Annotated in this window: 154 protein-coding genes, 2 tRNA genes, 1 other RNA gene, 4 pseudogenes and 1 riboswitch (1 of these 162 running past the window's edge); of the genes and pseudogenes, 52 read left to right on the forward strand and 109 right to left on the reverse strand. The window is 71.0% G+C overall.

Translation table 11 applies throughout. From position 1 onward, the window contains the following. Positions 1-1,356, forward strand: the 3' portion of a protein-coding gene (locus tag IG02_RS0118190; protein ID WP_030748656.1) for a kelch motif-containing protein. Its footprint begins 597 nt before the window's first position; only the last 1,356 of its 1,953 coding nucleotides appear in the window; its start codon lies beyond the left edge, outside the window; it ends in the stop codon at positions 1,354-1,356. Between the two features lie 12 nt (positions 1,357-1,368). On the opposite strand, the gene IG02_RS0118195 is transcribed toward IG02_RS0118190, so the two are convergent. The 8 genes from IG02_RS0118195 to IG02_RS0118230 all read right to left on the reverse strand — a co-directional run bounded on the left by IG02_RS0118195 (position 1,369) and on the right by IG02_RS0118230 (position 10,091). Further along, on the reverse strand, positions 1,369-1,917 hold the full coding sequence (locus IG02_RS0118195; RefSeq protein ID WP_030748659.1) for a DUF4232 domain-containing protein: 549 nt from the start codon (positions 1,915-1,917) through the stop codon (positions 1,369-1,371). Positions 1,918-2,258: 341 nt separating this feature from the next. After that, the gene (locus IG02_RS0118200) at positions 2,259-3,185 is read right to left on the reverse strand and encodes an aminoglycoside phosphotransferase family protein (protein WP_030748661.1); all 927 of its coding nucleotides are present in this window, start codon (positions 3,183-3,185) and stop codon (positions 2,259-2,261) included. Between the two features lie 110 nt (positions 3,186-3,295). Further along, on the reverse strand, positions 3,296-4,339 hold the full coding sequence (locus IG02_RS0118205; RefSeq protein ID WP_030748663.1) for a glycoside hydrolase family 6 protein: 1,044 nt from the start codon (positions 4,337-4,339) through the stop codon (positions 3,296-3,298). Positions 4,340-4,514: 175 nt separating this feature from the next. Then, positions 4,515-5,213, reverse strand: a complete 699-nt coding sequence (locus tag IG02_RS0118210; protein WP_051765226.1) for a class F sortase — start codon at positions 5,211-5,213, stop codon at positions 4,515-4,517. Positions 5,214-5,523: 310 nt separating this feature from the next. Next, positions 5,524-6,297 (reverse strand): hypothetical protein, encoded by a 774-nt coding sequence (locus IG02_RS36580; RefSeq protein ID WP_234314798.1) that lies wholly within the window; start codon positions 6,295-6,297, stop codon positions 5,524-5,526. A 256-nt stretch (positions 6,298-6,553) separates the two neighbouring features. Further along, positions 6,554-7,333, reverse strand: a complete 780-nt coding sequence (locus IG02_RS0118220; protein ID WP_030748672.1) for an HAD-IIA family hydrolase — start codon at positions 7,331-7,333, stop codon at positions 6,554-6,556. 200 nt (positions 7,334-7,533) lie between these two features. Continuing rightward, positions 7,534-8,592, reverse strand: coding sequence for a hypothetical protein (locus IG02_RS37870; RefSeq protein ID WP_158712329.1), 1,059 nt, complete (start codon positions 8,590-8,592; stop codon positions 7,534-7,536). A 281-nt stretch (positions 8,593-8,873) separates the two neighbouring features. After that, the gene (locus IG02_RS0118230; protein WP_078854581.1) at positions 8,874-10,091 is read right to left on the reverse strand and encodes an ROK family transcriptional regulator; all 1,218 of its coding nucleotides are present in this window, start codon (positions 10,089-10,091) and stop codon (positions 8,874-8,876) included. Positions 10,092-10,139: 48 nt separating this feature from the next. Here IG02_RS0118230 and IG02_RS0118235 point away from each other — a divergent pair, with 48 nt between their 5' ends. After that, a complete protein-coding gene (locus tag IG02_RS0118235) occupies positions 10,140-11,255 on the forward strand; it encodes a Gfo/Idh/MocA family oxidoreductase (RefSeq protein WP_030748682.1) in 1,116 nt (371 codons plus the stop codon). 134 nt (positions 11,256-11,389) lie between these two features. On the opposite strand, the gene IG02_RS0118240 is transcribed toward IG02_RS0118235, so the two are convergent. Then, entirely contained in the window at positions 11,390-12,385 is a 996-nt protein-coding gene (locus IG02_RS0118240; RefSeq protein ID WP_234314799.1) for an MBL fold metallo-hydrolase, read from the reverse strand. 82 nt (positions 12,386-12,467) lie between these two features. Between IG02_RS0118240 and IG02_RS0118245 the strand changes: the two genes are divergently transcribed. Further along, positions 12,468-13,319 (forward strand): LysR family transcriptional regulator, encoded by an 852-nt coding sequence (locus IG02_RS0118245; RefSeq protein ID WP_030748688.1) that lies wholly within the window; start codon positions 12,468-12,470, stop codon positions 13,317-13,319. A gap of 84 nt (positions 13,320-13,403) precedes the next feature. Here IG02_RS0118245 and IG02_RS0118250 read toward each other — a convergent pair whose 3' ends face one another. The 4 genes from IG02_RS0118250 to IG02_RS0118265 all read right to left on the reverse strand — a co-directional run bounded on the left by IG02_RS0118250 (position 13,404) and on the right by IG02_RS0118265 (position 16,782). After that, positions 13,404-14,282 (reverse strand): fumarylacetoacetate hydrolase family protein, encoded by an 879-nt coding sequence (locus tag IG02_RS0118250; RefSeq protein WP_030748691.1) that lies wholly within the window; start codon positions 14,280-14,282, stop codon positions 13,404-13,406. Positions 14,283-14,563: 281 nt separating this feature from the next. Continuing rightward, entirely contained in the window at positions 14,564-15,370 is an 807-nt protein-coding gene (locus tag IG02_RS0118255; RefSeq protein ID WP_030748695.1) for a YidC/Oxa1 family membrane protein insertase, read from the reverse strand. Positions 15,371-15,710: 340 nt separating this feature from the next. Beyond that, on the reverse strand, positions 15,711-16,031 hold the full coding sequence (locus IG02_RS0118260; protein WP_030748698.1) for a DUF6412 domain-containing protein: 321 nt from the start codon (positions 16,029-16,031) through the stop codon (positions 15,711-15,713). Between the two features lie 415 nt (positions 16,032-16,446). Beyond that, on the reverse strand, positions 16,447-16,782 hold the full coding sequence (locus IG02_RS0118265) for an EthD domain-containing protein (protein ID WP_030748701.1): 336 nt from the start codon (positions 16,780-16,782) through the stop codon (positions 16,447-16,449). Positions 16,783-16,926: 144 nt separating this feature from the next. Between IG02_RS0118265 and IG02_RS0118270 the strand changes: the two genes are divergently transcribed. Further along, entirely contained in the window at positions 16,927-17,295 is a 369-nt protein-coding gene (locus tag IG02_RS0118270; RefSeq protein ID WP_030748703.1) for a MerR family transcriptional regulator, read from the forward strand. Positions 17,296-17,442: 147 nt separating this feature from the next. Here the strand turns inward: IG02_RS0118270 and IG02_RS0118275 are convergent. Together IG02_RS0118275 and IG02_RS41625 are read right to left on the reverse strand one after the other, a co-directional pair. Continuing rightward, positions 17,443-17,811 (reverse strand): annotated as a pseudogene (locus IG02_RS0118275) (IS5/IS1182 family transposase); the annotation flags it as partial. A gap of 198 nt (positions 17,812-18,009) precedes the next feature. Beyond that, positions 18,010-18,279 (reverse strand): hypothetical protein, encoded by a 270-nt coding sequence (locus IG02_RS41625; RefSeq protein WP_158712330.1) that lies wholly within the window; start codon positions 18,277-18,279, stop codon positions 18,010-18,012. A gap of 135 nt (positions 18,280-18,414) precedes the next feature. Here IG02_RS41625 and IG02_RS0118285 point away from each other — a divergent pair, with 135 nt between their 5' ends. Further along, entirely contained in the window at positions 18,415-20,865 is a 2,451-nt protein-coding gene (locus IG02_RS0118285; protein WP_158712331.1) for an NACHT domain-containing protein, read from the forward strand. Between the two features lie 139 nt (positions 20,866-21,004). Here the strand turns inward: IG02_RS0118285 and IG02_RS0118290 are convergent, their stop codons facing one another. Together IG02_RS0118290 and IG02_RS0118295 are read right to left on the reverse strand one after the other, a co-directional pair. Beyond that, complete coding sequence (locus tag IG02_RS0118290) at positions 21,005-22,573, reverse strand: sodium:solute symporter family protein (RefSeq protein WP_078854582.1); 1,569 nt, start codon at positions 22,571-22,573, stop codon at positions 21,005-21,007. Then, a complete protein-coding gene (locus IG02_RS0118295; protein WP_234314800.1) occupies positions 22,573-22,782 on the reverse strand; it encodes a DUF3311 domain-containing protein in 210 nt (69 codons plus the stop codon). Before IG02_RS0118295 ends, IG02_RS0118290 begins: the two co-directional genes overlap by 1 nt. Before the next feature lie 83 nt (positions 22,783-22,865). On the opposite strand from IG02_RS0118295, the gene IG02_RS0118300 reads away from it, so the two are divergent. The 4 genes from IG02_RS0118300 to IG02_RS0118315 all read left to right on the forward strand — a co-directional run bounded on the left by IG02_RS0118300 (position 22,866) and on the right by IG02_RS0118315 (position 26,728). Further along, the gene (locus IG02_RS0118300; protein ID WP_030748721.1) at positions 22,866-23,864 is read left to right on the forward strand and encodes an SEC-C domain-containing protein; all 999 of its coding nucleotides are present in this window, start codon (positions 22,866-22,868) and stop codon (positions 23,862-23,864) included. Positions 23,865-23,962: 98 nt separating this feature from the next. Continuing rightward, complete coding sequence (locus IG02_RS0118305) at positions 23,963-24,394, forward strand: very short patch repair endonuclease (RefSeq protein WP_030748724.1); 432 nt, start codon at positions 23,963-23,965, stop codon at positions 24,392-24,394. A 19-nt stretch (positions 24,395-24,413) separates the two neighbouring features. Next, positions 24,414-25,415 (forward strand): DNA cytosine methyltransferase, encoded by a 1,002-nt coding sequence (locus IG02_RS0118310; RefSeq protein WP_037803293.1) that lies wholly within the window; start codon positions 24,414-24,416, stop codon positions 25,413-25,415. After that, positions 25,412-26,728: a DNA cytosine methyltransferase gene (locus tag IG02_RS0118315; RefSeq protein ID WP_030748730.1), complete on the forward strand. Its 1,317-nt coding sequence runs from the start codon at positions 25,412-25,414 to the stop codon at positions 26,726-26,728. Before IG02_RS0118310 ends, IG02_RS0118315 begins: the two co-directional genes overlap by 4 nt. Here IG02_RS0118315 and IG02_RS0118320 read toward each other — a convergent pair. From IG02_RS0118320 to IG02_RS43915, 4 genes and pseudogenes are all read right to left on the reverse strand, one after another. After that, on the reverse strand, positions 26,697-27,584 hold the full coding sequence (locus IG02_RS0118320) for a DUF6339 family protein (RefSeq protein WP_030748733.1): 888 nt from the start codon (positions 27,582-27,584) through the stop codon (positions 26,697-26,699). The two genes, IG02_RS0118315 and IG02_RS0118320, sit on opposite strands and share 32 nt — an antisense overlap. Beyond that, positions 27,581-28,573: a hypothetical protein gene (locus IG02_RS0118325; protein ID WP_030748735.1), complete on the reverse strand. Its 993-nt coding sequence runs from the start codon at positions 28,571-28,573 to the stop codon at positions 27,581-27,583. The genes IG02_RS0118320 and IG02_RS0118325 overlap by 4 nt, the downstream gene beginning before the upstream one ends. Continuing rightward, on the reverse strand, positions 28,570-30,666 hold the full coding sequence (locus tag IG02_RS43910) for a hypothetical protein (RefSeq protein ID WP_051765300.1): 2,097 nt from the start codon (positions 30,664-30,666) through the stop codon (positions 28,570-28,572). Before IG02_RS43910 ends, IG02_RS0118325 begins: the two co-directional genes overlap by 4 nt. A gap of 207 nt (positions 30,667-30,873) precedes the next feature. Further along, positions 30,874-31,980, reverse strand: a pseudogene (locus IG02_RS43915) (sigma-70 family RNA polymerase sigma factor); the annotation flags it as partial. Between the two features lie 282 nt (positions 31,981-32,262). Between IG02_RS43915 and IG02_RS0118335 the strand changes: the two are divergent. Genes IG02_RS0118335 through IG02_RS0118350 form a run of 4 tightly spaced genes read left to right on the forward strand, consistent with a single transcriptional unit; the run spans position 32,263 to position 40,029 of the window. Beyond that, positions 32,263-33,879, forward strand: coding sequence for an NERD domain-containing protein (locus IG02_RS0118335; RefSeq protein ID WP_030748740.1), 1,617 nt, complete (start codon positions 32,263-32,265; stop codon positions 33,877-33,879). After that, positions 33,876-37,034: a helicase-related protein gene (locus IG02_RS0118340; RefSeq protein ID WP_030748743.1), complete on the forward strand. Its 3,159-nt coding sequence runs from the start codon at positions 33,876-33,878 to the stop codon at positions 37,032-37,034. Before IG02_RS0118335 ends, IG02_RS0118340 begins: the two co-directional genes overlap by 4 nt. Positions 37,035-37,039: 5 nt before the next feature. Further along, entirely contained in the window at positions 37,040-38,932 is a 1,893-nt protein-coding gene (gene drmB, locus IG02_RS0118345) for a DrmB family protein (RefSeq protein WP_234314813.1), read from the forward strand. Then, positions 38,929-40,029 carry an AAA family ATPase gene (locus IG02_RS0118350; RefSeq protein WP_030748749.1) on the forward strand — a complete coding sequence of 367 codons (1,101 nt, stop codon included), beginning with the start codon at positions 38,929-38,931 and terminating at the stop codon, positions 40,027-40,029. Before drmB ends, IG02_RS0118350 begins: the two co-directional genes overlap by 4 nt. An 85-nt stretch (positions 40,030-40,114) precedes the next feature. On the opposite strand, the gene IG02_RS0118355 is transcribed toward IG02_RS0118350, so the two are convergent. Further along, positions 40,115-40,564 carry a hypothetical protein gene (locus tag IG02_RS0118355; protein WP_158712332.1) on the reverse strand — a complete coding sequence of 150 codons (450 nt, stop codon included), beginning with the start codon at positions 40,562-40,564 and terminating at the stop codon, positions 40,115-40,117. A gap of 32 nt (positions 40,565-40,596) precedes the next feature. Between IG02_RS0118355 and IG02_RS0118360 the strand changes: the two genes are divergently transcribed. Continuing rightward, entirely contained in the window at positions 40,597-41,442 is an 846-nt protein-coding gene (locus tag IG02_RS0118360) for a helix-turn-helix domain-containing protein (RefSeq protein WP_030748756.1), read from the forward strand. Further along, the gene (locus IG02_RS39485; protein WP_078854584.1) at positions 41,442-41,651 is read left to right on the forward strand and encodes a DUF397 domain-containing protein; all 210 of its coding nucleotides are present in this window, start codon (positions 41,442-41,444) and stop codon (positions 41,649-41,651) included. The genes IG02_RS0118360 and IG02_RS39485 overlap by 1 nt, the downstream gene beginning before the upstream one ends. A 24-nt stretch (positions 41,652-41,675) precedes the next feature. Here the strand turns inward: IG02_RS39485 and IG02_RS36585 are convergent, their stop codons facing one another. Continuing rightward, entirely contained in the window at positions 41,676-42,650 is a 975-nt protein-coding gene (locus tag IG02_RS36585) for a hypothetical protein (RefSeq protein ID WP_037803295.1), read from the reverse strand. Between the two features lie 160 nt (positions 42,651-42,810). Here IG02_RS36585 and IG02_RS0118370 point away from each other — a divergent pair, with 160 nt between their 5' ends. Beyond that, positions 42,811-43,149, forward strand: a complete 339-nt coding sequence (locus IG02_RS0118370) for a hypothetical protein (protein ID WP_030748759.1) — start codon at positions 42,811-42,813, stop codon at positions 43,147-43,149. Between the two features lie 238 nt (positions 43,150-43,387). On the opposite strand, the gene IG02_RS0118375 is transcribed toward IG02_RS0118370, so the two are convergent. Then, complete coding sequence (locus IG02_RS0118375; protein WP_030748762.1) at positions 43,388-44,869, reverse strand: DUF445 domain-containing protein; 1,482 nt, start codon at positions 44,867-44,869, stop codon at positions 43,388-43,390. Positions 44,870-45,017: 148 nt separating this feature from the next. Between IG02_RS0118375 and IG02_RS0118380 the strand changes: the two genes are divergently transcribed. Both IG02_RS0118380 and IG02_RS36590 read left to right on the forward strand, forming a co-directional pair. Further along, positions 45,018-46,469 (forward strand): SGNH/GDSL hydrolase family protein, encoded by a 1,452-nt coding sequence (locus IG02_RS0118380; protein WP_234314801.1) that lies wholly within the window; start codon positions 45,018-45,020, stop codon positions 46,467-46,469. Then, on the forward strand, positions 46,466-47,260 hold the full coding sequence (locus tag IG02_RS36590; protein ID WP_063756808.1) for a type 1 glutamine amidotransferase: 795 nt from the start codon (positions 46,466-46,468) through the stop codon (positions 47,258-47,260). Before IG02_RS0118380 ends, IG02_RS36590 begins: the two co-directional genes overlap by 4 nt. 167 nt (positions 47,261-47,427) lie before the next feature. On the opposite strand, the gene IG02_RS0118390 is transcribed toward IG02_RS36590, so the two are convergent. The 4 genes from IG02_RS0118390 to IG02_RS0118405 form a co-directional block, all read right to left on the reverse strand. Further along, positions 47,428-48,186 (reverse strand): DUF1707 SHOCT-like domain-containing protein, encoded by a 759-nt coding sequence (locus IG02_RS0118390; protein WP_037803296.1) that lies wholly within the window; start codon positions 48,184-48,186, stop codon positions 47,428-47,430. A gap of 64 nt (positions 48,187-48,250) precedes the next feature. Beyond that, entirely contained in the window at positions 48,251-49,258 is a 1,008-nt protein-coding gene (locus IG02_RS0118395) for an ABC transporter ATP-binding protein (protein ID WP_234314802.1), read from the reverse strand. Positions 49,259-49,324: 66 nt separating this feature from the next. Beyond that, positions 49,325-50,284 carry an ABC transporter permease gene (locus IG02_RS0118400; RefSeq protein ID WP_078854609.1) on the reverse strand — a complete coding sequence of 320 codons (960 nt, stop codon included), beginning with the start codon at positions 50,282-50,284 and terminating at the stop codon, positions 49,325-49,327. Between the two features lie 58 nt (positions 50,285-50,342). After that, positions 50,343-51,143, reverse strand: coding sequence for an ABC transporter permease (locus IG02_RS0118405; RefSeq protein WP_030748780.1), 801 nt, complete (start codon positions 51,141-51,143; stop codon positions 50,343-50,345). 355 nt (positions 51,144-51,498) lie between these two features. Between IG02_RS0118405 and IG02_RS0118410 the strand changes: the two genes are divergently transcribed. Continuing rightward, positions 51,499-54,123, forward strand: a complete 2,625-nt coding sequence (locus IG02_RS0118410; protein WP_063756809.1) for a transglycosylase domain-containing protein — start codon at positions 51,499-51,501, stop codon at positions 54,121-54,123. 1 nt (position 54,124) lies between these two features. Here the strand turns inward: IG02_RS0118410 and IG02_RS0118415 are convergent, their stop codons facing one another. The 3 genes from IG02_RS0118415 to IG02_RS0118425 form a co-directional block, all read right to left on the reverse strand. Next, a complete protein-coding gene (locus tag IG02_RS0118415) occupies positions 54,125-54,445 on the reverse strand; it encodes a DMT family transporter (protein ID WP_030748786.1) in 321 nt (106 codons plus the stop codon). 32 nt (positions 54,446-54,477) lie between these two features. Further along, a riboswitch (guanidine-III (ykkC-III) riboswitch) is annotated at positions 54,478-54,547 on the reverse strand. Positions 54,548-54,652: 105 nt separating this feature from the next. Then, positions 54,653-54,955 (reverse strand): GroES family chaperonin, encoded by a 303-nt coding sequence (locus tag IG02_RS0118420; RefSeq protein WP_046506547.1) that lies wholly within the window; start codon positions 54,953-54,955, stop codon positions 54,653-54,655. Between the two features lie 185 nt (positions 54,956-55,140). After that, positions 55,141-55,461 carry a DUF3618 domain-containing protein gene (locus tag IG02_RS0118425; RefSeq protein WP_030748792.1) on the reverse strand — a complete coding sequence of 107 codons (321 nt, stop codon included), beginning with the start codon at positions 55,459-55,461 and terminating at the stop codon, positions 55,141-55,143. Between the two features lie 164 nt (positions 55,462-55,625). On the opposite strand from IG02_RS0118425, the gene bcp reads away from it, so the two are divergent. From bcp to IG02_RS0118445, 4 genes are all read left to right on the forward strand, one after another. Then, complete coding sequence (gene bcp / locus IG02_RS0118430; RefSeq protein WP_030748795.1) at positions 55,626-56,093, forward strand: thioredoxin-dependent thiol peroxidase; 468 nt, start codon at positions 55,626-55,628, stop codon at positions 56,091-56,093. Positions 56,094-56,245: 152 nt separating this feature from the next. After that, entirely contained in the window at positions 56,246-57,742 is a 1,497-nt protein-coding gene (gene proP, locus IG02_RS0118435; protein WP_030748798.1) for a glycine betaine/L-proline transporter ProP, read from the forward strand. A gap of 188 nt (positions 57,743-57,930) precedes the next feature. Beyond that, complete coding sequence (locus IG02_RS37875) at positions 57,931-59,022, forward strand: HNH endonuclease (RefSeq protein ID WP_234314804.1); 1,092 nt, start codon at positions 57,931-57,933, stop codon at positions 59,020-59,022. Between the two features lie 15 nt (positions 59,023-59,037). After that, positions 59,038-59,122 (forward strand) — tRNA-Leu (locus IG02_RS0118445). Between the two features lie 63 nt (positions 59,123-59,185). On the opposite strand, the gene rdgB is transcribed toward IG02_RS0118445, so the two are convergent. From rdgB to IG02_RS0118460, 3 genes are all read right to left on the reverse strand, one after another. After that, complete coding sequence (rdgB, locus tag IG02_RS0118450; protein WP_030748803.1) at positions 59,186-59,788, reverse strand: RdgB/HAM1 family non-canonical purine NTP pyrophosphatase; 603 nt, start codon at positions 59,786-59,788, stop codon at positions 59,186-59,188. A 132-nt stretch (positions 59,789-59,920) separates the two neighbouring features. Continuing rightward, entirely contained in the window at positions 59,921-60,655 is a 735-nt protein-coding gene (gene rph, locus IG02_RS0118455) for a ribonuclease PH (RefSeq protein WP_030748806.1), read from the reverse strand. A 122-nt stretch (positions 60,656-60,777) separates the two neighbouring features. Next, positions 60,778-61,023, reverse strand: a complete 246-nt coding sequence (locus IG02_RS0118460) for a glucose PTS transporter subunit EIIB (RefSeq protein WP_030748808.1) — start codon at positions 61,021-61,023, stop codon at positions 60,778-60,780. Between the two features lie 207 nt (positions 61,024-61,230). Between IG02_RS0118460 and IG02_RS0118465 the strand changes: the two genes are divergently transcribed. After that, a complete protein-coding gene (locus IG02_RS0118465; protein ID WP_051765257.1) occupies positions 61,231-62,535 on the forward strand; it encodes a PTS transporter subunit EIIC in 1,305 nt (434 codons plus the stop codon). 124 nt (positions 62,536-62,659) lie between these two features. On the opposite strand, the gene IG02_RS0118470 is transcribed toward IG02_RS0118465, so the two are convergent. From IG02_RS0118470 to clpS, 9 genes are all read right to left on the reverse strand, one after another. Beyond that, entirely contained in the window at positions 62,660-63,412 is a 753-nt protein-coding gene (locus IG02_RS0118470; RefSeq protein WP_030748815.1) for an MBL fold metallo-hydrolase, read from the reverse strand. A gap of 664 nt (positions 63,413-64,076) precedes the next feature. Next, positions 64,077-65,027: a PLP-dependent cysteine synthase family protein gene (locus tag IG02_RS0118475; protein WP_030748818.1), complete on the reverse strand. Its 951-nt coding sequence runs from the start codon at positions 65,025-65,027 to the stop codon at positions 64,077-64,079. Next, positions 65,027-65,329: a MoaD/ThiS family protein gene (locus tag IG02_RS0118480; protein WP_030748821.1), complete on the reverse strand. Its 303-nt coding sequence runs from the start codon at positions 65,327-65,329 to the stop codon at positions 65,027-65,029. Before IG02_RS0118480 ends, IG02_RS0118475 begins: the two co-directional genes overlap by 1 nt. 123 nt (positions 65,330-65,452) lie before the next feature. Continuing rightward, positions 65,453-65,578 (reverse strand): putative leader peptide, encoded by a 126-nt coding sequence (locus IG02_RS43485; protein ID WP_267958521.1) that lies wholly within the window; start codon positions 65,576-65,578, stop codon positions 65,453-65,455. A 127-nt stretch (positions 65,579-65,705) separates the two neighbouring features. After that, the gene (locus IG02_RS0118490) at positions 65,706-66,119 is read right to left on the reverse strand and encodes a Mov34/MPN/PAD-1 family protein (protein ID WP_030748824.1); all 414 of its coding nucleotides are present in this window, start codon (positions 66,117-66,119) and stop codon (positions 65,706-65,708) included. A 197-nt stretch (positions 66,120-66,316) separates the two neighbouring features. After that, entirely contained in the window at positions 66,317-67,846 is a 1,530-nt protein-coding gene (locus tag IG02_RS0118495) for an alanine/glycine:cation symporter family protein (protein ID WP_030748827.1), read from the reverse strand. A 526-nt stretch (positions 67,847-68,372) separates the two neighbouring features. Next, positions 68,373-69,851: an amino acid permease gene (locus IG02_RS0118500; protein ID WP_037803300.1), complete on the reverse strand. Its 1,479-nt coding sequence runs from the start codon at positions 69,849-69,851 to the stop codon at positions 68,373-68,375. A 730-nt stretch (positions 69,852-70,581) separates the two neighbouring features. Then, positions 70,582-71,178, reverse strand: a complete 597-nt coding sequence (locus tag IG02_RS0118505) for a DUF2017 domain-containing protein (RefSeq protein ID WP_030748831.1) — start codon at positions 71,176-71,178, stop codon at positions 70,582-70,584. Then, positions 71,178-71,483: an ATP-dependent Clp protease adapter ClpS gene (gene clpS / locus IG02_RS0118510; protein WP_030748833.1), complete on the reverse strand. Its 306-nt coding sequence runs from the start codon at positions 71,481-71,483 to the stop codon at positions 71,178-71,180. Before clpS ends, IG02_RS0118505 begins: the two co-directional genes overlap by 1 nt. A gap of 367 nt (positions 71,484-71,850) precedes the next feature. Between clpS and IG02_RS0118515 the strand changes: the two genes are divergently transcribed. Next, positions 71,851-73,176 (forward strand): nicotinate phosphoribosyltransferase, encoded by a 1,326-nt coding sequence (locus IG02_RS0118515; protein ID WP_030748835.1) that lies wholly within the window; start codon positions 71,851-71,853, stop codon positions 73,174-73,176. Positions 73,177-73,497: 321 nt separating this feature from the next. Next, on the forward strand, positions 73,498-74,091 hold the full coding sequence (locus IG02_RS0118520; protein WP_030748838.1) for a nicotinamidase: 594 nt from the start codon (positions 73,498-73,500) through the stop codon (positions 74,089-74,091). A 314-nt stretch (positions 74,092-74,405) separates the two neighbouring features. On the opposite strand, the gene IG02_RS0118525 is transcribed toward IG02_RS0118520, so the two are convergent. After that, on the reverse strand, positions 74,406-74,714 hold the full coding sequence (locus tag IG02_RS0118525; protein ID WP_030748840.1) for a hypothetical protein: 309 nt from the start codon (positions 74,712-74,714) through the stop codon (positions 74,406-74,408). Positions 74,715-74,839: 125 nt separating this feature from the next. After that, complete coding sequence (locus tag IG02_RS0118530) at positions 74,840-77,257, reverse strand: immune inhibitor A domain-containing protein (protein WP_030748844.1); 2,418 nt, start codon at positions 77,255-77,257, stop codon at positions 74,840-74,842. A gap of 488 nt (positions 77,258-77,745) precedes the next feature. On the opposite strand from IG02_RS0118530, the gene IG02_RS36600 reads away from it, so the two are divergent. Further along, entirely contained in the window at positions 77,746-78,057 is a 312-nt protein-coding gene (locus tag IG02_RS36600) for a hypothetical protein (RefSeq protein ID WP_037803303.1), read from the forward strand. A gap of 77 nt (positions 78,058-78,134) precedes the next feature. Here the strand turns inward: IG02_RS36600 and IG02_RS0118540 are convergent, their stop codons facing one another. Both IG02_RS0118540 and IG02_RS0118545 read right to left on the reverse strand, forming a co-directional pair. Further along, positions 78,135-79,064 (reverse strand): RDD family protein, encoded by a 930-nt coding sequence (locus tag IG02_RS0118540; RefSeq protein ID WP_051765261.1) that lies wholly within the window; start codon positions 79,062-79,064, stop codon positions 78,135-78,137. Between the two features lie 191 nt (positions 79,065-79,255). Then, positions 79,256-80,905, reverse strand: coding sequence for an RDD family protein (locus IG02_RS0118545; protein ID WP_030748853.1), 1,650 nt, complete (start codon positions 80,903-80,905; stop codon positions 79,256-79,258). A 628-nt stretch (positions 80,906-81,533) separates the two neighbouring features. On the opposite strand from IG02_RS0118545, the gene IG02_RS0118550 reads away from it, so the two are divergent. Next, positions 81,534-82,010 carry an SsgA family sporulation/cell division regulator gene (locus IG02_RS0118550; RefSeq protein WP_030748856.1) on the forward strand — a complete coding sequence of 159 codons (477 nt, stop codon included), beginning with the start codon at positions 81,534-81,536 and terminating at the stop codon, positions 82,008-82,010. Positions 82,011-82,179: 169 nt separating this feature from the next. Here the strand turns inward: IG02_RS0118550 and IG02_RS0118555 are convergent, their stop codons facing one another. Beyond that, a complete protein-coding gene (locus IG02_RS0118555; protein ID WP_030748859.1) occupies positions 82,180-83,547 on the reverse strand; it encodes an FAD-binding oxidoreductase in 1,368 nt (455 codons plus the stop codon). A gap of 97 nt (positions 83,548-83,644) precedes the next feature. Here IG02_RS0118555 and IG02_RS36605 point away from each other — a divergent pair, with 97 nt between their 5' ends. Then, positions 83,645-85,195 carry a tetratricopeptide repeat protein gene (locus IG02_RS36605; RefSeq protein WP_158712333.1) on the forward strand — a complete coding sequence of 517 codons (1,551 nt, stop codon included), beginning with the start codon at positions 83,645-83,647 and terminating at the stop codon, positions 85,193-85,195. Between the two features lie 550 nt (positions 85,196-85,745). Here the strand turns inward: IG02_RS36605 and hppD are convergent. Next, positions 85,746-86,876: pseudogene (gene hppD / locus IG02_RS0118565) on the reverse strand (4-hydroxyphenylpyruvate dioxygenase); the annotation flags it as partial. Between the two features lie 165 nt (positions 86,877-87,041). Between hppD and IG02_RS0118570 the strand changes: the two are divergent. Further along, positions 87,042-87,551: an Lrp/AsnC family transcriptional regulator gene (locus tag IG02_RS0118570; protein WP_030748868.1), complete on the forward strand. Its 510-nt coding sequence runs from the start codon at positions 87,042-87,044 to the stop codon at positions 87,549-87,551. A gap of 110 nt (positions 87,552-87,661) precedes the next feature. Here IG02_RS0118570 and IG02_RS0118575 read toward each other — a convergent pair whose 3' ends face one another. From IG02_RS0118575 to IG02_RS0118600, 6 genes are all read right to left on the reverse strand, one after another. Continuing rightward, entirely contained in the window at positions 87,662-88,450 is a 789-nt protein-coding gene (locus tag IG02_RS0118575; protein ID WP_030748871.1) for a S16 family serine protease, read from the reverse strand. 143 nt (positions 88,451-88,593) lie between these two features. Further along, complete coding sequence (locus tag IG02_RS0118580) at positions 88,594-89,235, reverse strand: helix-turn-helix domain-containing protein (RefSeq protein WP_030748874.1); 642 nt, start codon at positions 89,233-89,235, stop codon at positions 88,594-88,596. A gap of 537 nt (positions 89,236-89,772) precedes the next feature. Continuing rightward, positions 89,773-91,566: a DEAD/DEAH box helicase gene (locus tag IG02_RS0118585; protein WP_030748877.1), complete on the reverse strand. Its 1,794-nt coding sequence runs from the start codon at positions 91,564-91,566 to the stop codon at positions 89,773-89,775. A 203-nt stretch (positions 91,567-91,769) separates the two neighbouring features. After that, on the reverse strand, positions 91,770-92,138 hold the full coding sequence (locus tag IG02_RS0118590; protein WP_030748881.1) for a type II toxin-antitoxin system death-on-curing family toxin: 369 nt from the start codon (positions 92,136-92,138) through the stop codon (positions 91,770-91,772). Further along, the gene (locus tag IG02_RS0118595) at positions 92,138-92,335 is read right to left on the reverse strand and encodes an Arc family DNA-binding protein (RefSeq protein WP_030748885.1); all 198 of its coding nucleotides are present in this window, start codon (positions 92,333-92,335) and stop codon (positions 92,138-92,140) included. The genes IG02_RS0118590 and IG02_RS0118595 overlap by 1 nt, the downstream gene beginning before the upstream one ends. Before the next feature lie 32 nt (positions 92,336-92,367). Next, entirely contained in the window at positions 92,368-93,924 is a 1,557-nt protein-coding gene (locus tag IG02_RS0118600) for an MFS transporter (protein ID WP_030748889.1), read from the reverse strand. A gap of 213 nt (positions 93,925-94,137) precedes the next feature. Between IG02_RS0118600 and IG02_RS0118605 the strand changes: the two genes are divergently transcribed. Continuing rightward, a tRNA-Cys gene (locus IG02_RS0118605) sits at positions 94,138-94,212 on the forward strand. 186 nt (positions 94,213-94,398) lie between these two features. Here IG02_RS0118605 and IG02_RS0118610 read toward each other — a convergent pair. The 18 genes from IG02_RS0118610 to IG02_RS0118695 form a co-directional block, all read right to left on the reverse strand. Next, positions 94,399-94,944 carry a hypothetical protein gene (locus IG02_RS0118610; RefSeq protein WP_030748891.1) on the reverse strand — a complete coding sequence of 182 codons (546 nt, stop codon included), beginning with the start codon at positions 94,942-94,944 and terminating at the stop codon, positions 94,399-94,401. A 32-nt stretch (positions 94,945-94,976) separates the two neighbouring features. After that, a complete protein-coding gene (locus tag IG02_RS0118615) occupies positions 94,977-97,046 on the reverse strand; it encodes a hypothetical protein (protein ID WP_030748893.1) in 2,070 nt (689 codons plus the stop codon). Beyond that, positions 97,046-97,489: a hypothetical protein gene (locus tag IG02_RS0118620; RefSeq protein WP_030748895.1), complete on the reverse strand. Its 444-nt coding sequence runs from the start codon at positions 97,487-97,489 to the stop codon at positions 97,046-97,048. Before IG02_RS0118620 ends, IG02_RS0118615 begins: the two co-directional genes overlap by 1 nt. 684 nt (positions 97,490-98,173) lie before the next feature. Next, complete coding sequence (mycP, locus tag IG02_RS0118625; protein WP_051765264.1) at positions 98,174-99,397, reverse strand: type VII secretion-associated serine protease mycosin; 1,224 nt, start codon at positions 99,395-99,397, stop codon at positions 98,174-98,176. Positions 99,398-99,425: 28 nt separating this feature from the next. After that, positions 99,426-100,859 carry a hypothetical protein gene (locus IG02_RS41630; RefSeq protein ID WP_158712334.1) on the reverse strand — a complete coding sequence of 478 codons (1,434 nt, stop codon included), beginning with the start codon at positions 100,857-100,859 and terminating at the stop codon, positions 99,426-99,428. A 115-nt stretch (positions 100,860-100,974) separates the two neighbouring features. Beyond that, positions 100,975-101,556 (reverse strand): hypothetical protein, encoded by a 582-nt coding sequence (locus IG02_RS0118640; protein WP_158712335.1) that lies wholly within the window; start codon positions 101,554-101,556, stop codon positions 100,975-100,977. A gap of 256 nt (positions 101,557-101,812) precedes the next feature. Beyond that, a complete protein-coding gene (gene mycP / locus IG02_RS39490; protein ID WP_234314805.1) occupies positions 101,813-103,255 on the reverse strand; it encodes a type VII secretion-associated serine protease mycosin in 1,443 nt (480 codons plus the stop codon). Between the two features lie 6 nt (positions 103,256-103,261). Beyond that, complete coding sequence (locus tag IG02_RS0118645) at positions 103,262-104,743, reverse strand: hypothetical protein (protein ID WP_030748906.1); 1,482 nt, start codon at positions 104,741-104,743, stop codon at positions 103,262-103,264. A gap of 17 nt (positions 104,744-104,760) precedes the next feature. Continuing rightward, positions 104,761-105,285, reverse strand: coding sequence for a hypothetical protein (locus IG02_RS36610; protein WP_199814039.1), 525 nt, complete (start codon positions 105,283-105,285; stop codon positions 104,761-104,763). Between the two features lie 100 nt (positions 105,286-105,385). Beyond that, a complete protein-coding gene (locus IG02_RS0118655; protein ID WP_030748912.1) occupies positions 105,386-107,695 on the reverse strand; it encodes a xanthine dehydrogenase family protein molybdopterin-binding subunit in 2,310 nt (769 codons plus the stop codon). Next, on the reverse strand, positions 107,692-109,467 hold the full coding sequence (locus tag IG02_RS0118660) for a 2Fe-2S iron-sulfur cluster-binding protein (RefSeq protein ID WP_078854589.1): 1,776 nt from the start codon (positions 109,465-109,467) through the stop codon (positions 107,692-107,694). Before IG02_RS0118660 ends, IG02_RS0118655 begins: the two co-directional genes overlap by 4 nt. Continuing rightward, positions 109,464-110,360, reverse strand: a complete 897-nt coding sequence (locus IG02_RS0118665; protein WP_030748918.1) for an FAD binding domain-containing protein — start codon at positions 110,358-110,360, stop codon at positions 109,464-109,466. Before IG02_RS0118665 ends, IG02_RS0118660 begins: the two co-directional genes overlap by 4 nt. Before the next feature lie 485 nt (positions 110,361-110,845). After that, on the reverse strand, positions 110,846-112,537 hold the full coding sequence (locus IG02_RS0118670; protein WP_030748921.1) for a family 20 glycosylhydrolase: 1,692 nt from the start codon (positions 112,535-112,537) through the stop codon (positions 110,846-110,848). 194 nt (positions 112,538-112,731) lie between these two features. Further along, positions 112,732-113,577 (reverse strand): carbohydrate ABC transporter permease, encoded by an 846-nt coding sequence (locus IG02_RS0118675; RefSeq protein WP_030748924.1) that lies wholly within the window; start codon positions 113,575-113,577, stop codon positions 112,732-112,734. A gap of 2 nt (positions 113,578-113,579) precedes the next feature. Next, positions 113,580-114,491, reverse strand: a complete 912-nt coding sequence (locus IG02_RS0118680) for a carbohydrate ABC transporter permease (RefSeq protein WP_234314815.1) — start codon at positions 114,489-114,491, stop codon at positions 113,580-113,582. A gap of 140 nt (positions 114,492-114,631) precedes the next feature. Next, complete coding sequence (locus tag IG02_RS0118685; protein ID WP_030748930.1) at positions 114,632-115,951, reverse strand: extracellular solute-binding protein; 1,320 nt, start codon at positions 115,949-115,951, stop codon at positions 114,632-114,634. Positions 115,952-116,307: 356 nt separating this feature from the next. After that, the gene (locus tag IG02_RS0118690; RefSeq protein ID WP_030748932.1) at positions 116,308-116,595 is read right to left on the reverse strand and encodes a DUF3039 domain-containing protein; all 288 of its coding nucleotides are present in this window, start codon (positions 116,593-116,595) and stop codon (positions 116,308-116,310) included. A gap of 123 nt (positions 116,596-116,718) precedes the next feature. Then, entirely contained in the window at positions 116,719-117,279 is a 561-nt protein-coding gene (locus IG02_RS0118695) for a YqgE/AlgH family protein (RefSeq protein WP_030748935.1), read from the reverse strand. A 263-nt stretch (positions 117,280-117,542) separates the two neighbouring features. Between IG02_RS0118695 and murA the strand changes: the two genes are divergently transcribed. Next, on the forward strand, positions 117,543-118,883 hold the full coding sequence (gene murA / locus IG02_RS0118700) for a UDP-N-acetylglucosamine 1-carboxyvinyltransferase (RefSeq protein WP_030748937.1): 1,341 nt from the start codon (positions 117,543-117,545) through the stop codon (positions 118,881-118,883). Positions 118,884-119,093: 210 nt separating this feature from the next. On the opposite strand, the gene IG02_RS0118705 is transcribed toward murA, so the two are convergent. The 10 genes from IG02_RS0118705 to IG02_RS0118750 all read right to left on the reverse strand — a co-directional run bounded on the left by IG02_RS0118705 (position 119,094) and on the right by IG02_RS0118750 (position 131,680). Further along, positions 119,094-119,375, reverse strand: coding sequence for an HU family DNA-binding protein (locus IG02_RS0118705; protein WP_003954777.1), 282 nt, complete (start codon positions 119,373-119,375; stop codon positions 119,094-119,096). Between the two features lie 763 nt (positions 119,376-120,138). After that, complete coding sequence (locus IG02_RS0118710; protein WP_030748941.1) at positions 120,139-121,575, reverse strand: NAD-dependent malic enzyme; 1,437 nt, start codon at positions 121,573-121,575, stop codon at positions 120,139-120,141. A 429-nt stretch (positions 121,576-122,004) separates the two neighbouring features. Then, a complete protein-coding gene (locus tag IG02_RS0118715; RefSeq protein WP_063756815.1) occupies positions 122,005-124,671 on the reverse strand; it encodes a HelD family protein in 2,667 nt (888 codons plus the stop codon). Positions 124,672-125,025: 354 nt separating this feature from the next. After that, positions 125,026-125,886 (reverse strand): zf-HC2 domain-containing protein, encoded by an 861-nt coding sequence (locus IG02_RS0118720; protein ID WP_030748947.1) that lies wholly within the window; start codon positions 125,884-125,886, stop codon positions 125,026-125,028. After that, on the reverse strand, positions 125,883-126,470 hold the full coding sequence (locus IG02_RS0118725; protein ID WP_030748950.1) for a sigma-70 family RNA polymerase sigma factor: 588 nt from the start codon (positions 126,468-126,470) through the stop codon (positions 125,883-125,885). Before IG02_RS0118725 ends, IG02_RS0118720 begins: the two co-directional genes overlap by 4 nt. A 395-nt stretch (positions 126,471-126,865) precedes the next feature. Next, positions 126,866-127,480 carry a CGNR zinc finger domain-containing protein gene (locus tag IG02_RS0118730; protein ID WP_030748953.1) on the reverse strand — a complete coding sequence of 205 codons (615 nt, stop codon included), beginning with the start codon at positions 127,478-127,480 and terminating at the stop codon, positions 126,866-126,868. A 183-nt stretch (positions 127,481-127,663) separates the two neighbouring features. Further along, positions 127,664-128,878 (reverse strand): uroporphyrinogen-III synthase, encoded by a 1,215-nt coding sequence (locus IG02_RS0118735; RefSeq protein WP_078854591.1) that lies wholly within the window; start codon positions 128,876-128,878, stop codon positions 127,664-127,666. Between the two features lie 295 nt (positions 128,879-129,173). Beyond that, complete coding sequence (locus IG02_RS0118740) at positions 129,174-130,565, reverse strand: nitrate/nitrite transporter (protein WP_051765267.1); 1,392 nt, start codon at positions 130,563-130,565, stop codon at positions 129,174-129,176. Positions 130,566-130,797: 232 nt separating this feature from the next. Continuing rightward, positions 130,798-131,418, reverse strand: a complete 621-nt coding sequence (locus tag IG02_RS0118745) for a DUF6879 family protein (protein WP_030748963.1) — start codon at positions 131,416-131,418, stop codon at positions 130,798-130,800. After that, positions 131,411-131,680: a hypothetical protein gene (locus IG02_RS0118750; RefSeq protein WP_030748967.1), complete on the reverse strand. Its 270-nt coding sequence runs from the start codon at positions 131,678-131,680 to the stop codon at positions 131,411-131,413. Before IG02_RS0118750 ends, IG02_RS0118745 begins: the two co-directional genes overlap by 8 nt. Before the next feature lie 305 nt (positions 131,681-131,985). Between IG02_RS0118750 and IG02_RS0118755 the strand changes: the two genes are divergently transcribed. Both IG02_RS0118755 and IG02_RS0118760 read left to right on the forward strand, forming a co-directional pair. Beyond that, positions 131,986-132,399, forward strand: a complete 414-nt coding sequence (locus IG02_RS0118755; RefSeq protein ID WP_030748976.1) for a hypothetical protein — start codon at positions 131,986-131,988, stop codon at positions 132,397-132,399. Between the two features lie 83 nt (positions 132,400-132,482). Beyond that, positions 132,483-134,687 carry a tetratricopeptide repeat protein gene (locus tag IG02_RS0118760; RefSeq protein WP_030748978.1) on the forward strand — a complete coding sequence of 735 codons (2,205 nt, stop codon included), beginning with the start codon at positions 132,483-132,485 and terminating at the stop codon, positions 134,685-134,687. Positions 134,688-134,847: 160 nt separating this feature from the next. Here IG02_RS0118760 and IG02_RS0118765 read toward each other — a convergent pair whose 3' ends face one another. The 10 genes from IG02_RS0118765 to ftsE form a co-directional block, all read right to left on the reverse strand. Next, positions 134,848-135,123 carry a DUF2087 domain-containing protein gene (locus IG02_RS0118765; RefSeq protein ID WP_030748980.1) on the reverse strand — a complete coding sequence of 92 codons (276 nt, stop codon included), beginning with the start codon at positions 135,121-135,123 and terminating at the stop codon, positions 134,848-134,850. Positions 135,124-135,222: 99 nt separating this feature from the next. Further along, the gene (locus tag IG02_RS0118770; RefSeq protein WP_030748983.1) at positions 135,223-136,518 is read right to left on the reverse strand and encodes an acyltransferase family protein; all 1,296 of its coding nucleotides are present in this window, start codon (positions 136,516-136,518) and stop codon (positions 135,223-135,225) included. Beyond that, a complete protein-coding gene (locus tag IG02_RS0118775) occupies positions 136,515-138,644 on the reverse strand; it encodes a glycosyltransferase (protein ID WP_030748985.1) in 2,130 nt (709 codons plus the stop codon). The genes IG02_RS0118770 and IG02_RS0118775 overlap by 4 nt, the downstream gene beginning before the upstream one ends. A gap of 252 nt (positions 138,645-138,896) precedes the next feature. Continuing rightward, complete coding sequence (locus IG02_RS0118780) at positions 138,897-139,667, reverse strand: hypothetical protein (RefSeq protein WP_051765270.1); 771 nt, start codon at positions 139,665-139,667, stop codon at positions 138,897-138,899. Between the two features lie 218 nt (positions 139,668-139,885). Further along, entirely contained in the window at positions 139,886-140,092 is a 207-nt protein-coding gene (locus tag IG02_RS41635; RefSeq protein ID WP_158712336.1) for a hypothetical protein, read from the reverse strand. Between the two features lie 239 nt (positions 140,093-140,331). Beyond that, positions 140,332-140,718: a transfer-messenger RNA gene (ssrA, locus tag IG02_RS38345) on the reverse strand. Between the two features lie 168 nt (positions 140,719-140,886). Further along, on the reverse strand, positions 140,887-141,366 hold the full coding sequence (gene smpB, locus IG02_RS0118785) for an SsrA-binding protein SmpB (protein ID WP_030748991.1): 480 nt from the start codon (positions 141,364-141,366) through the stop codon (positions 140,887-140,889). Between the two features lie 69 nt (positions 141,367-141,435). After that, the gene (locus IG02_RS0118790) at positions 141,436-142,719 is read right to left on the reverse strand and encodes a S41 family peptidase (protein WP_078854592.1); all 1,284 of its coding nucleotides are present in this window, start codon (positions 142,717-142,719) and stop codon (positions 141,436-141,438) included. Between the two features lie 69 nt (positions 142,720-142,788). Beyond that, positions 142,789-143,709 (reverse strand): permease-like cell division protein FtsX, encoded by a 921-nt coding sequence (gene ftsX, locus IG02_RS0118795; protein ID WP_030748997.1) that lies wholly within the window; start codon positions 143,707-143,709, stop codon positions 142,789-142,791. 110 nt (positions 143,710-143,819) lie between these two features. After that, on the reverse strand, positions 143,820-144,509 hold the full coding sequence (ftsE, locus tag IG02_RS0118800) for a cell division ATP-binding protein FtsE (RefSeq protein WP_030749000.1): 690 nt from the start codon (positions 144,507-144,509) through the stop codon (positions 143,820-143,822). A gap of 322 nt (positions 144,510-144,831) precedes the next feature. Here ftsE and IG02_RS0118805 point away from each other — a divergent pair, with 322 nt between their 5' ends. Continuing rightward, the gene (locus tag IG02_RS0118805) at positions 144,832-145,026 is read left to right on the forward strand and encodes a hypothetical protein (RefSeq protein ID WP_030749003.1); all 195 of its coding nucleotides are present in this window, start codon (positions 144,832-144,834) and stop codon (positions 145,024-145,026) included. Between the two features lie 161 nt (positions 145,027-145,187). On the opposite strand, the gene IG02_RS0118810 is transcribed toward IG02_RS0118805, so the two are convergent. The 4 genes from IG02_RS0118810 to IG02_RS0118825 all read right to left on the reverse strand — a co-directional run bounded on the left by IG02_RS0118810 (position 145,188) and on the right by IG02_RS0118825 (position 150,751). Then, positions 145,188-145,895 carry a hypothetical protein gene (locus IG02_RS0118810; RefSeq protein WP_030749004.1) on the reverse strand — a complete coding sequence of 236 codons (708 nt, stop codon included), beginning with the start codon at positions 145,893-145,895 and terminating at the stop codon, positions 145,188-145,190. Positions 145,896-146,165: 270 nt separating this feature from the next. Next, on the reverse strand, positions 146,166-147,272 hold the full coding sequence (gene prfB / locus IG02_RS0118815) for a peptide chain release factor 2 (protein ID WP_030749006.1): 1,107 nt from the start codon (positions 147,270-147,272) through the stop codon (positions 146,166-146,168). Positions 147,273-147,460: 188 nt separating this feature from the next. Then, entirely contained in the window at positions 147,461-148,687 is a 1,227-nt protein-coding gene (locus IG02_RS0118820) for a serine/threonine-protein kinase (protein ID WP_030749008.1), read from the reverse strand. 390 nt (positions 148,688-149,077) lie between these two features. Further along, positions 149,078-150,751 carry a serine/threonine-protein kinase gene (locus tag IG02_RS0118825; RefSeq protein WP_030749011.1) on the reverse strand — a complete coding sequence of 558 codons (1,674 nt, stop codon included), beginning with the start codon at positions 150,749-150,751 and terminating at the stop codon, positions 149,078-149,080. A 710-nt stretch (positions 150,752-151,461) separates the two neighbouring features. On the opposite strand from IG02_RS0118825, the gene IG02_RS36615 reads away from it, so the two are divergent. The 4 genes from IG02_RS36615 (at position 151,462) to IG02_RS0118845 (ending at position 159,935) form a co-directional block, all read left to right on the forward strand. Then, a complete protein-coding gene (locus tag IG02_RS36615; protein WP_051765271.1) occupies positions 151,462-155,883 on the forward strand; it encodes an FtsK/SpoIIIE domain-containing protein in 4,422 nt (1,473 codons plus the stop codon). A 226-nt stretch (positions 155,884-156,109) separates the two neighbouring features. Further along, on the forward strand, positions 156,110-157,567 hold the full coding sequence (locus IG02_RS0118835; protein ID WP_078854593.1) for an ABC transporter substrate-binding protein: 1,458 nt from the start codon (positions 156,110-156,112) through the stop codon (positions 157,565-157,567). A gap of 5 nt (positions 157,568-157,572) precedes the next feature. Beyond that, positions 157,573-158,952, forward strand: coding sequence for a carbohydrate ABC transporter permease (locus IG02_RS0118840; RefSeq protein WP_030749019.1), 1,380 nt, complete (start codon positions 157,573-157,575; stop codon positions 158,950-158,952). Further along, positions 158,949-159,935 (forward strand): carbohydrate ABC transporter permease, encoded by a 987-nt coding sequence (locus tag IG02_RS0118845; protein ID WP_078854594.1) that lies wholly within the window; start codon positions 158,949-158,951, stop codon positions 159,933-159,935. The genes IG02_RS0118840 and IG02_RS0118845 overlap by 4 nt, the downstream gene beginning before the upstream one ends. Positions 159,936-160,007: 72 nt before the next feature. On the opposite strand, the gene IG02_RS0118850 is transcribed toward IG02_RS0118845, so the two are convergent. Continuing rightward, positions 160,008-160,781, reverse strand: coding sequence for a TetR/AcrR family transcriptional regulator (locus IG02_RS0118850; RefSeq protein WP_234314816.1), 774 nt, complete (start codon positions 160,779-160,781; stop codon positions 160,008-160,010). 172 nt (positions 160,782-160,953) lie between these two features. Here IG02_RS0118850 and IG02_RS0118855 point away from each other — a divergent pair, with 172 nt between their 5' ends. Together IG02_RS0118855 and IG02_RS0118860 are read left to right on the forward strand one after the other, a co-directional pair. Then, positions 160,954-161,910 (forward strand): ABC transporter permease, encoded by a 957-nt coding sequence (locus IG02_RS0118855; protein ID WP_030749026.1) that lies wholly within the window; start codon positions 160,954-160,956, stop codon positions 161,908-161,910. Between the two features lie 115 nt (positions 161,911-162,025). Further along, positions 162,026-162,760: an ABC transporter ATP-binding protein gene (locus IG02_RS0118860; protein ID WP_051765311.1), complete on the forward strand. Its 735-nt coding sequence runs from the start codon at positions 162,026-162,028 to the stop codon at positions 162,758-162,760. 96 nt (positions 162,761-162,856) lie between these two features. Here IG02_RS0118860 and IG02_RS0118865 read toward each other — a convergent pair whose 3' ends face one another. After that, positions 162,857-167,986: an NAD-glutamate dehydrogenase gene (locus tag IG02_RS0118865; protein WP_030749032.1), complete on the reverse strand. Its 5,130-nt coding sequence runs from the start codon at positions 167,984-167,986 to the stop codon at positions 162,857-162,859. 582 nt (positions 167,987-168,568) lie between these two features. Here IG02_RS0118865 and IG02_RS0118870 point away from each other — a divergent pair. Continuing rightward, on the forward strand, positions 168,569-169,141 hold the full coding sequence (locus IG02_RS0118870) for a DJ-1/PfpI family protein (RefSeq protein ID WP_030749034.1): 573 nt from the start codon (positions 168,569-168,571) through the stop codon (positions 169,139-169,141). 110 nt (positions 169,142-169,251) lie between these two features. On the opposite strand, the gene IG02_RS0118875 is transcribed toward IG02_RS0118870, so the two are convergent. Continuing rightward, positions 169,252-169,923, reverse strand: a complete 672-nt coding sequence (locus IG02_RS0118875; RefSeq protein WP_030749036.1) for an HAD family hydrolase — start codon at positions 169,921-169,923, stop codon at positions 169,252-169,254. A gap of 150 nt (positions 169,924-170,073) precedes the next feature. Next, on the reverse strand, positions 170,074-170,589 hold the full coding sequence (locus IG02_RS0118880; RefSeq protein ID WP_030749038.1) for a DUF6912 family protein: 516 nt from the start codon (positions 170,587-170,589) through the stop codon (positions 170,074-170,076). Positions 170,590-171,071: 482 nt separating this feature from the next. Between IG02_RS0118880 and IG02_RS36620 the strand changes: the two are divergent. Beyond that, positions 171,072-171,488, forward strand: a pseudogene (locus IG02_RS36620) (Rv3235 family protein); the annotation flags it as partial. 257 nt (positions 171,489-171,745) lie between these two features. On the opposite strand, the gene secA reads toward IG02_RS36620, so the two are convergent. Then, positions 171,746-174,574, reverse strand: a complete 2,829-nt coding sequence (secA, locus tag IG02_RS0118890) for a preprotein translocase subunit SecA (protein WP_030749044.1) — start codon at positions 174,572-174,574, stop codon at positions 171,746-171,748. 239 nt (positions 174,575-174,813) lie between these two features. Between secA and IG02_RS0118895 the strand changes: the two genes are divergently transcribed. Both IG02_RS0118895 and IG02_RS0118900 read left to right on the forward strand, forming a co-directional pair. Further along, the gene (locus tag IG02_RS0118895; protein WP_051765313.1) at positions 174,814-175,419 is read left to right on the forward strand and encodes a GNAT family N-acetyltransferase; all 606 of its coding nucleotides are present in this window, start codon (positions 174,814-174,816) and stop codon (positions 175,417-175,419) included. Positions 175,420-175,623: 204 nt separating this feature from the next. Beyond that, on the forward strand, positions 175,624-176,820 hold the full coding sequence (locus IG02_RS0118900) for a winged helix-turn-helix domain-containing protein (protein WP_030749050.1): 1,197 nt from the start codon (positions 175,624-175,626) through the stop codon (positions 176,818-176,820). 80 nt (positions 176,821-176,900) lie between these two features. On the opposite strand, the gene IG02_RS0118905 is transcribed toward IG02_RS0118900, so the two are convergent. From IG02_RS0118905 to mtnA, 7 genes are all read right to left on the reverse strand, one after another. Continuing rightward, entirely contained in the window at positions 176,901-177,668 is a 768-nt protein-coding gene (locus IG02_RS0118905; protein ID WP_030749053.1) for a response regulator, read from the reverse strand. A 184-nt stretch (positions 177,669-177,852) separates the two neighbouring features. Further along, the gene (hpf, locus tag IG02_RS0118910) at positions 177,853-178,545 is read right to left on the reverse strand and encodes a ribosome hibernation-promoting factor, HPF/YfiA family (protein WP_030749056.1); all 693 of its coding nucleotides are present in this window, start codon (positions 178,543-178,545) and stop codon (positions 177,853-177,855) included. 314 nt (positions 178,546-178,859) lie between these two features. Further along, positions 178,860-179,633, reverse strand: coding sequence for a ComF family protein (locus tag IG02_RS0118920; RefSeq protein ID WP_030749059.1), 774 nt, complete (start codon positions 179,631-179,633; stop codon positions 178,860-178,862). A gap of 234 nt (positions 179,634-179,867) precedes the next feature. Beyond that, entirely contained in the window at positions 179,868-181,730 is a 1,863-nt protein-coding gene (locus IG02_RS0118925) for an LpqB family beta-propeller domain-containing protein (RefSeq protein WP_078854597.1), read from the reverse strand. Continuing rightward, on the reverse strand, positions 181,720-183,843 hold the full coding sequence (gene mtrB, locus IG02_RS0118930) for an MtrAB system histidine kinase MtrB (protein ID WP_078854598.1): 2,124 nt from the start codon (positions 183,841-183,843) through the stop codon (positions 181,720-181,722). Before mtrB ends, IG02_RS0118925 begins: the two co-directional genes overlap by 11 nt. A 1-nt stretch (position 183,844) precedes the next feature. Further along, positions 183,845-184,522: a two-component system response regulator MtrA gene (mtrA, locus tag IG02_RS0118935; protein ID WP_030749068.1), complete on the reverse strand. Its 678-nt coding sequence runs from the start codon at positions 184,520-184,522 to the stop codon at positions 183,845-183,847. Between the two features lie 7 nt (positions 184,523-184,529). Next, on the reverse strand, positions 184,530-185,687 hold the full coding sequence (mtnA, locus tag IG02_RS0118940) for an S-methyl-5-thioribose-1-phosphate isomerase (RefSeq protein WP_030749071.1): 1,158 nt from the start codon (positions 185,685-185,687) through the stop codon (positions 184,530-184,532). 206 nt (positions 185,688-185,893) lie between these two features. On the opposite strand from mtnA, the gene IG02_RS0118945 reads away from it, so the two are divergent. The 7 genes from IG02_RS0118945 to IG02_RS42920 form a co-directional block, all read left to right on the forward strand. After that, entirely contained in the window at positions 185,894-187,147 is a 1,254-nt protein-coding gene (locus IG02_RS0118945; protein ID WP_030749074.1) for a DUF7544 domain-containing protein, read from the forward strand. 4 nt (positions 187,148-187,151) lie between these two features. Beyond that, a complete protein-coding gene (locus IG02_RS0118950; RefSeq protein ID WP_051765273.1) occupies positions 187,152-187,838 on the forward strand; it encodes a DUF4129 domain-containing protein in 687 nt (228 codons plus the stop codon). Further along, a complete protein-coding gene (locus tag IG02_RS0118955) occupies positions 187,835-189,067 on the forward strand; it encodes a DUF4350 domain-containing protein (protein WP_030749079.1) in 1,233 nt (410 codons plus the stop codon). The genes IG02_RS0118950 and IG02_RS0118955 overlap by 4 nt, the downstream gene beginning before the upstream one ends. After that, complete coding sequence (locus tag IG02_RS0118960; RefSeq protein WP_030749082.1) at positions 189,064-190,047, forward strand: AAA family ATPase; 984 nt, start codon at positions 189,064-189,066, stop codon at positions 190,045-190,047. The genes IG02_RS0118955 and IG02_RS0118960 overlap by 4 nt, the downstream gene beginning before the upstream one ends. A gap of 14 nt (positions 190,048-190,061) precedes the next feature. Beyond that, a complete protein-coding gene (locus IG02_RS0118965; protein ID WP_030749085.1) occupies positions 190,062-191,390 on the forward strand; it encodes a DUF58 domain-containing protein in 1,329 nt (442 codons plus the stop codon). Positions 191,391-191,651: 261 nt separating this feature from the next. After that, complete coding sequence (locus tag IG02_RS43920) at positions 191,652-191,849, forward strand: alcohol dehydrogenase catalytic domain-containing protein (protein ID WP_420707763.1); 198 nt, start codon at positions 191,652-191,654, stop codon at positions 191,847-191,849. 59 nt (positions 191,850-191,908) lie between these two features. Then, the coding region (locus IG02_RS42920) for a hypothetical protein (protein ID WP_234314807.1) at positions 191,909-192,092 on the forward strand (184 nt) is incomplete at its 3' end.

Raw genomic sequence — 192,092 nt, forward strand, 5'->3', positions numbered from 1 at the left:
AAGAAGATCTTCGACCCGGACACGGGCGCGTTCCTGCGTACGGAGCCGGGCCTCGGCCGGATCTACGTGGAGGCCCGCAAGTCGGGCGCGCGGTACGAGACCGGCACGGAGGACAACTACCGCGTGCACGGCATGAAGGGCTCCGACGCCCGCAACGTCTACGGCATCGCGCAGAAGCTGGCACTCGACAAGAAGGACTTCCAGGGCATCAGGGACGCCTTCGAGTTCGACCCGGTGGCGGAGAAGTACATCAAGGTCGACCCGATGAACGAGGCGCGCTGGTACCCGACGCTGACCACGCTCGAGGACGGCAAGGTGCTGGCGCTGTCCGGACTGGACGAGATCGGCCAGATCGTGCCCGGCAAGGACGAGATCTACGACCCGGAGACGAAGAAGTGGGAGTACACCGGGATCATCCGGAAGTTCCCCACGTATCCCGCGATCTTCCTGATGGACAACGGGAAGCTCTTCTACAGCGGGTCCAACGCGGGGTACGGTCCGGCCGACGTCGGCCGTGACCCGGGCGTCTGGGACCTGAAGACCAACAAGTTCGACAAGATCCCGGGCCTGAGCGACGCCGACCAGATGGAGACCTCGGCGACGGTGATGCTGCCGCCCGCGCAGGACCAGAAGTTCATGGTCATCGGCGGCGGCGGGGTCGGCGAGTCGAAGAAGTCCAGCGAGAAGTCCCGCCTGGTGGACCTCAAGGACGCCGATCCGCGCTTCAAGGACGGCCCGGCCCTCGACAAGGGCACCCGCTACCCGAGCGCGTCGCTGATGCCCGACGACAGCCTGCTCGTCACGGGCGGCTCCGAGGACTACCGGGGCCGCGGCGGCACGGACATCCTCCAGGCCCGGCTGTACGACCCGAAGTCCGACACCTACAAGCGCGTGGCCGACCCGGCGGTGGGCCGCAACTACCACTCGGGCTCGGTCCTGCTCCCGGACGGCCGCGTCATGATCTTCGGCTCCGACCCCCTGTTCTCGGACAAGGCCAACACCAAGCCGGGCACCTTCGAGCAGCGCATCGAGATCTACACCCCGCCCTACCTCTTCCGCGACGAGCGCCCGGAGCTGACGGACGGCCCGAAGGAGATCGAGCGGGGCGGCTCGGCGGTCTTCACGACGAAGGACGCGGCGTCCATCAAGACGGCCAAGCTGATGCGCCCGAGCGCGGTCACGCACGTCACGGACGTCGAACAGCGCTCCATCGCGCTCGACATGAAGAAGACGGCGGAGGGCATCGAGGTCACTGTCCCCGAGAACAGCGCGCTGGTGCCGTCGGGCTGGTACATGCTCTTCGTGACGGACGACAAGGGAACACCGTCGGAGGCGGTCTGGGTGGACGTGCCGTAACCACGTGCTCCCTCACCCCCGGGGCCCGACCGGGTTGAGGTAGGTGGCCGGGTGGGTGGCGGCGTCCTGCTTGAGGATCTGGCCGCCGAACGGCCACTTCAGGGTGAAGTGCTCCGTCTCGTTCGGCGGGGTGACCAGGAACGTCGCCGGAACGAACTTCTCCTTCTGCGGCGTGGACCTGGCCACCGGGAGCAGGGTGACGCTGAAGTCCACCGTGTCCCCCTGCTCCAGCGTGAACTTCACGGGCTTCTCGGAGGAACGCGCCAGGGACCAGGTGCCGTCGGTGTTCTGAGCGCCGACCATGTCGACACCGGCGAAGCCGGACAGGGTGCAGGTGCGCTTGCTCTTGTTGGTGAACCAGATGTACGCCTGGGTCTGGTTCTCGGTCTGCCCCATCTCCGGCGCCGCGTCCTCGCCCGTGGCGAAGCCGGCCTTCAGGTCGGCGGTGTGGCAGCGGGTCGGCTCGGCCTTGGCGGGGGCGGCCGAGGCCGGGATGGCGGTGGCGGCGGTGCCGGCGACGACGACGGCCGCAAGAACGACGGCGGTCAGCTTGCTCTTCATGAAGTTCCGGGTTCCCCTCGAATGCGAAGCGGCGCGCGAAGTCGGTGCGCGCCTACGCACGTGAAGATGCGTAATGCCCGGGGGAGGTTCGGTGTGCGGGAGGATCTTTTTCCGACCACGGCAGGTCCAACGGCACTAGGGAGAGCGCGCGTTGAGCGATGGGGGGGGAAGAGGCCACGTGACTACGACTGTGTTCCGTATCGGCGGGGAGCTGGAAGTACGACGGCTCGGGTTCGGGGCCATGCACTTGCCTACGGAGCCGGGACCCGGAACGCCTTCACCTGTCCCGGGCCCACTGCGAGCGCCTGAACGCTCTGGCCGGACCGGCACAGGGCCGCGCGTCAGCCCCGCGGCAGCGCGTCGGCCACGACGATCTGGGACGGGGCGATCCCGGCCCGCCCGTCCTCGATGTCCCACAGGGTGTTCTGCAGCAGCCGGGCGAGGGTCCAGCCGGTCGCACGTTCGCGGTCCAGTTCCAGCACCTCGGTCAGCAGGTCGAACCGGCGTCTGACCACCCGTGGGGTGTCCCCGGTCGCGCCGCTCTCCCCCCATCCGGTGTCCAGGGCGGGCCACAGGTCGAAACCCGGGTCGCCGGCCAGCGGTTCCGGATCGATGGCCAGCCAGGGCTCACGTTCGGCGGCCAGCACGTTCCCGTAGTGCAGGTCCCAGTGCAGCAACCGTTCCCCGGGGTCGCCGACCAGCTCGGCGACGGCCGACGCCCAGCCCCTCAGCCGCCGCCGGTCCTCCCCGTCGCGCAACGCGCCCAGAGCGTGCGGCACTTCCCTCAGCATGTCGCCGGCGACATCGCCGAGACCGCGCAGCCCCGGGGGCGCCGGAACGGAGTGCAGCCGCGCCAGCAGCCCGGCCAGGACGCTCATGGCCGTGTCATCGTCGTCGAGGGAGGCCAGGGTGCGCGCGCCGTCGAGGCGTTCCAGCAGCAGGGCGCCGCCCTCCGGGTCGTGGTCGAGCAGCCGGACCATGCCGTCGCCGTTCCAGGCGCGCAGTCCGAGCAGGGCGGCCGCGGTCTCCTCCCGGGGCATCTGGAACCTCAGCGCGGCCCGGGTGCCGTCCGCGCGGACCACCGGCACCACGAGGGATGCCTCACCGGAACCGACGCCGCCCTCTCTCCTGAGCTCCCATCGGTCGAGGAACTCCGCGACCAGCCCGGGCAGCGCGGCGACCCAGGCCCGCTCCCGCTCACCGCCGTTCACGGTGTACGACGCGGCCAAGCTGTCAGGAACGACGACGACTTCGCCGGACGCGCTCATGGACGGACTTTCCTCCAGAAAGTCGGTGGAGGTGCCCAACCGGGACCGGCCGCCGGGACCGTGAGGGCCAGGGCGACCGGCCCGCCGGGACCGCAGGGCTCCGGGCGGCCCTACTTCGCGTTGCGGGCCAGGTCCAGCGCGTAACTCTCGTACCACTCCCCCGCCTTGGGGCCGCCCTTGCAGGTGCCGTCCGACTCTCCGGGGCGTTTGATCCACAGGTACGCCTTGACCAGCGGGTCGCCGGTCTTCGTCGTCGGCCGTTCGCCCAGGGCGCGGCCCGGAGGGTTGCACCAGCGTTCGCTCGGATCGCCTTCGGTGGCCGGGCCGTTGCCGTTGCGGCTGGTGTCGATGACGAACGGCTTGCCGCCGACCTTCGCGGAGAGGCGCTTGCCGAAGTCCTTGCTCGCGTCGGTCGGGTAGAAGTTGGAGACGTTGACGGAGAAGCCGTCGGCGTCGGCGATGCCCGCCCACTGGAGCGGTTCGAAGAGCGCGTCGGGACTCTGCCAGCCCGCGTTGCCCGCGTCCAGGTAGACCGTGGTGGCCGGCTGCTGCTTGAGGCGCTTGATGGCGCCCTTGAGCAGGTCGTACCGCTCTTCGTGGTACTCGTCCGGCGTGCAGCCGTCCACCAGGTGCAGTACGGCGTCCGGCTCCAGGACCACCGTCGTAGGGCGGTCTCCGATGCCCTTGGCGACCTCGTCGATCCAGGCGCGGTACGCGTTGCCGTCGGCGGCACCGCCCTTGGAGAACTGGCCGCAGTCGCGGTGCGGGATGTTGTAGAGGACGAACAGCGCCTCCCGGTCGGCCTTCGCCGCCGCTTCCGTGAAGCCCTTGGCCTGCTCCTGGGCGTTCTCCGGGGTGATCCACTCGGCGACCGGCTGTTCGGCGATCTTCCTGATCAGCGCGGCGTTCTTGGCGTTCTCGCCACCGTCTCGGCCCTCGTACGCGGCGACCTGGCGGGCGGCGGTGCCGTCGGGGTTGACCCAGTACGGGTCCTCCGCCTTGGGCCGCTGGCCGAGCGACGGCGACTTCTTGCCCTTGTCGTCGTCCTCTCCGTCACCGCCCGAGGAACAGCCCGCCGCCAGCAGCACCGCGGCCGTCGCGGCAGCCGTCGCCACGAGCCGGACCCGACCGGTTCCGGAGTAACTGCCGTACATCCACTCCCCCTTGATGCGCCACACCCCCGGCGCCTCGCCTCGCCTCACCTTGATCCCCCTGGTCGGAGATCGAACCACCGACCGGATCAATCCTGGCACACCGTCTCCGGCCGTCAGGGCCATTCCGGTGGTGCGCGATCTCCGTATGCCCGCGCTCCGGGCCGCGTCGGCGTCATCAGCCGTCGCGTGGTGCGCGCACGCCCGTCAGGTACGCCGACACGACCACGTTCGCCGTGTACGCGTTCGCCTTCCGGTCGAACGTTCCGCCACAGGTGATCAGCCGCAGCTCGGCCCGGGACGCCACCCGGGGCCCGTACACCTCGTGCGCGTCGAAACGGTCGCGGGGAACGACCCGTACGTCCTCGATCGTGAACTCCGCGAGCGAACCGTCCGCCCGGGTCACCCGGATCCGCCCGCCCGGCCGCGCGCCGCTGAGACCGTAGAAGACGGCCGGTCCCGTGTCCGTGTCCACGTGGCCGACGAAGAGGGCGACGCCCTCGGCGCCGGGGGCGACGCCGTCTCCGTACCAGCCGACCGCGCCCGGCCGCGCGTACGGGGGCGGGTCGACCGCCCCGGCGCGGTCCAGCCCGCGCGCCTCGACCGGTGCCGCGACGCCCAGCGCCGGGACGGCCACCCGCAGCGGGCGCGCGGCGGGCAGCGGGGCGTGGGGCGGGGGCAGCGGCGGCGTGCCGGGCCGAGGACTTACGGCGGCGACGCCGCTGGCGGCAGGCGAGAAACCGCTCGTGACGGGCCAGGAACCGCTCGTGGCGGGCGAGGAACCGCTCGTGACGGGCGAGGCGACGACGGCCATCGGGCCCACGCCCGCGTCACGGCTCGCGAGGCCCAGTGCCAGAAGCAGGACGGCACCCGCCATTGCTATGGACGGCCGGCCGATGCCCGTTCCGGCCCAAGGTGGGCGCGACGGGCGTACGGCTTGGGCCGAGCGTATGGGTATGGCCGGGTCCGCCGACGCGCTGTCCGCCGACGGGCCCGCGGAGCCCGTCGGCGGTCCGGCGACGCGGCGCCGGGCAATGCCCCGGGAGAAGCCGCTCCGGGCGAGTCCTCGGGAGGCCGCTCGGGCGGCCTCCCAGGACGACCCGTACCCGGTGGGTCCCCGAGGAGTGCCGGAGGCCGCCGGGGCCCCGGCGAGCCCGTGCGCCCCGTAGGGCAGCCCGCCGGACATCTCAGTCCGTGTCCCGCGCGGCCGGTCCGGCCGCCCCGCGCTGCCGCCGTACGCTCCTGAACGCCACGGCGACCGCCGCCACCCCCGTCAGCACCAGGCCGATCACGGCGTGCCGCGTCCCCGGGCCACCCGTCGCGGCGCTCCCCTGCGCCTGGGCCGACGTGGTGGCGGAGGTGTCCGAGCCGGCGGAGGTGTTCGGGTTGGTGGAGTCGCTGGAGTCTCCGGAGTCGCTGGAGTCCGCGACGCCCGCCTCGTCGTCGTGGCGGTCCGCGGTGGACTTCGCCGTACCGCCGCCCCCGGCCCGTACCGGAGCCGTGGGACTCGCGTGGGCCTCGGGCCGGGCGGCGGCGCGGCGTACGACCTCGAACGTGCCGGAGCCCGAGCGGACCCGGCCGCCGCCGCAGCTGATGGCGATCTCGTGCTGCCCGGGAGTCACCGAGGACCTGAGCCTGGCGAGACCGGTCAGCGGGATCTTGTACTTCGGGTTCCTGGCCAGTTCCTCCTGGTCCCGGATCCAGTCCTCGCCGTAGGCACGGGGGGCGAGATCCACATCGGCCACGAAGGCGTCGGACCTGGCGACGGCCGAGGTGCCCGCGCAGCCCGATGCCCGGATCTCGATCCGCTGCCCCGGGGCGGCGCTGGACGGGATGACCATGACGGTGACCGGGTCGGCGGCCCGGGCGATGGCCTCGGCGGTGGCGGTTCCGAGGCCAGGCGTGCTCACCAGTACGGTGACGGCCGTCGCGGCACGCAGAGCGAGCAAGGATGGACGCATGGTGAACCTCCTTGTAGAAGAGACTCACCCACCCGGCGCATTTCCGCATCCGCAGCGGTCGGCGGCGCCTCGCGGCCGTACGCGCCGTACGCGCCGCGCCAAGGCGTCACCGCGTCGGAGCCGCCGTGCCCGGCCCCGCCGCGCCCCGGCTTCGGACCGGCCCCGCGACCGGGCCTGGATTGGCCCCGCGACCGGGCCTGGATTGCCCCCACGACCGGCCGCGGCCCGGGCGGCGGCCGTCCCGCCGCTGCCGCGCTCAGACGCGATCGACGAGATCCGCGATCGAATTGACGACCGTTGAGGGCCGGAAGGGGTACCTCTCGATGTCGGGCCGCGTCGTGACCCCCGTCAGCACGAGGAAGGTCTCCATCCCCGCCTCCAGTCCCGCCAGGACGTCCGTGTCCATCCGGTCACCGATCATCGCGCTGGTCTCGGAGTGCGCGCCGATCGCGTTCAGGCCCGTCCGCATCATGAGCGGGTTCGGCTTGCCCGCGAAGTAGGGCTCCTTGCCGGTGGCCTTCGTGATCAGCGCGGCGACGGCCCCGGTGGCGGGCAGCGGCCCCTCGGTGGACGGGCCGGTGGAGTCGGGGTTGGTGCAGATGAACCGCGCGCCCCCGTTGATCAGCCGGATCGCCCTGGTCAGCGCCTCGAAGCTATACGTACGAGTCTCTCCGAGCACCACGTAATCCGGCTCGTGGTCGGTCAGGACGTAACCGATGTCGTGCAGGGCGGTGGTCATCCCGGCCTCGCCGATGACGTACGCCGTGCCGCCGGGCCGCTGGTCGTCCAGGAACTTCGCGGTGGCCAGCGCCGATGTCCAGATGTTCTCCACCGGCACGTCGAGGCCCATCCGGGCGAGGCGGGCCTGGAGGTCGCGCGGGGTGTAGATGGAGTTGTTGGTGAGGACCAGGAAGGGCCGCCCCGACTCCCGCAGCCGTTTGATGAATTCGGCGGCGCCGGGGATCGGCACCCCTTCGTGGATGAGGACACCGTCCATGTCGGTGAGCCAGGATTCGATCGGCTTGCGCTCTGCCACTGGACTGTTCTCCGCTCTGCGGTGGCCAAAACTGGACGGTCCGACGCCGCCCAGCGTAACGAGGGCGGCGAGCGGGCGGGAGGGGCGGCCACCACGGCTCGGGCACGGCGGAGTGTGCCCGGGCGAACGCGTGACACCACAGGCCGCGGGAGGGGGATGTTGGGCTCGGGGCGTCGGGCCCGGGGCTCAGGCCCGGGGCATCAGGCCCGGCCGGTGCGCAGGCGCAGCATGCCCGCGGCCAGTACGGCCCCGGCCGTGACCAGCGCCAGCGCCGCGACGGCGCGGCCGAGGAGGTCACCGGAGACAGCGGATCCGGCGAGGACGAAGACGGCTGACGAGCCGCCACGGGGCCGGTGCCGCTCCGGCCGGACGGCCGGTACCGGGTCCAAGTAGTCGAGATCGACGGTGTCACCGGCGTCACCCGAGTGACCGGCATGGTCCTCCCGGCCGGCGTGACCCCCGCGACCGGGGTCACCGGCTCCGCCGCCGTACCGTTCGGGCCGGTCGTAGCCGTCGGCGTGCTCGGTGTCGTCGGCGTATCTGCCGCCCGGACCGCTCCTGCCGACGCCGAAGCGGTACGTGCCCGACTCCCCGACCCACTCTCCGTCGTCCCCGCGCCGCTGTACGGTCGCGGCGGTGGCCACGACCTCGTTCCGGGGAGTGCCCCGGGCGAAGGCCAGCCGTACGCGTACGGTCACGGTCCGGCCCGGTGGTACGGCGAACCCGGGGGAGCCGTCGTCCAGTACCCCGACGATCTCGTCGTGATCGGTCTTCTCCAGGGAGAGGGACCGCCATCCCTTGTCCTCACGGGCTTCCAGGGTGACCTGGGAGGTGGTCAGCGTCCGCTCGCGGTCGACCAGGACGACGACGGGATGGATGTCCTCACAGGCGTGCCGGGTGGTGTTGGTGAGGTCGAGGTACCAGATCCCCGGGGCGCCTCCGGGCGAGAAGGACGAAGGCCCGCCGTGGACATGGGCCGAGATCGGAAAGTCCTCGCCGGTGGACCGCGCCCCCTTGCCGCACACCTGCCGCCGCTCGGACGGGGAGCCGAGCGCGGACACCGGTACGGACACGGACACGGGCGCGAGTACGGGTGCGAGTACGGGTGCGGGCGCGTGTCGTGCGGTAGTCGCGGGGGCAGCGAGGGAGAAGGGGACCACGGCGACCGAGGCGACCGCGACGACGGCGGTGACGGCGCCACTGGCGGCGACCGCACGGGCGGGGCCTTGACGCGGTCGCGTGACTGGCACAAGGGGCATGTGAACGGCCTTCGTGGAGCTGGTGACGGACTGTCGCGTACGAAGCGGCCACCGGACCGTCGGCGTCCGGACGGCCGGCGTCGGGCCGACGCTGCCATGCCGGGCCCGGCCGTACCGGGCGGCAGGGCCCTGTGCCCCCGTAAGTCATACGAACAGCGTCGGTGCGCCCGCCTGTCCGGCGCACCGACGCGTACACCGCACCGCCTGACGCGACAAACCGCCCGACGCGACGCACCGCCGACCAGCCGCGTACGCCACGAGCAGCCCGACGCCGCGAGGCGTCAGCGCCGTCCCCGGCTGCCCTCGGCCCGTCCGAACACCGGCGCGAGGACGAGTTGCGCCGCACCCTCCGCGACCGGATGCGCGCCACCGCCGGCGGCGGCCGTCACCTGGACCGACGTGCACCGGGCGCGTTCGGCGACGACGGCGGCCACCCCCCGCACGAAACGCTCCTCGTGGGCGGTGACCGTACGGCCGCCGAGCAGGATCCGGTCGATGTCGAGCAGCCCGATGAGGTTCGCCGCCCCGGCCCCGAGCACCCGGGCCGCCCCGGCGAGATCGCCGCGCGCGACGGCGGCCAGGCAGATGGCCTCGATACAGCCGCGATTGCCGCAGTCGCAGGCGGGCCCGTCCAAGTGGATGACCTGGTGCCCGAACTCGCCCGCGCCGGTGCGCGCGCCCCGGTGCAGCTCGCCGTCTATGACGAGGCCCGCGCCCAGCCCCGTACCGAGGTGGAGGTACGCGAACGTGTCGGCGGGGCCGCGCAGGGCGAGGCCGAGCGCGGCGGCGTTGGTGTCCTTGTCGAGGACGACGGGGAATCCGAGGCGGGCGGCGAGGGTGTCGCGCAGCGGCACACCGTTCCACTGCGGGAAGCCGGTCACCCGCCGGGGTACGCCGGTGGTGTGGTCGAGCGGGCCGGGCATGGCGACCCCGACGCCGAGGAGCCCGTCCCCGCGTACCGCCCGCGCCTCGCCACGTACCGCCCGCGCAGCCCCTCGTACCGCCGCCACCTGCTCGACCACCGCCGCGATCACCCGGTCCGTCCCCGCGCCGAGGTCGAGCGGCACCGACCGTGCGGCGACCGGGGTGCCGGCCAGGTCCACCAGAACCACCGTCAGTTCGTCCCGGTCCAGGTGGACCCCCACGGCCTGCGCCGCGGACGGCACCAGCCGCAGGACGGTCCTGGGCTTTCCCCCGGTCGAGGCGCGGTGGCCGGCCTCCGCCACCAGGCCGTCCGCGCGCAGCCTGGCGGTGATCTTGCTGACGGCCTGGGGGGTGAGACCGGCGTGCTCGGCGAGTTCGAGGCGGCTTATGCCGGCTTCGCCCGCCGTACGGAGCAGGTCGAGGACGAGGGCCGCGTTGGGCCCGCGCGGTACGGCGGGGCGGGGCGCCACGACAGCCGGGTCACCCTCGCCCCTGCGACCGCCCCCGCCCCGGCTGCCGCTCTCGCCCCCGCTGTCGCCCACGCCGCTGCCGTCACCCTTGTTCACACCGGCCATTGTGCCTCGACCTTGCACTTTGGAAACGGCGTTGCTTAAGTGAACTCCATGACTGGCAATGACACGGGCAACGGCACTCCCTCACGCGTCGGACTGATCGGATACGGCCTCGCGGGTTCCGTATTCCACGCTCCACTGATCGCCGCCACCGCGGGACTCGCCCTCGACACCGTCGTCACCACCGCCCCCGAGCGCCGGGAGCAGGCGCGCGCCGAGTTCCCCGGCGTGCGGTTCGCCGCGTCCCCGGAGGAGTTGTGGGAGCGCGCCGGCGAGCTCGACCTGATCGTCGTCGCCTCCCCCAACAAGACCCACGTCCCGCTCGCGACCGCCGCCCTGGAAGCCGGTCTGCCGGTGGTCGTGGACAAGCCGGTCGCGGGCAGCGCGGCCGAGGCGCGGGCGCTGGCCGCGCTCGCCGACGAGCGGGGGCTCCTGCTCTCCGTCTTCCACAACCGGCGCTGGGACAACGACTTCCGTACCCTGGCCCGCCTCGTCAAGGGCGGCGAGCTGGGCGACGTACAGCGCTTCGAGTCCCGCTTCGAGCGGTGGCGGCCCCGGCTCAAGGGCGGCTGGCGCGAGTCGGGCGCGACGGAGGAGATCGGGGGACTCCTGTACGACCTGGGCAGTCATGTGGTCGACCAGGCGCTGGTGCTGTTCGGGCCGGCGGCGACGGTGTACGCGGAGATGGACGTACGCCGCCCCGGCGCCGAGGCCGACGACGACACCTTCATCGCGCTCACGCACACCAATGGTGTCCGCTCCCACCTCTACGTCAGCGCCACCACGGCGCAACTCGGCCCGCGTTTCCGGGTGCTGGGGTCGGAGGCGGGCTACGTGAAGTACGGCCTCGACCCGCAGGAGGCCGACCTGCGCGACGGCAAACGGCCGGGCGCGGGAGCGGGGGGCTGGGGAGTGGAGCCGGAGTCGCTGTGGGGGCGGTACGGCGCCGGCCAGTCGCCGCTGACCGGCGGCGGCCACCCGGTGGAGAGCGAGCCGGGCGACTACCCGGCGTACTACGCGGCCGTCGTCGCCGCGCTGCGCGAGGGCACGGCCCCGCCGGTGACGGCGTACGAGGCGGCGGCGACGCTGGACGTCCTGGAGGCGGCACGGCGGTCGGCCCGGGAGGGCGGGGCCATCAGCCTGGCGGCCGGCCCCGCCACCGGGTGAAACCGGGCCCACCACGGGGCGAGGCCGGCCCCCCTACCGGGTGAAACCGGCCCCGCTACCGGGCCCCGCCGGCGGGTGAGGCCGGGCCCGCCACGGAGCGACACGAGCCCCGCCACAGGGCGGAGGGCGCCCCGCTACCCGGTGAGGCCGGGGCCTGGGGCCGGACTCGCGTGCTCGGCGCACAGGCACCCGACGCCCGGCTCGATCCACTCCTGGCCGGCCCACTCGGGATGCCGTTCGATCAGCAACGCCCGGACCTCGGCGACGATCTCGTCCCGGCCCATCGCGGAGTCACGCCGCCGCCACGTCTCGTCGCGCAGCTCGCGCAGGTAGTCGCGGACGCCGACCAGCACCTCCGGACCGCCGAGGTCGCCGTGGCCGGGCACCACCACCCGGGGGCCGGCGGCGGCCAGCCGGTCCGTCACCGCGAGCCAGCGCACACCGGAGACGTCCGTGTCGTACGGCGGGAACCACGGGAAGATGGCGAACTGTCCGGTTTCGGCCAGGTCCCCGGTGAACAGCACGCCGGCGTCCGGCACTTCGACCACCTGGTCGCCCTTCGTGTGGCCCCGGCCGGTGGGCCGCAGCCGTACGGCCCGGCCGCCGAGGTCCAGATCGTACGCGTCGTCGTAGACCACGTCGGGGACCGGTATCCGGACGTCCTCGAGGCGGCGGGCGACCGGCCCGCCGAAGCCCCGGAACATCTCCAGGTAGCCCGGTCCCTTCGCCTTCAGGTCGTCCGCCTGGGCGCGGTTGACCAGGTACGTCGCCCGGTCGGCGAACACCCGTGCGCCGAACGCGTGCTCGGGGTGGAAGTGCGTCGTGGTCAGGTACAGCCGACGGCCCTTCGCCACCTCGGTCGCGAAGGCGAGGACCTGCTCTGCGTTGGCGTTGCCGATGCCCGTCTCGACGACCAGTACGGCCTCCGTACCGCCGATGACACCGATGTTGGGTACGAGACCGACCCGGTGGTTCGGGATCACCAGCAGGTCGGAGGCGATCTCCTCGGCGTCGGCGACCCGCACGGCGGGGTCGGCCATCGGCCCGTCGGCCACCGGTCCATTACCCACCGGCCCATTGCCCACCGGCCCGTCGTTCATCAGCTCGTCGCTCATCAGCTCGTCGTTCATGCTCCGATTCCACCGCCCGGTCGACGCGGCCGTCCAAGACCGATCGAGTGGGGCCGATACCGCACGGGTATCGTCCGCGTTCATGGAGCTACGCACGCTGCGTTATTTCGTGGCCGTCGCCGAGGAACTCCACTTCGGCCGGGCCGCCACCCGGCTGCACATGAGCCAGCCGCCGCTGAGCCGGGCGATCAAGCGACTGGAGACCGACGTCGGCGCCGCGCTGCTGCACCGCTCCGCCGCGGGCGTCACGCTCACCCCGGCCGGGGCGACGCTGCTGGAAGAGGCGCGCGGCCTGCTCGCCCGCGCCGACCGGGTGGGCGCGCGGGTGGCCGCCGCGGCCGGCGCCCCGGCCATCGCCGTCGGCATCCTGGGCGACGGCTCCGACCTGGGCGCGAGGCGGCTGGCCGCCGCGTACCGCCGGCACCATCCGGACGTCGAGGTCCACGTCCGCGAGACCGACCTGACCGATCCGACGTGCGGGCTGCGTGCCGGACGGGTCGATGTCGCCCTGACCCGAGGGCCGTTCGACGAGACCGGCCTGACGGTGCGCGAGCTGCGCGCCGACTCGGTGGGCGCGGTGCTGCGCGCCGACGATCCGCTGGCCGGCCGCGCCCACCTGGAGCCGGCCGACCTGGCCCACCGGCGCTGGTTCCGGTTCCCGGACGGCACCGACCCGGTCTGGCAGTCGTACTGGAACGGCGGCGAGCCCCGCGAGGGCCCGGTGGTACGCGCCGTCCAGGAGTGCCGGCAGGCCGTGCTCTGGAACGGCACGGTCGGCATGACCCCGCTCGGGCACGAACCACCCGAGGGGCTGACCGTGGTACCGGTCGTCGGCATGCCGCCGAGCCGGGTGGTCGTGGCGTGGAACAAGGGCGACGCGAACCCGCTGATCGGATCGTTCGTCCGGATCGCGAAGGCCGCCTACCGCGACTGAGCGTCAGCGCCCAGCCGCGCGCTCTCGGTCAGCGCCGGCACTTCCCTGGCGGAGCGACACCCGTCGACCGGCCGTCACCGCCCCCTACGCGTCCGCGAGGACCTGCCGCTGCCGGCCCAGTCCTCCGATCTCCAGCTCCACCACGTCTCCCGCCCGGAGGAACGGCTTCGGCTCCGGCTTGCCCAGGGCGACCCCGGCCGGTGTCCCCGTGTTGATGACGTCGCCCGGGTACAGCGTCATGAACTGGCTGACGTACCGCACCAGTTCCCCGACCCCGAAGATCTGCCGCGCGGTGGTCCCGTCCTGCTGGAGCTCGCCGTTGACCCACAGCCTGAGCGACAGCGCCTGCGGGTCGGGCACCTCGTCCGCCGTCACCAGCCACGGCCCCAACGGGTTGAACGTCTCGCAGTTCTTGCCCTTGTCCCATGTACCGCCGCGCTCGATCTGGAACTCGCGCTCGGAGACGTCGTGCGAGACGGCGTACCCGCCGACATGCGCCAGGCCCTCTTCGACGGAGTCGAGGTAGCGGGCGGTGCGCCCGATGACGACGGCGAGTTCGACCTCCCAGTCGGTCTTCACGCTGCCACGCGGTACGAGGACGGTGTCCTCGGGCCCGACCACCGTGTCCGGCGCCTTGAAGAAGATGATCGGCTCGGTGGGGATCTCCGCACCGGTCTCGGCCGCGTGGTCGTGGTAGTTCAGCCCGATGCACACGATCTTGCCGATCCGGCCGAGCGGCGGCCCGACGCGCGGCCCGCCGGTTCCGTCCGGACCGCCGGTGTCGAGCACGGGCAGTTCACCGGAGGCGGCGGCCGACGCGATCCGTTCGAGCGCGGACGGGTCGGCGAGCAGCGCCCCGTCGATGTCCTTGACCAGGCCCGACAGGTCCCGCAGGGTCGTACCGTCCGGGTCGAGGAGCGCCGGGCGTTCCGCACCCGCCGCACCGACACGCAGCAACTTCATGGTCCGTCTCCGTCCGGTCGGGCTGTCTTGAGCTGTCTCGGGCTGTCAGGGGAGGTACGGGGCGGGGCCACCGATCTCCGGGACCCGGCTGATCCTCCAAGACATCGGATCACTCCGCAAGACCCGGTTCACGTACTGGACCGAAGCGCGCGGCCGCCACCCCGTGCGCCCGCGGCTCCACACGCCGCCCCGCCGGCCCGGCACGCCCGCACCTGCGCACGCCGCGCCCCGGACCCCCGCGCCGCCCACCCTGCGCACCGCGCGCACCGCGCGCACCGCGCCTACGCGGCCTCGGCGCCTCCGGCGCTCCTCGCGGCCCCGGATGCCTTCGGCGCCGCCGCCTCGGCCCACATCTCCCGGTAGAGGAAGTACCGCTCGACGGCCGCCCAGGTCGTACTCGTCACCATGTACAGCCCGGCGGCCAGCGGCACCACGGCCACGGTGAGCAGCGTGCCGAACGACATCAGCGGCATCACCTTCGTCATCGCGCCCATGCCGGGCAGCGGCCGGCCGTCGGGCCCCTCCGGAGCCGCGGGCGTCGGCGCGGCGGCCATCTGCCGCTTCGTCATACGGAACGAGAAGGTGGCGACGGCGGCGACGATCGCGAAGAGGGCCACGTACACCAGCCCCGCGCCCGTGAACACCCCGTCCTGCGTGAGCGCGTCCGCCCAGCGGTGGCCGAGCGGCGCGGCGAAGAGGGAGTGGCCGAGCAGTTCGTTGGGTTCGCCGCCGATCTCGCGGCTGGAGAAGAGGTGGTACATGAGGAAGAACGCCGGAATCTGCGCCAGGCTGGGCAGGCAGCCCGCCAGGGGCGAGACGTTCTCCTTGGCGTGCAGTTCCATGAGCGCCTTCTGCATGCGCTCGGGGTCCTTGCCGTGCTTCTTGCGCAACTCGGCGATCTGCGGCGCGAGCTTCGTACGGGCCTTCTGGCCACGGGCCGCCGCCCGGGACAGCGGATGGACGGCGAGCCGTACACCGGCGGTGAAGAGGATGATCGCCGCGGCGGCCGAGCCGGCGTGGAAGAGCGGCTGGAGCAGGTCGGCCAGGCCCCCGACCAGGGTGGCGAAGGCGGACATCAGAACGGACATGGTGGCGGAGCCCTCCGTGGGGTCTCGTCGTGCCGGTGAGGGATACGGCGTATGACGACCCGCGAGGGGGCGGGCAGGGCTGCGACGTGTCGGGGGGTGTCGTCTCGCCTCGTACGAGGCTCGTACGAGGCCGGAGTACCGGACACCAGAGGGCGACCGGCTCCGGACCTCAGAACCGGACCCGGACCCCGAACGCGGACCCCGGGCTCAGGCCCAAGCCCAGGCCCAGACCATGAACCCCGGGCCCAGACTCCGAACCCGAACCCGAACCCCAACCCGAGCCTGGCCACGGCCCCCGGCCCCCGGGAACTCGCGGGGTCGAGCGCAGCGCCTGACCGGCCTACGCGGCCGTCGGCGACGGACGGCCCGGGGCTCGCGGCCGGGTACGACCCGCCGCGTCGGGATCCCGTTGCGGCAGGAAGGCGGTGCGTTGCTCGCGGTCGCGGATCGCCGTCCGTACCCGGTGCGGCGGGTGCGCGGGCACCGAGCGCGCGCTGATGACGGCGCAGACGGCGAGCGCGCTGCCCACGGCGGCGGTCGCGGCGAGCGCGACGGTGGCGGAGAGGAGGCCCGCGTCGACGAGCAGAACTTCGGTGAGGAGGAAGAGCAGGAGCCCGGCGGGGCGCAGCGGTCGCGACGAACGCAGTGCGTTGCGGACCATGCGTCTCCCCTTCCTGTGGCTCCCTCGGGCACTCATCGGCCCCACCCACCGGGCCCGGGCATCGGCACCGGGCCCACGGCCATCGTACGGCGTCGGGCGCCGACGGGCCCCGGGCAGGTGCCAAGGCCTCCCCGACCGGACGATCTGCTCGCACTCCTCCGGAGTGAGAACCGACGAGGCCAGTCCAACGTCGATCACATCTGCCTGGTCGTGGCCCCTCTCAACTGGCAGGAGGTCATCGATTCCGGAACGTTCGACGTCCTCGAGGGCGCCGTCCCCCGCTGGGGCGCCCGAGGCTTGGCACAGTCGGTCTACGTCAAGCCCCCCGCTGTAAGGCGGCGAGTTCGTCTTCGGCGACCCCACGACCTGGCGTTGATGCCTGCCACATCGCCCGCGGCACAAAGCACCCAAAGGGTTAGACCACAACCCTTTCTTCAGTGACCATTACTGACACCGAATTCATATCGATGAACTTACTCTCGTCCGGGTTCACCAACTCCTTGTAATTCTTGGACGCGAAGAAGGCGTCGTGATCCGCCCAGCTTTCAAACCAGATTTCAGTGAGGCCGTCGTAGGCGGGGCTCGGATACCCTTCGGCGGGTACCGGGTGGGAGACGGTGTACTTCTTCACGTACTGCCGCGCTTCTGGAATGGAGGTGAACAACGGGGCGTGGCGATTTCGGTGATGCTCGACGAATTCCTCGAAGGTCATTCCATCGATACGGTTGATCATGAAAGCGAACTTGATCACGGACTTCTCCTTTTCATGCTCGCGGACGCGAGAGTTCGGCAACCAGATGCCCCGGCGGCGGATCGCGAGCCATGGGGTTAACCTAAACGCTCACATCGACGTCAAGGGCAAGTCGCCGTGACCCAATGCACACGAGGGGTTGAGATGCGGATCGGTGAACTGTCCGCCCGGACAGGAGCAAGCCGTCGATCACTGCGCTACTACGAGCAGCAGGGCCTGCTGGTCAGCACAAGGTCCCCCAGCGGCCAGCGGTGCTACGACGATGATCACGTCCAGCGGGTGGCGCTGGTTCAGAGCTTCCTGGCCGCCGGAATGTCCAGCAGAACCATCGCTCAGATGGTCCCCTGCATGACGGAGCCCAACATGGACAGAGCCCGGGAAGCTTTGACCGCAATGAATCAGGAGCGAAATCGCCTTTCGTCCACAATAGACAGCCTGGCCGCCGCCAGAGCAGCACTTGATCACCTGATTGACGTAAATCGGAACTTTCTGGCGAACGCGGCGGACGACTAGGCGTCGGGCTGCCTGAATCAATATTCTGGTTTTCCTCCGGTGAAATATTCCGCGCCGTGCAGTGCGCGCCCAAATTGCTCCCTGTCTGACATCTTCCACGATCCGCCGGGTTGGAGTCTGTAAGAGGTCAAGTGGACAGGGGTGCGGTCATGGTCGGCGGTCAGGACGCTCGCCCCAACGGAGAGTCGTCCATGCCTGACGGATCAGGCTATGGATGGTGATGATCGTGCCGGCGAGGTCGAAGAAGGCGTCGATGACGGCGGCCCGGCGTTCGCAACAGCGGGCGAGGCGGTGGAAGGCGTTCTGCCAGGCGTGGGTGCGCTCGACGTGCCACCGCTGACTTGCCTGGATCGGCGTCTTCTGGCCTTTGTGTGCGATCCGGCCGTCCACCGGTGAGCGTCCGGCGGCCTCGCCGCCGCCGGGTGCCTTGGCGAGGGAGCCGTCGACGGCGATCTGATCGAGGACGAGGCCGACGATCCGGTCGTAAAAATCCAGCGCGATCTGTTGCCTCTGAGCCGAACCTCACTCAGCTGAAGGCCCGGGAAAAGCAGTTGGCGTATCCGCGGTGCACGACAGCGTGATCGAAGGTCTCGTCCGACATCTGCTCAAGTACGGCGGTATCCGTGCCCGCCCCTCTACCTCACCCGGCGAGACCTTCGATAACGAGATTCACGGTGTTGAACGCCGTTGCCTCAAAGATCGCCCGGACGAGTCCTAGTCGTTCTGCTCCGCGGTAATGTCGCCTTTCGCCTTGGCGGTGCGAAGGATCTGCACACCTTTCCCCTTCATCGTCACCCGCACGGAGCCGCCGCTCTTCACACCCCGGACTTCCTGGCGCCGGGGCGGCGAACCGGGCCCGGAGGGCGTTTCCTCCGACCGCGCATGCCATATGGCGAGGGCCGCCGAGATCATCAGGAGCACTGCCGCGCAAGCGCCCCACGCGACGGACCAGTTCTGCGTCAGCATGCCGGTGGCGACGTTCACCGCTCCCGCGAGAACGACCGACCCTCCAACCGCCCAAGCCCGCATCGTATTCATGGCCACAGCCTCCCCGTACGCTCCCTGTCGGGCCATCAATTCGTTACCATTGTCCATCAGTTGAGCTTTCGGGGGAACCGCATGCGGAGAATGCTCCAGCAGGTGAAGTGGAGCCTGGTCCGGGGGGACGTAAACCTCGCCATGGGCGGGTTCGACGACCCGGATGAGCAGAGAGTCCTGGACCGGGCGGTGGCCCAACTACGCAAGGACGTGCTGGCCAAGGTCCGGCTGACGGTGGCCCGGATGCGCCTGGAGCAGCCGGCCACCATCGAGGTGCCGTGGCGGGGCTGTGCACGGCCTCTGCAGCCGGCACGGCAGGTGCTGGGCGTCGATCCGCTGGAACTCGTGGGTACGGTCAGTGAGATCGCGAAGGCCTGCAGAGGTCTGCCCCGTCACCAGATGGTGGCTCTGGGCAACCCGGGCACGGGCAAAACCATCCTGGCTGTCCGGCTCGTGCACGACATGGCCGACCATCCGGAGCCCGGAGATCCGGTCCCGGTACTCATGTCCTTGTCGTCGTGGCGGCCGGCCGTCCCGATGCGCGAATGGATACTCCGGCAGATACGGCAGGCCAGTCCTCACCTCACGGACCAACAGAGATTCGGCACGGACGCGGCGGCGGACCTCTTCGACGCCTGCCGGGTGATGCCCGTGCTGGACGGCCTCGACGAGCTCCCCGACCAGCTGCGCTCCGACGCGGTCCGTGCCATCGACGCGGCCATTCACCGTGGCTGTTGGCTGCTGGTCACCTGTCGGGCCACCGAGTACGAGACCGCACACGAGACCGGGGCACACCTCACCCGTGCCGCGGTGGTGGAGCTCGACGAAGTGAAGGCCGAGTTGGCGATCGGCTACCTCGAGCAGGCAAAAGCGGCCGGTGACCGCCGTTGGACCCCTGTCTTCGAGGCGATGCGCCGCGACCCGGACTGCGCCCTGTCCCGCACACTGACGTCACCCCTGATGCTGCACCTCGCGCAGACCGCGTACGACGCGAAATCCACGGATCCCGGTGAACTGCTGTCCCAAGAGGCGTATCCCTCCCGGGAAGCCATCGAGGACGAGCTGCTGAAGCGCTACCTGCCCGCCGTCTACACCAAGGACCCACCCAGCCGCTATCCGGCGGAACCGGCGATGCGTTACCTGCGACTCATAGCACGCCAGATGCGCCGGGACCGCACGGTCGACTTCGCCTGGTGGCAGATCAACGCCCGGATCACCGGTCCCCTCGTGGGCCTGATGTACGGGGCGGTGTGGGGCGCTCTTCTGTATGCCCTGTTCGGTCCGGCCATCGGAGTCGCCGCCGGGCTCCTCACGGCAGCCACGAGCTTCGCCGCTCACCAGTTCGTCAGAGCCGACCTTAAGCAGGTGTTCGTACCCAAGGAAGGGGTGCACGGGCCGGGGCGTCTGGCACGCCATTACGCGCGTGTGGGCGCCGCCTCGGCTCTGCTGGCGGGCGCTGTCACGGGGGTCGGCGTCGGGCTGTGGATGTCGGACGCGCTGGGAGCGGACCTGCCGTTGTCGGCGTTCTACGGGGCAGTCGTCGGGGTGCTGTCGGGTTGTGCCGTCATGCTCGGTTCGGCATCGGGATCGTACGCGATCAGCCGGTGCTGGTTCTGGCTGACCGGCAGACTCCCCCGAAAGCCCTTGTCGTTCCTCGACGACGCCCGCGAACTCGGCGTGCTGCGGCAGACCGGCGCGGTGCACCAGTTCCGCCACGAACGCCTTCTCAGCCAACTGGGCGGCGCCACGGCTCAGGACCCGGGCCGTTCGGTGCACGGCAAGTGGGCCGCCAAGTGGCTCCGCTGGAGACCGGTGCTGCCCACCTTCGCCAGTCTGGCCCAAGTCGGAGCTTCGCTGGCCGCGCTGCTGTTCATCGCAGCGGTACTCGCCGACAGCACGCGGCTGGAGTTGACCTACCGCTCCGGGGACAGACCGGCCCCTGTCCTGGCCTCGACCGGCTGCGCGGCCGGCACTCCGTGCAGACCGCCGACCATCTGGATGTGGAAGGTGCCCCTTGGGTCGACCCGACACACGGACTGGATGCCGACGCTGTCGCGTCAATCCTCCTTCACCGGTTGGGGAGGTTTCTTCAATGCCTCCGGCTGTGAGGGGGGCCGGGTACAGGTGACTTTGACGCTGTCCGGCGAGCCGCCGGCCCGGTTCACCCTCGGCAACGACAGGGGGGTCGGCCCCGGCATCGACCTCGACCGGCCCGCCTCGCCCGGAAGCCGGCCGTCCTCGCTCACCTTGCGCAGGCTGGACGACCGCCCGTGCTCCCTCCGCGTCGAGTGGCAGAGCCCGAGCCTCGTGGTGGACGGCCTTCAGATCGCCCGGGATCGCCTCGGCATCGCGCTCTCGCCGACCGGCGAAGAGGGCTCGCCGGCGCCAGGCGCGGCGGGCGCGACGGCCACCGCCGGCTCCGACAGCACCCCTGTTCGTGCCGTTCTCCCCACCGCGGGCAGTGAGGGACCTCCGAGCTGCCCAGAAGGCCGTTTCCCTCCTCCTTGTCGGCCCGGGCCGGCAGCGCGATGAACACGCGCTCCCGGGTGTCGTCGGCCGCCCGCGTCCGCAGCCGGTTGCGGACGCCGCGCCAGTTGCCTCACGTCCGAGGGGCGCCCGGCTCAAGTTCGAGGGCCGTTCGACGCCGGGACGACAAACGACAGGCTTACCGTCACCGGGCGGTGTCGTCGCCCTCCAGCGCGGTGCGAGTACGGCGCTGGGCCGGTACGCGCCGCCACGCACGCCGCGCGCGCGTCCCGTACACCCCGCACGTCCCGTACATCACCACCAGCGCGACCCCGAGGTTGGCCCCGAGCGCGACGATCCCGGCGTTCACTCCCCAGACCGGGTCCCGTCCCGTGAAGACCAGCGCGCACACCACCGCCACCCCCACCACGAGCCCGCTCAGCCCGGCCGCCAGGGTGAAGCGCTTCCACACCAGCCCGAGCAGCACCAGGGGAAGCAGCTGCGCCATCCCCTCGTACGAGATGAGGGACAGCCGTACGAGCGTGGTGGGCGCCGCGTACGTCAGGATCAGCGCGACCGCGCCCGCGACCACGACGACCACCTGTGCCGCGCCCTTCTGCCGGACCTCCCGGGCCGGCCGCGCCTCCCCGGCCCGCCGACGCGACAGCAACGGGAACACGCTGCGCCCCCACATCGTGCCGATGACCAGCATGAAGACGGCCATCGGCACGATCGACGAGAGCGCCGCCGCCACGCCCACGACCCCGACGGCCCAGGCGGGCAGCGAGTCGACGACGAGCTCGAAGAGCGCGAGGTTCGAGCCGACCCCGGTCAGACCGGGGACGACGAGGAGGGCGGCCATCCCGAGGAACATGGGGACGAAGAGCAGCACGTTGTAGGCGGGCAGCCAGATGGCGTTGCGGCGCAGCGCGTCCGCGTCGCGGGCGCCCAGGTAGCCGGCGACGGTCGTCGGGAAGATCACCACGGTGAGCGCGTTGAGCAGGGAGGTCGTCACGTACCACGCCCCGCCCAGCCCGCCGCCCCCAGCGCCGGAACCGCTTGTTCCACCACTCCCGCCCGGCAGGGTCAGCCACGCGCGCTTCTCCGCGACGAGCCGGTCGAGGAACGGCCCGTACCCGTCGAAGTAGTGCAGCGGTACGTACACGGCGAGGAACGCCAGCGTGCCGATCACCAGGACGTCCTTGAGCACGGACACCCACGCGCTGCCGCGCAGCCCGCTGACCACGACGAATCCGGTGGTGACGGCGAAGGCGGCGAAGTAGGCCCAGTTCAGGCTGATCGCGCCGTACGAGATCGTCGAGACGACGACGCCCATGCCGGTGATCTGGAGCTGGATGTAGGGGAGGAGGAAGACGGTCGCCAGGACCGCCACCGCCGCACCGAGCCAGGGCCGGCCGTAGCGGTGGGCGAGGATGTCCGTCAGGCCCACGAGGTCGTGGCGGCGGGCGTACTCCCACAGCAGGGGGCCGACCAGGTAGCCGACGGCGTAGCCGCACGACATGTACGCGACCACGTAGAGGACGGGCGCGCCGTGGTTGTAGCCCCAGCCCGCGGCGCCCAGATAGCTGAAGCTGGTGTAGCTCTCGCCCGCCATCAGGACCCAGATGAGGACCGCGCCGAGGCTGCGCCCGCCCACGGACCACTCGGTGAGCCCGCCTCCGCCGCCGCCCCGGCCCCGTACGGCGAGCAGTCCGAGGACGACGGTCAGCACCATGAAGGCGACGAAGACGCCGGTGGCGACGACGGCGTTCACTAGCCCTCACCGTTCCTCTTCAGTCGCCGGTCGCCGCGCCAGGCGAACCAGACGGCGAACGGCGTGACCACGGTCGCCCCGAGCGTCCACACGAAGAAGAACGGCAGCCCGAGGACGACCGGATCCACCCGGTTCACCCAGGGCACCGCCCCCAGGAAGAGCACGAACGGAACCAGCAGCCAGAGCAGATGCGGACGCGGTCTGAACACCCGAAGACCTTATGGGACCCCGTACGGACCAGGCCCGGCGCATCCCCTCCGCCCCCGCCCCGTACAGCAGTACGGTGTGCACCATGCGCCCCGACATGCCTGCCGACCACACCACGGAAGCCGAGCGCCTGCTGCGTGCGGCGGACCAGTACCCCGAGGACCACGAGCCCCTGCTCCTCCGGGCCGCGGCCCATCTGGAACTGGCCGGGCACCGCGACCGCGCGGCCGGCCTCTACGACACCCTGCTGGCGTCGTCGCCCGACCACCCCCACCTGGTGAAGGCGCTCAAGGCGGCCAACCTGTGGGAGTACGGTCACGACGCCGAGGCCCGCGCGATCATCGACGGCCTGCGCGCGGCGGCCCCGCTGGACCCGGCGCCCTGGGAGATCGTCGCGGAGACCCTGGAGTCGCACGACGAGCTGGAGGCGGCCCACGACGCGTTCACCGCGGCGCTCAACCTGCTCCTCACCCCGGGCGAGGACGTCCCGTACCCGACGCACGCCCTGCTGATCGGCCGCCACCGGGTCCGCCGGCTGCTCGGCCTGGCCCACGACGACTGGGACGGCCTGGCCGACCAGGTCAACCGCGCCCCGGTCACCCTGGACGAGCTGCACGACCCGAAGCGCCTGTGGGCCCTCGGCTCCGACAACCCCGCCGAGCTCCGGGCCGAGATCACCCGCCTCCGCGCCGAACTGGGCTCCTACCGCTCCGCCCTCTCCCGCCCCTTCCCGGTCGCGGTCCTGCACTGGCCGGCGGCGGAACTGGCCGAACTCGTCGCCGCGTACCCGCCCCTCGCCGCCGAGTACCCCTCCCACGAGGCCCACCTGACCCAGCTGGAAGCCTCCCTCCGCGACCTCTCCGCCACCGGCACCCCCAACCTGGGCATCGTCACGGCCACGGTCCCCTCCTACGAAGCCTTCGCGGCCTCGGAACAGTCCGCCCCCACCAACACCACCCTGCTCCCCCAATACGCCACCACCCTCGCCGCCCGAGGCCGAGCCACCCCCTGGCCCCCCGCCCGCAACGCCACCTGCTGGTGCGCCTCCACCAAGCCCTACGGCGCCTGCCACGGGGCGGCTTAGGGCACCGAGAGTTACCCAGCTGACAAGGTCATCGATCCTTCCACCGTGACCCTGTCATCGTGGACCGAAACAACGTCGGAAAATGGGACACTGGGACCATGCGTGCCGCACCCCCGTCCAGCCCCGACGTCTCGGCTCGGATGAGCCGGCAGACCAACCAGGACACCGGTGCCGAATGGGCGGTGCGGCAACTTCTCCATGCCTCCGGATACCGATACCGGACCCACTATCCGGTGCCGGGCATGCGCAGACGGAAGATCGACATCGCGTTCACCCGTGCCAGATTGGCTGTCCTCATCGACGGCTGCTTCTGGCATGGCTGCCCCGAGCATGCCACCAGCCCCAAGGCGAACGCGGAATGGTGGCGGCGGAAGCTCGCTCGCAACATCGAGCGGGACCAGGAGACGAACGCGCAGTTGCTGGCCGAGGGTTGGACGGTTCTGCGCTTTTGGGAACACGAATCACCGGTCGCCGTTATGCGTGAGGTGGCCGCGGCTGTGGACCGGGAGAAGGCAAGCAGGCAGAAATGACCCACGGAGGGCGGGGCCGGTGAGCGAACTGCGATTCGTCGACGTGTGCGCGGGCGGGGGTGGATTGGCCTTGGGGCTGGAGCACGCAGGCTTCGAACCCGTACTGCTCCTGGACAAGAACCCTGTGGCTTGCGACACCCTTCGCCGGAACCGTCCGACGTGGCAGGTTCTGGAGACGGACCTGCTGGACTTCTCCCCTTCGATGTACCCGGAGATCTACGACGTTGATCTGTTATCGGCCGGACCGCCCCGGGTGAGATCGACCATCGCACGCAGCGAGACCGAAGCCGAACTGCGCTTGCTGGAAGCGACCGTCTACCTGGCACATGCCGTCCAGCCCCGAGCTCTGGTCATCGAGAACGTGCCGGGGCTGCTGAACGCACCGCACTTCGAGCCGATACGCGACCTCATCAGCAACGAGCTGAATCATCTCGGGTACCGATTCCGGTGGCTCCTTCTGAACGCAGCCGACTTCGGGGTGCCCCAGAACCGGAGACAAGGGCTGCTCGTCGCACTCAAGGAGCAGTATTTCGATGCGTTCCGTCCACCAGAACCAACGGTTCGCGAGCATCTGTCCGTAGGTCGAGCCCTGCGACGATCGATGGCCATGGGCGGTTGGCGGGACGCCGACCGGTGGGCAGCCCAAGCGCTCAGCGTGGCACCGACCTTGGTGGGCGGGTCGGACAGGCGGGGAGGCGCGGACCTCGGCCCGACGGGGACGAGGAAGGCCTGGGCCCGGATGGGAGTCGATGGAAGCACCGTGGCCGACAACGTTCCCGGCCCGGACTTCGTCTGGGCGCCAGAGGCGGGGCGGGACGGGATGGTCAGGATCGCGATGGACCAGGCCGCGCTCCTGCAGGGCTTTCCGTCCGATTGGGGCTTCGCCGGAAGAAAGACGGCCCGCTACCGCCAGATCGGGCATGCCTCCCCACCGCCAGTGGCCAAGGCACTCGGACTGGCGATCCGAGCCGCATTGTTGGCAACTGCAACACCCGTCGCCGGCTACACTTCAACCCCATGAACAGCCCAGTAACACAGCTTCGCCACCTCGACGGAGTCCGGATTCTGGACCTTTTCGCAGGTCCTGGTGGACTTGACGTGGCCGCGCATTTCCTGGGCTTCAAGAGCATCGGGATCGAGTGGGACCGCAACGCGTGCGAGACCCGCTACGCCGCAGGCCTGCCGACGATTCACGCCGATGTGAGCGTCATGCGTACGAGTCGCTTCGACGAGATCCCGAAATCGGTCGACGTCCTGGCCGGGGGGCCGCCCTGCCAGTCCTTCTCCGTCGCGGGCAAGGGCAAGGGACGGCGAGCGCTGAACGAAGTGAAGGAGTTCATCCACCGCCTTGTGGACGGGGATGACGAAGCGAGGATCGACGAAGACCTGCGCGCACTCGACGACTCACGCACCGCCTTGGTCCTGGAGCCCCTTCGCTGGCTCCTCAAAGCGATCGAGACAGACGGACGTGATCCGTACAAGGTGATCGTTCTGGAGCAGGTGCCTGCGGCCCTGCCTCTCTGGGAGGTCTACGCGAAGCTACTGCGCGGAGGCGAAGGACGGCTCAACGGCGTCAAGTACGAGGCCGAATGCTGGCAGTTGAAGACAGAGCAGTTCGGGATCCCACAGACGCGTACACGCGCCGTACTCGTCGCTCGACGCCCGGGGCATGGGGCCATCGAACCGCTTGAGACCACCCATCTGCCCTTCGACCTGCATCGCGGGAAGCGCAATACCTCTCAGCCGGATTTGTTCTCGGCCGATTCCGACACTTCGGGAAGCAAGCAGCGCTGGCTCTCCATGGCAGATGCTCTCGACGCTGCCAGTAAGCTGAAAGGTTCGCCTCTGGACCCGTCCCGGCTCAGGAGGGGCGGCAAGATGAAGTTCTTCGTCGTCTCGAACTACGGATCCGGGGGCGACCCGAAGAATCGAGGCCGGCGTCTGTCCTCCGAGCCCGCCTTCACGGTCACCGGGAAGATCTCCCGGAACAGGGTGTACACGTCCACCGAGGACTACGAGGCGGCCAGGTCAGATCGCTTCACCATCCCCGAGTCGGGGGTTCTGCAGACCTTCCCGCACAACTTCCCGTGGTCGGGAAGCGACCAGGCACAGCAAGTGGGAAACGCAGTACCCCCCCGGCTGGGCATGCACGTGCTCAGCCGGGCGCTGCGTGGGAACGCTCCTTCGGACGACGAGTTGGCGGCCTCGGTCACCTGGCCCCATGTGCCCCCGACCACCACGGCTGAGCTGCGCGTCATCGGTTGCGGCGATCAGGGCCAATGCCCACCGGATTCACACAAGGTCACCCGCTCTCATCGGAAGTCCGCCCCCTGACCGGTGCATCCGCGAAAAGGTCCTCAAAGTGGGCAACCAGCCTCTGAACCGCCTTCTCCGGGACGCCCTCCTCCTCCGGACCTTCAGGAAGGCTGTTACGGGGGGACGGGAGGGCTGACTCGGCCCCCTCGATCCAGTCACGCATGGGCTCCCCGTCGCGCTCCACATCCGGGGCGATGACGTCGTACATCAGTGTCGCCGCAGCGGCATTGACCGCGGGTGTCAGGGCGTTGACCTCGCGACCGGTGCGCACAACCCCTCCCTCTATGAGTCTGACAAGAGCAAGAGCGGTTGGGCGGTGATCGATGACGTCCAGCCGAAGAGCCGAGTTGAGCATGTCCTGACTACCGCAGGCCACGACTGCGGGCCGGTAGTCCGAACCGTTACGGAAGAGTTCGGCCGCCCACCAGAGTCGCGCGAATGCCTGCTTGTAGTGCGGGCCGACGAACTTGTCCCGAGCCACTCGTCCGCGCGAACTGTCGGCCTTCGAATCGGACAGGTGACGCCAGACGACGTAGTCCGGAGCCACCCCAAGGGCCATATACGTCCAGAGTCTCTTCTCGGCTGCCTCCCGGCGAGTCAACCGAAGAGTCTCGTGCAGCCGCGGAGCCAGCCACGCATCGGCTGCCGTGGGGCGCTCACCCTGGAACTTCGCCAGGGCGTGGTCGATCAGATCTCGTACCCGGTGCAGGCCCAGTCGCGCTTCGTCGCCGGGCAGCGGTTCGGCGACCTTGTTCAACGCGATGGAAGGAACGTCCTCGCGTCCTTCGAGCAGCCCTGCGGAAATGTACTCGGCGGCCTGCACGTCGGAAAGCAGAGCAAGTCGCTCCGGAAGGTACTCGGGGCGGGAAGTCACGCTCGGGTCTCCTGGTCGAGTCGTTCGATGTCACGGACAGTATCGGCCAGGGCTCTGGGGACCTCGGCCCGGCGGGATGCCGCGTACTGGATGCGCGGTTGCAGATCCGCCCAACCCCCCTCACCCGTGCGTCGGATGTGGACCTCGCGGAGAGCATCCTCCACCGACCGCCCGGGCACGATGTCCGGCAGCATTTCGCGGAGCACCTCGCCGCGCCAGTCCGGCGGAAGGAGCGGCGTCCCATCGTCCTCGATCTCCAGGTCGCCGATGGCGGTGTGAAAGACGGCGGTCCACACATCGGTGCCCATCTGGGCCAGCAGCATCTCTCGTATGACGCTCTCCACCTTCGAGCCCTGGCCTTCCACCAGCGCCACGATGCCCTCGAAATCCGAGTTCAGGCGTACGACGGGCATCCGGCCTGCGGTGTCCAGGATCCAGGGCGCGTCCCGGAAGCTGCGCAACCACTCGGAGCCGCGGGCGAAACTGACCGTGCTCAGGTCGATGTCGCGATCCCTGAGCGGGGCCTCGGCCGTCATGTCGATCAGCCACTCCTGGTCCGTGGAGGCGATGAGCCGCCCTTCGACCCCGCCCACAGTGGCCACCACGTGCACAACGAGGGACGCACGGTCGAGGTGGTCGTCCCGGTCGAGTTCGATCTCCCCTGTCCATTCCCTCCCGCCCTCCCTGTCGGGAGTCAACCGCGCGACCGTACGTGTATTGGTGGCCCCCTCCGTCAGAACGGCGACGACCGTGACATCGGACCAGTGGCCCTTCGTCTCGATCTCACGGGCCGGTACGGTCGCGGTCAGGGTGAGCCGTGCCGTCTGCCAGTCGTCACGCTCGGCCCTGCCGAGTGCCACCACCTGCTCGACAACCGAGTACGCCCTGGTGTCGAGCTGCTCCCGATGACCGCCGGGGCCGCTCAGCCGCACGGCCGTGACGCGCGCCGTCACAGCGCCGGTCGGTCGGTGGTACGGATAGGCCCTCACGCGACTTCTCCCTTGCTCTCCCGCAGTTCGACGACGAGTCCCGTCAACGCGGCCCGCACCGGATGCGTGGACACGTCCGTGACGCCTCGAAAACTGGCACGGCGTACACCCGGCGGAAAGAGCAGCATGCCGTCGGAGACTTCGCAGTTGCTCACGGCCACGAGTTCGGCCCACTTGACGACGGGCCGGGTGCCGGAGCGTACGTCCAGCTTGGCAACGGGGCTCATGTACCAGTGGTCTCCCCCGGGCGGCACCTTGACTTCCGCGGTCACCTGCCAGGCACCGGAGACATCGACGACGGCGTTCAGATCGTCCAGCTTCGGCGGCGCCACCGTCCCCCTGGCCTTGACGGCGCGCTTGCCCGAGATCTTGAACCTCTTGCTCGCCCTGCTCATGCCGCTCTGCTTTTTCTCCTTGGGGATCGCCACAAGCGTCTGTACGGCCTTGTTCGTCTCGGTGGTCAAGGTCGCGATCCGCCGATGAGCCGAGGGCGAGTACCGCATCCGCAACTCTTCGGTCTGCCCCCACTTGTTGTGCTCCGGTGGCTCGGAGGCACGTAGGAACTCCTCCGCCTCGGCAGCAAACGGTGCGTCATCTCCCGCCGCGAGTCCCGCGAGCAGGACCGCCTGGAACGGATTTGTCCCCAAGGGGAGACCGGGCACCCAACTGGTCTTGACCGTCATGCGATTACCACGCATCGCGGTCACCTGGTTGATCTTGCCGTCCTGGTCGGTGGCCTCGGTGACGAGAAGTACCGCCCGATGCTCGCCGGCCGTATCGGCGAGATTGTCTTTTGCGGGAACCTTCAACGGAACTGTGACCAGGGCTACTTGACCTGCCTCTGTGAGGCGGTCGACCGTGGTCCCGCTCAGGAAGGCATGCAGAGCACGCGAGCGCGCGGGTTGATGAGCATGTGGATCGACCTGCTCCTCCTCAAGAACTTCCACGCCATTGCGCAGTGTCCGCACCGATGCCTCCAGCAGTGGCCGACGGTCGCCTCCCGCTGTCATGGCGGCCCAGAAGTTACGCCCGAGCGCGTGGACCAACCTCTGGTGCATGCGCTCCAGGCTGTCGTCGTCACCCAAGTCCCCTTCTTGATCCCGTCCGTCCCCGGCGAGGCCGGCGACGTCGTGGGCTCCGACAATCAAGAAGGACGTGCCGGGCTCATCGCTCTCGCGGGTGAGGTACAGGTTCTCGACCGTGTCCTCGTCGGCCCACCAGGAGCGAACGACCTCCGCGTTGTCGGACTCCGCGTCCGGCCGGCCCAGCCATGCAGGACCGGCGAATCGCTTTCCGTCCACCTCGCGCCAGGGCAGGTCGAGGCGTCCGATCAGCCGCCGCCGCGTGTTCCCCTCGTGCGGCTCGGAGAGCGTGGAATTCATGAGGACCAGGCCGAGGCGGCTGGTCGACCAGAGGGTTGCCTTGCCGAGGCCGTATGAACCGCCCGCCGTAGCATTCGACTTGTGGCTGTCGAGTTGCCGCCGCACAACGGCTGCGAATCGACCGTCCTCATAATCGTCGCCGGTCAGACCATTGGCGTTGTAGTCGTCGACACGCAGAAGAATCAGTCGATCCCGCTCGGTCATCTCTCGCAGACCGGCACCGATGACGCGTCCGACCTTCTGATCCTGGGCAGCGGCGGCCTCGTAGTGCGGGCGCAAAGCGTCCCAGTGGATCGCGGCACGGAACCGAGCCAGAGCGTCGCCGGACAGTTCATGCAGCGTGTAACGGACTTTGACCGGACGGTCACTCCTCCGGTCGCGCTCGTCCAGGCTGTTCTGGGTGGCCTCGCGGGCGAGGATCTCCAAATCGGCCTCGAAAGCGAAGGCCGCCGCATTACCGAACTCTCGCCCACCATCGTCGTGTCCAGGACGGTGATACCAGACCGCCGGTGTCTCCACGGGTTCCACCTGCTGTTCCAGACCAACCGCCGAGCCCTGCCCGGTTTCGCCTCTGATCTCGAGAACCCCCCGCACCTTGGTCACATGGTCCGGACTGGGAACGGAGCGACCTTGGAGCCAGGTCTCGACAAGCGCTCGGGGCACTCCCAGGCGGCGCGCCAGTTCACTCTCATCCGTCCCATTTTCCCGCATGCGGTCGGCCAACCATCGATCGAACTCCGTGCCGTTCACGGCCACCCTTCCCTCTCTCCCCTCGGAGCTGCTCTCCGCCCCCGTTCCACCGGTACGGCCGTTCGGCGGCGACTCGCCCGCCACCTCCCGCGCCATCCGCCGAGTGGCGTTCCGCCGACGGCGTTCCGCGTCCTCGTCGTCGGGCTCAAGACCCATCTGGATCCTCAGATCCTTGAGCGCGCGCTTCTCGATCTGCCGGATGCGCTCACGTGTGACCCCGATCCGCTTACCGATTTCATCCAGCGTCCAGGGTGTCCCGTCGATGAACCCGAATCGCAGCAGAAGAATTTCACGCGTTCTCTTCGTGAACACGCAGGCGTCGAAGATCTGCATCAACTCCTGACGTTCGAATGCGGCCCGAAGCATTTGCTCCGGGCCCGGCACCGGACGGAACGCGTCGACGACCAGGTCACCGATGGTCACGTTCTCGCCGACGGGCCGTTCGAGCGACAGAACCATACGGCGGCCCAGATCCAGATACTTCCTCACCTTTTCGGGATCGAGCTTGCAGGCCAAGGAAAGATCATCCACATTGGGTGTCCTGCCCTGATCGAGAAACACTCTCTCCGCTTTCCGTACTTTTTCCACATGGTCCCAGATATGGACCGGGAGACGGATCGCCGCTTCTTCGTTGACCACGGCCCGAGTGATTCTCTGCCGAACCCACCACGTGGCGTAGGTGGAGAACTTGCACCCCAGGGAGATATCGAACTTCTCCACAGCGCGGATGAGGCCTATCATGCCGTGCTGCAGAAGATCTTCGTACATGGGGTTGTCCGGCCAACGCCCGAAACCATGAAGGATCTTGCGGACAAGAAGTTGGTTGTGCATGACCATCGCGGATAGAGCTCTGTATGGCTCACCGTCTCTCGGGAGCGTCGCCAGATAGCCGTCGGGCAAAGACTCCGACGCTCTTCCGGCCCCCCGGAACAGGAGGCAGAGTCCGACCTCCTCCTCCGGGCTCAGCAGGCGAAGGTGCGGCTTCGCTCTCCTTCGATCGACTTCGAGCACCTTGCGAGCGGCACGGCGAGCCGCCGCCAGGTCGTGGACGCGCACGGTTCCTCGAAACGCTTCCGGGTCCGGGTCCTCGTCTCTCTCTTCCTCCTCGGAGACATCCGGGTCGTCGAAGTCGTCGTGGGATCCGGCCCGATGGTCGACAGTCACGCTCTGCGACAAGTCCGTGTCGTCTTCGCCGGGTTCGTCGGCCAGCGCTGCAGCTGTCACGGCTTCGTACAGCGTCGAGGCCTCCTGCGCATCGAGGCGCGCGGCCTTCATCACCTGCTCCAGAGCCGCGCGATGGTCGACCCCCTCGGCCGTGAATCGACGTGCGAGACGAACGAGCAGATCCCACCCGGCTTCATCCGCCGGTCTGCCGGCCCCGTCGTCCCGCTCCTCGTCCCTCACTCCCTCGTCCCCCGCATCACGCGCCGTGTGCCCCTGCCTCGTAGTCCATCACTCATCGAGCCGTCGCCGCCGGCACTTCCTCACCAGGTTTCATACCGCGAGATCCATCACCGGTATCTTAAGGAACCGAGGGTGGGACCATGGGGAGAGTGGATGCGGATCATTCCGAGCGAGATCTCGAACAACACCAGAAGTCAAGCCGAGCGAAGTGTGTTCACGGCCCTCAAGGCGATTCCGGACGACGAGAGCGTCGCGCTGCACTCGGTGCATCTTCCCCGACACCACAGGAAACGTGTCGGCGAGATCGACTTCGTCGTCATCATGCCGGACATCCTGCTCTTCATCGAGGTCAAGGGCGGCCAGGTCCAACAGCGCGACGGGAAGTGGTACTACGGCCCACCCGGCCGCCAAGACGGCCCCAAAGAGAGCCCTTTCGCCCAGGCCAACGGAGGGATGCACGAGTTCGACCGCGAGATCGGCACGCTGATCGGTGACCTGAGGGACCACGGCGTCCCCAGCGGCTACTTGGTGATCACGCCGGATGTCGATATCCCGCGCACGACAGAGTTCGAGCCCGAGCAGTATCTGAGCGCCACCGCCTACGACGGCGGACGTGGTCTGGCGCAGGGCCTGGAGCGGGCGACCCGGTTCTGGTCGACCCGGAACCCTTGGGCCCGGACTCCCGTATCCGCCGCCCTGCGCAAGAGGATGCTCGAAGCGGTCCGCCCGGATTTCGACCTCGTACCCAATCTGCACTCCCGACTGACGCACCTCGAGGCGACGTTCGAACGACTCACAAACGAACAACTCGCCAGACTGGACGATCTGGAGACTCATCCTCGCCTGACCTGGACCGGCGGCGCCGGCACCGGAAAAACGTTCCTTGCCGCCGAGGCCGCGCGTCGAAAGTCCGCAGCCGGCAGTGTCCTGTTCACCTGCGCGAGCACCACGCTTGCCACCCACCTGCGCCGAGTCCTCTCCGACCGTTCCATCACCGTCCTGCCCTTTGAGCGGCTGGACGAGGTCGGGCACCGAACCTTCGATCACCTGATCGTCGATGAGGCGCAGGATCTGATGACTCTCGACCATCTCGACGTCCTGGAGAATCTGGTCTCGGGCGGCCTCGACTCGGGCCGATGGGTCTTCATGCTCGACCAGAACAACCAGGTCCTGACGCCCGACGCCTACGACCCCGAGGCATGGGATTACCTGAGCAAGCTCGGGACACCCTACGGCCCCCTGAGGCGCAACTGCCGGAACACGGTGCAGATCGTCAAACAGGTTCGTCGCTACACGGGGGCGGACCCGGGTATCGCCTCCGCAGGTGAGGGCGAACCGGTCCGCTTCACCGACGTGAAAGCCCCTCAGGAGGAGGCCGCCGCTCTCGACGCCTACGTGGACAAGTTGGTCCGGGATGGTGTTTCACTGCGGGACATCACGGTGCTCTCCGCCTCCGGGAACTGGGAGACGAGTTCAGCCCGTCTCTCCCAGCGCGCCACCAAGATCGAGCGATTCGTCGACGTGGTCGGGACGGATCGGACGAAGCATCGGCTCACCTGGTCGTCCGTCTCCGATTTCAAGGGTCATGAGAATCGTGTCGTCTGCCTGATCGACCTCGAAGCCGAGCAGCTCAAAGGCCGCCTCGATACCCTCTACGTAGCCTGGACCAGGGCCCGTGCCCAGCTCTGGGTCGCTTGCCGCCCCGACACCCGCCGCACACTGAAAGATCTCGGCGTTGCCGTCCTGGCGCGAGAGGAGGGGCTCCGGTGAACGAATCGGAAGCACGGCTCTCCGAGCACCGCACCGAGTTCGTGGCCTACCTGCGTCGGCAGTTGGTCGGCCCCGCCGTCGCCGAGAACGAGACCCTCAGCGACCCTCCGGACCGTCGCTATCTGATGGGGACGCTGTATCCGCGTGGCGCCTCGCTGCTGGAGCACTCACAGCAGGACGGCGAACAGGCCTTCGACGAAACGGCGTCGGGAAACGGGGAGGAGGACAGCTTCGCCGACGACCCCGTCGCCGAGGCGAACGCTTGGCTCCCGTCGTCGCTCGGTTTCTCCTTCTTCACCGACGCGTCCCACTTGGACGTGACATGCGAGGCGTCCCGCTACGTGACGTCCCGCGAAGGCGGTCGCCGGCATTGGCAGAGACAGCCACGACTCTCCACCACGAAGACTGTCACGGCGGACGATACGGCCCCGATCCCCGTTCTGGAAGGACATGGCCGTCTCCACGTGCGGTGGCGCCCCTTCGGCGCCGGACATCTCGTCACGTGTGTCCTCGCCAACGCGCATACCGAGGAGGAGAGCACCTACAAGGACCGCGATCTGATGCTCTTCCAGGCCGCGCTTCGGGCGACCACGCTCGGCGGCCAGGTATTGGAGTATCCGAGCACCCGCCTCAACAGCCGTGACGAGGAGGAGCAGGAACTTCGTGTCCAGTACCGGCACATCGTGACCAGGGCCGTGGGGCATGGATGCGCCGTCGAGTGGGACTCCGATTCCGACGCGGTCACCACCCTGCGGGCGCAGGTCATGCCCCAGCAGGTCGTCGAACACATCAAACCGGACGGTCCCAAGGATCTGCCGATACTCAAGCTCGCGCGTCTGTCCCGGACCGATCTCACGGTGGAAGACCTCCGGGCTGAACTCGACGCCTTCGTTCTGGGGTATCGCGAGTGGTTCGAGACCCAGCGGTCACAGGCCGAGAACGTGCCGCGGTGGGCCTCCGAGCCCACCGCACGCATCCTCGGCCGCATCGAGACCGTACTCGACCGAATGGCGTCGGGGGTGGCGGCCCTCACCGCGGCGACACCCGCGGGAGAGAAGGCACGCGAAGCGTTTCGTCTGTCCAACCGGGCCATGGCTCTCCAGATGCTCCACAGCCGCCCGGAACTCGCGGGCAGCCGTCGGCGCAGGAACAGCGAAGTGGTCGAGCTGTCGGAACCGGGGAGCGACTACGCGTGGCACCCGTTCCAACTCGCCTACTTCCTCCTGGTGGTCGAGGGGCTGATGAATCCTGAGCACAAGGATCGCAGAACGGTCGACCTCATCTGGTTTCCCACGGGAGGCGGCAAGACGGAGGCGTACCTCCTCACCGCCTGCTTCGAGATCCTGTGGCGGCGCTTGCGGTTCGGTGCCCTCGGAGGCGGCACTGCCGTGCTGAGCCGGTACACCCTGAGCCTGCTCACTACACAGCAGTTCCAACGCACGGCGACGGCCGTCTGCGCACTTGAGTACATCAGGCGCGGAAAGGACAGGCCGCTCCTCTATGACCTGGGGGAGGAGCCCATCTCCATCGGGCTCTGGGTCGGCAAGGAGACCACTCCCAACCGGATCTCCGTCGCGCAGGACGAACTCGGGGTTCTGAAGCAGATGAACGAACCCGATGACCGCTTCCTCCTGGAACGCTGCCCTTGGTGCGGTACGGAAATCGTCCCGGCACGCGCGGGGCAGGACCAGGACTTCGGCATCCGGGCGGATGGTGTCACCACCTCGTTCTTCTGTCCACGTCAGGCCTGTGACTTCCACGACCTGCTCCCGGTGTCCGTCGTGGACGAACAGATCTATCGAGAACCTCCGACATTCGTACTCGGCACGGTGGACAAGTTCGCCCGCCTGGCGTGGGAGCGGGAGGCCGGGAACCTGTTCGGCAAGGACGGCAAACGCGCCCCCTCTCTGGTGATCCAGGACGAGTTGCACCTGCTGGCAGGCCCGCTGGGAACAACGGTCGGTCTCTACGAATCGGCCATCCTCGAACTGTGCGCTTGGGACGGCACCGTACCGAAGGTCATCGCGTCGACAGCGACCATCCGCCGCTCGCAGGACCAAGTGCGCAGCCTCTACGGTCGTCCGGCGCAACTCTTTCCCCCGGCGGGGATCAAAGCCGGCAGCTCCTACTTCGCCTCGCCCGACGAGGACAGGCCCGGGCGACTGTACGTGGGCGTGATGGCGCAGGGGCACACCGCCTCGACCTCCACCGTTCATGTGGGCGCAGCCGCGTTGCAGGCCCCGAAGGAGATCTGCGAGGACGACACGCTCCGCGACGCCTACTGGACCGCGGTCGCCTATCACAACAGCCTGCGGGAACTCGGACGCACCGTCACGATCGCGAGGGACGACATCCCCGCACGCCTTGAGCATCTGACGAAGGACGACACACTGCGGCGCCAGCTGAACGACGACTCGGTGGTCGAGCTGACCAGCAACATCCCCCGTGCTGCTCAGCCCCGACTCCTCGAACGTCTGGGCAAGAACTTCAAGAGTCCCGACAGCGTCTCCTTCCTCGCCACGACCAACATGCTCTCCGTGGGTGTCGACGTACCGCGACTCGGCCTCATGATCATGAACGGGCAGCCCAAGACGACCTCGGAATACATCCAGGCCACCAGCCGCGTCGGCCGTCGCCATGTACCAGGGCTGATCGTCACACTCTTCCGTTCGACCAAACCCCGCGATCGGTCCCACTACGAGTCGTTCGGCGTCTACCACCGCTCGCTCTATCGGCACGTCGAACCGACCAGCGTCACGCCGTGGTCCATGCCCTCGCGCAAGCGAGCACTGCACGCCGTGCTCACCATCCTGGTACGACATGGGATCGGCCTGGACGCGGAGGACAAGGCCGGGGACATCGTCCACCACGCATCCGAAGTCGCGCGGATCCGTGACCTTGTGGTGGATCACGTGCGGCGGGCCGATCCGGAGGAGGCCGAGGCCGCCGCCGAACACTTGGACGCGCGGATCGAGGAATGGCGGCAGGAGGCCGAGATCGCGCGTGGTGACGGCAGCCGGCTCCACTACCAGCCCCAGGGGCGAATGTACTCCGCGCTCCTCACCGATTTCGGCAAGCAGGACGGCATGTGGGAGACGGCCCAGTCGATGCGCAACGTCGATCGCGAGTGCCTCGTCGCCGTGAAGGGAGCGTGAGCGCGGTGAGAAATATTCGGCGAAAGGTCCGCAGGGCACAGACCATCGTCCCCTTCGGCGTCGGCGGGATCCTTGATCTCCGGGGCGAATCGTTCGTCGCCGGCGATATCAGAGGCTGGCCGGGAAACGCAGAACTGGTGGAGTCGCCCCGGCTCGCAAGGAAATTGAAGGTCGCACAGTTTCGTTCGGCCCCTGTCATCCCCTCCGGGAAAGCGGCCCACGCGACACGCGTCGGCCCCTCATATGTGCGATTTCCCAAGTGGCTCTTCTGCCCGAAGTGCCGAGAGATGCAGCTCTGGCTCACGGATCGCGAGATGAGGGACAAACAACCGACGTGCGGGCGATGCGCAGGGAAGTCGACACTGGCCCCGATGCGTTTCATCCAGGTATGCAGGGCCGGCCACATGGCCGACATCGACTGGCGTCGATGGGCTCATTCCAGGAGTGAAGGGCATGCACAGCGCCAATGCCAGGTCGACCGACTGCGATTCGTCGCCACACCCGAATCCTCCGGGCTCGATGCCCTTCGCGTCATCTGCGCCGTCTGTCGCGCCGGGCGTAATCTGGCGGGAATCAGCCAGAAGAACATTTTGCAGAAGATGGGCCTGCAATGCCCGGGGACCCACCCCTGGCAATCCGAGGCCGATGAGGCAGACTCCTGCGAGGAGCCACCGCAGGCGGTACAGCGCGGCGCCTCGAACGTCTACTTCCCGATCACGCATTCGGCACTCGACATCCCCGAACCCTCGGAGCTCACCGAGGACGACGAAGCCACCCAGAACATCGTCAACCATCGCTTCTGGCCGTACTATATCGACGAAGGCGACAGTCCGATGGCCGATCATTTCAGGGAGGCCATCGCCGAGGAGTGCGAGGTTCCGGAGCAATTCGTGGAGGCGCTGCGACGCCGCCAGACCGAAGAAGCCACGGCGACGTCGTATCCGGATCATTCGGAAGACGACCTGAGCATCGCCGAATGGACAGCCCTTTCCGTACCAGGATCCGTTGCCAACTCGGATACGTTCTCCGTACGTCGGACTCACCTGGGAATCGATCACGAACACCCTGAGTCGATGCGAAAACTGGATTCGAACATCTCCGCAGTGGTCGTCGCGGACCGGGTGCGCGAAGTGCGCGCCCTCGAAGGGTTCACCCGGTACGAGCCCAGCTCCGGCGATGGTGAGGGGTCCGAGGGCGGACGCATCGTCTCGGTCGACACACGCTCTCGCACTCAATGGCTGCCTGCCATAGAGACCTACGGCGAAGGAATCTTCATCGCCGTCGACGAGGACCGTCTGAGCACCTGGGAACGGCTTCCGTCGGTGCGCGACTGGACAGAGCGCATCGAACGCAACCTGACCGCCTCGTACAAGGCCGACCGCCTCAGAGAGAAATCAGGTCCGAAACTCCTCCCTCGCTTCGTGATGCTGCACACCTTGGCCCATCACTTCATCCGCCAGCTCTCGTACGACAGTGGATACAACGCGGCCTCGCTTCGAGAACGCGTCTACGCCCGAAGCCACGCCCCGGGAAGCGGGCTACCAGCACAGGCCGGAGTGTTCGTCTATACGGCTGCGGGGGATGCGGAAGGGACGCTGGGCGGGCTCGTCCGCCAGGGGCAACCTCCCAACCTCGCCGAGACCTTGATCAGGTTGCTCGAATCCGCTCAGTGGTGCTCGCAGGACCCTCTGTGTGCCGACTCGACCGGCAGGTCGCTGGCGAACCTCAACCGCGCTGCATGCCACGCGTGCACGCTCCTTCCCGAGACGTGCTGCGAGGTCGACAATTCTCTTCTGGACAGAACCCTGTTGATCGGTGACGGCGAAATCCCAGGATTCTTTCGGGGTGTCATCCAGGCCGCGCTGGAGGAATCGGCAGGCGCCGTCGAGCTGCCATGAGGATTCCTTCCCTGCTGGATCTGAACACCGAGCAACGGGCCGCGATCGATCTCCCCTTTCACGGAAATCACGTCATCACCGGTGCGGCAGGTTCCGGAAAGACCATAATGGCGGTCTACCGTGCCTGGGCACTGTCGGCCACCGGTCGCGACGTATCCCTCTTCACACACTCCAATCCGCTCCATCAGTACCTCGCTCAAGTCGCGCCGGACCTCACGGAAGCGATCAAAGTCACCACCTACCATCGATGGGTCAGGTGTTTCTGGAGCCGGCACTTCGAAACCGACCCGCCGAGCACCGACGAGGGGGGCTTCAGCTACGACTGGATCGAGATGCAGCGGAACTGCATCATGCGAGGCTTCAAGTCGAGCGCACACCTTGTGATCGACGAGGGCCAGAAGCTGCCCGTCGCTTTCTATCAGTGGTGCCGGATCGTTGGTGTCGGTGTTACCGTGTGCGCCGACGAGAACCAACGGATCGACGAAGATCAGAGCACTCTCCCCGAAATTTGCCGAGCCCTCGCCGTGGGCGCCGCCCCACTAGTACTGAGCGAGAACCATCGGAACACACGGGAGATCGCGACTCTGGCATCGGAGTTCCGTACGGATACCCGGGACGAGTTTTCCTCACCGACACGCGTGGGGCGTACCCCGACGATCCTTAAAGTTCCCTCGCTGGATCATCTCCTCAGCGGAGTCACTCAGTATTTCGGCGCCCATCCCAACCGAAGCATCGGAATTATCTGCAGGTCGACTCAAGTGCTGCGCGGCATCCAGAGCGCACTCACGGAACGCAAGCTGGCCAAGCATACCCAGGCATATGCGTCCGGCGATCGATATCGGGACACCATCGATTTTTCAGTACGGCCAATCCGCCTTGTGAGCACCGGCAGCGTGAAGGGCTTGGAGTTCGACAGCGTCTTCGTCCCGGACCTGGACGCGTACACCGAGGACCCGACCAGCGTGGAGGCACGCCTTCGCTTCCTCATGCTGTGCACTCGCGCCCGCGAAGACCTCTACTTCGCTTACCGAGGTCCCCGGGAGCCGGCCATCGTTTCGAGCATCCCGGAGTCTCTGTTGGTTCGACACGCCGCGTGATCTAGTCGCGCAGCGATTCCGTTCTTGTGCACGTACAGAACCACGCCTGCACACCGTCGCGTTGCGGCAGCATCAGTCATGGCCACTACGAATAGTCGATATCGATCGCTGTTCCGGCCCGAAAGGACACGGCTCCCGCACCGAGTTCCGCCTCGAAGCACGCCTGGGCGCGGTCCAATGCCTCGTCCGGGTCGCAGCCGTGGGCGCGGAGCCAGTGGAGGAGGTCGACGACCACGCCGATCGCGGCCTCCCGGGCCACCTCCACGCTCAGCCGATCGTGCTGATAAGGCACGAGGGGCCCTCGACGGGAATAGAGCGTCAGCAAGGCTTCGGATCTGAGCACTTCGGGTCGGTCGGTGTGACCGTCATGCGAGGTCAGCTCCGTGGCCAGCTCGCACCACGTGACTTTCGAGTCCCCGCGCAGAATCACGCCCCACCGTTCCGCCGTCGCGTCCACCAGCGACAGGCCCCGCCCTCCCTCCGCCTCATCGGAGGCGGCCAGCAGCGTGGGGAGGGCTCGGGTGACCAGTTGCACGCTCTGGAGGATCAACGCGAAGGGCCACGGGCATGGCTGTCGGACCAATAACACGCAGGCGCCAACTCGGCGCGGACCTCCGTCGCTTGCGTGAGAAGAAGGGCCTCACTCTTGAGGAGGCAGGGGACTCTGTCGGCATTTCCAAAGCGACTCTGAGCGGGTATGAGACGAAGGAAGGATCCGTCAAGTGGCCGGTGGTGGACGCGCTTTGCCGTGAGTACGGGGCCACCGATCAGGAGCGGTCGGCACTGGTCGAGTTGGCGAAGGGGGCCAAGATCCGCGGCTGGTGGCACTCACTGGCCGATCCGATCCCCGAGTCCATGAACCTCATGCTCACCCTGGAGGACGAGGCGGTACGCGAGGACCACTACGCCTCCGTGTACGTGCCGGGGCTCCTCCAGACCCGAGCCTACGCGGAGGCGGTGCACCGCGCGTCGGAGATGCGCTGTGACAAGCAGGAGCTCACGCACATGGTCGACATTCGTATGAAGCGACAGGAGTTGTTGGACAGGGCGCAACCACCGCACCTCTGGGCCGTGATCGACGAGGCGGTCGTCCGCCGGAAAGTCGGAGGCCGGGATGTCATGCGTGAGCAGTTGCGTTATCTGCTCACGCGGACGCAGGAACCACACATCACCTTTCAGGTTCTGCCGTTCGACGCCGGAGCCCATGCCGCGGCAGTCGGCAGCTTCGTCGTTCTCGGCGGGCCGACCCCCGAACTCGACGTCGTGTACGTGGACATCCTCGGCGGAGGGCTGTTCATGGAGAAGCCGCCGGAACTCGACCGCTATAGGTTGGCGTTCGAGTATCTGCGCGCACAGGCGTTGGACATCGAAGCGTCCGTCGCGCTCGTGAATCGGGTCTGCGAGGAGCTGTAGTGCGTGACGAAGAAGCACGGTGGTACAAGTCGTCGCACAGTGGTGGGAGCGGCACCGAGTGCGTCGAGGTCGCCGCGTTGGTGGGTCGTACGGCCATACGGGACTCCAAGGATCCAGGCGGGGGGCTGATCGCCGTTCCACGTGATGTCTGGCAGGGGTTCGTCGGGGCTCTACGACAGGGGCGACTCACTGACCCCGGCCAGGGGTAGCCGAACGCCGGGGTGGGTCAGACGTCAGGGGCGGACGATGATGTTGGGGCGGGGGCGGGAGGGGGCCTGGGTGAGTTTGGTGCGGAGGGCCGCCACCAGTACGGCGGGGTGGTCGCGGATCAGGGCCGGGCAGGCCGTGACCACGTCCACTCCGTGGGCCTCCAGGCGCAGGCGGCGGCGGAGGGTGGCGCGGTATTCGGCGACGCCCAGGTGGTATTCCTCCGAGTCGACTTCCAGGGCGACGCCCGCGAACGGCCAGTAGGCGTCCGGGCGGGCCAGGAAGGCGCCGGTGAGGGTCCGCAGGGTGGGGTTCCACAGGGGGTGGGGGAGGCCGGCGGTGCGGAGGGTGTCTCTGGCCTGGCCCTCGGCGATCGAGTGGATGCCGGCGCGGAGGTCGTCCAGGACGGTGCGGACCGCCGGATTGCGCAGGGCGTGTGAGGCGCGGAGTTCGGCGCGGAGGTCTTCCGGGTGGCAGCTGGTGCGCTGGACCGTGCTCGTGAGGAGGGCGCGCAGGCGTTCGGTCGACGGCTCGTGGGCCGCGAAATCGGACGCCGCGCGGACCGGGCGTACGCAGGGGATGCCCTCCACCAGCAGGGTGGGCGGCCGGCGGGTGGTGCGGCGCGGGCGTACGTACGCCGCGTCGCGCAGGCCGCGGTGCGCGCCGACCAGGATGTCCGCGCGGTGGGTGCCCGCGCCCCGTACGCCGTACAGGGCCAGTGCCGCCTCGCCGGTCAGGACGGCCGTCGTACCGGACAGGGGGGCCGGGCCGGCCGCCGCGTAGAGGACGGCGGCCAGCAGCCGCTGGCGCGGGTCGGGGGCTCCGGTCTGTATCAGGACCACGCCCGGGAGCAGGCGCTGCCACGGCCCGGCCGGCGCGCAGCGGCGCGCGGTGGTGCTGGGGGCCAGGCCGGTGGCGCGCAGCTGGCGGGTTGTCGCCAGGCGCAGCTGCGTACGGGAGAGATGAGCGACGGCCGCGTCCGCGGCGGTGGTACGAGGCATGGGTACGTGCTGCCCCGCCCCCGGCCCGAATCGGACATCCGTCGGCGTGCTGTGACAATCTCTTGCGTCCTCCGTTGCGTTGACGCATCCCCTCCACGCCAGTGACCGCCGCGAACCTGGTTAGGCTCGATCCCGTCCAGAACGGTGAAAGGCGGAAAAGATGACAGCGGAGTTGCGGATTCCGGCGGAGGCCGTGGCGGCCGGCGGGCTCGTCGGCGGGTACGCCGTCGCCCGGTGGACGAAGAAGCGTCCCCTCGGCGGGGTCGCGCTGGTCGCCGCCGGGGCCGTCGCCGCACGGCAGTGGTACGTGGCCGGCGGGACGAAGGCCGCGGCCGGGCTGAGCGCCGCGTACGTCGCCGCGTTCGCCGGGTCGCACCCCCTCGCCAAGAAAATTGGCGCCTGGCCTGCCGTTTTCGGCGTGGCCGGCGGCGTCGCGGCCGCCTCGTGGGCCGCCACCCGCCGCGCCGGACGCCGCACCGGGTCCGCTGCCGGAAGCTGAGCCCGAAGCTGAGCCGAAAAATATTTTCGGGGAGCTTGAACACGGCCGCCGTACCCGCCGTACTTATGGGCACTCCCCCATGGTGGCTGGGCGCGTGAACGGACGACAGGGTCCGCGTCACGCGCCCAGCACTCTTTTCGGTCGGCACGTGTCACCGCACGAGCACCGGCCCGGCGCCCGTACCACCACGTCCCCCGCGCCCCGTACCGCCGGTGCCCCCGCGTCCGCTCCCGCCGCGTCAGCCGCCCAGCGCGTGCGACACCGTGTAGATCACCAGCCCCGCCAGCGCGCCGACCACCGTGCCGTTGATCCGGATGAACTGGAGGTCCCGGCCGATGTGCGCCTCGATCTTCTTCGAGGTGTCGTCCGCGTCCCAGCTCGCCACCGTGTCCGAGATCAGCGACGTGATCTCGCTCCGGTACGTCGACACGACATACGCCGCCGCGTCCTCGATCCAGCCCTCCAGCTTCCCCTGGAGCCGCTCGTCCGTCGCCAGCCGCCTGCCCAGGGACAGCAGGGACGCGCGCGCCCGCAGCCGCAGTTCGCTGCGCTCGTCCTCCGCCGCCGCCATGATCATCGACCGTACGGAGGACCAGGCCGAGGCGATGACGTCCTGCACCTCCGGCCGGGCCAGCAGCTCCGACTTCAGGCGTTCGACACGCGCCCGGGTGTCCGTGTCCGACTGGAGGTCGGCGGCGAAGTCCCGCAGGAAACGGTCGATCGCGCCCCGCGCCGGGTGCTCCGGCATGTCGCGCATCTCCACGACGAAACGCAGGAGTTCCCGGTAGACCCGGTGGCCGACCTTGCGGTCGACGAAGCGCGGCGTCCAGCCCGGCGCGCCGCCCTGGACCGCGTCCGTGATCGACTCCTCGTGCTTGACCAGCCAGTCGTGCGCACGGGCGCAGACCAGATCGACGGCGCGGTGATGGGCGCCCTCCGCGACGACCTGGTCCAGGGTCTTGCCCAGCCCGGGCGCGATCTCGGCCGCGTTCGCGCGGCGGGTGATCGCCTCGCCGACCACCGCCTGTACGTCGGAGTCCCGCAGGACCGTCAGCGCGCCGCGCAGCGCCGTGGACAGCTCGGCGGTGACCCGGTCGGCATGGGCGGGGTCGGCCAGCCAGGTGCCCAGCCGGGCGCCGATACCGAGGCCGCCGAGCCGGGCCCGTACGACCTCCGGCGACAGGAAGTTCTCCCCGACGAACGCACCGAGGGACGCGCCCAGCTGGTCCTTCTTGTTCGGGATGATCGCCGTGTGTGGGATGGGCACGCCCAGCGGGTGCCGGAACAGCGCCGTCACCGCGAACCAGTCGGCCAGCGCGCCGACCATGCCCGCCTCGGCCGCCGCCGCGACATAACCGGGCCAGCCCTCCACCCCGGAGTTCTTCGCCCAGGTGGCCAGCACGTAGATCACGGCGACGAGCCCCAGCAGGGCGGTGGCGGTCGTCTTCATCCGGCGGACGCCGCGCCGCTTCTCCTCGTCGGCGGCCGTGTACGAGAACGATCCCAGGCCCAGGGGCCCACCGCCCGAGCTCTTGTCCGTGCCCTTGCCCCTGCCCTTGCCCTTGAGTCCGGCGGAAGTCCCGGCCCCGCCCGCGCGGCCAGGCCCGCCCGAGGGCCCGACCCTGCCCGAGGGCCCGGCCCCGCCCGAGGGATGCGCGGGCCGCGCGACAGGCGCCCCCTTTTCCGGTTCTTCCGGTTTCTCCGGCCCCGTACGTTCCATCCGCTCCGCCCGTCCGCTTGCGCGTCCTGTCCCAAACCCACCCGTACTCATTCTCTCTGCCCTCAGTTACTCCCGGGGCGCGCGTCGAGTTCCCGGGGGATGCCGGATGATGTGTTCAGAACGTCGGTGTGAGGGAGACACGGGGGCCATGGCCAGATATCGCGCTTTCGCTCTGTTCGGGGGGCTTGTGTGCGTCGTGGCACTGGTGTGCGCGACGATAGTCGGCGGCGTCGGGCTGCTGGGCGGCGGCTCCGGGCCCGGCTCGGCCTCGTCGTTCTGGAACAGCCCTCTCTGGAGTGCCTCCCCCGACAACGACCGGAACGGCCAGGACGGGCAGGGCAGCCAGGACGGCCCGAGCGGTCCTGGCGGCGGCCCGGCCGGTGCGCCCACCGGGACCGGTGACCGCGACCCGGCCCGCAATCCGGCCCGTAACCCCGTGGGCGCCGCCGAGCCCGCCTCCGCCGGCGCCTGGGTCGGCACTTGGGCCGCCGCGCCCGCCGGTGTCGAACCGAGGGCACCTATCGGCCACCCCGGTAGCACCATCCGCAACGTCGTGCACACCAGCATCGGCGGCACCAGCGTCCGGGTCACCCTCTCCAACCTCTACAGCCCCAGGGCCCTGCTGATCGGCCATGCCTCGGTCGCCGTCGGCGACGGGAGCGGGGGCGCCCAGGCCGCCCCGGGGACGATGCGGCGGCTGACCTTCGGCCGGAACCAGGCCGTGACCATCCCGGCCGGCGGTCAGATCGTCAGCGACCCGGTCCGGCTGCGGGTGCCGTACGACAGCGATCTGCTGGTCACGCTGCACACCCCGGCGGCCGGCGGCCCGGTCACGTACCATCCGCACGCGGCGCAGACCTCGTACATGGCCGTCGGCGACCGTACGGAGGACCCCGCCGGGGCCTCGTACGCCCCGTCCTCCCGCGTCTGGCGCTACCTCACCGCCGTCGACGTCCTCAACCGCGACGCGCGCGGCGCGGTCGTCACGTTCGGCGACTCCATCACCGACGGCGTCGGCTCGACCCCCGACACGAACCGCCGCTGGCCCGACGTCCTCGCCGACCGCCTGCGCGACCAGCACATCGGCGTGCTCAACCAGGGCATCGGCGGGAACCAGGTCCTCGGCGACGGCACGCGCGCCCGGGCCGGCTCCAGCGGCATCTCGCGCTTCCAGCGCGACGTCCTGGACCGGTCGGGCGTCAAGGTCGTCGTCATCGACCTCGGCATCAACGACATCCTGCGCGGCCGCGAGACCGACCCCACCAGGATCACGAACGGCCTGAAGAACCTGACCCGGCAGGCGCACGCCCGTGGCCTGCGCGTCGTCGGCTCGACCCTGACGCCGTTCGGCGCGCACCGGGGGTACAACGAGGTGACCGAGTCCGTACGCGAGAGGGTCAACGAGGAGATCCGGTCGGGCCGGGTCTTCGACGCGGTCGTGGACTTCGACCGCGTGATCCGCGACCCGTACGCGCCGGACCGGATCCGGCCGCTGTACGACGCCGGGGACGGCCTGCACCCGAGTGACGCGGGCTACCGGGCGATGGGCCGCCACCTCAGCCTCCAGACCCTGACCGGAAAGATCCAGGCCCAGCTGTGACATCCCCGTACGGCCGTACTCCCGCTCCGTCCGCGCACACTCCCGCTCCGTCCGGCCCCCGCGTCCTCGTCGTCCGCAACTCGGACCGGAGCGGCCCCGGGCGCCTCCTCCCCTGGTGGGAGGAGATGGGCCTGACCGTGGTGGAGGTCCCCGGCGCATCGGCTCCCGCCTCCCCGGCCGGCTACGACGCCGTCGTCCTGCTCGGCGGCGGCTTCCTGCCCGACGCCGACGACCACGCGCCCTGGCTGCCGGCCGAACGCGAACTCGCCCGCCGGGCGGTGGCCGACGGGGTTCCGCTCCTCGGCATCTGCCTCGGCGCCCAGGTGCTGGCGCTGGCGACGGGCGGTACGGTACGCGGCGCGTACGGCCGCCCGGAGCGCGGCTCCTGCGCAGTGTCGCTGAATCCGGAAGCCGCCGAGGACGCGCTGTTCGCCGGCCTGCCCGGTGAGTTCCGGGTCATCCAGAACCACCGCGACCAGATCACCGCGCTGCCGCCCGGCGCCGCCCTGCTCGCCGGGAGCGCGGCCTGTCCGGTTCAGGGATTCCGGGTGGGGAGGCGGGCCTGGGGCGTGCAGTTCCACCCGGAGGCCGGCGCGGACCGCCTCGCCGGCTGGGACGAGGCGGCCCTGGCCGACGCCGGTCTGGATCTACGGGCGCTACGGGCCGAGGCCGAGCGTGCCGAGCCGGAGTCCGCGCGGAGCACGCGACGCCTGGCGGCCAACTTCGCCGAGGTCGTACGGCGGAACGCCGGCGCGACCCCGGATCTCGTCCCGGCCGTGGGCGGCTCGTAAGCGGGCGACGCCCCGCCACACCGCATCGCGCCATACCTCGCCTCGGGACGCCGTACCTCGCCTCGCCTCGGGAGGACGCGCCTCGCCTCGCGACGGCACGCCTCGCGACGATGCCGCCAGGACGCGCTCCTCGGTCCCGCGCAACCGGTCGGTCCGGGTCCGCCGCCCTACTCGTCCCGCCGCTCCTCCCGGTCCGCCTTCTTCTCCAGCTTCAGCCGCTTCCGCTCCTCCTTGAGTCGGCGCTTCTCCGACTCCCTCAGCTTGCGCTCCACGCCGACCCCGCCCATCAGCGCGAACCCCGTGATGACCACCCTCGGCGCCCCCGGCGCCACCTCGCTCCGCACATCCCCCGCCTCGCCGAAACCGCCCATGAGGCCGAAGCCCCTGACCTCGACGTCCAGGTCGTGCGGCACGGTCACATGGACCCCGCCCATCAGGGCGAAGCAACGGATCACGACTTCACGGCCCTCGAAGCTCGCCTCGCGCAGATCGATCTCGCCGCCCGCCTGGAAGACAGCCGCCGTGAACATACGGCCGACCGTCCACCTTCCCCTGCGCCGGAACCCGCTCCAGAACGCGAACGCGCCCTTCGACGTCGCCGGGCCCTGGCCCACGCGGTCCGCCCAGCCGCCGTCGGCGCCGCGCTCGGAAACCGCCGCGCCGGACGCCGCGCCGGACGCGGCCACGGCCGCCCCGGGCGTCAGCAGGGTCCCCGGCTCCGGCAGGTCCCGCACCAGTGGCACCAACTCCCCATGGGTGCGCGCCTTGAACGTGGCCTCCAAGCGCTCGTCGAACTCCACCATGTCGAGCCGGCCCTCGGCCAGGGCCTCCCGCAGCCGTTCCGCCACCTGCTCGCGCTCGGCATCGGAAGCCCGTGTCTCCGACCGCACGTCCGGGCGCGTCTCCGGGCGCGTTTCCGGGCTCATGTCAGGCCGCCCCCCGGGCGGTTCGCTCGTCATACGGGCACACTAGCCATCCGCGCCAACGCAGTCACACGGTTGATCGACCGGCGTACATCGCGGCGATGACCGTCTCGATGTCCGGTTCCCGTACCGACAGGTCCACCAGCGGGAAGTCCGCCGCGATCCGCGCGACCAGCGGAGCCGCGGACTCCGCCGCCGGGAACGCCAGCCACTGCCGCGGCCCCTCCACCCGTACCACCCGCGTGCCGGGCAGCCCGATCGGCGCCAGCTCGCGCTCCAGATCGACCACGAGGGTCCGCTCGCTCCGGCCCACCTCGTGCAGCCCGGCCGGCGCACCGTCGTACAGCAGCCTGCCGTGGTCGATCACCATCACCCGCCGGCAGAGCTGTTCGATGTCGGTCAGGTCGTGCGTCGTCAGCAGCACCGTCGTGCCGCGCTCCGCGTTCAGGTCCCGCAGGAACTCCCTGACCTTCGCCTTGGAGATCACGTCGAGGCCGATGGTCGGCTCGTCCAGATAGAGCACCTCGGGATCGTGCAGCAGGGCCGCCGCGATGTCGCCGCGCATCCGCTGGCCCAGCGAGAGCTGCCGTACGGGGACATCGAGCAGCTCGGCGAGATCGAGCAGTTCGACGCAGCGGTCCAGGTTCGCCCGGAAGCGCGCGTCGGGGACCCGGTACATCCGGTGCATCAGGCGGTACGAGTCGATCAGCGGCAGGTCCCACCAGAGCGTGGTCCGCTGGCCGAAGACGACGCCTATGCGCCGCGCCAGCCTCGTGCGCTCACGGGACGGGTCGATGCCCGCGACCCGCAGCCGGCCGCCGCTCGGCGTCAGGATGCCGGTGAGCATCTTGATGGTGGTGGACTTGCCCGCGCCGTTGGGGCCGATGTATCCGACCATCTCGCCGCGCGGCACCCGGAAGCTGATGCCGTCGACCGCCCGTACCTGGTGTTTCTCCCGGCGCAGCAGGCCCGCCCTGCGCCGGACGTCGAAGACCTTCTCCAGGCCGTCGAGTTCGATGAAGCGGGCGTCCGCGTCGTCGTCCGCGTCGTCGTTCTCGCCCCAGCTCACTGCCACTGCCCCCTCGTCTCCCTTCGTCTCCACTCGCCGTCGCCGTCGACCTCGCCCCACCGCCGTGTCCGCCTAACTCCCCGTACTGCGGTACGCCCTGAGCCCCGTACGCCACGCCAGCCCCGCCAGCCCACAGCACCCCGCCGCCACCACCGGTGGCAGGAACGCGACCGCGACCGGCAGGTCCAACGGGTACTCCCGCCCCAGGACGTACAGCGCCGGAAGCCAGTTGACGAACGCGAGCGGCACCAGGAAGGTCACCCCGCGCAGCAGGTCCTGCGCGAAGACCGTCGGCGGGTACTGGAGCAGGGTCGTACCGCCGTACGTGAACGAGTTCTGCACCTCCGACGCGTCCTGCGCCCAGAACTGGAACGCCGCGCCCACCACGAACACCGCCGCGAAGATCGCCGCCCCGCTCAGCACCATCATCGGCACCATCAGCACCCGGAGGACCGTCCAGTCGACGTCCACCGACGCCACCGCGTACCCCAGCACCAGCAGCCCTTGCGTGATCCGGCCGAGGCGGCGCAGCGCGAACCGGTCGGCGGCCACCTGCGCGAGGACGGGGACGGGCCGCAGCAGCAGCGTGTCGAGGGTGCCGTCCCGCACCCGGCCGCCCAGCCGGTGCATCGAGCCGAGCGCCAGGTCGGTGAGGCCGAAGGCGGTGTTGGAGGTGCCGTACAGGAAGGCGACCTCGGGCAGCGAGTAACCGCCCAGCGTGTCCACATGACTGAACATCAGCAGGATCGCCACGAAGTCGAGGGCGGACCCCGCGAAGTTGCCGAACGCGGTCATCACGAAGGACGCCCGGTAGGCCATCGTGGACCGCACCCACATCGCGACGATCAGGCCGTACGCGCGCAGACCGTCCCGCAGGGCCGCGCCCCGGGACGACCGCGGGCCCCACGGGTCCGGCCCCCGGCGCGGCAACCTCGCGTCGGCCACGGCGGTCGCGTCGGCCGCCTCAGACGCCTCGGCCGCGTCCGACGACGTCCTGCCGACCGCGTCCGACGACGATGTCCTGCCGGTCATGCCCGGCAACGCCTTCTCCGCCACGCCCGGCGGTGTCTCCTCAGCCACCTCGGACTCCTCAGCCACCCTGGACCACCACCCTCCGCGTCGCGACCGTCTGCACCAGCCGGCCGGCCCCCAGCAGCGCCAGCGCCCAGCACGCCTGGAACGCGTACGCCCCGGTCAGTTCCCACCCCGCGAGCCGGCCGAGGAGGACGTCCGCCGGGATCTGGAGCAGCGAGCACCAGGGCAGCGCCCGCGCCACCTCGCCCAGCGCACCGGGGAACACGTTCAGGGGCAGCAGCAGCCCGGAGAAGAACGACCCCGCCAGCCAGCTGACCTGCGCCGCCCCCGCCCCGTCCAGCAGCCAGAACGCGGAGAGCGCCACCAGGAAACGGATCGCGAAGCTGACCACCACGCCGAGCGTCACGGCCACCAGGAACGCCGCCCAGACCAGCGGGCTCGCCGGCAGCGTGAGGTCGAAGACCAGCGCGCCGCACACCAGCGGCACGATCCCCCGTCCGAGCAGGTGGAACACCGCCCGGCCGAGGTCGCTCGCCAGCCACCAGAGCTGGAGATCGGCGGGCCGGTAGAGATCGACGGCGATCGCGCCGGTACGGATCCGCTCGATCAGCTCGTCCTCGAAACCGCCGCCCATCAGGACGCAGGTCATCAGCAGCGCCTGGCTGATCCACACATAGGTGACCGCCTGGGAGAGGTCGTAGCCGCCGAGCCGGGGACGCTCGTCCCACAGGGCGATGTACGTATACGCCACGATGAAGCCGAAGACCGTGTTGGTGAACGCGCCCGCCAGCGTGGCCACGCGGTACGTCGCGTAGCGCCGGAAACCGCCCGCGGCCACCGCCGCGTACAGCCGCAGCGCCCCGCTCACCCCGCTCACCCCGCTCACGCCCACTGACCACCCCTCCTGTCCGCGCCAAAGCGGCCGACCCTAGCGGACACCGGTCACTCCGCGCTACCGAATATCCGCGTTCGGTGGCCACCGCCGCTCCGTGTCCCGCCGCGGCGCCCTCCCCGCGCCGTCGCGCTCCGCCCGAGCCCGTCCGAGCCCGTCCGAGCCCGTCCGCGCCCCGACACACCCCGGCCACACTCCGGCCACGCCCCGGCGGCGCTCCCCCGTACGGCGTCAGATCTGCCCCGCTCCGGCAGCATTTCGTCAATAAGCACAGCGTTTCTTGTCTCTTGTAGGTGAATCACCTGATACGACACCCGTTATGCCGGAGAGTGACGAGCCACAGCGCCAAGGGGCCCCAGCGGACCCCGACCAGGCTGACCAGGCTGACCAGCCCGGCAGTACGGCAGAGGCAGACGCAGCCCCGGACCGTGCGACCGGCGCGGACGGAACCAAGCGGCCGAAGAAGCGCGAGCGGCCCCGGCGCACCGGCTGGCACCGGCTCGTCCCCACCTGGCGCGTGACGCTGTGCGCCTTCCTGGTCGGCGGACTCGCCCTCGTCGCCGGCTTCGTCGTGGGCTACAAGGTCGTCGACATTCCCGCGGCCAACGTCGCGGCCACCGCGCAGTCGAACGTCTACCTCTACCGGGACGGCACACACATCGCCCGGGACGGCGAGATCAACCGCGAGAACGTCAGGCTCGTCCAGGTCCCCGACACCGTCCAGCACGCCGTGCTCGCGGCCGAGGACCGCGGCTTCTACAACGAGCCCGCCGTCGACCCCCAGGGCATGATCCGCGCCGCCTGGAACACCGCCATGGGAAAGGGCACCCAGGGCGGCTCCACCATCACCCAGCAGTACGTCAAGAACTACTACCTGGGCCAGGAACAGACCATCGTCCGCAAGACGAAGGAATTCTTCATCGCGATCAAGCTGAACCGCGAGGTCAGCAAGGAACGCATTCTCCAGGGATATCTGAACACCAGTTACTTCGGCCGCAACGCGTACGGCATCCAGGCCGCCGCCCAGGCGTACTACAGCAAGGACGTCGAGGACCTCACCACCGCCGAGGGCGCGTACCTGGCGTCGCTCCTGAACGCCCCCAGCGAGTTCGACGTCGTCGTCCACCCCGAGAACCGGCAGTCCGCCGTCGCCCGCTGGAACTACGTCCTCGACGGCATGGTCACGGAGAACTGGCTCACCCCCGCCGAACGGGCCGTCCAGAAATTCCCCGTACCCGGAAAGATCAAGCACACGACCGTCGGCCTCTCCGGCCAGCGGGGCTATGTCGTCAAGGTCGTCGAGCACTATCTCCACAGCCACGGAATCCTCGACGAGAAGACGCTGGCGCGCGGCGGCTACCGGATCACCACCACCCTGGAGCGGAAGAAGCAGGACGCCTTGGGCCGGGCCGTCAAGGACCAGGTCACCTCGCAACTCGACGGCGAACGCCCGCCCGACCGCAACGTCCGGGTCGGCGGCGCCTCCATCGATCCGCGTACCGGCCGGGTCGTCGCCATGTACGGCGGCATCGACTACACCAAGCAGTTCGTCAACAACGCCACCCGACGCGACTACCAGGTCGGCTCCACCTTCAAGCCCTTCGTCCTCGCCGCGGCCGTCCAGCACGGCGCCCGGACCCTGGACGGCCGGCGCGTCACCCCCAACACCATGTACGACGGCACCAACGAGCGCATGGTCGAGGGCCGCGACGGCCCCACCGACTACTCCCCGGCCAACGAGGACGAGAAGGACTACGGCTCGATCACCGTACGGGAGGCCACCGACAAGTCCGTCAACGCCGTCTACGCGCAGCTGGCGCAGGACGTCGGCCCCGCCCTGGTCAGGGACACCGCCATCGCCCTCGGCATCCCCCCGGCCACCCCCGACCTCACCGCCTCCCCCTCCATCGCGCTCGGCCCCGCGACGGCGAGCGTGCTGGACATGGCGCAGGCGTACGCGACCCTCGCCAACCACGGCGAGCGCGTCCCGTACACCCTGGTCGCGAAGATCACCCGAAACGGTACGTCCGTCCCCCTGCCCGACCGCCCGGCCACCCGGGCCATCAGCCGTGAGGCCGCCGACACCACCACCTCGGTGCTCCAGGGCGTCGTCCGCGGCGGCACCGGTACCGCGGCCGGGGCGGCGGGCCGGCCGGCCGCGGGCAAGACGGGCACGGCGGAGGACGACAAGGCGGCGTGGTTCGCCGGATACACCCCCGAACTGGCCACCGTGGTCTCGCTGATGGGCGCCGACCCCAAGACCGCCCAGCAGAAGCCGCTGTACGGGGCGCTCGGCCAGGCCAGGATCAACGGCGGCGGGCCGCCCGCGCAGATCTGGGGCCAGTACACGGCCGCCGCGCTGCGCGGCACCGCCGTACAGAACTTCGACCTGCGGCTGGCACCGGGCGCGGAGGAGTCGGCGTCGCCGGACCCGGAGCGGTCGGGCGCGTCCCGCTCCCCCGGCGCGTCCCGCCCCCCCGGCGCGTCGGGCTCCCCCGGCCCGTCGGAACAGGGCCGCACGGAGGAGGACGGGACGACCGGCGGCCGGACGGACGGCGGCGACACCGGGGAAGGCGGGAACGGCGGCCGGCCGGGTACGGGCGGCGTCGGCGACAGCGGCGGTGACGACCGCGGCGGTCCGGCCCCGTCCCCCGAGGGGCGGGGCCCGGACGGGAACCCGGGGCGGCCACCGGGCGAGGGCCCGCGGGACGACGGCCGGCCACGCGGACCCCATGAGGGGGGCGCGGGCGGCGGGACGACGAGTGCCGACACCGACGACGACAACGACGACGGCAGCGGCGCCGACGGGACGGCCGGTGGCGCCGGCAGCGGCGGAGTCAAGGGCTCCAGCGGTAGGGGAAGCGGCAAGAGCGGCGGCAAGGGAAGCGGCTCGGCCGAGTCGGCGACCGCGCGGACGCCGGAGGCGACGGCCTCGGACACCTAGGTCAGTGCCCCGACGTCGCCTTCAGGCCCACCACCGCCACCAGCAGCAGACAGACGAAGAAGACACGGGCGGCCGTCACCGGCTCCCCCAGCACCGCCATGCCCAGCACCGCCGCGCCGGCCGCGCCGATCCCGACCCACACCCCGTACGCCGTACCGATCGGCAACGTCTTCACGGCCTGCGCCAGCAACACCATGCTCGCGACGATCCCGGCGGCCGTGAACACGCTCGGCCACAGCCGGGTGAACCCCTCGGTGTACTTCATCCCGATCGACCAGCCGACCTCCAGCAGACCGGCGACGATCAGCAGAACCCAGGCCATGACGCAACCTCCGACGCGATACGCGGACAGCGGATGCGTCGTCTTGTCGCTTCACCCGGTACGGCGCGTCTCGTCGGGGGTCCCCATGCTACACAGGCCGGTGGAGGCGGCTACTGACCGCACCGGCAGCTACTGGCCGGCCCGGACAGGCACCGACAGCTACGGGAACGGCCACGGGAGCGGGGCTGCGGCGTGGCTACGGGGCGGCTACAGGTAGAGGCCCGTGGAGTCCTCGGACCCCTCGAAGCGGTCCGCCGCCACCGCGTGCAGGTCCCGCTCGCGCATCAGCACGTAGGCCACCCCGCGCACCTCGACCTCGGCACGGTCCTCGGGGTCGTACAGCACCCGGTCCCCGGGCTCCACCGTGCGTACGTTCTGGCCCACCGCGACCACCTCGGCCCAGGCCAGCCGCCGGCCGACCGCCGCCGTCGCGGGGATGACGATGCCGCCGGACGAACGCCGCTCGCCCTCCGGGATGTCCGTCCTGACCAGTACGCGGTCGTGGAGCATCCGGATGGGCAGTTTGTCGTGGGTGTTCTCGCTCACGTCTCCGAACCTACCTGCCCGCGCGCGGCCCGTACGCCTCAGGGGTCACCGAACGCCCGCCCGGGAACGGGCTTCCCGGCCCGCCGGGCGACCACCGCGGGCCGTCCGCCGCCGACCGACCAGCGCCCGACCGGCCACCGCCGGGCGCGTCAGCCCCGGCGCCGCCTGGTCGACACCACCATCAGCCCCACCAGTCCGATCGCCACCAGCGCAACCGGAACCAGCCGCTCCATCCGGGGCCCGCCGTCCGTCCTGACGAACTGCGTCCGCACCCCGGACAGCGTCCGGTTCACGGCGACGTACGCGCGCCCCGCCGTCTGGTCCACCCGCGAGGCCACCCGCGCCTTCGCGTCCCCGACGATCGTCTTCGGGTGGACGCGCACACCGATCTCGTCGAGCGTCTCGGCGAGCTGATCGCGCCGGCGGACGATGTCCGCCTCGATCTGCGCCGGGGTCCTGGAATCCGACACCGCGCTGCCTCCGTGGTCGTGTCCGATTGTCGATGGTGATGCTCCAGGAGCAGTCTGTCAGCTCCGCCGTCACCGCACCCGACGGCACCCCCGATTACGCTCGGCCCGTAGGCCCTGTCCGGCCGACCCACCCACGTGACCGACGACGAGGAGACCCGAGAACCATGAGCGAGCGACTCCAGCCCGGCGACACCGCCCCCGCCTTCACCCTGCCCGACGCGGACGGCCGCGATGTCTCGCTCGCGGACCACAAGGGCCGCAAGGTCATCGTCTACTTCTACCCGGCGGCGCTCACTCCCGGGTGCACCAAGCAGGCCTGCGACTTCACCGACAACCTCGACCTGCTGGCCGAGGCGGGCTACGACGTCATCGGAGTGTCACCGGACAAGCCCGAGAAGCTGGCCACGTTCCGTGAGCGGGAGAACCTGAAGGTCACCCTGGTCGGAGATCCCTCCAAGGAGGTGCTGACCGCGTACGGCGCCTTCGGCGAGAAGACGATGTACGGCAGGACCGTGACCGGGGTGATCCGCTCGACGATCGTCGTGGACGAGGACGGCAAGGTCGAGCGCGCCCTCTACAACGTGCGGGCCACCGGTCATGTCGCGAAGATCATCAAGGACCTCGGCATCTGAGCCCCGCGCCCTGAGGGAGGGGGCCGCCTCGCCCCCGAGGCGGCCCCGACCCGTGACCGGGGTCACACTTCCACAGAACTCTGGTTTGCGAACGCCACGATCGCGCAGAAGCTCCCATCGAAGTGTTTCGCCGCCGGAGAAAGGACCACGCCATGGCCGGCCAGGAGCATGACGAGGTGGCCGACCCCGCCGCGGTCAAGCGTCATCCCACCCTCTTCCGAACGATCAGACAGCGCAAGAACCCCAAACTGCGCCGGTCCGACATCACCATCACCGACGAGCGCGCGGTCAAGCGGGCCGTGAAGGCCGCCTCCCTGGGTAACGCCATGGAGTGGTTCGACTTCGGCATCTACAGCTATCTGGCCGTCACCATCGGCCATGTCTTCTTCCCGTCCGGAAACCCCACGGCCGAGTTGCTCTCCTCCTTCGCGACCTTCGCGGTCGCGTTCCTCGTACGGCCGCTCGGCGGCATGGTCTTCGGCCCCATGGGCGACAAGATCGGCCGCAAGAAGGTCCTCGCCCTGACGATGATCATGATGGCGATCGGTACCTTCGCCATCGGCCTGATCCCCTCGTACGCCACGATCGGCTTCTGGGCGCCGGCGCTGCTGATCCTCTTCCGGCTGGTCCAGGGCTTCTCCACCGGCGGCGAGTACGGCGGGGCGTCCACCTTCATCGCCGAGTACGCCCCGGACAAGCGCCGCGGCTTCTTCGGCAGCTTCCTGGAGTTCGGCACGCTGGCGGGCTACGTCGGCGCGGCCGGTCTGGTCACCGCGCTCACCGCGGCGCTCGGCGCGGACACGATGGAGGCATGGGGCTGGCGGGTGCCGTTCCTGGTCGCGGGCCCGCTGGGGCTGGTCGGCCTGTACCTGCGGCTACGGCTCGACGAGACGCCGGCCTTCCAGAAGCTGGAGGCGGAGAGCGCCCGCGCCTCGGAGGCCGCGGACGCGGTGGAGGTCACCACCCGGGAGGACCTGGCCAAGATCTTCCGCACGTACTGGCCCGCGCTGATCCTGTGCATCGCCCTGGTGGGCGCGTACAACATCACCGACTACATGCTGCTGTCGTACATGCCGACCTACCTCTCCGACACACTCGGCTACAGCCCGACCCACGGCCTGATGATCCTGCTGGTGGTCATGGTCTTCCTGATGCTGATCATCAACCAGGTGGGCCGGCTCAACGACCGCTACGGCCGCAAGCCGCTGCTGATGGCCGGCATGCTCGGGTTCCTCTTCCTCTCCCTGCCGTCCTTCCTCCTGATCGGCCAGGGCGGCATCGTGGCCATCACGGCGGGCCTGCTGATGATGGGGCTGTCCCTGGTCTGCCTGCTGGGCACGATGTCGGCGGCGCTCCCCGCGCTGTTCCCCACGGAGGTCCGCTACGGCTCGCTGTCCGTGGGCTACAACGTCGCCGTCTCCCTCTTCGGCGGCACCACCCCCTTCGTGATCACGGCTCTGATCGACGTCTCCGGCAGCAACCTGATGCCCGCGTACTACGCGATGGCGGCGGCGCTGGTGGGCGTGATCGCGGTGGCGTGCATGAAGGAGACGGCGCGGCAGCCGCTGGAGGGCTCGCCGCCGTCGGTGGGGACGGAGGAGGAAGCCGTGGAACTGGTCCAGTCCCAGGCCCCGGAACCCAAGTTCTGACCACCCGGACCCGCCCGGCGACGTCCCGCACCGCGAAAGAAGCGGTGCGGGACGTTCCGCTTCTCGCCGCTTTCCGGACGTGACCGCTCGATATGCGGTTCGTTACCCAGTGCGAGACCGCGAGACCGCGAGACCGCGAGACCGCGAGACCGCGGCCGTCAAGGAACGGCGGGTCCGAGGGGGGAACGATGACAGCGGAACGCGCCCGGCAGGCCCAGGATCGCGCTGCCGAGGAATCCGGCGGCGACCCGACGGGCGAGGAACGTCTGGCCGCGGCCGTCACCCAGGCGCGCACCTGGGCGGACCTGATGCGGCGGCTCGGGCTGAAGGAGAGCGGCGGGCGGCGGCGCGCGCTCCAGCGACAGGTTGCCGAACGAGGGCTGGACACCAGCCACTTCAAGCAGGGCAGTCCATGGCGGAAGTACCCGGACGAGGCGATAGCAGCGGCCGTCGCGACGTCCACGACACTGCGCGAGGTCGTCCTCAAGCTGGGCGCCACGCCGGCCACGGGCACGATGTCGCACATCGCCCGGCGTATCGCGGCGGCCGGGATCGACGTCGGCCATTTCCCGGGGATGGATCGCTCACGGCTCGATCTGCCGTTCACGGCCGCCGAACTGACGGCCGCCGCCGCGTCCGCCCGGAGCATCCGTGGCGTGGCGCGGGCACTCGGCGTGCCCGACGACGGCCGCTCCCGTGCCGCCCTCGGCCGGATGCTCAAGGAACAGGGCGTCGACACCACGCATTTCCGTAACGCGCGACTGGCGATCCCGGAGGCGGCGCTGCGTGAGGCAGTGCCGACCGCGTCCAGTTACGCCGACGTCATGCGTGCCCTCGGACTCCCCGTGAACGACACGAACCATCGGCGCGTCCGGCGGCGAGTGGGGCAACTCGGCCTCGATACACGCCACTTCAAGCGGCTCCCGTGGGGGCCGGTCCGCGCGCGCCCCTCGGCACCTGTGGCACGGCGCACCCTCGTCGAACTGCCCGAGGGTTCCCCGCGTACCAACCGTGCCCGCCTCCATCGCGCCCTGCGGGAGACCGGCGTCCCCTACCACTGCGCGTCATGTGGCAACACCGGCGAATGGCTCGGGCATCCGATGGCCCTGCAGATCGACCATGTGAACGGAGACTGGCGCGACAACCGGGCCGAGAACCTGCGGTACCTGTGCCCGAACTGCCACGCGCTCACGGACACGTGGTGCCGGAGCCGACGGAGTGAGCGTCGGACAAGCGTGGAGAACTCGGCCACAGACGACCACCGGCCGCCGGCCCGGTAGCATGGCACCCGGCTCGCGGCGGTGGCGCAACGGCTGACGCAGCAGACTTAGGATCTGTGGCCCTTGATCGGGCTTGAGGGTTCGAATCCCTTCCGCCGCACACTAATGGCCTGCGAATCAACGGAATGATTTGCAGGCCATTGAGCTGTCGGCTCCTTGATCGTCAGCCCAGGAGTTCCCGGATCACCGGGACCAGGGCGCGGAACGCCTTGCCCCGGTGGCTGATCGCGTTCTTCTCCGCGGGGGACAGTTCCGCGCAGGTGCGGGTCTCCCCCGTGGGCTGGAGGATCGGGTCGTAGCCGAAGCCGTTCGTGCCCGACGGGGCCGTGCGGAGGGTGCCTTCGAGGCGGCCCTCGACCACGCGTTCCGTGCCGTCCGGGAGGGCGAGGGCCGCCGCGCAGGCGAAGTGGGCCGAGCGGTGGGGCGGGGCGATGTCGCCGAGCTGGGCCAGCAGGAGGTCGAGGTTGGCCCGGTCGTCGCCGTGGCTGCCCGCCCAGCGGGCGGAGAAGATGCCGGGGGCGCCGTTCAGGACGTCCACACACAGGCCCGAGTCGTCGGCGACGGCGGGCAGGCCGGTGGCGGCGGCCAGGGCGTGCGCCTTGAGCAGCGCGTTCTCGGCGAAGGTGACACCGGTCTCCTTCACGTCCGGGACGTCGGGGTAGGCCGCCGCCCCGACGAGGTCGTGGGGCAGGCCGGCGTCGGCGAGGATGGCCTCGAGTTCGGTGATCTTCCCGGCGTTACGGGTGGCGAGGATCAAGCGGGTCATGCGTCCCAGTATCGGCCCCGGGGCGGGGCCTCCCGCGCGCGGGTGCCCCGGAGGCGGCAGGGGCCGGGCGCACGGCCCGGTCCGTACGCCCACACCGAACGGACCGGCGGGTCCGCACCGGGCGCCGCCCGCTCAGGACGACGCCGAGTCCAGCGCGGCCCGCTGGAGCTTCCCCAGATCAGTGCAGCCCGCCGTGGCGAGGTCGAGCAGCGCGTTCAGCTCCTCGCGGTCGAACGGCTCGGCCTCCGCCGTGCCCTGGACCTCGACGAAGCGGCCGTCGCCGGTGCACACGACGTTCATGTCGGTCTCGGCCCGCACGTCCTCCTCATAGCAGAGGTCGAGCAGCGGCGTACCCGCCACGATGCCGACGCTGACGGCCGCGACGGTGCCGGTCAGGGGCCGGCGGCCGGGCCTGACGATCTTCTTGGTCCGGGCCCAGGCGACCGCGTCGGCGAGGGCGACGTACGCGCCGGTGATGGCGGCGGTGCGGGTGCCGCCGTCGGCCTGGAGGACGTCGCAGTCGAGGACGACGGTGTTCTCGCCGAGCGCCTTGTAGTCGATCACGGCGCGCAGGGACCGGCCGATGAGGCGGCTGATCTCGTGCGTACGGCCGCCGATCTTGCCGCGTACGGACTCGCGGTCGCCACGGGTGTTGGTGGAGCGGGGCAGCATCGCGTACTCGGCGGTGACCCAGCCTTCGCCGCTGCCCTTGCGCCAGCGGGGTACTCCTTCGGTGACGGAGGCGGTGCACAGGACCCTGGTGTCACCGAAGGAGACGAGGACGGAGCCCTCGGCGTGCTTGCTCCAGCCGCGTTCGATGGAGACGGGGCGGAGCTGTTCGGGGGTGCGGCCGTCGATTCGAGACATGGGCACGAGCCTATCGGGACAGCGTGGAGGGGCTCGGTCCGGTCGTCCGGACCGAGCCCCTCACACTCCCGGCGCGCACCACCGGGCGCGTTCCGCGTCCCCGCGCGCGGTCGCTCACGCGGTCACATCATGTCTTCGATCTCGGCGGCGAGCGGGTCGGCGTCCGTGCCGATGACGACCTGGACCGCGGTGCCCATCTTGACGACGCCGTGCGCCCCGGCCGCCTTCAGGGCGGCCTCGTCGACGAGGGAGGAGTCGACGACCTCGGTGCGGAGACGGGTGATGCAGCCCTCGACCTCTTCGATGTTGTCGAGCCCGCCGAGCGCGGCGACGATCTTCTCGGCTTTGGTGGCGTCCTTGGTGGCCATGTCTGTCTCCCTGACTCTCGGCGGCTCTGTGGTCCACGATCCAACCCGGTACGGTCCGATTTGCCACCGTAACGCACGGTTGGACCAACTTCACAGGCATGCCGCCGGAGCATGGCGAATGATGACAGCAGTGCGGCCCCCGGTCGCCGGCCAGGACGCGGGACCGGCCCACGGTCCGTAGCCCGTAGCCCGTACGGGAGGACGCCGATGAGTGCCGACAGCACGGCAGCGGCACAGCCGCCGGAGCCGGCCGGGGCGTCAGGGGCGGCGGGGCCGCGCCCGAAGCCCTGGAACGGACTGCTGCGGGGACTGCAGAAGATCGGGCGCAGCCTGCAACTGCCGGTGGCCGTACTGCCCGCGGCCGGACTGCTGATCAGCCTCGGGAGCCTCTTCTCCGCCTACTTGCACGGCCCGTTCTGGGACAAGACGGCGAAGGTGCTCGTCCAGGGCGGCACGGCGGTGCTGGACGGGGCGTTCGGGCTGCCGCTGCTGTTCGCCATCGGGGTCGCGATCGGCTTCGCCAAGAAGGCGGACGGGTCGACCGCGCTGGCCGTCGTCGTCGGGTTCCTCGTCTACCACAACGTGCTCGCGGCCTTCCCGGTCGGTGGTTCGGTCACCAAGGCGACCCCGAACGGCGTCCCGCAGAATCCGGGGGTCCTCGGCGGCATCCTGATCGGGCTGCTCACGGCCGTCGTCTGGCAGCGCTTCCACCGTACGAGACTGGTCGACTGGCTCGGCTTCTTCAACGGCCGGCGGCTGGTGCCGATCCTGATGGCCTTCATCTGTGTCGTGCTGGGCGTGGCCTTCGGGCTGCTGTGGCAGCCGGTCGGCGACGGGCTGACCTGGTGCGGGAAGCAGCTGATCAGTCTGGGCGCCTGGGGAGCGGGAATCTTCGGGGTCGCCAACCGGCTGCTCCTTCCGGTCGGAATGCACCAGTTCCTGAACACCTTCTTCTGGTTCCAGGCCGGTTCGTACACCAAGCCGGACGGAACGGTCGTCCAGGGCGACCTGACCCGGTTCTTCGCGGGGGACCCCTCGGCGGGCCAGTTCATGTCCGGTTTCTTCCCCATCATGATGTTCGGCCTGCCCGCCGCCGCGCTCGCCATCACCCACTGCGCCCGGCCGCGGCACCGCAAGCGGATCGCCGGGCTGATGCTCTCGCTGGCGCTGACCTCGTTCGTGACGGGGGTGACCGAGCCGCTGGAGTTCTCCTTCCTGTTCGCGGCCCCCTTGCTGTACGGGGCGCACGCGCTGCTGACGGGGGTGTCGATGGCGGTCACCTGGGCGCTGGGGGTGCACGCGGGGTTCAGCTTCTCGGCGGGGCTGATCGACTACGTGGTCAACTGGCACCTCGACACCAAGCCCTGGCTGATCATTCCGATCGGCCTGTGCTTCGCCGTCGTGTACTACGTGGTGTTCCGGTTCGCGATCCTGCTGTTCGACATTCCCACGCCGGGGCGCGAGCCGGAGAGCCTGGAGGAGGAGGGCGAACAGCAGAACGTCAAGACCTGAAGCGCGGGCGTGGCGTCGCGGGGCGGACGGGCGGCCGGGCCGTTGTCGGCTCCGGCCGCCCGCCGCCTCCGCTCCGCGTACTGCCGTACGGCGTCGGCCGCACGGCCGTGGTGCCGACGCCCCGTCAGATCTCGTACACCGCGCCGGGCACGGCCAGTTCCGCCGGCCCCTGGAAGACGGCGCGGGCGTCGGCCAGATTCCGCTCCGCGTCCGTCCACGGCGGAATGTGCGTCAGCACCAGCCGCCGGGCCCCCGCCCGCGCCGCGTGCGCGCCGGCCTCGCGGCCGTTGAGGTGGAGGCCCGCGATGTCCTCCTTGCCGTACGTGTACGCCGCCTCGCACAGGAAGAGGTCCGTGTCCCGGGCGAGTTCGACGAGCGGGTCACAGACCCCGGTGTCACCCGAGTAGGTGAGGGACCGTCCACCGTGTTCGATCCGGATGGCGAACGTCTCCACGGGGTGGGCGACGCGCTCCGTACGGACCGACAGCGGACCGATACGGAACGAACCCGCCTCCAGCGTACGGAAGTCGAACACCTCGCTCATCGACTTGTCCGAGGGCGTGTCCGCGTAGGCGGTGGTCAGCCGCTGTTCGGTGCCCTCGGGGCCGTAGACGGGGATGGCGTCGCAGCGACCGCCGTCGAAACGGTAGTAGCGGGCGACGAAGTACCCGCACATGTCGATGCAGTGGTCCGCGTGGAGATGGCTGAGGAAGATGGCGTCGAGGTCGTAAAGACCGATGTGTCGCTGCAACTCGCCGAGGGCGCCATTGCCCATGTCGAGCAGCAGCCGGAAGCCGTCGGCCTCTACGAGGTAGCTGGAGCAGGCCGAGCCCACGGAGGGGAACGAGCCCGAGCAGCCGACGACGGTGAGCTTCATTGAGCGTGTACCTCCGTGGCAGGGACGGGGGACGGCGGTGCGGGGCGGGGCCGTGCGGGCGGAGCGGGGCGGCGTGGCGGGGTTGTGCGGTTTGTCGAGCGTAAAGCGCGAAAGGGCGGGCCGCTCCTTCAGGGCGGGCCGTTGTGGGCGAACTCACCTGGGCTGTCACCGGTTCGGGGGCGGTTCGCCTCCGGCGGGGGGGGGGGCGGGGTGGCGCCTGCGGCGGGCTGTTCCCCTCCCCGCCCCTTCCCACAACCGGGGCGGGACCCCGGGCCCCGTTGCGGGGGCTTCGCCCCCCGGCCCCCGGTGGCGCCGGCTGCGCGGTGGGGGCCTCCGGCCCGGTGCGGGGGGTGTGGCGCTGGGCGGTGGGCGTGTGCGGGTTGTCGCCGGGGCCGCATGATTTACGACGCGCATCAGGCCGAAGTCCAATGACGGGCGGACGTCGCGCCCGCCATCAACGTCATCCTGCTGCGCGTCGTACGGGGGCCTGGGGGCGTCCCCCAGAAAGCACAGCATGCCGTCCGGACATGTACCTCCGAAGGCCCGGCCCCCGGCACCCACCCCGGCCGCACCGCACCCCCGCCGGAGGCGACCCCGCACCGCGCAGCGGACCCCGCACCCACCACCGGCCGGCACCGCGCCCCGCGCCCCAGCCGGAAGGCGATCACGCCCAGAGCTGGCCCTGCAGCGCCTCGATCGCCTCGTCCGTCGTCTCCGCCGTGTACACGCCCGTCGACAGGTACTTCCAGCCACCGTCCGCCACCACGAACACGATGTCCGCGCTCTCGCCCGCCTTCACCGCCTTCTTGCCGACCCCGATCGCCGCGTGCAGCGCCGCGCCCGTCGAGATGCCCGCGAAGATTCCTTCCCGCTGGAGGAGTTCGCGGGTGCGGGTCACCGCGTCCGCCGAGCCGACCGAGAAGCGAGTGGTCAGCACGGACTCGTCGTACAGCTCGGGGACGAAGCCCTCGTCGAGGTTGCGCAGGCCGTAGACCAGGTCGTCATAGCGCGGCTCGGCGGCGACGATCTTGATGTCGGGCTTGTGTTCGCGCAGGTAGCGGCCCACGCCCATGAGCGTGCCCGTGGTGCCGAGGCCCGCCACGAAGTGGGTGACGGAGGGGAGGTCCGCCAGGATCTCGGGGCCGGTCGTGGCGTAGTGGGCGCCCGCGTTGTCCGGGTTGCCGTACTGGTAGAGCATCACCCACGAGGGGTTCTCGGCCGCCAGCTCCTTGGCGACCCGCACGGCCGTGTTGGAGCCGCCCGCCGCGGGGGACGAGATGATCTCCGCGCCCCACATGGCGAGCAGGTCGCGCCGTTCCCGCGAGGTGTTCTCCGGCATGACGCACACGATGCGGTAGCCCTTGAGCTTGGCCGCCATGGCGAGCGAGATGCCGGTGTTGCCGCTGGTGGGTTCGAGGATCGTGCAGCCCGGGGTGAGCCGCCCGTCCTTCTCGGCCTGCTCGACCATGTGGAGGGCGGGCCGGTCCTTGACCGAGCCGGTCGGGTTGCGGTCCTCCAGCTTGGCCCAGACGCGCACGTCCGCCGACGGGGACAGCCGTGGGAGCCGTACCAGGGGGGTGTTGCCGACCGCCGCCAGCGGGGAGTCGTACCGCATCAGACCGCGATCGTCCCGTGCGCGCCGCCGGCCACGGCCGGCAGGATGGTGACGCTGTCGCCGTCGGCGACCTTGGTGGAGATGCCGTCCAGGAAGCGGACGTCCTCGTCGTTGAGGTAGACGTTCACGAAGCGGCGGAGTTCGTCGCCCTTCGCCGGGTCGATGAGGCGCTCCCGGATGCCGGCGTGCCGGGTCTCGAGGTCGGCGAACAGCTCGGAGAGGGTCGTTCCGGTCCCCTCGACGGCCTTGGCGCCGCCGGTGTAGGTGCGGAGGATGGTCGGGATGCGGACCTCGATGGCCATGGCGTGGACTCCTGTCGGGAGATGGCGTGCAGGGCGCGCGGCTCGGACCCCCGCGCGAGGGGGTGGTGCGGACACGCGGATACGGCGATCCGCGCTCGGGGCCGTCGGCCGGCCGGAGCCGGCCTAGGCGGCGAGGCGGACGGAACGGGCCGGACAGATGGCGCTGGCGAGGCGGCACAGGTCGACGTGCAACCGCGCCACGAGCAGCGGGGTGCTCGGCGTCTTGTCGCTCACGTCGAAGGGAACCATGCGGTCATCGTATCGATTCCCGATCCGCGCCCCGGCATGCGATCCCACCCCGTGGACGGTTCCGGATCGGCATGTGGACGGCCGGGTCGCGGGCACGGTGGCGGAGGGGGACACCCCGGCGGCGCGGTCAGACGATCTCGACGTCCTCCTCGGTGACCTCGCCGTCCACGATCCGGTACGAACGGAACTGGAACGAGCCCGCGCCGTCGGTGTCGGCGGTGGAGACCAGCACGTAGTGGGCGCCCGGCTCGTTGGCGTAGCTGATGTCCGTACGGGACGGGTACGCCTCGGTCGCCGTGTGCGAGTGGTAGATGATCACCGGCTCCTCGTCCCGGTCGTCCATCTCGCGGTAGAGCTTGAGCAGATCGGCCGAGTCGAACTCGTAGAACGTGGGTGAGCGGGCCGCGTTGAGCATGGGGATGAACCGCTCGGCCCGTCCGCTGCCGGCCGGGCCCGCGACCACGCCGCACGCCTCGTCGGGGTGGTCGGCGCGCGCGTGCGCGACGATCTGGTCGTGCAGGTCCTGGGTGATTTCGAGCATGGGACGAGGATACGAGGATCCGTCGACCGGCAGGCCGGCCGGCCTCCGGAGCCGGGAGCCGGATCCGGAGGCCGTGGCGGAGGTGCGGAAGGGCACGAGGCGGCTCGGCGGGGGCCGCCGAGCACCAGTACGGACCCGGCGCCCGTCCCGGCACGGCCGGGACGGGCGGTGTGCGGGGTCCCGGTCTGCCGAGTCCCTCAGCCGACCGACGCGGGAGCCTTCTCGCCCTGCTCGTCGTCCACTGCCGACTTCCGCTCGCGGACGGACTCGAGGAAGGCGTTGAGTTCTCGTTTGACCACCGGGGCGAGCAGGTACAGCCCGATGATGTTGAAGACGGAGAGCAGGAAGAGCGCCGCGTCCGCCATGTCGATGAGCGTCGAGAGCGTCAACAGCGATCCGGTGACCGCGAAGACGGCGTAGATCGCCTTGAAGACGGTCTCACTGGCCCGGCTGCGACCGAAGAGGTACGACCACGCCTTGAGGCCGTAGTAGCCCCAGGTGAGCACGGTGGAGAAGGCGAACAGCAGGACCGCCACGGTCAGCACGTAGGGGAACCACGGCAGGACGGTCTCGAAGGCGTCCGAAGTGATCGTGACACCGCCGATGTCCTCGCCGGCCCGGGCCTCGGCCCAGCTGGCCGGGTTGGCGATGACGATCGTCAGCGCGGTCATGGTGCAGATGACGACGGTGTCGATGAACGGTTCGAGGAGGGCGACCAGCCCCTCGCTCGCGGGGTGCTTGGTCTTCACCGCGGAGTGCGCGATCGGGGCGGAGCCGAGACCGGCCTCGTTGGAGAAGGCCGCCCGCCGGAAGCCGACGATCAGCGCGCCGATGATGCCGCCGGCGACGCCCTCGGGGTTGAACGCTCCCTCGACGATCGTGGCGACGGCGGAGGGCAGGGCGCTGATGTTGACCAGGATGACGACCAGGCAGGCCACGATGTAGAGGCCCGCCATGGCCGGGACCAGTCGGCTGGTGACCGAGGCGATCGAGCGGATCCCACCGAGCAGGACGAGGCCGGTGAGTGCGGCGATCAGCAGGCCGAAGAGGATCGCGCCCGCGGAGGAGCCGACGAAGCCGTCCTCGCCGCCGGTGACGGCCGCGAGCTGCTCGTAGCTCTGGTTGACCTGGAGCAGGTTGCCGCCGAAGAGGCCGAAGAAAAGGATCATCACGGAGGCCAGGCCGGCGAGGATCTTGCCGAGCGTCGCCCCGCGGGCGCCGAAGCGGTCGGCGAGCCCCTTGGGGAGGTAGTGCATCGGCCCACCGGAGACGGTTCCGTCGGCGTGGACCTCGCGGTACTTCACACCGAGGGTGACCTCGACGAACTTGGTGGCCATGCCGAGCAGGCCGCAGAGGATCATCCAGAAGGTCGCGCCGGGGCCGCCGATGCTGACGGCGACGGCGACACCGGCGATGTTGCCGAGGCCGACCGTGCCGGAGACCGCCGCGGTGAGCGCCTGGAAGTGGTTCACCTCCCCGGCCGCCCCCTTCTCGTCGTACTTCCCGCGCACCACGTCGAGGGCGAGCTTGAACTTGCGCACCTGGAGCAGCCCGAACCAGGCGGTGAACACCAGCCCGGCTATCACGAGCCACGCGACGATGAGCGGGAGATCGGTGCCCGCGACGGGGACGGTGTAGAAGACGACCTCGGTCAGCCAGGTGGCTACGGGTTCGAAGAAGGCGCTGACTTTCGCGTCGACGGTCTCGGTCATGGATTCCAGTGACATCTGGCTACCTCATGGCACGGGCTTGCCGCGCGCGTGGCGCGGCGAGCGCGGATTCGGACTGGGGTGAACGCCGTTGTCCGATCGGCGAGCGAAGGCGACCTGATCCACGGACTTGGACCGGAGGGGTGCCTTGGTGGTGCGCGGCGGCGGTCTGCCGGCCTTTCGCCGCCCGGCCTGGGGTGGTGCCGGTCGCGGAGTGTGCAGTCTTACCCAGAGATCCGGGAGAGCGGAAGCGGGGCGAGAAGCCGCCAAACCACGAAAAAGCCGCCCTTACCCGAAAGGGTGTGGCGGCTGGTGACTTCATCGTTATACCGATTTGAGGGCCTACTGAGCAAACGGCGGGAGACCGCGGGGCGGCTGTCGAGGAAATGTCCGGGTGGCGGACCGGTCCCCGGACCGTGCGCGTGAGATCCCGCGTGGGCGGTTCTCGGCGGTCCGGGGCGTTCCGGCCTCGTCGGCATCGTCAGCGGCGCGACATGCGCGGCGTGTCACCGCGAGCGCCACGCGTCTTTCATCCGCGCACGGGCTACTTCCGCGCCGCGCCCGCGACGACCGGCCCCCGCGCCTGCCCCGGGTCGTTCCGCTTCAGGAACTGCCAGCCGATCAGCAGACCGACCGCCCACACGGCGCCGACGTACAGGCAGACCCGCGCCTCCTGGTCGTAGGCGATCATGCCGGTGACGCCGGTCAGGAAGGCCACCGCGACCCAGCTGAAGACGCTGCCGGCGGGGGCCGGGAAGGACGAGGCCGGGAGGCGGCCCGCACGCACGCCGCGCCGGTAGCGGATATGGCTGACGAGGATCATCATCCAGGTCCAGATGCCGCAGACCGTGGCCACGGAGGTCACATAGCCGAACGCCTTCTCCGGCACGATGTAGTTGAGCACCACGCCGATACCCATCAGCACCACGGAGACGGTGATGCCGAGCGCCGGCGTCTTGCGGACGTTGAGCCGGCCGAGCGCCTGCGGGGCCTGCCCGTTCGCGGCGAGGTCGCGCAGCATCCGGCCGGTGGAGTACATGCCGGAGTTGCAGGACGAGAGCGCCGCGGTCAGGACGACGAAGTTGACGATGCCCGCCGCGAGCGGGATGCCCATCTTCTCGAAGGTGTAGACGAAGGGGCTGGTGCCCGCCGAGAACTCGGTCCACTTGACCACGGCGAGGATCACGGTCAGCGCGCCGACGTAGAAGACGATGATCCGCCAGGGCAGCGTGTTGATGGCCTTGGGGAGCGTCTTCTCGGGGTTCTCGGACTCGCCCGCGGTGACGCCGACGAGTTCGACGGCGAGGTAGGCGAACATCACGCCCTGGAGGGTCATCAGGCTGGAGCCGATGCCCGTCGGGAAGAAGCCCTCGTGGGCCCAGAGGTTCGAGGCCCGCGCTGTCTCACCGGCGTCGGAGAAGCCGAGGGTGAGCACGCCGAGCCCGATGACGATCATGCCGATGATCGCGGTTACCTTGATCATCGAGAACCAGAACTCGACCTCGCCGAAGATCTTCACCGAGATCAGGTTGACGCCGAAGAGCACCACGAGGAAGACGAGGGCGCTGACCCACTGCGGGATCTGCGGGAACCAGAAGTGGATGTAGATGGCGGCCGCGGTCAGCTCCGCCATGCCGGTGACCACCCACATCAGCCAGTACGTCCACCCCGTGGCGAAGCCCATGAACGGGCCGAGGAACTCGCGGGCGTACTCCGCGAAGGAGCCCGAGACCGGCCGGTACAGGAGCAGCTCACCGAGCGCCCGCATGATGAAGAAGATCATGACGCCGGCGAGGGCGTACATGAGGATGATGCTGGGGCCCGCCTTGGCGATGTTCGCCCCGGCGCCCATGAAGAGGCCGACGCCGATGGCACCGCCGATCGCGATCATCTGGACCTGGCGACTGCCGAGCCCTCGCTCGTAGCCCTCCTCGGCCGGGCCGCCCGGCGGTCCGCCGCGGGCGCCGGTCGTCCCGCCCGTGGGCCTGTCGCCGCCGTATGTGTCGACCTGCGGAGAGGTCATGGTCCTGCGCCCTTTCTCCACGCCGGTCCGAGCCGCTCGCCGGCCGCGGATCGGTTGCTGATCCCCCCCCCGGACTGGTTGGAGTGCGACCGGCGGTCGGCCGGCGTGAACACCCCCGGGGACAGGGGTGGAGCCCCCGGGGGATCGAGAAGATTTATCACGCCGGGCGCGCGCACCTCGTCGCACAACCGTGTCACAGGACACACGAAGAAGCGGAAAAAACACCCCGCCAGGTGACAAACCTCACCGAAGTGGTGACGGGATCGTTATCAGGAATTGAGCCTCCGCTGAGCGGACGCGGGGGCGGCGAAGCCGCCGGGGAGCGGGGGCCGGGGGGCCAGGGTCCGGGGGCAGGGGTCCGGCCCCCGCCCCGGTCATCCGGGTCCCCGCCGCTGAGCGCCTGCGCCCCGGCGGGAGGGCGCCGGCGCAGGGCCCCGGCCCGGGGCATCTGCGCGCCGGCAGCGGACCGCCGGTGCACGGCGATGGGGCGGCGGCGCTCCGCGCACAGGGCGGCGCAGGCCCCCGACCCGGGCATCTGCGTCCCGGTCGCGGGGCGCCGGCCTCCGCGGCAGCGGGGGTGGCATTCGGCGTTCCGACCGCGGAGTTCCGTTGTCCCCGACCCGGGGCATCCGTGTCCCGGGTCGGGGGCCTCCGGCGGGCCGGCCGTGAATGTGCGCTCCGGCGGGCCGCACCGGCGGTGGGCCGGGCGCGGGGGCTTCGACGCGCCGGCTCAGGGCATCAGCGTCTCGACCAGCGTCTCCTGGAGCGCGCCCAGCCAGAGGTAGGCCATCACCATCGGCTTGCGCGGGTCGGAGTCCGGCAGCCGGTACAGCTCGCCGCCCTCGTCCTCGTCCGAGACGTCCAGGCGGGTGCCGATCGTCAGCCGCAGGTCGTTGAGCGCGCCGAGCCAGTGCAGGCAGTCCTCCGGGGTCAGCTTCAGGACGGCGCCGCCCTCGCCCGCCGTGCTGAGCGAGTCGAGGGTACGGACCATGGCCAGGCCGTCCTCGCGCTTGCGGCCGCGCAGGTCGTTCTCCGTGAACCGGCGGAACTCCGCCGAATACCCCCGCAGTTCCTCGTCGTCCTCGTCCGGCGCGTCCGGGTCGCCGTAGGCGTCCGGGAACAGCCGGGCCAGCGCCGGGTCGCTCGGCGGCTCGCTCGGTCCCTCCGCGAAGAGCGCGGCCAGCGGGTCCTCGCCCTGGGCAGGCTCTTCGCCCGGTCCGATCAGCTCCAGCAGTTGCACGGCCAGGGAGCGCAGGATCGAGATCTCGACCTCGTCGAGCGCGATGGCCGCCCCGCCGCCCGGGATCGCTTCGAAGTACCCGGCCATCAGACGCGGTCCTGGGAGAGGGTGGCCCAGAGCCCGAAGCCGTGCATCGCCTGCACGTCGCGCTCCATCTCCTCCCGGCTGCCGCTGGAGACGACAGCGCGGCCCTTGTGGTGGACGTCCAGCATCAGCCTGTGCGCCTTGTCCTTGGGGTAGCCGAAATAGGTCTGGAACACGTACGCGACGTAACTCATGAGATTGACCGGATCGTTGTGGACGATCGTCACCCATGGCACATCGGGTTCGGGGACGGCGAAGGTCTCCTCGGCCGATTCGGGGCGTTCGATCTCAGTCGGAGCAACACTCACGGTGCGGGATGACCTTCTTCTCTGCCGGGGCGTGCGGACATAGCCGGGATCTGTGACCGGGACCTGCCATGAGCCTGCCGGGACCGGCGTCGCGCACGCCGGGTCGGACCGCCGGCTTCGCGCGCGCCGGTTTCACAGCCTCACATGACCATGCTGCCACCCACGAGGCCCTGCCGCACAAACGGCTTTGTGAAATCGTCAGACTGACGAGTATGCGGGGTAGCATCGTCGTATGAACACTGCGGACCAGGGCCGGGGGCTGCCGGGAGGAAAAGTGCTCGAAGGACGTCCCCGGAGCGGGGGTGGGCTACCGGAAGGAGAAGCGCGCGAAGCGCATCCTCAGAAGGGTGGTGGTGGCGGGCTACCGGTGGACGTGCCGTCGACCGCGCTGTTCACCGATCAGTACGAGCTGACGATGGTGCGTGCGGCGCTTCAGGCCGGTACCGCCGACCGGCGTTCCGTCTTCGAGGTCTTCACCCGGCGGCTGCCCGAGGGGCGCCGGTACGGGGTCGTGGCGGGCACCGGCCGGGTGCTGGACGCCGTGGAGAACTTCCGCTTCGACGCGGACGTCCTGCGGTTCCTGCGGGAGCGGGAGATCGTGGACGAACGGACCCTGGACTGGCTGGCGTCGTACCGCTTCCGCGGAGACGTATGGGGCTATCCGGAGGGCGAGGTGTACTTCCCCGGCTCGCCGATCCTGCGCGTGGAGGGCTCCTTCGCGGAGTGCGTGCTGCTGGAGACCGTGATCCTGTCGATCCTCAACCACGACTCGGCGATCGCGGCGGCGGCCTCCCGGATGTCGTCCGCCGCGGGTGGCCGCGGCCTGATCGAGATGGGCGCGCGCCGTACGCACGAGCTGTCCGCGGTCGCCGCCGCCCGCGCCGCGTACGTGGGGGGCTTCGACACGACCTCGGACCTGGCGGCCGGCTTCCGCTACGACATCCCCACGGTGGGCACGAGCGCGCACGCCTTCACCCTGCTGCACGACAGCGAGCGCGACGCGTTCCGGGCGCAGGTGGACTCGCTGGGGCGCGGGACGACGCTGCTGGTCGACACGTACGACGTCGCCGAGGCGGTCCGCGCGGCCGTCGAGATCGCCGGGCCCGAGCTGGGCGCGGTCCGGATCGACTCCGGCGACCTGCTGCTGGTCGCCCACCGGGTACGGCAGCAGCTGGACGAGCTGGGCGCGGTGAACACCAAGATCGTGGTGACCTCGGACCTGGACGAGTACGCCATCGCCTCGCTGGCGGCGGCGCCGGTGGACGCGTACGGGGTCGGCACCCAGCTGGTCACCGGCAGCGGGCACCCGACCTGCGCCATGGTCTACAAGATCGTCGCCCGGGCCCGGTCGGGGGACCCGAAGGCGCCGCTCCTGCCCGTGGCCAAGAAGTCGATGGGCGCCAAGACGTCGATGGGGGGCCGCAAGTGGGCCGCGCGGCGCACGGACGCGGAGGGGACGGCCGAGGCGGAGGTGATCGGCACCGGCGCCGTACCGCCGGACCTGCTGGACCAGCAGCTGCTGGTGCAGCTGGTCAAGGGCGGCGAGGTGGTGGCGCGGGAGTCGCTGGACACCGTGCGCGAGCGGCACATCGCGGCGCGGGCGCGGCTTCCGTTGTCGGCGACGCAGCTGTCGCGGGGGGAGCCGGTGCTCCCGACGGAGTACGTGCGGGGAACGGAGCCCGCCCGGGAATGACCTCTCGGCCTCCCGGACCTCTCGGGCCTCCCGGGCCTACCGGCCGCCCCGGCCTCTCTCGCTTCCCTGCCCTCCTGGAATGGCCTCTCGGGCACGTGTGAGAACCGGGTAAGCGTGAGATACGTGTGTACGTATGAAGGACGAGGGACGCGGTACGAGATACGAGTGCCGTACCCCCTCCCGCAAGGCGACCGGATTCCTTACCCTCACCTTCACGTCTGTCCGCGTCCGCACTGCTCGTACGCCTCCAGCTCCCCGCCGCCCCGCCTCTCCCCGCCTCTCTTCCCGTAGCCCGTCCCCCCATCTCGAAGGACTACCGCCATGCACCGCGCATTGATCGTCGTCGACGTTCAGAACGACTTCTGTGAAGGCGGCAGCCTCGCGGTGACCGGGGGCGCGGACGTCGCCGCCGCGATCACCGATCTCGTCGGCCAGGCGAGCGCCGGCTACCGGCACGTGGTCGCCACCCGCGACCACCACATCGACCCGGGCGACCACTTCGCGGTACCGCCGGCCGTCCCGGACTTCGTCCGCTCCTGGCCGGTGCACTGCGTCGCCGGTACGGAGGGCGTGGGCTTCCACCCCAACTTCGCGCCCGCGGTCGCCTCGGGCGGGATCAACGCGGTCTTCGACAAGGGCGCGTACGCGGCGGCCTACAGCGGCTTCGAGGGCACCGACGAGAACGGCGTCGGCCTGGCCGACTGGCTCCGGGCGCGCGAGGTCACGGAGGTCGACGTGGTGGGCATCGCCACGGACCACTGCGTCCGCGCCACGGCCCTGGACGCGGCCCGCGAGGGCTTCACGACGACGGTGCTGCTGGAGCTGACGGCGGGGGTGAGCCCGGAGACCACGGAACGCGCCCTGGGCGAGCTGCGGGATGCGGGGGTACGGCTGACGGGCAAGCCCGTGGTGTGAGGGCTCCCCTTTTTTTGAGGGCTCGGTTCGCCTCCGGGGGCGCCCGTGACGTCCCGGGTGTGCGCGTCGCCTGGCCGGGGTGCCTGACACGTCCGGGGTGCCCACGTCCACCGACGGCTCCCCACCCGGGTTCCCGTGACGTCCCGGCCGGGCACGTCCGCCGGCGAGTGAGCCGAAGGGGCGCGGCCGCTGTCGAAAGGGAGAGCGCGCGCAGGCTCCGAGGAACGAGGAGCCGAGCACGGTCGACCGTCGACAGGGCCCGCGGCCGGAGGCCGCTGATGGGTACAGCAAGCGCCCCGGAGGCGAACCGAGCCTCAAAAAATAGGTGCCAGTGCCCTGATCGGCTGCCAGAGCTGCGCCAGCACGTCCGGGCCCGTACGGCGCCACAGCACGCCGTCCGGGTGGTGCAGGACCGCGGTGATCTCGTCCGGGGTCGGCGGGTCCGCGTTGCCCCGCAGGTAGACCGCCCGCAGACCCAGGTTCCGCAGCCGGGTCAGGGCGCGGGCCCGGTTCGCGGCGTGGACCAGGACCCGGACCGTACCGCCGTCGGCGGCCGGGCTGGGCATGGTCAGTGCCACCACCACCGTGCCGCTGGGGAGTCTGCTGAAGCCTCCGCCCGCCATGGGTTCCCACACCTCCCGTAAGACCCCGTGTCAATAAGAGTTCGTAGGACGCACCTAAACACGAACGGCCGCCGCCCGCTAGGGGGCGACGGCCGATCATGCTCGTGACCTGCGATTACCTTCGGTTACTTACCGGAGGGTCCCACCTTGACCGTCATCGTCCGCCCGTCCAGCGGCTGACTGATGATGCTGATCTTGGTGTTGGTGTCAGTAACCTTGACGCTCGCGGTCTTGTTCTCCTCGCTCCAGTACGTGCCCTTGCGGTCGTCGAAGACCGGCACGCCCAGCTGCGGCGCGACGCGCGTCGGCTGGTCCGCCTTGTGCAGCGTGAAGCCCTTGGTCGGCCACCAGCTGAACGCCGAGTCGTGCGCCTGGACGCGGTTGCGCATCAGCGTGCCGTCCGCCCACTTGAGCGGCTTGGCGTGGGCGTCGATCGGCAGGATCAGGCCCTGACCCGGGTGCCGGCTGGTGTTGTTGTCGACCTGCGAGGTGTCCCACTGCCAGATCAGCAGACCGGGCTGGTACGCGTAGTGCTCGACCTTGTTGTCGTTCGGCGCGGTGAAGCCGAAGTTGTACGGGCCGGTCCGCAGGGTCGTGTCGTACGAGACGTACTGGCGGTTCTCCGCGATGTAGTACTGCTCGTAGTCCTCGGTGAAGGACTCCCCGATCCGCGAGAAGCCGTTCGCGGTCCAGCCCGCGTCGTCGCCCTCGGCGCCGTCGGTGAACACCGGCGCGCCGTCGGCGGTCAGGCTGATCCCGTCCGCCGTGAAGCCCTTGCCGGCCACGCCGCCGTCCGTCTGGTAGCGGAAGCGGAGGTCGAACTTCTGGCCCGCGTAGGCGTCCAGCGGGTACACCAGCTTCTGGTGCGTGCCCGAGACGTCGGTCAGCGCGGGCTTGTCGGCGGCGTCGCGCGTGATGGCCTTGCCGTTCGCCGTACCGTCCAGCGGCGTCCAGTTGGCGCCGCCGTCCGTGGACACCTCGGCGTAGAGGTAGTCGTAGTTCGCCTCGATGTCCCACCAGCCCTGGAGCTCCAGCGCGGCGGCGGACCTGCCCGTCAGGTCGACCGGCCGGGTCAGGGTGTTCTTGAGGTCGTCACCCATGCCGCTCCACCACTGCCGGGTGCCCTCGGCGGGCTTCACCACGGTCGTGGTCTGCTGCTTCTCGGGCAGTTCGACGATGAGCGCCTGCGGGTTCTTCGTGTTGTACTCCGAGACGCCCAGCTTGTGCGTGGAGTTCGTCGCGGCCTTGGCGGTGGTGTAGTCCAGCCAGCCGAGCTGGAGCTTGTCCCACGCGGTCATGTCGCCGGGCAGGTCGCCGATCGCGTCGCGGCCGGTGCCGAGCCAGGAGCCGGACGACATCAGGGTCCAGAAGCCGGTGGAGTTCTCGCCGCCCGCGGTGTCGTACAGGTCGGGCAGGCCCAGGTCGTGACCGTACTCGTGGGCGAAGACCCCGAGCCCGCCGTTCTCCGGCTGCATGGTGTAGTCGCCGACCCAGATGCCGGTGTCGCCGATCTGGGTGCCGCCCGCCTTGTTGTTCGCGGGGCCGGAGCTGCCGGCGCTCGTACCGTACGCGTACCAGCGGTGCGCCCACAGGGCGTCCTCGCCCTGGACGCCGCCGCCGGCCGACTCGTCCTCGCCCGCGTGGACGATCTGGAAGTGGTCGATGTAGCCGTCGGGCTCGTTGAAGTCGCCGTCGTTGTCGAAGTCGTAGCGGTCCCACTGGTCGTACTGGGCGAGGTCCGCCTTGATCTGGGCGTCGGTCCTGCCCTGCGCCTTCTGGTCCGCGGCCCAGGCGTTGACGCCGTCGCGCACCAGGTCCCAGGAGTTGGCGCAGGTCGAGCCGCCGCAGTAGTTGGAGCCGTAACGGGCCTCGTTCCACTGGACCTTGACCCAGTCGGAGACCTCGCCGTCGACCGAGTAGCGCCCGGAGGACGTCTTCTCGTAGTAGGTCTTCAGCGACTCCTTCTTCTTGCCCTTGGCGTCCTTGCCCTCGCCGAAGTACAAGTCCTGGAAGTGCTGCTGGTTGTAGTCGGCCTGCCAGGCGGTGGAGTTGTCCACCTTGCGGTCGGGCTCGGCTATCTGGTTGTGCAGCGGACCGGGGTCGCCGCCGTACTTCTCGACCGGCGGCTGCGGGCCGTCGGGCCCGTCCGGGTCGTACATCGTGGTGTCGTCGACCTGGTCGCCGAACTCCACGAGGACGGTGAAGATCTTGTCGGTCTTCTCCCGGCCCAGCTCGACGTACTTCTTGCCGCCGAGCTTGACGACCTGCGAGCCGCCGCGCTTCTCCGGCTTGGCGTCCCCGGATATGACCTGCTTCAGCGCGGCCTCGCGCTGCTGCTCCTGCTGCTTGCTGAACGGACCTTCCAGGTCGTGCTCGACACGGCCCTCCTGGGGCGCCGGGTCACGGCGCTCGACGCTCGACGGGCCGGAGGCGGGATTGTCCTGCGCCTGGGCCGAGGTGGTGAAGGCCGAGGCGGTCGCGGCGGTCGCGGCCAGGGCCACGAGCGCGGCCGAGGCGCGTCTCGCACGTCGGTTTCTGATCACTTGGTGTTGTCCTCCCCGGCGCATACGGTCCGCGGACCAGGGAGTTGGGGATCCGCGCGCGCATGCGCGTCATCAGTGACGACATTCGACCGGAGTCGCGGGAGAAAAAACAGTCCTTGACTTGAGCTGGTCAACTGCACTATGTGTCCATGTAACTTCACTATCCGAACATGGTGAATTTCGGACAACAGGCGTATGAAATCGGCCGATTGACGGGCGGGGTGATTCGATGCGCCCCCCGTGCAACGGGGGTGGTGGACGGCCGACGCATACGTCGCATTCCGTCGGGGCATCCAGCGTCGTAGAGTCGGCTGACAGTGCGACCGAGTTGCGAACTACGCGTCCGATCACGCGAGACAGCCCGGGACACCCGGATACCCCCCGCATAGGCACCACAGGCCCCATAGGCACCATTGACCCGGGAAATCCCCGAGTCGCCCCCGAGAGCCACCCCCGACTTTCCATGCCCCGAGGGACGGATTTCCGCCATGCCGCGTCCGACTGCCGCACAGATCGCCTACGGCTCCGCCACCGTCGTCTGCTCCACCCTCGTCATCCTGTTGCTCTCCGGTACGACCACCGGTGTCGGCATCGCGATGACGGGCATCGCCGCACTCGCGCTGGGCCTCCTGGTCACCATGGTGCTCACGCTGCCGGGCAGGGCGCCGGCGCGCGCCGCGGCGTACGGACGCCGCGGCGCCGCACAGACGGAGGCCAGGGACATCCGAGTGCCCCAGCAGCGGGTCGGTGCGAGCGGCGAGGGCGTGCCGGCCGAGCAGCGGCACTCGCTGCGCCGCTGAGGCGCAGCGGGACGGCTGCCGCCTGCTTCCCGCTTCCGCTTCCGCTTCCGCTTCCGCTTCCAGGGGCCGTAGTGCCTCTAGGGGCCGTAGTCCTGTCCCTGTCCGGGGCGGGGTTCCCGGCCCTGTCCCTGGTCCTGGTCCGTCGTCACCACGACCGTCCGCGCGGCCTTGTCGTGCAGCCCCTGCCGGTACGGTCTGCTGCCCGCGATCGACACGATGATGATGAACCACCAGACGCAGAAGCAGCACACCAGCGCCGGCACCCAGAGCACGAGCGCCCGCACCAGCGAGGAGCCGGTGTCCGGCACCGACCCGTCGTTGAGCATCGCGGTACGCAGACTGAGCCAGCGCTTGCCGAGCGTCTGGCCGTACTTCCGCGTCATGAGGGTGTCGTAACCGACGAACGCGACGACCGAGATCAGCGACCACAGCCATTGGCGGCCGGTGTTCACCTGGGCGGAGAAGTCGTTCCAGGTTCCGCTCGAGCCGCTGTTCGGCGTCGCGGTCCAGCCGCCGCCGGCGAAGGTCGAGATGAGCGCCAGCGGGATGAAGATGATCAAGGCGTCGATCAGCCGGGCCAGGAAGCGCTTGCCGAACGGCGCGAGGGGCGGCATCCCGGCCAGCGGGTCCTCGCCGTACCGGCCGCCGCCGAAGGCCCCGGAGCCGTACGGTCCCGAGCCGTACGGTCCGGGTCCGGAGGCGGGCGGCGGGTGGTCGCCGCCGTACGGAGCGCCGTAAGGGGAGCCGTAGGGGGAGCCGGGCGGCGGACCCGGCGGGGGTTCGCGCGGCGGCTCGGGCGGGGTGGCCTCCGGGCCCGGCGGGCCGGAAGAGCCGGGCGGGCCTGCGGGACCCGCCGGGCCGGCCTCTCCGGGAGGCTCGGGCGGGGGACCGCCGCCCGGTGAACCCTCCGGCCCCGGACGCTCGTCCGGCTGCCGGGGCGGCCGGGGTCTCTTGAGGAACGGATCGTCCTCGGGCGGTTCACCGGGCGGCGGCTGGTCATTGCTCATGGGGGCAGTGCACCGCGCCGGTCATGGCCCCGCACCCGGCGTGCCGCCGTTCGGAGGAACACGGGCCCGGGCCGCCCAGCAGGCCGCCCAGCCGACCGGTCGGCCGCCCGGTCGGACCGCTGCCGCGGAGGCGGCGCCAAAGCCCCGCACGGTGCACGGAGGCTCCGAAACGGAGCCTCCGTGTCATGTCCTCAGCGCGAGCCCGCCACGAAGGTGTGGGCCGTCTTGTCATGCCAGCACTGCCGCCAGGGGCGGTCGAACAGGCACCACAGCACGTTGAGGACACCGACGGCGAGGACCCCGAGCACGCTGTACACCAGCCAGCGGCGCAGCGCGGCGCCGAACGGCGGGGGTTCATGGGTCTCGATGTCGCGCACCTCGAGGCCGCACAGCTTCTTGCCCAGGGTGCGGCCCCACCGGGCGGTCGGCAACGCCTCGTACAGCGCCCCGACGACCAGCAGTGCGGCGAGCACCGCGCCGAGATAGGCGCCCGTCGTGGCGTCCAGCAGCCAGACGGTGACGGTCTGACCGGTCTGCCGGGCCGCCTCCACCTTGTCGTCGACATGGGTGAGCGCCCGTCCGGCCAGCGGGACGGCGACGGCACCGACGACGGCGCCCAGTACGACGCTGTCGATCAGCCGGGCCGCGAACCGCCTGCCGAGTCCCGCGGGCCTGGCCGCCGCCTGGGCCTGGGCGTGGCGGAGGAACGGGTCGTCGGCGGGCGGCTTCCACGGCAGGACGGCCTGGTCGCCGCCGTCCCGCGGCAGCGGCTGCTGGGCCCAGGACGCGGCGCCGCCGCCCGCTCCGGAGCTGATGACGGTGTTCGGCACGCCGGCCGACGGGACCGGGCTCTCCGGCGGCTGAGATTGCTGGGGCTGCTGGATCCGCGGGGGCTGCTGAGTCTGAGGTTGTGCCTGGGGCTGAGGTTGTGCTTGGGGCTGGGCCGATGGTGCGGTGATCGGCTCGACCCGACCGGGCAGTTGGGGCTTCGGCCTGGTGGGCGGCGGGGGCAGCGCCCGTGCCCCGGCGGCGCCCTGGCTCAGCGCGCGGATCGCCATCGTGCCCTCGGACGCGCCCGGGCGCCCGGACGCGGCTTCCTCGTCCTTGGCGCGGCGGGCGGCGCGCAGAGCGCGGATGGCGACCGTGCTGTCGACGGGCGGCCGGTCGCCGTCGCGCGGGGCGGGCATCAGTGCTGCCGCCCCGGCCGGGGGCTCCTGGCCGTCGGGGCCGGGCCGGCCGGTCCCGGACGCGGCCCCCGTGGCCGTACCGGCGCCGGAGCCCGTACCGGCGCCCGGTCCTGCTCCGGTGTTCGGCCTGACACCGCGTCGCATCGCGCGGATCGCGACCGTGCCGTCCGTGGGCGGCGGGTCGTCCGGCGAGCCGGGCCCGAGGCCCCGTACACCGGGCAGGGCGCCACCGGTCGGGTCGCCCTCCCCGTCCCGCGCGCCGGGCTCCCGCGCCGGATCCACGGGGGCCGGAGCGGGGGCGGGCACCCGGGGGTCGGGGCCGTGCGCTCCCCACGAGACCCGGGCGTCGCGCTCGTCCCCGAAGCCGCCCTGCCGCGAGACGTCGGCCTGCCACGCGGACGCCGGCTCCTGAGACTCCCGCCGGGGGTCCTGGGCCGGCTCCTCGTCCAGGAAGACCGGCCCCGTCTCGTCGACGGCGGGCCGGTCCGGGACCGCCGGTGTCCCGGGCCCCGCCTCGTCGCCCGGGGGCGCGGGCCGGCTCGTGCCGGGCACCCAGGCGGCACCGTTCCAGTACCGGACATATCCCGGGATGGACGGGTCTGGGTAGAACCCTTCCCTGGGTACGTTCCCGCCGTCACCAGGAGGAGTAGCCACTGACCCCAACTCCGTTCACTCACACCTTGATCGGACATGTCCTCGGGCTGCGCCTCGCATCGCCCCGCGCGGCGCCTGACGGGGCGTACCGCCGCTTGTCCATGGAAGACAGTAACGAAGAACACGGATACCTGAAGAAGAGGACCGGTGGACAGGACCGTGTTCGAGCGGCAGACCGAAGACGTCGAGGCGAAGCGTAAGGCTGTGGGGTGGAATCCCTTCGACAGGGTGCGCGAAGAGTCGCACGCCAGTACCTACAAGAAGCGATTGATCCCCACAAAAGTCAACCGTCGCGGCCCCTGCTCGCCCATCAGGGTCGCACGCACCCCCATCAGGGTGGCGCACGTCCTCGTACAGGCGCGCCCCGCCCGTACCCGCTGGTCGGGGCCGTCCCGGGCGGCGGCCCTCGTACCGGCCCCAGGCACCGGCACGCGCCGGCACGCGCCGGTCCGGGCGCCGTCGACGCCCGCGCGCGGTCACCTGCCGACGCTTACGAAAAATTCACCTGCCGGAAGTCGCGGAAGTCGCGTCATAGGCAGGTCCTTCCGCTCTCTCATCCGGTACGACCCGTCATCGGGCCCTCGCCAGGAAAGCGCCGGGAAAGCGCAGGGGAAAGGAAGTGCCGTTCATGGACACCGTGGTGGAACGCGAACTGGAGCTGAATCTGGTGCTGTCACCGGAGTACAGCGTCCCCGTCCCGGCCCGGCTGGCCTACCGCACGGACGATCCGTACGCCGTGCGCGTCACCTTCCACATCGGCTCGGACAGCCCCGTGGAGTGGACCTTCGCCCGTGAACTTCTGGTGGAAGGAGTGTTCAGGCCGTGCGGGCAGGGGGACGTGCGCGTCTGGCCGACGAAGGCGGACGGGCGGAGCGTGCTGTGTTTCGCGCTCAGCTCGCCCGACGGGGACGCCTTGCTGGAGGCGCCCTCGGACGCGGTGTACGCCTGGGTCGAGCGGACGCTGCGGATCGTGCCGCCGGGAACGGAGGCGGCGCGGCTCGGGCTGGACGGCGAGCTGGCCGACCTGCTGGCCCCGACCCCCTCGGACGACCCGCGGTCGCGGGATCCGTGGCCGTCGGACGAGTCGCGCGAGGGCGAGGCGTAGCCGGCCGGCCGGGCCCGGGCGGCCGGGGGTCCGGCGGTCGGGAGTCGGTGGCAGGAACCCGGCGGTCGGGTACTCGCCGACCGGGACTCGCCGGCCGGGCGATCGGTACTCGGCGGCCTGCCTGGGCTTGTCAGCCGGGACTCGGGCGTACTGGCGGCACCTGTCCCGGTCAGAAGAGCTTTCCCGGGTTGAGCAGGCCCAGCGGGTCGAACGTCCGCTTGATGCCGCGCTGCAACTCCAGACCCACCGGGCCAAGTTCGCGGGACAGCCACTCCTTCTTCAGGACACCGACCCCGTGTTCGCCGGTGATCGTGCCGCCCAGTTCCAGGCCGAGCGCCATGATCTCGTCGAACGACGTACGGGCCCGCCGGGACTCGTCGGGGTCGGCCGGGTCGAAGCAGACGACCGGGTGGGTGTTGCCGTCGCCCGCGTGCGCGCAGACGCCGATGGTCAGACCGTGCTTGTCCGCGATGGCGGCCGTGCCGTCGAGCATCGCCCCGAGGCGCGAGCGCGGGACGCACACGTCGTCGATCATCGTGGCCGACCGGACGGTTTCCAGCGCGGGCAGGGCGAGCCGGCGTGCCTTGAGGAGCAGCTCCGACTCCGCCGGGTCCTCCGCGGGGACGACCTCGGTGGCGCCGGCGGCGGCGCAGAGGTCACCGACGGCGGCGAGGTCGGGCGCGGGGTCGGGGGTGTCGAAGGCGGCGAGCAGCAGGGCCTCGGTGGTGTCGGGAAGCCCCATGTTCGCCATGGCGTTGACGGCGCGGACCGTCGTACGGTCCATCAGTTCGAGCAACGAGGGGGTGTGACCGCGCTCCATGATGCGGCAGACGGCGTCGCAGGCGTCCGCCGCGGAGCCGAACTCGGCCGCGACGACGAGGGACCGCGGTGGCTTGGGCCGGAGCGCGAGGACGGCCTTGACGACGATGCCGAGGCTGCCCTCGGAGCCGACGAAGAGCCGTGTCAGGTCGTAACCGGCGACGCCCTTGGCCGTGCGGCGACCGGTGGTCAGGAGGCGGCCATCGGCGAGGACGACGTCGAGGCCGAGGACGTACTCGGCGGTGACGCCGTACTTCACGCAGCACAGGCCGCCGGACGCCGTGCCGATGTTGCCGCCGATGGTGCACATCTCCCAGCTGGAGGGGTCGGGCGGGTAGTACAGGCCCAGTTCGCCGACGGCGCGGGAGAGCGTGGCGTTGACGACGCCCGGTTCGACGACGGCGATGCGGTCGACCGGGTTGATCTCCAGGATCCGGTCCATCTTGGTCAGGGAGAGGACGATGCACCCGTCCGAGGCGTTCGCGGCGCCGGACAGCCCCGTACGGGCGCCCTGCGGGACGACGGGGACGCGGAGCGCGGTCGCCGTGCGCATGACGTGCTGGACGTGCTCGACCGTGCGCGGGAGCACGACCGCGGCGGGCGCGCCCGCGGCGCAGAAGCTCGCCATGTCGTTGGCGTACGAGGCCATGACGTCGGGGTCGGTGAGCAGGACCTCGGAGGGGAGCCCGGACCGCAACCGCGCGAGGAGATCGTCCATGAGCCCAGAGTCGCACCCGGGGCCATCGGTGTGAACCCGTCTGCGATCCGTTCCGACACACACAGTGTACTGATCATATTGACGCACAGTAATCACCATGGATGCGACGGACGCCGTGGATGCGGCGGAGAGGGACCTGAACGGCCGTCCCGGGCGGTCCGGTCAGGCCAGGAGGACGTTGCTGGCCGCCGGGTTGGGAGCGGTGCTGGTGGGGGGCGCGGCGCTCTTCGCGCCGGAGGAGGGCGCGCGCCCGGAGCGTGCGCCGTCGTCGGACGTACGGGCCGTGGGCCCCGGCGGGCGCAGCGCGGTACAGGAGCTGGGCGCGCTCATCCGCGACCGGGAGGCCCATGTGCGCGCGCACCCGGAGGACGCGCGGGCGTGGGCGGTGCTCGGCTCGGCGTACGTGGCACGCGGGGCGGCGCGGGCGGACTCGGCGTACTTCCCGAAGGCCGAACGGGCGCTGCGGCGGGCGCTGGACGGTCCGCGTGCCGCGGGTTCCGCCGGTGCCGCGGGGCTTTCCGGTTCCGCCGGTGCCGTGGGGTCCGTGGGGTCCGTCGACGCCTCGGAGAAGCCGGCCGGTCCGAAGGGGGCGGCCGGGCGTGGTGAGGACGCCAAGCCCCGGGAGCGGGGTGGCGTGGGCGGCCCGGCCGCCGTACCGGCGAAGGCGCTGCGGGAGGGACTGGCCGGGCTCGCCTCCCTGGCCGTCGCGCGGCACGACTACGCCACCGCCAAGCGCTGGGGCGAGACGCTGCGCGCGCGGCAGCCCCGGCTGTGGACGTCGCACGCGGTGCTGGTCGACGCGTACACCGGCCTCGGTGACCACCGGGCGGCCGGCCGGGCGCTGGACGAGCTGACGAAGCTGCGCTCGGGCGCCCCGGTGCTCCTGCGCACGGCACGGGTCTTCTGTGACCGGGGCTGGCGCGAGGACGCGGAGGCCAAGGCGGACGAGGCCGCCGCCCGTGCCGGTTCGCCCGCCGAGAAGGCGGCGGCCCTGCGTCTGCTCGGCGAACTGGCCTGGGAACGGGGCGAACCGGCCGTGTCCCTGGCCCACTACGACGCGGCGCTCGCCACCGTCCACGACGAGCCCGCGGCCCGGGCCGGACGGGCGCGGGCGCTGGCGGCGCTGGGCAGGACGGCCGAGGCGTACACCGACTACCTGAGCGCGCTGGACCGGCTGCCGAGCCCGGAGATCATGCTGGAACTGGGCGAGTTGTACGACTCGGAGCGGCTGGACGGGGACGCGCGGACGCAGTACGCGCGGCTGCGCGCGCAGGCGGCGCGGGCGCGACGCGACGGCGTGAACGAGGAGTTGGTCCTCGCCCGCTACGAGGCGGACCACGGCGACGCCCGGTCGGCGGTCCGACGGCTGCGCGGCGAGTGGAACCACGGCCGCCGGAGCCTGGCGGTGGCGGACGCGCTGGGCTGGGCGCTGTACCGGGCGGGCGAGACGAAGGAGGCGCTGGCGTACGCCAAGAGGGCGACGGGGCAGGGGACGCGCAGTGCGCTGTACGCGTACCACCGGGGCGAGATCGAGCGGGCGCTCGGGATGCGGAGCGCGGCGCGGCTGCACCTGGAGGAGGCGCTGCGGACGAATCCGCACTTCTCGCCCCTGTTGGCGCCGAGGGCGCGGGAGGGGTTGCGGGGGTAGGGGTTGGCCTCCCGGCGGGGTCGCCTCCGGCGGGGGCGCGGTGCCGGCCGGTGGTGGGTGCCGGGGGCCGGGGCCTCCGGAGGTACATGTCCGGACGGGCATGCTGTGCTTTCTGGGGGACACCCCCAGGCCCCCGTACGACGCGCACGAGGCATACGTCTGGATGCGGGCGGTCGTCGCGCGTCACAAATCACGCTTTAGTGTCCGGACACGCACCTCCTGCGACCCCGGCCCCCTCCCGCCGGTGGTCGCCCGCGGCCGCCGGGTGGTCCCGGCCGGTGGGGTGTGGGTGCCGGTGGTCGGCCACGGCGCTCGGCCCGTCCCGGGTGGTCGGTGGCGGGTGCTGAAGGGGGTCGTGCAGGGGTCGTGTCCGGGACGTAAAGCGTGATTTGTGGCGCGCGACGTCCGCTCGCCATTGGACTTTGGCCTGATGCGCGTCGTAAATCATGCAGTCCCGGACGCGAGCCCCGGAACGGCCCCCGGCGACAACCCGCACACGCCCACCGCCCAGCGCCACACCCCCCGCACCGGGCCGGAGGCCCCCACCGCGCGCCTCGAACAGCGCCTTGAAGTTGCCCTTGCCGAACCCCATGGACCCGTGCCTCTCGATCATCTCGAAGAACACCGTCGGCCGGTCCTGCACGGGCTTGGTGAAGATCTGGAGCAGGTAGCCGTCCTCGTCCCGGTCCACCAGGATCTTCAGCTCGCGCAACGTCTCGACCGGCACCCGGGTCTCGCCCGCCCACTCCCCCAGGGTGTCGTAGTACGAGTCGGGCGTGTCCAGGAACTGCACGCCCGCCGCGCGCATCGCCCGTACCGACGCGACGATGTCGTTCGTGGCGAGCGCGATGTGCTGGACTCCGGCCTCGCCGTAGAACTCCAGGTACTCGTCGATCTGGGACTTCTTCTTGGCGACGGCGGGTTCGTTGATGGGGAACTTGACCTTCAGCGTGCCGTCCGCGACGACCTTCGACATCAGCGCCGAGTATTCGGTGGCGATGTCGTCGCCGACGAACTCCTTCATGTTCGTGAAGCCCATGACCCGGTGGTAGAAGTCCACCCACTCGTTCATGCGGCCCAGTTCGACGTTGCCCACGCAGTGGTCGATGGCCTGGAAGACGCGCTTGGCCGGGGGTGCCACGATCGGCTCCGCGGGGGCGAAGCCCGGCAGGTAGGGGCCGTCGTAGCCGGAGCGTTCGACCAGGGTGTGGCGGGTCTTGCCGTACGTGCCGATCGCGGCGAGCACGACCGTGCCGTGCTCGTCCTTGAGCTCGTACGGCTCCTGGATGCCGCGCGCGCCGTGCTCGGTGGCGTAGGCGTACGCCGCGCGGGCGTCCGGCACCTCGATCGCGAGGTCGATGACGCCGTCGCCGTGGGCGGCGACATGCTCGGTGAGGAAGGTGCCCCACTCGGTGGACGGTTTGATGACGGACGTGAAGACGAAACGGGCGGAGCCGTTGGTGAGCACGTAACTCGCGGTCTCCCGGCTGCCGTTCTCCGGTCCGGAGTAGGCGACGAGCTTCATGCCGAAGGCCGTGGAGTAGTAGTGCGCGGCCTGCTTGGCGTTGCCGACGGCGAAGACGACCGCGTCCATTCCCTTGACCGGGAACGGGTCGGCCTCGCGCGCGGTGTCGGGAGCGCTGCCGAGGTGCGTCGAGGTGTGCGTCGAGGTGTCAGCCATGAACTCAGCGTCCCGCCGGTCCGCAAGGTGCGCAACAGATGGCGCTGTCACTGGGCATGTTGCCCAGTCGAATGCCAGAATGACCGGACTATGTGCACAGGGTGACCATGGTTTGTCGTCGGCCCGCGATGGCGGGATGCGGCCGGGGAGGGGAAGGGATACGGCATGGGCAGGGGCACGGGCCCGGACACGGGTATCGACGGACTGGACGGCCGGCTCATCGTGCTGCTGGCGCGCGAGCCGCGGATCGGCGTGCTGGAGGCGTCGCGCCGGCTCGGTGTGGCGCGCGGGACGGTACAGGCACGGCTCGACCGGCTCCAGTCGGGCGGGGTGATCCGGGGCTTCGGCCCGACGGTCGATCCGGCCGCCCTCGGGTATCCCGTCACGGCCTTCGCGACGCTGGAGATCAAGCAGGGGCAGGGCGCGGACGTACGGGAACACCTCAGCGGCGTCCCCGAGGTGCTCGAACTGCACACCACCACCGGCGAGGGCGACATGCTCTGCCGGCTCGTCGCCCGTTCCAACGCGGACCTCCAGCGGGTGATCGACCGGGTCGTCGGCTTCGACGGCATCGTCCGGGCGGCCACGGCCATCGTGATGGAGAACCCCGTACCGCTGCGGATCATCCCGCTGGTCGAGCAGGCGGCGGCCGAGGGCGCCGACGGCCGGGGGTGACGCGCGGGCCACGCGAGCCTCCGGGAGCCGCGGGACGCCCGGCGGAACGGTCCCGCGGGCGCGCGGGCGTCGCCCGTCCCCGCACCCGCCGGACGTCTCCGAGCGGCGGCTCAGCAGGCCGGGACCTCGCCGCCCTTCTCCAGCGCCCGCAGCGACGAGACCGCGCCCTTGAGCGTCTCGACCGGGACCAGCCGCATCCCCTCCGGCAGCTCGGCCCGCGCGTCCGCGCACTCCGCCTTGGGTACGAGGAAGACGGTCGCCCCGTCCCGGCCGGCCGCCTGGGTCTTGAGGGAGACGCCGCCCACCGGGCCGACCGTGCCGTCGGCGCTGATCGTGCCCGTACCGGCGATGGAGCGGCCACCGGTCAGTTCGCCGCCCGAACCGTCGCCCTCGATCTTGTCGACGATGCCGAGGGCGAAGAGCAGCCCGGCGCTGGGACCCCCGATGTCCGCGAGGTGCAGCTTGACGTCGACCTCTCGCGGGCTCCTGCCCAGATAGCCGAGGGCGGCCCGGGTCGCGGAGTCCTGCGACTGGACCATGTCGCGGATGTTGTGCTTCTCGATCTGCCGGTCGGTCTGGCCCGAGGGGTAGACGGCGTCGTGCGGGAGCACGGCCCGGTCCGTCCGGAACCACGCCTCGACCACGTCGCCGAAGTCGACCTTCATGGAAGGGCCGGTCGCCACGATCGTCGTCATCCGCAGCTGGCCCTTGGTCGTCCGCTCGGGCACCCCTTTGACGGAGACGATCGGCTTGCCCTGGTCCTTGCCGAGGACGTTGACGGTCGACCCGGGCTGCGCCACGGCGTACGGCAGCGGCGCGGCGCCGACGAGCGCGAACAGGACGGCGATGGGCAGGGCGCAGAGGGCGAGGACGCCGGGGCGGGAGAGACGAGAAGACACGGGTGTCAATCTATCTTCCGGGCGGATGCGCCGGTCGGGCCGTCCGCCTGACTCCGTCCGGCCTCCGCCCTCCCTCCGCCGGGCCTTCACCGCGCCTTCCGTTCCGGGGCGCGACGCTCAGGGGTACGAGCTCGGGATCCGGCTCACCGCAGCGCGTCCGCCACCTCCCGGGCCGCGTCGACCACGCGCGGCCCGACCCGTTCCGGTACGGAGTCCGCGAGCATCACCACGCCCACGCTCCCCTCGATCCCCGTCACGCCCACCAGGGCCGCCGCCGCGCCGCTGGCGCCCGCCTCCAGCTCTCCGTGCGTGAGCGTGCAGTGCGGCTCGGTCAGGGCGCTCCGGCGGGCGGCGAGGATCGCCTTGCCCGCGGCGCCCCGGTCCAGGGGATGGCGGAAACCGGCCCGGTAGGCGACGTGGTAGTCGGTCCAGGTCGGCTCCACCACGGCGACCGCCAGGGCCTCCGCCCCGTCCACCAGCGTCAGGTGCGCCGTGGCCCCTATGTCCTCGGCCAGCGCGCGCAGGGCGGGCAGGGCCGCTTCCCGTACGAGCGGATGCACCTGGCGGCCCAGGCGCAGCACCCCGAGGCCGACCCTGGCCCGGCCGCCCAGGTCGCGGCGGACCAGGGCGTGCTGCTCCAGGGTGGCGAGCAGGCGGTAGACGACGGTCCGGTTGACACCGAGCTTGGCGGACAGCTCGGTGACCGTCAGGCCGTGGTCGGTGTCGGCGAGCAGTTTCAGGACACGTAGTCCCCGGTCCAGCGTCTGGGAGGTCTCCGCGGTCACGACGCCCTCTCCTTCGGATGCTTCGGAGTGAGTGACGACGGCACTCTCACGAAGTCCATGGCGATTGCCACGGAGCGTTTACCTTGTGTGCCGGGAGAGTAGCGATACGCACCGCTCAGTGGAAGTCCTCGTCCAGAATCCGGTCAGAGCGGATCATCAGTCGTCATTCATCGTCAGAAGCGCAGCCAAAGAGGGATGTAGTAGTGACATGGGCGACTTCTTCTGATCATTCACCGCATACCGGGCGCCCTGGAGTGGTCGGGAGCGTCGCAGGAGTGTCCGAGGCGCGGGTGAGGTCCGTTCGGGGCCGTCCGAAGGCAGCGGAGGCCGCCGCCGGTTCGGTCCGCGGCCCCTCCCGTGCGATGGCCCCGCCGACAACTCGTACGGCTTCTCGCCGATACCTCCACCGCTTCGCCGCATGCGGAACGACTCATACAGCCGATACCCGGCGGTCGGCGAGCGGATGGGGGCGCCAGGGGCCGACGCGCCCGAGCCCCCGGCCCCGCCCCCGGTCGCCGGTGGGCTCCCAGGTCCCGGTCACCGCATCCGGGTCGCCCACTCCTGCACCTTCGCGATGCGTTCGCGGATCTGTCCGGCCGTCGCCTCCGCGCTCGGCGGGCCGCCGCACACCCGGCGCAGCTCCGTGTGGATCACGCCGTGCGGCTTGCCGCTCTGGTGGACGTACGCGCCGACCATCGTGTTCAGCTGCTTGCGCAGTTCGAGCAGTTCCTTGTGCGAGACCACCGGCCGCCGCTCGGCCGGCAGTTCGAGCAGGTCCGCCTCGGCGTCGGGCTTCTTGCGGCTGTGCGCGATCTGGCGGGCCTGCCGCTTCTGGAGCAGCAACTGCACCTGGTCGGGTTCGAGCAGACCCGGGATGCCGAGGTAGTCCTGCTCCTCCTCGCTGCCGGGGTGCGCCTGCATGCCGAACTCGGCGCCGTCATAGAGGACCCGGTCGAAGACGGCGTCGGACTCCAGCGCCTCGAACGGCAGCATGTCCTGTTCGCCGGTGTCTTCATCCTGCTGCTTCTCGGCCTCCGCCATCTCCTTCTCGGACTCCGCGTACGGGTCCTCCTCGCCGCCCTCCTTCTTCGGCTTGTCGAGGACGTGGTCGCGCTCCACCTCCATCTCGTTGGCGAAGCCCAGGAGGTTGGGGATGGTGGGCAGGAACACCGACGCCGTCTCGCCGCGCCGCCTGGACCGTACGAAACGGCCCACCGCCTGCGCGAAGAACAGCGGGGTCGAGATAGTCGTCGCGTACACGCCCACGGCGAGGCGGGGCACGTCGACGCCTTCCGACACCATGCGGACCGCGACCATCCAGCGGTCGTCGCTCTGGCTGAAGTCGTCGATGCGCTGCGAGGCGCCCGCGTCGTCGGAGAGGACGACGGTGGCCTTCGCGCCGGTGATCTCGCGGATGAGCTTGGCGTACGCGCGGGCCGAGTCCTGGTCGGTCGCGATGACCAGGCCGCCGGCGTCCGGGATGCCCTTGCGGACCTCGGTGAGGCGCTGGTCGGCGGCGCGCAGCACGTTCGGCATCCAGTCGCCGCGCGGGTCGAGCGCCGTGCGCCAGGCCTGCGAGACCGCGTCCTTGGTCATGGGCTCGCCGAGCCGGGCGGCGATCTCGTCACCGGCCTTGGTGCGCCAGCGCATGTTGCCGCTGTAGCTGAGGAAGATGACGGGCCGGACGACCCCGTCGCCGAGGGCGTTGCCGTATCCGTACGTGTAGTCGGCGGCGGAGCGGCGGATGCCGTCGTTCCCCTCCTCGTACGCGACGAAGGGGATGGGGTTGGTGTCGGACCGGAACGGCGTACCGGTCAGCGCGAGCCGCCGGGTGGCGGGTTCGAACGCCTCCAGGCACGCCTCGCCCCAGGACTTGGAGTCGCCCGCGTGGTGGATCTCGTCGAGGATGACGAGGGTCTTGCGCTGCTCGCAGCGGTTGCGGTGCAGCATGGGCCGGACGCCGACGCCCGCGTAGGTGAGGGCGACGCCGTCGTACTCCTTGCTCAGCGGGCCCGCGCTGTACTCGGGATCGAGCTTGATCCCGATCCGCGCGGCGGCCTCCGCCCACTGCTTCTTCAGGTGCTCGGTCGGCGCGACGACGGTCACCTGCTGGACGACGTGGTGGTGCAGCAGCCACGAGGCCAGCGTCAGGGCGAAGGTCGTCTTCCCGGCTCCGGGGGTCGCGACGGCGAGGAAGTCACGGGGCTGCTGCTCGAGGTAACGGCCGAGTGCGCCTTCCTGCCAGGCGCGCAGCTTGTTGGCGGTGCCCCAGGGAGCGCGGTTGGGGAAGGCGGGCGACAGATGGTGCGAGGAGGCGGCGGTGGTAGTCACGGTCTCCGGTTCGAACACGTTGGGTGGCTGGGCTAGGTACGACAACCGGGCCACCCTACCGGGGGCCCGGTCGCGCGTTCCCAGGAACCGGCCTTCGCGACCGAAGGTGGGACGGGGACCACATCACGCGATCCCGTGCGTGGCGGGCGGCGGTGTCCCGGGACGATGTATGGGGACGCCGCTCAGGCGTGCGGGGCACTCGCTCAGCGGGCGAAACGCGGCAGCGACTCCGCGATTTTCGGTACGTCCAGCTCACCCTGGCACGTGGCCAGGACGAACCGCTCCGCCTCGTCCACGTCGAAGCCGGGGTCAAGCGGATGACCGTTCAGGTGCAGAAAGACCCACGTCGCATACCAGGCGAGGCGCTTGTTTCCGTCCACGAGCGCGTGATTGCGCGCCAGGGACTCCATCAGCGCGGCGGCCTTCCGCCAGACATCCGGATAGGCGTCCTGCCCGAACACGCTGGACTGCGGACGGGTCAGCGCGGAGTCGAGCAGTCCGTAGTCACGCACCTCAGGGGTGCCGAGGCGTTCGGCCAGCCGCAGCAGCTCGGGAAGCGTCACGTACTGCATCAGGCGAGCCTCCGGTTCAGCTCCTCACTCGCCTTCAGTACGTGATCCGCCGCCTCGTTGAAGAGACGTGAACGTTCGTTTATGGCGGAGATGACCGCTTCGTGGGCGAACGACTGCATGCTCCGCCCCTCGGCCTCGGCACGCTCGCGCAGCGCGTCCAGCTCTTCGTCGGTGAACCTCAGATTCAGACCAGCCATATCAGGACGGTACCACGCGGTACCAAGCGGTACTAATGCTGTCGTTCCCCGGCTCCTGCCCCCGTTCCGGCGGGAACGCGCACCCGGACCGCCACCCACACCCCCGCCAGCGCCACCGCCGCCATCGGCAGGAACACCGCGGCGAAAGCCGCCGGGTGGGAGGCCGTGGCGGCCGCGGTCGCGCCGGCCGCGGCGGTGGCCGTGGCCGCGTGGCCGCCCGCCGCGCCGCCACCCAGGGCCGCGAAGGCCGCGCCGCCCGCCGCCAGCAGCAGGACGTTCGAGAGGCCGTCGGAGATCTGGAGCGCGGCGGAGTTCGTGCCCGCCTCCTCCGGCGCCGACAGCTTCAGCAGCAGCACGCTGGTCGAGGCGATCACCGCGCCCATCCCCAGGCAGCCCACGCCCCAGGCGACCGCCACGATCCACACGGGCACGGCCTCGAACAGGACGCTCGGCGCGGTCGCGATGGCCACCGCGACCAGCACCATGCCACCGGCCATCAGCCGCTCCCGGTACGGTTCCAGGCGCGGCCGGGACTGTACGTACGAGCCGAACGCCCACGTCGCGCCGCCCGCCGCGAGCGAGAGCCCGGCCAGCGTCGGCGACAGGCCGCGCTCGGTGACGAGCATCAGCGGGACGAAGCTCTCGGCCGCCACGAACGCCCCGGCGGCGACCCCGCGCAGCAGCACCACGGACGGCAGCCCGCGGGCCGAGCGCCAGGTGCCCGCCGGAAGGAGCCCGAGCACGGCGGGGATCAGCAGGGCGGCGCCCGCGGCGGCCGGGGCGAGGGAGAGCCAGCGCAGATCCTGGCCCGCGTACTGCAGGAGTCCCGCGCCCGCCGAGATCCCGAGCGCGAGCCGGATCCTGCGCCGGTCGAAGGCGACGGGCGGCGCGGCGGGGTCGGCCGGCCCGGCGGCCCGGCGGCGTATCGCGGGCAGTGCGAGCGCGAGCGGCGGTACGACGAGTACCGGGATGCCGATGAAGACCCAGCGCCAGCCGATGTGTTCGGTGACGGTGCCGGCGGCGAGCGGCCCGACGACGGAGGGCACCACCCACGCCGCGGCGAACGAGGCCATGATCGCGGGCCGCAGGCGTTCCGGGTAGGCGCGGCTGACGACCACGTACAGCGCCACGATGACGAGCCCGCCGCCGAGCCCCTGCACGGCGCGGCCCAGGATGAACGGCCACATGCCGACGGCGGTGCCCGAGAGCAGCAGCCCGGCGCCGAAGGCGCTGATGCCGGTGGCGAGCGGCGCGAGCGGACCGCTGCGGTCGGCCCACTGACCGGCGAGGACCATGGCGAAGAGGCTGGTGGTGAAGTACGCCGAGAAGGCGAAGGCGTACAGCGCGACCCCGTCCAGCTCCCGCGCGGCCACCGGCATGGCGGTGCCCACGGCGGTCGCCTCGAAGGCGATGAGCAGGACGACGGAGACGATGCCGACGCTCAGGGCCCGGTGCTCCGGCCCCAGCACGCCGGTGGGCCGGGAGGTGGAATCCCCGGCCGGGACGGGCGCCGCGGGCTTCAGCGGCCCGACCGGTGCGGGCGGTTCGGCGGTGGCGGCTTCGGCGTCGCCTGGCTCCAGGGCGGTCATGGGCTCAGCGTAAGGGTCGTCATGGGGTTTCGGCCCTGTCGCGGGGTGGATCACGGCTGGTCCGTTGGTCGTACGACCGGACCGGGAGCCGGGGGAACCGGAGGGAATCGGGGGAACCGTGAACGGCGTATGGCAGTCGCGTTGCACGCCGTCCGGAACCCTTGGCCGTGCTGCGGGACCCGCGTACGGTCATGAGCAGTGGAGGACAGCGACGGCCGTGTGCCCGAGTGGTTCAGGGACTCGCCTGCAAAGCGAGTTACGCGGGTTCGATTCCCGCCACGGCCTCCACGTACGAAGCGGCCGCTTCCCGGGTCAGGTTCCGGGGCGGCCGCTTCGTCGCGTGCGGCGGTACGGCGCGTGCGGCGCGCACGGCTCGGCGGCGCGCACGGCTCGGCGGCCGGGGGGCCGGGGGCCTTTGGCGGGGCGGTCCGCGTCACGCCGGGCCGCCCCGCCTCAAGGTCGTACGGCTGGGCCTCAGGCCGTGCAGCCCCGCTTCTTGAGGGCCTGCGGGAGGTACGCCTCCAGGAAACGGGTCAGCGCCCGCCGTCGGTCGGCCGTGTCCTCGGGCGTCTTCGTGGCGAGGTCCGCCTCCAGGACGAACTTCCGCTTCTGCGGGTCGGCCGGGCAGGCGACGACCGCGAGCGCGCCCTTGTCCGCGATCCGCGCGTCGTCGCCGATGCCGGCCGGCCGCGGGTTCCCCAGCCCGGTCAGGGCGTGCTCGTTCACCTTGACCGGATCCGTGTCGGCGGGTACCACGTCGGCCCGTACGTACAGCACCTGCCGGGAGTCCACCGACAGCCGGCAGCTCCGGCTCCCCTGTCCCAGGTCGTTCTCCTTCTGCTCGATCGCGTCACCGTCCGGGAGCAGGGGGGAGAGCCTGCCGGTGTCCGCGGGCACGCCGCAGAGTTCGGCGGGGACCTCGTACCCCCGGGCGCCGGAGCAACCGGCCGTCGCTCCCAGGAGGAGCGCGCCCAGGGTGACGACGGCAGCGGTGTGCCGAGCGCGTCGGGGCCGTTTCACTGGGATCACTCGCATCACTCGCATCACTGGCATCACTGGTCTCCCGCGAGACCTTGTGCGCGGTCGTTGCCGGCGAAGGCCGCCTCGTTGATCTCCTGCGTCAGCGTGTACCGGTTGTTGGTGTGACCCGGGTTGGCGGCGGACCACTGGTCCGCCAGCGCCTGCAACTGGTTCTCGCGGGCGGTGAAGGTCTTGCCGTTCTCCCGCTGGGTCTCCTGGTTGATCCTGTCCTGTTCGTCGAGCTGCCACTGGTAGGCGAGCGCGTCGACGCCACGCTGGGCGGCGTCGCCGACCACCGGGATGAAGTTCACGGCACCACCGAAGCCGTGGTACGCCCACTTCGCGTCCCAGGACGGATCCTCCTTGTCCGTCTTGAGCGCCTGGTAGCGGGCCTCCTCCAAGAACCCGACCGTGGCTCCGGCCCGTTGCAGCGTTTCCTTCGGGTCGCTCGGTTTGTCCGTGTGGATGTCCCGGACCATTTCCTGGTTGAGGCCGTCGTTGAGGATGCCGTAGGCGTTCTGGTCGCGGGAGACCTGCTTGGTGACCTCCATCAGGTGGTGGCGGTCGAGCAGCCTCGGGTCGTTGGCGTCGTCGGCCTGCGAGCTGGCGGTGTGGTGGGTCTCGTCGCCGTAGTTGACGAGCACGGCGGCCATGTCGTCGCGCATCTCCGACGGGAAGTCGTCGCCGGCCTCGGAGAGGAACCGGAGCGAGCGGTCGAGGGCCTCGCGGTTCTGCGGGCTGTGCGGCACGGGGCGGGCGTCCGGGTCATTGGGGTTGACGCCGGTGGTGGCGGCGACGAGTGCCTTGCCAGTGGCCTCCCGCGCGTGGTTGGCGTCGCCGTCGTCCAGCGGCGTGTCCTCGATGACCTCCCGGTCCTTCAGGACGTACTGCGCGTTGTCCTGCGGCTGAGTGGTGTTGAAGAACTGCGTGGACGCCTCCGGGCTGTTGGAGAGCGCGCTCATGAATCCCGTCATGGGATCGCGGCCGAACTCCTCCCCCATGAAGTTCATCTTCGGCATCGAAGGACCGCCGAGACCCGCCACCCAGTAGTGGGAGGGGATCTTCATGTCCTTCTCCGTCTTGACGAGCGCGTTCCCGTACTTGTTCAGGAACTCGTCGTTGTAGTCGCCCACCCGCATGAGGTTGCTCATGATCTGGAAGCCGTAGACGTTCGCGCCGCGCGTCTGGATGCGCTCCTCGCCCAGCCGCACCATGTCGTCCTGCCAGCGCTGCATGGCGGGGCTGTCCGACTGCGTGGCGCCCGCGAGCGTCATGCTGAGGTTCTGCTGGAAGTCGCCGAGCTGCTCGCGGCGGGCACGCTGGAGGTCGCCGCCGTCGGAGGGGTCCGACAGGTCCGCCCAGAAATCGAGCAGACCGCGCGGGCCGAGGGTCGTCGCGAACCGCTCCTGGAAGAGGGGGTCGTCCCGGTACTGGGCCAGGTCGCGGTTGAGCGCGTCGAACTCCTCGGGGGACATGTCGTCCCCCTTGTTCTTGATGAGGTTCGCGTACCGCTCGGCGTCCTTGATCGCCTTGGCCGCCGCGTCGCGGTCCGCGTACGAGGCGTCCGAGAAGCCGTACGGCGACTGGGTGACGATGGCGACCAGCGCGTCCGACGCCGTCCTGTCGCTCTCCGTCGCACCCTGGAGGATGCGCTGGACCTCGTCGCGCAGGTTCTCCGCGTCCTCGGGGGTGTGGTCGGGCACCTCGGTGCCCTCGGCGGCCCGGTCGGGGTGGATGTTCATCGTCACGGTGAAACCGCCGTCGCCCGTACCGACGACCGTGAGGTTCTTCTTGAGGCCGTTCTCGATGGCGGTGCCGAGCCTGTCCTTGTAGTCGACGAGCTCGTCGTGCGTGTCGCGCAGGATGTTGCGGATGGTGGTCGCCTCGGTCACCGCGTCGGCGAACTCCGTGGCCGTCTTCAGGATGAAGCTCTTGGTGACGGTCGCGTTGACACCTTCCCAGTTGGCCTTCTTGGCGGCACCGTCGAGCTGGGTCCTCGCGTCCTCCTTCAGCTCCTCCAACTTGGTGATCATGGTGGTCCAGTCACCGACGGCGGTGCTGAGCTTGGAGAAATTGGCGTGCCGGAGCGCGTCGAGTTCCATCAGTGCCTGGTCCCTTCCGCGAAGCCCTGGTCCAGTTCGGCGTAGCGGAACCGGGTCGCGATGTAGTACTCGTCCTCCGCGTGCGCGTTCTCCGTGTAGTCCAGGTGGTTGGAGATGTGGGCACAGGCTTCGAGCAGGGTGTCGACCTGCGTCTTCCATGTGTCGGTCACGGTCGAGAGCGCCGTGCCGAGGGCGAAGTCCGGCTTCAGCGAGGTCGCGGCCTCGTAGCTGGTCTGCTTGGCGTGATCGCCGTCCGTGTCCAGCCGCTGGTACAGCTTGAACGCCTCGTCGCCGATCGCCGCCAGATCGGTCTGGGTGACCTTCAGGTCCCCTTCCGGGATCGGGCCCGTGGGCCCCCCGTCCAGTTGGTTGAGCCGCGTCTGAGATGTCGCCTGTTCGGCCGCGGCACTCTTGGCCTGAGACCATTCCTGGTCGAATGACACGCTTTCCCCCGTGCTTCACCGAACTCGGCCACCCCGGCTACGGCGAGCCGTCAGGCCGGTCGGAACTCTCGGACCTGTCACACCTGTCACAAAGAACACCGGCCGGAGACGTTCCACGGCGGCCCCGCCCGGCTGTCGACGCTCTCGGACGTCTCCGTCCTCGAACCTCACCAACACGCGCGGACCCGCGCTCGCTCGACGCCCCCGTTACCTGTTGCCGCCCGGGCCCCCGAAGGCGGTGGCCACGGTCGACGGCGCCGACTTTACGGGCCCACAGGTTGCGTGAGCAACGCCCCGCGAACGCCGTCCGCCTCTTGATACACACCCGTCACGGCCCCCCGCACGCACCGCACGCACCCGTCACGGCGAGGCGGCGCGGCCGGGCCCGGAGTGGGGGCCGCCCGGAGCAGTGCCCCCGGCCCGGCGGACACGGGGCCGCGGTTCCCGCGATGCCCCGGCTCGGTTCGGTACGCCTCTGAGGGCCGGTTCCGCACGGCGCCTTGCGACTTGCGGCCTGTGGGCCCGTGGGCCTGTGGGCCTGTGGGCCCGTGGGCAGGGAACGGTGGCTTCGCCATCGCCGCGTGACCGCTGACGGCACTGCCGGGTCTCCCGAGCACGGTACGCGGCTCAGGCCCGGCTCCGGCGTGGCCGAGCGCGTCGAGCGCAACGCCGGACGCCAGAGACTCACCCGCGCCGAGAACGTATGACGGGTACGGCAACGGCCGCACCGAGCACGACCGCGGCACCGACACCCAGGCCGATCCACAGACCGGCGCCGCCGCTCTTGTCAGCCTCAACGGCGGCCGTCGAGGGCGACGCCTGGGCGTCGTTGTCCCCGGCCGCAGCCGACGATGACGCCGACGCCTCGGCCTCGGCCTCGGCCAGATCCGACAGCGGGTACTCGTCCGCGGGCCCGGGATCACCAGGCGTCGTGAGCGCACGCAGCGGCCGGACGGCGCCGTAGCCGACGTAGTCGTTCCGCTTGACGCCGTCGGTGGGGCCGCTGACGGTGTTGAGCATGACCCGGAGGACCTGGTTGTTGGTCCAGTCCGGATGCTTGGACCAGATCAGAGCGGCGCTGGCGGAGGCGATGGCGGTGGCGGCACTGGTGCCGTGTCCCGTGCACAGCCCGGTCTTTCCGCCACAGGCGTGGACCATTTCTTCGCCAGGTGCAGAGACATCCACTTGAGGTCCGTATTGCGACTCCTTGGTCTTCTTCCCCTCCTTGTCGAGGGCCCCCACCCCGACGACGCCTGGAGTCCCGGCCGGAAATTCCAGCCCATTCCCTTCATCGGCAGTGTTGCCCGTCGAGGCGAAGATCAACGCTCCTTTTTCAATGGCATAATTGACAGCAGACGCCAGTGCCTGCGACCCCTTTCGTGACCCCATTGATATATTAATGACTTTCGCACCATTATCGGCCGCATAGCGAATGGCGATCGACACGGACTTGTTGAACTCCTGCACCTTGGAAACGCGATTGGCATCCCAATCCGCGTCCCGTATCCTGACCGGAAGGATTTTTGCTCCCGGGGCCAGCCCGTAAGCTCCGTCCCCTCCCCCGCTCTTGCCAGTGCCAGCAATGAGCCCAGCCATTCCCGTCCCATGGCCGTCATAGTCGTTACGCTCATCACCCGCCGAGTCCGAGGCAAGGTCTTTGCCCTTCAGGACCCGCCCCTGGAGGTCCGGGTTCGTAGCGTCTACCCCGGAGTCGATGACCGCGACAGTCACGCCCTCACCCCTGCTGATCTTCCAGATCTCATCCGCCTTCATGGCATCGAGATGCCACTGCTGAGAGCGGATGGAATCCGCATAAGCCGGAGCCGGCGCGCTGCCCACCAGCAGAGCCCCTAGTACAGCAAGGACAGTTGCCGGGCCTCGGCCCATCCAGGGGGTGTTGGTGCGCATACGCTCGTTCGCTCCGCTTTCTGCGAGATCAGTCGATAACCGGCGGCACAATGCGCCGACCGCTCCGCTGCCAGGTCTCCTCGTCCTCCACGAGGTAGTCCGGCCGTTCGCCTGTCGTCTCGTCACGACGTTTCGGCGCCTTGCCGACACGTGGCGGTGTCGCTCCGTTTCGCACCAGGCCTGTCCCTCCAGGAGTGAAGGCTCTACCACCGGTACCCGGCTGCTGCGGGCGTCCTCCGACGATGCCACCGTTCTCCCCTGCCAGCCGACGCCCGGTCATGCCGCTCTGAGCAGGCCCTCCACCCAGGCCACCACCAGCACCATGTGCCATCGGTGGACGGCCGTGGACAGGGCTCTCTCCGCCGACAACCATCCCTCGTGGCAGGGCACCCGAGCGGCCGGAAGCAGGGGGGACCGGACGGCCTCCGGTGATTCCTCGCTCAGCCGGTGCGCGCCCGACAGGTCCAGCATTGGGCCCTGTCTGTCCGGTCAGCGATGGAGGACGTGCGCCCCCCGTCCGCCCAACGTTTGGCAAGTTCTGCGGAGGGGAGCCATTCCTGCCGAGAGCCGGCGGTATGTTCGGCGGGACGGGGAGCGCCAGCCCCTCAGGTTTGCCGACGGCCTGCGGAGCATTGGGCGTTGTGGGAGTAGCAGTCACCGGCGATTGTGTATCGACACTGGCGATCTCGGTTGCCACCGGAACGTCCGGCCGTGTCACCTGAGTAGGGGACAGCGAGTTCCCGTAAATCGCGGGAGTCACCGCTCCTTCGACGCTGCCGTTGCCGCCGCCCATCGTATGGGTCGGTCCCCCACCGAGGTTCGCGGTTGTGTCAGTGCCGCCCCCACCAGAGCGCGCCAGGTCGTGGGTGGAGATCCGTGCTTCCCCACGCGGAACGAACTCCGTCGGCGGCGGCTGAAACGTCGGCACCTCCAGCTTGCCCATCTGCGTCTGCGAGTGCTCGTACACGTTCGCGAGCCTTCGCATCTGAGTCGCCGCCTCCAGGCGGTTCCGCTCCGCATCCGTCGCCAACGTCGACGACGACTTGCCGATCACCAGGTCCGAATCCGGGTCGTTGGGCGCGTTCAAGGCCGCCGCCAGGTTCGCCTTGGCCCCCGCGACATCGCGCGGAATCGCGCTCTGCGCCTCGGCGATCGCGTTCGAGGCGTGGCCCAGCCATTGCGAAGCGCCGTCGCTGTACTCCGCCAGCCGGAACGTCGCGCTCGCCAGGCTCGCGCTCCATTCGATGAACGCCTTGTAGCCCTCTCCTTGCCACTCCACCCGCTCGGGACGGGCCTTGAGCTGCTCCGCGATCTCGCGGATCTCGCCGGCCGCCGCGCTCAGCGTGTCAGCGGCTCCCTGCACCGCCCCGCTGTCGGCTCGGTCGAGCCAAGAAAGCATGTCCTCGTGCGACATGTCTTCGAAGGGGGTCGAGCCGCCCCCGCTGCGGTTCTGCTGGTCCACTCACCTGCCCCGTCCGTCTTCGCGCCCCTCGACGTAATCGTCGCACCGCCCGACGCGCCACCACCACTGTGGAAACCCGCATACCGCGTACCGCTACGGGAATCCGTCGACCGAATTACGCGAACCCGCCGACCCCGGCCGTACCGGCGTCGCCCGGGCTCGACCCGTCGGCGCGCTCGCTGGGCTGGGTGGGCTCGTTGGGCTCGTTCTGCGGTTTGTTCGCGTTCGCCACAGTCTCCGGAGGGTGCGGATCGCGCCGCGGATCGTAGTGTTCCTCGGCGTTCTGGTAGATCATCCGCATGCGCCGACGGATATCGTCGTCGAGTTGACCGAAACCGTCCTTCGACGCGACGACCGCGATCCCCATCCCCTCCAGAGAGTTCGACAGCAGCCCGGACAACTGCTTCAGCTGGTCGATGACCGTCTGGTACGACGTGAACAGGCCCGCCGCCTCGGTCCAGGCGCCCCCTCCACCGCCGAACTGTCCACGTTCCAGCGGCTCGGCGGCCACCTTCTTCCGGCCCGCCGGTGAACCCTCGAGCTTGGTGATCAGCTCATCCACCCGGTTCTTGAACGAACGCATCGACTCCGGGTCGTAGACCACCGAAGTCGCCACAGGGCTGTTCACCCTGCGCTCGATTTCCTCCGGGCTCAGCGGCCCCGACGACCAGCCCCAGCCACCACCTGCGATCGACATGGTCTCCCCCCACGCACCAGCACATCGACCCCTTACCTTAACGACCTCGGATACGGCCGTTGACCTCTTATGACACCGATGCACACGGTCCCAGCCGCAAACCCTCTTCCGCGTACGGCCCGCATGCGCCGACCCGCGTGCGCAGGCCGACGAGCGCCTCCCGGTGGTTCCGTATCCGGGCCTGGATCCGGGCAGCCTCGGCCCCGGCTGGTGCCACCGGCCGACTCACACAGGGCACGGCTCAGCTGGTGAAGCCCTATGAACCAGGTCCCTGTGGGTGGGCGGGAGGAGTCTGCGGCGTCGAGCCGGGGCGGTGAGGCGAGCCGTCGTAGGGCGGATACGGCGGGTTGGTCTGCTGGTGCTGGTAGGGCTGGTGTTGGTAGGGCTGGTGTTGGTAGGGCTGCTGCTGGTACGGGGGGAAGGCCGGAGCCGTCGGCTGTTGCGACGAGAGCGCGGCCCTGCGGCGGGAACGGACTACAGCCACCGCGACAGCTCCGCCGATGAGCAGAGCCGCGCCGACGCCGAGCCCGATCCACAGCCCTGTGCCACCGCCTTCGTCGGAAGCGGCTGCCGCCGCGGGATTCTCCTCGTCGGTGCTGGAATCGCCTGCCGCCTCGGAGGCGTTGGGCGAAGGAGATGCGGAAGCCGCCTCCTTGAGGTCGGGGAGCGGATACTCACCGGCCGGCCCCGGGTCCCCCGGATTAGTCAGTGCGAGGAGGGGACGTACAGCGCCGTAACCGACCTGGTCGCTTCGCCTGTCGCCACCCTTGACGCCGCTGGCGGTGTTGAGCATGACGCGCAGCACCTGATTGTTGGTCCAGTCGGGGTGCTTGGACCAGATGAGGGCGGCGGAGGCGGAAGCGAGGGCGGTGGCGGCACTTGTTCCGCTGCCCTCACAAAGTCCAGTTCCACCTGTGCAGGCATTGGTGATTTCCTCACCGGGGGCCGAAATATCCACCTCTGGACCGTACTGGGACACGCTCATACGAGAGGCTTTTCGATCCAGCCCGCCAACTCCGACCACACCCGGCGTGGACGCCGGATACTGCGGATCGTATCCCAATTCGCCACCATTACCCACGCCAGCAAAAATCAGCTTGTTTTTGTCGTGAGCATACTTCACGGCCTTCGTGAGCTCAGCGGATCCTCCGTTACCGGCCACCGAGATGTTGATGATCTGTGCGTCAGAGTCCGCGGCAAAGCGGATGGCTTCGCTCATACTGCCCGCGAAAGTGTCGCGCGCAGATTTCTCCCGCATCCGCTCCTGGCTGTACTGGATCCGAACGGGAAGAATCTTGGCCTCGGGAGCAAGGCCGTAGGACCCCTGGGCCGGTCCCCGCCCGCCCATTCCCGCGATCAGCGAAGCCATTCCCGTACCGTGATTGTCGATGTCATTGTTCTCATCGCCGGACAGTTCCGAGAAATCCCTTCCTTCGAGGACTTGCCCCTTCAGATCAGGAATCGTGTCATCAACACCCGAGTCGAGCACGGCGACGGTCACCCCGCGCCCTTTGCTGATCTTCCATGCCTCGTCGGCCTGCATGGCGTCCAAATGCCACTGCTGTTCTCGCACTGTCTCGGCATGAGCGGGAGTTGCCGCGATCGCCAGCAACGCCATCCCCAGAGCGGCCGACGCCACGGCCCTTGCAGCTGCCGACCGCTCAGAGTTGATGCGCATTTTCCCCTCAAGCCAATTCATACGAGATCAGTCGACAACAGGCGGCACGATCCGCCGGCTGCCCTGCTGCCAGGTCTCCTCGTCCTCAACCAGGTAGTCGGGACGCTCTCCACTCTGCTCTTCCTCGTCACGGGCGCGTGCCGGCCCACGCCCACCACGAATCAGACCAGAACCACCTGGGGTGAACGCACGCCCCGGGTTCGCCCCCGGCCGCTGGTTCCGCCCACCGACGACGCCGCCAGTCTCCGAAGCCAGCCGCCGCCCGCCGGTGAGACCGCCCTGACTCGCACTGCCTCCGCCCGCTCCGGGCATCCCCGGCGTCATGCCTCGGCCCATAGGCGCACGCCCCTGGGACGTTTCGCCCCCGACAACCGTGCCTCGCGGGATTCCGCCTGCGGGCCTTCCCGAGCTGGGTGGCACTGGACGGCCGCCGACAATGCCGGTTTCCCGGGCCAACGGCGCACGCGAGTTCAGCCCGCCTCCAGGAAGAGCAGGATTTCGGACGGCTCCTGTGACAGGCCGCATGTTGCCGGGAAGACCCGGCACCGGCGGGGCGGATCCCCTGAAAGTAGGTGGAATCAAGCCAGGAGTCGGCACTGTGGTTTCCGGCCGGGCAACCGGCTGGTTGGTGACGGGGGTTGTGGGAGAGTTCGTGGGCGCGTCCGGGAGCGTGGTAATGCCGTCGATCTCCATCGAGACCGGCGTCTGGCTCGGGACGGTCACCCCTCCCACTGCGCGCCCGACGCCGTCGATCCCACCGGGCACAACATAGTCGCTGTCGCTTGAGCCGCCCCCGCCGCCGCCTCTTGCGTAGGCGACCCCACCGACCGAAGAGGTGCCGCCGCTGTACGTCTGTCCAGGCACGGACTTATAGCTCTCCGGCATGACCCAGTCCTGGCCCATGTACATGGCCGGAGGCGGAAACGTCGGCACCGGCTCCTTGTTGACCTGGTTGGCCGACAGCACATACGTCTGCGCCAACTTGCGCAGCTGCCGCGCGGCCTCCGCTCGCGTCGCGTCGATCGACGCCTGCGCGCTCGCCATGTCCGTCCTCGACGTCGTGGCCACCGTCCGCGCGTCAGTGTCCTTCTTCCCGGGCCCCGTGGTGGCCGCGGTGTAGTTCTCCCTCGCGGTCCGCAGGGACTCCTCGGCGTCCTCCGTCTCGGACGCCGGAGGCATGTTCTGATGGGCCTCGGCGATCGCCTGCGTGACCTGGGTCATCCACTTGCTGGCGTTGTGTGTGTAACTGGCCAGGTTGATCGTGGCGTTGGCGGTCTGGTCGCCCCATTCACGGAAGCTCTGACCGGCATCGCCCTCCCACCTCAGGATCGACACACGCGTCTTGAGGTCTTCGCCGATCTCGCTGATCTTCTGGGCCGCCTTCTCCAGCTTCTCGGCGAGCGCCATCGCCGTTTCCTTGCTGGCGGGCGACAGCAGAGCCCGCAGCTCCGCGTGTGTCATCGAGTCGAAAGGTGTTTCTCCGGGCTCTCCGCCGACCTGCTCACCCATGTCTCATCATCCCCCCGTCACTGACCGTCCGGTGACTCGTAGCCACCGCTGTCGCCGCCCCCGTCGGCCCGCTGGGCCCGCGTCTCCGAGTCTTCCTCACCACGCCGGGGCTCGTTCCTGGTCGGATCGCGGTCCCTGTCGTAGTGCTCCGTGATCTCTGCGTTCAGCGTACGCATCCGCCGTCGGATGTCCTCGTCAAGACTGTCGTAGTCCTGTCCCGAAGCGCGCACGGCGAGGTACATGCTCTCTATTTGCAGCCCCAGGACCTTCGAGAGGTTCTCGAGCTCGGTGTGAACCGTGTCGTACGCCGTGTACAGGAAGTCCGCTTCCTGGAATCCCGCGCCTCCGAGCTGGGACCGCTTCAGGCGGTCCTCGCCCACCTTGTCCGGAGCCGCCGGCGACTCCTTGAACTCGGTCAGCAGTTCATCGACCCGCTTCTTGAAGGACTCCAGTTCACCGGCCTCGTAGATGAGGTCCTGAACGGCGCTGACCGCGCCGAGGATCCCTCCCCAGAGTCCGCCCACCCCGTTGTTCTCCGCCACAGCTGCCTCCCCGTTACGCTCATGGCTGCCGAGGCAAGCTTAACGAGCGCCTCCGACACACCACACCCCCAGGCTGGCACGCTCGACGAGGATCGCACCACTACGAATTCGGTACCGCCACCGCCGCCTGCGGACGGATCGGGAGGCGGCTGACCGGGCGGCCCGTCGCGGCGCGGACCGCTGAGGCCACGGCCGCCGGGGAGGCCACCACCGGGGCCGCGCTGGCGGGTTTGGCTCCGAAGGGGGCCACCACGTCGCGTTCCTCGATGAGTTTGACGATGCGGATGTCCGGGGCGTCCAGCGCGGTCGGCAGGGCGTAGCCCGTGAGGTCCGGGCGGCGGATCAGGCCGCGGGTGGTGCGGAGGTTCTCCGTGAGGGCCGTGCCGATGCCCTGGGTGACGCCCGCCTCGATACGGGTCGCGAGCTGGGCAGGGTTCAGGATCCGGCCGACGTCCTGGGCCACGGCCATCTCGACCACGCGCACCGAGCCGAGTTCGATGTCGACGTCGACGACCGCGCGGATCGCGCAGAAGGCGAGGCCCACGAAGGCGTCGCCCTGGCCCGACTCGTCCAGGGGCTCGGTGGGGTGGGGGCGGCACTGGGCCGTCGCCCACAGTTCCTTGCCGTCCATCGCCTCCGTCACCGTCGTGGACAGCACGCCGTCGTACGAGGTGATCTTGCCGTCGGTGATCTGGAGCAGCTCCGTGGACATGCCGAACTTGTGGGCCAGCGGCTGGAGCAGCTGCGTACGGACCATCTTGGCCGCCCGCTCCACCGCCCCGCCCGAGACCCAGGTGTGCCGGCCGTGGGCCGCCGGGCCCGCCGGGGGCTGGTCCGTGTCGACCGGGGCGACGTGGACCTCTTCGATGCCCAGGGTCTCCTGGACGATCTGCCGGGCCAGCGTGGTGAATCCCTGCCCCGTCTCGACGGCCGCGCAGATGACCGTGGCCACGCCGTCGTGCACCTTCACCGTGGCCGTGGAGACCTCGTCCGCGCCCTCGGCGCCGAGCATGTGGACCATGCCGATCCCGTAGCCGACGCCGCGCCGGACAGCGCCCGGTTCGCCCGCGCCCTCCGGGCCGCCGGGCAGCAGCCAGGCCTCTTCCGGGGTGTCCTTGGGCAGCGGCGGCAACGGGTGTTCCCGTACGGCCTGGAGCAGTTCCGCCACCGGCGCCGGGCAGGTCACCGTCTGGCTGGTGGGCAGGATGTCGCCGGTGGCCAGGACGTTGCGGAGCCGCAGTTCGGCCGGGTCGAGGCCCAGCTTGGCGGCCAGTTTGTCCATCTGGCCCTCGTACGCCGCGCACACCTGCATCGCGCCCTCGCCCCGGACATGGCCGGACGGCGGGTTGTTGGTGCGTACGGCCCAGCCCTCGATGAAGGCGTGCGGTACGACGTAGGGGCCGCACGCGAAGGACACCGCCGCCGCGAGCGATTCCGCCGAGTCGTCCGCGTACGCGCCCGCGTCCAGCAGGATCTGGGCCTCGACCTTCACCAGCCGGCCCTCGGTGTCCGCGTGGTGGCGGTAGCGCAGCAGCGTCGGGTGGCGGTGCGCGTGGCCCAGGAAGGACTCCTCCCGGGTCGCGGCCAGCTTGACCGGGCAGCCCGTGCGCATCGCGAGCAGTCCGAGCGGGATCTGGAAGCCGGGGTCCTCCCGGTCGCCCGTCGCACCCGGGACCCCGGTGACGACGATCTTGACCCGCTCGGGGTCCAGCCCGAAGCAGGCGGCGGCCAGGTCGCGGTCGGTGTGCGGGTCGGTGGAGGCGGTGTAGATCTCCACCCCGCCGTCCGGTCTCGGCACCGCGAGCGCGGCCTCGGCGCCGATGGGCGCCGGGTCCTGACGCCCGATGCGGTAGAGGCCCTCGACCACCACCTCGCCGGTGGCAGCCGGGTCGCCGTAGCTCAGCGGGATGTGCCGGATCAGGTTCCCTTCGGGGTGCAGCGGCTCGGCCGCGAACGCCTTCTCCGGGTCCGTCACCGGCTCCAGCACGTCGTACTCGACGGCGATCGCCGCCGCCGCCAGGCGGGCCGTGTCGGGGTGGTCGGCGGCGACCGCCGCGATGGCCTCGCCGTGGTGCCGTACGAGCTCGGCGGCGAACACCGGGCGGTCCGCGATCCGCCGCCCGTACGACGGGTCGCCGGGCACGTCCTCGTGCGTGACGACCGCCCGGACGCCGGGCATGCCCGCCGCCGCCGCCGTGTCGATCGAGACGATCCGGGCGTGCGGGTGCGGGGAGCGCAGGACCGCCGCCCACAGCAGGCCCTCGGCCCACAGGTCGGACGCGTACGGGAACGTGCCCTCGGTCTTCGCGCGCGCGTCGGCCGGGGCCAGGGACGCGCCGAGTCCGTGCGCGGGCGCCTCCTGTTCGGGGCCGGCCGGCGCGGGGGCCTCGGTGGCCACGTCGTTGCTCACGCCATGCCTCCGTCGGGCGAGTGCGGGGGCTGGACGCTGCCGGCCCCTGGGGGTGCCTGGTGCGGGATCCGTGCTTCCTCGGGGGCCGCGGCGGCGGCCTCCGCGCTCGCCGTGCGTTCGGCGACGACTTCGCTCACCGCGTCGAGGACGCCCCGGTAGCCGGAGCAGCGGCACAGGTTGCCGCAGAGTGCCTGACGGGTTTCCAGTTCGCTGGGGGCGTGGTTGCCCTCCAGCAGGTCGTGGACGGTCATGGCCATGCCCGGGATGCAGAAGCCGCACTGCACCGCGCCGCACTTGGCCAGGGCGCGCTGGACGTCGGACGGTTCGCCGTCGACGGCCAGGCCCTCGACCGTACGGACCTCGGAACCGGCGGCCGTGGCGGCGGGTACGAGGCAGGAGGCGACCAGCCGGCCGTCCACCTGGACGTTGCACGCACCGCACTCGCCCTGTGAGCAGCCGTCCTTGGCGCCCGCGAGGCCGAGCCGCTCGCGGAGCACGTACAGCAGCGACTCGCCGATCCAGGCGTCCGTGACGGGCCGGTCGGTGCCGTTGACGCGCAGCACGTACGAGCCGGAGGGGTGTTCCACGCTGTCGCCGCTGGTGGTCAGCGGGGCGGGGTCGAACCCGGCCGCGGCGGCCGGGCCCGCGGTGTCCGGAACGGATGTGTCCGGAGCGGACGCGTCAGGAGCGGGGGCTTCCACCGCGGCGCCGCCCGGAGCAGGCTCTTCCGGCACGGCGGCTCCCGGCGCGGCCGGGTCCTGGCCGGGTGCCGGGGGCGCGGGGACGTCGGCGCCGGCCGTTTCGGACGCGGCCACCTCGGGAGCGGTGCCCGTCACCGCCTCGTGCGGCCCGGCCTCGTGCGGCACCGCCTCGTGGGTCACGGCTTCCCGCGGCGCGTCCTCCTGCGGGCCGTGTGCCGGTTCCGCCTCGGCCGGGGCCCCCGGCCCGTACGCGAACTCCTGCCCAGGCACCGGCGCGGGGCCGGGCCCGTGCCCGTACTCCTGGTCCGGTACGAGACCGGGAAGGGGCACGGAACCGGTCTCCGGCCCCGGGCCGCCGTCCGCTCCCGCGCCCGGTACGTACGGCTGCTGGTCCGCGCCGGTTCCGTACGGGTCCGACCACGGCTCGGCGGTACCCCCGGGAAGCGTGGCCGCGGGGCCGCCGCCCCACTGGGCCGCCAGGACCGAGGTGCTGAACTCCCCCGACTCGTCCGGGAGATCGCCCTGGGCGACCGGGATCGTCCACCGGCCGGTCAGGTCGGAGCCGCCCTCTGTACCGCCAGCGGCCGGCCGGCCGCCGCCGTCCGTACCCGGGTCGCCGGCCAGGCCCGGATCGCCGACCGGGCCCGGCTCGTCGGCCGCGACATTCCACTGACCCGTTCCCTGCGTTCCCTGCGGGCCGTAGCCGCCCATCGCCTGCGGATCCGGCCATTGCGCGCCGCCCTCCCCGGCCGCCGGGGGCTGCTCCACCCAGCCGCCTCCGTAGGACGGCCCGGCCCCGGCCGACGGGTCGACGGCCGACGGGTCCACCGTCGGCGTCGTGATGTGCGGTGGTACGTAGCCGTGTCCGGGGGCGGCCAGCGGCGCGTCGTAGGTGTCCTCCGGAGGCAGCTGGACGAACGCGGTCGCCTCCGCGTCGTACTCGCCGCCGTGCGGGATCGGCTGCCAGCCGCCGTGCCCCTCGGAAATGCCGGGCGTGCCGGGCGTGCCCGGTTCGCCGTGGGGGCCGGGCCCCTGCCCCGGGCCCGAGCCGGAGTTCTCATTGGTGGTCACGACAGCGCCCTCCCCAGTGCTCGTCGGGCCAGCGCGGCGACGGTGCGCCGCAGGTGCAGTACGGCCGGCGACGGTGGGGGGACCTGCGTCCCGTCCGCCGGTGGCGGCGGGTCCGGGATACAGGCGGCCGCGACGTACTCCCCGAACGCGGCGAGGGCCTCCGGCGCCAGTCCCCGCACGCCGTCCCAGTCGATCAGCGAGGCGATCCAGCGCTCCGCGTCCAGCGGGCGCAGGGGCATCGGCGCGATGGCCCCGACCGCGCAGCGCACCCCGCGCCGCGCCGGGTCGAGCACGACGGCGACGGACGCGGTGGCCCGGCCGGGGCCGGTGCGTCCGGTCGCCTTGAGGAAGACCTGCGGGGCGTGCAGCAGCGGTACCCGTACGAAGCCGATCAGTTCGGCGGGGGCCAGCATCTCGCGGCCCGCCAGCAGATGGGAGACGGGGACCTCGCGGCGCGCGCCGCCGGGGCCCGCGACGACGAGGTCGGCCTCCAGGGCGGCCAGGACGGGCAGCGCGTCACCGGTGGGCGCGGCGCTGGCGATGTTGCCGCCGAGCGTGCCCGCGTTACGGATCTGGGGCGGGCCGGCCGCGCGCGCGGACGCGGCGAGCGCGGGGATGAGGGCGGCGAAGTCGGGCCTGCCCATGCGCGCGTGGGTCAGCCCGGCACCGAGTACGGCGTGGCCGTCCTGGTAGTGCCAGCCGCGCAGCTCGCTGATGCGGCCGAGGCCGACGAGTCCGGCGGGCCGCAGGAGGCCCTTGTTGACGGCCGCCATCAGATCGGTGCCGCCCGCGACGGGCACGGCGGCGGGCATCGCGGTGAGCGCCGCCACGGCCTCGTCCAGCGAGGCCGGAAGCGTCACGGAGTGCGCCGTCTGCGGTGCGTGCGTGGTCAACCCAGCTGCCCCTTTCCGGTGTCCCGGTGTCCCGCCTGTGTTGCCGTACCGTACGTGCTCACAGCCCGGACGTGGCAACTCTGGCACATCTTCCGGGCCGTCCGACGCGAGGGTCCGCGAAGGACGCATCCGTCCCCCACCAGGGGGAAGGTCCGCTTTCGTACCCCTTACCCGTCACATACGGAATGCCACACTTCGCCGCCCCTCGTGCGACTTATCCCTACCGATTACCAAGATCGCGGGAGTTCACGCATCCGGGAGCGAACCAGGATTTCGGCCAAGAGCGAACCGGGGCCCCGGCCGGGAGCGTTGAGAGGGAGCCACGGGCGGGAGCCACGGGCCGGAGCCGCGGGCGGGAGCCACTGCCCCGCGCCCCGGGTCAGGACGCACAGGGGCCCCGAACGCGGGCACAGGGCCGGTGCCCGTGGGCGGGGCTCGCGGCCGCGCCCACGGACCGGCCTGCGGAGTGGGGCTCCGGGCCCGACTCACACGTTCGGGGGCGGCCCCTCGATCGGGCGTCCGAGGCCGGCGTCGTTCCCGTCGGGGGCCGGCCTGCGCTGCCACGGCAACGGGCCGCCGGGCGGCCGGTATTCGACCCCGAGTGCGTCGAGGCGCCGGTAGTGCTCGGCCATGCGCTGCTCGAAATCGGCGAAGTCCCGCTCGGCCGGGGCCGGCAGGGCGGACCAGGCGACCTCGGCGAAGGCGGCCAGACGCGGGAAGACCTGGTAGTCGACGCGGGAACGGTCCTGCATCACCTCGGTCCAGACGTTGGCCTGGGCGCCCAGGACGTGTGCCGCCTCCGCCTCGGTGAGCTCCGGGGGCACGGGTTCGAAGCGGTAGACGTCCTCCAGCGTGCGGACGTAACCGATGGGCATCGGCTCGCCGGGGCCGGCCGCCTGCCGGTGGTCCAGGTAAACCTGCTGTTCCGGGCACATGACGACGTCATGTCCCGCCCGTGCGGCGGCGATTCCGCCCGCGTAGCCGCGCCAGGACGAGACGGCGGCGCCCGGCTCCAGGGCACCGGCCTGCGACCCGGTCCCGTCGCCCGGGCCGCCCTCCAGGATCTCGTCCCAGCCGATCAGCCGCCGGCCGCGCGCCGCGAGCCAGCGGTCGAAGTGCCGGACGAACCAGTACTGGAGCTCGTCCTCGCCGGACAGGCCCAGCTCCTGGATCCGGGCCTGGGCGACGGCGGACTCCTTCCACTGGCCCTTCGGGCACTCGTCGCCGCCGATGTGGACGAAAGGGGAAGGGAAGAGTCCGAGGACTTCCTCGAAGACCTCCTCGTAGAACCGAAGGGTGTTGTCAGTGGGGGCGAGTAGGTTTTCGTTGACGCCCCAGGTGTCCCAGACGGTGAGGGAGGACGTGTCGATGACATCACGGTTGCCGAGTTCCGGATACGCGGCGATGGCCGCCTGCGAATGCCCCGGGATCTCGATTTCGGGGACGACGGTGATATGCCGCTCGGCGGCGTACGCGACGATCTCGCGGATGTCGTCCTGGGTGTAGTAACCGCCGTGCGGCTTCTCGTCCCAGAGGTCCGAGGCGCGGTGGCCCCATTTGGTGCGCGGACGCCAGGCGCCGATGCCGGTCAGTCCCGGCCGGCTCTTGATCTCGACGCGCCAGCCCTGGTCGTCCGTGAGGTGGAAATGAAGGACGTTCAGCTTGTGGGCGGCGAGCAGGTCCAGATAGCGCAGGACGCCGTCCTTGGGCATGAAGTGGCGCGCCACGTCGAGCATCATGCCCCGCCAGCCGAAGCGGGGCGCGTCCTCGATGACCCCGGTCGGTACGGACCAGGCGCGTCCGGGGTCGATCGGGGCCACGCGGTAGGCGTCCGGGCCGAGCATCTGGCGGAAGGTCTGCGCCGCCCAGAAGACGCCGGCCGCGCTGCCGCCGGCCATCTGGACCGTGTGGTCGTCGACGGTGAGGCGGTAGCCCTCGACGCCCAGTTCACGGGCGACGTCAGGGCTGATGGACAGCGCGATCAGATTGTCGCCGCCGGCCGCGTCCGGGAAGGAGAGCCCGGTGGCGCCCCCGATGGCGGCGCGGAACCACCGGGCGACGCCTTCCGTTCCGGGGCCCGCCTCGATGGCCGTATCGCCGTCGATCGGGAAGCCGTCCGCGGCGCGCGGCGCCGGCCAGGTGTGCCGGGGGTCGGGAATCAGGTCCATGAGGTCCATCACGTCCGTTCTTGTCCGTTCTCGTCTCTCGTCCTTGACAGGTCTTTCGTGGAGCGCCGCCGGCGTTCTGCGCCGGACCGCCGGTCCGCCGGTCCGCCGGTCTTTCCGGGGCTGTCCCGCCTTCCGGGGCTGTCCCGCCTTCCGGGGCTGTCCCGCCCGTCCGTTCGCGGCGTGCGAGGAGACGGTCAGGGCCCTCAGTCCTTGACGGCGCCGCCCAGCCCGGAGACCAGACGCCGCTGTACGAGCACGAAGAAAACCAGGACCGGAAGGGTCATCACGGTGGACGCGGCCATGATTCCGCCCCAGTCGTTCTCGTCCGGTTTGAAGAAGACCAGCAGCGCCATGGGAAGCGTCGACTGCGAGGTGTCGCTGATGATGAAGGACTTGGCGAAGAGGAAGTCGTTCCACGTAGAGATGAAGGAGAAGACGCTCGTCGCGACGAGTCCCGGAAAGACCAGCGGGAAAAGGATCTGCCACAGGAAGCGCGTCCGGCTCGCCCCGTCGATGGCGGCGGCCTCCTGAAGTGCCTCGGGGACGGCCTTGACGAATCCCCGGAGCATCCAGATGGCGAAGGGCAGCGAGAACGCGAGGTGCGGCAGGACGAGCGAGCCGAGTGTATTGAGCAGCCCGGCGTCCCGCATCAGGAAGAACAGCGGGATCGTCAACGCCTCGACGGGCACCATCTGCGCGATGAGGAACATCACGAGCAGGGTCGTCCGGAATCGGAAGCGGAAGCGGGTGACGGCCGTCGCCGCGAGAAACGCGATCAGGGCGGAGCCGACGACCACCGCGCCCGCCACGAACAGGCTGTTGAGGAAGTAGCGTCCGAATTCCTGCTGTTCGAAGACGCGGCGGAAGGAGTCCAGGGACGGGGAGAGGGTCCAGGGCCGGGCCTCGGCCGACTGGATCTCGCCCTGGGGCTTGAGGGCGGACAGCACCATCCAGTACAGCGGAAAGGCCACGATCACGGCGATGACCAGGGCGGATGCCTCGGCCAGCAGCCGCCGTGGGCGGCGGACACCCAGGCGGGACAGGTTCATGCTCACAGTTCCTCCCCCCGGTGTCGCAGCAGCCGCAGATGGACGAGCGTGATCGAGAGCAGCACCAGCAGCATGACCACGCCGATCGCCGAGCCCAGGCTGTACTGGGAGGAAGCGAATGCCTTCTGGTAGGCGTAGACATTGAGCACGAGATTCTGCCCGGCGATTCCGCCGCCGTTCGTCATGACATAGATCTGAGTGAAGATCTTGAAGTCCCAGATGACCGACTGGATCGTGACGACCAGCAGAATGGGCCGCAGCAGGGGTGCGGTGACCGACCGCCAGGTCCGCCATGGGGACGCGCCGTCGAGCGCTGCGGCCTCGATCACCTCGCCGGGGATCGCCTTGATGCCCGCGTAGACGGTCACCATCACGAACGGGAAGGAACACCAGACGACTTCGAACAGGACGAGCGTGAACGCGCTGTAGCGCCCGTACGTCCAGGAGAAGTCGCCCAGTCCGAGCAGCCGGTTGACGGGGCCGTGGTCCGGGTCGAAGAGGAACACCCAGACGGTGGACCCGGTGATGGCGGGGGTGGCCCAGGCGCCGAGGGCCGCGAGCATCAACGCGAGCCGGGGCACGGCCCGTACGCGCGTCAGCAGCACGGCGAGCGCACAGCCCACGACGAGCGTGGCCACGACGCATGCCGCGGCGAACAGCACGGTCGCCAGCAGGACCTGCCAGAACTGCTCGTCCCGGAAGAGCGCGGCGTAGTTGCCGAAGCCCTGGAAGCTGGTCGGCCGGCCGCCGCTGACCTGCGCCTGGGTGTATTCCAGGAACGAGATCAGGCCGAGTTGGTAGACGGGGTAGACCAGCAGCCCGCCGAGCACGACCAGAGCGGGCGCGAGATAGAGCCATGGCGTCCACCCGCCCCGCCGCACGCTCCCGGCGGCCCCTCGCCGACGGCCAGGTATGCCCCCGGCCGCCCCTCGCCGACGGCCCGGCACGGCGCCGCCGCCCGGTGCGGCCCCGGCGCCCTCCAGGGCTCCCGCACCCGTCACGGCGGCCCTCGTACCCGCCGTCGCGCTCACCGCACTCTCCGCGCCCACCGCCCTCAGCCCGCCGCCGCGAACGCCGCGTCCATCTTCCTCGCCGCGTCGCCCGACGCCGCCGCCACGTCCTTACGGCCGCTCACGATCTCCTGGAACATCGTCGGCAGGACCAGCGACGCGTCGATCTGTGCCCAGCCGGGCGACGCCGGGACGAACCTGGCCCCGGCCTCCAGCGTCTCGACGAACGGCTTGACGTAGGGCTGTTTCCGCGCCGCCTCCGCCCGTACGTCCGTGAACGTCGGCAGGAAGCCCATCGTGTCGAAGAGCTTCGCCTGGGTTTCCTTGCCCGCGAAGGACTTCATCAGCTCCACCGCGAGCGTCCGGTGCGAACTGCTCCTGAGCACACCGATGTTGTTGCCGCCCGCGAAGGCCGGTGCCACCGAGCCCTCGGCGACCCCCGGCAGCGGCACCACCGCGTAGTCGCCCTTCACCGCGCCCGCCTCGACCGCCGCATGGCTGAAGTCCCCGCCGATCGCCATCGCGGCCTTCCCGGAAGCGAACGCCGTGACCGTCGCGTTGCCGCCCATGGAGGCGCACTTCGCGGCCGGGCAGTTGTCGTCGCCGAAGAGCGACGCGTACGCCTCGATGCCCTTGCGGGCGGCCGGACTGTCGACGGCGGCCCGGTACGTGCCCCCGTCGCGCTCGGCGAGGTCGCCGCCGTGCGCCCAGACGAAGGGCAACGCGCCATAGGTGTAGGCGCCACCGACCGCGAGCCCGTACAGCCCGGGCTTCGCCCGGTGGATCTTCTTCGCCGCGGCGACCAGCTCGGCCTGGCTCCTGGGGGCCTTGATGCCGAGTTCCCGGAAGACGTCCGTCCGGTAGTACAGCGCCCGGACGCCGACGAAGAGCGGCGCCCCGTAGACCTTGCCGTCCACCGTGACGGACTGGCGGGCGGTCGCGTCGGTGTCCTTCGTCTCGCTCCAGGCGTCGAACTCGGCGGTGACGTCGGCGAGTCCGCCGTCCCGTACGTAGCCGGCGGTGTCGGTGTTGCCGTACTCGATCAGGTCCGGGGCGCTCCCGGGGTCGTTGAAGGCGGCCTTCACCCGCTGGGCGCGGGTCTCCACGGGGATGTACTCGATGTCGACGTCCGTCCCCGCGTGCTTCTCGCGGAAGGCCGCGACCGCGGCGTCGACGACCTGTTCCTTGGGGCCGTTGCCGACCTCCTGGAAGAGCCAGACGCGCAGCGTCCCGCTCTTGTCGTCCTTCGTCGCGCCGGTGTCGGAGGTCTGGGGCGCACAGGCGGTGGCGGTGAGGCCCGCGAGCAGCAACAGGGCCGCTGCCGGGCCGCCGAGACGGGCAGAGAGCTTGGGCCGAAGCTTCATCCTTGTCCCTACGAGTCGGCGTTGCGCGATACGCAACGGGCGTTCCGTGCTGCACAACTCGCAGGAGATTAAGCGCGGCCGGAGCCTGCCGACAAGTGGTCTCGACCAATCCGTGACCGCCGGACCGGTCACCGCCCATGACAGACGGCCCCCCGGGGCGCACGGGAATCCGCGCGCCCCGAGGGGCCGTCCACCACACGCATACGCGACAACCGCGACATCCACCCCGTCCGCGACGACCGCCGAGCCCGCCGGACCGTCACGGGCGACGCGGAACCGTCACAAGCGACGCGGGCCCGTCACGGGCGACGCGGAACCGTCACAAGCGACGCGGAACCGTCACGGGCGACGTGGCGTCACTTCTTGTCCTTGCCGCCCTTGTCCTTGTCCCCACCGGGGCCCATGGACTCGTAGATCTCCTTGCACATCGGGCAGACCGGGTACTTCTTGGGGTCGCGCCCCGGTACCCAGACCTTCCCGCACAGTGCCACCACGGGAGTGCCGTCGAGGGCACTCGCCATGATCTTGTCCTTCTGGACGTAGTGGGCGAAGCGCTCGTGGTCGCCGTCGCCGTGCGACACCTCCGGTGTCGGCTCCACGAGGGTGCCCGTACCTGCCCCGCGCTCGGGCTCAAGAGTGCTCATAGCTGCCAAGGGTACCTACGCCCGGGCCGTCCCGGCGGCTCCGGGACCCGCGCCCCGGAGCCGCTTCGTCCGAGGCCCGCCCCGACACGCCCCGCGGCCACGAGGACCCCGCGCGCCGGCCGGTCAGTTGAGCGACGGATCGTCCGGGTATGTGGCCACCATGGCCAGTTTTCCGCGCTGCCTGCGCAGCACCGCCCGCCACAGCCCCTCCGGCCGCGGCGACGACACGTCACCCGGCTCCGACTCGACCACGTACCACGCGCCTTCACGCAGCTCGGACTCCAGCTGCCCGGGGCCCCAGCCCGCGTACCCGGCGAAGATCCGCAGCGAGCCCAGGGCCCGCGCGATCAGTTCCGGCGGGGTGTCCAGGTCGACCAGGCCGATCGCGCCGTGCACCCGGCGCCAGCCGAGCGGTCCGTCACCGCCCGGGATGACGGCGAGGCCGAGCGCGGAGTCCAGCGAGACCGGGCCGCCCTGGAAGACCACCCCGGGCTCCCCGGCCAACTCCCCCCAGGGCTCCAGGATCTCGCCGACGCCCACCGGGGTGGGCCGGTTCAGGACCACGCCGAGCGACCCCTCGCCGTCGTGATCGAGCAGAAGGACCACCGCGCGCGCGAAATTGGGGTCGGCGAGAGCGGGGGTCGCGACGAGCAGCCGCCCTGTGAGCGAGGACACCTCGGTCATGCGAGACATGATCCCGCATATTCGTCCGCCGCGGGACACGCCCGCCGCACTCGGCGGGAACGCAGCTCAGCGCGGCCCCGGAACGACGACCGCGCCGGGCCCCCGCCCACCGGACACGTCACCGTGAGCGACCGAGCGGGAACGCTCCGCCGCCGCGCGAGAACCATCACCGTTCCACCCCTCCCGGGCCCTACGGGGCAGGGGCCCCGGCCCCTTACCCTTTTCCTTGGCCACCTGCCCGCCCACTCCGGAACGCGAGATTCATGACCGGCACAGACGATGTAATGCTTGTCCACGGCGGAACCCCGCTGGAGGGCGAGATCCGCGTCCGCGGTGCGAAGAACCTGGTGCCGAAGGCCATGGTCGCCGCGCTCCTCGGCAGCGGCCCCAGCCGGCTGCGCAACGTGCCCGACATCCGTGACGTACGGGTCGTCCGGGGACTGCTCCAGCTGCACGGCGTGACCGTACGCCCCGGTGACGAGCCGGGCGAGCTGGTCCTCGACCCGACGCACGTCGAGAGCGCCAACGTCGCCGACATCGACGCGCACGCGGGCTCGTCGCGCATTCCGATCCTCTTCTGCGGTCCGCTGCTGCACCGGCTCGGCCACGCCTTCATCCCCGGCCTCGGCGGCTGCGACATCGGCGGCCGGCCGATCGACTTCCACTTCGACGTGTTGCGGCAGTTCGGCGCGACGATCGAGAAGCGGGCGGACGGCCAGTACCTGGAAGCCCCGCGCGGGCTGCGCGGCACCAAGATCCGGCTGCCGTACCCGTCCGTCGGCTCGACGGAGCAGGTGCTGCTGACGGCCGTGCTGGCCGACGGTGTCACCGAGTTGTCGAACGCGGCGGTGGAGCCGGAGATCGAGGACCTGATCTGCGTGCTCCAGAAGATGGGCGCGATCATCTCCATGGACACCGACCGGACCATCCGGATCACCGGTGTCGACCGGCTCGACGGCTACACGCACCGGGCCCTGCCGGACCGGCTGGAGGCGGCGTCCTGGGCGTCGGCCGCGCTGGCCACCGAGGGCAACATCTACGTGCGCGCCGCGCAGCAGCGCTCGATGATGACGTTCCTCAACACCTACCGCAAGGTCGGCGGCGCCTTCGAGATCGACGACGAGGGCATCCGCTTCTGGCACCCGGGCGGCTCGCTCAACGCCATCGCGCTGGAGACGGACGTGCACCCCGGCTTCCAGACCGACTGGCAGCAGCCGCTGGTGGTGGCCCTGACGCAGGCGTCCGGCCTGTCCATCGTGCACGAGACGGTGTACGAGTCGAGGCTCGGCTTCACGTCCGCGCTCAACCAGATGGGCGCGCACATCCAGCTCTACCGGGAGTGCCTCGGCGGCTCCGACTGCCGCTTCGGGCAGCGCAACTTCCTGCACTCGGCGGTCGTCTCGGGCCCCACCCGCCTCCAGGGCTCCGATCTGGTCATCCCCGACCTGCGGGGCGGTTTCTCGTACCTGATCGCGGCGCTGGCGGCGCAGGGCACCTCCCGGGTGCACGGAATCGACCTGATCAACCGCGGCTACGAGAACTTCATGGAGAAGCTCGTGGAGCTGGGCGCGAAGGTCGAGCTGCCGGGCGGCACACCGCTGTGACCCTGTAGTGCCGTGGGGCTCCGGCGCGCGCCGGAGCCCCACGGCGTACGTGTACGCGTACGTGCGGGTGACGGTGTACGCGGACGCGCCCCCGGGCGCGACGGACGCGACAGACACGACGGACGCGCGACAGACGCGACGGACACACCGACACCGGCACACACCAAGGGCGGCCACCCGATCCGGGTGGCCGCCCCTGTACGTGGTGTCTTACTTGCCCTTGGCAGCTTCCTTGAGCTTGGAGCCCGCGGAGACCTTCACGCTGTAGCCGGCCGGGATCTGGATGGGGTCGCCGGTCTGCGGGTTACGAGCGGTGCGAGCGGCACGGTGGGTGCGCTCGAAGGTCAGGAAGCCGGGGATGGTGACCTTCTCGTCGCCCTTCGCGACGATCTCGCCGACGGTCTCGGCGAGCGCGGCCAGCACGGCGTCGGCGTCCTTGCGGGTCACCTCGGCGCGGTCGGCCAGGGCGGCCACCAGCTCACTGCGGTTCATGTTGTTACTCCCGTGTTCTTCTTGCCTGTGAGGCGTGAGATCGAAGCCGATGCTGCCAGGGCCCTCGGACAGTCCCCGGACCCGGGTCTGCTGACAGACCCTCGCGCCCGAATACGCATCCTGCCCCCACCAGCGGCGGGAAAGCCAATCCGGCACCCTCCGGGGTCACACGAAAAGCGCCACCGCCTCGTCGTCGTGACGTTCCGTCGCCCCGGTGGGACTCCTCGGAGCCCGGGGTCCCGAGCCCTGAACCCCTTCGGAGGCCCTGAAAACCTCGCCGGACCGGCGGGGGCTCTTGGTTCCCGCCACCCTAAAGGGGGTCGCGGGGCCCCGCGAATCGCGACGCGCCGGGCACAAAAGCCGCGTACGGCACGCCGGCGGGACGCCGTGGCACCGGCCGGGCGGGCCGGGACACGGTGTGAACACACCGCGTCGCGCACCGTCGATCACCTGGACCGGCACACGCGCACCGCGGATGTGTCACACAAGCGACACCTGCCCGCCCCCGCCCACACCACACTCCCGCCTCGCAGGTGGCCGGGCATTGTGGCGGAACACACGCACACCGGGGCCGGGAGTGGGACTCGCCACACTGCGCCGTCCCCGCTCCCGTGACCGGCCTTCATAGCACGTGACCGGCCTCGTGGCCCGTGGGTGGCCCGCCTCGCGGCCGGGGTGGCCCCGCCTCGTGGCCCGTGGCCGCCACCCGGCCCAGGGGCCCAGGGCCGGCCTCCCGGCCCAGGGCAGGCGCCGCAGGGCGACGTCAGCCGTGCGTGCCGGCGTCCGCGACCGTCGCGCCGGCCGCCTTGGCGGCGTCCCGCACCGCGCCCGCCACCGCGCCCGCGACCTTGTCGTTGAAGACCGAGGGAACGATGTAGTTCGGGTTCAGCTCGTCCTCCGTGACGACGTCCGCGAGGGCGGCGGCCGCGGCCAGCATCATCTCCGTGTTGACCGTCCGGGACTGGGCGTCCAGCAGGCCGCGGAAGACGCCGGGGAAGACCAGCACGTTGTTGATCTGGTTGGGGAAGTCGGAGCGGCCGGTGGCCACGACGGCGGCCGTCTCGCGCGCGACGGCCGGGTCGACCTCCGGGTCCGGGTTCGCGAGCGCGAACACGATCGCGCCGTCCGCCATCGCGGCGACGTCGTCGCCGTCGAGCACGTTCGGGGCCGAGACGCCGATGAAGACGTCCGCGCCGACCACGGCCTCCTTCAGGGTGCCGGTGATGCCCTCGGGGTTGGTGTTGTCGGCGATCCAGCGCAGCGCGGACTCCGGGGTGGCGTCGACCAGGTCCGCGCGGCCCGCGTGCACCACTCCGTGGATGTCGGCGACGACGGCGTGCTTGACGCCCGCGGCGATGAGCAGCTTGAGGATGGCCGTACCGGCGGCGCCCGCGCCGGACATGACGACCCGTACGTCCTCGGTGGCCTTGCCCACCACGCGCAGCGCGTTGGTCAGGGCGGCGAGCACCACGATCGCCGTGCCGTGCTGGTCGTCGTGGAAGACCGGGATGTCCAGGGCCTCGCGCAGGCGGGCCTCGATCTCGAAGCAGCGGGGCGCGGAGATGTCCTCCAGGTTGATGCCCGCGAAGCCCGGCGCGATGGCCTTGACGATCTCGACGATGGCGTCGGTGTCCTGGGTGTCCAGGCAGAGCGGCCAGGCGTCGATGCCCGCGAAACGCTTGAAGAGGGCCGCCTTGCCCTCCATGACGGGCAGAGCCGCCTTGGGGCCGATGTTCCCCAGGCCCAGCACGGCGGAACCGTCCGTGACGACCGCGACCGAGTTGCGCTTGATGGTCAGGCGGCGGGCGTCCTCGGGGTTCTGCGCGATCGCCGTGCAGACGCGGGCGACACCCGGCGTGTAGATCATCGAGAGGTCGTCACGGTTGCGGATGGGATGTTTGGACTGCATCTCGATCTTGCCGCCGAGGTGCATCAGGAACGTACGGTCGGAGACCTTGCCGAGGATGACGCCCTCGATGCCGCGCAGCCGCTCCACGATCTCGTCCGCGTGGGCGGTCGAGCTCGCGGCGATCGTGACGTCGATCCGGAGTTTCTCGTGGCCGGAGGCGGTCACGTCGAGGCCGGTGACGGAGCCGCCGGAGGACTCCACGGCCGTGGTCAGCTGCGAGACCGCGGTACCGCTCGCGGGCACCTCCAGCCTGACCGTCATCGAGTACGAGACGCTGGGCGCCGTTGCCATGACCGTGTTCCTCTACTTTCCTCAAGCCTTATTGCCGCCCCGCCCGGTCGACGCCCGGCGGCGCCTACCGATGGTCGCACCTACCGGCGGGTAGCAGGTAAAGGCCAGGGCCTCAGGAAAGTGTTTTCCATCATATGAGATGCCGGCGCGGCGCGGCCGGGGGGAGCGGCGCCGCCCGCGACAGAAGCAGCCACCCACCCCGACACAAACGAGCGGGTCCTCATCCGTGAGGGATGAGGACCCGCTCGCTTCACGTTGGCGACACCGACCCGCCATGCTCGCCTCGCGGCAAGTGGTCGCTCTGAGCGACGATGGTTGGGCCCGGGGGCTTGGATCGGGCCGGTGCCACACCCAGGCTAACAAACCACTCCGGTAAGCGATTCCCCCACCACGGGTTGACTTGCGGTCAATCACCGTGGCACGAGCGGGTCAATCGCGGAGCAGGTCCGGTACGCCGTGCGCGTCGGGCTCGTCCCGGTCCGCCGCGATGACCGTGAGCGCCTGCGTCGCCCGGGTGAGGGCCACGTACAGCACCCGCAGCCCGGCCGGGGACTCGTCCGCGATCTCGGCCGGGGACACCACGACCGTCGCGTCGTACTCCAGCCCCTTGGCCTCCAGGCTGCCGAGCGCCACCACCCGGTCACCGAGGCCGGACAGCCAGCGGGCCGCCTGTGCGCGCCGGTTCATCGCCACGACGACGCCGACGGTGCCGTCCACCTGCTCCAGCAGCCGCCCGGCCTCGGCACGCACCGCCTCGGCCAGCCCCTCGGCCGGGCTCTCCGCCGGACCGACGGCCGGGCCCTGGCCGGACCGGCGCCCACGGGCCCGGCCGCGCCCGGTTCCGGCCGCCCGGCCGTCGGTCCCGCGCCCGCCGTCCGGTCCGCGCCCGCCTTCGGGCCCACGGCCCCCGGCGGTCCCGCGCGCGCCTTCGCCGCCCCGGCCGCCGCCTTCCACGACGCGGAAGACCGGCCGTACCCCCGTGGAACGCACCGCCCTCGGGGACCGGGCCCCCGGCATCGCCAGCGCCAGGACCCGGGCGGCCAGTTCGGCGATCTCGGCCGGGTTGCGGTAGTTCACGGTCAGCGTGAAGCGGCGGCGCGTGCGGGTGCCGAGCGCCTCGTCGCGCGCCTGGGCCGCCTCGTCCGGGTCCGACCAGGAGGACTGCGCCGGGTCCCCGACGACCGTCCAGGTGGCGTGCCGGCCCCGGCGGCCGACCATCCGCCACTGCATGGGCGTCAGGTCCTGGGCCTCGTCCACGATGACGTGCGCGTACTCCGTACGCTCCGCCGCCAGCCGCTCCGCGCGCTCGCGCTGGGTCTCCTCGCGCCGCGGCATCAGCTCCTCCAGCCCGGTCAGCTGGTCCAGCGGATCCGCCTCCCGGCGCTTCCTGGGCCTGGGCGGCGCGCCGAGCACGGTCTCCAACTCGTCCAGGAGCGCCACGTCGTGCACGGACAGCGGGCCGGAGCCGTCGGCGCCCAGCCGTTTGAGGGACCGGGCCAGCCGACGGGTCTCGCCCTGGTTGAGGACGCGCCGGGACCAGCGGGCCAGCCGCCGCTCGTCGGCCATCGCGGCGAGCACCCCGCGCGGGGTCAGTTCGGGCCACCAGGCGTCCAGGAACCGCTGGAAGGCGTCGTCCGAGGTCACGTCGTCGTCGAAACCCGAGCGCAGTTCGGCGGCGAGTTCGGCGTCGCCCGTCGCCGTGTACGAGTCGGCGCGCGCGGCGGCTCCCGACCGCGCCCAGAGGGCGTCCAGCAGCAGTCTTCGCGCCCGGGGCCTGAGCAGGTTGACCGGCGCGGTGCCGCCGAGCGCGGTCCGGCGGATCTGGTCCAGCTCGTCGGCCTCCAGCTCCAGCCGGCGGCCGAACGCGACCACCCGCAGGCGATCGGTCCGTACCGCCCCGACGGGCACGTCGCCGTCGGCACCGGAGCCTGGTCCCTGGTCCGCGGGGTCGTCGTCCCCGAAGGCGAGCTGCCCGGTGAGCTGTCCGGCCGGGGCGGCGGGCCGCTTCCTCGCCCCCCGCGTCGCCCCCGTAACGGCCGGGGCGCCCGCGGCCTGCTCCAGCGCTCCCCTGGCGGCCTTGCGCAGCACCTTCGACATCCGCGCGGAGCCCTTGACGCGGGCCACGGCCGGTTCGTCGTACACCGTGGCGTCCGCGCCGTCCACCAGCGACCCGATCGCCCGGATCGCGACCTGTCCCTCCTCGCCCAGCGAGGGCAGCACGCCCTCGGTGTACGCCACGAGGAGCGGCGTCGGCGAGACGATCAGGATGCCGCCCGCGTAGCGCCGCCGGTCCTGGTAGAGCAGGTACGCGGCACGGTGCAGCGCGACCGCCGTCTTGCCCGTGCCGGGGCCGCCCGACACCTCGGTGACCGAGGCGGCGGGCGCCCGGATCACCAGGTCCTGCTCCGCCTGGATGGAGGAGACGATGTCCCGCATGGTGTGGCTGCGCGCCTGGCCGAGCGCGGCCATCAGCGCGCCGTCGCCGATGACGGCCAGCGGGGCGCCGTCCAGTGCCGCGGTCAGCTCGGGGCGCAGCAGGTCGTCCTCGACCCCGAGGACCCGGCGGCCCTTGGAGCGGATGACCCGGCGGCGTACGACCCGTCCCGGATCGACCGGGGTGGAGCGGTAGAAGGGCGCGGCGGCGGGGGCACGCCAGTCGATGACGAGCGGCGCGTAGTCGGAGTCCAGGACGCCGATGCGGCCGATGTGCAGGCTCTCGGCGATGTCGGCGGTGTTGTCGGCCCGGATGGCGTCGTCCGCGGGTTCGACCGAGGTGTACGCCCCGTCCGGGCCCTTCTCGCCGTCCTTGCCGGGCAGCAGGTCGATCCGCCCGAAGAGGAAGTCCTCGAACTCGTTGTTCAGCCGGTTGAGGTGGATTCCGGCCCGGAAGACCTGGGCGTCCCGCTCGGCGAGGGCGCCGGGCGTGCCGACCTGGCCCCGCTGGGCGGCGTCGTGCATCAGGAACTCCGCCTCGTCGATCTTCTCCTCGAGGCGGCGGTACACCTGGTCCAGGTGGAGTTGTTCGACCTCGATCTCGCGCTCGCGGACCGATTCGTGCGGCGTGAGGCGCACGGGTTCGGCCCCCGTGACACGCATGGGTTCGCCCCCCGTCACGCGCACGGCGTCGTCGGGCTCCGTCGCGCGCACGGCCTCGTCGCGCTCCGCCGCGTGCACGGGGCCACGATCGCCAAGACGACCGGAATCGCCGGCGGCGTCACGAGCGGCGCCACGACCGGGGGCAAAGCCGGGGTCGGGACGCGGGTCGTGACCGGAATCCGGACGCGGATCGCGTCCGGAGTCGCCCGCGCGACCGACGGCCGGTCCTGCGGGTGCTACGGGTCCAGCGGAATCAACAGCGGCATCCTGCGCGGCCACCGAGGCCCCCTTCATGACGTGCGTCGGGCAGCCGTCAACCGTACGCGAAGGGGGCGGGTATGTCAGGCGTCACGCTCAGGCGTCGATCTCCACCAGCCGCTTGCCGTCGAACGTGCGCACCTCGAAGTGATCGATGTCCGCCTTGCTCATGGCCGTGCCGCCCTGGACATAGAGGGGCTTCTTTCCCTCCTCGTGCGTGCTGCCGGGGATGCCGTACCCCCACTTGGGCACCGACCACGTGGTGACGACCTCCTCTTCACCACTGCTGGAGACGGCGATCAGGCTGCATTTCTGCGGTCCCGTGACATTGCTCAGCTCCAGGGCCGTGAACGTGCCCCACGCCTTCTCCTCCATGCCGACGGTCCCGCTGACCTTGGTCGACGGGTCGGTCGCCGAGGCCTTGTCCTCCATGGCCTTCAGCTCGGCGGCCGGATCCGCCGTGCGCGGCGACGCCAGGTTGCTCGACCCGCTGTCGGAGCCGGTCGTGGCGACCACGGTGGCGACGGGGCCTCCGATGATCAGCGCCGCCGCGGCCGCGACGAGATAGAGTCCGCGCCGCTTGCGCTTGGCGCGCTTCACGGCGACCTCGTCGACCAGCCGGTCGAACATCTGCGGGCCGGGCTGTACGGACACGGCGGGCGTCGGCACCTGGCGCAGCGGGGTGACGGACGCCATCGGCGCGGTCGCCCCGGGCGAGAGGGGTGATCCCGGCGGCGCGAGCGAGCCGAAGGGATCGGGGTTGTCGGCGAGGAGAGCCAGCATCGGCTCCATCCCCGAGAACTCCTCCAGATGGACAGCACACACGTGGCAGCCGGCCAGATGCGCCTCGAAGGCGGTGGCCTCGGTCTCATCCAGAATTCCGAGAACGTACGCACCGACGGCCTCATGCACCGTACTGTCGTCACCCAGTCCGTAATTCCGCTCGTGTGTGGTCATGCCGAGATCCCCCTCTCCTCCAGCGCGAGCTTCATCGAACGCAGCGCATAGAACACGCGTGATCGTACGGTTCCGCTGGGTATGCCGAGCTTCTCGGCCGCCTCGTTCACCGTACGTCCCTTGAAGTACGTCTCTACGAGCACTTCCCTGTGGGCAGGGGTCAAATCATCCAGTGCATCAGAGAGCGTCATCAGCCACAACGCCTTGTCGATCTCGTCCTCCGCGGGCATGACCTCCAGCGGCGACGGGTCAACCTCCTGCGGCCGGGCCTGCCGGCTTCGGTGACCGTCGATGACGATGCGCCGGGCGACCGTCACCAGCCAGGGTCGGACAGAGCCGGTCGCACGGTTGAGCTGACCGGCGTTCTTCCAGGCACGGATGAGCGTCTCCTGCACGACGTCCTCGGCACGTTGGCGGTCACCCGCGACGAGGCGAAGGACATAGGCGAGCAGAGGTCCGGCGTGTTCCCGGTAGAGGGCGCGCATCAACTCCTCGTCGGCGACGGGGATGTTGGTGCGCTGTGCCTCGTTCCGGTGTCGGGCCCGGCGAGGTCGGTCATCGGCCACGGCCGCATCCTTGCGCACCTGAACCTCCCGGTCGACACCTTGTTGGCTGCTTCTCCCTCATCACTACGGACGTGCGCCGGAGGCCACTCAACAAGCCGGGAAAAAGTTTCAAGATCTTTTACGGGGCCCGGGAGGGCGGCATGGGCTGGTCCGCCCCGATCCGGAACCTGTGTCAAATCAATGCAGACTCCATGGAGATACTGTCCGGTAGCCGCGTAGAAACCGTGCAGACTTGGCTGAAAATCGCTCAACGACCTTACATAAAGCGAGGGTTCGGCCGCCCTACTTAGGGGTACCTACTGTCCCCCTCGCACCAAACCTCAGGGAATAACGGCGATTCGCACCGATTCGCCGAGATGTACGGGCGCCCATGGCGCGTGCCCGTATACGGAACGGACTACCCAACTTGCCCGTCAGGCACGCGCGAGGGCCGCACGACGTCGATGTCTGGCCACCCGCTCGCGGTTGCCGCACACCTCACTGGAGCACCAACGGCGGCGCCGCCCGCGGGAGGTGTCCAGGTAGACCCGGCGGCAGCTGTCGCCCTCGCACTGCCGCAGCCGAGCCCGCGCGGCCGGATCGGTGAGCAGTTCCACGGCGTCCCGCGCGACGACCGCCAGGAGCGCGGCGCAGTCGGGCTCGGCGTCGAGCGCCCGTACGAGCGTGCCGTCCGCCCTGCGTACGGCCCGGAGCGCCGGCGGCGCCCCGGCGGCCAGCGCGTTGACCCTGGCCAGGGCGGCGGTGGCGTCCCGGGACGGCCGGCCGTCGCGCTCGGCGCGCAACTCGGCGCGCACGAGCTCCCCGAGACGGCCCCTCAGCTCGGCGAAGGCCCGCACCCAGCGGGCGTCGACGGCCGTGAGCGGCGTCCCTTCCGGCACCAGCCCGGCACCGACGAGCCACTGGCCCAGCGGCACGGCGCCGTCGATCCGCTCCTGTCTTCCCGCGACCGGTTCGCCGGTCGCCAGGAGATCCAGGCAGACGCGCCCGGAGTCGAACCGCCATACGTACGAGCCCGTGCCCGTCGTCATGTCCCTGCCACCACCCTGGTCGCCGGTGGGTGCCGCGCTTGTCGGTCCTCCCAGCGTGCCCGTCCGGCGGCACCGACGTAACCCCCTCGGTCGGCCAGGGCCGCGGACACCGGGCGGACCGCTGACGCGGGTACGGCTCACACCGCCGCGGCGAACGCGGGTACGGCTCGCGGAGCCGTGTGCTCACACGTCCGCGTACTTGGAGTCCGCCGACGGGTCCAGGGCGAGCCGGTAGCCGCGCTTGACCACCGTGTGGATCAGCTTGGGCGCTCCCAGCGCGGTCCGCAGCCGGGCCATCGCCGTCTCCACCGCGTGCTCGTCACGGCCGGCGCCCGGCAGTACCCGCAACAGCTCCGCCCGCGACACCACCCACCCGGGGCGCCTGCTCAGCGCGTGCAGCAGCGCCATCCCGGCGGGCGGCACGGGCCGCAGGTCGCCGTCGACCAGGACGGCATGGCCGCGGATCTCCACCCGGTGCCCGGCCACCGGGAGCGTACGGGCACGGGCCGGCAGCTCCGCGCACAGCACCTGGACGAGCGGCCCGAGGCGGAAGCGCTCCGGCTGGAGCGTGTCGATGCCGTGCGCCTGGAGCGGCAGCGCGGTGACCGGCCCGACGCAGGCGGCCAGTACGTCGTGGTGCAGGGCGGCGAGCAGGTCCGGCAGCCGTCCGCGCTCCTCGGCCCGGGAGAGCAGCGAGGCGGCGGCGGGCGCGCTGGTGAAGGTGACGGCGTCCACGGTGCGTGCGACGACCGCGTCGATGAGCCGGTCGACGGGAGCGAGGTCCTCCGGGGGCATCCACCGGTAGACGGGCACGACGACCACGTCGGCGCCCCCTTCCTCCAGCGCCTCGACGAAGCCGGGCAGGGGTTCGCCGTGCAGCTGCAGCGCGACCCGGCGGCCCTCGACGCCCTGCGCCAGCAGCCGGTCGAGCACCTCGGCCATCGACTCGGAGGACGGCGACCAGGACTCCGTGAGCCCGGCGGCGCGGATGGCGCCCTTGACCTTGGGGCCGCGGGCCAGCAGCTCGACACCGCGCAGGGTGGACAGGAGGGCCTCGCCGTGGCCCCAGCCGTCGGCGGCCTCGACCCAGCCGCGGAAGCCGATCGCCGTGGTCGCCACGACCACGTCGGGGACGTGGTCGATCAGCTCCTTGGTGGCGGTGAGCAGCTCCGTGTCGTCCGCGAGCTGCACGATGCGCAGCGCGGGCGCGTGGACGACGGAGCCGCCGCGCCGCTGGAGCAGCGCGCCGAGTTCGTCGGCCCGCCGGGCGGCGGTGACCCCGATCGTGAAACCGGCGAGGGGGCCGTGCGGTGGCGAGCCGTGCCGCTCGGCACCGTGCCGCTCGGCACCGGTTCGCTCGGCGCCGGGTTGCCCGGGGCCGGTTCGCTGGTCGTCCATGCCCGCTCCTCCCTGTCGCTACGTCTGCCGGCTTCCCGTTACCCGTGACGACGTTCCCCGTGATGACTTCCCCGTGACCGTTTCCGGTGACCATTTCTGGCGACAACGGACGTGACGACCGAGCCTGTCAACAACAGATGACGGACTCGGTTCGCTGTCATTTCCCGGCCGTTACGTATACGTACACCACTACCGCATCACCACGTCGGGCCGCGTCGGGGCAGCGGCGGGGCCGGGGCAGGAGCGGCGAACGGTGCTCCCGGCATCCCACCTGCTCCGGCCCGCTCCCGCCGGCTCACACCTCGGCGTAGCTGAGCCGGGCCTCCGTCTGCTCCGTCACGGCGTCCTCCCGTGTCGCCTCCCGTGCCGTGCGGCGAAGGTATACCGCCCACGTCAGGGTGAAGCAGACGGCGTAGAAGACCAGGAAGACGACGAAGGCCGCGGTCCCGGTGCCCGCGCTCTGGAAGGACTGCCGGAAGGCGAGGTTGATGGCGAGCCCGCCGAGCGCGCCGACGGCCCCGATGAGCCCCATGGACGCCCCGGACAGCCGGCGCCCGTACGCGGCCGCGGCCTCGCCCGCCATCCCCTTCCGCAGCGCCTTCGCCTGGAAGATGCCGGGGATCATCTTGTAGGTGGAGCCGTTGCCGAGGCCGGTGAGCAGGAAGAGCGCGACGAACCCGACGAGGAAGACGCCCATCGACTCGATCAGGGAGGCGTAGATCACGACGGCGGTGGCGACGGCCATGGCGGCGAAGTTCCACAGCGTGATCCGCGCCCCGCCGTACTGGTCGGCGAGCTTGCCCCCGACCGGCCGGACGAGCGAACCGAGCAGCGGTCCGATGAACGTCAGGGACGCCGCCTGCAGGGGGGTGCGGCCGAACTGGGTCTGGAGGACCAGGCCGAACGCGAAGCTGTAGCCGATGAACGAACCGAACGTCCCTATATAGAGGACGGCCATGATCCAGGTGTGCCGGTCGCGCACGGCCTCGGCCGCCGCACCCGTGTCGTTCTTCACGGGCGCCAGGTTGTCCATGAACAGGGCCGCGCACACGGCCGCGGCGATGATCAGCGGGATGTACACGCCGAGCACGATCCGCGGGTGCGCGGCGCCCGCGGTGCCGATCACCAGCAGCCCGATCAGCTGCACGACGGGTACCCCGATGTTCCCGCCGCCGGCGTTCAGCCCGAGGGCCCAGCCCTTCTTCCGCAGCGGGAAGAAGGAGTTGATGTTGGTCATGGAGGAGGCGAAGTTGCCGCCGCCGACCCCGGTGAGCGCCGAGACGACCATGAAGTTGGTGTACGAGGTCCCCGGCTCCATCACGGCGAAGGCGGCGGCGGTCGGCACGAGCAGCAGCAGCGCGCTGATCACCGTCCAGTTCCGCCCGCCGAAGCGCGCCACGGCGAAGGTGTACGGCACGCGGGCGATCGAGCCGACCAGGGTGGCCATGCCGATCAGGAAGAACTTCCCGGCCGGGTCGATGCCGTACTCGGGGCCCATGAACAGGACCATGACCGACCACAGGGTCCAGATGGAGAACCCGATGTGTTCGGAGAGTACGGAGAAGAGCAGGTTGCGCCGTGCGATCCGCTCGCCGGTGTCACGCCAGAAGGTCTCGTCCTCCGGGTCCCACCGCTCGATCCAGCGGCCCCCTTTACGACGTGCGGTGGTGGTGGTCGGGGCAGTCATCACGCCTCCCGGACGGGGATCGGTTGGTGGTCCCGACCGTAGGTACGTCGCGTTTCACCGCCGTGCCTCACGAGGTGACCGGAAGGCAACCTTGCTCTCACCCGGTCGCGCCGCGTGCTGTGAGCGGGCCCGCCGGCGCCGCCCGGCCCCGGGTACGCCGCACGGCCTTCTGACATCGATGTCAGAAGGCCGGGATCGGTAACGTGCGGGAGATCGGACGGAGGAACCGCGATCAGACGGAGGAACCGCTGACGGCCGGTGCCTCGAGCGGCAGGATCTCCCGCTCGAAGAACTCCTGGAAGGGTTCGGCCCTGCCGTACAGGGTGTCGAATCCGGCCGAGGTCTCCGCGATCAGCGCCGGGTCGGTGTACCGGCGCGCCCCGTCCGCGTTCCCGTCGTCGTCGTACACCACCTCGTACATGGCCCGGTCCCCGAGGATCACCACTTCGGGTACGGGTCCGGTCCGCTCGATGTCCGCGATCCGCCGGGCGTCCATCACCCTGACGGGATCACCCAGCTCCTGGCGCAGCCGGAGCACATGGAATTCCCATTGCACATAGGGGGTCACCGGGAATTCCACCACCCGAAGGCGGCGCTGCGTGATTCCGAGGTCCGCCACCTCCGCCAATTGCCGGGTATAGATCTCGCGCTTCTCCTCGATGAGCGAGAGCGCGTTTTCCCATTCCCCGGCGGCGAACGCCTCCCAGCTCGGGAAGCCGCGTTCCTTGAATTGCTGGCCGCGTTCCAGTTTGTTCAGGTACCGGATTCCGCTCCGGAAGATCCGGTAGAAGTCCTCGTGGTAGCTCGGCCGGTCGAGTCGGTCGGATACGCCTTGGGCGAAGGAATCAAACACCGGGGATGTCCGGCTTCGCCGCGATCAGCATGTTCCTGGGAATGACCACGAGCCGCTCGTCGAGGCCGATCGAGACGCCCGCGGGCAGGTTCCTGCCGAGGGAATCGGTGAGATCCCGGCCGATCACCGCCACGTCCCCGTTCTCCAGCTCCCAGATGTCGGGGCAGTCGGGGGTGTCGGTCGTGTGGCCTAATTCCTGTGGAGATTTCCCCAACCGCTTCTTGAATCCCGTCGTCGGATCAGCTTCCCATGGCCTGGCCATAGCGTCTCCTGTCGCCGAATATTGTTCGACGGCACCTTATCATTCGGCACCCGCCGGACCCCTGCTCGTCGACCAACTCTGTCCAAAACAGTCCGCAATCCGACGCGGAATGACGGAATCTCCCTCTGCGTCGCGCCAGGAGAATGCCTCCTTGCCACACAGGGCTCAAGAGTGTATCAATATTTGATCAGGAAAAGATCGTACCGCCCACCTCGCCACTCGCCTCATTATCGGATCTACATACACGCGAGAGCCGTACAGGGGAGAGGTGACGGGCGGCGACACGGTACGGGGGAGCTGAAGCTGTGGATCCGGAAATCAGTTCACTCGCGCAGGGCGCGGGAGCCACATTGGTCACGCTGATGGTCACCGACGCCTGGGAGCGCGCCCGCGAGGGTGTCACCCGGATCTGGCGCCACGTCCAGCCCGAGCGGGCCGATTCCGTCGCCGCGGAGCTGGAGGTCAGCCGGGAGGACGTCCTGGCCGCGCACGCCGCCGACGACCGGCAGAGCATGGACGAGCTGCGCGCCCAGTGGCAGGGCCGGCTCCGGCGGCTGCTCGTCGCCCACCCCGAGGCGGCGGAGGAACTGCGCCGGCTGCTCGACGCGATCGATCCGGCGTCGGCCGGCGCCGCCCCGACGGTCACCCAGCACGCGACGGCCTCCGGGCAGGCCCGGGTCTACCAGGCGGGACGAGACCAGCACAGCACCGAGCGATGACGACAGGCGGCGCGACCGACGACGACGACGCGACCGACGACGACGGCGGCGGCGGCGGCGCGACGAACGGCCGCGGCGGCGCGATGGACGGCCGCGCCGCGAACGACGGCCGCGTCTACCAGGCGTCCGGCGACCAGCACATCACCGAGCACCATCATTACGGGTACCGGCCCGGCGACCGCGCCGACGGCGGACACCCCGACAGCGCCGACCGCGCCGGCAGCCGCTCCGGCGCGCGCTTCGACGGGCGGTTCGACGACCGCGATCGGCACCCGGCGGCCCCCGACTCCGTCCGCCGCCCGACCGTCGGCCGCGCCCCGGTCGTCCTGCGCGACCGTGCCGAGGTGCTGGCGCGCCTGCGGGAGAGCGTCGCGCCGGGCCGGGGCGACGAGGTCTACGTCCTGCACGGCATGGGCGGCTGCGGCAAGACGGCCGTCGCCTCCGCGTTCTTCGAGTACGCCACCGCCGGGGGAGCCCGCGTCGGCCTGTGGGTCAACGCCTCCGACCGGGCGAGCCTGCGCGCGGGCATGCTCGCGGTGGCGGCCGACCGGGGAGCCGGCGACGGCGAACTGCTGGCCGCCCGCAACGGCTACCGGTCGGCCGCCGACCTGGTCTGGGAGCGCCTCGACCACTCCCCCGAGCCCTGGCTGCTGGTGCTCGACAACGCCGACGACCCGGCGATCCTGCGCGACGGCAGCTGGCTGCGCGGCAGCCCGCGCGGCACGGTCGTGGTCACGACCCGCAGATCGGCGGCGCGCTGGTGGCCGGGCGCGGAGTTGCAGCACGTCGGCGTACTGCCCCGGGAGGACGCCGCGCGCGTCCTGTGCGACCTGGCGCCGCACAGCGGCACACCGGCCCAGGCGGCCGAGGTCGCGGACCGGCTGGGCCGGCTGCCGCTGGCACTCACGCTCGCGGGCGGCTTCCTCTCCCACCAAGTGATCGACCCGTGGACCATGGACGCCTACGGGCGCCGGCTGGACGAGGGCGAGCGGGTCGCGCTCATCGATCAAGGAGCTGACGCATTGGCCGACGAGGACCCCCGGCAGCTGGTCGGCCGGACCTGGCAACTGACCCTAGACGCCTTCGAGACCAACGGCCTGCCCGAAGCGGCCGTGCTGCTGCGGCTGCTGGCCCGGCTGGCCCCCGAGCCACTGCCTCTGTCGCTGCTGGGCCGCCCGGAGATCGGCGACGTACTGCCGCGCGCCCGGGCCGAGACGGCGCTGCGGGCGCTGCTCGACCACTCGCTCACCGAACGGGTCGACATCGGCGTGCGCTGCGTGCGGAGCCATGGCGTCCTGCTCGACAGCGTGGCCGCCGCGACGCCGCCCGCGCTCCGCGGCACGCTGGACGCGACGGCGGCCCGGCTCCTCGACGCGGCCGTACCGGCCCGGCCGGACGCCGGTCCGTACGACCCCGTGTCACGCCTCCTCGCGCCCCATGTCCTGGCCCTGCTGCGCCGGGTCACGGAGCCGTCCGCGGCGGCCTGCGTACTGGCCGTCGCGACCCGGCTGGCCGTCGCGCTGCACCGCACCGGCGACTACCCCTCCGCCGAGGAGACGGCCCACGCCGCGGCCGACCTCGGCGCCGGCGCGCTCGGCGCGGAACACCGCCTCGTGCTGGCGGCCCGGTCGAGGCAGGGCCGGGCCCTGTTCCGGCTCGGCAGGTACGCGGAGGCCGAGACCCTGCTGAGCCGGATCCGCGCCACCCAGGAACGGCTGTTCGGCCCGGAGGACCCGGACACGCTGGACAGCTGCCACGGCCTCCAGCTCGTCCTCGTCAACCTCGGCCGCCGGGACGAGGCCCTCGCCCTCCTGCGCACCACGGCAGCGGCCCGCCACCGGACGCTGGGCCCCGAGCACCCGCTGACCCTGCGCTCCCGTTCCAGCCTGCTGACGATGCTGACCGCCGCCGAACTGGCCACGGCGGAGGGCCGGTCGCTGCTGTCCCTGCCCGACGAGTGCCGGCGCCACCTCGGCCCCGACCACACGGTCACGCTGGGCGCCCGGCACAACCACGCGTGGGCGCTGTACGTCCTGGGCCGGCACGAGGCGGCCGAGGAAGAGATCCAGCACGTCACCGCGGCCTACCGCGACCGCTTCGGCCCCGACTACCCCATCGCGCTCGCGGCCCAGCAACTGCTCGCCCGCACCCGGTCGGCACTCGGCCGGACGGACTCGGGGATCGAGCTGATGACGGACGTCGTCGCCCGCCGCGCCCACGCGCTCGGCCCCGACCACCCCTTCACCGCCGCGAGCCGCCGGCTGCTGGACGAACTCACCGCCCACTGACGCACGCCCGCCACCCGCTCGGGGCCGGCGGCACGTCAGCCGTGGGCGTCACGGTCTCCGGTGTCCCCTGTCTCCGGTGTCCTCTGTCGCGAACAGCGCACGGCACGACCCGACATCGCGACACGAACCCCCGGCGCGCTTCTCGCTGCGGACGTACGCGCTACCGCGCCCGCCGGTAGCTGCTGCCGTCGCGCGGGCGCTCCAGCAGGCCCGCAACGACCAGGTAGCGGCGCAGGGCCGCGCAGTCGTCGTGCACCGCGCGCAGCGCGTCGTTGACCTCGCGCTCGGTGTAGGCGCGGTCCCGCTCGAAGAGCGTCTCCGTGAGGTGGACGAGCAACTGCTCGCGGCGGGCCGGTCGGCGGGGGATCACGGTCAGCCGGCCGCCGGAGAACAGATCGGCCACCCCGCGCGCACCCGCGGTCGCGTTGTCGGACATGGCCGGAAGCCTCGTGCACCGGCCCGCCGCCCGGCAACGGATTTTGCCGGGCGGCGGCGGGCGACGGGCGACGGCGGACCGGTCGACGCGGGCGCGGGATCAGCCGTGTGCCGGCCTGCCCCGGCGGGCACCGGACCCGGCGGGCTTCGTGCCGTTCGGCCACAAACGTGGTTTCCGTTTGGCCGCGACGTCCTCGACCCAGCCCATCGCGAGGATCATCAGCGCCAGCAGCGGGAAGACCAGGACCAGGCTCAACGTCGAGTAGGCCGCGTCCAGTTGGGCGGAGAAGGCGTCGATGCCCGGGATGTTCCAGAGCTGGTCGACGAGCGGGACCGTGGCCATGATCAGGAGGTTGTGCCAGAGATAGATCGTCACGGCACGGTTGTTGGCGAGCGTGATCACGGAGTCGTACCGCGCCAGCCGGCCCGGCAGTTCCTTCCAGGACGGGCTGTACTGGAGCAGGATCACGCAGAAGCCGAGGGACCAGGTCGCCTGGGCGAGCGGGATCTCGTCCAGGTTCCAGCCCTCCTCGGTGAGGTGGCCCGAGGCCCACCACAGGGCGAAGGCCATCGTGAAGAACGCCACGGAGACCGTCACATAGCGCGGGACCTTCTCGAACAGGCCGTCGTTGTACGCGAAACCCAGCACCCAGCACGCGCCGTAGACCGCGAAGTCGGTCAGCGCCCGGCCCGCCTCGCCGGGTATCTCCACCAGCCCGGTGCCGATGACCGCCGTCAGCGCGACCGGGAACGCCAGCGTCGCCCAGGGCAGCCTGCGGAAGGCCCACAGCAGCAGCGGCGAGGCGAGCACGAACCACAGGTACGCGCGGATGTACCAGAGCGGACCCGCCGCCTGGTCGGCCCAGGTGGAGTCCAGCAGGCCGCCCGGCGAACCGCTCTCCCACGGGTACGGCGGGGCCCCAACCGGGACGAGGTAGTTGGCCACCTTGGCCCACCCCCAGGCCCCCTCGTCCGTGCCCGGCTGCCAGCCCATCACGAACATCAGCGGCACGACGAGCGCCGCGAACGCCCACATCGGCGGCAGCAGCCTGCGCAGCCGCCCGCGGATGACGCTCCACGGCGGGCGCTTCGACAGCGACCTGGCCATCAGCGACCCGGCCAGCGCGAACATCACGCCCATGGACGGGAAGAGGATGGTCAGCCACGCCCAGCCGAAGACGTGGTACACCACGACCCGCACCAGCGCGACGGCCCGCAGCAGGTCCAGGTAGCGGTCCCGGCCACCGGTCCGCGCGGGAGCGGGGGCGGCGGCCCGGGCGGGGTCCGGAACGGACTCCGCCGCGCCAGCCGCGCCCGCGCCCGCCGGATCCGGGTCGTCCGGACCGCCCGCACCCGCCGTCGACGGGCCGAACGGGTCGAGAGGTCGCGTACTCATCCGACCGGCCTCCGATCGACGTCCGCGTCCCGCCGCCGCTGCGTCGGGATCGACCCCGGTGCCTCCACCGCACCCGTCCGGCGCAGCTTCTGCCAGCGCAGCCGGCCACCGGTGAGCGCCGTGATCCAGGACTGGAGCAGCACCACGTACATGAGCTGCCGGTAGAGGATCTGCTGGAGGGGCAGCGAGATCAGATGCGTCATGCGCTCCTTGTCGAGCCGGAAGGCGTACGTCGCGCACACCGCCTGGAGCGCCAGTACACCGAGCCACGCCACGACCGTCTTCTGCGTCGGGCCGAAGACCAGCCCGTACAGCAGGAACACGTCGATCAGCGGGGCCAGCAGGGGCGCCAGCACCATGAACAGCGAGACCAGCGGCAGCCCGACCCGGCCGAAGCGCCCCGAGGGGCCGCGTTCGACGAGGGCGCGGCGGTGCTTCCAGATCGCCTGCATCGTGCCGTAGCTCCAGCGGTACCGCTGGGACCACAGTTGCTGAACGGACTCCGGCGCCTCGGTCCAGGCGCGGGCGCGCTCGGCGTAGACGACCTCCCAGCCGTCGCGGTGCATCGCCATGGTGATGTCGGTGTCCTCGGCGAGGGTGTCCTCGCTCATCCCGCCGACCCGCTCCAGCGCCTGCCGCCGGAAGGCCCCGACCGCGCCGGGGATGGTCGGCATGCAGCGCAGGACGTCGTACATCCGGCGGTCCAGGTTGAAGCCCATCACATACTCGATGTGCTGCCAGGCGCCGATGAGGGTGTCGCGGTTGCCGACCTTGGCGTTGCCCGCGACCGCGCCCACGCGCGGGTCGCCGAAGGGCTGCACCAGCTCGCGCACCGTGGACGGTTCGAAGACGGTGTCGCCGTCCATCATCACGATCAGGTCGTACCGGGCGTGCGCGATGCCGTTGTTGAGCGCGGCCGGCTTGCCGCTGTTCTGCTGGCGCACGACACGGACGTTCGGCAGCCACAGCTCCTCGACGATGTCCGCCGTCCCGTCCGACGAGCCGTCGTCGATGACGATGACCTCGATCGGATGGTCGCTCGCCATCAGGGAGCGCACCGTGTTGGCTATGCACTCGCGCTCGTTGTACGCGGGGACCAGCACCGTCACCGGTTCGGTCACGGGCGCGCCCCAGCTGAAGTCCCGCCGGCGCACCTTGCGGGCGTGCAGGAACGAGAGCAGCAGCATCAGGCCGAACCGGCCCATGACGAGCACCCCGATCACGGCGAGCCCGCCGACCAGCACGCCGGTGAGGTCCTCGGAGAGGGTGACGGCCGCGATCCACGCCTTGCCCTTCCACAGGTCCGCGCCCGCGACCTCGGTGTGGGCGCTGGGGGCGCCCAGGGCCTCGGTGAGGTTGCTGAAGGCGTACCCCCGCTTCTGCATGTCCGGCAGGAAGCGGTCCAGGGCCTCGACGGTCTGCGCGCGGTTGCCGCCCGAGTCGTGCATCAGCACGATCGAGCCCTTGGTGCCCTCGGGCGTGGCCCGCCGGATGATCTCGTCGACGCCGGGACGCTTCCAGTCCTCGCTGTCCGTGTGGTTGAGCACGGTGATGTAGCCGAGGCTGCCGATGTACTGCGTGACCGGCCAGGACTTGTTGTCCATGGCGGACGAGAAGGAGGAGTACGGCGGTCGGAAGAGCGAGGTCCGCACCCCGGCCGCGCCCGCGAGGACCAGCTGGTTCTGCGACAGCTCCCAGTCGATGCGCTCCTTGGTCTGGTACGCGAGGTCGGGGTGGTTGAAGGTGTGCAGGCCGACCTCGTGGCCCTCGTCCACCATCCGCCTGACCAGGTCCGGATAACGGGAGGCCATGGTGCCCGTGACGAAGAAGACCCCGTGCGCGTTGTACTGCTTGAGCTTGTCGAGGACCTTGGGGGTCCATTCGGGGTCGGGGCCGTCGTCGAAGGTGATGACCAGCTTGTGGTCGGGGATCGTCAGCGCGCGTGCGTCGCCGGAACCGCGTGCGTCGATGACCGGGCCGCCCTTGAGGATCCGTTCGGGCACCTGGTCGGTGGCGGCCGGTGGGCGGATGCGGTGGTCGGCCAGGATCTCGCTGTGCACGTATCCGCGCAGCATCAGCATGGCGAGCAGGGCGACGAGGATGAGGGAGGGCAGCAGGTACCGCATGGGGAGCCGACGCCGTTTCACCCGCTGCGCGGACGCTTTGCGCCGGGCCGCCTTCCGGCCGCCCGTCGGCGGGACGGGCGTGCCTGTCTGCGAGGGGAAGGACATGTCCGCGGGTGTACCGGAGGCCGGTGTGCCGGAGGCGGCCCAGCCGGCCCCATGTCCGCCGGCCCCATGTCTGCCGGCCCCATGTCTGCCGGACACCGGCCCGTCTCCGTCGTCGCGCCGACGGGCGCCTCTTCCGGTGGGGGTCATCTACTGTGCGCCTTCCGCGGCCAGGGCCTGGTTGTTCAGCTGTGGTGGCGATGTCTGCACGGGGTCGCCCGATTCACCCGGATCCGGGCTGTTCGACGGGGACGGCGGCGGCGACGGGTCACCGTCGCCCGTTCCGCCGGGCCCCGTGTCCGGGTCACCGCCGGGCGGTGGTGATGTGTCGGAGCCGGGCTTCTCCTCCCCCTCCCCGGGCGGCGGGGCGTCCGGGGCGGTCGGGCCGCCCGCCCCCGGGTCCGGCTGCCGGTCGGGGCCGGGGGTGACGCCGCCGGTGGACTCCCGCGCGATCTCGCCGCCCGCCGCCGGGTCCGTCGCGGAGGGCGAGGCGTCCGGGGCGCCGGGCGCCCCGGAGAGGGAGGCGCCGACCGTGGGCGTGGGCTGTATCTCTACGGTCTCCGACCTGCCCTTTTCCTCGGCGAGACCGGGTATCGGAAGCCAGGGCGCGCTGGAGTTCCCGCCGAGCAGGGTGCCTATCACCGTCATCGCGTAACCGGCGCAGGCGAGGGTGATGACCCAGCCGGCCCGCCGGAATTTCTTGCTCCGGCGACCGCTGGCGTCGACGAAGACCGGGCCGTCGGCGTCCCCGGGGGCGGCGGCGGCCGGTGGTGCCGCACCGATCTCGACCCGCTGTTCGTCCCTGTTCCGCGGCTCACTCCCGACCCGCTGCTCGCTCCGCGACCCGTCGCCCACCATCGGCAGGGGACGCGTCCGGTCGGGCGGGCCGGAGTGGAGACGCCCCCGGACATCCAGTTCCACGGTGACGTCATTCGGCTCATGCGTATGCCCATCACGGGCGTCTTCAGGCCAATTATCCACAGGTGTACGCACATCCCCCACCACTTAATGACATGGGCGCACGCATGAACGGCTGGTTACTCCACCGGTCAGGTTCCCCAACCCGAACCGGCCGCCCCCCTGTCACTCCGCACCCGGGAGATGAATGTAGCGCACGCCGTTGACAGCCGAGTTCCGCTTCACGAGTTGCCGTACGCCCTCCCGGGAGCCGTGGTAGGGAACAGGCTCCCCGGAGTACGGACCAACCGGCCCTCCTGTTCAGCCAGTTCGCCGGCCGCCGTACGCAGCGCGATCAGTCCTGGGTGACCGCTCCCCGTGCGCCGCGCCAGGGGCGCCGGCGAGAGCGGTACGGGGGCGGTCGGCGGGCGCGGCACTGTGTCGGGCATCACCGGGAACTCCACGACGGCCGGCGGCGAATTGCGGTGGTTCGCCCTCACTCGCCGGATTTCCGCGGTCCCCACCGCCATGGGCGCCGGTGGCGCGATCTCGATGCCGTACCCCGCGCGAAGTCGAACAGGCCACGTGGCACCGGCCGCGTTTCGGCGCGAACGTGAGCCGCATGTGAGCCGCACACGACGAAGGTCCCGCAGCCACCAGGGCTGCGGGACCTTCGCTCACATGGGAATTGTGGAGATGGCGGGAATCGAACCCGCGTCCAACGGTGCGGAACCAGGGCTTCTCCGAGCGCAGTCCGCTGCGATTTTCTCGGCCCCGGAGATCACACGGACAAGTCTCCGACGGGCTCAGTCACTGTTTGGTTTCCCTGTACACCCCGTGACCGGGCGTACAGGTTTAGTTCCCTAGCTGATGCCAGGATCCGGGTCGGGAACAACCCCGGGCTGACACTCCGCAGAGTCTTCGCTAGCTGCTAATTAGGCAGCGAGGGCGAAGGCGGAGGAATCGCGCTTGGAATTGGCGATTATTGTTTGCGACATATGGTTAACGAGATCATTGCCGCTTCCTCGGCTCGCTTCCCCTGCTTCGACATCCGCTGTCGAAACCGATCATCCCCATGTTGATTTTTCAAATGTGCCCGGTCGGCCCGGGCACGCACACCCGCTGTGAGGTGCGAGTCCATCGTACGTGAACAACGCACGACGATGCCAGCCTATTTCCGCGCGGCCGTCCCCGCCGACGGGCCGGACGGAACCGTCCCGAGCGGCCGCGGCCGGGCCCGCGCTCAGGCCCGCTGCCGCCGCCGCACCGCCGAGATCGCCCGCTCCGCCTCGCGCCGGTCCTGCTTCTCCCGCAGCGTCTGGCGCTTGTCGTACTCCTTCTTGCCCTTCGCCAGCGCGATCTCGACCTTGGCCCGGCCGTCCTTGAAGTACAGGGCGAGCGGCACGATCGTGTGACCCGTCTCCTGCGACTTGGACTCCAGCTTGTCGATCTCCAGCCGGTGCATCAGCAGCTTCCGCTTGCGCCGGGCGCTGTGGTTGGTCCAGGTCCCCTGGCTGTACTCGGGCACGTGCACGTTGTGCAGCCATGCCTCGTGCCCGTCGATCTGCACGAAACCGTCCACCAGCGAGGCGCGTCCCTGGCGCAGGGACTTCACCTCCGTGCCCATCAGCACGAGACCGCACTCGTATGTGTCGAGAATGTGGTAGTCGTGCCGTGCCTTCTTGTTCTGCGCGATGAGTTTGCGCCCTTTTTCCTTCGCCATAGTCCCGCCATTTTCGCACCCCGGCGCAACTTCTTTTCACCGGTCGGCCCGGGGCGCGCGGCGCTCACCTCACGGTGTGACGCCGAGACCGCCGAGCACCGTCCTGGCGTGCTCCTGCACGCCCTCCCTGACCGCGAGGTCGGGGGCGACGCCCCGGCCGTCCACGGCGTGACCGGCCGGCGTGCGGTAATGGCCGACGGTCAGCTCGGCCACCGAGCCGTCCGCGAGCTTGCTGGGCATCTGGACCGAGCCCTTGCCGAAGGTGCGCGAGCCCACGGTCACCGCCCGGCCACGGTCCTGGAGGGCGCCGGTGAGCAGTTCGGCGGCGCTCATCGTGCCGCCGTCGACCAGGACGACCAGGGGCCGGTCGGTGTCCCCGCCGGGCCTCGCGTACAGGGCGCGCTGCTCCCCGCCCACGTCGTACGTGGCGACCAGCCCGCCGTCGAGGAAGGCGGAAGCCGCCTCGACGGCCTCGGACACCAGCCCGCCGCCGTTGCCCCGCAGGTCGAGCACGACACCGGTGCCCTCGGGGGCGTCGCGGACCACGTCCCGGACCCGCTCGCCCGTACCCCGTGTGAACGACTCGACCCTGATGCGCAGCGCCCCGCCCTCGATCCTGCCGACGGAGACGGATTCGGTGCTCAGCCGGGCCCGGCGCAGGCTCTCGGTCCAGCGCCGGCCGTCCCGCTCCAGACCGACCCGGACGAGGGTGCCGGCGGCGGCCTCGGAGCCCGGGCCGTCCCCCGTACCGGCGCCGGGGACGGCCTCGCCCCTCAGCAGCGCCATGACCTCCGTGACGGGCCTCTTCGCGACGCTCGCGCCGTCCACGGTCCTGATGGTGTCCCCCGGCCCGATGCCGGACCTGGCCGCGGGGCCCCCGGGCTGCACCCGGGTCACTTCCACGAGCCCGCCGAGGGTGCGCCTGCCCCAGAGCCCGACACCGGTGTACTCGCCGTCGAGGGCCTGCTCGAACTCCTCGTACTCCTTCTTGTCGTACACGGCGCCCCAGCGGTCGCCGCTGCGGCTGACGACCTCCTCGGCCGCCTCCGTGGGGGACTTGCCCTCCGCCAGGGCCTTGGCCGCGGCTCTGGTGACCTCCTCGGGGACGGCCGTCCCCGAGCCCGGGCCCGTACCGTCACGGCCGCCGACGCCCGCCCTCGAGGCGGCGTTCGCGCGCTCGGCGGAGGCGTCCTCCTCCCGGGGCAGGGAGTTCGTCGCCGCGCCCGTCGCGAGCACGCTCGCGAAGACCAACGTCAGAACCGCCCCGCGGCCCAGCCCCTGGGCCCTGCCCCTCGGTCTTCGCGGGCCCCGCGCTGAACAACGGGGCCGTTCGTGCGACTCTGAGCCCGCCATGGCGCCGAGTCTAGGACAACGGGGGCCTTACGGACGGCGCTTGTGACCCCTCGCACCGGGCGGGACTTGTCACACCCGGAGGTACTTGCGCAGCGCCAGGAAGGCCGCCAGAGCGGGCATCAGCAGACCGATGACGATCACGAGCGGAAGCTTGGTCAGCACCGCGTCCCAGCCGATGAAGTTGACCAACTGCATCTTGTCGGCGAGGGCGAAGCCGTTGTCGATGATGAAGTAGCGGCCCAGGAGCAGGAAGACGCAGGCCACGACGCCGCCGATCAGCCCGGCCACCGCCGCCTCCAGGATGAACGGCATCTGGATGTAGAAGCTGGAGGCGCCGACGAGCCGCATGATCCCGGTCTCACGCCGACGGCTGAACGCGGACACGCGCACGGTGTTGACGATGAGCATCAACGCGATCACGAGCATCAGGCCCATCACGAGCAGCGCCGCGATGTTCATGCTCCGCATCAGGTTGAACAGGTTCTCCAGGATGTCCCGCTGGTCCTGGACCGACTCGACGCCGTCCCGGCCCTCGAAGGCGGTGGCCACCACCTTGTACTTCTCGGGGTCCTTGAGCTTGACCCGGAAGGACTCCGGCATCTGGTCCGGGGTGATCGTGCCGGCGATGGGCGAGTCGCCGTACCGCTCCTTGTAGTGCTTGTACGCCTCGTCGGACGTCTCGTAGTGGACGGTCTCGACGATGTCCGACATCTTGTCGAGGTCGGCCTCGATCTCCTTCTTCTGCTCGCCGGTGACGGCACCCTTCGCGCACTTGGGCGTGGTCGTCGCGTCGGTCTTGTTGCAGAGGTAGATGGAGACGTTGACCTTGTCGTACCAGTACCCCTTCATCGCGTTGACCTGGTCGCTCACCAGCAGCGCGGCGCCGAACAGGGCGAGCGAGAGGGCCACGGAGACGACGACCGCGAAGGTCATCGTGAGGTTTCGGCGGAGACCGACGCCGATCTCCGACAGGACGAACTGGGCGCGCATGGCGTCCTTTCAGCTTTCAGCTTTCCGCTTTTGATTCAGCTTTGATGCTCGATGCCGGGCGCTCGCGCATCGCGCACGCGGTACGCGGCCCATGCCCGCCGCCGGGCGGCTCAGTGCTGGTAGCCGTAGACGCCGCGGGCCTGGTCACGCACCAGTCGGCCCTTCTCCAGCTCGATCACGCGCTTGCGCATCTGGTCGACGATGTTCTGGTCGTGGGTCGCCATCACGACGGTCGTGCCCGTACGGTTGATGCGGTCCAGCAGCTTCATGATGCCGACGGAGGTCTGCGGGTCGAGGTTGCCGGTCGGCTCGTCCGCGATCAGCAGCATCGGCCGGTTGACGAACGCCCGCGCGATCGCGACGCGCTGCTGCTCACCGCCGGACAGCTCGCCGGGCATCCGGTCCTCCTTGCCGCCGAGGCCGACGAGGTCGAGGACCTGGGGGACGGACTTGCGGGTCTCGCCACGGGACTTGCCGATGACCTCCTGGGCGAACGCCACGTTCTCCGCGACGGTCTTGTTCGGCAGCAGCCGGAAGTCCTGGAAGACCGTGCCGAGCTGGCGGCGCATCTGCGGCACCTTCCAGTTGGACAGCCGGGCGAGATCCTTGCCGAGGACGTGCACAATGCCATGAGTGGCACGTTCCTCACGGAGGAGAAGTCTCAGGAAGGTCGACTTCCCGGAACCGGACGAGCCGACCAGGAAGACGAACTCCCCCTTCTCTACTTCGAGGGAGACGTCACGCAGGGCGGGACGGTTCTGCTTCGGATAGGTCTTGGAGACGTTGTCGAATCGGATCACGGAGGCACCAGGGTCGGCCGGGAGTAGGTGAGCGAGACCTTACGCGAAGCGGAGAGGGCCGCGCAGTCGGCGTCCGCGGTTACCACCCGGACACGGGACCGGCTTGGGCGATTTGTCATGGATACGGTACGGGCTCCGGCGGAGGCACCCGTGGCGGGATCCGGACGGCCGCGCCGAAAGCGCGGGGAACTGGCACAGTGGAGGAGGGAACCGTCGTGTTTCCCGGAGCGTTGAGCGGAGTGACAGTGCCCCTGACAGCACTGACAGGACCGGCAGGACCGACAGGACCGACAGCTCCGCCGCGCGGTGAGGAGGAAAGCGCATGACCTATGACCGATTGGTGTGCGCCAACTGCGCGGGGCCGGTCACCGAGGGCAGGTGCCGGGTGTGCCGGGCCCACCGGGAGCGGTTGCAGCAGCAGGGCCCCCTGGGCTCCCTGAGCCCGGTGGCGCTGCTGACGCTGGTGGTGCTGCTCATGGCGGCGGTGGCGCTGGTGGCGGCGCACCAGCCCGCCTGAGACGCGGCAACGGGAAGGGCCCGGACGCTCATGGCGTCCGGGCCCTTCGTGCGACTGGCTTCGTGCGACCGATTCGCCGCGCCTCACCGCGTCACCGCAGGGGCCGCCGCGTACCTAGGCGCGGGAAGCACCTAGGTACGCGGGGCACCCGGCGTACGTCGTCAGGCGGCGGTACGGCCACCGCCCACCAGACGGGGCAGCATCCGGAAGCCGATGCCACCGGCGATCATCGTGGCGGCACCGATGAGCAGGAACGTGGTCGTGTCGCCGGCACCGGTCTCGGCCAGCTCCTCCTTGCCCACGCTCTGCTCGACCGGCTTGGAGCCGGCGCTGTCGGTGCCGGTGTTGTCGGCGCACTCGGCACCGTCCAGGTCGACGGTGCAGGTGCCCGCGCCCTCGTCGTCCGAGCCGTTGCCGCCGGGTGCGCCGCCGCCGTTCTCACCCGGGGTGTTCGGGGTCGGGGCGGACGGGTCCGAGGGTTCCGACGGGTCACCGGCCGGCGGGTCCGACGGGTCGGTCGGGTCCGTAGGCGGATCGGACGGGTCGGTGGGCGGGTCCGACGGGTCGGTCGGGTCCGTGGGCGGCTCCTCCGGCTCGGTCGGCGGCTCCTCCGGCTCCGTGGGCGGCTCCTCCGGCTCGGTCGGCGGCTCCTCCGGCTCGGTCGGCGGGTCCTCCGGGTCGGTCGGCGGCTCCGGAATGTCGGTGGGCGGGTCCGTCGGGTCCTCGTCGCCGAGGGAAACGTTCACGCCGACGATGCCCAGATCGATGTCGGTGGCCGAAGCGGCACCCGCGGCGGTCAGGGAAGCGCCCGCGGCGATCACGGCACCGGCCGCGAGCCGTGCGACGCGGATCCGCGTCTTCTTGGTCATCTGCCTGCTACCCCCAGTAGCTGATACGTCATTGGCGTAGCGTCCGGGGCTGCGGCCGCTGGGGGTCACATGTCTCGCCGCCCCCGGTTTCACGCGCCCCTCGCATACGCATGCCGCGTCAGCTTTGCCATTTTTTATATATGCGTCAAGGTCGTTGCGCGTGCGATGACCGTTATGGAGTTAGTTGTCCATCGCGCGGGGATGCAACTGTGACATAAAAGGGAACTGCCGCCCGACGGACGGCAGTTCCCTTGTCGACAAAGCGTGTTTCTACTTCTCCTGCTGCTTGCGCCAGCGAATTCCGGCTTCGAGGAATCCGTCGATCTCCCCGTCGAGCACGCTCTGCGGATTGCCGACTTCGAACTCCGTCCGCAGGTCCTTGACCATCTGGTAGGGGTGCAGGACGTACGAACGCATCTGGTTGCCCCAGGAGTTGCCGCCGTCGCCCTTGAGCGCGTCCATCTTCGCCTGCTCCTCCTGGCGGCGGCGTTCGAGCAGCTTCGCCTGGAGGACGTTCATGGCGCTCGCCTTGTTCTGGATCTGGGAGCGCTCGTTCTGGCAGGAGACCACGATGCCGGTGGGGAGGTGGGTGATACGGACCGCGGAGTCGGTGGTGTTGACACCCTGCCCGCCGGGGCCCGAGGCGCGGTAGACGTCCACGCGCAGCTCGGACTCGTCGATCTCGACGTGGTCGCTGGACTCGACGACCGGGAGCACCTCGACACCCGCGAAGGACGTCTGTCGGCGGCCCTGGTTGTCGAAGGGCGAGATACGGACGAGCCGGTGGGTGCCCTGCTCGACGGAGAGCGTCCCGTACGCGTACGGCGCCTTGACGACGAAGGTGGTCGACTTGATGCCGGCCTCTTCCGCGTACGACGTCTCGTAGACCTCCGTGCCGTAGCCGTGGCGCTCGGCCCAGCGCAGGTACATGCGCTGGAGCTGTTCGGCGAAGTCGGCCGCGTCGATGCCGCCGGCCTCGGCGCGGACGTTGACGAGCGCCTCGCGCTCGTCGTACTCACCGGACAGGAGGGTACGGACCTCCATCTCGTCCAGCGCCTTGCGCACCGCCTCCAGCTCGGTCTCGGCCTCGGCCCGGGTGTCCGAGTCGTCCTCGGCCTCCGCCAGCTCGAACAGCACTTCCAGGTCGTCGATACGCCCGCGCAGCGCCTCCGCCTTACGGACCTCGGCCTGGAGGTGCGAGAGCCGGCTGGTGATCTTCTGCGCGGCCTCCGGGTCGTCCCACAGGGACGGGGCCGCGGCCTGCTCCTCCAGCACGGCGATGTCGGCCCTCAGCTTGTCGAGGTCGAGGACGGCCTCGATCGACCCCATGGTCGAGGAGAGGGACTTCAGCTCTTCGGATACATCGACGACTGCCACGGGTCCAGCGTAACGGCTGAGAGCCGAAACCCACCCCGGGGCCAATTCCCAGGGCTCGGTTCGCCTCCGGGGGCGCTCTGAGCCCCTGTCGGCTCACTCGCCGGCGGACGTGCGCAGCCCGGACGTATCGGCACCTCGGGAGGCGGACGTGGGCACCCGGGACGTCACCGGCACCGGCCGGGACGGCCTCACGGCGACGTCGTCCGCACCGGGTTCCCCGGTGTTTCCTCCCCGCCCTCGCTCGTCGCCAGCCAGCCGCCCACTCCCACCGCCGCGACGAGCAGCACCGCCGCCGCCCCCAGGGTGATCCGCCGTTTACGCACCGCGCCCGCCTTGTTGCGCGCCGAGCCCGGTCGGCGCTGGCCCGGTGTGCGCGGGGCGCGGGCGGTGCCGCGGGCGCCGCCTGCCAGCTCGTCGGGGGCGGGGACGCGCATGCTCGTGTGCGTGTCCCGGTTGCCGTCCGGCGCCGCGCCCGGTACCAGCGGGACCGCGCCCCGGCGGCGCGGCTCCTCCGGCGCGGGCGAGCCGGGCGCCTCGGGCTGCTGCTCGGTGGGCTCCGTCTCCGGTTCGTCCACCTCCAGCGGCGGGATCCCGGCCAGCGTCGGCAGCAGCTCCCGCAGCCGCGCCGCCAGCTCGGAGGCGCGCAGCCGGGAGGCCGGGGCCTTGGCCAGGCACTGGAGGAGGAGCTGCCACAGCTCCTCGGGGATGCCGGGCAGGGGCACCACGGACTCGGTGACGTGCCGGCGCAGTACGGCTCCGGGGTGGCCGCCGCCGAACGGGGTGAACCCGGCGAGCAGCTCGTACAGAACCGTGGCCAGCGCGTAGATGTCGACGGCCGCGCGCGGCGGCAGCCCCTCGACGATCTCCGGCGCGAGGTAGTCGGGCGTGCCGATGATCCTGGTGGCCTTGGTGCGCCGGGGGGTGTCGATCAGCTTGGCCACGCCGAAGTCGGTGAGCAGCGCGGGGTGCGCGCCGCCGGGGCCGAGCGGGCCCTCCATGTCGAGCAGGATGTTCTCGGGCTTGACGTCGCGGTGCACGACGCCGGCCGCGTGCGCGGCCGCGAGGCCGTCGGCGACGTCGGCGATGATCGCGACGGCCGCCTCGGGGGCGAGCCGGCGCTCACGGTCGAGCCGGGTCCGCAGGTCCGTGCCGCGGACCAGTTCCATGACGAGTGCCAGGTCGTTGCCGTCCACGACCAGGTCCCGGACGCCGACCACCCGGGGGTGGTCGAGCCCCAGCAGGGCGGTGCGCTCCTGGACGAACCGGCCGACCAGTTCCTGGTCCGACGCGAGGTCCTCGCGCAACAGCTTGATGGCGACCGGGCCCTCGGGTCCCTCGCCGAGCCACACCGTGCCGGCGCTGCCCCGCCCCAGGATCTGATGGGCGGTGTACCGGCTGCCGATATTCCGTGCCAAGACTGCTCCCTCAGCGGCTGGCGTTGCCCATCAACGTACGTGGGTGACGGGGTGTTCCGTGCCCAGGTTGGCACCGCCCCTCACATACGCGGGGTGAAAGTGATGATCCGGGGCCGTCCCGGACCGGGACGGACCGTCCGCGAACGGATGCCCGTGACGGACGGGGCCGACGGGAGCGACAGGCCCGGGCGGAGAGACCGGTCCGGCCGCCCGGCCGGACAGTCCGGGCCGGCTGCTCCGGACCGGCCGAAGCGTGCCGCGGGTCGGACCGGGCGGGTCGGAGCGGGGCGGCTGAAGCGGCCCGGCCGGCCGGTGGGTCCGTCCGGCCCCCTGATGCCTGCTTCCGCCCCCGGCCCGGGCAGGCCCGGACCCGCCTCGCTCCCTGTTCGTCTACAAGTTGCTCCCCGCGTCCGTCAACTGCGAGATCCATTCCGTCACCGTGGAGATCGCGTCGCCGATCGCGTCCCAGTAGCCCTTGCCCTGCGCGACCCAGTCCTGGAGCGGGGTGAGCTCCCAGATCAGCCAGCCCGCGATGACGAGCAGGATGATCGTGAACAGGCATCCCTTGAGGCAGCCGAGGCCCGGGATCCGCATCGGGTTCGCGCTGCGCTGCCGGGGCGGGCGCGGTTCGCGCGGCGGGCGTGGTTCACGTGCCGGGCGCGGCTCCGGCCGCTGGGGCTGGGGTGGGGCGTACTGCTGTTGCTGCGGAGGCGCGTACTGCTGCGGGGGCGGCGCGGCGTACTGCTGCGGCGGAGGCGCGTAGCGCTGCTGCGGCTGCTGCTGCCGGGGTCCGGCGGGCGGCTGGGGGGCGGGCTGCCGCTGCGGACGGCGCCGCAGCGGGTCCTCGCTCGGGTCGAGGTACTGCACCTGCGTCTGCTCGTTGCGGTCCCGGACGCCCTGGAGCTGGGACTGCCAGGGGTGGTTGGGGTCCCCGGGACCCTGCGGACCGTCCTGGCCCGGCGGTACGGGCGGCATGACCGCGGTCGGATCGGCGCCCTGCCCCGGGGTGCCGGGGCCACCGGGCCCGCCCGTGGCGGGCAGGACGCTGGTCGCCGCGCTCGGGTCGTACGAGCCGGCGCCCGCGCCCGTCGGCAGGACCTGCGTCGGGTCGGCGGCTCCCGGCGCGCCGGGGGCGTCCGGTACGGGCGCGGGGGCCGGGTCGGGCGCGAGGAGCGCGGCCACGCCCAGCGCCGCGTCGACCTGGGCGGGCGTGGAGTGCACTCCCACCCCGTCGGCGACGGTCCGCAGGGCGCGGGCCAGGTTCTCGGCGCTCGGCCGCTCGTCCGGGTTCTTGCGCAGGCACCGCTCGATGACCGTCCACAGCGGCTCGGGCACGGTGGAGGGGCGGCGGGGCTCCTCGCTGAGGTGGCGCTGGAGCACTTCGAGGGCGGTCGAGCCGGCGAACGGCGGCCGTCCCGTGACCAGTTCGTAGAGCAGGATGCCCGCGCCGTAGATGTCGACGGCGGAGGTCTGCGGGCGGCCCTCGGCGGACTCCGGTGCCACGTAGGCGGGCGTCCCGACGAACTCGTGGGTACGGGTCAGGCCGGGGGAGTCGGCGAGGCGCGCGATGCCGAAGTCGGTGAGCATCGGGTGCAGTTGCTCACCGTCGGTCCGCAACAGCACGTTGGCGGGCTTGAGATCGCGGTGGACGACGCCGTCGGCGTGGCTGGCGGCCAGCGCGTCCGCGATCTGGGCGGTCAGCAGGGCCGCGGCGACCGGGCCGAACGGGCCGTTCTCGCGCAGGTAGCGGTGCAGGTCCGGACCGTCGACCAGGTCCATGACGAGCGCGAGCAGATCACCCTCGACGACCAGGTCGCGGGTGCGGACGATATTGGGGTGGGTGAGGCGGAGCAGGACGGAGCGCTCCCGCAGGAAGCGCATCACCACGTCCGGGTCGTTCGCCAGCTCCTCCTTGAGGACCTTGATCGCTACGGTCTCGCCGGGCCGGCCCGCCACGGCCGCCTCGGCTCCCGCGGTCTCGCGCTGGCTGGCGCGCCAGACGGTGCCCGTGGCGCCGCGTCCGAGCGGCTCGTCGAGCAGGTACTTGCTGCCTACCGGCCGCACGTCATGCGCTCCCTGCTGATCGGGGATCTTCTCGTCGTCCCGGGTGCCGGGTCTCCGGCCCACTGTAAACCGGCCGGGACCGGGGTGGTGGCGACGCGGGCCGACGGCTGCCGCCCCGGCACGTGTCCGCCACGGTTCCTCTGCCGTCCCTCATCGTTCCTCCGTCGGTTTCGCCCTCCGTCACACCTCGGTCCGGCCGGTTCCCGGCCGTTCCCGGCCATTCCTGGATGAGCGCGGTTCAAAAAACCGCCCGATGAACATTGACAAAAACCGACAAACACCTGCAATGCATTGCCGAACACCGCACGGTTCGGTCGTCTTCCGACGGGGGTCCGATCGCAATCGGATCACGCTTGGACGGCTCCCGGGCGCCGTTGGCAGGAAAGACGTCTCCGCTGTACGGATGGTTGCCGGTCTGCCCTCTTGTGGAGCGCCCGAGGACATCACAGATGATCCAAAACAGCACTGAAGCCTCGCCCAAGCAGGCACTTTTGCGCCAACAGCGGACCATTCAAGATCACTTGTAGCTGGTCGCCGGGCGTGTTGTCAGTGGCAGGTGCGAAGATGCCCCCAGCACGTGGGGTGTGGAGCGGGGGGACCGCGCCCCGTCCGTGCCGACAAGTACCGGGCGACGCGTCCGTGCGTGGTGGGGGGCATCACAGAGCATGGCCCCCGCTGGGCACCCCGCGCAGAAGGGACCGCTGACGGCGATGCAGATCCGGCTGACCGTCCTCGCGCCGCGCAGCGGCCATGCCGGCACGCGCGCGTGCGACGTGCTCGTCACCGCCCCCGCCGGGACGGCGCTCGCCGCTGTCGCCTCCGGCCTCGCCACGGCCGCCGCCGGGCCCGACGCCTCCGGCGGGGTGGTGCTGTACTCGGGCCGTGAGCGGCTCGACGCCCAGCGGTGCGCCCTCGGCGAGCCCCCGCTGATCGACGGCGCGGTGCTCTCCCTCCAGGTGGCCGGCGAGGACGACGTGCCCGTCGACGACGTGCCGGCCCAGCTCCACGTGGTCGCGGGCCCGGACGCGGGCGGGGTGCACCTGCTGCACGGCGGGCGGGTCAGGATCGGCCGGTCCGCCGACGCCGACGTGCCGCTGGACGATCCGGACGTGTCACGGCTGCACTGCGCGGTGACGGTCGGCGACGACGGCCGCGTCTCCGTGGCGGACCTCGGCTCCACGAACGGGACGACCCTGGAGGGTGCCCGGGTCGGTGAGCGGCCGGTCCGGCTCGCCCCCGGCGCGCTGCTGCGGCTCGGGGAGTCCGCGCTGCGCCTGACGACCGGTGGCCGGCGGCCCGCGCTCCCCACCACGCCGGACGGCGAGGGCCATCTGCGCGTCACGCGTCCCGGCCCGGACGGCTCCGCCGGACCGGACGGCGCGGGGCAGGCCGCGTACGGGACCACGGCCGGAGCCACCGGCCCCGGCGACCCCGTAGCGCCTGGGACGAGCCCCGCCCCGGGCGACGAGGCCGGGCCCTTCGGGCCGGCCGGCCCGAAGGGCGCGACGGGCCGTACGGACGCCCCGCGACGCTCAGGATCCCCGTCCCCGGGGCATGGCCCCGATCACGGCCACGGCCCCCGGCGGGACCACGGGCAGGACGGCTACGGGTACGGGCAGGACTCCGCCGACATGGCACAGGCCTCCCGGACCGCCCACGGCGGCGCCGGTCCCCGGGCGGCCGGCCCGCCGTACGGGGGCTCCGGCACCGACACCCCTACGGTGAGCGTGCGGCACTCGGGCGCGGGCGGCTCCGGCCCGGCCCGGAATCAGGGCCGGATTCAGAGCCAGGGCCAGGGCGAGGGCCGCACGCTCCAGGCCTACGGCCCCAGGCCCTCCAGCCCGATCCCCGGCCGGTCGCCAGGAGCGCAGTACGGCGGCCCGCGCTACGGCAGCCCGCCGGGCGCCCCGCGCGTGCCCGACCCGCGCGGCTCCGACCCGCACACGCACGTGGGCCGTGCGGACGGCGCGGACGGCACCCGGTGGCAGGTGGACGGCGCGCCGGGGGCCGACGGTCCCCGCGCCCACAGCCGTACGGCCGACGCTCCCGCCCCGGGTCTGCCCGGCCCCCGCGCGTCCGACCCGCACGCGTCCCGTACGTCGGGCTCCCATGTGCCCGGACAGCCGACGGCCGGCGACGGCGCTCCCGACTCCCGTACGCCGGACTCCGGCACGTCCGACGCCCGTACGCCCTCCGGCTCCCGTACCGACGTCCGTACGCCCGACGCCCGTACGCCCGGGTCACGGCGGCAGGGCACGCCCGCCCGTGGCACCGAAGTCCCCGCCGCCGTCGCCGCGGAAGCCTCCGGGCGGCGCAGGAGCGGCGGCATAGGCGCCTGGGCCCGGCGGCTGGCCGGCGGGCGCGACGGGGAGACGACACGGTCCGTCCCCGGCCCCCGCGGCGCCGACGGTGCCACCGGCACCGCCCACCGCGCGGACACCTGGCCCGACCCGGCGGAGGTGCTGCTCACCGCGCTCGGCCCCGGCACCCGCCTGTGGGAGCGCGACAGCGACCACCCCGAGGCGCTCGTCGCCCGGCTGGGCACGGCCGACCGCCCCGTCGGCGGCGGCCCGGAGGGAAAGGGCCCGCTGCCCGCCGTGCCGGTCACCGTCGGTTTCCGGGAGGCCGGTTCGCTCGGTCTGGCGGGGCCCAGGGAACGGCTCACGGGGCTCGCCCGGTGGACCGTGGCCCAGCTCGCCGCGCTGCACTCGCCCGCCGACCTGGAGATCGTGCTGATCGGCGCGGACCGGACGCGCGGCGTGGAGGCCAGGTGCCAGGACTGGGGCTGGCTGGGCTGGCTGCCGCACGTACGGCCCGCCCACGGCCAGGACTGCCGGCTGCTGCTCGCCTACGACCGGGACCAGGCCGCCGCCAGGACCGGCGAGCTGACGCGCCGCCTCGACACCGGCCCGCTCGGTCCGAGCTGGGCGTCCGCCGGTCCGGAGGAGATCGCCGAGGCCGCCGCCCGCCACGACGGGCCGCGCACGCTGGTGATCGTGGACGGCGACCCCGGCACGGCCGCGCTGCGCGAGGCGACGGCGCGGCTGGCCGCGGCCGGATCCGCCGCCGGGATCCATCTCCTCTGCCTCGCCGAGACTCCTGCGGCCTCGCCGTCCTCGCCGGTCGCGGCGACCTACGAGGAGGCCTGCGCGGCCTCGCTGCCCTTCCGTGAGTGCGGGGCCGTGGCGCTGCTGAGCGGCGACGTGGCCACGGCGCTGCGGCTGTTGCGCACGGCGGTGGGCCGGCCCGCGGGCCATGGCACGGTCGCCGTCGTGGACGCGGTGTCCCTGGCCTGGGCGGACCGTTTCGGACGGGCGCTGGCGCCGCTGCGCGCGTCCGTCGGCGGCGTCCGGGGCAGACCCGCCGCCGCGCTGCCCCGGACGGCCCGGCTGCTCGACGAGCTGGGCCTGGCGCGGGCGACCCCCGCTTCGCTGATGGCCCGCTGGGCGTCCGCGGCCGACGGGGCCGGCGACTGCACGGCCGTCCTCGGTGCCGGGCCGCACGGCCCGGTGGGGGTCGACCTGACGGAGGAGGGCCCGCATCTGCTGATCGAGGGCCCGACGGGCAGCGGCCGTACGGAACTGCTGCGGTCCGTCGCCGCCTCCCTGGCCGCCGCCGCCCGGCCGGACCGGCTGGCGCTGCTGCTGGTCGACGGTGCCGGGGGCGAACGCGGCGAGGGGCTGGCCGCCGCCACCGAACTGCCGCATGTGACGGACCACCTCGTCGCCTCCGACCCGGTCAGGATGCGCGCCTTCGCCCAGGCCCTGGGGGCCGAGCTGAAGCGGCGCGCCGAGTTGCTGGGGCGACTGGACTTCGCCGAGTGGCACGCCCGGCGGGAGGCGGCGGAGCGCATGTCCGGCCGGCGTCCGCCGAGCGTCACGAGCGCCGAGGGACAGCGGCCTCCCCGGCGGACCGAACCGTACACACCCGAGCCGCGTACGACCGAGCAGCGCGCGGCCGAGCAGCGCGCGGCCGAGCAGCGCGCGGCCGAGCAGCGCGCGGCCGAGCAGCGTGCGGCCGAGCAGCGCGCGGCCGAGCAGCGTGCGGCCGAGCAGCGTGCGGCCGCTTCGCGTACAGCCGAGTCGTTCACGCCGGAGTCGCGCACCGCCGATCCGCGCACCGCCGATCCGCGCACATTCGATCCGCGCCCAGCCGAATCACGTACAGCCGGTCCACGCACAGCCGAATCCCGCGCAGCCGATCCGTACATCGCCGAGTCCCGTACGAACGCCGCCGCTGCCATGGACCGGCCGCGCGCCGGCCACGCTCCCGACCCGCGGTCCGGCTTCGCCCCCCGCTCCGACCTCGACTCCCAGACCCGGGGCACGCTCCGGCTGCGGACCACACCGGCCCGGGCGGACCGGACCGGTTCCGGTGTCCCGCAGCCCGGTGCCCCGCAGCCCGGTGCGTCACGGGAGGGCGCGGGCCAGGCCCGTACGGACCGGACCGGCCGCGCGGACCAGGGCCGGGGCCGCTCCGAGCAGCGTCCCGAGCCGTACCCCCGGTCCGGTGCCGAGTACCGCCCCGAAGCGCGCGCCGAGGGCTCCGGGCGACCGGCGCCCTCCGTCGAGCCCGCCGCCGAACCCGCCGCCGAAGCCGCGGCCCTGCCCCGGCTCGTCGTGCTCGTCGACGACTTCGACGCCCTGGTCGCACCCGCGCTCGGCAGCCCCGGCCGGCCCGCGGCCGGTTCCGTCGTCCGGGCGCTGGAGGCCGTGGCCCGCGACGGCGAGCGGCTCGGCGTGCACCTGGTGGCGACCTCGGCCCGCCCGGACCGTACGGTCGACACGGAACTGGCCCAGAGCGCGCGACTGCGGATCGTGCTGGACATACCCCCGGTCGCGCCCGCGCCGGACGAACCGGCCCCGGGGCGGGGCCGGCTGGGCCATCCCGACGGCCGGGTCACCCCCTTCCAGGGCGGCCGGGTCACCGGCCGCATCCCGCGCACGGCGACGCTGCGGCCCACGGTCGTGGTGCTGGAGTGGGAGCGGATGGGCGACCCGCCGGCCCGCCGACCGGTCAGGGAGCTCGGCAACGGCCCGACGGATCTCGCCCTGCTCGCCAGCGCGCTGGAACGGGCGGCGCGTTCGGTCGAGGCCGTCCCGGTCGCCCCACTGACCTCGGTCCACCTCTGAGAGGCCCCTGGTCCCGCCGATAACACCCCCGGTCAGGACGTATATCCCCGGGCCACATCACGAGCCCATCACGATCAACGACTTGTGGCCCGGAGCGGTATTGCGGCCCCCGGCCCCCCGGCGTAGGACTGTGCCACGGGACGGGAGCAGCGCCGCTACGTCGACGGCCGCGCGGCCGGTCCCGCATGCGTAGATCCGTACGCACACGGGAGAGAACGGGACAGTGATGCGCACAACTCGCGGAGCAGACGCACCTTTGGGTGCCGGCGGAACCGCCGCGCCTGACATACGCACGCACGGCGCACCTCGCGGGTCCGGCCGGTCCGGCCGGTCCGGCACCCGACGGGCCGCCGTGGCCCTCGCCGCCACCGCCGCCCTCGCGCTCTCCGGCTGCGGCGGCGGCTCGGACGACGACAAGGGGGCGAAGGGCTCGGGCGACGGCGCCGAGAAGCCCGCGGTCACGGTCCAGCTGCCCAAGCTGACGGGCGAGACCGTGCAGGTCGCGGCCGTCTGGACCGGTCCGGAACAGGCCAACTTCACCAAGGTCCTCGACGAGTTCGAGAAGCGCACGGGCGCGAAGGTCACCTTCGTCCCCGCCCAGGACCCGATCGTCAACTTCCTCGGTACGAAGATCGCCGGGGGCAGCCCGCCCGATGTGGCGATGCTGCCGCAGGTGGGCGCGATCCAGCAGGCCGTGGCGAAGAAGTGGGCCAAGCCCGCGGGCGCCGAGGCCAAGGCCCAGCTCACCAAGAACTACAGCAAGGGCTGGCAGGACCTGGGCGCGGTCGACGGCACGCAGTACGGCGTGTACTTCAAGGCCGCCAACAAGTCCCTGGTCTGGTACAACACCGCCGCGTTCGACAACGCGGGCGCGTCGGTTCCGAAGACCTGGCAGGAGTTCCTGTCGACCGCCGAGACGATCTCCGCCTCGGGGGTCACCCCCGTCTCGGTCGGCGGCGCGGACGGCTGGACCCTCACCGACTGGTTCGAGAACATCTACCTCTCCCAGGCGGGTCCGGAGAAGTACGACCAGCTCGCCCGGCACGAGATCAAGTGGACCGACCCCTCCGTGAAGGAGGCGCTCACCACACTCGGCCAGCTCTTCGGCAAGCCGAACCTGATCGCCGGCGGCGCGGACGGCGCGCTCCAGACGGAGTTCCCCGCGTCCGTCACCCAGACGTTCACCGGCGGCGACCAGCCGAAGGGGGCGATGGTCTTCGAAGGGGACTTCGTCGGCGTCAACATCGCGGAGACCGACGCGAAGATAGGTGAGGACGCGAAGGTCTTCCCCTTCCCGGCGGTGGGTGCCGACTCGCCGGTCGTGACGGGCGGCGACGCGGCCGTGGCGCTGAAGGACACCAAGGGCGCGCAGGCGCTGCTGACGTTCCTGGCCTCCACGGACGCGGCTCACATCTGGGCCGAGGCGGGCGGCTTCGTCTCGCCGAACAAGTCCCTGGACACCGCCGCGTACCCGAACGACGTCCAGCGCGACATCGCCAAGGCGCTGATCGCCGCGGGCGACGACTTCCGCTTCGACATGTCGGACCAGATGCCGCAGTCGTTCGGCGGCACGCCCGGCAAGGGTGAGTGGAAGGCGCTCCAGGACTTCCTGAAGAACCCGAAGGACGTGGCGGGCGCCCAGCGGCAGCTGGAGTCGGCCGCGGCCAAGGCGTACCAGAGCTGACGGCGATGAAATCGACGGCCACGGGGGGCGCCGCCGCGCCGGTGCCCCCCGCCCCCGCCCCCGCTCCGGACCGGGACACGCCCCCGAACGCGCGCAAGAGCGTGACGGGTACGCGGAAACTGATCGCCGCCGGCTTCCTGCTGCCCGCCCTGGTGCTGCTGGGCGCGCTCGTGGTCTACCCGATCGGGTACTCGGTCTACCGGTCCTTCTTCGACAAGTCGGGGGACTCCTTCGCCGGGCTCGGCAACTACGTCGAGATCTTCACCGACGACACCATCCTCACGGCGGTGCGGAACAACGCGATCTGGGTCGTGGTGGCGCCCACCGTCGCCACCGCGCTCGGCCTGATCTTCGCCGTCCTCACCGAACGGGTCCGCTGGGGCACGGCGTTCAAGCTGGTCGTCTTCATGCCCATGGCGATCTCGATGCTCGCCGCGGGCATCATCTTCCGCCTGGTGTACGAGCAGGACCCGAACCGGGGCGTCGCCAACGCGGTCTGGGTGGGCGTGCACGACACGTTCAACGAGTCGGCCGGCTTCCCCAAGGCCCGTCCCCTGCCGGTGCATCCGCTGAAACCGGGCGGCGGCGGCTCGTTCGTCACCAAGGAGCCCGTACGCGCGGGCACACCGGCCCAGTTGCCGCTGGTGGGCGTCGCTCCGGCGAAGATGCCGTCGGACGCGCGGCCGGCCGCCGCGGCGAAGCCGGCCGACGGCGAGGTCACGGGCACGGCCTGGCTGGACTTCACCCGGGGCGGCGGCGGCAGACCCAATGTCGTCGACCCCGAGGAACTGGGCCTCAAGGGCATCAAGGTGGAGGCCGTCAAGGACGGCAAGGTGGTGGCCTCGGCGACCGCGGCGGCCGACGGAACGTTCAGCCTGCCGGCGGCGGCCGACGGGGCACAGCTGCGGCTGCCTGCGACGAACTTCCGGGAGCCGTACAACGGCGTGGACTGGCTCGGCCCGACGTTCGTCACCCCCGCCATCATCGGCAGTTACGTGTGGATGTGGGCCGGCTTCGCGATGGTGCTGATCGCGGCCGGTCTGGCGGGTGTGCCGCGCGAGCTCATGGAAGCCGCCCGGGTGGACGGTGCCAACGAGTGGCAGGTCTTCCGCCGGGTGACCGTTCCCCTGCTGGCGCCGGTGCTCGCGGTCGTGATGGTCACGCTGATGATCAATGTGCTCAAGATCTTCGACCTGGTCTTCATCATCGCGCCGGGCTCGTCCCAGGACGACGCGAACGTGCTGGCGCTCCAGCTCTACCGCTCGTCGTTCGGCACGGACGCGGACCTGGGGGTCGGCAGCGCGATCGCCGTCCTGCTGCTCCTGCTGGTGATCCCGGTGATGTTGTTCAACGTGCGGCGCATGCGAAGGGAGACCCGCCGATGAGCACGGACGTGTACGACGGTGGGGTCCCGGCGGGATCCGGGAAGGGCGGCGCGGACGCCTCGACGGGTGACGCGTCCTCGAAGGGAACGGCGTCCGCGCCGGGGGCCGGGCCGGGAGCCGGACCGGGGGCCCGGCCGTCCCTCGGCAGCCGTCTCGTGGCGAGCGCGAGCGGCGGGGCGCTGCGGATCTTCCTGATCCTGGTCGCGCTGTTCTGGCTGATGCCGACGATCGGCCTGCTGCTGTCCTCGCTGCGCGACTCCTCCGACATCGCGGCGAGCGGCTGGTGGGAGATCTTCATCGCGCCCGCCCAGCTCACCACGGAGAACTACGCGCGGCTCCTGGACAACGAGGTCATCACCGGCTCCCTGCTCTCCTCGGTCACGATCACCGTCCCGGCGACGGTCCTGGTCGTGGTGATCGGCTCGCTCGCCGGTTACGCCTTCGCCTGGATGGACTTCCCCGGCCGCGACTGGTGGTTCCTGGTGGTGGTGGGGCTGCTGGTGGTGCCGGTGCAGGTGGCGCTGGTGCCGGTGTCGAAGCTGTTCGGTGCCATCGGCATCTTCGAGACGACCTTCGGCGTGGTCCTCTTCCACGTCGCCTTCGGCCTGCCCTTCGCGATCTTCCTGCTGCGGAACTTCTTCGCGGAGATCCCGAGGGAGCTGCTGGAGGCGGCGCGGCTCGACGGCGCGGGCGAGATCCGGCTGTTCACGCGGGTGGTGCTGCCGCTCGGCGGACCCGCGATCGCCTCGCTGGGGATCTTCCAGTTCCTGTGGGTCTGGAACGACATGCTGGTCGCGCTGATCTTCGCGGACTCCAAGAGCCCGCCGATCACCGTGGCGCTCCAGCAGCAGGTGCGGCAGTTCGGCAACAACATCGACGTCATGGCGCCGGGCGCCTTCGTGTCGATGGTGATTCCCCTGGTCGTGTTCTTCGCGTTCCAGCGCCAGTTCGTGACGGGAGTGATGGCGGGAGCCGTCAAGTAGCGCCGCGCCACGGACGCGCGAAGGGGGCCGGCCCACGGGACTGATGTCCACGGGCCGGCCCTCTCTCCGTACTCAATCGCGCGTGAGCGCCGCGACGGCCGAGGCCGCCAGATCGTCCAGGTACCCCTGGGGCAGGCCGGACCGCACCACCACCAGCCGCCAGTAGAGCGGACCGATCATCAGGTCCAGCGCCCGGTCCGCGTCCGTGTCCGCGGGCAACTCCCCCCGCTCGACCGCCTCGCGGACGATCACCGCGGCGATGCCCCGCTGCCCGTCCAGCAGCGCCGCCTTGATCGCCTCGGAGATCTCCGGCTGCCGGGCCGCCTCCACCAGCAGGTCCGGGATGACCTGCGAGGCCACCGGGTGACGCAGCGCGTGCGCGGCCACCTCGAGCAGGGCGCGCACATCGCCGTACAGCGAACCGGTGGCGGGGGCGGGCAGCCCCTGCGCGGCGAAGGCGGAGACCAGGTCGAGTACGAGCGCCAGCTTGGACTTCCAGCGCCGGTAGACGGCGGTCTTGCCGACCCCGGCCCGGCGCGCGATGCCCTCGATGGACATCCGGGCGAAGCCGACCGCGGCCAGTTCCTCGAAGACGGCGGCCCGGATGGCGTCGGTCACGTCCTCCCGGAGAACGGCCGCCCCGGCGGGGGTACGGCGCGGGGTGCGTGAACCCGGCGTACGGGAGCCGCCCGGCGTGCGGGAAGCGCCGGGCGTGCGGGAATCGCCGGGCGTGCGCTTGCGCGACGCCTCGTTCGTACGGGCCCCCCGCGCGCCTCCGGCTCCGGCTCCCGTCCCAGGCGCGGCGGGCGCGGCGGGCGCGGCCGTCTCGCGGTCGGTGCCGCGCACGTTGTCACGCGAGTTCTCGCCGTCAGTGCTCATCGCCCCGAGCATAGCGGACATCCACGTGACGACGAGACGGTTGCGTTGCGACGCTCTGCGTCCTACCTTTGGCGTTGCGACGATACGGAGCCGTCCCGTCGTCGAGCCGCTCCCGCCCCCTCCGCGAAAGCGATCCGCCGTGAGCCAGACAGCCGCACCGTCCCCACCGTCCTCAGCGCCCCCACCGGCTTCCAAGGCCCCGGAGACCGTCACCGGGCCCGCCGCCACCGAGGACCTGAGCGCCCTCGCCGCTCGGCACGGACTCACCGTGAGCGGCGCCCGCCCCTCGGTGCCCGCCTATGTCCGCCGGCTCTGGTCGCGGCGTCACTTCATCACCGCGTTCGCCACCGCTCGGCTGACCGCCCAGTACAGCCAGGCGAAGCTGGGCCAGGTCTGGCAGCTGATGACCCCGCTGCTGAACGCGACGGTCTACTACTTCATCTTCGGCCTGCTCCTGGACACAAAGAACGGCGTGCCGGACTTCGTGCCGTTCCTGGTCACGGGCGTCTTCATCTGGACGTACACCTCCAACTCGGTCACCGCGGGCACCCGCGCGATCTCCGGCAACCTCGGCCTCGTCCGGGCGCTGCACTTCCCGCGCGCCGCACTGCCCATCGCCCTGGCCCTGCAACAGCTCCAGCAACTGCTGTTCTCGATGGGCGCGCTGGTGGTGATCCTGTTCTGCTTCGGCGTACATCCGGAGTTCAGCTGGCTGCTCGCCCTGCCCGCCCTGGCCCTCCAGTCGCTGTTCAACACCGGGCTGTCGATGGTCTTCGCCCGGCTGGCCGCGAAGACCCCGGACATCTCCCAGCTGATGCCGTTCGTCCTGCGTACCTGGATGTACGTGTCGGGCGTCATGTGGAGCCTCGACAAGCTCGCGGGCAGCGACCGGCTGCCGCACGCGGTGGTCACGGCCCTCCAGTACAACCCGGCCGCCGTCTACATCGACCTGATGCGCTTCGCGCTCATCGACAGCTTCACCGGCGCCCAGCTCCCGCCGCACGTCTGGGCGGTCGCGCTCGGCTGGGCGGTGCTCGTCGGGGTCGGCGGGTTCCTGTTCTTCTGGAAGGCGGAGGAGGAGTACGGACGTGGCTGAGCACAGGACGGACAGCACCGAACGCGGGACGGACACGACTGGGCGCGGTACGGACACGGCCGAACGCACGGGCACGGCCGATCCCGTCCCCACCGTCGTCGTCGACGGTGTCCACATCACCTACACCGTCCATGGCTCCCGGGGCGGCAAGGGCAGCGCCACCTCCGCGCTCAGCCGGATCGTCTCGCGGCGGCGCGCCGTCCCCGGGGCGCGCCGGGTGCACGCGGTACGCGGCGTGAGCTTCGCCGCGTACAAGGGCGAGGCGATCGGACTGATCGGCTCCAACGGCTCCGGCAAGTCGACTCTTCTCAAGGCGATCGCGGGGCTCCTGCCCCCGACGGAGGGCAAGGTCTTCACCCGGGGCCAGCCCTCGCTCCTCGGTGTCAACGCGGCCCTGATGAACGACCTGACCGGTGAGCGCAACGTCATCCTGGGCGGACTGGCGACGGGCATGACGCGGGAGCAGGTCCGCGACCGCTACGCGGAGATCGTCGACTTCTCCGGCATCAACGAGAAGGGGGACTTCATCACGCTGCCGATGCGGACGTACTCCTCCGGTATGGCCGCCCGGCTGCGCTTCTCGATCGCGGCCGCCAAGAGCCATGACGTCCTGCTGATCGACGAGGCGCTGTCCACCGGTGACGCGAGGTTCCAGCGCCGCAGCAAGGAACGGATCGCCGCGCTGCGCGAGGAGGCCGGCACCGTCTTCCTCGTCAGCCACAGCAACAAGTCGATCCTCGAGACCTGTGACCGGGCGCTGTGGCTGGAGTCGGGCACGCTGCGGATGGACGGCCCGGCGCGGGAGGTCGTCGCCGCGTACGAGCGCTTCACGGGCGGCAGGAAGAAGTAGCGCCCCGGCACCGACCGCGCGAGGGCGTCCGAAGGGAGTGGGAGGGGCGGCCGGCTCACCGTACGAGCCGGCCGCCCCTCCCTCGTCCGCCGCCGGTCAGCGGTGCGTGCGCAGCAGCGTCCGCATCGTGCGCATCGCCACCGACAGGTTCGCCAGGTCGAACGAGTCCGAGCCCTGGATCTCCTCCAGCGTGGCCCGCGAACGGCCCAGGATCGCCGCGTTCTTCCGCTCCCACGCCGCGAACCGCTCCTCCGGCGTCGCGTTCCCGTCGCCCACGGTCAGGACGTCCGAGGTCAGCCCGGCGTGCGCCGCGTACAGGTCCTCCCGGATCGAGGCCCGGGCCATCGACTGCCAGCGGTCGGCGCGCGGCAGCTCGATGATCCGGTCCATCAGCTTGCTGATCCTCAGCCGGTCACCGAGGTCGTAGTACACCTCGGCGACGGACAGCGGGTCCGCCCCCGTACGGTCCGCGATGGCGACGATGTCCAGCGCCGGGAAGACGGACGAGAACCCGGCCACCCGCGTGGCGAGCTCCTCCGGGACGCCCGCCTCCGTCAGCTCCGCCCGGATCCGCTCGTACCACTCGAGCTCGGGGCCGCGCAGCAGCGTGGGCAGCTTGTCCCAGACCCGCTCCACGCCCGCCGAGAAGAACTCGATGGTCTCCGCGATCTGCAGCGGCTGCGGCCTGTTGCCGAGGAGCCAGCGCGTGCCGCGCTCGACCAGCCGGCGCGAGTGCAGCCTGATCCTGGTCTGGACGTCGGCCGGGACCCGGTTGTCCAGCGCCTCCACCGCGTCCCAGACGGCACCCAGACCGAAGATCTCCCGGCCCACGGTCTGCGCCCGGACGATCTCCTCGACCGACGCTCCGGTCTCCTCGCGCAGCCGGTGCAGGAAGGTCGTACCGCCCGTGTTCACCGTGTCGTTGACCAGGACCGTCGTCACGATCTCGCGGCGCAGCGCGTGCTGGTCGATCCGCTCGGGGTACTGCTCCCGCAGCTCCTCGGGGAAGTACGCGTGCAGCAGCTTGCGCAGGTAGGGGTCGTCGGGGAGGTCCGTGCCGATCAGCTCGTCCGCCACCGTGATCTTGGTGTACGCGAACAGGACGGCCAGCTCGGGCTGCGAGAGGCCCTTCCCCGCGTTCAGCAGCTCGCGGATCTGCCGGTCGGTCGGCAGGAACTCCAGTCCCCGGTCCAGGTGGCCGTCCCGCTCCAGCCTGCGCATGAAGCGCTGGTGCGCGTGGAGGAGCGAGGGTGCCTGGGAGACGGCGTTGGCGAGCGCGGTGTTCTGCGCGTAGTTGTTGCGCAGGACCAGCCGGCCGACCTCGTCGGTCATCCGGGCGAGCAGCTTGTTGCGCTGCTTGACCGTCAGATCGCCCTCCGTGACCAGGCCGTTGAGCAGGATCTTGATGTTCACCTCGTGGTCGGAGGTGTCCACGCCGGCGCTGTTGTCGATGGCGTCGGTGTTCACCTTGCCGCCGGAGCCGCCGGCCCCGCGCCGGGCGAACTCGATCCGGCCGAGCTGGGTCAGCCCCAGGTTGCCGCCCTCGCCGACGACCTTGGCGCGCAGGTCCTCGCCGTTGACGCGGATCGCGTCGTTGGCCTTGTCGCCGACGTCGGCGTGCGTCTCCGTGGACGCCTTGACGTACGTACCGATCCCGCCGTTCCACAGCAGGTCCACCGGCGCCTGGAGGATGGCCTTCATCAGCTCCGCCGGCGTCAGCTTGGTGACGCCCGCCGGAATGCCGAGCGCCTGGCGCACCTGCGCGTTGACCGGGATGGACTTGGCGGTACGGGGGTGGATGCCGCCGCCCTGCGAGAGCAGCGAGGTGTCGTAGTCGGCCCAGGAGGAACGCGGCAGCGCGAACATGCGGCGCCGCTCGGCGTACGAGGTGGCCGCGTCCGGGCGCGGGTCGAGGAAGATGTGCCGGTGGTCGAAGGCCGCGACCAGCCGGATGTGCTCGGAGAGCAGCATGCCGTTGCCGAACACGTCACCGGACATGTCGCCCACGCCGACGACCGTGAAGTCCTGGGTCTGGGTGTCGTGGCCCAGCTCCCTGAAGTGCCGCTTGACGGACTCCCAGGCGCCCCGGGCCGTGATGCCCATGCCCTTGTGGTCGTAGCCGGCGCTGCCGCCGGAGGCGAAGGCGTCGCCCAGCCAGAAGCCGTAACCGACCGCGACCTCGTTGGCGATGTCGGAGAAGCTCGCGGTGCCCTTGTCGGCCGCGACGACCAGGTACGTGTCGTCCTCGTCGTGCCGCACCACGTCGGCGGGCGGCACGACCTCGCCCCCGACCATGTTGTCGGTGATGTCGAGCAGCGCCGAGATGAACATCTTGTACGCGGCGATGCCCTCGGCGAGCCAGGCGTCCCGGTCGGCGGCCGGGTCGGGCAGTTGCTTGGCGACGAAGCCGCCCTTGGCGCCGACCGGCACGATCACGGTGTTCTTCACCATCTGTGCCTTGACCAGGCCGAGGATCTCCGTACGGAAGTCCTCCCGCCGGTCCGACCAGCGCAGGCCGCCGCGGGCGACCTTGCCGAACCGCAGGTGGACGCCCTCCACCCGCGGGGAGTACACCCAGATCTCGTACGCGGGCCGGGGCGCGGGCAGATCGGGGATGGCCTGCGGGTCGAACTTCATCGACACGTAGCCGTGGTGCTCGCCGCTGCCCGCCCGCTGGAAGAAGTTGGTGCGCAGGGTGGCCTTGATGAGGGTGAGGAACGACCGCAGGATCCGGTCCTCGTCCAGGCTCGCGACCTGGTCCAGGGCCCCGTCCAGCTCCTCCAGCATGGCCTCGGTCAGCTCCGTGCCGGCGCGCTGCCGGCCCGGCGACATCCTGGCCTCGAACAGCGAGACCAGCAGCCGGGTGGTGTGGACGTTGTTCCGGAGGGTGTCCTCCATGTAGTCCTGGCTGAACGTCGAGCCGGACTGGCGCAGGTACTTGGCGTACGCGCGCAGCACCATCGCCTGGCGCCAGGTCAGCCCGGCGCGCAGGACGAGGGAGTTGAAGCCGTCGTTCTCCGCGGCCCCGGTCCAGACGGCGGTGAACGCATCCTGGAAGCGCTCGCGGTCGTCGTCCGTCAGGTAGTCGCCCCCGGACGACCCGCTGCCGGGGGGCATCCGCAGCCCGAAGTCGTAGATCCAGGCGTGCGTACGGTCCGAGCAGCGCAGTTCGTACGGACGCTCGTCGACGACCTCGACGCCGAGGCGCTGGAGCACGGGCAGCACGGCGGACAGCGAGACCTGCTCGCCCGTGCGGTAGATCTTGAAGCGGCGCACGCCGGGACCGGCGTCGACCGGCTCGTACAGGGAGAGCGAGAAGTCCTCGCCCTCCTCGTTGAGCTTCTCCAGGTGGGCGAGGTCGGCGACCGCCGCGCGCGGGGAGTGGTCCGCCTTGTACCCCTCGGGGAAGGCGTTGCCGTAGCGGCGCAGCAGTTCGGCGGCCCGCTCCTCACCGCATTCGGCGTTCAGCGCCTCGCCGAAGGCGTCGGCCCAGGAGCGCGCGGCCGCCACCAGCCGGGCCTCGATGCGGTCCGCGTCGGCGTCCGTGAGCGTGGCCAGCTCGGTGCCACGCGGTACCCGGATCACGAAGTGGAGCCGGGAGAGAATCGATTCTGTGTTCCAGGCGGTGAAGTCGACGCTCGTGCCGCCGAGTTCCTCCTTGAGGATGTCGACCAGCCGCAGCCGGACCGCGGTCGTGTAGCGGTCGCGCGGCAGGTAGACGAGGGCGGAGTAGTAGCGCCCGTACTCGTCCTGGCGCAGGTAGAGCCGCAGCCTGCGGCGCTCCTGGAGGTAGAGCACGCTGGTGGCGATCGAGCGGAGCCGGTCGACGGGCGTCTGGAACAGCTCGTCGCGCGGGTAGGTCTCCAGGATCTGGAGCAGGTCGCGGCCGTCGTGGCTGTTGGGCGAGAAGCCCGCGCCCTCCAGCACCTCGGCGACCTTGCGCCGGATGACCGGCACCCGGCGGACGGACTCGGTGTACGCGGCCGAGGAGAACAGCCCGAGGAACCGCCGTTCCCCGACGACGTTGCCCTTCTCGTCGAACTTCTTCACCCCGACGTAGTCGAGGTAGCTGGGCCGGTGGACGGTGGCGCGGCTGTTGGCCTTGGTGAGGATGAGGAGCTTGTGCTCCCGGGCCTTGGCGCGGGCGTCGGCGGGCAGCCGGCTGAACGACGGGCTGACCGGGTGGTCCTCGTCCTCGTCGTGCTTGGGGTCGGAGCGCAGGACGCCGAGGCCGGTGCCGGGCACGGCGGCCAGCACATCGCCGTCCGTCAGCTCGTACTCGCGGTAACCGAGGAAGGTGAAGTGGTCCGCCGCGAGCCAGCGCAGCAGTTCGCGGGCCTCGTAGACCTCCTGCTCGCGCAGGTCGTCGGCGATCGGCTCGGCGGGCAGCTCGTCGGCGATGCGCAGCGCCGCCCCGCGCATCTTCTCCCAGTCCTCGACGGTCTCGCGGACGTCGGACAGGACGCGCAGCAGGTCGGAGGTCATCTGCTGGAGATCGCCGCGGTCGCTCTCGCGGTCGATCTCGACATGGATCCAGGACTCGGTGAGCGCGTCGTGCGGACGCGGCGGGGCCCCGTCCGCGCCGTTCCCCTTGTCGCTGTCGGCCTTGGCCCTCTTGCCGCCCTTGCCGGCCTTGCCGCCTTTGCCGTCCCCGCCGGCCTCACCCGTGCGCACGGCCTCGCCGGTGCGCCGGGCCTCGCCGCCGGGAAGCACCTCGATCAGCTTGCCCGTGACGTCCCGGCGCACGACGACCTGCGGGTGGATCACGACATGGATGCCCCGGCCCTGGCGGGAGAGCTCATTGGTGACGGAGTCCACGAGGAACGGCATGTCGTCGGTGACGACCTCGACCACCGTGTGGCTGCACGTCCAGCCGTTCTCCTCGACGGTCGGGGTGTGCACCCGGACGTTCGCCGTGCCCTGCGGGCGGTGCGCCGCCAGCCGGTGATGGGACTGCGCCGCACCGAAGACGTCCACGGGGTCGCGGCCGACCAGGTCCTCGGGGGCGGTGTGCAGGTAGTAGCGCTGGAGGTACGCCAGAAGGGTGTCGGTGTCCTGACCGGGCGCGCCGCCCGTGTGGCCGGAACCGGCGGGCCCGGCCGTGGCGGCCCGGTCCGCCCGAGAGACTCCCCCTGGTCCCCCGGTTCCCCCCACAGGACTGTTCTCAGCGACCCGGGCCGCCTGTTCGAGCAGCTCGGCCTTGGCTTCGTCCAGCTTGGTCTGCATGTCCTCTGGCTCCTGTCGCGCGCCATTGCGTGACGTAGGTGAAGGAAGCGACACAACGCCACGACGCGGGTTCTCCGCTCGGATTCGACGTTAGGCCGCGATGAGCGATTCCCGGGGCCTTATTGGCCAATTTTGACAGCCTGCCCAGGTCATGGCCCCGTATTTCCGGCCGTCGGGGTCCCGGAACGCCGGACCGGTCGACGAGGGCCGAAGAGACGGGTCCATGGGGATCAGCGATCGCCCGGCGGCGGCGGTGGCGCTCCGGGCGCAGGCCGGGGGCTCCGCTGCCCCCACGGCGTATCGCGCTGATCACGGGGCCAGGCTATCTCTCCGGTCCGGGGGCCCGACATGACCCGTACGGGTGCGGGAACCCGCCGTTCCGTTGGGCGCGCTGGCCAGTACGCCCGTGCGACATGTGTCCGGCACACGCTCGGGTGTGACCAACCTCTCGCAGATGGGCGGGGTCAGGACGAGACTGGTCGGCAGGAGGACGGACCGCCCCGCCCTGCCACACTTCATGTCCCGACACACATCCACTCACCGCGACACATGTACTCACCGCACTCCTCACCGGGAGCCGTCATGGCAGCCAAGGTCCTGATCGTCACCGGCGACGCCGCCGAATCCCTCGAAGTCCTCTACCCCTACCAGCGGCTGCGCGAGGAGGGGTACGAGGTCCATGTCGCGGCTCCGTCCCGCAAGAAGCTCCAGTTCGTGGTCCACGACTTCGAGCCGGGCTTCGACACGTACACCGAGAAGCCGGGCTACACCCTCCCCGCCGACCTGGCCTTCGCGGAGGTCGAACCGGCGCAGTACGCGGCCGTCGTCATCCCGGGCGGCCGCGCCCCCGAATACCTCCGGGCCGACCCGGAGCTCCGCAAGATCCTCAAGTCCTTCTTCGACGCCGACAAACCGGTCGCCCAGATCTGCCACGGTCCGCTCCTGACCGCCGCGGTCGGAGAACTGGCCGGCCGCCGCGTCACGGCCTACCCGGCCCTTGAGATCGACATGCAGTCGGCGGGCGCCACCTACCAGGACGCCGAAGCGGTGGTCGACGGCACCCTGGTCTCCTCCCGCGCCTGGCCGGACCACCCCGCGTGGATGCGCGAATTCCTGAAGGTCCTCCGGCGGAAGGCCCCGCTGACCCAGCCCTGATTCCTGAGCGGCGGGATTCCCGAGCGGCGGGGCCGTCGGCGCCGGCCCCGCGCCTCAGGGGTCCTTTCACTATGCCCGTCCGGGTCGCACGCTCATAGTGAAAGGACCCCTCAGCCCACCAGCCCCCGCGCCATGTCCACCGCCTCCCCCAGCGTGTCCACCACCGGCACCCCCACCGCTTCCAGGCTCTTCCGGCTGTGCGAACCCCCCGTGTAGAGCACCGCCCGCGCCCCCACGTGCGCCGCAGCCACCGCGTCGTCGACCGCGTCGCCGATCACCACGGTCCGCTCGGCGGATATCGCGCCCCCCGCCGCCAGCGCGGCCAGATGGCGCTCCATGTGCTCCGCCTTGGTGCCCCCGGACGGCCCCGTTCGCCCGTCGACCCGGACGAAGTGCTCCTCGATCCCGTACCCCCGCACGACCGGCACCAGTTCCTCGTGCCCGTACATGCTCAGCAGCGACTGACTGCCGCCGTCCAGCCGCCACCGCGCCAGCAGCTCCCGGACCCCCGCCGTCAGTCCGCACACCGTCCGCCGCGCGATGTAGTGCCGGTGGAAGCACTCGTCCATGACGGCCCACTCGGCGTCCGTCGGCAGCCGCCCCATCAGCCGCTCGTAGAAGACGGGCACCGGTACGCAGTACAGCTCGCGGTACCGGTCGAGGGTGATCGGCTCCAGGCCCATCTCCGCGAACGCCGCGTTCGTCGCGCCGATGACGGCCTGGATGTCATCGAGAATCGTGCCGTTCCAGTCCCAGACCAGATGCGTGCTCTGCTTCCCCATGCCGAAAACCGTACCGGCAGGGTCCGACAACGCCCCGGCCGAGCGCTCCGAACGCCGCACACGGCGGGACCGCCGCCGCGTCGACGCGCCGCCCCCGAGGGCCGGAGCGGGCGGGGGCCGGAGCGGGCGGGGCCGGGCCCGCTCCGGCCGTCAGCCGATCAGCCCCGGAATCTCCTGCACCCCGTACCAGAGCAGCTCGTGGTCCTCCGCTCCGTCCACCGTGAACCGCGCGTCGTCGTCCCCGTGGTCCGCCGCGCCCAGCGCGGCCGCCGCGGCGGCGACGTCCGCCTCCGCCTCGTCCGAGTCGACGTGCACCGCGGCCGCCTTCGACAGGGCGACGGGGGACGCGATCCGCACCTCGCCGAGGCCCGCGCCGTCCGGGTCCCCCGGCCCCCGGTCGGGGTCCGCGACCGCCTCGCGGTCCGGCACGTCCGCGGCGACGACCACCCGGCGGCGCCCGGTACCGGGGTCGGCCGCGAGCAGCCGCAGCGACGCGGCGGCCGCCCGGTTCAGCGCCGCGTACTCCAGCTCCTCGATGTCGTCGGAGACGTACCACTCCCGCAGCCCGGGGGTCACGGCGTACGCGGTCAGCGGGCCCGGTCCCAGCTCCCCCGCCGTGTGCGCCTCCGCGAGACGGGACAGGGTCAGGGGAACGTAGACGCGCATGATCAAGCCACTTTCGTCGTCCGGAAGAGCATCTAAGGATACGTCCGGGGTGTCCCTCTTCGGAGTGACGCTCCACCGCCCTCGGACGTCCACCCCGTACCGCCCTCCGCCGGCGCATCGCACCGCTCCCGGCCTGGACACGGGCCCCCGTTCACCCGGATAGGTGACCTCACGGCAGCCCGGCCGCACCGGGCGCGGCCCTTGCGACCGCCCGTCGGCACACCGTAAAAGATGCCCCACCACAAGTTACTGCCCGGTATCGCTGCCGGGTCGGCAGAACGGGGGCGATCTGCATGAGCACGACCGATTCCACCACTCCCCGCGACACCACGAGAGACCGCGCGGCGGCCAGGACCATCGCCGGTACGAGTACGACGGCACCCGGCGGCGCACCCGGCACAGCACCGCGTCCGCTCTCCACCCGGCCGGCCGGGCCACGGGCCGCCGTCGCCCGGCCGGCGACCGGGCCACGCGCCACCGCCACCGCCACCGCCAGGCCGCCCGGCCGCCGCGACCAGCGCGGGCCCGGCACCGTACGGCCGCGGCGGCGCCCGCACGGACCACCGCCGCACGAGCTCTTCGCCGAGCGCCTGCTGGCCGTCCTCAGCGGCCTGCGCCCCGTCCACTGGATGCTCGGCCAGACCATCGGCTCGGCGTACGAACAACTCGTCCGGCTCGCTCCCGGCACCCCGCTCAGGGCCCGCGGCGCGGTGCCCGTGATCCGTACCTGCCGGGGCTTCCAGCCCCGGCCCGGCGTGATCGAGGCCGCTGCCAGCGTCGCGGCGGGCGAACAGGTCCGCGCCATGGCGTTCCGGCTGGAGCGGGGCACCGATCTGCGCTGGCGCTGCGCCGCCGTCGAGCTGGGCGGCGACCGCGTTCCGGCCCGCGCCGACGCCTGACCGCCCGCGCCGAGCGGGCCCGCGGCAGGCGGCAGGCGGCAGGCGGCACCGCACGCGTACGGGCCGGGACCCGCGCATCCCACGCGCGTCCCGGCCCGCACCCGAACCACCGGCCCGTACCCGGACCGGATGGCACTTCAACCGGACGGCGTCAAACGACGACAAGACCCGGTGACACGACCGACGACAGGACGGAAGAAGGACGGATGACACGACGGATGTCGGACATCCCGGGCCCGCCCCCGGCCGTAGCGGACCTACTTCTTACGGCGCCGCCCACCGCTCGCGCCCTTCTGCGCCTTGCGCCGCTCCGCACGCGTCATCCCGTCCGACGAGGACCGCGCGGGCCCCTCCGCGCTCTGGAAGTCGCCCTCGACGACACCGCCCTCACCGTCCACCGTGGGAGCGGAGAAGTGCAGCCGGTCCGGCCGCTGCGGGGCGTCCAGTCCCTTGGCGCGGATCTCCGGCCGGGCAGCGGCACCCGCCGGCACCGCGTCCTCCTTGGCGAGCGACGGGCGCTCGGCCTCGTCCTGCACCAGGACCTCCTCGACCTGCTGCTCGACCTGGACCTCCAGGTTGAACAGGTAGCCGACGGACTCCTCCTTGATGCCCTCCATCATGGCGTTGAACATGTCGAAGCCCTCGCGCTGGTACTCGACCAGCGGGTCCTTCTGCGCCATGGCGCGCAGGCCGATGCCCTCCTGGAGGTAGTCCATCTCGTAGAGGTGCTCGCGCCACTTGCGGTCCAGGACGGACAGCACGACCCGGCGCTCCAGCTCGCGCATGATGTCCGAGCCGAGCTGCTTCTCGCGCTCCTCGTACTGCTCGTGGATGTCGTCCTTGACGGACTCGGCGATGAACTCGGCGGTGATGCCCGCCCGGTCGCCGGTCGCCTCCTCCAGGTCCTCGACGGTGACCTTCACCGGGTAGAGCTGCTTGAACGCGCCCCACAGCCGGTCCAGGTCCCACTCCTCGGCGAAGCCCTCGACGGTCTCGGCCTGGATGTACGCGTCGATCGTGTCGTCCATGAAGTGACGCACCTGCTCGTGCAGGTCCTCGCCCTCCAGCACACGCCGGCGCTCGCCGTAGATGACCTCACGCTGGCGGTTGAGGACCTCGTCGTACTTCAGGACGTTCTTACGGGTCTCGAAGTTCTGCTGCTCGACCTGAGACTGGGCGGAGGCGATGGCGCGCGTCACCATCTTGTTCTCGATCGGGACGTCGTCCGGCACGTTCGCCATGGACATCACGCGCTCGACCATCTGCGCCTTGAACAGCCGCATCAGGTCGTCACCGAGCGACAGGTAGAAGCGGGACTCGCCCGGGTCGCCCTGACGCCCGGAGCGGCCGCGCAGCTGGTTGTCGATACGGCGCGACTCATGCCGCTCGGTGCCCAGGACGTAGAGCCCGCCGAGGGCCTTGACCTCCTCGAACTCCGCCTTGACCGCCTGCTCGGCCTTCTCCAGCGCGGCGGGCAGGGCGGCGGCCCACTCCTCCGCGTGCTCGACGGGGTCCAGGCCGCGCTGGCGCAGCTCCGCCTCCGCCAGGTCGTCCGGGTTGCCGCCGAGCTTGATGTCCGTACCGCGTCCGGCCATGTTCGTGGCGACCGTGACGGCGCCCTTGCGGCCGGCCTGGGCGACGATCGTCGCCTCCCGGTCGTGCTGCTTGGCGTTGAGCACCTCGTGCTGCACACCGCGCTTGTTGAGCTGCTGCGAGAGGTACTCGGACTTCTCGACCGAGGTCGTGCCGACCAGGATCGGCTGGCCCTTCTCGTGCTTCTCCACGATGTCGTCCACGACCGCCGCGAACTTGGCGACCTCGGTCCGGTAGATCAGGTCGGACTGGTCCATGCGCACCATGGGCCGGTTCGTCGGGATCGGCACGACGCCCAGCTTGTAGATCTGGTGGAACTCGGCGGCCTCCGTCATGGCCGTACCGGTCATGCCGGAGAGCTTGCCGTAGAGGCGGAAGAAGTTCTGGAGGGTGATCGTGGCGAGGGTCTGGTTCTCGTCCTTGATGTCCACCCCTTCCTTCGCCTCGATCGCCTGGTGCATGCCCTCGTTGTAGCGGCGGCCGGCGAGGATACGGCCGGTGTGCTCGTCGACGATCATGACTTCGCCGTCGATGACGACGTAGTCCTTGTCCTTCTTGAACAGTTCCTTGGCCTTGATGGCGTTGTTCAGATAACCGACGAGCGGGGTGTTCACCGACTCGTACAGGTTGTCGATGCCCAGCCAGTCCTCGACCTTGGAGACACCGGACTCGTGGATGCCGACCGTGCGCTTCTTCTCGTCGACCTCGTAGTCGCCGGTCTCCTCGATGCCCTTGAGCGGGTTGCCTGCCTCGCCCTTGGTCAGCCGGGTGACGAGCTTGGCGAAGTCCCCGTACCACTTCGTGGCCTGGTCGGCGGGGCCGGAGATGATCAGCGGCGTACGCGCCTCGTCCACGAGGATCGAGTCGACCTCGTCCACGATCGCGTAGTTGTGGCCGCGCTGCACGAGCTCTTCCTGGGACCACGCCATGTTGTCGCGCAGGTAGTCGAAGCCGAACTCGTTGTTCGTGCCGTACGTGATGTCGCAGCCGTACTGCTCGCGGCGCTGCGCGGGCGACATGTTGGCCAGGATGCAGCCGACCGTCAGCCCCAGGAACTTGTGGACGCGCCCCATCAGCTCGGAGTCGCGCTCCGCCAGGTAGTCGTTCACCGTGATCAGGTGCACGCCCTTGCCGGACAGCGCGTTCAGGTAGGCGGGCAGCGTGCCGACGAGGGTCTTGCCCTCGCCGGTCTTCATCTCGGCGACATAACCGAGGTGCAGCGCCGCACCGCCCATCAGCTGCACGTCGTAGTGGCGCTGGCCCAGGACGCGCTTGGCCGCCTCACGGACGGTCGCGAACGCTTCGGGGAGCAGGTCGTCCAGGCTCTCACCGTCGGCGTACCGTTCCTTGTACTCGGCGGTGAGTGCCTTCAACTCGGCGTCGGAGAGGGAGACGAAATCCTCTTCGATGGAGTTGACCTGGTCCGCGATGCGGTGCAGTTTGCGCAGGATCTTGCCTTCGCCTGCACGCATGAGCTTGTTGAAGACGGACACTGAGGTTGGTCTCCTTGCCGGTCGGGCCTGGCACGTGGGTGGTTGCGGACACGGGCGCGGGCACGGCAGGCGGGCCCCACCGCACCGGCCATCGTAAGCGAGGACATGGCCACGCCGGGAGGGCCGCCACCGAGCGAGCCCGCTGTCACCCACAAGGACAACGCGCGGAACCCCCGGAAGGTGCCGGTGGCCGGGGAAAAGCACTCGTGACGCCGGAATCCGGTCGGCAGAATCCGTTCATGGAGCCTCTCACACTCACCACCGAGCGCCTGCTGCTGCGCCCGCCCGTGGCCTCGGACGTCGATGCCATCCACGCGGCGTGCCAGGACCCCGCCATCCAGCGCTGGACCACCGTCCCTTCCCCGTACGAGCGGGGGCACGCGGAGGACTTCGTCGGCCGGATGGTCCCGGACGGCTGGCGCGACGACACGGAGTACGCGCTCGTCGTACAACTCCGTGCCGGCGGGCCGGTGATCGCGGCGCTCAGCCTGCACCACCCCCGGTCCTGGACCTGGGAGATCGGCTACTGGACCGCCAGGGAGCACCGGGGTCGCGGCTATATGACGGAGGCCGTGACGGCGATGTGCCGTTTCGCCTTCACCCGGCTGGGCGCGGTACGGGTCGAATGGCGCGCCGAGGCCGGCAACACGGCTTCGCGCGCCCTCGCGGAGAAGGCGGGCTTCGTGGTGGAGGGGATCCTGCGCGGCGGACTGCTCAACAAGAACACGCTGCGTGACTGCTGGATCGGCGGACTGCTCCCCTCGGACCTCGGTCTGCCGGCCCCCTGGCCGTACCTGCCCGCCCCCGACCGGGAGCGGTCCGCCGAGCCGAACGGCGCTGAGTGACGACCGCGTCGCATGGTGTCCGGCGCGCGTCGCGCCGTGTCCGCCGCGGCGCGGCCGGCGCGGCGCGGCCGGCGCGGCGCGGCCGGCGCGGCGCGGCCGGCGCGGCACCGACCGCCTCCGACCGGCTCCGACCGGCTCCGACGGAAGGTCCCGGACGGACCCGGGACGGGCCCGCTGTCAGTGGTGCCGTCTATCGTGCGGTCCATGACGACTGTGCCGCCCGCCACCGCCGAGCTGTCCGCCGACGAAGCCCGCCGTATCGCGCTGCGCGCCCAGGGATTCCTCGGCGCCCCTGACCGGCGGGGCGGAGTGCGCGGGGTGCTGCGCCACCTCGGCGCGGTCCAGCTCGACACGATCTCGGTGCTCGCCCGGTCGCACGAGCTGATCCCGTACGCGCGGCTGGGCGCCGTCGGCCGCAAGGCGGTCGAGGACGCGTACTGGACGCCGCCCGCCGACGGCACGGCCCCGCCCCGGCCGCACGCCTTCGAGTACTGGTCGCACGCGGCCTGCGTCCTGCCGGTCGAGGAGTGGCCCTACTTCGCCTTCCGCCGACGCGCCTACCGGGCCCGCCCGCACTGGTACCACGAGCTGGCGGACGGCGCGTACGACGCCGTGATCAAGCAGCTGCGCGCGGAAGGTCCGCTGACCGCCACGGAACTGGGCGGCGCGAAGAACGGCGGACCGTGGTGGGACTGGTCCGAGGCGAAGGTCGCCGTCGAGCGCGCGCTGATGTACGGCGAGGTCGTGTGCACGGGGCGGCGCGGCTGGAAGCGCGTCTACGACCTCGCCGAGCGGGCCGTCCCGGCCGAGCTGCTGCACGACGACCTCGACGACACCGAGTGCCTGCGCCGGCTCGTGGGGCTCGCGGGCCAGGCCCTCGGTGTGGGGACCCGCGCCGACATAGCCGACTACCACCGCCTCAAGGGGGAGCAGGTCGACGCGGTGATCTCCGCATCGGGGCTGGTACCCGTGACCGTCCAGGGGTGGGGGAAGCCGGCCTGGGCCGACCCGGAGGCGCTGGCGACCGTCCCGCGTGGCCGGCACCGCACGACCCTGCTGTCCCCCTTCGACTCCCTCATCTGGGAGCGGGCCCGTACGGAGCGGATCTTCGGCTTCACGCACCGGCTGGAGGCGTACGTGCCCAAACCCAAGCGGGTGTACGGCTACTTCGCGATGCCGCTGCTGTCCGGCGGCCGGCTGCTGGGCCGGGTCGACCCGGCCCGCGAGGGCGCCACCCTGGTGGCGAAGCAGGTGTCGCTGACCGGGCCGAAGGCCGTGCGCCCCATGGCCCGAGCGCTCCGCGAGGCGGCGGAGTGGGTGGGCTGCTCGGACGTACGGGTGGACCGGATCGACGCCCCGGAACTGCGCGCGCCCCTGGTCGAGGAACTCACCTCGCTCTGAAAGCCCGGCGGAACAGTCGTCCGCCGAAGCCGGCTCGCGCGACTGCCCTCATTCGCGAATGCCGCCACTCGCGGGGACCGTCAGCGGATCTCCAGGATCTTCTCGCGCATCGCGTAGACGACGGCCTCCATCCTGGAGTGCAGCTGGAGCTTCTCCAGGATGTTGCGGACATGGTTCTTGACGGTGTTCTCGGAGATGAACAACTCCTTGGCGATGTCACGGTTGTTCATCCCCGTGGCCACCAGCTTGAGCACCTCCAGCTCCCGGTCGGTCAAGCGCGGGGCGGGGACGAGCCTGCGCTCGTCCGTGCGCTGGATCATCGACTTGAACTCGGTGAGCAACTTGGCGGCCATGGACGGACTGATCTGTGACTGCCCGTCGGCCACCGCACGGATCGCGGTGGACACCTCGTCGGTGGAGATCTCCTTCAGGAGGTAGCCGGTGGCGCCCGCCTTGATCGCGTCGTAGAGATCGGCCTCCTCGTCGCTGATCGTCAGCATGATGATTTTCGCGCTGGGTGCCACCTCCTTGATGGAGGTGCATGCCTCGATACCGCCGCGCTTGGGCATCCGGACATCCATCAGCACGATGTCCGGCAGCAGGTCCGCGGCCTTGTCCACCGCCTCCGCGCCGTCCCCGGCCTCCCCGACGACCTGGATGTCCTCTTCCTGCGCGAGAACGATCTCGAGCCCGCGCCGGAAGAGCGCGTGATCGTCCACCACCAGGACCCGGATCGGCTCCTTGCGGGAACCGTCCCGCCCGTCCTGGTCCCGCTCGGCATCGGACCGGGCACCGCCGAACGTCCCGTCGGCACCGTCCGCGCGCTGCACCGGTCCGAAGCTGTTCATCGTTCCTCCCCCTGGAGGCCGGGGCCCGAAGGTCATGAGTGCTGCCCAACCGCAGTACTCGGGCGAGCCGTTGGCGTGCGCCCCCATGATTTCATGCCGCGAGGGGGAGCGGTGATCCTTGGGGAGAACAGGACGGGCCCCGAAGCGCGCGGGAGCATTCGGGGCACGCGTCCGAGCACGGCCCTCAGCCGCCGAGAGCGCCTCCGGCCCCGCCGACCTCCGAATCGGCCAGGGGGTCCGTACGGAGGTGGATGACGCCGTAGTCGTAGGCATGGCGCCGGTAGACGACGCTCGGTTCCTTGGTGTCGGAGTCGATGAACAGATAGAAGTCGTGACCGACCAGCTCCATTTCGTAGAGCGCCTGGTCGAGGGTCATGGGCGCGGCGACGTGGTTCTTCTCACGGACCACCAGCGGCCCTTCGCCCTGGACCCGGAGCGGGCCGACCATCGTGGTGGGTACGGCGGCCTCGTCGGGCTGCGGCTCGGGGCTCGCGCCGTTCGCGTTCAACTGGGCCACGCCAGGAACGACATCGGGTACCTCGGCCGCCGACAGCCGCCCGTTTCCACGGCGGTTGTGGCGCTTCTCGTGCTGCTTGCGCAGCCGGGCCTCCAACTTGCCCGTGGCGAGATCGAGCGCCGCGTACGGATCGGCCGCCGCCGCCTCCGCACGGATCACGGGGCCGCGGGAGCGGAGCGTGATCTCCACTCGGTCGCACCGGTCGGCCTGCCGCGGGTTGTGCTCCTTGGACACCTCGACGTCGAGGCTGATCACCTTGCCGTCGAGCTTCTGGATCTTCTCCAGCTTCAGCTTCTCGGCCACGTGCTTGCGGAACCGCTCGGGCACCTCGGTCTTGCGGCCCTTGACGACGATGTCCACGCAGAACTCCGTTCCCGGATCACTCCGCCTCATCGCGGAGTTACTCCCTGTTGCACCAGACCCCAGTCATCTCCGGGGCCTCGGACTTGGCGACTTTCACCTCCTCCTCCCCCGTCGGCATGATCCCCACCCCCACGAATCCCGAGGTCTGAAAACGCCGAAGGCAACACCACCGCATTCCACGGGTCACGGCATTCCGCCACTCCTCATAACCGAACATAGCCCTCTCGGGCCCGTGCCGACACCCGCTACCGGCACGTACCTCTGTTCAGCTGTTTTCTTCCCTCTCCATCTGAAACGAAGCAAGATCCAGGTCAGTTCCGGTTGATTTCGAAGGAGAGCGCCGGCGCGGCCACGACCGCCGCGCTCACCTGTACGCGGGCGGACATCGCCGCCCCGGGCAGCGCCGCCCCGGCAACCGCCGGCGAGACGGACGAGGCCACCGGCACCATCGCGGCGCGCAGGGCCCGCGCCGCCTCGGCGAGCGAGGCACCGGTCGTCATGAGGTCGTCCACCAGCACGACCCGGCCGGCCGCCAGCAACCGCGCGCCGCCGACGGGCACCTCCAGCGCGCCGGACAGATTCACCGCACGCTGGCGCGCGCCGAGGCCCGACTGGTCCGCCACCGTACGTCGCTGTCCGAGCACCGGCAGCACCCGCCCCGGCCGCCCCGCGCGCCGCAGCTCGGCCGCCGCGGCCAGCGCGATCCGCCGTGCCGCGTCATGACCACGCGCCCCGACCGCGCGCCGGGTGGACGGCACCGGGACCAGCAGCAGCGGCCCCACGCCCGTACCCGGCGGTACTGCCGCCTGCACCGCACCGGCCAGCGCCCGCCCCAGCGGGGCCGCCAGCCCGAGCGCCCCACGCTCCTTGTGCGCCAGCAGCACGGCCCGTACGGCGTCCTCGTACGGCGCGGCCGCGTGGACCACCGGCAGCCCCGCGGGCTCCGGCGCCGGGCGCACCCGGCCCGCCCACGTCCCGTACAGCGCACGACCGCAGTCGTCGCACAACGGTGTCCTGGGACTGCCACAGCCGCCACAGGCGGCCGGCAGCACCAGGCCGGTGATCTCCCGCCACCACCCGCGCATGCCAGACACTGTGCCAACGACCGGGCGCCCCGGCCAACCCCCTGTGGACAACTTCCCCGGGCGGACAGACCGGGGAGGGGCACGGAACCGACGGCCGAAAAGGCATCGGCGGACCGTGGCCGGACAAGGCCGACGAGCCGGAACGCCGCAGGCCGGCCGGGACGAACCCGGTCAGCCGGGCCGGCCGGCACGATCCCCGTCGGCCGGGCCGACCGGTGGCGGGGACAGTTCCGGTCAGCCCGGATACACCGGTGACGACCCCGTCTCGACCATGGTCTGCCAGTTCGCCCCGCTGGGCAGCCGTACGATCCCGGCATCCTGGGAATCCGCCACCAGCGGCTGGTTCTCGTCATCCCCCGCCGCGATCGCCGTCACCTGGTTCACGCCGGGCAGCACACCGGACGCCGACGTGGACCCGTCGGTCTGTATGTAGCGCACCTGCTGCACTCCGCCGGCCTCCTTGCCGACCACGACCAGGCGGCTCGGCCCCGCCCACGACATGGCGGTCACCGTCTCCATCTGCGGTGCCGCCGATTGCAGCTCCGCCACCGAGACCACGGGGTCGGTGGCGTCGGCATGCCGCTCCACGCGCCCGATCTGCAGCATGGTGCGCCCGTCCTTCGACAGCTGCAGCGCGATCCGCACGCCGTCCGCCGACACCCGCAGCCCCTTGATGCGCGCACCGTCCAGTCCCTCGACGGTGACGGTCTGCGGCGTCCCCTTGCCGCCGGCGAATCGCAGCAGGCGCGGCTCGTCGGGGTTCCGGTCCGCGACCCACAGATCGCCGCGCCCGTCCCAGCTGGGTGCCGTCAGCCGGTCCTCCGGCCCGGTGCCATGACTGGAAACCAGCGGGTCGCCCAGCTCGCTGTCCGAGAGGATCGACGACACATACAGCGACTTGCCGTCCCCGGTCACCCCCGCCGCGCGCCTCTCGTCACGCGCCACCCCGACCGCGCCGAGCTTCACGGTCCCGTCGCCGAACGGCCCGGCCACCGGCGTCGGGCTGCCGGGCTCCTCGTTACCCGCCCGCAGGAGGGCCAGCCGTCCGGGCTCGTCCACGTAGTACGGATCGTCGCCGCGTCCCGTACCACGGTCGGCGGCGAACTCCTCGGCCTGATCCCCGCTGAGCACACAGAGCGAGGATCCGTCGGCCAGCAGCTCGACCTGCCCGACAGGGGTGGCAGTGAGGTCCCGCAGGGTGAACAGCAGCTGCGCCGCCATCTTCCGGCACTGGGTCCGCCCCGCCTTGGCCGCCTTGCCGTTCAGCGGCACCTTGAGCGCGTTGCGGTCGTCGAACTCCAGCGTTCTGGTGTCCTTCTCCAGCCCCGTGCCCTGGGGAAAGGCCGACTCGACAACCGGCTTCAACCAGTTGGTCGGACCGTCGAGGAGCACCTTCACCGCCTGGGTGACGGGATCCATCCGCGTGGTGGGGTCTATCCGCTGCCGGATGTAGACGGGGTCGGCGACGAGCGAGTTCTGCTCCGAGGCGAAGTAGTACTTGTTCACGGAACGGTAGTTCCGCTGGAAGTCCGACTCCCCCAGCACGAGCCCCTGCGGCAGGCTGTCTATCCGCCATTCCTTCTTGCCGTCCGCCACGGTCTGCTGCACGAGGTGGATGGCCTGGTTGTACGTCGCGGGCTCCGCCGGGTGGTAGACGTGGGAGGCGTCCACATCGGCGATCCGGTCGCCGTACAGCGGGTACGTGAGACCCGGGCCCTGACCACTGGCCGGTTCCTTGGGGCCCGCGGGGTCCGGGGCGGTGCGCAGCACCGTCGTACCGGCCCCCGGCTCCCAGTAGTCCGACGCCGCCTTCGTCAGATACTTCCTGGCCATCGCGAAATCCGGGTCGTCACTGGTCATGGCCTCGAGGAAGCCATCGACGATCTCGTCGGGCTCCGCCTTCTCACGCGGCGGCACGGCATAGACCCGGACCTGCGACTCGCCCGCCGGTGACGCCTTGACCGGCTCCACCTCGCCGCTGTCCGGGACCGAGCCGCAACCGCTCAGCAGCAGCCCCAGCGTTCCCAGCAGCACCACCGGCGAGGTGATACGCCGCCTCCGGCCCAAGCCGTACCGACGACCGCGGTCAGCGCCCACGTACCGTGTCCTCCCGATCCGGCGCCCCATGCCGCTCGTGCTTCTCACGCTTCTCGTCGTCCGTCCCGCTCGCCGCCGTGTCCCGGCCCTCCGGACCGCTCTGCCCGGAGGAGTCGCCCGAACGCCGCCCCGAGGAGTTCGTGTGGCGCTCCGCGGAGGGGCGCGGCACCACCCGGGCACCGCTGCCGGGCAACGCCGCCGGATCCACCGCCGCCGCGGCCGCGCCGACGGCCGGAGAGGCGGCGCCCGGCAGTACGGGCCGGTCGGGCCGTGGCTGGGCCGGCACACTCGACAGCCGCTGGCCGCCTTCCTTGCGCTCCGGGGCGCCCGCGCGCTCGCGGTTGCGCCGGGAGTCCTCGGGCTCCAGCGGTATGGGCGAGCCGCGCAGCGCCTCGTCCGCCGTACGGGGCAGGGTCAGCCGGAACTGGGAGCCCCCGCCGGGCTCGCCCCAGGCCTGCAGCCAGCCGCCGTGCAGCCGCGCGTCCTCCACGGCGATCGACAGCCCGAGCCCGGTGCCTCCGGTGGTACGCGCCCGGGCGGGGTCGGCCCGCCAGAAGCGGTTGAAGACCCGGGTGGCCTCGCCGGGCTTGAGCCCCACCCCGTAGTCGCGCACGGCCACCGCGACCGCCCCGCCCGCCGCGCCCATCCGTACGACGACGTCGCGGCCCTCCCCGTGCTCGACGGCGTTCACAACCAGGTTGCGCAGCACCCGCTCGACCCGGCGGGCGTCGGCCTCCGCGACCACCGGCTGATCGTCCCCGACGACCCGGATCCGGCTGCCCTTGCGCTCGGCCAGCGGCTCGGCGCCGCCGATCACCCGCCGTACCACGTCCCGCAGGTCTATCGGCTCGGCCTCCAACGCAGCCGCCCCCGCGTCGAACCGGCTGATCTCCAGCAGGTCCGACAGGAGCGACTCGAAACGGTCGAGCTGGTCCCCGAGCAGCTCCGCCGACCGCGCCGTCACCGGATCGAAGTCACCGCGTGCCTCGTGGATGACGTCGGCGGCCATCCGTACGGTCGTCAGCGGCGTGCGCAGTTCGTGCGAGACGTCGGAGACGAAGCGCCGCTGCATCCGGGAGAGCTCCTCCAGCTGCTGGATCTTGAGCTGGAGGTTCTGCGCCATCTTGTTGAACGCTTCGCCGAGCCGGGCGATGTCGTCCTCGCCGGTGACCTTCATCCGCTCCTGGAGCCGGCCGGTCGAGAGCCGCTCCGCGATCCCGGCGGCCATCCGTACGGGCGTCACGACCTGCCGCACCACCAGCCAGGCGATGGCCCCGAGCAGTACGACGACGAACAGCCCCGCCGTCGCGATCGTCCCGTTGACCAGGTTGAGCGACTGCTGCTCCTGGGTCAGCGGAAAGAGGTAGTAGAGCTCGTAGGCGTTGCCGTCGATGTCGTTCAGCCGCTTGCCGATGATCAGCCCCGGCTCCGGCTCACGGGCCTCGGTCGCGCCGGTGTAACTGATCTTGGCGTACGTCTGGTACACCCCGGTGCCCTGGGCCACCGCGCTCCGCAGATCGGCGGGAACGCTGGAGAAATCCACCCCGCCCGAGACCCGGGGCGCCCTGCTCGTGGAGGCCACGTCCTGCGTGTCCGTGCTGAGCGCCACCACGTTGAACGCCCCGGGGCCGCCACTGGCGAGCTGTTCCACCAGGTCGGACCGCCAGTTGACCGAGTTCTGCGTCTTCCCGCCGCCCGAGTCGCCGTCGCGGCCACCGATCGCGGCCGACGCGTCGGCCTTCTCCTTCGCCACGGTGAACCCACCGGCCGCCTGGCTCTGTGCCGCCTTCTCCTTGGCCTCGAGCAGGCCGTTGCGCACCTGCCCGATGACGACGATCCCCAGCAACAGCACCACGCCGAGCGACATCAGCAGCGTGGTCACGACCACCCGCAACTGGATGTTGCGCCGCCACAACCGGACGGCCGGCAGCAGCGGGCGCCTCACCCAGCGCACCAGCAGCCGCAGCACCGGCCCGCCCGGCGAACCGTCCTGGAGCAACCGACCGCTGCGCACCAGCCGGGCGAACCACACGAACGCACGCCCCGGACCGGCGGCCCGCCCCATGCGGCCCCCTTGCTTCCCGGACTTCGGCGCAGCGCCGCCGCCGGTCATGTCAGCTCGGTCCTGCCTTGTACCCGACACCGCGGACGGTCACCACGATCTCCGGCCGCTCGGGGTCCTTCTCGACCTTGGACCGCAGCCGCTGGACATGCACATTGACCAGCCGGGTGTCCGCGGCGTGCCGGTAGCCCCACACCTGCTCCAGGAGCACCTCACGGGTGAACACCTGCCACGGCTTGCGCGCCAGCGCCACCAGCAGGTCGAACTCCAGCGGAGTCAGGGCGATGGACTGCCCGTCCCGCTTCACCGAGTGCCCCGCGACATCGATGACCAGGTCACCTATGACCAGTTGTTCCGGCGCGGGCTCCTCCGACCTGCGCAGCCGCGCCCTGATCCGGGCCACCAGTTCCTTGGGCTTGAACGGCTTGACGATGTAGTCGTCGGCGCCGGACTCCAGGCCGACCACCACATCGACCGTGTCGCTCTTGGCTGTCAGCATGACGACCGGCACCCCGGACTCGGCCCTGATGAGCCGGCACACCTCGATACCGTCCCGCCCGGGCAGCATGAGATCCAGCAGCACCAGATCCGGCTTCGTCTCCCGGAAGGCGGCCAGCGCCTTGTCCCCGTCCGCTACAAACGAGGGCTCGAAACCTTCACCACGGAGCACAATCCCGAGCATCTCGGCCAGTGCGGTGTCGTCATCGACGACAAGGACACGTCCCTTCATACCGACATCATCCCATTAGCTCATCGTTACCTTGGCGTGACCTGACACACAGCTGCGCGATCCCGTCCCTGGTCACCGGGGACAGCACGCCACATTCGGTGACGACGGCCGTCACCAGTTCCGGGGGTGTGATGTCGAAAGCCGGGTTGTACGCCTGCGATCCCAACGGCGCCACCGGCACCCCGCCTCCCTTCTCCGCTCCCGCCACCGCCGCCTGCGGCGCCGTGAGCTCCGTCACCTCCTGTCCCGGCCGCTGTTCCACCTCGATCGCCGCGCCGTCCGGCGTGTCCAGGTCAACCGTCGTGGTCGGGGCGACCACGACGAACGGCACATGGTGGTACTTGGCCAGCACGGCCAGCGGATAACTCCCCACCTTGTTGGCCACCGAGCCATCGGCGGCGATCCGGTCCGCCCCTATCAGGACGGCGTCCACCTCCCCCGCCGCGAACAGCGAGCCGGCGGCATTGTCCGTGAGCACCGTGTACGCCATCCCGCTACGGGCCGCCTCGTACGCCGTCAGCCGGGCGCCCTGGAGCAGGGGACGGGTCTCGTCCACCCACAGGCGCCGCAGCCGGCCGGCCCGGTGGGAGGACAGCGCCACGGCGAACGCGGTGCCCTCCCCACCCGAGACGAGCGCTCCGGTGTTGCAGTGCGTCAGGATCCGGTGGCCGCCACCCGGCAGCAGCTCATCGAGGAGACTAAGCCCAAAGGCCGCCATCCGCGCACTGGCCTCGGCATCCTCCCGGTGCAACGCCCTCGCCTCGGCCAGCGCGGCGGCCGCCGCCCGCGCCAGGTCCTCGTCCGCTTCCAGAGCCGCCCGGTAGGCGTCCCTCGCCCGCCGCACCCCGTAACCGAGGTTCACCGCGGTGGGCCGCGCCCCTGCCAACTGCTCCGCCGCGTCCTCCACGTCGTAGCCGCGTACGGCGGCCAGTGCCACCCCGTACGCGCCGGCGATGCCCAGCAAGGGCGCACCCCGCACCGCCAGCTCCCGGATCGCCCGCACCAGCGCGGGCACATCGGTGCAGACCCGTTCGGTTTCCTCGCCAGGAAGCCTGGTCTGGTCGAGAAGTGCCAGGACGGGCCCTTCCGGCGGCTCGTCCCAGCGGATCGAAGGCAGCATGGACGGCTCCGCGCCGACCGCGATTCGTGCGCTCTGCTCAGACATCCGCTCAGTCTGCCCGCTGCCACACGGACAATGAAGGTCAGCGCGACGGCGAGTAGGAGACCAAGAAGGAGACGCAGCCCCCGGTCCACCGGAACGCGGCACGTGGCACGATGGCAACCGGGCCGCCGCCCCGCCCCGCGGCAAGGCACCGACGAAACGCCGGCTCGCCGAGCCGGCCCCGCAGAGAAGCCACGAGGTGGACGACCGTGAACGACACTCCGGGCTGGGCCTCGCCCGGATCCGCCCCGTCCGACGGCCAGGACGCCACGGTGCCCCGGCCCTCCGAGCCCGCCGATGGCGGCGGCGCCTCTTCGAAGTGGTCCGCCGCCCAGCCGCCGGCCGGTCAGTGGTCGCCGCCGAGCGGCCCCGACAGCGCCCCTGCCCCCGCGCCCGGACCGGCCGCGGGCTGGGGCGGCCCGTCCCACACCGGCGGCCCCGGCCACAACGGACCGCATCACGGCTGGGGAGCGCCCCCCGCCGCCAAGCCCGGCGTGATCCCGCTCCGCCCGCTCGGTATCGGTGAGATTCTGGATGGTGCCGTCTCCACCCTGCGCGCCCACTGGCGCGCGGTGCTCAGTGTCACCCTCGTGGTCGCCGTCGTCTCCCAGATCGGCGACATCCTCGTCCAGCGCTACCTCCTGCCCGCGCCGGTAGAGGTCGACCCGAACGCGAGCCCGTCGGAAGCCCTCGACCAGGCGGCCGACTCCGCCAAGGCGAGCCTGGTCGCACTGGCCCCCTCGCTGGCCATCACGCTGATCGGCACTCTCTTCACCACGGCGGTCCTCACCGTGGTGATCAGCCGCTCGGTGCTCGGACGCCCCGTCACCCTCTCCGACGCCTGGCGCGAGGCCCGGCCCCGTCTTCCCCAACTCCTCGGTCTCACGCTGCTGCTGCCACTGATCAGCGTGGCCATCACCATGGTCGGCATCGGCCCCGGACTGTTGATCGGATCGGCCGGGGGCGTCGCCCTCACCTTCCTCGGGGGCACGGCCGCCGTCGTCGTGGCCATCTGGCTGATGATCCGTTTCAGCCTCGCCTCCCCCGCGCTCATGCTGGAGCGCCAGGGCGTCATCGCCTCCATGCGCCGCTCCGCCAAACTGGTGCACAACGCCTGGTGGCGCGTCTTCGGCGTCCAGGCCATCACCCTCCTGCTGACCTTCCTCGTCTCCCTGGTCATCGGCATCCCCTTCGGGATCATCGCCATGGCGGTGGACGGTGACGGTCTCGGCGGACTGCTCTCCGGCAGCAGCCCGGAATTCGGCTGGCCGTACCTGATCATCAGCGGCATCGGCGCGGTCATCGCGTCGGCGATCACCTACCCGATCTCCGCCGGCGTGACCGCCCTGCTCTACGTGGACCAGCGCATCCGCCGCGAGGCTCTCGACCTCGAACTGGCCCGGGCCGCGGGCGTCCCCGGTTACGGATCCGACCGTCCCGGCCACGGTCCGACCGGAAGCTGATGCGGTGTTCACCCCGGGGGGAGCCACGGCGCGAAGGCTGATCCGCGTCAGCGACGACATACCGCTCGACACCCCCCGGGTTCCCGCCCGCGAGGCGGCGGAACGCGAGCTGACCAAGCCGATGTACCACGAGAACAACCCCAACCTCCTCCGGCGTGCGATCGACCGCTTCTGGGAATGGGTCGGTGAACTCTTCGACTCCGCCTCCGGCATCGCTCCCGGCGGCCCACTCGGCCTCCTGGTCATCGCCGCACTCGTCGTGGCTCTCGGCGCCGCGCTCTGGTGGCGTCTCGGCACCCCCCGCCGGTCGGCCGGGCGGCGGACGGAGCTCTTCGACCAGGCCCCCCGCAGCGCGGCGGAACACCGCGCCGCCGCCGACACCCACGCCGCCACCGGCCGCTGGGCCCAGGCGGTCCAGGAGCGAATGCGCGCCATCGTCCGCTCCCTGGAGGAGCGTGCCCTGCTCGACCCGCGCCCTGGCCGCACCGCCGACGAAGCCGCGTCCGAAGCCGGCCGCGCACTCCCCGACCACGCGGACCGACTGCGCGCCGCCGCCGGGGAATTCGGTGCCATCGCGTACGGAGGCCATGCCGCCGACGAACGGACGTACCTGCGCCTGCGAGACCTCGACGTCGACCTGGAACGAGCCACACCGCGACTGAGCACCGTGTCCGGAGGAAACGCCACGTGACCTCCTCCACCAGTCCCACCTCGCTCGCCCCCACCCCCCGCCAGATCTGGAACCGGGGCCGCGGCCTGCTCGTCGCCTTTCTCATCCTGCTGACGGCCGGAATCACGATGGCCGCCCTCCGCTCCGGAGACCAGCACGGCCGTCTCGACCCGCGCTCCGCCGACCGGTACGGCAGCCGCGCCGCCGCCGAACTGCTCAAGAGCAGTGGGGTCTCGGTCGACGTCGCCGGCACATTGGACGAGGCCACCGCCGCAGTGGGCCCCGACACCACCCTGCTGGTCACCGATCCGGACCTGCTCACCCCCCACCAACAGCGCACCCTGCACGCCGCGACGGCCCCCTCGGGTGGCCGGACCGTCCTGCTCGGCGCCGGCGCCCCTTCCATCAGCGAGCTGGCCCCCGGTGTCCGTACCGACCTCCCCGCCCCGGTCGGCGTTCTGTCCCCCGAGTGCTCCCTGCCCGCCGCCCAACGGGCCGGGAAGGTCGAACTCGGCGGCGAACGGTACGTCACACGGCTCGCCGGTGCCGACGCCTGCTACCGGAACGACGGCGCGCCGACCCTGCTCAGAATCGAGCGCCCCGCGCCCGCCGCGGACAACGGCTCCGGCACGGAACCCGGCGACACCGTCCTGCTCGGCTCGCCGGACCTTCTGTACAACGACCTTCTCGACGAACAGGGCAACGCCTCCCTCGCCCTGCAGCTCCTCGGCTCCCGGCCTCATCTCGTCTGGTACCTCCCCTCATTGAGTGACGCCTCCGCGACCGAAGGCGGTGACGGCGGTGGGAACAGCGGCGAGAGCCGCTTCCTCGAACTCATTCCGTCCGGCTGGCTCTGGGGCGCCTTCCAGCTCTTCCTGGCAGCCGTACTCGCCGCGGTCTGGCGCGCACGCCGACTCGGCCCCCTCGTATCCGAACGGCTCCCCGTCGCCATCAGGGCATCGGAGTCGGCCGAGGGCCGCGCCCGTCTCTACCGCAAGGCGAACGCGCGCGACCGCGCCGCCACGGTCCTGCGCTCGGCCGCCCGCGACCGTCTCGCCTCCCTCCTGGCAGTGCCTCCCACCGAGGCCCACCGCCCCGACGCCCTGCTCCCGGCGCTCTCCGCCCGACTCCCCACCACCGAGAGGGACCTGAGCGACTTGCTCTTCGGCCCGACGCCGTCCGACGACGCCGCCCTCATCAGCCTGGTGGACCAACTCGACGCCCTCGAAAGAGAGGTACGCACCTCATGACCGCCCCGACCACACAGACCGCTGAGAACTCGGACGACGCCCGTGCTTCCCTGGAGGCGCTGCGTACCGAGATCGCCAAGGCGGTGGTCGGCCAGGACCCCGCCGTCACCGGGCTCGTCGTCGCTCTTCTCTGCCGTGGCCACGTTCTCCTCGAAGGAGTCCCCGGTGTCGCCAAGACCCTTCTGGTGCGGGCGCTCGCCGCGTCTCTCGAACTCGACACGAAGCGCGTCCAGTTCACCCCGGACCTGATGCCCGGCGACATCACCGGATCCCTCGTCTACGACGCCAGGACCGCCGAGTTCTCCTTCCAGCCCGGCCCCGTGTTCACCCATCTCCTGCTGGCCGACGAGATCAACCGCACGCCGCCCAAGACACAATCAGCGCTTCTCGAGGCGATGGAGGAACGGCAGGTCACGGTCGACGGCACGCCGCGCTCGCTGCCCGACCCGTTCCTGGTCGCCGCCACCCAGAACCCGGTCGAGTACGAGGGCACTTATCCCCTTCCCGAAGCCCAGCTCGACCGCTTCCTCCTCAAACTGACCGTGCCCCTGCCCACCCGCGAAGACGAGATCAATGTGCTGACGCGGCATGCCGAAGGCTTCAACCCACGTGATCTTCAGGGAGCGGGGGTACGGCCCGTCGCGGGGCCCGCCGACCTGGAATGCGCACGGGCGGCCGTCGCGCGCACCTCCGTCTCGCCCGAGATCGCGGGCTATGTCGTCGATATCTGCCGTGCCACTCGTGAATCCCCCTCACTCACTCTCGGTGTCTCACCGAGAGGCGCCACCGCCCTGCTCTCCACCGCGCGCGCCTGGGCCTGGCTCACCGGTCGCGACTACGTCATCCCCGACGACGTGAAGGCGCTGGCGCTCCCCACACTCCGCCACCGCGTCCACCTGCGCCCCGAGGCCGAGATGGAGGGAGTCACCGCAGACTCCGTCATCACCGCGATCCTCGCCCATGTCCCCGTTCCGCGCTGATGCGGTGAACGACCATGGCCCTCACCGGACGCACCGCGCTTCTCGCCGCTCTTGGCACTCTCCCCATCGGCTTCCTCGCCCCCAGCTGGGTCGGGCTCCTTGCCGTCAACGCCCCGCTCGCCCTAGCAATTCTGTACGACTACGCCTTGGCCGCACCAGTCCGAAAGCTCCGATTCACCCGAAGCGGTGACACGTCAGTTCGACTGGGTGACGAGGCCGAGGTCCACCTCACCGTCACCAATACGTCGAGCCGACCGCTGCGCGCCCAGCTCCGCGACGCCTGGCCCCCCAGCAGCTGGCCGGCCCCGGCCCAGCAGGCTCCACAGGCTCATCAGGCCTCGTCCCGGCACAAAACGACCGTGCCCGCCGGAGAACGCCGCAGGATCACCACGCTCCTCCGTCCCACGCGCCGTGGCGACCGGCACGCGGCACGCGTCACGGTCCGCTCGTTCGGACCGCTGGGCTTGGCGGCCCGGCAAGGCAGCCACGACGTGCCCTGGACCGTGCGGGTTCTGCCATCGTTCGCCAGCCGTAAGCACCTGCCGTCCAAACTCGCCCGACTTCGCGAGCTCGACGGCCGTACAAGCGTGCTGACACGCGGCGAGGGAACAGAGTTCGACAGTCTGCGGGATTACGTGCCGGGCGACGACACACGCAGCATCGACTGGCGGGCCACGGCGCGCCAGTCCGGTCTCGCCGTACGGACCTGGCGCCCCGAACGCGACCGCCACATCCTGGTCGTGCTCGACACCGGCCGCACCTCAGCCGGACGGGTCGGCGATGTGCCACGCCTCGACGCGGCCATGGACGCCACGCTTCTCCTCACCGCTCTCGCCACCCGCGCCGGCGACCGAGTGGACCTCCTCGCCTACGACCGGCGCATCCGCGCCCACGTCCAGGGCCGCTCGGCGAGCGATGTGCTGCCCGCCATGGTCAACGCGTTCGCCCCGCTCGAACCGGCGCTGATCGAGACGGACGCCCGCGGCCTCGGCGCGGCCACGCTCGGACACGCGCGGCGTCGGTCGCTCGTCGTCCTTCTCACAAGTCTCGAGGCGGCTCCCGTCGAGGAGGGCCTGCTGCCCGTCCTTCCGCGGCTCACCCAGCGCCACACGGTCCTGGTCGCCTCGGTCGCCGACCCTTACATCGAGGAAATGAGCGCGGGACGAGGCACAGTGGACGCCGTCTACGGGGCAGCGGCAGGGGCACAAGCACAGAGTCAGCGGCGCCGGACGGCAGAACAGTTGCAGCGCCACGGGGTCACCGTCGTGGACACCGTTCCGGACAAGCTCGCTCCTGCCCTGGCTGACGCATATCTCGCACTCAAAGCTGCTGGGCGCCTCTGAGGGGTACGTGGAACCGCCGGCGGCTGACCTGCGCCCGGCGCAGCCCACGGCGTGATTCAACAGAGGTGGCGTCCTGCTACTGGCCTCGGGAAAGAAGCCAAGCGGACGGGGTGCTCCGTTACCGTCAGCCCGCATGAGAGCCATTCAATTCACCGAGTACGGTCCGCCCAACGTTGTTCACGTCGCCGAGACGAAGCTCCGAATGCCGGACGGAACGAGGTCCGTATCGCCGTAAGAGCATCCGGCGTATCACCCGGCGAGATGCGCATCCGCTCCGGGGTGCTACGTGACGTGGTGCCCATGACGTTCCCGTATCGGACCGGATTCGACGCCGCAGGTGTCGTGGACCAGGTCGGCGGCGGCGTCACAGGTGTCGCCATGGGCGACAAGGTGTTCGGTATGACCAGTCCGGTCGCGCGTGGAGCCCATGCCGACTTCACAGTTCCACGACTTCCTTAGTTCCCTCGGAGCAGAGCCGACGACGTACGGGGGCGGGTCTCGTCGAGCGGATCCGCGCGATGGCACAGGCCGGGGTGGACGCGGTGTTCGACTGCGCCGGCGGATCGCTGCCGGACCAGCAGGAGTGTCCGGCCAAACCGCACATAAACGCAGGTATGCCCCGCACCGAAGAAACCACAGGCTCCTTCAACACGGGGCATACCCACAACAATTGTTCGGCGGCGTCCTACTCTCCCACAGGGT

It is taken from the genome of Streptomyces sp. NRRL F-5135 (assembly GCF_000719775.1).
Lineage (GTDB): Bacteria > Actinomycetota > Actinomycetes > Streptomycetales > Streptomycetaceae > Streptomyces > Streptomyces hebeiensis.

Bases quoted from the DNA above. Each gene is read 5' to 3' on its own strand.
- IG02_RS0118195 (WP_030748659.1), bottom strand. From the start codon at position 1,917: ATGAAGAGCAAGCTGACCGCCGTCGTTCTTGCGGCCGTCGTCGTCGCC.
- IG02_RS0118200 (WP_030748661.1), bottom strand. From the start codon at position 3,185: ATGAGCGCGTCCGGCGAAGTCGTCGTCGTTCCTGACAGCTTGGCCGCG.
- IG02_RS0118205 (WP_030748663.1), bottom strand. From the start codon at position 4,339: ATGTACGGCAGTTACTCCGGAACCGGTCGGGTCCGGCTCGTGGCGACG.
- IG02_RS0118210 (WP_051765226.1), bottom strand. From the start codon at position 5,213: ATGGCGGGTGCCGTCCTGCTTCTGGCACTGGGCCTCGCGAGCCGTGAC.
- IG02_RS36580 (WP_234314798.1), bottom strand. From the start codon at position 6,297: ATGCGTCCATCCTTGCTCGCTCTGCGTGCCGCGACGGCCGTCACCGTA.
- IG02_RS37870 (WP_158712329.1), bottom strand. From the start codon at position 8,592: ATGCCCCTTGTGCCAGTCACGCGACCGCGTCAAGGCCCCGCCCGTGCG.
- IG02_RS0118230 (WP_078854581.1), bottom strand. From the start codon at position 10,091: ATGGCCGGTGTGAACAAGGGTGACGGCAGCGGCGTGGGCGACAGCGGG.
- IG02_RS0118235 (WP_030748682.1), top strand. From the start codon at position 10,140: ATGACTGGCAATGACACGGGCAACGGCACTCCCTCACGCGTCGGACTG.
- IG02_RS0118240 (WP_234314799.1), bottom strand. From the start codon at position 12,385: ATGAACGACGAGCTGATGAGCGACGAGCTGATGAACGACGGGCCGGTG.
- IG02_RS0118245 (WP_030748688.1), top strand. From the start codon at position 12,468: ATGGAGCTACGCACGCTGCGTTATTTCGTGGCCGTCGCCGAGGAACTC.
- IG02_RS0118250 (WP_030748691.1), bottom strand. From the start codon at position 14,282: ATGAAGTTGCTGCGTGTCGGTGCGGCGGGTGCGGAACGCCCGGCGCTC.
- IG02_RS0118255 (WP_030748695.1), bottom strand. From the start codon at position 15,370: ATGTCCGTTCTGATGTCCGCCTTCGCCACCCTGGTCGGGGGCCTGGCC.
- IG02_RS0118260 (WP_030748698.1), bottom strand. From the start codon at position 16,031: ATGGTCCGCAACGCACTGCGTTCGTCGCGACCGCTGCGCCCCGCCGGG.
- IG02_RS0118270 (WP_030748703.1), top strand. From the start codon at position 16,927: ATGCGGATCGGTGAACTGTCCGCCCGGACAGGAGCAAGCCGTCGATCA.
- IG02_RS0118285 (WP_158712331.1), top strand. From the start codon at position 18,415: ATGCGGAGAATGCTCCAGCAGGTGAAGTGGAGCCTGGTCCGGGGGGAC.
- IG02_RS0118300 (WP_030748721.1), top strand. From the start codon at position 22,866: ATGCGCCCCGACATGCCTGCCGACCACACCACGGAAGCCGAGCGCCTG.
- IG02_RS0118305 (WP_030748724.1), top strand. From the start codon at position 23,963: ATGCGTGCCGCACCCCCGTCCAGCCCCGACGTCTCGGCTCGGATGAGC.
- IG02_RS0118315 (WP_030748730.1), top strand. From the start codon at position 25,412: ATGAACAGCCCAGTAACACAGCTTCGCCACCTCGACGGAGTCCGGATT.
- IG02_RS43910 (WP_051765300.1), bottom strand. From the start codon at position 30,666: ATGCGGGAAAATGGGACGGATGAGAGTGAACTGGCGCGCCGCCTGGGA.
- IG02_RS0118335 (WP_030748740.1), top strand. From the start codon at position 32,263: ATGCGGATCATTCCGAGCGAGATCTCGAACAACACCAGAAGTCAAGCC.
- IG02_RS0118350 (WP_030748749.1), top strand. From the start codon at position 38,929: ATGAGGATTCCTTCCCTGCTGGATCTGAACACCGAGCAACGGGCCGCG.
- IG02_RS0118360 (WP_030748756.1), top strand. From the start codon at position 40,597: ATGGCTGTCGGACCAATAACACGCAGGCGCCAACTCGGCGCGGACCTC.
- IG02_RS36585 (WP_037803295.1), bottom strand. From the start codon at position 42,650: ATGCCTCGTACCACCGCCGCGGACGCGGCCGTCGCTCATCTCTCCCGT.
- IG02_RS0118370 (WP_030748759.1), top strand. From the start codon at position 42,811: ATGACAGCGGAGTTGCGGATTCCGGCGGAGGCCGTGGCGGCCGGCGGG.
- IG02_RS0118375 (WP_030748762.1), bottom strand. From the start codon at position 44,869: ATGGAACGTACGGGGCCGGAGAAACCGGAAGAACCGGAAAAGGGGGCG.
- IG02_RS0118380 (WP_234314801.1), top strand. From the start codon at position 45,018: ATGGCCAGATATCGCGCTTTCGCTCTGTTCGGGGGGCTTGTGTGCGTC.
- IG02_RS0118390 (WP_037803296.1), bottom strand. From the start codon at position 48,186: ATGAGCCCGGAAACGCGCCCGGAGACGCGCCCGGACGTGCGGTCGGAG.
- IG02_RS0118400 (WP_078854609.1), bottom strand. From the start codon at position 50,284: ATGACCGGCAGGACATCGTCGTCGGACGCGGTCGGCAGGACGTCGTCG.
- IG02_RS0118410 (WP_063756809.1), top strand. From the start codon at position 51,499: ATGCCGGAGAGTGACGAGCCACAGCGCCAAGGGGCCCCAGCGGACCCC.
- IG02_RS0118415 (WP_030748786.1), bottom strand. From the start codon at position 54,445: ATGGCCTGGGTTCTGCTGATCGTCGCCGGTCTGCTGGAGGTCGGCTGG.
- IG02_RS0118420 (WP_046506547.1), bottom strand. From the start codon at position 54,955: ATGCTCCACGACCGCGTACTGGTCAGGACGGACATCCCGGAGGGCGAG.
- bcp (WP_030748795.1), top strand. From the start codon at position 55,626: ATGAGCGAGCGACTCCAGCCCGGCGACACCGCCCCCGCCTTCACCCTG.
- proP (WP_030748798.1), top strand. From the start codon at position 56,246: ATGGCCGGCCAGGAGCATGACGAGGTGGCCGACCCCGCCGCGGTCAAG.
- IG02_RS37875 (WP_234314804.1), top strand. From the start codon at position 57,931: ATGACAGCGGAACGCGCCCGGCAGGCCCAGGATCGCGCTGCCGAGGAA.
- rdgB (WP_030748803.1), bottom strand. From the start codon at position 59,788: ATGACCCGCTTGATCCTCGCCACCCGTAACGCCGGGAAGATCACCGAA.
- rph (WP_030748806.1), bottom strand. From the start codon at position 60,655: ATGTCTCGAATCGACGGCCGCACCCCCGAACAGCTCCGCCCCGTCTCC.
- IG02_RS0118460 (WP_030748808.1), bottom strand. From the start codon at position 61,023: ATGGCCACCAAGGACGCCACCAAAGCCGAGAAGATCGTCGCCGCGCTC.
- IG02_RS0118465 (WP_051765257.1), top strand. From the start codon at position 61,231: ATGAGTGCCGACAGCACGGCAGCGGCACAGCCGCCGGAGCCGGCCGGG.
- IG02_RS0118470 (WP_030748815.1), bottom strand. From the start codon at position 63,412: ATGAAGCTCACCGTCGTCGGCTGCTCGGGCTCGTTCCCCTCCGTGGGC.
- IG02_RS0118475 (WP_030748818.1), bottom strand. From the start codon at position 65,027: ATGCGGTACGACTCCCCGCTGGCGGCGGTCGGCAACACCCCCCTGGTA.
- IG02_RS0118480 (WP_030748821.1), bottom strand. From the start codon at position 65,329: ATGGCCATCGAGGTCCGCATCCCGACCATCCTCCGCACCTACACCGGC.
- IG02_RS43485 (WP_267958521.1), bottom strand. From the start codon at position 65,578: ATGGTTCCCTTCGACGTGAGCGACAAGACGCCGAGCACCCCGCTGCTC.
- IG02_RS0118490 (WP_030748824.1), bottom strand. From the start codon at position 66,119: ATGCTCGAAATCACCCAGGACCTGCACGACCAGATCGTCGCGCACGCG.
- IG02_RS0118495 (WP_030748827.1), bottom strand. From the start codon at position 67,846: ATGTCACTGGAATCCATGACCGAGACCGTCGACGCGAAAGTCAGCGCC.
- IG02_RS0118500 (WP_037803300.1), bottom strand. From the start codon at position 69,851: ATGACCTCTCCGCAGGTCGACACATACGGCGGCGACAGGCCCACGGGC.
- IG02_RS0118505 (WP_030748831.1), bottom strand. From the start codon at position 71,178: ATGGCCGGGTACTTCGAAGCGATCCCGGGCGGCGGGGCGGCCATCGCG.
- IG02_RS0118520 (WP_030748838.1), top strand. From the start codon at position 73,498: ATGCACCGCGCATTGATCGTCGTCGACGTTCAGAACGACTTCTGTGAA.
- IG02_RS0118525 (WP_030748840.1), bottom strand. From the start codon at position 74,714: ATGGCGGGCGGAGGCTTCAGCAGACTCCCCAGCGGCACGGTGGTGGTG.
- IG02_RS36600 (WP_037803303.1), top strand. From the start codon at position 77,746: ATGCCGCGTCCGACTGCCGCACAGATCGCCTACGGCTCCGCCACCGTC.
- IG02_RS0118540 (WP_051765261.1), bottom strand. From the start codon at position 79,064: ATGAGCAATGACCAGCCGCCGCCCGGTGAACCGCCCGAGGACGATCCG.
- IG02_RS0118550 (WP_030748856.1), top strand. From the start codon at position 81,534: ATGGACACCGTGGTGGAACGCGAACTGGAGCTGAATCTGGTGCTGTCA.
- IG02_RS0118555 (WP_030748859.1), bottom strand. From the start codon at position 83,547: ATGGACGATCTCCTCGCGCGGTTGCGGTCCGGGCTCCCCTCCGAGGTC.
- IG02_RS36605 (WP_158712333.1), top strand. From the start codon at position 83,645: ATGGATGCGACGGACGCCGTGGATGCGGCGGAGAGGGACCTGAACGGC.
- IG02_RS0118570 (WP_030748868.1), top strand. From the start codon at position 87,042: ATGGGCAGGGGCACGGGCCCGGACACGGGTATCGACGGACTGGACGGC.
- IG02_RS0118590 (WP_030748881.1), bottom strand. From the start codon at position 92,138: ATGCAGTACGTGACGCTTCCCGAGCTGCTGCGGCTGGCCGAACGCCTC.
- IG02_RS0118595 (WP_030748885.1), bottom strand. From the start codon at position 92,335: ATGGCTGGTCTGAATCTGAGGTTCACCGACGAAGAGCTGGACGCGCTG.
- IG02_RS0118600 (WP_030748889.1), bottom strand. From the start codon at position 93,924: ATGACCGCCCTGGAGCCAGGCGACGCCGAAGCCGCCACCGCCGAACCG.
- IG02_RS0118615 (WP_030748893.1), bottom strand. From the start codon at position 97,046: ATGGAACTCGACGCGCTCCGGCACGCCAATTTCTCCAAGCTCAGCACC.
- mycP (WP_051765264.1), bottom strand. From the start codon at position 99,397: ATGCGCACCAACACCCCCTGGATGGGCCGAGGCCCGGCAACTGTCCTT.
- IG02_RS0118640 (WP_158712335.1), bottom strand. From the start codon at position 101,556: ATGTCGATCGCAGGTGGTGGCTGGGGCTGGTCGTCGGGGCCGCTGAGC.
- mycP (WP_234314805.1), bottom strand. From the start codon at position 103,255: ATGAATTGGCTTGAGGGGAAAATGCGCATCAACTCTGAGCGGTCGGCA.
- IG02_RS0118645 (WP_030748906.1), bottom strand. From the start codon at position 104,743: ATGGGTGAGCAGGTCGGCGGAGAGCCCGGAGAAACACCTTTCGACTCG.
- IG02_RS0118670 (WP_030748921.1), bottom strand. From the start codon at position 112,537: ATGGACCTCATGGACCTGATTCCCGACCCCCGGCACACCTGGCCGGCG.
- IG02_RS0118675 (WP_030748924.1), bottom strand. From the start codon at position 113,577: ATGAACCTGTCCCGCCTGGGTGTCCGCCGCCCACGGCGGCTGCTGGCC.
- IG02_RS0118685 (WP_030748930.1), bottom strand. From the start codon at position 115,951: ATGAAGCTTCGGCCCAAGCTCTCTGCCCGTCTCGGCGGCCCGGCAGCG.
- IG02_RS0118690 (WP_030748932.1), bottom strand. From the start codon at position 116,595: ATGAGCACTCTTGAGCCCGAGCGCGGGGCAGGTACGGGCACCCTCGTG.
- IG02_RS0118695 (WP_030748935.1), bottom strand. From the start codon at position 117,279: ATGACCGAGGTGTCCTCGCTCACAGGGCGGCTGCTCGTCGCGACCCCC.
- murA (WP_030748937.1), top strand. From the start codon at position 117,543: ATGACCGGCACAGACGATGTAATGCTTGTCCACGGCGGAACCCCGCTG.
- IG02_RS0118705 (WP_003954777.1), bottom strand. From the start codon at position 119,375: ATGAACCGCAGTGAGCTGGTGGCCGCCCTGGCCGACCGCGCCGAGGTG.
- IG02_RS0118710 (WP_030748941.1), bottom strand. From the start codon at position 121,575: ATGGCAACGGCGCCCAGCGTCTCGTACTCGATGACGGTCAGGCTGGAG.
- IG02_RS0118715 (WP_063756815.1), bottom strand. From the start codon at position 124,671: ATGCGTGTCACGGGGGCCGAACCCGTGCGCCTCACGCCGCACGAATCG.
- IG02_RS0118720 (WP_030748947.1), bottom strand. From the start codon at position 125,886: ATGACCACACACGAGCGGAATTACGGACTGGGTGACGACAGTACGGTG.
- IG02_RS0118730 (WP_030748953.1), bottom strand. From the start codon at position 127,480: ATGACGACGGGCACGGGCTCGTACGTATGGCGGTTCGACTCCGGGCGC.
- IG02_RS0118735 (WP_078854591.1), bottom strand. From the start codon at position 128,878: ATGGACGACCAGCGAACCGGCCCCGGGCAACCCGGCGCCGAGCGAACC.
- IG02_RS0118740 (WP_051765267.1), bottom strand. From the start codon at position 130,565: ATGACTGCCCCGACCACCACCACCGCACGTCGTAAAGGGGGCCGCTGG.
- IG02_RS0118750 (WP_030748967.1), bottom strand. From the start codon at position 131,680: ATGGCCAGGCCATGGGAAGCTGATCCGACGACGGGATTCAAGAAGCGG.
- IG02_RS0118760 (WP_030748978.1), top strand. From the start codon at position 132,483: ATGGACGGCCGCGCCGCGAACGACGGCCGCGTCTACCAGGCGTCCGGC.
- IG02_RS0118765 (WP_030748980.1), bottom strand. From the start codon at position 135,123: ATGTCCGACAACGCGACCGCGGGTGCGCGCGGGGTGGCCGATCTGTTC.
- IG02_RS0118770 (WP_030748983.1), bottom strand. From the start codon at position 136,518: ATGAGTACGCGACCTCTCGACCCGTTCGGCCCGTCGACGGCGGGTGCG.
- IG02_RS0118775 (WP_030748985.1), bottom strand. From the start codon at position 138,644: ATGCGGTACCTGCTGCCCTCCCTCATCCTCGTCGCCCTGCTCGCCATG.
- IG02_RS41635 (WP_158712336.1), bottom strand. From the start codon at position 140,092: ATGCCCGACACAGTGCCGCGCCCGCCGACCGCCCCCGTACCGCTCTCG.
- smpB (WP_030748991.1), bottom strand. From the start codon at position 141,366: ATGGCGAAGGAAAAAGGGCGCAAACTCATCGCGCAGAACAAGAAGGCA.
- IG02_RS0118790 (WP_078854592.1), bottom strand. From the start codon at position 142,719: ATGGCGGGCTCAGAGTCGCACGAACGGCCCCGTTGTTCAGCGCGGGGC.
- ftsX (WP_030748997.1), bottom strand. From the start codon at position 143,709: ATGCGCGCCCAGTTCGTCCTGTCGGAGATCGGCGTCGGTCTCCGCCGA.
- IG02_RS0118805 (WP_030749003.1), top strand. From the start codon at position 144,832: ATGACCTATGACCGATTGGTGTGCGCCAACTGCGCGGGGCCGGTCACC.
- IG02_RS0118810 (WP_030749004.1), bottom strand. From the start codon at position 145,895: ATGACCAAGAAGACGCGGATCCGCGTCGCACGGCTCGCGGCCGGTGCC.
- IG02_RS36615 (WP_051765271.1), top strand. From the start codon at position 151,462: ATGCAGATCCGGCTGACCGTCCTCGCGCCGCGCAGCGGCCATGCCGGC.
- IG02_RS0118835 (WP_078854593.1), top strand. From the start codon at position 156,110: ATGCGCACAACTCGCGGAGCAGACGCACCTTTGGGTGCCGGCGGAACC.
- IG02_RS0118840 (WP_030749019.1), top strand. From the start codon at position 157,573: ATGAAATCGACGGCCACGGGGGGCGCCGCCGCGCCGGTGCCCCCCGCC.
- IG02_RS0118845 (WP_078854594.1), top strand. From the start codon at position 158,949: ATGAGCACGGACGTGTACGACGGTGGGGTCCCGGCGGGATCCGGGAAG.
- IG02_RS0118865 (WP_030749032.1), bottom strand. From the start codon at position 167,986: ATGCAGACCAAGCTGGACGAAGCCAAGGCCGAGCTGCTCGAACAGGCG.
- IG02_RS0118870 (WP_030749034.1), top strand. From the start codon at position 168,569: ATGGCAGCCAAGGTCCTGATCGTCACCGGCGACGCCGCCGAATCCCTC.
- IG02_RS0118875 (WP_030749036.1), bottom strand. From the start codon at position 169,923: ATGGGGAAGCAGAGCACGCATCTGGTCTGGGACTGGAACGGCACGATT.
- IG02_RS0118880 (WP_030749038.1), bottom strand. From the start codon at position 170,589: ATGCGCGTCTACGTTCCCCTGACCCTGTCCCGTCTCGCGGAGGCGCAC.
- IG02_RS0118895 (WP_051765313.1), top strand. From the start codon at position 174,814: ATGGAGCCTCTCACACTCACCACCGAGCGCCTGCTGCTGCGCCCGCCC.
- IG02_RS0118900 (WP_030749050.1), top strand. From the start codon at position 175,624: ATGACGACTGTGCCGCCCGCCACCGCCGAGCTGTCCGCCGACGAAGCC.
- IG02_RS0118905 (WP_030749053.1), bottom strand. From the start codon at position 177,668: ATGAACAGCTTCGGACCGGTGCAGCGCGCGGACGGTGCCGACGGGACG.
- IG02_RS0118920 (WP_030749059.1), bottom strand. From the start codon at position 179,633: ATGCGCGGGTGGTGGCGGGAGATCACCGGCCTGGTGCTGCCGGCCGCC.
- mtrB (WP_078854598.1), bottom strand. From the start codon at position 183,843: ATGACCGGCGGCGGCGCTGCGCCGAAGTCCGGGAAGCAAGGGGGCCGC.
- mtrA (WP_030749068.1), bottom strand. From the start codon at position 184,522: ATGAAGGGACGTGTCCTTGTCGTCGATGACGACACCGCACTGGCCGAG.
- mtnA (WP_030749071.1), bottom strand. From the start codon at position 185,687: ATGTCTGAGCAGAGCGCACGAATCGCGGTCGGCGCGGAGCCGTCCATG.
- IG02_RS0118960 (WP_030749082.1), top strand. From the start codon at position 189,064: ATGACCGCCCCGACCACACAGACCGCTGAGAACTCGGACGACGCCCGT.
- IG02_RS0118965 (WP_030749085.1), top strand. From the start codon at position 190,062: ATGGCCCTCACCGGACGCACCGCGCTTCTCGCCGCTCTTGGCACTCTC.
- IG02_RS43920 (WP_420707763.1), top strand. From the start codon at position 191,652: ATGCGCATCCGCTCCGGGGTGCTACGTGACGTGGTGCCCATGACGTTC.